Origin of the sequence: Mycobacterium shimoidei (genome assembly GCF_900417275.1) — a bacterium.
GTDB classification, from domain to species: Bacteria; Actinomycetota; Actinomycetes; order Mycobacteriales; family Mycobacteriaceae; genus Mycobacterium; species Mycobacterium shimoidei.
Genome location: NZ_UEGW01000001.1, coordinates 3,758,576 through 3,989,261, shown reverse-complemented (window position 1 = coordinate 3,989,261; position 230,686 = coordinate 3,758,576). Strand labels below are relative to the sequence as shown.

Genomic DNA, 230,686 nt, shown 5'->3' with positions numbered 1-230,686 from the left:
CCCGCCGGTGCCGCCGGGGCCGCCGAAACCGCCGAGGCTGCCGGCGTTGCCGCCGTTGCCACCGTCGCCGCCGTCGCCGCCGTGGCCACCGACTCCCAGGAGCCCTGGACCGGGCTTACCGCCGGTCCCGCCGAACCCGCCGTTACCGCCTCTGGCGCCGTTGCCGATCGCGGTGGCAGAGTTTTCGCCCGCTCCGCCAGGACCACCAAGGCCACCGGCCCCGCCGTTGCCGAACAACCAGCCAAGGCCGTCGCCACCGATTCCGCCGGATCCGCCGGTACCGCCGTTACCGTCGGCGGCGGTCCCTGCTGGCCCGCCGTCGCCGAACCACAACCCGCCGTCGCCGCCGTCGGCCTCGGCTTCCGTGCCGCCATCGATTCCCGGAGCGCCATTGCCGATCAGGTCTCTGTCAAACAATGCCTGGCCGATCGGGTTGATCAGGTTGGTGTCGATCCATGACCCGATGGGGCTATTGATCCAGTTCTGGTCGGCTTGGTGAACCGGGGCGTAGATCCAGGTGTTGAACCACTCAGCGATGGCCGGATCGGGCGTCACTGCGGCAGGGAAGGCCACCGCCTGATCGGCGATGCTGGGCTCCCAGGCCTGAGGATCGGTGAGATTGGCGAAGAAATTGGCTAAGGATGCGTCCCACGCGCCGGGATCGACAAAGCTCTGCCAGGAAGCGGGATCGCCCAGGTTCTGCGCGGCATCCCCCACGCTCGGACCCAGCAGATCGATGACCCAATCGAGGTCGAAAACATCGGCGCTGGCCGTCGGCGCGATGGCCAACGGGGCCATACCGAACGCCAAAAATGCGCTGACTGTGCTGCCTACGCCGATCATGCGAGCGCCACGACGCAGCGGGGGTCGACGTGGCAGACGCTTGGGCTTGCTGTGGTGTCGACGACTCATCGGCTTCTCACTTGGTCACTGTTTGCAGCGAGCATCTCGCCGCGTGTGACGCGGTGTGTAAGTAGCGCGCTACTACTTTCGCGGCAGGAGCAGCGACCGGCCTGAGAAGAACGGCGCGATGTGGAAGATGAAATCGGCGAAGAGAGACTCCGCGCCCAAATTGTCGCCGAGCACACCGGCGACGTCTAAGTCGCCGCCGAAGCCGGCCGAAGCGGCGCTTCCGAGACTGCCGAAAGGATCGATCACGAAAGCGAGGTTGCCGCTCCCGGCTTCAGCGTCAGCGAATGTGTTGTATGTGGCGGCTGTAGTGAGATTGCCCAAGAAGTCCGCGAGGTCGAAGTTGGCAGCTGTAGCGCCGGAGCCGAAACCGGCGTTGGCAACGGCATCCTCGCCAATAGCGGTAGCGGAGTCGAAGCTGCCGTTGAAGCCCGCTTGGGCGTAACTCGAGGGGCCGACGGCGCTGGCGAAGTCAAATTGTTGCCGGCGCCCACTACGTTGAGACCAGCCACAGCGGTGCTGCCGATTCCGTCGGCGCTGGCAAAGTCCCCGAAGCCGCCCTCAGCTACCGCGTCGCTGCCGTCACCGTCGGCGATCGCGAAATCCCCGATGCCGGAGGTGGCGTGCGCGGTGCCCACCTGGAACAGGGTGAACCCGTCGATCGAGATGGCGAAGTTGTTCGGATCAAACGGCGTGAAGGGGTCGGCGGAGGCCGTTGTCGGTATAGCGGCCGCAGCTGCCCCGACGACGACTCCGACGGCCAGCCCACCGAGCCGGTCGCTACGTCGCGTGTAACTCATCGGATTCCCTTTTTCGACGTCCGTCAGGCGAGAATGCGCGGCGCCACGTCGCAGTGCGTAAGTAGTGGACTACTACAATTCCGCGTCCTGGTCGCTGGGCTTTACCGGCCGCTCCTGGGCTGCGGCGAGTTTGGCCTCGGCGATGCGGTACAAGCCGGCCAGTGCCGACACGTCGATGTCGAGGTACTCGCAGATCGCGTCGGGGGTGACACCGGCGTCGCGCAATCGCAGCGCCAACGAGTAGGGCAATGGCAGTGCGCGCAGCGCCCGCTCTCGCTGTGCGGCCGAATCGTCGGACATCTGACCAGCTTGCAGCGCACGTGGGCGGTGGATCTACGTACTGCTCTACTTCAGTTTGAGCCGCTACCGCCGTGCGTGCTGACCTGCGGGTGGCGTGGCAACAGCGCGGCAAGCTCTTCGCGGCCGGCAGCGCCGGTCTTGGCCATCGCACGGTAGATGTGTGTTTCCACCGTGCGCACCGACAAACACAGTCGCTCCGCGATCGCGCGGTTGGCCAGGCCGTCAGCGAGCATCATGACGATCTCGCGCTCACGAGATGTCAATGGCAGCGGTTCGATGGCGTTGGCAAGCGCAGGCGTGCGGGCACCACCACACTGCCGGGCCAATGCCTCGGCGCGCGCAGCGCACCCGAATGCCGACCCGCGCCGACCCTCGGTGCGGTATACCACCGCGGCGTGCGCGGCCGCGTCAAGCGCGGCAACATTATCACCTATACGTTCGAATTCCCTTGAGACGGATTCAAGTTCACGGCTATCGCGCGCGTGTAAAGCGGTGGAGAATCGGGCCGCCGCAATGACACGCGGTCCTTCGACGAACTCACTGAGATCGTGCAGGCGAGACCACGTGGAATCGTCTCCAAGCTGCGTCGCGGTTTGCAGACAAACGACTTCGGCCGCGAATTGGTCACGGCTTCGCGCGATTTCGGCAGCCGACAGCACCGTATCGATCGCCTGGCTGACAGCTCCTTGCGAGGCTGCCGCCCAGGCGTGCGCAAGTGCACGTTCGTGGTCCACGCACTGCCAGCTCGGATGACGGTGTAGCTCAACAAGTTCGAGGGCTGCTGCGGCCCCATCGGTTACACTGCGGATGCCCAGCGCAATTGCGTAGTGGATCAAGCATTTGTACCAGGCGCCGTTGCCTGCCTCGCCGGCAACGGAAAGCATGTTGCTGAGCGGTTCGAGCAGCGAACAGGCGGTGCCAAGGCGCCCGGCGCCCAGCGCGGCTCTACCTGCCACCAGATTGGTCAGCAGTCGAGCGCTACCTGGCAGATCGACAGCTTCCTCAGCCAGTCGATGGGCCACCTCTTCGGCCTGCCCAACCATTCCGGCCAACAGCAGCGCGCCCACGTGAGCGTCGGCGAGAACCACTCCCATCAGCGGGGCGTCGAAAGCTGGGGTCAGCAAGCGATATCCGGCCGCTGCGGCGGCCACGGCGTCGGCGATGCGGCCGGCGTCGCCGGCTCCGCTGGTGATTGCCCAGGCAGTTTCGATCGCAACGAGGCCAGGCAGCTGTTCTAGCACAAGGTTTTTCGAGCGTTCCATCGCCGCGGCCGGGTCGCCCATCGACGCCCAATACACCGTCAGAAACGCCTCAAGGCAGCCGCGGCTTTCTTCGGGTGCGGCGTGCCATGCGTCGTCGACGAGCTTCTTCGCCCCGGCCGGGTCTGAAAGAGCCCAGAAGAGAGTGCTGGCCCGTAAGAAGATGAGCCTGGCATTGTCGGCGTCGGTGAAACCCTCACTCGGGCAGCTGATCAGTACCGCGTTGGCTTCGTCACTTCGGCCGAGCGCCGAGAGTGCATGCGCGCGAATGAAATACGCTTCCTGCCCAGCGCCGGTGCGCATCGCCGCCTCTGCCAGCCGATCAGCTAATGGCAGATCAGTCAGCCACACCGCGCCCCGGGCCGCCGTGAGCAGCAGGTCCGGTTCCAAAGTCAGGTCCGAGTCAAGACTCAATTTCGCGCGCTGCACCACAGTTTGGATGTCGTCGCCCCCGTCGGCGTTCGCCAGCTCGGTGGCAACGAGGCCGCGCATCCGGCGCAGTCTGGTCGGCGCCGCGCGCTTTTGGCGGACCAGGGCGTAAAGCGGGTGCGCCACCCGGACCTCTGTCCGATCGCCGACGCGCTCAACCGAGATAAGGCCGCGTATGTCAGCCTCCTCGACTGCCGCTGCGTCTGTGATCCGTTCCAGGGCGGCCAGCTCGATCGGCTCGCTTACGGCCAGCGCGTCGAGCACGTCAGCGACGGCGGTGGGCAATGTCCCGATCCGCGATTCGATGATGTCCGCCAGCCCGGCGGGTACCACCGGATCGCCGATCCACACCCAATAACCGTTCTGCTGCACGAGCCGACCGTCGGTGACTTCCTGTTCGACAATGTTGCGCAGATATAGCGCGTTGCCGTGGGTCAGTCGCCAAAGCCGCGATGCGTCATCGGGATCCACCTGCCCGCCCAGTGTTGCAGCCAGCAGCTGCGCGGTGTCGTCGCGCGCCAGCGGCTGCAGGTCGAGCCGGTCGAACGGCGCAGCCGCCCAGATCTCCTGCGTTGCGGCCGGAACGGGATCGCGGCTACGAACGGTGAGCATCAGCTTGGCGGCACGCCGCTGCACGATGCGATGAAGAACGAAGGTCGACAGGTCATCGAGCAGGTTGACATCATCGACCCCGATCACCACCTGGGAGCCTTCCGGCGTCGCCGTCAGCGCCTCGATAACCGCGCGCACGACGTGCAGCGTCTCGCTGCCCGCCGTCGGCGCCCACGACTCCAACGCACCCAGAGGAACTTCGCGTGCCGAGGATGTGCCTACGGCCCAACGTGTTGTGCACCCGTTACATGCAGCGCTGCGCAGTGCTTCGCGGGCAATGCGGCTCTTGCCCACTCCCGCCGAGCCGCAAATGAGTATCCCGGCATTCTCCGGGTCGGCTATCGCGGCCTGGATTACCCGCATTTCCTCGGCGCGCCCGGTCAGCGGCCAGGAGTACCGCATGCGGTCAAGGCTATGAGTCGGGTAGGGCACCGTGCAGGCAAATGAATTAACCGAGAAAACGCTTGCGGGTTGGCGCCGGCGCGGTGCCGCGGATCACCAGGCGCGTCGCTGCCGTCGGCTTCCTCAACTTGGGGCTCTAGATCCCGGGGCTGCCGGGCGCGCCGGGAAGGCCGTCTTGACCGCCGAGGCCGCTGGCGCCGTCGCTGGTCCCGCCGTCACCGCCGGGCCCGCCCAAGCCGCCGATCCCGGGCCCGCCTCCCTGGCCGCCGGGCCCGCCGGCTCCGTCAGCGACGGTGCCCGGTCCGCCGTCGCCGCCCGGCCCGCCGTTCCCGCTGACAGGGATGGTGCCGCTCGGTCCGAGGAGTCCGCCGTCACCACCGTGGCCGCCGGTGGTACCGCCGACCCCGCCCGTCCCACCGGTCCCGCCGGTGCCGCTTTGACCTCCGTCGCCTCCGTCGCCTCCGTCGCCTCCGGTGCCGTAAATCGTCGCTCCGCCGGCTCCGCCACGCCCGCCGGGTTCGCCTTGACCGCCGCGCCCACCGTTACCACCGTCTCCGCCGACCACCAGGCCGCCACCGCCGTCTCCACCGCGGCCGCCGATGAGGCTGGATCCGCCGTGCCCGCCGGCCCCGCCGGCCCCGCCGTCGCCAATGGTGGCTGCCCCGCCGTTCCCGCCGGGCGCGCCTGCGCCGCCGAGCCCACCGAACCCGCCTGCGCCGCCGTTCCCGCCATTACCGATCAGCGCGCCGTGACCACCGTCGCCGCCGAACCCGCCGTCCCCGCCGTGGCCGCCGGCACCACCGGTGCCGCCGAGATTGAGACCGCCGAGGCCCGGAGCGCCCTGAGCGCCGCGGCCACCGGCACCGCCGGCGCCGCCGGCGCCACCGTTGCCGAACAACGCGAACTGGCCGCCGTCACCGCCGGCACCACCGAGGCCGCCGGCCTTACCGGAGCCACCGCTGCCGTCGGGCTGAACGGTCCCGGCGATACCGCTGCCGCCCGCACCGCCGTCGCCGCCGTTGCCCATGAACGACCCACCGTCACCGCCCGCCCCGCCGTTATCGGCGTTGATCCCGGCGCCACCGTGGCCGCCATTACCGATCATTCCGGCATCCCCGCCGGCGCCGCCCACACCGGCCGCGGAGGTGGCGCCGTTGCCGCCATCGCCGAACAACAACCCGCCGTCACCACCATTGGCCTGGGCCAGCGTCCCGCCCGCGACGCCGTCGGCGCCATTGCCGATCAAATCGCGGCCGAACACTGACTCGAAGAACGGATTGACCGCATTGTCGAACGCCTGCCCGAACGGGCTGGCGATAAACGCTTGCTCGGCGGCGTGTATCGGTTCATAGATGAGCATGTCGAACTGCTGAGCAAGTGTTGGGGCAGCTACCGGTAACGCAACGGCATTCAGGTCAAATTCCGGTAACGGCGTGGTACTCAAGCCGAAGTCGCTCAACAGACTTTCCAAGCCGACGGTGGAATCGACAGGGCCCACGACCAAGCTGGGGTCGAGGAGATCGAGCAGGTCGTCGAATCCGAAATCCGCGTTGGCCACCGGCGCGATGGTCAGTGGGGTTATCGCGGTCGCCAGCAGCACCCCGGCACTCGCGCCGATACCGATGATTCGGCGACGGGGGGCCTTCGTTTTTCGCGTCCGGCGAACCCGCATTGTGTTGTGCTGGCCTGCCATTGCTCTACCCCTTCTATGCCGTCAGAATCGGACCCACCAGCCGGAATTACGTTGCTACACCGTGAGATCGGCTCAGCTACCGACTCATCGCGGACGTCAACACGTGCGACGTGGTGGTGTCTGTGCAGAGCCTGTCGTGCGCTGCGTCGCGCCGTGTACGTAGTGCGCTACTACAATTTCGCGGGTTTCACGTCACGCATACTTCAGCGTGATTTCAGCGGCGCCGTCGGTACGGACCGTTCAGTCGACCTTTCGGCCGAGGAACGCAGCGAGCTGGTCCGCCGGCGCCCGGTCGGCCGCGCATGGCTGTGGCTCACCAAACGGTCGTCCGGGGCCGCGGAACTCGGGCTGGACGAGTTGCCGCGCGGCGGCGAGCTGCGTGGCCGCCAGCTCGGGATCGAAATGCACCGACTGACTACTGGCAATCGCGAGGTCCCAGGCGTGGGTCAGCACATCGATGGCGCGCATCGGAAGGAAAAAGCGTCCGGGAACCGGCCCGATCGGCAGCTCGAAAATGGCGTCCATCGCGCCGGGGCTGGTGAATGCCTGCTGGGCGGCTGCCGCGGTCGCCCGGTGCGCGTCGAGCAGGTTGTCGGGGCGGTTCGGCGGCTTTTCATAGACGCCTATCCCACACGCGACCAGCTCGTTGCCGCTCAAAACGTGCTCGATGAGATCACCGATCGCCCATTCCGAGCAGGGTGTGGGCGCGCCAAGTTGGGCGGCGCTGATGTTGGCCAGCACGGTGGCGAACGCGTCCTGGGCCAGCTCGTGCCCAACCAACAAATCCACCGGATTCGCCCTTCGTAGGTTCCAGCTCTGCCGGCGATCCTCGTCCGGTAATTAGATAAGAGCAAGAAGCGGTTCGGCTGGGTACTCGGTACCTCATGGCGCAGAACATCACGCAGAAATTGATCGAGTCACATCTGGAATCCGGTGACATGACGCCGGGGGAAGAGATCGCCATCCACATCGACCAGACACTGACCCAAGACGCGACGGGCACGCTGGTGATGCAGGAACTCGAGGCGCTGGGGCTCGATCGGGCCCGCACCGAGGTCAGCGTGCAGTACGTCGACCACAACCTGCTGCAGACCGACGAAAAGAACGCCGAAGATCACGAGTATCTGCGTACCGCCGCGCAGCGGTTCGGGCTGTGGTTCTCCAAGCCCGGCAACGGGGTGTCTCATCCGACGCACATGCAGCGGTTCGGCATTCCCGGCAAGACCATGGTCGGGTCGGATTCGCACACCCCGGCCGCCGGCTCGCTGGGGATGCTGGCCATCGGGGTAGGCGGGTTGGAGGTGGCGTTGGCGATCACCGGGCGGCCCCTGCCCATCCGTATGCCCGAAGTATGGGGTGTGCGGCTGGAAGGCGAACTGCCGGAATGGTGTTCGGCCAAAGACGTCATCCTGGAGATGCTGCGTCGCCACGACGTCAAGGGTGGGGTGAACCGCATCATCGAGTATTACGGGCCGGGCCTGGGTGGCCTGACTACGATGGATCGCCATGTGATTGCGAACATGGGCGCCGAACTAGGCGCCACCACAACGGTTTTCCCGAGCGACGAGGCCGTACGGGAGTTCCTGCGCAGCGAGGACCGCGAGGACGACTGGGTGGAACTGCTCGCCGACGACGGCGCCGGCTACGACGTAGACGAAACCATTGACCTGTCGGCGCTCGAGCCGCTGATCGCCAAGCCGTCGTCGCCGGGCAACGTGGTGCCGGTATCGGAGGTCGCCGGCGAGGAGATCGCCCAAGTGGTCATCGGGTCGAGCGCCAATCCCGGGCTCCGCGATTTCGCGATCGCCGCCGCGATGGTGGCCGGACGACAGACCGTCCCGCAGGTCAGCTTCGACATCAACCCGACGTCGCGGCAGATCCTGGCCGACCTGACCAAAATGGGTGCGACCACCGAGCTGGTGATTGCGGGGGCACGGATCCACCAGAGCGGATGCATGGGCTGCATCGGCATGGGGCAGGCGCCGGCCGTCGGCCGCAATTCGTTGCGCACCATGCCCCGCAACTTTCCGGGGCGCTCGGGCACCAAGGAGGACTCGGTCTGGTTGTGCTCGCCGGAAACTGCTGCCGCATCGGCGCTGACCGGTGTGATCACCGATCCCCGTGAATGGGCGAGCAAGGCGAAAATGGATTACCCGAAACTCGATCTGCCCCAACAAAGTTCAGTCAACACCGCGATGCTGGTAGAGCCGCTGCCCGAAGACGAGGCCCGGCAGGTCGAGCCGGTGAAGGGGCCCAATGTCTCCGACTTGCCGGAGCTTTCGCGGTTGCCCGACGAGATCGAGGGGCCGGTGCTGCTCAAAGTGGCTGACAACATCTCCACCGACGAGATTTCCCCGGCCGGTGCGCGCGCATTGCCGTTTCGCTCCAACATTCCCAAACTGGCCGAGTTCAGTTTCACCCAGATCGACGAGTCTTACCCCGACCGGGCTCAACAAACCGGCGAAGCCGGGCACGTCATCGTCGGTGGTGACAACTACGGTCAGGGCTCATCGCGTGAGCATGCCGCGATCGCACCGCGCTACCTGGGTCTTCGCGTCGTCATCGCCAAGTCGTTCGCCCGCATCCACTGGCAAAACCTGGCCAACTTCGGAGTTCTGGCGCTTGAGTTCGACAACCCCGACGACTACGACTCGGTCGACCAGGACGACACGTTGCGCCTGACCGATCTGCGGACCAATTTGGCGAAGCAGGACACCCTTCAGGTCGACAACCTCACCAAAGAAACGTCTTTCACTGTGCGCCACCGACTTTCGCCGCGACAGGTCAAAGACGTGTTGGCCGGCGGACTGATCCCGCGGCTGGCCGAAGAGGAACGGTAGCCTTTGCGAATTCGCCATTGATTACCTCGTGGTCGCGCTACGATGCGCCGATGAAATCGGTAGCGGCCAGCGGCCTGGTCATCGCGGCGATCTTGAGCATCGGGTTGGGCGGCTGCGGCTCAAGTTCCAAGAGCGACAGCGCATCGAGTGCATCGTCGACCGCGCCGGCGACCACCACGACCACCGTTGAACCACAAGCGAAAGTCGCGCCGCGCCCCAACATCGAGGGACCCAATCCCACCATCGCCGGCTACCTCAAACAGAGTGGGGTTACCCAAACACCGGTTCACCGCGGCGATCCGGGCGCGCCCGTCATCGACCTGCCCACCCCCGACGGTTGGGTCGACGCTGGGCCGGACACCCCGAAGGGCGCCTACTACGCCGTGATCTACACCGGCCCGGAAGCGCACAACTACACACCGAGCATCGTCGCGGTGGTGTCCAAACTCACCGGCGACGTCGACCAGCAGAAGATCCTTGATCTCGCTCCTGGCGAATTGAAGAACCTGCCACAGTTCGCGCCGATGGGCGACGGATCTTCGACCACCCTGAGCGGGTTTCCCGGATACCAGTCCGGCGGCACCTGGGTCGACAACGGCCTGACAAAAATGATCGCGCAAAAAACCGTGGTCATACCGGGCAGCGACGGACTGTACATGCTGCAGCTGAGCGCCGACTGCCTGGAAGACCAGCTCGATGTTGCCGCACCGGCCACTATCACGATCGACGACCAGACGAAGATCACGACATAGCCGGTATTCATAAGATGTGCCGGTGCGTCTTGTCTTCGCCGGCACCCCTGAATCCGCGCTGCCCTCGCTGCATCGACTCATCGAGTCGCCGCGCCACGAGGTTGCCGCGGTGCTCACCCGGCCCGACGCCGCGTCCGGTCGCCGTGGCCACCATCAGCCTTCGCCGGTGGCCCGCCTGGCGCTCGACCACGGTATCCCGGTGCTGCGGCCCCGGCGGCCCAACGCTGCGGAGTTCGTCGCCGAGCTCAAAGGACTGGCGCCGGACTGCTGCCCGGTGGTGGCCTACGGCGCGCTGCTCGGAACCGAGTTATTGGCGATACCGCCGCACGGCTGGATCAACCTGCACTTCTCGCTGCTGCCCGCTTGGCGTGGTGCGGCGCCGGTACAGGCTGCGATCGCGGCCGGCGACACGATCACCGGGGCCACCACATTCCAAATCGAGCCGAGCTTGGATTCCGGACCGGTCTACGGCGTTGTTACGGAAGCGATCCGGCCAACCGACACCGCCGGGGATCTGCTTGAACGCCTGGCAATTTCGGGAGCCGCACTGCTGGAAAGAACCTTGGACGGTATCGCCGACGGCACGCTTACACCAGTGCCGCAACCGGCCGAGGGGGTCAGCTTTGCACCCAAGATCACCGTCGAGGACGCGCGGGTGCGCTGGGAGCTGCCGGCCCACGTCGTGGAACGACGCATCCGCGCGGTCACACCCAACCCAGGTGCCTGGACGCTGATCGGCGACATGCGAATCAAACTCGGACCGGTGCGCGTCGACCATGATGCGCCAAATCCACTGCAGCCCGGCCAGATCGAGGTCGATCGCCACATCGTACGGATCGGCACCGGCTCCGAGCCGGTGCAGCTCGGCGAAATCCAGGCGCCGGGAAAGAAATTGATGAAAGCCGCCGACTGGGCGCGTGGTGCTCGGCTGGATCCCGCGGCGCGCGCCTCATGACGCGACCGCATCGCGCAAAGCCAACGCGCGACAAGCGGCGGCGTAAACCGCTGGATCCGGCCCGCCAGGCCGCATTCGACGTGCTGCGAGCGGTCACCGAACGTGACGCCTACCCCAACCTGGCACTGCCGGCACTGCTGCGGGAACGTCAGATCACCGGCCGAGACGCCGCATTCGCCACCGAACTCACCTATGGAACCAGCCGCACCCGCGGCCTATTGGACGCGATCATCGGCGCGGCCGCCAAACGGTCGCCCGACGCGATCGACCCGGTGCTGCTCGACCTGCTGCGACTTGGTACCTATCAGCTGCTGCGCACCCGCGTTGACGTGCATGCCGCGGTGTCCACAACCGTGGAGCAGGCCGCAATCGAATTCGACTCGGCGCGCGCAGGTTTCGTCAACGGTGTACTGCGCACCATCAGCACCCGCGACGAGCAATCCTGGGTCGAAGAGCTCGCGCCCGACCGGGCCAGTGACCCGATAGGGCATGCGGCATTTGTTCACGCCCACCCACGCTGGATCGCCCAGGCGTTCGCCGACGCCCTGGGTGCGGCGGCCGGGGAACTGGACGCCGTGTTGGCCAGCGACGACGAACGCCCGTTGGTGCACCTAGCCGCCCGGCCGGGCGTGCTGAGCGCCGAGGAGTTGGCCGACGCGGTGCACGGCGTGGTCGGCCGCTATTCGCCGTATGCGGTGTATCTGCCCGCCGGTGATCCGGGCCAATTGGCGCCGGTGCGCGACGGGCGGGCGCTGGTCCAGGACGAAGGCAGCCAACTGGTGGCCCGGGCGCTGACCCTGGCGCCGGTGGCCGACGACGGCGGCCGCTGGCTGGACCTGTGCGCCGGGCCGGGCGGCAAGACCGCACTGTTGGCCGCCGTGGGTGCCGGTGTCGGTGCCCGGGTCACTGCGGTCGAACCGGCCGCGCACCGCGCCGATTTGGTCGAGCAGAACACGCGGGGCATGCCGGTCGAGGTGCTGCGCGTCGACGGACGCGACAGCGGGCTCGACGGCGGTTTCGACCGGGTGCTGGTCGACGTGCCGTGCACCGGACTGGGTGCGCTGCGTCGTCGGCCCGACGCCCGCTGGCGGCGTCAGCCCGCCGACATCCCGGCACTCACCCGGCTGCAGCGCGAGCTGCTGGCCGCCGCGATCGCGCTGACTCGGTCCGGCGGGGTGGTGCTGTACGCGACGTGCTCGCCACACCTGGCCGAGACAGTCGGTGTGGTCGCCGACGCCGTGCGCCGCCACCGGGTAGATGTGCTGGATGTCCGGCCGTTGTTCGAGCCCGTCGCAGACCTGGGGGATGGCCCCTATGTGCAGTTGTGGCCGCATCGGCACGGCACCGACGCAATGTTCGCCGCCGCACTGCAAGTACGCTGACGACCATGAGTCGGCCCCTGATAGCACCATCGATTCTGGCCGCCGATTTCGCCCGGCTGGCCGACGAGGCCAGCGCTGTTGAAGGTGCCGATTGGCTGCACGTCGATGTAATGGACGCGCATTTCGTGCCCAACCTGACCATCGGGTTGCCGGTGGTGGAAAGCCTGCTGCAGCACACCGATATTCCGATGGACTGCCATCTGATGATCGAGGATCCGGACCGTTGGGCGCCGCCGTACGCGGAGGCCGGCGCTTACAACGTCACCTTTCACGCCGAGGCCACCGACAACCCGGTCGGCGTGGCACGCGACATCCGGGCCGCCGGCGCCAAGGCCGGGCTGAGCATCAAACCCGGCACGCCACTGGAGCCATATCTGGAGATACTCAAGGACTTCGACACATTTCTGGTCATGTCGGTCGAGCCCGGCTTCGGTGGCCAGGAGTTCATCCCGGAGGTATTGAGCAAGGTGCGCACGGTGCGCAAGATGGTCGATTCCGGAGAGTTGACCATCCTGGTGGAGATCGACGGTGGCATCAACTCCGACACCATCGAGCAGGCCGCCGAGGCGGGTGTGGACTGTTTCGTCGCCGGGTCGGCTGTCTACAACGCGGATGACCCCAAGGCCGCCGTCGAGGCGCTGCGACGGCAGGCCCGCGCGGCCTCCGCGCACCTGCGCGGATGAGCCGCGTCGACGACGATGATGCCGGCGTAGCCGGGATGGAGGAGTGGCGCAGATGAGTACGGCGGCGGCACTCGACTACGAAGCCGCCATGCGGCTTGCCGTCGAGCACGCGGATCTGGTGAAGGGCGCGACGTACCCCAATCCGCCTGTGGGCGCGGTCATTCTGGATTCTGCGGGCCGGGTGGTCGGAGTCGGCGGCACCGGGCCGGCCGGCAGTGCCCATGCCGAGGTGGTGGCGCTGCGGCGGGCCGGCAGTCTGGCGGCCGGTGGCACGGCCGTCGTCACCCTGGAGCCGTGTAACCATCACGGCAAAACCCCGCCCTGCGTGGACGCCTTGCTCGACGCGCGGATCGTGTCGGTGGTCTACGCCGTCGCGGACCCTAACCCGGTGGCCGCCGGCGGCGCGGCCCGCCTCGCCGCCGCCGGCGTGCGGGTTGTACACGGTGTGGAAGCCGATCTGGTGGCCGCCGGCCCGCTGCGTGAATGGCTGCACAAGCAGCGGACCGGGCTGCCGCACGTGACCTGGAAGTACGCCACGAGCATCGACGGCCGCAGCGCAGCCGCCGACGGCTCGAGTCAGTGGATCAGCAGCGAGGCCGCCCGCGCCGACCTGCACCGCCGCCGCGCCGCCGCCGACGCCATCGTGGTGGGTACCGGCACGGTGCTCACCGACGACCCGGCGCTCACCGCGCGACTGGCCGACGGCAGCCTGGCCGAACGTCAACCGCTGCGCGTGGTTGTGGGTAAGCGCGAAATCCCTTCGGAAGCACAGGTTCTCAACGACGATTCACGCACCATGGTGATCCGCACTCATGATCCCTCGGAAGTGCTCAAGGCGCTGTCGGACCGCACCGATGTGCTCCTCGAGGGCGGCCCGACGCTCGCGGGCGCGTTTCTGCGCGCCGGGGCGATCGATCGCATCCTGGCCTATGTGGCGCCCATCCTGCTGGGCGGTCCGATCACCGCGGTCGACGACGTCGGGGTGCCCAGCATCGCGCGGGCGCTGAAGTGGCGCTACGACGGGATCGAGCGGGTCGGCCCCGATCTGTTGCTCAGTCTGGTCCCGCGCTAACTTTCCTTGCCGCGAGCGGGCGTGTTTGTACGCCGACACGCCGCAAAAGCCGTACAACTACGCCCGCTCGCGGAGCAGCGCGTCAGGCCTGCGGACCCACGGGTTGGTGCTTTTGGGGGGTATCGCCACAGGTAGCTTCTAACGTGTTCTTTACGAACTCTTAGGCTCGTCTTAGGGTGTCGGAATGAAGGTAACCAAAGCTTTGGCGCCGATCGCCGTTGCGAGCGTGATCGCTGCTGGCGTCGTCGGAACTCCGGTCGTCCGAACGGCATTCGCACGGGTGACCCTGCTGTCGGACACCGCGATCTTCGTCGGCGGGACCTTGTTGCCGACGCCGTCGGCGACGTTCGCTCAGACCGCGGCCGATCTCTTCCTGCGGCCGCTGGGCTTCGACGTCGGCGACGATCCGATGGTGTGCGTAATCGGTGTCGGCGACTGCGATGCCCCGCTGCAGGTGCTGTCCACCCCGCAACTCATCCTGCAGGGGCACAGCAGCTTCGCCGGGGCAGCCGAGATCGTGCAGGCGGTGCAGGCCGAACTCGCCGCCAACCCGGGCGGCTTCGACGCCGACGATCCGTTGTGGGTGTTCGGCTACTCGCAAGGCGCCACGGCCGGTTCCATTGCGATGGCGCAGCTGGCCCACGACGGTGTCGACCCGCAGGCGCTGCACTTCGTGTTCATTGGCGATCCGTCCGACGCGGACGGCGCCTGGCCGAATGCGCAGGGGGGTGACGCGTTCCTCGGCAAGCTCCTCGACTCGTCGATACTGGACGGCAACCAGACTCCGAACGACGCGTTCCCGACAACCATCTACACGCTCCCGGGCGATCCCGTCGCCGACTACAGTTCCAACTCCGCCCTGGGTCTGTTCTACGAGCACGTCATGTACCTGGGGCTCACTCCGGAGCAGGTCGCCGACCACACCGCAACCGTCGACGGCCTGATCACCAACATCGACATATCCGGTGACTTCGACCAGTTCGGCGCCTGGCTCAACGCGTTCGGCCACGGGCTGCTGGACAGCGGCACGTTGGAGGGTCTGTTCAATTCTGTTGTGGCCTTCGCTTACAACATCTTCGGCAACATCGAGGACTTCTTCACCGACTGGATGGGCATCGACTGGGGCGGGGTCGAGGAGACTCTCGATTTCTGGTTCCCGGAGGTCTGACCACTTAGTCAACGACGACTCCGCCGGTGAGATTGGCAACGGTGCCAGTCATCGCCCGGGAGCTGGGGATCCGCGACGGCACCCTGGGCAACTGGGTACGACTCGACGACCGAGCCAGCGACAGTGCAGATGGTCGGCTCAGCGAAAGTGAGCGCGAGGAACTCGAGCGGCTGCGCCGGGAGAACGCGGAGCTGGCAATGGAGCGTGATGGCGTTGTCGATGCGGACGGCGTGGAGTTCGACGTCCAGACCCGGCGAAGCTAAGCGTGCGGCCCGATGGGTTGCTGCTCCAGCGCGGCGGGTTCCTCGGCGTGCACCCGCCGGCTGCTGACCAGCAGGCCCAGCAGCGCGCCCACCGCGCAGACGACAGCGGTGACGATGAAGATTCCCCCGTACATCTCCGCGAAGGCCTGCCGGTAGAGGGTGGCCTGGGCCGCGATCCGCACCGCCAGGCTGGCGTTGTCGGGGACCTCGGCCGAGAGCTTCGCCACGATCTGCGGCAGCCGGTGGAAGCCCCACGCGCTCAGCGCGGCCACTCCGATCAGCATGCCGGTCATCCGCGCCACCACCACCGCCGCGGAGGCGATACCGTGCTGGGCCGCCGGGACCACCCGCAAGCTGGCGGAGGTCAACGGTGCGATCACCAGACCGAGCCCGAAGCCGGCGATGACGAGATCGGTGTCCATCGCGGGCAGCGAGATTCCGGCCACGACGTGGCGTTGGCTCAGTAGATCGAGCGACCAGTCGTGGATCAACCAATACCCGCCGGCCGCGATCAGCAGCCCGACGAAGGCCGTCACCCGGTCGCCCACCTTGGTCGCAATCCAGCCGCCCAACAAGGCCCCGATCGGCAGTGCGATGAGAAAGCGCAGCAGCAGGATGGCGGCGTCGTCTTGCTCCTTGCCCAGCACGCCCTGCGCGAAAAGCTCGACGTCGACCAGCGTCACCATCAGCGCCGCACCGGCGCACAGCGAGGCGCCGAGCGCCGCCAGAAACGGCCGGAAGTGCACACCTGCGGGTTCGATCAGCTTGGTCCGCGAAAAACGCTCCCAGAGCGCAAACAAGATCGCGAAGATCACCGCCGCGATCAGCAGCCAGCGGCCGTAGCTGGGCAGCACATGCTCGGGGTTGGGGTGCTGGTTGTACAGCCCGATCACCGCCAGACCCAACGTCGCCGCCAACAGCAGCCCCCCGACGACGTCGACTTTTTCCGGCTCGTCGCTGCGCAGCCGGGACGGCAGGCTGAACTGGATCATCAGCATCGCGCCCAGCGTCAACGGCACGTTGATCCAGAACACGTCTTGCCAGCGGTTCGTCAGCCAGACGATGAAGATCCCGTACAACGGGCCCAGCACGCTGCCCAGCTCCTGTGCGGCGCCGATCCCGCCGAGCACCGCGGCGCGGTTGCGCTGCGCCCACAGGTCAGCGCCGAGGGCCAGCGTGACCGGCAGCAATGCCCCGCTGGCCACACCCTGGATGGTTCGGCCGACGACCAGCATCACGAGATCGGTCGACATCGCTGTGACGACCGAACCGAGCAGAAAGGTGCCCAGGCTGACCTGCAGCAGCAGTTTGCGTCCGAACCGGTCGGAGGCGCGGCCCAGCAGCGGCATCGCCGCGATGTAACCCAGCAGGTACCAGGTGACGATCGGCGTGATCCGCTGCAGCTGGTTGATCGGGATGCCGACGGTGGTGATGATGTCGCGCATCACGCTGACCACGACATAGGTGTCGAGGGCGCCCAGCAGCACGGCGAGGCTGCCCGCGCTGATCGCGATTCCGCGCCCAGCCGGTGAGGCGATCACCGGCTCGGCGGTGGCCTGGTGGGCCGCCATCAGGTCACCGGCGGCTTCGACACCTGAACCGGCTGGCCCCAGTTCGACAACGTCATTTGCACGGAGTTGCCGGGGCTCTGTTCCAGCAGGATCTGCACCAGGTGGTGATCGCCGGTCTCCTGGATCCACGCGGTGACGGGCCGCGGTTCGGTCGCCTTCAATTGCGGCGCCAGGCCGTTGACGGCATCGGCCGGCGCTTTCCCGGTGATCTTGACGACGGTCTGGCCATCAACGGTTTCCCGCGACTCCGCCTTTGCGTCGGTCATCTTCGCCAGGACATTGGCCACACCGGTGTCCGGATTCAGGATCGCCGAGGGGTCGTAGATATCGGCGGCCGGGCCGAAGTCGTCCCACTTGCCGGCGCTCAGCGCCGCATACAGGTTGCCGTCGACGACCACGAAGTCGGCGTCGATGTCCGAACCCGAAAACGTGATCTTCGCGTTGCCCTTGGCGGCGGTGGGCGCGGTGGTCAGATCACCGGTCAGCGTCTTGACAGGCAACCCCTTGATCTTGCCGTTGACCGTCAACACCAGATGGACGCTCTTGACGTTCTTGGTGGTCTCACTCGACTGCTTGAGCAGCGTGTCGGCCTCGGGCAGCGGCGCACTGGATTCCTTGGAACCCGACGAACACCCCGCGACGAGGGTGGCAGCGATGGACAGGACGGCGAGGACGATGGGTAGGCGGCCGGTTAGGCGTCTGAGCGTCGGCATATTCGCATCGTAGAGGGAACCGCATTGGGACCCTTTGGGCGACGGTGGCAGCGGGCGGGCCCAAGTCACTAACCTGATGCGATGTTCACTGGGATCGTCGAGGAATTGGGCGAGGTCGTCGACAAGAGCGACCTGGGCGATTCCGCGCGTTTCACCATCCGCGGACCGGTCGTCACCGCCGATGCCGGTCACGGCGACTCGATCGCGGTCAACGGGGTGTGCCTGACGGTGGTCGAGGTGCTGCCCGGCGGACGGTTCACCGCGGACGTGATGGGCGAGACGCTGAACCGGTCCAGCCTGGGCCAGCTCGCTGTCGGCAGTCCGGTCAACCTCGAGCGGGCCGCGGCGCTGAACAGCCGGCTCGGCGGGCATATCGTGCAAGGCCACGTCGACGGCACCGGGCACATCGCGGCCCGCACGCCCGCCGAGAACTGGGAAGTGGTGCGGATCACATTGCCCGCCGAATTGGCCCGCTACGTGGTGGAAAAGGGCTCGATCACCGTCGACGGCATCTCGCTGACGGTTTCCGGCCTGGGAAACGACTGGTTTGAGGTCTCGCTGATCCCGACCACCCGGGAGTTGACCACTTTGGGCCGGGCGCCGGTGGGTACCGCGGTGAATCTCGAGGTTGACGTCATCGCCAAATACGTCGAACGGCTGATGGCGGCTAAGTAGGACCGGTGCGTAGTCAGACTGCCGTAGTGCCGCCGTCCACAATCAACTCCATACCGTTGACATAGGTTGAGTCGTCCGAGGCGAGAAACAGTGCGACTGTCGCGATCTCCTCAGGGCGGCCCATCTTTCCCCGCGGGATCAGGGATTCAAACTGCGCCTTCGTCTCCTCGTCGAACAGCTGCTCCTGTATCGGCACCCTCGAGAAGATCGCGCCTGGCGGGCCTTCCGGCATGCGCATCATCAGCTCGACGTGCGCCTGAATCGGGGCTTGCAAGAATCGGGCCTGTCGGGGGCCGACTACGAGGTCCTGGCGGTGCTCTCAGGCCACGAGGGAGACCGCATGCCCGCCCGCGAGCTGTGCAAGATACTGGGCTGGGAGAAGAGCCGTGTCTCCCACCAAGTGCGGCGGATGCAGAAGGACGGGCTGATCAGCCGCGAGCCCAACCCCGACGACGCCCGCAGCACCATGGTCTGCCTGCTGCCGGCTGGCCGCGCCGCCATCGAGAAGGCGGCGCCCGGGCACGTGGAAGACGTCCGCCGGAACTTCATCGACCTGCTCACCCCGGCTGAGCTCGACATGCTCGCCGCCCTCAACGAACGAGTTCTGCGCCACCTGGCCAAAGACGAAGACTCCCCGACCGACGACGAGCCCTGATCGCCTTCATCGCCGTGCGAATACGTCGAACGGTTGCTGACCAATCCCGCTGGATAAGCCACCGCAGTACCAGCGCCATCCTCGTGGTTCATACTGGATACAACACAAGAGCCCTGGCTAGGGGCTCGTCCGACGCAGTTCTGGCCTCGGTGGCGGAACGGACGAGGTGGCACAGATGACGAGGTTGGACTCCGTCGAGCGCGCGGTTGCCGACATCGCGGCGGGGAAGGCCGTCGTCGTCATCGATGATGAAGATCGAGAGAACGAGGGCGATCTCATTTTCGCCGCCGAGAAGGCCACTCCCGAGCTGGTGGCGTTCATGGTCCGCTACACGTCAGGCTATCTGTGCGTGCCGCTGGACGGCGCGATCTGCGACCGGCTGGGGCTGCTGCCGATGTACGCGGTCAACCAGGACAAGCACGGCACCGCCTACACCGTTACCGTGGACGCCAAAATTGGTGTAGGAACTGGTATTTCGGCATCTGATCGGGCCACCACGATGCGCCTGCTGTCCGATCCGACCAGTACAGCCGAGGATTTCACCCGGCCTGGGCACGTGGTTCCGTTGCGCGCCAAGGACGGTGGGGTGTTGCGCCGTCCCGGTCACACCGAGGCCGCCGTCGACCTGGCACGGATGGCCGGATTGCAACCGGCGGGCGCGATCTGCGAGATCGTCAGCCAAAAGGACGAGGGCGCAATGGCCCAAACCGACGAACTACGCGTCTTCGCCGACGAGCATGATCTGGCGCTGATCGCGATCGCGGACCTCATCGAGTACCGGCGCAAACACGAGAAGCACATCGAGAGGGTGGCCGAGGCCCGGATCCCCACCCGGCACGGGGAATTCCGTGCCGTCGGCTACACCAGCATCTACGACGACGTCGAACATGTCGCGTTGGTGCGCGGTGAGATCGCCGGACCCAACTACGACGGCGACGATGTGCTCGTCCGGGTGCACTCGGAATGCCTGACCGGCGACGTGTTCGGATCGCGCCGCTGCGACTGCGGCCCACAGCTGGACGCCGCAATGGCGATGGTGGCCCGCGAGGACCGTGGCGTGGTGCTCTACATGCGCGGCCACGAGGGCCGCGGTATAGGGCTGATGCACAAGCTGCAGGCTTATCAGCTTCAAGACGCCGGCGAGGACACCGTCGATGCCAACCTCAAGCTCGGGTTACCGGCTGACGCAAGGGATTACGGAATCGGCGCGCAGATCCTCGTCGACCTCGGGGTGCGTTCGATGCGGCTGCTGACCAACAACCCCGCCAAACGGGTCGGGCTCGACGGATACGGCCTGCACATCATCGAGCGGGTACCATTGCCGGTGCGGGCCAATGCCGACAACATCCGGTACCTGATGACCAAACGCGACAGGATGGGCCACGACTTGATCGGGCTCGATGACTATCACGAATCATTCCATCTGCCAGGCGAATTCGGGGGAGCTCTGTGACATGAGTGGTGGCGCCGGTGTGCCGGAGATGCCGGCACTCGACGCATCTTCAGTGAGGCTGGCTATCGTTGCCAGCACCTGGCACACCACGATCTGTGACGCGTTGCTGGCCGGTGCCTGCAAGACCGCCGCCCAGTGGGGTGTAACCGATCCGACGGTGGTTCGAGTGCTGGGCGCCATCGAGATTCCGGTGGTGGCACAGGAGCTCACCCGGGACCACGACGCCGTCGTCGCGCTGGGCGTGGTGATCCGCGGCGCGACACCACATTTCGACTATGTCTGCGACGCCGTCACTCAGGGGCTGACACGGGTGTCGCTGGATGCCTCGACGCCCGTCGCCAACGGGGTATTGACCACCAACACCGAAGAGCAGGCGTTGGACCGCGCGGGGCTGCCGACATCGGCTGAGGACAAGGGCGCCCAGGCGACGGCCGCGGCGTTGAGTACTGCGCTGACGCTGCGTGATCTGCGCGAAAAGTCGTGACCTCGCAGCAGAGCTGGGACGCCGAACTGCGTCCACACCTGACACCGTATTTCGCTTACGCCGCCGCGTTCCTGATCTTGGCCGCGCATATCGCGGTGGGCTTGTTGCTGAAGATCCGGTCCAGCGGGGTGATCTTCCAGACTGCCGATCAGGTCGCGATGGTTGGACTGGGTCTGATCCTTTCCGGATTCGCGTTGCTGTTCACCCGTCCAAGGCTGCGAGTCGGACCCGCCGGGTTGTCGGTCCGCAACCTGCTGGGGGACCGGCTGGTGCCCTGGCCGCAGGTGATCGACGTGTCTTTTCCCGCTGGGGCTCGCTGGGCGCGGATTGATCTGCCCGACGACGAGTACATCCCGGTGTTGGCAATCCAGGCCATCGACAAGGACCGCGCGGTCGAGGCCATGGACACCGTGCGAATGCTGGTGGCACGGTACCGGCGCGACCTGCGGGAGCAGACGTGAAAGTCCGTGGCCACAGGGCGACTAAGTAGTACTGCATCGGTTTCGGGCGAGAATGCAGTGGCGCACTACTGTGCTCGTCGCACCTAACGCAAGTGACGATTGATCGGGTCACACTGCCAACGAAAGAAGGCATGACGTGTCCGAATTAATCGTGGAACCCGCCGAACAGCGGGATCTCGTTCAAGAGTCTGAGCATGTTTTAGAAGAGGCGGGGCAGCCGTCGGTTGTCATCACCGAGCAGGAAGTAGTCTTCGGCACCGTTGCTGCTGTGGAGTTGCCTCGTACGAAGCCCAAGCACCGCGTGATTGCCGCCTTGCGCACGATGTTCGGGAGTTCATCGGAGGGTCCACCCCCGCCGGCACAGCCTTACTGTCTACCCCGGCGCGAGGACCTATATCGAGGAGGGCCACCATGGAACGAGAAATGCACAGGCTGTTACGCGATCCTGATCGTGACAGCATTCGCAACGGGCCAATACCTCGGAAATCACTTTCGCACACAATGATTGGCCGATTCACAGGGGCGAACCGGCCAATCATTGTTACGCACGGAAGAGACTCGCGGCTTTAGAACAGACTTGCCAGGATGTCCATCGGCTCTGTATCGAACAGGCCACCCAGCAGGTCGCCGCCGATGGCCGGGAACGCCAGAGCGTCAAGAGGGTTGCCGGTGCCGTCCCAGCCGATCGCCTCCGCGACGATCCGGGACAGGTCCGCCATGGCGGCAATCGGTCCGACTCCCTGGCCCACGATGTCCAGGTCTCCGAGACCCGGAACACCACTGAGATCAAGGCCGAGGGCGTTCAAGATCGAACCGCCGGCCCCGTCGACCACCGACCCGGGACTGAACAACCCGCCGAGGGCGAGGCTGAGCGAGTCGATGCTGGCGCCGTCCGGGAGCCCGACGATATTCCCTTGCTCTATCAGCGGTATCAGCGCACTGAGGTCGAGGGTCGTGCCGTTGAAGAAGGCGTTGGTGACGTTGGCGGGAATGTTGATCAGGTCTTGCAGCGCAGTCGTCGGGTCGGTGCCCAACGCGTCGATGGCGGCTTGGATGCTATTGCCGAACTCCACCAAGGGGCTGAGGACCGGGCTCAACGAGCTGATGAGGACACCGCTCAGCGGCGAGGACAAGAAATCAACGAGCAACGGAACCTGGCCGTCGCGCGCAGGGAAAATCCCCGGAATCCCTTCGGTGAGCGCTGTTTGCAGTACCTGATGTGGTGCGTCGAGCGTCTGTGACGTCAGCCCGTCGATGAAGTCCAAGTCCGCCTCGTCCTGGTCCGGGTCGATGAACGTGGCGGCCAGAAGCGCCGTCAAAAAGTTGATCTGGAAATCCTGCAAGGCTGTCGCCGGATCCTCGCCGATGAAGCCGACCTGGTTGACGATGGCCTGTTGCAGCGCCGCCTCGGGGGCTTCGAAGTAGAAGTCGGCGACCGCCGTCGCGTTGGCGGATGCGGTGGTGAGGGCGTCCAGAAATGGCGTGACGGGGTCGACGTCGGTTGCGAGTTGCACCACCCGGGACTGCGGACCAGCCAGCGGTGCTGCCACCGGGATGGCAGCGATGGCGCCTGCGCCGGCAAGCGCCACTCCGGCGGTGATCCAAGGACGAGTAGTGAGTTCCATACAGGCTCCTTGTCTGGGCGATTAGTAAAGGAAGCCTAACCTAACTTGTGACCAGACTGATGGTCAACTAAGGCCCTAGGCGCCCGGTTATCTCATCCGCCGTCGAGTCCGAATCAGTGATCGAAGATCGGTGACCCCGAAGGCTTTCCGTTACGGACAACCGGATCGCCGACGTGTGACCTTCCATTCACCACTGAGGTCGTCGGCTGTCCGACTAGCCTGTAAAACGTGGCAGATCCCGCTACCTACCGCCCCGCGCCCGGGTCCATCCCGGTCGAGCCCGGCGTCTACCGGTTCCGGGACCAGCACGGGCGGGTCATCTACGTCGGCAAGGCCAAGAGCCTGCGCAGTCGGCTGACGTCGTACTTCGCCGATGTGGCAAACCTGCACCCGCGCACCCGGCAAATGGTGACCACCGCGGCCAAGGTCGAGTGGACGGTGGTCAACACTGAGGTCGAGGCGCTGCAGCTGGAATACAACTGGATCAAGGAGTTCGACCCGCGGTTCAATGTCCGCTACCGCGACGACAAGTCGTATCCGGTGTTGGCCGTCACGCTCAACGAAGAATTTCCCCGGCTGATGGTCTACCGAGGTCCGCGACGCAAGGGCGTGCGGTATTTCGGGCCGTACTCGCACGCCTGGGCCATCCGGGAGACGTTGGATTTGCTTACGCGGGTGTTTCCGGCACGCACCTGTTCGCTCGGGGTGTTCAAGCGGCACAAACAAATCGATCGTCCCTGCCTGCTCGGCTACATCGACAAGTGCTCGGCGCCGTGCGTCGGCCGGGTCACCGCCGAGGAGCACCGCCAGATTGTGTTGGACTTCTGTGATTTTCTGTCCGGCAAGACCGAGCGGTATGCGCGCAGCCTCGAACAGCAGATGAACGCGGCGGCCGAACGCCTCGACTACGAACGTGCCGCCCGTTTGCGCGACGACCTGTCCGCGCTGAAGCGGGCACTGGAGAAACAGGCGGTCGTGCTCGGGGACGGTACCGACGCCGACGTGGTGGCATTCGCCGACGACGAACTCGAGGCCGCGGTGCAGGTGTTCCACGTCCGCGGCGGCAGGGTGCGCGGTCAGCGCGGATGGATCGTCGAAAAGCCAGGCGACCCTGGTGATTCCGGTGACGCGCGACTCGTCGAACAATTCTTGACCCAGTTCTACGCCGACCAGGCCGAACTCGACGGGGCCGCCGACGAAGCCACCAACCCGGTGCCCCGGGAAGTGCTGGTGCCCTGCCTGCCGCCCAATGCCGAAGAGCTGGCCAGCTGGCTGTCGGAGCTCCGCGGATCCCGGGTGGCGATACGGGTGCCACGGCGCGGCGACAAGAAGGCACTGGCCGAGACCGTGCAGCGCAATGCCAAAGAAGCACTGCAACAACATAAACTCAAACGAGCCGGCGACTTCAACGCCAGATCGGCTGCACTGCAGAACATTCAAGAATCGCTGGGCCTGGCCGAAGCACCGCTGCGCATCGAATGCGTTGACATCAGCCACGTGCAGGGCACTGACGTGGTGGGCTCTCTGGTGGTGTTCGAAGACGGCTTGCCTCGCAAGTCGGACTATCGCCACTTTGCCATCCGCGAGGCTGCCGGCCAGGGACGCTCCGACGACGTAGCCTCTATCGCCGAGGTGACTCGGCGCCGGTTCGTCCGACACTTGCATGATACAAATACGCTTGCACCAGAAGGAAAGTCGCGAAAATTCGCGTACCCGCCGAACCTGTACGTCGTCGACGGCGGCGCGCCGCAGGTGAACGCGGCCAGTGCGGTGCTCGACGAACTCGGCATCACCGACGTCGCCGTGATCGGACTGGCCAAGCGGCTGGAAGAGGTGTGGGTGCCCTCGGAGCCGGATCCGATCATCTTGCCGCGCAACAGCGAAGGACTGTACCTGCTGCAGCGGGTACGCGACGAGGCCCACCGATTCGCTATCTCCTATCACCGCAGTAAGCGGTCAAAGCGGATGACAGAGTCGCTGCTGGACGCGGTGCCCGGGCTTGGCGAGCAGAGGCGCAAGGCGTTGGTCACCCAGTTCGGTTCGGTGGCTCGCCTCAGGCAGGCCACCGTCGAGGAGATCACCGCTGTTCCCGGTATCGGTGTCGCGACCGCCAACGCGGTGCTCGAGGCGCTGCGTCAGCCGAACGGCGAGACGGCATGAGTAGCCACACTCGAGCCGAAAACTCGCCGAGCGCAACTGAATCCGGTATTGATGTGGTACTGGTGACCGGCCTGTCGGGAGCTGGACGCGGCACCGCGGCCAAAGTGCTCGAGGACCTGGGCTGGTATGTCGCCGACAACCTGCCGCCCCAACTGATCACCCGGATGGTGGACTTCGGGTTGGCGGCGGGCTCGCGGATCACCCAGCTGGCGGTGGTGATGGACGTGCGGTCGCGGGGCTTCACCGGCGACCTGGACTGGGTGCGCAACGACCTGGCCACGCGCAACATCACGCCGCGGGTGTTGTTCATGGAGGCTTCCGACGACATGCTGGTGCGCCGCTACGAGCAGAACCGTCGCAGCCACCCGCTGCAGGCCGGGCAAACACTGGCCGAAGGCATCGCGGCCGAGCGCGAGATGCTGGCGCCGGTCCGGGCCACGGCCGACCTGATCATCGACACCTCGACGCTGTCGGTGCGGGCGCTGCGGGAGAGTATCGAACGAGCCTTCGGTGGCGAGACTGTCGCGCACACCAGCATCACCGTAGAGTCCTTCGGCTTCAAATACGGGCTGCCGATGGACGCCGATATGGTGATGGATGTTCGATTCCTGCCCAATCCGCACTGGGTCGACGAATTACGGCCCCACACGGGCCAGCATCCGGCAGTTCGTGACTACGTGCTCGGCCAGACTGGCGCGCAGGAGTTCCTGGAGACCTACCATCAGTTGCTGTCCTTGGTTGTCGACGGCTACCGCAGGGAGGGGAAGCGCTACATGACCGTTGCGATCGGCTGCACAGGAGGCAAGCACCGCAGCGTCGCTATCGCCGAGGCGTTAGCACGGCTGCTGGAGCCCGAGGAGTCGGCGGAGCAACTGTCGGTGCGCGTCCTGCACCGGGACCTGGGCCGCGAATGACTCCAGGTCCCAGCCCCAACATTGTCGCCCTGGGCGGCGGACACGGCCTGTACGCGACGCTGTCGGCGGCACGACGACTGACCCCGCACGTCACCGCCGTCGTCACGGTGGCTGACGACGGCGGATCTTCTGGCAGGCTGCGCAGCGAACTCGACGTAGTACCACCCGGTGATTTACGAATGGCGTTGGCGGCATTGGCATCTGACAGTCCGCACGGGCGCCTGTGGGCGACAATCCTGCAGCACCGGTTCGGTGGTAGTGGCGCGCTGGCCGGGCATCCGATCGGTAATCTGCTGTTGGCCGGGTTGAGTGAAGTGCTGGCCGATCCGGTGGCCGCGCTCGACGAGTTAGGCCGCATCCTCGGCGTCAAGGGCAGAGTGCTGCCGATGTGCCCTATCGCGCTGCAGATCGAGGCCGACGTCTCGGGCCTCGAAACCGATCCGCGAATCTTCCGTTTGATACGTGGCCAGGTCGCCATCGCGACCACGCCCGGCAAGGTGCGCCGGGTGCGGCTGCTGCCCGCCGACCCGCCGGCCACCCGTCAGGCGATCGACGCGATCATGGCCGCCGATCTGGTGGTGCTCGGGCCGGGGTCCTGGTTCACCAGCGTGATCCCGCATGTACTGGTGCCGGGGTTGGCCGCAGCGCTGCAGGCCACTACGGCGCGCCGCGCACTGGTGCTCAATCTGGCGCCCGAGCCGGGCGAAACGGCCGGTTTCTCGGTGGAGCGTCACCTGCATGTGCTGGCCCAGCACGCGCCGGATTTCACCGTCCACGACATCATCATCGACGCCGAGCGGGTGCCGAGCGAACGGGAGCGGGAGCAATTGCGCCGCACCGCAACGCTGCTAAGGGCGCGCGTTCAGTTCGCCGACGTCGCTCGGCCTGGTACACCTTTACATGACCCAGGGAAGTTGGCTGCGGCACTCGACGGGGTGGGGGTGCGTGACATCGGCTCCGCAGCGCAATCGGTGACCGCCCCGATGCCGATTGAAGGTGAGCGTCAAAAAACCGGCGCAGACGGACCGAGGGGTGACGACGCGTGGCAATGACGGCCGAAGTCAAAGACGAGTTGAGCCGCCTGGTGGTGAACTCGGTGAGCGCGCGGCGCGCCGAGGTCACCTCCTTGCTGCGGTTCGCCGGGGGGCTGCATATCGTGGCCGGCCGCGTGGTCGTCGAAGCCGAAGTTGACCTGGGCAGCATCGCGCGGCGGCTGCGCAAGGACATCTTCGAGCTCTACGGCTACAACGCGGTCATACACGTGTTGTCCGCCAGCGGAATTCGCAAGCAAACCCGATATGTGCTGCGGGTCGCCAACGACGGCGAGGCGCTGGCCCGTCAGACCGGGCTGCTCGACTTGCGCGGTCGCCCGGTGCGAGGCCTGCCGGCCCAGGTGGTCGGCGGCAGCATCGCCGACGCCGAAGCCGCCTGGCGCGGGGCATTCCTGGCGCACGGATCGCTGACCGAGCCGGGCCGCTCCTCGGCGCTGGAGGTCAGCTGCCCCGGCCCGGAAGCGGCGCTGGCATTGGTGGGCGCGGCGCGCCGGCTCGGTATCAGCGCCAAGGCCCGCGAAGTTCGCGGGGCCGATCGCGTCGTGGTGCGCGACGGCGACGCGATCGGCGCGCTGTTGACCCGGATGGGAGCCCAGGACACCCGGCTGGTGTGGGAGGAGCGGCGGATGCGCCGCGAGGTGCGAGCCACAGCGAACCGGCTGGCGAACTTCGACGACGCCAATCTGCGTCGCTCGGCGCGCGCAGCGGTCGCCGCGGCCGCCCGGGTGGAGCGTGCGTTGGAAATCCTGGGCGACAGCGTGCCCGACCATCTGGCAGCGGCAGGCAAACTTCGTATCGAGCACCGGCAGGCCTCGTTGGAGGAGCTGGGTCGGCTGGCTGATCCTCCGATGACGAAAGATGCTGTTGCGGGCCGTATTCGACGTCTGCTGTCGATGGCCGACCGCAGGGCGAAGCAGGAAGGCATTCCCGACACCGAATCGGCGGTGACACCGGACCTACTCGAAGACGCATAGGTCGGAAGCCCCCACCCGCGACCCCTAGAAGGGTGGATCGTCGGGTATTGGTGGCGGTGACGGCGGCGGTGGCTTCCAGTCGGGTGGTAGTTCTTCGGGTTCGCGCGGGTCGTTGACCCAGGTGCAGAACGGGCTGGTGCTGGGTTCGCTGCCTTTGAACAGAAACAGCATGTCGCGCATGTGATTACGGAATTTGCGATGCTCGACTTCCTCTTTGCGTGCGAACTCGAGCCGGCGACGGGCTTCGTTGATCGGGCGCTGCTCACGGTTGTGCTTACGGGCCCAGGCAATTCGTGCGCTACGTTGCTTGGAGCGACTGCGCCGGTTGGGACTGGGTTGCGAACACGCCGGCGCGCGGAGTTGGTCGAAGAGATCAGCTCCGCCCGGACTCGTGCGATAGGTCTGCCCGGCGGGGGACGTCCACACCACCGTGCCGTCAGCCAACTGTGTATCCTGCCATCCGCCAAAAGTTTTCAGCCTGTGATGGCGGCGGCAAAGGCATTTGAGGTTAGACGCCACCGTGAGCCCGCCCGCTGCCGGGTTGGAATGGTTGAACGGAATGGTGTGGTCGAGGTCGCAGTGCGTTGCTCGGCGATGGCACCCCGGGAAGCGGCAGGTCAGATCCCGGCAACGGATGAGCCGCTCGAGCGCGGCAGAGGGCTGGTACTGCAGTGCGGCGCGGGCGCTGGTCTCTGGATCGGCCAGTCGCAGCAGTGCCGTCGCCGCTAAGTCACACACCTGCTCAGCGTCGATGACCCCGTAGCCCTCCAGGTAGCCCGGTTGGTCGCTGTTGCCGTTGACGGTCGCCTCGCTGGCCACCACGTTGATGATCACTTGCGCCCCGCCGGTATTGCGATCAGGGCCAGCGACCTTGCTTGGGCAGTCCGGTCTCCCGCAGGCGCAGGCCAATTCACGGCCTTCGGTCAACGCGGCCAGCGCATCGGCGCGACGCTGATCCAACGTCCGAGGATCGGCTGCGCAGACCTGTTTCGCCAGCTGTGACAGTCGCTGATCAAACGCCGTCGCCGCCGCTGCAGCCACTGTGCCGTAAACCTCAGCCATCCCGTTGTCCTGCGCGCAAATCCCGATATGGCGGTCGTCTGCTGCCTTGGTACGGCGCTCGCGGGCAGCATCGGGGTCGGTTACCCTTACTGCCGCGTCGACGGCATTGATGATGCGCTGCTTTGACCAGCCGTGCCATTTGCCGATGCGTTCGGCCAACGACTGATCGAGCTTGGCGATCAACGCCTTGTCGGTGACCAAATCGATCCGACTGATGATCAACCGCACAGTGCGCCAATCGGTTCGGCCTTCTGCCAGCAGCGCGGCCACCGCAGGGAACCGGACATCGAGCGCTTCGCCATATGACACCAGGTACGACGCCCCGGTCGGGGACAGGTTCATCGCCGCGGCCACCTCGGCGGTGGTCTGTTCGAACCCGTCGATCACCGCATAGCCGCGCTCGGCTTCGGCTTTCTCGGCCGCAGCGACCCGGCAACGCAGTAACGCGGCCACGGCCGCCAGGCGCCGCGCCACCAGCATCGACTCCATCCGATACGACGACTCCACCACCGCCACCAGCCCAGCCGGATCCAGCTCAACCATGCCGGTCGGGTCACCGATACCGGCCGCGGCCAACGGATCCGCCATCGTATCGAACATGCTTTCGAGCGTACTGCAGACGTCTGACACGATCATCGGCCAGCCGGTTCACCGCCGGGGTTATCCCCAGTCGCGCATTCATCCACAACGCTCGGCGAATTCAGGACATACTCAACGCACCCTGGTGCCGGTCACGGGCCGCGATTATCGTCATCGCAGCGTCGGCATCAAACTTGTCCACTGATTTCCAGGCGAGGGCACATGGGTTTTATTGCACCGGAACTTCCCAACGTCGATCACGACACTTGGCCCACACTGCCGTGGCGCACCCGGGTCGAGGTCTGCAGTCGGCACTGGGCCGAACAGGGCTTCGGCACGCCCTATGCGGTCTATCTGCTCTACTTGTTCAAGATCGCGGTGTACGTCGTCGCCGGCGCCGCAATCATCTCGCTCACACCCGGTTTGGGCGGCCTCGGCGACATCAGCCAGTGGTGGACGCAGCCGATCGTCTACCAGAAGGCCATCATCTTCACCCTGCTGTTCGAGGTGTTGGGTCTGGGCTGCGGATCCGGCCCGCTCACCGGACGATTCTGGCCACCGATCGGCGGGTTCCTCTATTGGTTGCGGCCCAAGACGATTCGGCTACCGCCCTGGCCGGGCAAGGTTCCGTTCACCGCCGGCGACACCCGCACCTTCATCGACGTGCTGCTCTATGTCATCGTGCTGGCTTCGGGGATATGGGCGCTGCTGTCGCCCGGACGGGGCGGCCCGGTCACGGGCGCCGGCGACGTCGGGGTGATCGACCCGATCCTGGTTGTGCCGGTCATCGTCGCGTTGGCGGTGCTGGGCCTGCGCGACAAGACGATCTTCCTGGCCGCCCGCGGCGAACACTATTGGCTGAAGCTGTTCGTGTTCTTCTTCGCTTTCACCGACCAAGTTTCCGCGTTCAAGATCATCATGCTCGCCATGTGGTGGGGAGCGGCGACCTCCAAACTCAACCATCACTTCCCATATGTCGTGGCGGTGATGACAAGCAACAACGCGCTGCTGCGCGCCAAGGCGTTCACCTGGCTCAAGCACAAGCTCTACCGTGACCCGGTCAACGACCTGCGCCCCTCGCTTTTGCCCAAACTCATGGCCCACGTCGGCGGAACCACAGCCGAATTCATTGTGCCCACCGTTCTGGTTTTCTTCGCTGATGGACAACCGTGGCGGTGGCTACTCATCGGCTTCATGGTGATCTTCCACCTCAACATCATTTCCAACCTCCCGATGGGGGTGCCGTTGGAGTGGAATGTGTTCTTTATCTTCTCGCTGTTCTACCTGTTCGGGCACTACGGCGCGATCCAAGCCACCGACATCTCGTCACCGTGGCTGGCTGCGGTCTTGGTGATCGTGCTCGCGGTGGCGTTGATCGCGGGAAATATGTTTCCGCAGCAGATCTCGTTCCTGCCGGCGATGCGCTATTACGCCGGGAACTGGGCCAGCAGCCTGTGGTGTTTCCGTGCCGGCGCCGAAGATCGCATCGAAGCGAACATCGTCAAAAGCTCCGCGCTGGTTTTCAACCAGTTGGTGAAACTTTACGATCGGGCGACCGCCGAAGTCGTCGCCGACAAGGTCCCGGGGGCGTTCCGTTCGCTGCACTTGCATGGTCGAGCGCTCAATGGCCTATTGCCGCGCGCGCTAGCGGGTAACGAGGCCGACTACAGCATTCGGGACGGCGAGATCGTCGCCGGCCCGCTGGTGGGCTGGAATTTCGGTGAAGGCCATCTGCACAACGAGCAGCTGCTGGCCGCCGTGCAACGACGGTGCCAGTTCGCCGAAGGCGATCTGCGGGTGATAGTCCTCGAAGGCCAGCCAATCCAGACCCAGCGGCAGTGGTACCGGATCTTCGACGCCAACGCGGGCCTGATCGAGGAAGGGTATGTCGCGATCGCCGACATGCTGAGCCGTCAGCCCTGGCCCGAACCGGGTGATGAGTTCCCGGTCCACCTCACCACCCACCGTGACCCGGTGAGCAAATAACCCCGCAGGTCAGCAACGTGTCGGACCAGACCTCGCGATGCCCCCGGCACACCACTAGGCTGGTCGGTGGATCAGATCAGCAACCAAGGAGACGAGAGACGTGACGGTCCGGGTAGGCATCAACGGCTTCGGACGAATCGGGCGGAACTTCTACCGGGCCCTACTGGCGCAGCGCGAGCAAGGCATCGCCGATGTCGAGGTGGTGGCCGTCAACGACATCACCGACAACGCGACGCTGGCCCATCTGCTCAAATTCGACTCGATCTTGGGCCGGTTGCCCCAAGACGTCAGCCTGGAAGGCGAGGACACGATCGTCGTCGGCAGCGACAAAATCAAGGCGCTGGCGGTCAGGGAAGGGCCGGCCGCGCTGCCCTGGGGCGACCTGGGCGTCGACGTCGTCGTCGAATCCACCGGGCTGTTCACCAACGCCGCCAAGGCCAAAGGTCACCTGGACGCAGGGGCCCGGAAGGTCATCATCTCGGCGCCGGCCACCGACCCGGACATCACCATCTGTCTGGGCGTCAACGACGACAAGTACGACGGCAGCCAGAACATCATCTCCAACGCGTCCTGCACCACGAACTGCCTCGCGCCGCTGGCCAAGGTGCTGCACGACGAATTCGGCATCGTGAAGGGCCTGATGACCACCATTCACGCCTACACCCAGGACCAGAACCTGCAGGACGGCCCGCACAAGGACCTGCGCCGCGCTCGCGCCGCCGCGCTGAACATCGTGCCGACCTCCACCGGCGCCGCCAAGGCAATCGGCCTGGTGCTGCCCGAGCTGAAGGGCAAGCTGGACGGCTACGCGCTGCGGGTGCCGATCCCGACCGGCTCGGTCACCGACCTGACCGCCGACCTCACCAAGTCGGCCAGCGTCGAGGAGATCAACGCGGCGTTCAAGGCTGCCGCCGAGGGCAAGCTCAAGGGCATCCTGAAGTACTACGAGGCGCCGATCGTTTCGAGCGACATCGTCACCGACCCGCACAGCTCGATCTTCGACGCCGGCCTGACCAAGGCGATAGACAATCAGGCCAAGGTGGTGTCGTGGTACGACAACGAGTGGGGTTACTCCAACCGCCTGGTCGACCTCGTCGCACTGGTCGGTAAGTCGCTGTAAGCCGTGACCATCAAGTCAGTCGACGACCTTCTCGCACAAGGAGTTTCAGGTCGCGGCGTATTGGTGCGTTCTGACCTGAACGTCCCTCTCGACGATGCCGGAACAATCACCGATTCCGGCCGCATCACCGCGTCGGTGCCAACGCTGAAAGCGCTGGCCGACGCCGGCGCCAAGGTCGTGGTGACTGCGCATCTGGGCCGGCCCAAGGGTGGTCCGGACCCGAAACTGTCGCTGGCGCCGGTCGCTGCGGCACTCGGTGAGCAACTGGGGCAGCACGTTGCGCTGGCCGGGGACGTCGTTGGCAGCGACGCGCTGGCCCGAGCCGAGGGTCTCACCGACGGAGACGTGCTGCTGCTGGAGAACGTCCGCTTCGATCCGCGCGAGACCAGCAAGGACGACAGCGAACGGCTCGCGCTGGCCAGGCAACTGGTCGAGCTTGTCGGCTCAGACGGCGGCGCGTTCGTATCCGACGGTTTCGGGGTGGTCCACCGCAAACAGGCGTCGGTCTACGACGTCGCCACCCTGCTGCCGTCCTACGCCGGAACGCTGGTCACTGCCGAGGTGAAAGTTCTTGAGCAGCTCACCCATTCGACCGAACATCCCTATGCCGTTGTGCTCGGTGGGTCGAAGGTGTCCGACAAGCTGGGAGTGATCGAGAAGTTGGCGACAAAGGCCGACAGCATCGTGATCGGTGGCGGCATGTGCTTTACGTTTCTCGCTGCACAAGGGCTTTCGGTGGGAACCTCGTTGCTGGAACGCGAGATGATCGACACTTGCCGACGGCTGCTGGACACCTACGCCGACGTGCTGCGGCTGCCGGCCGACGTCGTCGTAGCCGACAAGTTCGCCGCCGATTCGCCGTCGGAAATCGTTGCCTGCGATGAGATTCCGGAAGACAAGATGGGCTTGGACATCGGGCCGGGGTCGGTGCAGCGGTTCAGCACACTGTTGTCCAATGCGACCACGATCTTCTGGAACGGCCCGATGGGCGTGTTCGAATTCCAGGCATTCGCCGCCGGCACCAAGGGAGTCGCCGAAGCGATCGCCGCCGCCACGGCCAAAGGCGCGTTCAGCGTGGTCGGCGGCGGCGATTCCGCGGCCGCGGTGCGCGCGCTGGGGCTGCCCGAGGACGGCTTCTCGCACATTTCCACCGGCGGCGGCGCGTCGCTGGAATACCTTGAGGGTAAGACATTGCCCGGCCTGGAGGTGCTGGACCAATGAGCCGTAAGCCGTTGATCGCCGGCAACTGGAAGATGAACCTCAACCACTTCGAGGCGATTGCGCTGGTGCAAAAGATTGCATTCTCGTTGCCGGACAAGTACTTCGACAAAGTCGACGTCGCGGTCATCCCACCGTTCACCAACCTGCGCAGCGTGCAGACCCTGGTCGACGGCGATAAGCTTCGGCTGACCTACGGCGCCCAAGACCTCTCCCAGCACGATTCGGGCGCCTACACCGGCGACATCAGCGGCGCGTTCCTGGCCAAGCTCGGCTGCAGCTACGTTATCGTCGGCCACTCCGAACGGCGCACCTACCACAACGAAGACGACGAGCTGGTGGCTGCCAAAGCGGCCGCCGCGCTCAGGCACGAGCTGACCCCGATCGTGTGCATCGGTGAGCACCTCGATGTCCGGGAAGCCGGCGACCATGTGAACCACAACATCGAGCAGCTGCGCGGCTCGCTGGCCGGGCTATCCGCCGAACAGATCGCCAACGTCGTCATCGCCTACGAGCCCGTGTGGGCGATCGGCACCGGCCGGGTGGCCAGCGCCTCCGACGCGCAGGAGGTCTGCGCAGCCATCCGCAAGGAGCTCGGTGCGCTGGCGTCGACGCAGATCGCGGACAGTGTGCGGGTGCTCTATGGCGGCTCGGTGACCGCGAAGAACATCGGTGACATCGTCGCCTGCGATGACGTCGACGGCGCCCTGGTCGGCGGCGCGTCGCTGGACGGTGAGCAGTTCGCGACGCTGTCCGCCATCGCCGCTGGGGGCCCGCTGCCCTGAGTTATCGGCGCTGACCGGTATGGTGATGGCCATGGAATTGGCCCTGCAGATAACCCTGGTGGTGACCAGCATCCTGGTGATGTTGCTGGTGCTGCTGCACCGCGCCAAGGGCGGCGGGCTGTCGACGCTGTTCGGCGGGGGTGTGCAGTCCAGCCTGTCCGGGTCGACGGTGGTGGAGAAGAACCTCGACCGGGTGACCCTGTTCGTCACCGGCATCTGGCTGGTGTCGATCATCGCGATGGAGCTGCTGATCAAATACCGCTGAGGTCAGCGCACCGTCCGGTTCCGCAACGTGTTGAGCATGCCGCGCACGGCGTGTTCGGTCGCCGACAACGGCGACATCACCGTTTCGCCCACACTCACCATGTAGTCGATCCGCTGGACGATGGCCTCGACCGGTTCGATCAGCGTCGCCAGCCGGCGGGCCAGCTCGTCGAGGCCGGTGAGCGTTCCTTCGAAGTGGTCCAGGCCGTTGTCAAGTCGTTCGACGGTGGCATTCAGGGCCGACAGCGAGTCGTTCAGCTCGTTCAGCGTGGGCCCGAGGTCGGTCAGGAACGACTCGAGTTGCTGCACCGTGACGTCGGCGTTCAGTGCCGCCTGCGCGAGGGTCTTGATCCGCTTGCGTTCCGGCCCGCCGCCTTTGTCCGCCATGACAGCCATTATTGCCCGGGGCAGCGGCCGCCTCGAGGACTACGCCGCGATTCTGTTTTCGTGGGCTAGCGGCTAGCCCAGCTTGGACGCTGCCTGTTTGTCGAGGAACCAGACCGTTCTCTCCCGTCCGACGGCCCCCGCGGCCGGCACCCGCACCGGGTCGGCGCCGGCGATGGCCGCGGCCACGGCGTCGGCTTTTTCTGCGCCCGACACCATCGTCCAGACCTCACGGGCCCGCCGCACCGCGGGCAGCGTCAATGTGATCCGTTTCGGCGGCGGCTTCGGTGAATCCTCGACGCTGACCACCAGCCGGCTCTTCTCCCGCACCGCGGGAGTATGAGGAAACAACGAGTTGATGTGGCCCTCGGGTCCCACGCCGAGCAGGTGGACGTCGAAATTCGGTGCGGGCTGGCCTGGTTCGGCGTTGCCGGCCAGCACCTGTTCGTAAGCCAACGCCGCGGCGGCCAAATCGCCATCGGTCTCATCGTCGCTGGCCGGCATGGCGTGCACGTTGCGAGGCGGGATGTCAATGTGATTCAGCAGGGCTTCGCGGGCTTGTTTCTCGTTGCGGTCGTCGTGGTCTTCGGCGACGTAACGTTCGTCACCCCAGAACAGGTGCACGCCGGGCCAGTAAATCCGCTGCTGCTGCGTTCTGAGGTAGCTCAGCAGCCGGATGCCGTTGCCACCCCCGGTCAGCACGATCAACGCCCGCCCACGTGTGGCGATGGCCGCCCCGATGACGTCGATCAACCGTTCGCCGGCTGCGGCCGCGAGTGCATCGCCGTCGGTGAACGTCTCAACATCGGTGCTCATACATACTCCACCCGGTCGATGCCCTCGAGCGCAGAATAGTAGATCGCGTCTGGGTCCAGCCGCCGCAGATCCTCAGCCAAACACTCACGAGCATCCCTGCGCGGCAACGGAAGCAACGCGTCCGGTCTGCCCGTGCGGCTCAAGGTTGCCGTCACCCCCTCCTGCGGTCGGCTCAGCGTCACCGTCTCGGTATTACGTATCAGCTCCACCTTGAGTTCACCGACGGCGCGGCGCACCGGCCCGTCGATCCGGCTGGCGAGCCAGCCTGCCAGTACGTCCAGTGCGGGCTCGGTCTTGAGGCCGGAGACCAGTGCCGAGGTGATCGGCTCGTGCGGTGGCTGATCGATCGCCGACGCGAGCAGGGCGCGCCAGTAGGTGATGCGGCTCCACGCCAGGTCGGTGTCGCCGGGGGTGTATCCGGGGAGTCGGCTCTTGATCGCCGACAACGGGTCAGCACCGTTGGTTGCATCGGTGATGCGCCGGATTGCCAACTTGCCCAACTGATCTTGTGCCGGCACGGCGGGCGCGTTGTCTGGCCACCAAGCCACCACGGGAATATCGGGCAGCAGGAACGGCACCACGACGCTGGCGGCGTGGCCGGACAGCGGGCCCGAAAGCCGAAGCACAACCACCTCACCGGCGCCACTGTCACCTCCTGCCCGCAGCTGGGCATCCAGCCGCGTGTCGGCAGCATCCGGGTCGCCGTTCATCACCACGATCACCCGGCTGGGATGCTCGTGGCTGGCGGCATTGGCCGCTTCGATGGATTCTTCGAGCATCGCATCGCTGTCCGGCGCGATGACCAGGGTCAGAACTCGCCCGAGAGTGACCGCGCCAACCCTTTCGCGCAATTCGTCGAGCTTCTTGTTGATGGCGTTAGTCGTGGTGTCCGGCAGGTCGATAATCATCGGGGTCGCCGCTCCTCGCAGCCGCGCGGAACCATCATTGCATCGTCGGCGGCGCGGATCATCAGGGTCGCCGCCACTCACGACCGGCGCGGCGCAGCATGTCGAATGCCGAGGCGGGACCCCAGGTGCCCGCTTCATACGGTTCAGGCTTACCTTGAGCGGCCCAGTTCTCCAGCACCGGATCAAGTATCTCCCAGGCCATTTCGACTTCCTCGTTGACGGGGAACAGCGACGGCTCGCCGAGCAGCACATCGAGGATCAACCGCTCGTAGGCCTCGGGGGAGTCCTCGGCGAACGCCGAGCCGTAGGAGAAATCCATATTGACATCCCGGACCTCCATGGCCGTGCCCGGCACCTTGGAGCCGAACCGCAGCGTGACACCCTCGTCCGGCTGCACCCGGATCACCAGCGCATTGGCGCTCAACTCATCGGTCATGGTCGCGTCGAACGGCAGATGCGGCGCCCGTTTGAACACCAATGCGATCTCGGTCACTCTGCGGCCCAACCGTTTTCCGGTGCGCAGGTAGAACGGCACACCTGCCCAGCGACGGGTGTCGACCTCCAGCGTGATGGCGGCGAATGTCTCGGTGACCGAGTCCTTGGCGAACCCCTCCTCATCGAGCAGCCCGACCACCTTCTGCCCACCCTGCCAACCGGCGACGTACTGGCCGCGACTGGTGGTTTCGTCCAGCGGCTGAGCGAGCTGGGTGGCCGAGAGCACCTTGATCTTTTCGGTCCGCAGTTCGGCGGGATGGAAACTGACCGGCTCTTCCATCGCGGTCAGTGCCAGCAGCTGCATCAAGTGGTTCTGGATGACGTCGCGGGCCGCTCCGATGCCGTCGTAGTATCCGGCTCGCCCACCCAGGCCGATGTCTTCGGCCATGGTGATCTGCACATGGTCGACGTAGTGCGAGTTCCAGATCGGGTCGAACAGTTGATTGGCGAACCGCAGCGCCAAGATGTTCTGCACCGTCTCCTTGCCCAGATAGTGGTCGATGCGAAACACCGACTCTTCGGGGAAGACGCTGTTGACCACCTTGTTGAGTTCGCGCGCGCTGTCCAAGTCGTGGCCGAACGGCTTCTCGATAACGACTCGGCTCCATCGGCCTTCTTGTGGCCGTGCCAGCCCGGATCTGTGCAGCTGTTCGCAGACCGTTGGAAAAGCGTTGGGCGGGATGGCTAAATAGAAGGCGTGGTTGCCGCCGGTGGCGCGCTCGGTGTCGAGCTTGTCCAGGGACTCGGCGAGCCGGGCGAACGCCGCCTGGTCGTCGAAGGTGCCCTGCACAAACCGGATTCCTTCGGAAAGCCGATCCCAGATCGCGTCCCGAAACGGTGTGCGGGCGTGTTCCTTGACCGCCTGGTACACCTGCTGGGCGAAATCCTGGTCCTCCCAGTCCCGCCGGGCGAATCCAACCAACGCGAACGTGGGCGGCAGTAACCCCCGGTTGGCCAGGTCGTAGACCGCCGGCATCACCTTTTTGCGGGCGAGGTCGCCGGTGACGCCGAATATCACCAACGCGCATGATCCCGCGATCCGTGGCAGGCGCTTATCGCGTTTGTCCCGTAAGGGGTTTCGCCACTGGCCGATGTTGCCCCGAGTGCCGGCAGGGCTCACTTGGAGGCGGAGTCCAGTTGAGTCTGGGTTTCCTTGAGCAGCTCTGTCCAGGAGTCTTCGAACTTCTGCACGCCCTCGTTCTCGAGGACGAGGAACACGTCGGTCAGGTCGATTCCCACGGCCTGGAGTTTGTCGAACACCTCCTGGGCCGCCGCTGCGGTACCGGTGACCGTGTCGCCGGAGATGACACCGTGATCGGCGACAGCGTCAATCGTCTTCTCCGGCATGGTGTTCACCGTGTTCGGCGCGACCAGTTCGGTGACGTAGAGCGTGTCCGAGTAGTCGGGGTTCTTCACGCCCGTCGATGCCCACAGCGGACGCTGCACCCGTGCACCGTCGGCCCTGAGCTGCTCGTAGGCATCTCCGCCGACGAAGACTTCCTGGTATGCGGCGTATGCCAGTCGGGCGTTGGCGACCCCGGCCTGACCGCGCAGCGCCAGCGCTTCCGGGGTGCCGATTTTCTCCAGTCGCTTGTCCACTTCGGTGTCAACGCGAGAGACGAAAAACGACGCCACCGAGTGGATCTTGGACAGGTCATGTCCGGCTTTCTTGGCCGCGCGCAGCCCGTCGAGGTAGGCGTCCATCACCTGGCGGTAGCGCTCGACGGAGAAGATCAGCGTGACGTTGACCGAAATCCCTTCTGCCAGCGTCGCGCTGATGGCGGGCAGACCGGCCTCGGTGGCCGGGATCTTGATGAACAGGTTGGGCCGGTCGACGATCTTCCACAATTCGATGGCCTGTTTGATGGTCTTGTCGGTGTCGTGGGCGAGCCGTGGGTCGACTTCGATCGAGACCCGGCCGTCGACTCCGTCGGAGCCTTCCCATTGCGGTGCCAGGACGTCGCAGGCGTTGCGCACATCGTCGGTCGTGACCGTGCGTATCGTCGCGTCCACGTCGGCGCCGCGCGCGGCCAGCTCGGCGATCTGATCGTCGTAGGCCTTGCCCTCGGCGAACGCCTTTTGAAAAATCGACGGGTTGGTCGTCACGCCGACAACGCTTTTGGTGTCGATCAGTTCCTGCAGGTTCCCGCTCTGCAGCCGTTCTCGCGACAAATCGTCCAACCAGACGGATACCCCGGCGGCACTGAGTGCGGCGAGGTTCGGATTCTGCGTCATTAGGACGTCCTCCTTCTAGTTCTCCAGGGTCCGTTCGGCGGCAGCGACGACGGCCTCGTGAGTGAACCCGAATTCGCGGAACAGGGTTTTGTAGTCCGCGGATGCACCGTAGTGCTCGATCGACACGATCTCTCCGGTGTCGCCGACCAGTTTGTGCCAGCTCTGCGCGACGCCGGCCTCGACCGCGACCCGGGCCGATACGCTCGGTGGCAACACCTTGTCGCGGTAGTCCGCAGGTTGCGACTCAAACCATTCCATGCATGGCATCGACACGACTCGTGCAGCAATGTTCTTGTCTGCCAATGCCTTTTTCGCTGCCACGGCGATCTGCAACTCCGAGCCGGTGGCGATCAGTACGACGTCGGGTTCCTCGTCGCCGTCGTCACCGAGCACGTAACCACCCCGCGACACACCCTCGTAGCTGGTGCCCTCCAGCACCGGCAGACCTTGCCGGGTCAGACACAGCCCGACCGGGCCGCTGCCGTTGCCGCGGGCCAGGATCGAGCGCCACGCGTACGCGGTCTCATTGGCGTCGCCGGGTCGGACCACCGCCAAGTTCGGGATCGCACGCAGCGCCGAAAGATGCTCGATGGGTTGATGAGTGGGCCCGTCTTCACCGAGGCCGATCGAGTCGTGCGTCCAGACGTAGATGGTGTCGATGTCCATCAGGGCTGCCAGCCGCACTGCCGGGCGCATGTAGTCGGAGAACTGCAGGAATGTGCCGCCGAACGCCCGGGTCGGGCCGTGCAGCACGATGCCGGACAAGATGGCGCCCATCGCGTGTTCGCGGACACCGAAGTGCAGGACCCGCCCATACCAGGACGCCGTGAACTCCTTAGTGGAAATCGACGGCGGCCCAAACGAATCCGCGTCTTTGATGGTGGTGAGGTTGCTCTCGGCAAGGTCGGCCGAACCGCCCCACAGCTCGGGCAGTTTGGGGGCCACCGCGTTCAGCACCTCACCGGATGCCTTGCGGGTGGCGATCTCGGCGGATCCGGGCTCCCAGTGCGGTATGTCGGCATCCCAGCCGTCGGGCAGTTCTTCGGCGGTCAACCGGTCCAGCAGCGCCTTGCGTTCCGGTTCGCGCTGCGCCCAGGCTTCGAAATCCGCCTGCCACTTCTGGTGCGCCTCTTTGCCGCGGTCCACCAGCTTGCGGGTGTGCGCAAGGACGTCGTCGCGCACCTCGAACGTCTTGTCGGGATCGAAGCCGAGCACCTTCTTGACCTCGGCTACTTCCGCTTCGCCCAATGCCGCACCATGCGCCTTGCCAGTGTTCATCAGGTTCGGCGCCGGATAGCCGATGATCGTGCGCAGCTCGATGAACGACGGCCGGTCCGTGACCGCCTTGGCGTTGGCGATCGCTTCTTCGATGCCGACCACGTTTTCGCCACCCTCGACCCGCTGCACGTGCCAGCCGTAGGCCTCGTAGCGGGCTGCAGTGTCTTCGCAGAGCGCGATGTTGGTGTCGTCCTCGATCGAGATCTGGTTGTGGTCGTAGAACACGATCAGGTTGCCCAGCTGCTGTACGGCGGCCAGTGACGACGCTTCCGACGTCACGCCCTCTTCGATGTCGCCGTCGGAGGCGATCACGAAGATGTAGTGGTCGAACGGGCTGGATCCGGGCGCGGCATCGGGATCGAACAAGCCACGCTCGTAGCGCGACGCCATCGCCATCCCCACGGCCGACGCCAGGCCTTGCCCGAGCGGTCCGGTGGTGATCTCCACACCCTTGGTGTGCCGGAACTCGGGGTGGCCGGGGGTCTTGGACCCCCAGGTACGCAACGACTGGATATCGGACAACTCGAGACCGAATCCGCCCAGGTACAGCTGGATGTAAAGAGTCAGGCTGCTGTGTCCGGCCGACAGCACGAACCGGTCGCGACCCAGCCAGGTGGTGTCGCTGGGGTCGTGGCGCATCGTCCGCTGAAACAGCGTGTAGGCCAGCGGGGCCAGGCTCATCGCGGTGCCGGGATGGCCATTGCCGACCTTTTGGACAGCGTCGGCGGCCAGCACCCTGATGGTGTCGACAACGGCGGAGTCGATGTCGGTCCAGTCATCCGGATGATGCGGTCGGGTTAGCTCGGAAATCTCATCGAGTGTGGTCACGGATTGAGTCCTCGGGTCGACAAGGTGATCTCTTCCCACACTAGTGGGCAAGTGACGGCCGTAGCGGCCGAGACGACGGGGATATCCATCGGGGGCCGCCGCGAACCGCGCACCGGCCCCCCTGAGCGGTGCCCACTATCCTGTAGCGGTCTACCATCCTCTGTAGTAGAAAGCCGCGCGCCGGTGCGATCCAAGGAGCTATTGCGTGAGCATTCGCGGGCGCTCGACCACCCAAGCCCCGAGCAAAGTACGCGCGACGGCTCTGGCGTACCTGGCGCTGACCAAACCTCGCGTCATCGAGCTGTTGCTGGTCACCGCCATACCGGCGATGCTGCTGGCCCACCGCGGCACGGTGGACCCGCTGCTGATCGGCAACACCCTGATCGGCGGCATGCTGGCGGCCGGCGGGGCCAACACGCTCAACTGTGTGGCTGACGCCGACATCGACAAGGTGATGAAGCGCACTGCACGTCGGCCACTGGCCCAAGACACCGTGCCGACCCGCTACGCCCTGGTGTTCGGGCTGGCGCTGAGCATCGGCTCGTTCTTTTGGCTGTGGTTGACCACGAACCTGCTCTCGGGCCTGCTGGCGGTGGCCACGATCGCGTTCTACGTGTTCGTCTACACGCTGTTGCTCAAGCGCCGCACCTCGCAGAACGTGGTGTGGGGCGGGGCGGCCGGTTGCATGCCGGTGATGATCGCCTGGTCGGCGGTCACCGGCACCATCGGATGGCCGGCGGTGGTGATGTTCGCGATCATCTTCTTCTGGACGCCGCCGCACACCTGGGCGCTGGCCATGCGTTACAAGGAGGACTACCGAGCCGCGGGTGTGCCGATGCTGCCGGCGGTCGCGACCGAACGTCAGGTCACCAGGCAGATCCTGGTCTACACCTGGCTGACGGTGGCGGCGACGCTGGTGCTGGCGCTGGCCGCCGGATGGCTGTACGCCGCCGTCGCGGTGCTGGCCGGAGTGTGGTTCCTGGCGATGGCCCACCAGCTTTACGCCGGGGTGTGCCGCGGCGAACCGGTCAAGCCGCTACGGCTGTTCCTGCAGTCGAATAACTATCTGGCCGTGGTGTTTTGCGCGTTGGCGCTCGACTCCGCCATCGCCTTGCCGACGCTGCTGTAGCCGCGCACGCCGTCTTCCACTCACTTACCCCGAACCGGCTGTGCCCCGGGCTTGAAATAGCGGCCGCGGTGGTATTGAATCGTCGATAATGAAAATCATGTTCAGTTACCTCGGCTCGTCGAAGGAGGATTGTCCGGCATGACGTTGCGCGTTGTCCCCGAAGGCTTGGCTGCCGCCAGCGCGGCTGTCGAAGCGCTGACCGCGCGTCTGGCGGCTGCTCATGCCGGAGCTGTCCCACTGATCACGGCGGTGACGCCGCCGGCGGTAGATCCGGGGTCGCTGCAGACCGCGGCCCAGCTCAGCGCACACGGCAGTGAGCATGCGGCGCTGGCGGCGCAAGGCGCCGCGGAGCTGGGGCGCTCCGGGGTGGGGGTGGCAGCAGCGGGCGCCGGGTACGCCGCGGCCGACGCGGCAGCGGCGGCGTCGTACTCGGTCGCGTAGTCGTGACCGCGCCGGTGTGGATGGCCTCGCCCCCGGAGGTGCATTCGGCGTTGCTGAGCAGTGGCCCGGGACCGGAAGCGTTGTTGGCAGCGGCGGGGGCGTGGAAGTCGTTGAGTACCGAATATGCGGCGGTGGCCGACGAGTTGACGGCGCTGCTCGGACGGGTGCAGGCAGCCTCCTGGGAGGGACCCACGGCCGAGTCCTACGTGGCCGCAAATGTGCCGTTTCTGGCCTGGTTGACCCAGGCCAGCGCGCACAGCTCGGTCGCCGCCGTCCAGCATGAGACGCTGGCGGCGGCCTACACCGCCGCGTTGGCGGCGATGCCGACCCTCGCCGAGCTGGCCACCAACCATGCCGTGCACGCGGTGCTGGTCGCCACCAATTTCTTTGGCATCAACACGATTCCGATTGCACTCAACGAGGCCGACTATGTGCGGATGTGGGTTCAGGCGGCCACCACCATGGCGACCTACCAGGCGGTCTCCGGCGCTGCGGTGGCGTCGGTGCCACCGACCGAGCCGGCGCCGCCGATCGAAAAATCCGATGCCTCAGCCCTGCACTCGGACGACGCTCCCGACCCCACCGTCGACAACCCGGTCGACGACCTCATCGCGAACATCCTGAAGAACTTCGGAGTGAACTGGGACCCCGCCAACGGCACGGTCAACGGACTCCCGTACGACTCGTATACCGACCCGAGCCAGCCGCTTTTCTGGGTGGTCCGGACGCTCGAGTTCGGCGAGGATTTTCAGCAGGTGGGCCAATTGCTGATGACCAATCCGGGCGCGGCCTTCCAGTACCTCGTTCAGCTGGCGCTGTTCGACTGGCCGACGCATATCGCCGAAATCGCTACCGGGCTGAGCCAGAATCCGGCGTTGCTGGCGGTCGCGGCCGGTGCCGCGGTGGCTCCCGCGGGGTCCGTGGGCGGAATCGCAGGACTCGCCGGGCTCGCCGGCCTTCCTCAGGCGACGGTCCCACCGGCAGTGGCGCCGGCACCCGTCGCGACGTCGCAGAGCACGCTGCCCGTCGCCGGGACGGCGCCGACCGTCGCCGCGACGGCCGCGGCCCCTGCCGCGTCGTCGGCGCCTGCGCCCACCGCGACCGTGAGCACTGTCGCCGGCCCCACGCCACCAGCCCCGCCCCCGACAGCCGCCGGTGGGGCGGGCTTCCTGCCGCCCTATGTGATCGGGCCGCCCGGCATCGGATCCTCGTCGCGGATGAGCGCCGCCGCCGGCTCCAGCGCCAAACGCAAAGCGCCCGAACCGGATACAGCGGCCGCCTCAGCCAGCGCGCGGCGCGAGGCCCGCGCGCGGCGACGCCGGCGGGCTCCGCAGCGCGCACACGGCGACCAATTCGCGGACATGAACGTAGCGGTCGACCCGCAATGGGCCACGGTGCTGACGTCGGATGCGGGGGCGGGGTCGTTGGGGTTTAGTGGGAACGGTCGTGGGCCGGTGGCGGTGGGGTTGGCGAGGTTGGCTGGTGATGAGTTTGGTGTGGGGCCGGGTGTGCCGATGCTGCCGGGCAGTTGGNTGCTGACGTCGGATGCGGGGGCGGGGTCGTTGGGGTTTAGTGGGAACGGTCGTGGGCCGGTGGCGGTGGGGTTGGCGAGGTTGGCTGGTGATGAGTTTGGTGTGGGGCCGGGTGTGCCGATGCTGCCGGGCAGTTGGGATGGTGAGGAAAGGGGAGTCGGATGAGCATGTTGGATGCGCATATTCCGCAGTTGGTGGCGTCGCAGTCGGCGTTTGCGGCTAAGGCGGGGTTGATGCGTTCGACGATTGGGCAGGCCGAGCAGGAGGCGGTGTCGGCGCAGGCGTTTCATGTGGGGGAGTCGGCGGCGGCGTTTCAGGGTGCGCATGCCCGGTTTGTGGAGGCGGCGGCGAAGGTGAATGCGTTGCTGGATATTGCGCAGGCCAATTTGGGGGATGCCGCGGGCACGTATGTGGCGGCCGATGCGGCGGCGGCGTCGAGCTACACCGGGTTTTAAGGGAAGAGGGGTTTAGTGATGTCGCAGATTATGTACAACTATCCGGCGATGCTGGCGCATGCGGCGGATATGGCCGGGTATGCGGCGACCTTGCAGGGGTTGGGTGCCGATATCGCCAGTGAGCAGGCGGCGTTGTCGGGGGCTTGGCAAGGCGATACCGGGATGACGTATCAGGCCTGGCAGGCGCAGTGGAATCAGGCGATGGCCGATTTGGTGCGGGCTTATCACGCCATGGCGGGCACCCATGAGACCAACACCACCGCGATGCTGGCCCGCGACCAAGCCGAAGCCGCCAAATGGGGCGGCTGACTCAGGGCACCAGCACAATCGAGCCGACGGTCTTGCGCTCTTGCAGATCGCGGTGCGCCTGCGCGGCGTCGGACAGCGGATAGCGTTCGCTGACCGTCACGCTAAGTGATCCCGTCGCGATGGCGTCGAGCAGTTCCTCTGAGCGCCAAGCAAATTCCTGTGCGGTACGGGTGAAATGAGCTAGCGATGGACGGGTCAGGTACACCGAGCCGGCGGTGTTGAGCCGCTGCGGGTCGACCGGCGGGACGGGTCCACTGGCTGCACCGAACAGCGCCAGCGTCCCGCGTACCGCGAGACTGGCCAGGCTGGCGTCGAATGTGCTGGCGCCCACGCCGTCGTACACGGCGGCGGCACCGACTCCGTCGGTCAATTCCCTTATCTTCCTGCCGAATTCGTCGGGATCATCGCCGGGGTAGTCCAGTACTTCGGCGGCCCCGGCCTGTCGCGACAGCTCGGCTTTGGCCGGTGTCGACACGGTGGTGATCACCGGGGCCCCGAGGCTGGCCGCCCACTGCGTCAGAATCAGGCCGACCCCGCCCGCCCCGGCATGGACCAGGATCGTGTCACCGGGCTGTACCGGATAGACCGACTTGAGCAGATAGTGCGCGGTCATTCCCTTCAGCAGCGCCGCGGCCGCCACGTCGAAATCCACAGCTGCGGGTACCTGACCCACGAGATCAGCTGGCGCGGTGCATAATTCGGCGTAGGCACCCGACGCGGCCGCCGTAACCACCCGGTCGCCGACCGCGAGGCGCGTCACGCCGTCGCCGACCGCGGCGATTGTCCCTGCCACTTCCATGCCCAAGATGAACGGCAGCTCGCGCGGATAGAGGCCGGATCGGAAGTAGGTGTCGATGTAGTTGACGCCGATCGCCTCAGCTTTGATCAGCACCTGGCCCACGGCGGGGGAGGGTTGCGGCCGGTCGACATAACGCAGTACTTCGGGTCCGCCGGTTTCGGCGACTTCGATCGCGTGCATGCCCCCTATCATCCGGAAGTATGGAGCGCCCATGAAGCTGGCCCGTCCCGACATCCGCCATCCCCGCATCGTGCTGGCCGGTGTCGAAAAAGATGACGCCGGATTGGTGACCGCATTGCGCAAGCGTGGCCTGCACGCCCGCTGGATGTCCTGGGAGGACGCGGACACCCTGCACGCCGACCTGGTGATCCTGCGCGAATCCGGTCACGACCGGCGGGCGGAGTTCCTGGCCTGGACCAAGCGGGTGGCCCATCTGCTGAACGCCCCGAACGTTGTCGCCTGGAACCTCGGCCGGCGCTACCTGCGCGATCTCGAAAACGCCGGAGTGCCGACGGCAAAGGCTTCCAATAGCGCAATCGCGCTGGTGTTTTTCGCCGGCGGCCAATCCCACGCATTCACCGCTCAGGGGGCGGTGGACGCCGATTTCGAACTGTGGGACGTCGGGCACGCCGCGCTGCGCGCCGCTGCCCGGCAGCTGCGCATCGACGTAGACGAATTGCTCTACGCGCGCGCTGACGTCACCGATGACGCCCGGTTGGTGCGGCTCGATCTGGTCGCACCGAGGTTCGGCTGGGAGCTGTTGGACAACGCGACACGCCAGGACGCGCAGCGCCAGTTCGCGATCGCCGTGGAGTCAGCCCTGGAGCGGTTGGGGCTGGGTCCGCTCTCGCATCGACGCCCATAAGGCGGCCGTCGCGGCGGTGCACAACGCGGCGCCGGCGACATGCACGGCCACCAGCGCAGCGGGCACCCCGGTGAAGAACTGCACGGTCCCCACCGTGGCCTGCGCGAAAACCAGCACAACCAAAACGCCCAGGCGCAGCCACACCTGTTGGGGCGCCCGCACGGCCAGCAGCCCGAACCCGAGCCCGACCAGCAGCGCCAGGTAGGCCACCAGCAATGAGGAGTGCATGTGTACCAGCGTGGTGATCTCGATCTTGAGCCGCGGTACCGTACGCCACGGGCTGGTGTCGCCGGCATGCGGGCCCGCCGCGGTGACCAGGGTGCCGGTGACCAGAACCGCGGCCAGTGTGACCGCGCTGAGCAGTGTCAGCCCGCGCAGCGGTTTGACGACCCGAAGACTCACCACACCGTCGTCCGGTTCGCCGACCTTGACGTAGAGCAGCACCGCCAGCCACACCATCGTCATCGACGCCAACAGGTGGATGGCCACCGTCCACCACAACAGGCCGGTGAGCACGGTGACGCCGCCGATCACCGCCTGCACCACCGTCGAGGCGGGCATCAGCCAGGCGTACACCAGGACTTCGGCGCGGCGGCGGGCCCGGGTGACCGCCAGCACCGCCAGCGCCGCGGCGATGACGACGGCGAAGGTGACCATGCGATTGCCGAACTCGACGGCCTGATGGATGCGAGGCACCTCGGCGACCGGGACGGGGGTGAAGCTGCCCGGGAAGCACTGCGGCCAAGTCGGACAACCCAACCCGGAGGCGGTGACTCGGACGATGGCACCCGTGACGGCGATCCCGCCCTGGGTCAGGATGACGAACGCGGCGATGATCCGCTGCACACGCAGGCTGGGCATCGGCAGCAGGTCCACCAGCCGCAGCAGCCACCGCCCCACGGGCATCGTCGTAGTCGTCACCGACTCGATCGTAAGCGACCAGAAACTACGGCCCGTAGTAGGGAGTAGTAGGCCGCGTGCAAAGCTTCTGCCGAATGTGAACCAGCTTCACGCTCAGGTGAACCGGAACCAGCGCAGCGCCGCCACCGCACCCAGCGCGCCCCACACCACCAGGACGCCGGCGCCGAACCAGTCCACCGACACACTCATCGCCTGCGACAGTGCCTCGGTGAGCGCTCCGGACGGGGTGAGCCGCGCGGCCCACTTGACCGCGTCGGGCACCATCTCGGTCTCCACGGTCAACGCCCCGAACCCGGCGAAGACGAACCACAACAGGTTGGCGACCGCCAGCACGATCTCGGCGCGCAGTGTGCCACCCAGCAGCAGACCCAGCGCGGCGAAAGCCGCGGTTCCCAACGCAATGATCACCGCGCCCAGTACCAGACCCATCAACGCCGGGCGCCAACCCAACCCAAAACCTATGGCGCCCAAAATGATCGACTGCAAAAACACGACGGCGACCACGGCCAGCGACTTGCCGGCAATGATGCCCCACACCGGCAGCGCGGTGGCGCCCAGCCGTTTGAGCGCCCCGTAGCGGCGATCGAATGCCACCGCAATCGCCTGACCGGTGAACGCCGTGGAAACCACCGCGAGCGCCATGATCACCGGCACGAAGGTGGCAGCACGGTTGTGGCCGAACGATCCCAGCGGCAGCAACGTCAGACCGACCAGCAGGGTGATCGGAATGAACATGGTCAGCAGCAACTGCTCGCCGTTGCGTAGCAGCAGTTTGAGTTCCAACGCGAATTGCGCGGACAGCATCCGCGACACCGCGCTGGGTCGCGGGTTGGGCGTGAAAGTGCCTGCGGGGAAAAGCGTCTCGGTCATGAGCGCAGCTCCCGGCCAGTCAGCTCCAAGAACACGTCTTCCAAACTGCGCTGCTCTACCCGCATGTCGGTGGCCAGCACGTCGATCTGCGCACACCACGCCGTCACCGTGGCCAGCACCTGTGGGTCGATTGGGCCTTCGACCAGGTACTCGCCGGGGAGCACTTCGCTGGCCCGGTACCCCTCCGGCAAGGCCGAGGTCAGCAGCGACAAGTCGAGCCGCGGCGGCGCGCTGAACCGCAGCTGGTCTTTGGCGCCGCTGCGCATCAGTTCGGTAGGTGTTCCCGCGGCCACCTGCACGCCGTGGTCGATGATCACCAGCCGGTCGGCCAGCTCTTCGGCCTCCTTGAGCTGGTGGGTGGTCAGCACCACGGTCACGCCGTCGCGCCGCAGCGCGTCGATGAGTTCCCACACCAGCAGCCGGGCATGGGCATCCATGCCTGCGGTCGGCTCGTCGAGAAACACCAGCTCGGGTCGGCCGACCAGCGCACACGCCAACGCCAGGCGCTGCTGCTGCCCGCCGGAAAGCCGCCGGTAGGTGGTGTGCGCGACGTCGGTGAGGCCCAGGGTCGTCAGCAGCCACTCGGGATCCAGCGGGTCGGCGGCATAGGCGGCGAGCAGTCTGAGCATTTCGCCGGCGCGTGCGGCCGGATAGCCGCCGCCGCCCTGCAGCATCACCCCGATGCGTTCCCGCAGCCGGGCATTGTCGGCGATCGGATCCAACCCGAGGACTTCGACCGTGCCGGCATCGGGGCGGATGAAGCCCTCGCACATCTCCACCGTCGTCGTCTTACCCGCCCCATTGGGACCCAACAGCGCGAACACTTCGGCGGCATGCACGTCAAGGTCGAGGTTTTCCACCGCTTTGCAAACCGATGCGCCCGACCCGTACTGCTTGCACACCCCGCGCAACCGCACGGGGACATCCGAGTTCACGGAGATTCAGCGTATGCGCCTGGTATCGGCGCAGGCTCATGGGTCTTAGTGTCCTTCACCACATCCGGTGTCAATACGTCATGAAGCAGTTCCGCGCCCTCGCTGCGCAATTGGCGCCACGGCAGCCGGGTGTAGGTGACGGCGATCAGGATCAGCACCACGATCGTGCTGGCCACCGTGGCGTCGAGAATCTGGAACAACGCGAAGCGGTCGCCGTTGGCGGTCGGCCCGAAAACCCCTACGACGAACGTCACACCGATCGCGGCTACCCGGAAGCTCGGACGGGTCGCCCACGCTGCCAACGGAATGATCGCCCACAGCAGATACCACGGCTGCACCACCGGAAACAGCAACACTGTGACACCCAGCGCGACGCCCAGCCCGCCGATGGGGTGCAGCCGGCCGCGGAAGACCGCGATCAGCAGCCAGCCCACCATCACCGCGATGATCAGCACACCGATCCCGCGGGTGAGCGACAGCACAGCAGTGGTGTGATCGCCCAAGCCGAGCAGGATGCCCGCCTGTCCGGTGCCGAGCGCGATCAGTGTCGGGGGCGACATCCAGCTACGCACCACGTTGGCGGTGCCCAGCGTGAAGATCCATCCGAAGCCCAGCCGACTGGCCCAGCCGACCAACGCCATCACCGCCAACGCCAGGCCGGTCATCAGACCGCCCGCCAGCAGCAGCGCGCGCAGGTTGCCACCCCAGCGGAAGGCCAATGCGATCGTGACAAACCCCAGTGCCAGCAGCGACGGCAGTTTCACCTGCGACGACAGTGTGATCAGGATCGCGCCGGCCAGCAACGCGCCGATCGGCGCCCAGTGCCGCCAGTCGCCCCGCTCGCCCGGACCGGGAATCAATGCCCGGCTCGAACCCACGCCGCGCAGCGCGAGTTCGGTGCCGGTCAGCATCAGCCCCAGCATCAGCGCCTCGTTGTGGATGCCGGCGACCAGATGCATGATCAGCAGCGGATTGGCCGCACCCAACCACAGCGCGCTGACCTCAGCCACACCGCAGCGGCTGGCCAGCCGCGGCATCGCCCACACGATCAACCCCACGCCGATCAGCACGACCAGCCGATGACACAGCACCGCGGCGACGATGTTCTCCCCGGTCAGCGCCGATATGCCGCGACCGACCCACAGGAACAGCGGCCCGTAGGGTGCCGGGGTCTCCCGCCACAGGCTGGGCACCGACAGGGTGAACACGTGGTCGAGGCCAAGTCCGGGCGCCGGACCCACTCGATACGGGTCGAGCCCCTGTCGGCAGATCTGGCTTTGCGCCAGATAGGAGTAGACGTCCTTGCTGTACATCGGCGGCGCGAGCAACAGCGGCAGCGTCCACAACAGCAGCGTGCGGTCCAGGTCGCCGCGCGACATGCGCCGTTCCCCGAGCGCGAACCGGCCCAGCATCAGCCAGGCCAGCGCCATCATCACCGCGCCGGTGGTGGTCATGGTCAACGACACCGTCTGAATGCGCGACGGTAGGTTGAGCAGCCGAACACCGAACGTCGGGTCCTGCACCACCGGCCGTGCCCCGGCGCCTAACGCGCCGATCGCCATCAGCACCGTGCCGGTCGCGCCGAACAGCCGGGTGCGACGAACGGCGACCAGCTCGCTCTCGTTCAGCGGCGAGCCGACCGCCTGCTCATCGCCGTGCAAGCTGGCGATCGACGAACTCAGCGTGTGGTGGCGAGCTGCCATCAGAGCAGCGTAACGGCGATCGCAAGCGTGGCGGAGCCGGGCGCGGCGGGTCGCCGCCGGGGGACCCAGCCGGCGCGCGGTGCACCCCGGCTTTACCGGTCGCCGGAATTGCGTCACACTGGTGTTGTGAAAATCCGACCCGAGGCCGATCAGGCTGCGGTGACTCACGACGGCCACACCAGGAGCGCCGTCGTGCGGTTACTGCTGGAATCCGGGTCGATCACGGCCGGTCAGATCGGTGAGCGGCTGGGGTTGTCCGCGGCCGGTGTGCGCCGTCACCTGGACGCTTTGATCGAGGCGGGGGAGGCCGAGTCGGTGCCTCCGGCGCCATGGCAGCAGGTGGGACGGGGCAGGCCGGCGAAGAGGTACCGGCTGACGGCGGCCGGCCGGGCGAAACTGGACCACAGCTACGACGACTTGGCGTCGGCGGCGATGCGCCAACTCCGCGAAATCGGGGGCGAAGACGCCGTCCGCAAGTTCGCCCGCCAGCGGATCGACGCGATTTTGTCCGACGTCGCCGCGCCCGAGTCGACGGCGGAGACGGATATGGAAGCCGCCGCCGAGCGCGTCGCCGGTGCGCTGAGCAAGGCCGGGTATGTGGCGACCACCACGCGGGTGGACAGCCCGATCCACGGCGTACAGATCTGTCAGCACCACTGCCCGGTGTCACACGTGGCCGAGGAGTTCCCGGAGTTGTGCGAAACCGAGCAGGAGGCGATGGCGGAGGTACTTGGTACGCACGTGCAGCGCCTCGCGATGATCGTCAACGGCGACTGTGCGTGCACGACGCATGTCCCGCTCACCACCGAAGCTCCAGCCGCACTTCGGCGCACAGCCCGCGCCGAAGCCACCACAAGCAAGCAAGGAGTGTCGCAATGACGACCACCCCGGAGGTTCAAAAGCTGGGGGCGCCCTCGGCTAAAGAGACGCTGTCGCAGGAAGAGGCCATCGCCTCGCTGGGCCGCTACGGTTACGGCTGGGCGGATTCCGACGTCGCCGGCGCCAGCGCGCAGCGCGGACTCTCCGAAGCCGTGGTGCGCGACATCTCAGCCAAGAAGAACGAGCCGGAGTGGATGCTGGAGAACCGGCTCAAGGCGCTGCGCATTTTCGAGCGCAAGCCGATGCCGAAGTGGGGCTCCAACCTCGAAGGCATCGACTTCGACAACATCAAGTACTTCGTGCGCTCAACCGAGAAGCAGGCTGCCACTTGGGATGATCTGCCCGAGGACATCCGCAACACCTACGACAGGCTGGGCATCCCGGAAGCCGAGAAGCAGCGGCTGGTCGCCGGTGTGGCGGCCCAGTACGAGTCAGAGGTCGTTTACCACCAGATTCGCGAAGACCTTGAGGCCCAAGGGGTTATCTTTCTCGACACCGACACCGGACTGCGTGAACAAGAGGATATTTTCAAAGAACACTTCGGAACGGTGATTCCGGCGGGTGACAACAAGTTCTCCGCGCTGAACACCGCTGTCTGGAGTGGAGGTTCGTTCATCTACGTCCCGCCCGGTGTGCACGTCGACATTCCGCTGCAGGCCTACTTCCGGATCAACACCGAGAACATGGGCCAGTTCGAGCGGACGCTGATCATCGTTGATGAGAATGCTTACGTCCACTACGTGGAGGGCTGTACCGCGCCCATCTACAAATCGGACTCACTGCACTCGGCGGTGGTGGAGATCATCGTAAAGCCCGGTGGCCGTTGCCGTTACACCACGATTCAGAACTGGTCGGGCAATGTCTACAACCTGGTCACCAAGCGGGCCCGCGCAGAGGCGGGCGCGACGATGGAGTGGATCGACGGCAACATCGGCTCGAAGGTCACCATGAAATACCCGGCGGTCTGGATGACCGGCGAGCACGCCAAGGGCGAGGTGCTCTCGGTGGCATTCGCCGGTGAGGGTCAGCACCAGGACACCGGCGCCAAGATGCTGCACCTGGCGCCGAACACGTCGAGCAACATCGTGTCCAAGTCGGTGGCTCGCAACGGTGGCCGGGCTTCCTACCGCGGCCTGGTGCAGGTGAACAAGGGCGCGTATGGGTCGCGCTCCAGCGTGAAATGCGATGCGCTGCTGGTCGATACGGTAAGCCGCAGTGACACCTACCCCTACGTCGACATCCGCGAGGACGATGTCACGATGGGCCACGAGGCGACCGTGTCCAAAGTCAGCGAGGACCAGCTGTTCTATCTGATGAGCCGCGGGCTGACCGAGGACGAGGCGATGGCGATGGTGGTGCGCGGTTTCGTCGAGCCGATCGCCAAGGAGCTGCCCATGGAATACGCCCTTGAACTCAACCGGCTGATCGAGCTGCAGATGGAAGGCGCGGTCGGCTAGTGACGAATCTGACCGAAGCGGTTGAGGGTGGGGCCCTGACCGCCGTCAACAAGGGCGAGATTTTTTCCTCGTTCGACGTCGACGCCTTCGAAGTGCCGCACGGCCGCGACGAGATCTGGCGGTTCACCCCGCTGCGGCGCCTGCGGGGTCTGCATGACGGCTCCGCGTCGGCCACCGGCAGCGCACGGATCAGCGTCAGCGAACGCCCTGGTGTGCGGGTGGAAACGGTCCGGCGCGGTGACGAGCGGCTCGGTGAGGGCGGCGTACCCTCTGATCGGGTTGCCGCGCAGGCGTTTTCGTCATTCAACTCCGCCACCCTGCTGACCGTTGCGCGTAACACCCAGATCGCCGAGCCGATCGACATCACAATCGAGGGTCCCGGTGAAGGTGCCACCGCCTACGGGCATCTGCAGATTCGCGTCGAGGAGCTCGGCGAGGCAGTCGTGGTCATCGACCAGCGCGGCAGCGGGATCTACGCCGACAACGTCGAATTCGTCGTCGAGGACGCCGCCCGGCTCATCGTGGTGTGGATCGCCGACTGGGCCGACGATACGGTAGACGTCAGCATGCATCACGCCCGACTGGGCAAGGACGCGGTACTTCGGCACGTCGCGGTGAGCCTCGGCGGTGACCTGGTGCGGATGACCGGCAAGGTCCGGTTCGACGCGCCCGGTGGCGACGCGGAGCTGCTGGGCCTGTACTTCGCCGACGACGGCCAGCACCTCGAGTCGCGTCTGCTGATCGACCACGCGCAGCCGCAGTGCAAGTCCAACGTGCTGTACAAGGGTGCGCTGCAAGGAGATCCGGGTTCGAGCCGTCCCGACGCACACACCGTGTGGGTCGGCGACGTGCTGATCCGCGCCGATGCCACCGGGACCGACACGTTCGAGGTGAACCGTAATCTCGTGCTCACCGACGGTGCGCGGGCCGACTCGGTACCCAACCTGGAGATCGAGACGGGCGAGATCATCGGCGCCGGCCACGCCAGCGCCACCGGGCGATTCGACGACGAGCAACTATTTTACCTGCGCTCTCGCGGCATTCCCGAAGAGCAGGCCCGCCGTCTGGTGGTGCGCGGCTTCTTCGGCGAGATCATCGCCAAGATCGCCGTACCGCAGGTGCGGGAGCGCCTCACCGAAGCCATCGAACACGAATTGGCCATCACGGAATCGAGAACAACAGCCTCATGACCACTCTGGAAATCAAAGACCTGCACGTCAGCGTCGACAACCAAGCCGACGGAAACGAGATTCCGATCCTCAACGGCGTCAACCTGACAGTGCGCTCCGGTGAGACGCATGCGGTGATGGGCCCCAATGGATCCGGCAAGTCGACACTGTCCTACGCGATCGCCGGACACCCCAGGTACCGGGTGACGTCCGGGTCGATCACGCTCGACGGTGAAGACGTGCTTTCGATGAGCGTCGACGAGCGCGCCCGGGCCGGACTGTTTTTGGCCATGCAGTACCCGGTCGAGGTGCCCGGCGTGTCGATGTCGAACTTCCTGCGCAGCGCGGCGACCGCCGTGCGTGGTGAGGCGCCGAAGCTTCGGCACTGGGTCAAAGAAGTCAAGGCCGCCATGGAAGCCCTCGACATCGACCAGACCTTCGCCGAACGCAGTGTCAACGAAGGCTTTTCCGGTGGTGAGAAGAAGCGTCACGAGATCCTGCAGCTGGGCTTGTTGAAGCCAAAGATCGCGATCCTCGACGAGACCGACTCCGGCCTCGACGTCGACGCGTTGCGGGTGGTCAGCGAAGGAGTGAACCGCTTTGCCGAGGAAGTTCATGGCGGCATCCTGCTGATCACCCACTACACCCGGATCCTGCGCTACATCCGTCCGCAATTCGTGCACGTGTTCATCGGCGGGAAGATCATCGAATCCGGTGGTCCGGAATTGGCCGACGAGCTCGAGGAGAACGGGTACGTGCGCTTCACCCAGACCGATGACGGCGACCCGCAGCGCCCGGCTTCGCCGCGCTTGCGATCGCCGCGGACCGCTGCTACCGGAGCCTGACGATGACGACGTCGGTGGCCCCATTCGACGTTGCTGCGATCCGCGCCGACTTCCCGATCTTCAAGCGGGTGATGCGCGGTGGAAAACAGCTGGCCTACTTGGACTCCGGCGCCACCTCGCAGCGCCCGGTGCAGGTGATTGACGCCGAACGGGACTTTTTGGTCAGCTCCAACGGTGCGGTGCACCGCGGCGCGCACCAGCTGATGGAGGAGGCCACGGACGCCTACGAGCAGGGCCGCGCCGACATCGCAGCGTTCGTCGGTGCGGACGCCGACGAGCTGGTGTTCACCAAGAACGCAACCGAGGCGCTCAACCTGGTGGCCTACGTGTTCGGCGACGATCGCTTCGCCCATGCCGTCGGGCCCGGCGATGTCATCGTCACCACCGAGCTCGAACATCACGCCAACCTGGTTCCGTGGCAAGAACTGGCCCGTCGCAGTGGTGCGACACTGCGGTGGTACGGCGTGACTGAGGATGGCCGTATCGACCTGGATTCCCTGCAGCTCGACGAGCGCGTGAAAGTCATTGCGTTCAGCCACCATTCGAATGTCACCGGAGCCCTGGCCCCGACGGCCGAACTGGTGGCCCGAGCACGCGAGGTGGGTGCGCTGACTGTGCTGGACGCCTGCCAGTCGGTGCCACACGAGGCGGTGGACTTCCACGCCCTCGATGTCGACTTCGCCGCCTTCTCCGGGCATAAGATGCTGGGCCCCAACGGGATCGGCGTGCTGTACGGCCGTCGTGAGCTCTTCGAGATGATGCCACCGTTCCTCACCGGCGGCTCGATGATCGAGAATGTCACGATGGAGACGTCCACCTACGCGCCCGCGCCGCAGCGCTTCGAGGCCGGCACCCCGATGACGTCTCAGGTCGTCGGGTTAGCCGCGGCAGCGCGTTATCTGCAAGCCATCGGCATGGACACGGTCGCAAAGCACGAGCATCAATTGACCGCCGCTGCCATCGACGGGCTCTCGAGCATCGACGGTGTGCGGATCATCGGCCCGACGTCGATGGAACACCGCGGCTCACCGGTGTCGTTCGTGGTCGACGGTGTGCACGCACACGACGTCGGCCAGGTCCTCGACGACGACGGCATCGCGGTGCGGGTCGGGCATCACTGCGCATTGCCACTGCACCGCAGGTTCGGCATCGCCGCCACTGCGCGGGCGTCGTTCGCGGTGTACAACACACCTGAGGAGGTCGACCGGTTGGTGGCGGGCGTGCGACGCGCCCTGGACTTCTTCGGGAGAGCCTGACCGTGCGCCTTGAGCAGATGTACCAGGACGTGATTCTGGACCACTACAAGCACCCGCATCACCGCGGGCTGCGCGAGCCATTCGGCGCCCAGGTGCATCACGTCAACCCGGTCTGCGGCGACGAGGTCACCTTGCGAGTGGCGCTGTCCGATGACGGTAACTACGTCGCCGACGTGTCCTACGACGGGCAGGGCTGTTCCATCAGCCAGGCGGCCACCTCCGTGCTGGCCGAGCAGGTGATCGGTCAAAGCGTGGGTGATGCGATCAAGACCGTGACCGCATTCACCGAGATGGTTTCGTCGCGGGGAACCGTGGAAGGTGACGAAGAAGTGCTGGGCGACGGCGTCGCCTTTGCCGGTGTCGCCAAGTATCCCGCCCGGGTGAAGTGCGCCCTGCTTGGCTGGATGGCATTCAAGGACGCGCTGGCCCAGGCCAGCGCCAAGGAGGATGAAGATGAGCGAAACCGCCGCACCGGATAACGAACTGCTCGCCGAAATCGAGGAGGCGATGCACGACGTCGTCGACCCGGAACTCGGCATCAACGTCGTCGACCTGGGACTGGTTTACGGGTTGAACGTGGAAGAGGGCGAAGAGGGCACGATCGCGTTGATCGACATGACGCTCACGTCGCCGGCCTGCCCGTTGACCGACGTCATCGAGGACCAGTCGCGCAGTGCGCTCGTCGGCACCGGCCTGGTGGACGAATTGCGGATCAATTGGGTGTGGAACCCGCCGTGGGGCCCGGACAAAATCACCGACGACGGCCGCGACCAACTGCGCGCGCTCGGCTTCACCGTCTAGCGGGCCCGGCACGCTCGTTTTACGGCCCCGCCGCAGCGGGGATCACTAGCATCGTGGCTGACACCGTGCCATGACGCGCAAGGGGGCCTGGAATGGGCGAGAGGGCTAGCGTGAAGCGAACCCGCACCGAACCGCACGTCGTCGTGTTGGTCGGCGCGACCGGTGATTTGGCCCGTCGCAAACTGATACCCGGCTTATACCATCTGACCTGCTCCAATCTTGCTCCGGAAATCCGGATCGTCGGCACGTCGCTGGACGACATCGACACGGACGCGTTCCGCAAGCTGGCGCACAAGGCTTGCCACGAGTTCTCCAATCGGGGTGTGTCCGGCGACCTCCTCGATGCGTTCGTGAACAAGATGGCCTACGTTCCCCAGGGCGCCGGACCCGACGCGCTGGCGTCGGCCGTGCGTGACCAGATCAATGAACTCGACAGCGAAGGATCGTCGCAGGTCCGCATGCTGCATTACCTGAGCGTGCCGCCCAAGGCCGCCATGGCCGTATTGGAGACGCTGCACCAGGCGGATTTGGTCCAGCACTCCCGGGTGGTCATGGAGAAACCGTTCGGCACCGATTTGGCGAGTGCGCGGGAGCTCAACGCGTCGATTCACAAGCGGTTCGACGAAGAACGGATTTTCCGGATCGACCATTTTCTCGGCAAGGAGCCGGCGCAGAACATTCTGGCATTCCGTTTTGCGAACGGTCTTTTCGAGCCGATCTGGAACCGCAACTTCATCGACCACATCCAGATCGACGTGCCCGAACGGCTCACCTTGGAGGGGCGCGCCCAGTTCTACGAGTCGGTCGGTGCGTTTCGCGACATGGTGGTCACGCACTTGTTCCAGATCCTGGCTTTCGTGGCGATGGAACCACCCACTGAACTCGCCCCCGACGCGATCGGCGAAGAGAAGAACAAGGTGTTCCGCTCGATGTTGCCGCTCGATCCCCGCCAGGTGGTGCGCGGCCAGTACCGCGGCTACCGCGACGAGCCCGGGGTGGCGCCGGATTCGGACACCGAGACGTTCGTCGCGCTCAAATGCGAGATCGACAACTGGCGCTGGGCGGGAGTTCCGTTCTTTTTGCGTACCGGCAAGGGTCTGGCCGAGGGGCAGCGAATCATCTCGATCGCGTTCAACGAACCGCCCAGGAGTATGTTCCCGCCCGGATCCGGCGTGGGACAACTGGGTCCGGATCACCTGACGTTCGACCTCGCCGACGTGTCGAAGATGTCATTGTCGTTCTACGGCAAGCGACCCGGGCCGGGGATGAAGCTGGACAAGCTCAGCCTGCAGTTCACCATGGAAGACAACACCCATGCCGGCGAGGTGCTGGAGGCTTACGAACGGCTCATCCTCGACGCGATGCGCGGCGACCGCACACTGTACAACTCGGCCGAAGGCATCGAACGGCTGTGGGAGATCTCCGAGCCGCTGCTCGAAGACCCGCCGCCGGTACGCAGCTACGACCTCGATTCCTGGGGACCCAACGCCATCCACCAGTTGATCGCCCCACGGGTCTGGCGGCTGCCGTTCGAACGGGTTTGGCGCGGCAAAACTTAGAATCTGGTCAGCGGCAGCGACCGAGACCGCAGCCGGCGCTGAATCAGCAGGCTGACCATTGTCGGAGCGCGACAATGGGCCTGCCCCGGGTTATCCGGTTCGGGCAAGCGCATTTGCACCCCTTCACCGCAGGATGGGATTAGTAACCCAGATTCAACTGCGGAGGTGTGTGATGGCCGGCGTCGAGCGTATCGACGGCGGACCCCGATCGGCGATCGTTGTCGGTGCGGGCATCGTCGGATTGTCGACCGCGTGGTTCTTGCAGGACCGCGGGGTCGAAGTCACGGTGGTGGACCGCATTGGCGTGGCCGCCGGTGCTTCTGCGGGCAACGGCGGGTGGATCGCCCCCGGCCTGACCCTTCCGCTGAACATGCCGGGTGCTCTACGTCACGGGCTGAGCAGGCTTCTAGCAGATTCTGGACGGACGTCGTGGCGGCGGGCGATGCGAACCAGCGTGAGCCTCAACGAAGACTGCATCGAAGCCTTCGACGTACTCATCGCCCATGGGATCGACGTGCCGGTGACCGACGCGCCGATCACGGCGGTGTTTCGCAGTACCGCTGAGGCCGAGCGCATGCTGTGGCAACTACGCGAGCTGGAAAATGCCGGCCAGGCGATGTATCTGACCGGATTGTCGGGCGAGGCGCTACGGGAGCAAGTGCCCCTGGCGTCGCCCGCGATCACCGCCGGACTGAACATCAACTGTCAGCGCTTCGTCGACCCGCGCCGATTCGTGGAGGCCCTGGGCCGCTGTGTGGTGGAACGTGGGGCGACGATGCGCCGATTGGAAATCAGCGAGGTGGTTGGTTCGGGCAGCGACGTCACCGTCCGCTCGGGCAATACGACGTTGTCCGCTGATGCCGCGGTAGTCGCCACCGGTGCAGCGTTGTCCGCGCTGGCGGGCCGCTGGCTGCGCGTACCGGTGCAGGCGGCTTGCGGCTACTCGTTTCGCGTGCCCGTTGACCGCCCGATGCCCAGCCCGATCTACCTGCCGGACCGCCGGGTGGCATGCACCCCTGACCCAGGCTCGATGCGTGTTTCCGGCACGCTGGAACTTTGCGATCGCCACAAGCCGGCGATACCACAACGCCTGGAAGCGATTATCGGCTCGGTCAGTCCGTTGCTCGATGGAGCACGCTGGGCCGAGCGCAGCGACCTGTGGGCGGGCGCGTACTCGGTCACTCCCGACGGCCGCCCGGTGATCGGCGAGGTATCGCCAGGCATCTATGTGGCTGGCGGTCATGGCATGTGGGGGCTGGCACACGGACCGGTGACTGGTCGGCTGTTGGCCGAACAGATCACCACCGGAAAGCAGCCGCCGGCACTCGCCGACGTCGATCCGCTGCGCACGATCAGCCGCTGGCATTAACGGAACGCGCAAACCTAAAGCCGCAGCGCGAATCTCGCCCACCGGGGTGGGCTGACCTGTCAGGCGCGGTTGCGCCAGCCCGTCCTGGCGGCATTGCTCTTGATACGAAAGGACGCCGAGCACAATGACCAGTACCGAACAACGAATGACACGAGCGCAGTACATGCGGCTGCAGAACGAGCTGGCCGCACTGCGCTCGCGACGCAGTATTGAAGTTTCCGACGACTTCAGGGATTACGACGCGAATCTTTTGGCGCGCCACTCAGTGCGACAAACCCGCATGCGCGAGATTCAAGATCTGCTCGCCGGCGCCGTCGTGGACGGCGAACCCGTCAGCGAGCACATCGCCGAACCGGGCATGGTTTTGACCATTCGCTACGACGACACCGGCGAAACGGAAACGTTTCTGCTCGGTAGGCGCGGTGCCGAAGACGCCGGCATGACCGTTTACTCGATGGCGTCGCCATTGGGTCGCGCGATCGCTGGTGCGCGTCCCGGCGAGCAGCGCATCTACGCGATCCCTCAGGAGACAGGGCAACTCGTGACGCTGCTGGCCGCCGTGCCGTACAAGGCGTCAGCTTGTTGAAAATGAGCGAAAGGAAAAACATGACGAGTATGCAAGGCGTGTGGATTTCGCCGCAGGCATACGAGCGTTTGCAAAGGGAACTGGCCACCCTGCGTGCGCTGTGCGCGAGCGGAACGGCCAATGGCGACAGTGACGAAAACGCCGCCGCCATCCAACGCGGTTGGCGGACGCGGATTCAACAGATCCATGACGTGTTGGCGAACGCCGTTGTCGGCGAGGATCCGCCCGACGACGGGATCGCCGAACCCGGCATGGTTTTGACGATCCGTTACGACGACACCGGCGAGACGGAAACCTTCCTGCTTGGTGTGCGCGGCGCCGAATACGGCGACATCGAGGTCTATTCCATCGAGTCTCCGCTCGGCGCCGCCATCGCAGGCGCGCGCCCCGGCGAGCGGCGTACCTACACCGCGCCCAGCGGCGCCAAGCTAACCGTCACGCTGCTCAAAGCCGTACCCTATGGCATTCACGCGACTGACTTGTACTAACGGCGGAATCGGCACGAACACGAGTAATTTCGAGGTTGCACAAGATGTCTAGCACTAGCAAGCACGTGGTTGCGCAGAATCGGCATACGGAAAACGATCACTCCGGCATGTCGCTGCACACGCATTTCCAGCCGGGCGCGACGATTGTTCAAGTTCGGGGAGCGGTGGAAGGCTACGACGCTCGCCGGCTGAGTGATTACGTCAGTGAGGTGGCCAGTTCCTCCCGGCCCCTGATCCTTGACCTTCGACGCGTGGATTTCTTCACCGGCGAAGGCTTCCGCACGCTGATCGGGATCGCCGAACGGTGCCGGCTGTCCGGAGTGCGGTGGGCGCTGGTGTCCAGTGACGCGATCGACCGACTCCTGCGAACCATCGACAGCAGCTATCGACTGCCCATCGCCCCTTCGGTGGAGGAGGCCTTGCAGCAGTTGACATCTGCGGACCCCGCATGGTCTCCACCCCATCGGGTGTAAACCTCGCGCGAAAAACATCGAAGACGTCAGAAAGGCAGAACATGACCATGACCATTGAATACGTCGACACCGCAGCAACACAGCGGCCAGCGCTTGCTGCGCTGCGGTTACGGTTGAAACCCGCGCATCGCTCGTGCGGTTATGTGCAAGGAGCCTGGTGGCCACGCTCAACAAGGCTTGCCGGCGAACTCCCGTCCCTGCTGGAGGCGCTCTCGCTACGGTTCGGCATGATTGATCGCATTCGCTACCACGAAAATGATTGGCCGCCCACGCCGCCAAGCATCAAGCATCGTGGTGCTGACGTGATTCTAGACGCCAGCCAAGAATCGCCGAATGTCATAACGGCGTTCGGTAGGGAATTCGGGAAGTTGGCTCTGCTGGTGATACCCCCACGCACGGATGCCGCCGACGCGCACGCCGCGATGTCCGCCGCTTCCAACAGCGGCGATGCCTCCACGCCCGACCAGCTACTTGGCCTCGACCACCACATCGGCAAGGATCGCCGCCACGCGCTTAGTGCATTACAGCGCTGGGAATCCGACAGTAGGGCTCTCCGAGCTGCGAAGGGATAACGATGACGCCGACACTGAAATTGGGCCGCATAGCCGGGGTAGCGGTCGGTGTGCACTGGAGCGTGCTTGCGATCGTAGTGCTGGTGGTCGCCGGTTTGTCGACGCACTTCAGCGGGATCGCCCCGGGATATCCCTGGGTCGCATATCTGCTGGCCGCGGTGGTGGCCGCGATCCTGTTCGTGCTGTCGCTGCTGGCCCACGAAATGGCACACGCGGTCGTGGCACAACGCAATGGCGTCGCGGTGGAGGGTATTACGTTGTGGCTGCTCGGCGGCGTCGCTCGGTTGCGCGGTGAAGCCCGAACTCCCGGGGCTGATTTCCGCATTTCGGTGATTGGTCCCGTCGCCAGCCTGCTGGCGGCCGCAGTGTTCGGCGCGGCGGCGTGGCTTGCCGAGCTGGCAGACATGAACACCCTGATTGTTGCGGTGCCCCGCTATCTGGCCGCAATCAATGTGGTGCTCGCGGCGTTCAACACGATTCCCGCAGCCCCGCTTGACGGGGGTCGGATCCTGCGCGCTGTGGTATGGGCATGGCGGCGCGATCGCCTCAGCGCGACCGTGGTGGCGGCTCGGGCGGGCAGGTTCTTCGGGTTCACGTTGATCGCGCTGGGACTCCTGCAGGCGATGGGTGGGCTCGGTGGCGGCGTGTGGTGGATTTTGCTCGGTCTGTTCGTCGTCACCATGGCCAGCGCAGAAGAGCGGCATGCCCGGATAAGCACGGCGCTGGGCGGCGTACGTGTCCGAGACATCATGACTGCGAATCCTGAAACGGCACACGCAGACACAACAGTGTCCGAGTTCCTGCGCGACATCGCGCTGCTGCGGCGGCATTCCGCATTCCCACTCGTCGACCATTTCGGGCGGCTCCAAGGCCTGGTCACCCTCAACCGGATCCGAGCCGTCCCGCCCGAGCAGCGCGCGAGCACGCTACTGCGCGATGTGGCCTGCCCGGCGGATGAGGTCCCACAGGCATCGCCCGACGAATTGCTTTCCGCGCTGCTTCCTCGCCTCAAAGGATGCGCTGACGGACGTGCGGTGGTAGTCGACCACGGGGTAATGGTCGGTATCGTCTCGCCCAGCGACATCAGCCGCGCCGCGGCCCTGCACGGTCTGGGTGTGCAGTTTGGCGCGGGCGGCGCCGACATCTCCGAAACGACGTCTCGGTAAGGCGGCTATGCGGCCGTACAAATGCCGTTAACGCCACGGCAGGTCGCTGTCCTGGCCGCTCCAGCGCGACGGAGGAATCATCGGCGCTCCAAGCAATCCGGAATCCTCCACGTGCTGGAGCGCCGCGTCGAGGTGTTGACGCATCCGCCGCTCGGATTTCTGTGCGTCTTGCGCCACGATCGCGGCGGCGATCGCGCGATGCGATCTGGCCGCTTCCTCGCGGTCGTACTGCGTGATGTTCTGCTCGGCTGCCGCCCAACGCACGGCATGCTCAACTGCCGCTAAAACTGTTGTCAGGATGGGATTTCCGCTAGCTTTCACCAGCAATTCGTGGAATTCGTGGTAGCCGGTTCCGTCCGGCGCGATACCGCGCTCGGCGACCTCGGAGATGGCCGACTTCTCAGCAGCGGTGCCGTGCTCGGCGACGTACGCGGCGGCAGCCGGCTCGAGCATTTTCCGGAATGTGAGCAGGTCCCCCCAGGTCGCCCCGGTCAGCGTCAACATCTGCACAAGCGATCGCGCGACCCGCTCGGGTTCGGGATGGCGGATACGCACGCCGCTACGTCCCTGGCTGGTCGTGGTGAGCCCCTCGGCGTCCAGCAAACGCAGCGCGAGGCGGACGGTCTCGCGGCTGACACCGAGCGCCTTGATCAGCTCCGCTTCGGTGGGCAGCGAATCACCCGGTGCCAATTCTCCGGACAGAATCCGGCGGCGCAGAGTGGCGGCCACGACGTCGTGCGCGCGGGACGGCCGGGCAGCTCTTGTCCTCGTCACGCAACTTAGTATACTAAGCAGCCATGGTCAGGGTGCCCGATGCCGCGGTACTCACCGGCGCGTTTCGGCCGATGCGGTTCGAGGCGACGGTCGAAGACTGCGTGACCACATTCGGCGAGATTCCGAAGGATCTGTCCGGCGGGTTCTACCGGGTTGGCCCGACGTTCAAACGGCCCACCAGGCAGGGCGGTAACGGTCTGCTCGCGATGGACGGCATGGTGCAGGGCCTGACGTTCGACGACGGGCGCGCCGATTTCCGCAATCGTTGGATCCGTACACCCAAGTACTTACTCGAAGATCGACACCACCGCGGCATGTTCTGCTGGACGGACGGCGAGTGGACCGACTGGCGCAACATCGGTTTCGGCGCGGCGGTACGGGACGGGACGACGCGGGGAATACCGCAGGGCACCAACAACATCAACTGCTTTCCGTTCGCCGGAGAAATTCTGGCTTCGGGTGAACAGGGCAGCCCGCCGGTTGCGCTGGACCCGATCTCTTTGGAGACGCGCGGTGTCGTCCCGTGGTCGCCGCAGCTTTCTCGCGGCATCTTCGATCGGGCCGGCTATGGCGATGGCGCGTTCACCGCACACCCGAAGTGGGACAACGCCAGTGGCACGCTCTACGGCTGGGCCTACAGCAACCGCAAGCCGTATGTGACCGTGCACGTGGTGCAACCCGACGGCACCGTCGCCTCCCGCGAGTTATGGGATGCGCCCTATTCGTCGGAGGTCCACGACATGTGGCTGACCCCGGACTGGATGGTGCTGCCCTTCCAGGGCTTTGTGTTCGACCCGGATCGCATCGAGCGCGGTCTGTCAGTGCACGGGTGGGATCCGCAGTTGCCGACCATGTTGGCGCTGGTGCCGCGCAACGACGTCGCGCGCGGCGAAATCAGATGGATCACCGCAGATATCGAGCCGCAGTACATGATGCATACTTTGGCGGCCGACGTCACGGGCAACACACTGACCCTGGACGCGCCGGTCTTCGAGCGGCCACCGTTCCCGCTCGACATCGACGGGTTCGAGGGTGAGGATGTCTCGCTGTTTTTCAATCTGGCCCGTAGCACGCTCGGTCGCTGGACGGTTGACTTGGCCACCGGCACCGTGAAATCCGAACTGCTCGACGACCGTCCATGCGAGCTGCCCAAAGTGGACGAACGGTTCTACGGGCGGGGACACCGCTGGGGATACCTCATCGGCGGCGACGCCAAAGGCAACGGTATGCGTATGCACAGCCTGGTCGTACGTGATCTGGGTACCGGCGCGGAGCAGGAGTACCGGCTGCGTCATGAGCGCCCAGCGATGGTGATGGAGCCGACTTTCGTCCCGCGCACCCCCGATGCCCCGGAGGGCGACGGCTACCTGATGGTACCGGAATCGCGGTGGAGCGAGAACCTGGGTGAGTACGTCATTTTCGATACCTGTGACATCTCCGGCGGACCGATCTGCCGCATCGAGATCCCGTTTTTGCTGGGCTTCACCCCGCACGGGCACTGGATGGATTTCCGATGACCGCTGTGCTATCCGCGGTCGAGGAGAGTGAGCTGCGGGCCTCGGTGCATGGCATCGTTGCCGAATTCGGTAACGACTACTTCACCCACTGCAGCGAAACTCTGCGCCATCCCACCGAATTGTGGGACGCGCTGGCCGCCGGAGGATTTGTCGGCGTGAACCTCCCGGAGGAATACGGCGGTGGGGGGATGGGACTGTCCGCGATGAACGTCGTCGCCGAAGAAGCCGCCGCGGCGGGCTGCCCGCAGATTATGCTGATGATCTCGCCCGGCATCGTGGGTAGCCTGCTTGCCCGCCATGCCACCCACGAACAGAAACAGCGGTGGCTGGCGCCGATGGCCGCCGGAACACGAAAGATCGCGTTTGCGATCACCGAACCGGACGCCGGCTCCAATTCGCACCAGCTGGCCACCACCGCCCGCCGCGAGGGTGACAAGTACTACATCACGGGGCAGAAAACTTTCATCACCGCCGCCGATCAGGCCGATGCGCTGCTTGTGGTCACCCGCACCGGAACCGACGCGCGGGGTCGTGCTCAACTGTCGTTATTTCTCGTCGACCGGGACGCGCCCGGTGTAGACATGCACCGCATTCCGATGACGTTCGAGATCACCGACAAGTCATTCACAGTGTTCTTCGACAACGTGGCCGTCCCGGCGGAGAGGCTCGTGGGCGGCGAAGGCGACGGCCTGCGCGTCGCATTCGACGGGATGAACCCCGAGCGGGTGATCATCGCGGCGATCTGTAACGGTGTCAGCCGCTACGCGCTGGACAAAGCGGTGAGCTACGCCCGCGAGCGTCAGGTGTGGCGGGTGCCGATCGGCGCGCATCAGGGTGTGGCGCATCCGTTGGCCGAAGCCAAGATCGCGCTGGAGGCGGCGCGACTGATGACTCGGCATGCGGCCGCGAGCTACGACGCGGGCGCAGAAGCGGGCCAAGCCAGCAACATGGCCAAGTTCCTGGCGGCCGACGCGGCCATCCGCTGTGTCGACCAAGCCATCGAAGTGCACGGCGGCAGCGGCTTCACCCGTGAGGTGGCGCTGGCCAACATGTACGAGTTCGTGCGGCTGTTCAAAACGGTGCCGATCACCCGCGAAATGATCCTCAACCATGTCGCCCAACACAGCCTCGGACTGCCGAGGTCGTATTGACGGCTGGGCTGTCGCGCGGCGACCCGCTGCGCCCGGCTTTGCCGCGCTTGCGATCGCCGCTGGGCTGTCGCGCGGCGACCCGCTGCGCCCGGCTTTGCCGCGCTTGCGATCGCCGCTGGGCTGTCGCGCGGCGACCCGCTGCGCCCGGCTTTGCCGCGCTTGCGATCGCCGCTGGGCGAATCAGAACGCGGCCTCGGGCACAGCCATGATGTCGTCGTCGAGGGACTCGATGATTTGGCGCAGCGACGTCAACTTCGGAAGCATGTTCGTCGCGAAGAATTTCGCAACGGCGATCTTGCCCCGATAAAAGGCTTCGTCGTCCGGCGCGCTCGCCAGGGCGGCGGCGGCCACATTGGCGTGCACGAGCAGCTGCCAACCGATCAGCAAGTCGCCGACGGCGAGCAGGAACCGCACCGAGGCGAGCCCAACCTTGTAGATCTCGCTGGGCTGTTCGCCCGCCGCCATCAAATAGCCGGTCAACGTGGCCGTCATCGCCTTGACGTCGTCGAGGGCGGTGGCCAGCCGGTCGGCGAGCGGACGCAAGGACGCCTCGCAGGTCTCGATAGTGCGGCTGACCTGAGACGCGACATGTTCGAGGGCCTGCCCCCGGTCGCGAATGATCTTGCGGAAGAAGAAGTCCAGCGCCTGAATGGCAGTGGTGCCCTCGTATAGCGAGTCGATCTTGGCGTCGCGGATGTACTGCTCGATCGGGTAGTCCTGCAGGAAGCCGGATCCGCCGAGCGTCTGCAGCGACTCGGTCAAGATCTCGTAGGCCCGTTCCGAGCTCACGCCCTTGACCACCGGCAGCAGCAGATCGTTGACACGGTGTGCCATCTCGGGGTCCGCTCCCGAAACCTGGTGTGCCAACGCATCGTCCTGGTGCGCGCCGGTATACATGTAGAGCGCGCGCAGCCCCTCGGCATAGGCCTTCTGGGTCATCAGGCTGCGACGCACATCGGGGTGGTGGATGATCGTGACCCGCGGTGCGGTCTTGTCAGTCATCTGGCTCAAATCCGCGCCCTGTACCCGTTCCTTGGCGAACGTCAGCGCGTTGAGATAACCGGTGGACAACGTCCCGGTTGCCTTGACGCCCACCGTCATGCGAGCGTTCTCGATCACGGTGAACATCTGCGCGATCCCGTTGTGCGTGTCGCCCACCAAATAGCCGACGGCGGGAATGCCGTGGGCACCGAACGTCAACTCGCACGTCGGAGAGGACTTCAGTCCCATCTTGTGTTCCAGTCCGGTGGCGAAAACACCGTTGCGAGAACCGAGTTCAAAGGTTTCCGGGTCGAAAAGGTACTTCGGGACGTAGAACAGGCTCAGTCCTTTGGTGCCCGGGCCGGCGCCCTCGGGCCGGGCCAGCACCAGATGGAAGATGTTTTCCGCGGTTTCGCCGACATCACCACCGGAGATGAAGCGCTTGACGCCTTCGATGTGCCACGTGCCGTCCGGTTGAGCGATGGCCTTGGCGCGTCCCGCTCCGACATCGGAGCCGGCGTCGGCCTCGGTCAATACCATGGTGGCCGCCCAGCCTCTTTCGAGTCCCACCGCCGCCCAGCGCTTTTGTTCCTCGGTGCCCTCCACAAACAGCGCGTTGGCCATCGCCGGACCCATGAGGTAGAAGAATCCCGCCGACGGATTGGCCGAGAGCAGCATCTCGTTGATGGCCCAGGCGACCGGGGCCGGGGCTGCAACACCGCCGATCTCTTCGGCGATGCCTACGCGCCACCACTCGGCGTCCTTGACAGCCTGCACCGACTTGGCCAGCTCGGCCGGCACGTCGATGGTGTGCCGGTCCGGATCGAAGACCGGCGGGTTGCGATCGGCCTCGGCGAACGATTCGGCGACCGGTCCCTCGGCCAACCGGGCGACTTCGTCGAGCATCGTGCGAACCGTGTCGACGTCGAGGTCGTGATAGCGGCCGGAGCCCAGGACCTCGGTGATATTGAGAACCTCGAACAGATTGAACGCAAGATCGCGCACATTAGCGATGTAGTGCCCCACCGGTTTTCGCCTCCTCGCTACACCCCAGGTGAACTCGAAGGGCAGTGTGTCGGAGGCGCGATCAGGTACGCAACCGTAACCTACGCCGACGCAACCGTAACCTACGGTGACGCAACCGTAGGGTCCAAGGTCAACGGCAGTCTGTGATCGCGATCACCATGCGAGAACCGCTATCCGCCAGTTATTTTCAGGTGCCTCGAGGTCGCGGCAGCGAAGCCGGTAACCAAAGGCAATAGAGTTGGAGCCATGTTCTGGTTGTGCAGGACTTGCGGCGTCGAACACGCCAGGCAAACCAGCGTCTGCGCGATCTGCGCCGATGAACGGCAATGGGTTCCGCGCGAGGGTCAGCAATGGGCGACGCTCGAGCAGCTCGCCGACGAGGGGATGCGCTCGCACATCACGGCTATCGAGGACGGTCTGATCGGGATCGGCAGTTCGCCTGCATTCGGAATCGGGCAGCTGGGCAAGTTGGTGTGCGGCGACGGTGGCAACGTGCTGTGGGACCCGTCCGGTTTCGTCGACGACGCGGCAGTGGCAGCCATCCAAGAGCAGGGCCCGGTTGTCGCGATCGTGGCCAGCCATCCGCACATGTTCGGCGCCCAAGTGGAGTGGAGTCGACGGCTCGGTGGGGTGCCGGTGTATGTGAACGCCGCGGACGCCGAGTGGGTGATGCGTCCCGACCCGGTGATCCAGCAGTGGTCAGAGGCCCTGCAGCTCACCCCGACGCTATCGGTGGTCCGCATCGGCGGGCACTTTCCGGGCAGCGCAGTCGCCTGCTGGAGCGCCGGTGCCGACGGCCGCGGGGTGCTGTTGGTCGGCGACACCATATTTCCCAACCCGGACCGGCGCACGGTCGGGTTCTTGCGCAGCTACCCCAACCTGCTGCCGCTGTCCGGTGCGGTCGTGCAGCGCATGGCCGCCTCGCTGGGAAAGCTCCGGTTCGACCGCATCTATGGTCTGTTCACCAACTCCATCGACAGCGACGGCCAAGCCGCGGTCCAGCGGTCGGCGGCTCGCCACGCCGCATGGGTCCGCGGTGACTACGACCATTTGACGACCATTTGACCTAGTCAGGGACACGCCGGGAACACAGCGGCTGCGCACGGCGTTGGGCTGGAGGTGACTACCCGAGACCTCACTGCTGAGCAGTTCAACGACACCATCAACGACAACGACATCGTGCTGGTCGACTTCTGGGCATCCTGGTGCGGCCCGTGCAAGGCGTTCGCGCCGACATTCGCCGCGGCGTCGGAGAAACATCCCGACGTAGTGTTCGCCAAGGTTGACACCGAGGCTGAGCAGGGCCTGGCCGCGGCGGCCAACATCCGTTCCATCCCGACGCTGATGGCCTTCAAGAAGGGCAAGCTGGTGTTCAACCAGGCCGGCGCCTTGCCGCCGCCCGCTTTGGAGGAACTGGTGCAGAAGGTCAAGGACTTCGACATCGACGCCGCGATCGCGGCACAACAGGCCCAGGACGACCAGGGCTAAGCAGGACATATTCGCCGCACGCGATAGCGTGCAAGTCCGTGAGCTACGTATTAGTTGAGCATCCCCGGCCGTCGGTCGCGCTGATCACCCTCAACCGGCCGGAACGGATGAACTCGATGGCGTTCGACGTCATGGTGCCGCTCAAGGCGGCGCTGGAAGAGATCACCTACGACAACGCGGTTAGGGTCGTCGTTTTGACCGGGGCGGGTCGCGGGTTCTCGTCGGGCGCCGACCACAAGTCCGCGGGTGCGGTGCCGCACGTCGAGGGGCTGACCCGGCCGACCTACGCATTGCGCTCGATGGAACTGCTCGACGACGTCATCTTGGCGCTGCGTCGCTTGCATCAACCGGTGATCGCAGCGGTCAACGGCGCGGCGATCGGGGGTGGATTGTGTCTGGCGTTGGCAGCCGACATCCGCGTCGCATCGTCCGGCGCGTACTTCCGTGCCGCCGGCATCAACAACGGGCTGACCGCCAGTGAGCTTGGTTTGAGCTACCTGCTGCCGCGGGCGATCGGCTCGTCGCGAGCGTTTGAGCTCATGCTCACCGGCCGCGACGTCGATGCCGAGGAGGCCGAGCGGATCGGTTTGGTATCGCGCCGGGTGCCTGACGACCAACTCCTGGAAACCTGCTACGAGATGGCCGAGCGGATCGCCGCATTCTCGCGGCCGGGAATCGAGTTGACCAAACGCACACTGTGGAGTGGACTGGACGCCGCTAGCCTGGAAGGGCATATGCAGGCCGAGGGCCTGGGACAGTTGTTTGTTCGTCTGCTCACTGCCAACTTCGAGGAAGCGGTTGCTGCGCGCGCGGAGAAACGACCTCCGGTGTTCACCGACGACAAGTAATCCACCGACAACCGAACTAGGAGAGTGACCGTGATCACGGCAACGGACCTCGAGGTCCGCGCTGGCGCACGCACGCTGCTCTCCGCGGACGGACCGGCACTGCGCGTGCAGCCCGGCGACCGCATCGGGTTGGTTGGACGCAACGGCGCCGGCAAAACCACCACACTGCGGATTCTTGCCGGCGAGAGCGAGCCGTATGCCGGCTCGGTGACCCGCACCGGCGAAATCGGTTACCTGCCGCAGGATCCCAAAGAGGGCGACCTCGATGTGCTCGCCCGCGACCGAGTGCTGTCGGCGCGCGGGCTCGACACACTGCTCACCGAATTGGAAAAGCAGCAGGCGTTGATGGCCGAGGTCGTCGACGACACCGAACGTGACCGCGCCGTCCGCCGCTACGGTCAGCTCGAAGAGCGCTTCGCCGCATTGGGCGGCTACAGTGCCGAGAGCGAAGCGGGCCGCATCTGCGCGAGTCTTGGCCTGCCCGAACGGGTTTTGACCCAGCCACTGCGCACCTTGTCGGGCGGTCAACGGCGTCGGGTCGAGCTCTCACGCATCCTGTTCGCCGCGTCCGATACCGGAGCCGGCTCGGCCACCACGTTGCTACTCGACGAGCCGACCAACCACCTCGACGCCGACTCGCTTGGCTGGCTTCGGGACTTCCTGCGCAACCACGCCGGCGGGCTGGTCGTGATCAGCCACAACGTCGAGCTGCTGGCTGATGTGGTTAACCGGGTGTGGTTCCTCGACGCGGTGCGCGGCGAGGTTGACGTCTACAACATGGGTTGGCAGAAGTACCTCGACGCTCGCGCCACCGACGAGCAACGGCGTCGCCGGGAACGCGCCAACGCCGAGCGCAAGGCCGCCGCTTTGCGTTCTCAAGCGGCCAAGCTGGGCGCCAAGGCCACCAAAGCCGTTGCGGCGCAGAACATGTTGCGTCGTGCCGATCGAATGATGGCCGCGCTCGACGAGGAACGAGTAGCCGACAAAGTGGCCCGGATCAAATTCCCCACGCCAGCGCCTTGCGGGCGCACACCGCTGATGGTCAAGGGACTGACAAAGACCTACGGCTCGCTGGAAGTGTTCACCGGCGTCGACTTGGCGATCGATCGCGGCTCGCGAGTGGTGGTGCTCGGACTCAACGGGGCCGGCAAGACGACCTTGCTGCGGCTGCTGGCCGGCGTCGAACAACCTGACGCCGGGCGCATGGAACCCGGACACGGTTTGAAGATCGGGTATTTCGCGCAGGAGCACGACACGCTTGACGATGCCGAGACGGTGTGGCGCAACATCCGCCACGCGGCGCCCGATTCCGCCGAACAGGATCTGCGCGGCCTGCTCGGTGCGTTCATGTTCAGCGGACCACAACTTGATCAGTTGGCCGGCACCCTGTCGGGGGGCGAGAAGACCCGGTTGGCGCTGGCCGGCTTGGTGGCATCCGCCGCGAACGTGTTACTGCTCGATGAGCCCACCAATAATCTGGATCCGGCATCTCGCGAGCAGGTGCTCGACGCGTTGCGCAGTTACACCGGAGCGGTGGTGCTGGTGACGCACGATCCGGGCGCAGCCGAGGCGCTCGACCCGCAACGCGTGGTGCTCTTGCCAGACGGCACCGAAGACCATTGGTCTGACGAGTATCGGGACCTGATCGAATTAGCTTGACCGAGATTTTTCAAATCGGTCCGGCGATGACGGTCGCTTCTTACGCTAGGCGGGTGGGGTTCCGTTCGCAGTGAATCGGGGAGGCACCGATTATGAAATCGAAGCAGTCACGCGAGCAGTTGATAGATGAATTGCGCAGCGCGTACGAGGGGGGCGCCAGCATCCGCAAACTGGTGGCATCTACCGGCAGGTCGTACGGGTCGATCCACAGCATGCTGCGCGAGTCAGGTACTCCGATGCGCAGCCGCGGCGGGCCCAATCACCGGACCCGCTCGCCCCGCTAACGCACCGCATTTTCCCGCACCTTCGCGCGCCACGCCGACGTCGAACACGATTCTGCGCACGCTCGCGGGGGAACTACTCGCGGCACCTATGAGCCTTGTCGCACCGAGGCTTCAACCAGATCCAGCGCCGCGGCCAGCCGTTGCGGATCTTCGCCGGACGCGAGTCGGGCCACCAGCCCGTCGAGAACCAAGTCCAGATAGCACTGCAGCACGTCGCTGGGCACGTCGTCGCGCACCCGCCCCGCCTGTTTCTGGCGGCGTAGCCGATCGGTGGTGGCCGCCGACAGCTCCGCGGAACGCTCCGCCCATCCGCGGCTGAACGCCGGGTCATTGCGCAGCTTGCGTGCGATCTCCAAACGGGTGGCGAGCCAATCGAACTGGTCGGGCGCGGCGAGCATGTCGCGCATCACCTGAATCAGGCCTTCCCGCGACGCGACCGCGGCCATTCGCTCGGCATCCTCACGGGCCAGCTCGAAAAACAGGGTGTCCTTGTCGCGGAAGTGATGGAAGATCGCGCCTCGCGACAAACCGATGGTCTGCTCGAGCCGACGCACCGTCGCCTTGTCATAGCCGTACTCGGCGAAGCAGCGCCGGGCGCCGTCGAGAATCTGACGGCGCCGCGCCGCCAGATGGTCCTGACTGACCTTGGGCACGCTCGACGCCTAGATTGTCGCCGCCACGGTGTTTGTCGGGTGGCGACCCGCTGCACCCGGCTTCGCCGCGCTTGCGATCGCCACGGTGTTTGTCGGGTGGCGACCCGCTGCACCCGGCTTCGCCGCGCTTGCGATCGCCACGGTGTTTGTCGGGTGGCGACCCGCTGCACCCGGCTTCGCCGCGCTTGCGATCGCCACTAGTTCGACCTGAGCATGCTGCGCAGCACGTACTGCAAGATGCCACCGTGGCGGTAGTAGTCGGCCTCGCCCGGGGTGTCGATGCGCACCAGCGCATCGAATTCGACCGGCTGGCCGCCCTGCTTGCTGGCCTTGACCCGCACCGTCTGCGGTGTCTTGCCCTCATTGAGCGCTTCGATGCCGATGATGTCGAACACTTCGGTGCCGTCCAGACCGAGCGACTCGGCATTCTTGCCCTCGGGGAATTGCAGCGGGATCACGCCCATCCCGATCAAGTTGGACCGGTGAATCCGCTCGAACGACTCGGCGATCACCGCACGCACACCCAGTAGGCGAGTGCCCTTGGCCGCCCAGTCCCGCGACGAGCCAGAGCCATACTCCTTTCCGCCCAGAACTACCAACGGAATCCCTTGCGCTGCATAGTTTTGCGCAGCATCGTAGATGAACGCCTGCGGCCCGTCGGGCTGGGTGAAATCGCGAGTGTAACCACCGGCGACATCGTCGAGCAGCAGATTGCGCAGCCGGATGTTGGCGAACGTGCCGCGGATCATAACCTCGTGGTTGCCCCGGCGCGAGCCAAAGGAGTTGTAATCCTTGCGCGCAACCCCGTGCTCGTCGAGGTACTGCGCGGCCGGAGTGCCCGGTTTTATGCTGCCCGCCGGTGAGATGTGGTCGGTCGTCACCGAATCACCGAGCAGCGCCAGTACTCGGGCTCCGGTGATGTCGGTCACCGGCTCCGGCTCCGCCGACATCCCGTCGAAGTACGGCGGCTTGCGCACATACGTCGAATTCTGGTCCCACTCAAAGGTGTTACCGCTAGGTGTTGGCAGGTTGCGCCACCGCTCGTCGCCCTTGAACACGTCGGCGTAGTTCTTGGTGAACATCTCCTGGCTGATCGCCGACGCGATGGTGTCGGAGACCTCTTTCTGCGACGGCCAGATGTCGCGCAGAAACACGTCATTTCCGTCGCCATCCTGGCCCAACGGCTGGGAATCGAAGTCGAAATCCATCGTGCCGGCCAGCGCGTAAGCGACCACCAGTGGCGGCGACGCCAGATAATTCATTTTCACGTCGGGGTTGATGCGGCCCTCGAAATTGCGGTTGCCCGACAGCACCGCCGCGACGGACAGGTCGTTGTCGTTGATGGCTTTCGAAATCTCTTCGGGTAGCGGGCCCGAGTTGCCGATGCAGGTGGTGCAGCCATAGCCGACCAGGTAGAAGCCCAGCTTCTCCAGATACGGCCACAGTCCGGCCTTTTCGTAATAGTCGTGCACCACCTGCGAGCCGGGTGCCATCGTGGTTTTCACCCACGGCTTGGACGTCAGGCCTTTTTCGACGGCGTTTCTCGCCAGCAGGGCCGCGCCCAGCATCACCTCGGGGTTGGAGGTGTTGGTGCACGACGTCACCGCGGCGATCACCACCGCGCCGTGGTCGAGCACGAAATCGCCGAGCTCTTTGGACTGCACTGACACCGGGTTGCTGGTGCGGCCCGTCGCGTGCGCAGCAGCCGAGTGCACATGTTCGTCGGCGTGACCGTTCGTTATCTGCCCGGGATCGCTGGCCGGAAATGTCTCATCGACCACCTCGTCGAGCTTGGAGTACTCCAGTTTCTGCGGATCGTCGCCGACGTAACCCGGAAGTGTCTCTCGGAACGTCGATTTCGCGTTGGACAGCGCAATCCGGTCCTGCGGACGCTTCGGTCCGGCGATCGACGGGACCACATCGGCCAGGTTCAGCTCGAGGTATTCGGAGAACGGCGGCTCATGAGCAGGGTCATGCCAGAGTCCCTGCTCTTTGGCATAGGCCTCGACCAGCGCCAGCTGCTCTTCGTCGCGGCCAGTGAATCGCAGGTAGGAAATCGTCTCCTCGTCGATCGGGAAGATGGCTGCGGTGGAACCGAACTCGGGGCTCATGTTGCCCAGCGTGGCCCGGTTCGCCAGTGGGACCTGGGCGACGCCCTCGCCGTAGAACTCGACGAACTTGCCGACCACCCCGTGCTTGCGCAGCATCTCGGTGACGGTCAGCACGACGTCGGTAGCCGTGACTCCCGGCTGGATCTCACCGGTGAGTTTGAAGCCGACCACCCGGGGGATCAGCATCGACACCGGCTGGCCCAGCATCGCTGCCTCGGCCTCGATGCCACCGACACCCCAGCCGAGCACGCCGAGGCCGTTGACCATCGTGGTGTGCGAGTCGGTGCCCACACAGGTGTCCGGATACGCGACGCCGTCGCGGTTCATCACCACGCTGGCCAGATACTCGATGTTGACCTGATGCACGATCCCGGTTCCCGGCGGCACCACCTTGAAGTCCTTGAAAGCGCCTTGGCCCCAGCGCAGGAACTGGTAGCGCTCGCCGTTGCGCTGGTACTCCAGTTCGACGTTGCGCTCGAACGCGTCGGCACGGCCGAACAGGTCAGCGATCACCGAGTGGTCGATCACCAGGTCGGCCGGTGCCAATGGGTTGACCTTGTCGGGGTCACCGCCCAACTCGGCGATGGCCTCCCGCATGGTGGCCAAGTCGACGATGCAGGGAACCCCGGTGAAGTCCTGCATCACCACCCGCGCGGGCGTGTACTGAATTTCAATGCTGGGCTGCGCCTTGGGATCCCAATTCGCAATGGCCTGTACGTGGTCCTTGGTGATGTTGCTGCCGTCCTCGTTGCGCAGCAGGTTTTCGGCCAAAACCTTGAGACTGTACGGGAGTTTCTCGGTGCCGGGCACCGCGTCGAGGCGATAGATCTGATAGCTCTTGTCGCCGACCTTCAAGGTGTTGCGGGCTCCGAACGAATTCACCGAATCCTTGCTGCTCACATCGACTCCCCACGATTTAGTTGACCGGCGACGTGTTGCACGCGGGCTGCGCCGTGCTTGCGATCGCCGCGAGGTGTGCCCGTCGACGGGCCGTGCCGACGGTCAATGCCACTTTAACAGTACGCTTGTCCCGCATTCAGTGGACGGCCGCTGCGCTTCAGTCTTGCCCGTCCACCGCCCGCTGTCACCCGATCGCGGTACGGTTTTGGTCCGTGACCACCCCGCACGCGCCGCAATACATACCGAGCGAGGTCTGCGGCACCGTCGGCGCTGATCCGGCGACGCCGCCCGATCAGTGCCTGGCGCTGGTTCGCGGCCAGATCGACGCCGACTCTGTCAGCGCACCGTCTGCGGTCAAGCCGGCCCTGCTTGAGGTAGTCGATGAAGCTCATCAGAACGGCATCGACCTCAAGATCGTGGTGCTCGACCACAACCCGCCGAACGACCCGCCGCTGCGCGATGTCGCCACGGTAGTGGGCTCAGATCACCCTGATGCCACCGTGTTGGTGCTGAGCCCGAACTTCGTCGGCTCCTACAGCACGCACTTCCCGCGCTCCACGCTCGAGATCGGTGAAGACAACGCCAAGACCGGCAACCCTGTCGTTTCCGCACAGAATTTCTTGCACCAGTTGAACACGCCGCAGTTCCCGTGGACCCCGTTCACAATCGTGCTGCTCATCGCGGTGCTGGCCGCCGTCGTCGGCACCCGAGTTCTGCAAGTGCGCGCCAGGCGCATGGCAACGTCGGCTGACGACGCCGAAACGTCGACCCAAGAGTCAGCGCACAGCGTCTAACAGGCTATATGTCCGGCCATTAAATGGTGGGCTGAGACGGCGCAGGCCGCTCTAGCAAACAACCTAGATCACCGTTGGGTCACAATTTTCGCAATTACAGACCTGTAATTTGTGACTAAAGTTTCCAGCGCGACGGATGTGACTTACGGTGCAGATGGTGCCTTTGTTTTAATCGTGCTTCCAGTGAAATCTGGGGCCGACGCCGTCCGCCCGCGTTGAGCCATAGGAGACCAATGAGACGCATTCGTCGCGGCTTCATTTCTCGCGTGGCTGTCTGCGCGGTTGTGCTGCTGTGCACGCCCGGGCTGGCGACGGCGGACCCGGGCGCCGGCCCGGACCGGCTGGCCGCCTTGATCGCCGATGTCGCCAAGGCGAACCAGGCCCTGCAGGATCTCAGCGCGGCGATCAAGGCCGAACAGGAGAGCGTCAACAAGGCACTGGTCGACGTCGAAACCGCGCGCGACAACGCCGCGGCCGCTCAGCACGAGGTGGAAACCAGCCAACAGGCCATCAGAGAAGCCGACGCGACGATCGCCGCCGCCCAGAAGCGATTCGACACATTCGCCGCCGCGACGTACATGAACGGCCCGTCGGACAGCTACCTGACCGCCGCCGGCCCGGACGATTTGATCTCTACCGCCAGCGCCGGCCAGGCGTTGGCGGCCAGTTCGCAGCGGGTGATGGAGAACCTGTTGCGCGCCCGCACAGAGCTGGTGAACAAGGAATCGGCCGCAAGGCTGGCCAAGCAGAAGGCCGACAAGGCCGCCGCGGACGCCAAAGCCAGCCAGGACGCCGCGGTCGCAGCGCTGACCAATGCGCATCGCAAGTTCGCCGAACAACAACAGGAAGTCAACCGCCTGGGCGCCGAACGCAACGCGGCCCAGGCCAAGCTTGACGCCGCCCGCAAGTGGTCGGCCCCGGTAGGCGGAACCGGCGCCGGCCCGCGGGCGGCGTCGCCCACCGGCGACCGGTGGGACCCGGACGCGCCGCCCGGCGCCGCGCCACCGCCCAAAGACCCCGGCCAATGGGACGGCGAGTGGGATCCGACCCTGCCGATGGTGCCCAGCGCCAACATCCCGGGCGACCCGATCGCGATCATCAACCAGGTACTGGGGATTTCGGCGACGTCGTCGCAGGTCACCGCGAACCTCGGCCGCAAATTTCTGCAGTCGATCGGCCTCATCAAGCCCGACGCCCCCGACCCGGGCATCACCAATGGCCGGATCCCGCGGGTCTACGGGCGACAGGCCTCCGAATACGTGATTCGCCGCGGGCTGTCCCAGTTGGGGGTGCCGTACTCGTGGGGCGGCGGCAACGCGGCCGGGCCGAGCCGCGGAATCGGGTCCGGCGCCGACACCGTCGGCTTCGACTGCTCGGGTCTGGTGCTCTACTCCTTCGCCGGGGTGGGCATCAAGCTGCCGCATTACTCGGGTTCGCAGTACAACCTGGGCCGCAAAATCCCGTCCGCGCAGATGCGCCGCGGCGACGTCATCTTCTACGGCCCAGGCGGTAGCCAGCACGTGACGATCTACCTCGGCAACGGCCAGATGCTCGAAGCGCCAGACGTCGGATTGAAGGTACGGGTCGCGCCGGTTCGCACCAGCGGCATGACGCCCTACGTCGTTCGCTACATCGAGTACTGATGCGCCACAAGCTTTTTCGTCATTTCAAGCTGGCCGGACTGGTGCTGGTGTCAGCGGCTGTTCTCATAGGTCTGGCCGGACCGGCCAGCGCCGAGGACGGAGCATGGGATCCCACCTTGCCGGCGATTATCAGCGCGGGCGCACCGGGAGATCCGGTCGCGATCGCCAACGCCTCACTGAACGCCACCGCGCAGGCCACCCAGACCACGCTCGATCTGGGGCGGCAATTTCTGAGCGGGCTCGGGATCAATCTGGGCGGCAACAGCCCCAGCCCCAGCACCAACACCGCCCCGAGCCGCATCCCGCGGGTCTATGGCCGCCAGGCCGTCGAGTATGTGATCCGGCGAGCGTCGTCGCAGATAGGTGTGCCGTATTCATGGGGCGGCGGAACCTTGAACGGGCCCAGCAAGGGCGTGGACTCCGGGGCCGACACCGTCGGCTTCGACTGCTCGGGCCTGGTCCGCTACGCGTTCGCCGGTGTCGGCGTGCTGATCCCGCGGTTCTCTGGTGATCAGTACAACGCCGGTCGGCACGTGCCGCCGTCGCAAGCCAAGCGCGGTGATCTGATCTTCTACGGCCCGGGCGGCGGTCAGCACGTCACCCTGTATCTGGGCAACGGGCAGATGCTGGAGGCGTCCAGCATCGCCGGCAAAGTTACGGTCAGCCCGGTGCGCAAAGCCGGAATGACACCGTTTGTCACCCGGATCATTGAGTACTGACGTTGCCGGTTCGGGGGCGGGCCGCATCGACGGAACGCGGGTGGCCTGGAATAGTTGGACGCGGGCACGTTGCTGCCCCGCGAGGTTCGTCGTGCGAGCAGTCGTGTCAGATAGAGCTGTGGAGGGTGTGTCGAAATGACATCAGCAGGTGGCGCCAGCGGTTACTCGGGCCCGGGCGGGCCGCCAACGAGTCCGGCCCACGCGGCCCCCACGGGCGGCGGCGGTGCCGGTAACGGCCTGGCCAGCGAGGTGCACACGCTGGAACGTGCCATCTTCGAGGTCAAGCGGATCATCGTCGGCCAGGACCAGCTCGTCGAGCGGATGCTGGTCGGCCTGCTGTCCAAGGGCCATGTGCTGCTCGAGGGCGTGCCGGGTGTGGCCAAGACGCTGGCCGTAGAGACCTTCGCCCGGGTGGTCGGCGGGACATTCGCCCGCATCCAGTTCACCCCCGACCTGGTGCCCACCGACATCATCGGTACGCGCATCTACCGGCAGGGCAGGGAGGAGTTCGACACCGAGCTCGGCCCGGTGGTGGTCAACTTCCTGCTCGCCGACGAGATCAACCGTGCCCCGGCCAAGGTGCAGTCGGCGCTGCTGGAGGTCATGCAGGAACGCCACGTCTCCATCGGCGGCAAGACGTTCCCGCTGCCCAACCCGTTCCTGGTGATGGCCACCCAGAACCCGATCGAGCACGAAGGTGTTTACCCACTGCCGGAGGCGCAGCGCGACCGCTTCCTGTTCAAGATCAACGTCGGATACCCCTCGCCGGAGGAAGAGCGCGAGATCATCTACCGGATGGGCGTGCGACCGCCCGAGCCCAAGCAGATCCTCAACACCGGCGATCTGCTGCGGCTGCAGGACATCGCGGCCAACAACTTTGTGCACCACGCGCTGGTCGACTACGTGGTCCGTGTCGTCACCGCGACCCGCCACCCCGAGCAGCTCGGCATGAACGACGTCAAGAGCTGGATTTCGTTCGGCGCATCTCCGCGTGCGTCGCTGGGCATCATCGCCGGGGCGCGCTCGCTGGCATTAGTGCGCGGCCGCGACTACGTGATCCCGCAGGACATCGTCGAAATCATCCCCGACGTGCTGCGACACCGGCTGGTGCTCACCTACGACGCGCTGGCCGACGAGATCTCCCCGGAAATCGTGATCAACCGCGTCCTGCAGACGGTTGCCATGCCGCAGGTGAATGCCGTTCCGCAGCAAGGACATTCGGTGCCTCCAGTGATGCAGGGCGCCACGGCCGCGGCTAGCGGTCGGTGACTGAATCCAACGCGTCGTCGGTTCATCCGCCGTCGATGCAGCGCGGGAACATCGACGACCCCAAGCTGGCAGCGGCGCTGCGCACCCTCGAGCTCACCGTCAAACGCAAACTCGACGGCGTGCTGCACGGCGACCACCTGGGCCTGATCCCGGGGCCGGGCACAGAGGCCGGGGAGTCGCGGGAGTATCAGCCCGGCGACGACGTTCGCCGGATGGACTGGGCGGTCACCGCCCGCACCACCCATCCGCACGTCCGGCAGATGATCGCCGACCGGGAACTGGAGACCTGGCTGGTCGTGGACATGTCGGCCAGCCTGGACTTCGGCACCACCGTCTGTGAGAAACGCGACCTGGCGGTGGCGGCCGCGGCGGCGATCACCTTCCTCAACAGTGGAGGCGGCAACCGGCTCGGTGCGCTGATCGACAATGGCGCGCAGCGGATTCGGGTGCCGGCCCGTTCGGGGCGCCAGCATGAGCACACGCTGTTGCGCACCATCGCCACCGCCCCCAAGGCGCCGGTCGGGGTGCGCGGCGATCTGGCGGCGTCCATCGACGCTTTGCGCCGCCCGGAACGCCGCCGCGGGATGGCCGTGATCATCAGCGATTTCCTCGGCCCGATCAACTGGACGCGCCCGTTACGCGCGATCGCGGCCCGGCACGAGGTGCTCGGCATCGAGGTGCTCGACCCGCGTGATGTCGAGTTGCCCGACGTCGGCGACGTCATTCTGCAAGACGCCGAATCCGGGGTTACCCGCGAGTTCACCATCGACGGGCAGCTGCGCGACGACTTCGCCAAGGCGGCGGCCGCGCATCGCGCCGATGTCAAGCGCACCTTCCGCAGCTGCGGGGCGCCGCTGATGTCGCTGCGCACCGACCGCGACTGGATCGCCGACATCGTTCGTTTCGTCGAGTCTCGCCGGCGCGGCGCACTGGCGGGGCGCCAATGACCCGCGCCGGCGACGATGCAGAGCGAAGCGATGAGGAGGAGCGGCGCCAATGACCCGCGCCGGCGACGATGCAGAGCGAAGCGATGAGGAGGAGCGGCGCCAATGACACTGCCGCTGCTTGGCCCGATGACACTCACCGGGTTCGCCCACGCGTGGTGGTTTCTGTTCTTTCTGGTCGTCCTCGGAATCGTCGCGCTGTACATCATCGCGCAGGTGTCCCGGCAGCGGCGGATGCTGCGGTTCGCCAACATGGAGCTGCTGGAAAGCGTTGCGCCCAAACAACCCACCCGCTGGCGCCATCTGGCGGCGATTTTGTTGGTGTCGTCGTTGGTGTTGCTGACGATCGCGATGGCCGGCCCGACGCACGATGTGCGGATTCCGCGTAACCGCGCGGTGGTGATGCTGGTGATCGACGTGTCGCAGTCGATGCGCGCCACCGACGTCGAGCCCAACCGCATGGTTGCCGCGCAAGTGGCCGCCAAGGAGTTCGCCGGTGAGCTGACGCCCGGCATCAACCTCGGGCTGATCGCCTATGCGGGTACCGCGACAGTCCTGGTGCAGCCGACCACCAATCGGGAGGCGACCAAGGCAGCACTGGACAAGTTGCAGTTCGCCGACCGCACCGCCACCGGCGAGGGCATCTTCACCGCGCTGCAGGCCATCGCCACGGTGGGCGCGGTGATCGGCGGCGGCGACACTCCGCCGCCCGCGCGCATCGTGTTGTTCTCCGACGGCAAGGAGACAGTGCCGACCAACCCGGACAACCCCAAGGGCGCGTTCACTGCCGCGCGCACCGCCAAGGACCAGGGCGTGCCGATCTCGACGATTTCGTTCGGTACCCCGTATGGCTTCGTCGACATCAACGGCCAGCGCCAGCCGGTGCCGGTCGACGACACCACGATGAAGAAGGTCGCCGAACTGTCCGGCGGCAACAACTACAGCGCATCGAACCTGGAGCAGCTCAAAGAGGTTTACGCCACGCTGCAACAACAGATCGGCTACGAGACGATCCGTGGCGATGCCAGCGTAGGCTGGCTGCGGCTCGGTTCATTGCTGCTGGCGCTCGCTGCGCTGGCGGCGGTGCTGATCAACCGCCGACTGCCGACGTGAGGTCCGCCGGACCAGATTTCGGTGTCGGCCTGCCGGTTCGCTAAGTTGTCGGGGTGACTGACACAGCCACGAAGAAAGCCACCGAGCAACCCAGCGAAACTCCCACCGCCGGCCGGCCACCATTCGTGTCCCGATCGGTGCTGGTGACGGGCGGAAACCGGGGTATCGGGCTGGCGGTGGCGCGGCGGCTGGCCGCCGACGGGCACAAGGTTGCCGTGACACACCGCGGATCCGGTGCACCCGACGGGCTGTTCGGGGTTCAGTGTGATGTCACCGACTCCGCGGCCGTCGACGCCGCGTTCAAAGCCGTCGAGGAGCACCAAGGCCCGGTCGAGGTGTTGGTGGCCAACGCCGGTGTCTCCGCGGACGCGTTCCTCATGCGGATGACCGAGGAGAAGTTCGAGAAGGTCATCGACGCGAACCTCACCGGCGCGTTCCGGGTGGCACAGCGGGCATCGCGCAGCATGCAGCGAAACCGGTTCGGCCGGATGATCTTCATGGGTTCGGTCTCCGGGATGTGGGGGATCGGCAACCAGGCCAATTACGCGGCGTCCAAGGCCGGGGTGATCGGGATGGCCCGTTCGATCGCCCGAGAGCTGTCGAAGGTCAACGTGACCGCCAACGTGGTCGCGCCGGGGTATATCGATACCGACATGACGCGCGCGCTCGACGAACGGATCCAACAGGGGGCGCTGGACTTCATTCCGGCAAAGCGGGTCGGCACCGTCGAGGAGGTCGCTGGTGTGGTCAGCTTCTTGGCCTCCGAGGACGCCTCGTACATCTCCGGCGCGGTAATTCCAGTTGACGGCGGCATGGGCATGGGCCACTAACACTTAGGACGGGTATGGCAGGACTGCTTGAAGGCAAACGGATTCTGGTCACGGGGATCATCACCGACGCATCCATCGCGTTTCACATCGCCCGGGTGGCTCAGGAGCAGGGTGCGCAGTTGGTGTGCACCGGATATGACCGGCTGCGGTTGATCGAGCGCATTCTCGGCCGGCTGCCGCAGAAGCCGCCGTTGCTGGAGCTGGACGTGCAGAACCAGGACCACCTCGACACGCTGGCGCACCGGGTCACCGAGGTCATCGGTGAGGACAACAAGCTGGACGGCGTCGTGCACTCAATCGGGTACATGCCACCCAGCGGCATGGGCATCAATCCGTTCTTCGATGCGCCGTACGAGGACGTCTCGAAAGGGATTCACATCTCGGCGTTTTCGTACGCGTCGCTGGCCAAGGCGCTGTTGCCGATCATGAACCGCGGCGGCAGCATAGTCGGCATGGACTTCGACCCGACCAGGGCGATGCCCGCCTACAACTGGATGACGGTGGCCAAGAGCGCGCTGGAGTCGGTGAACCGGTTTGTGGCGCGGGAAGCCGGCCCGTACGGTGTGCGCTCCAACTTGGTTGCGGCAGGGCCGCTTCGGACGCTGGCAATGAGCGCGATCGTCGGCGGCGCGCTCGGTGAGGAGGCCAGCGGCCAGATGCAGTTGCTGGAGCAGGGCTGGGATCAGCGGGCCCCGATCGGCTGGAACATGAAGGACGCCACCCCGGTCGCGATGACGGTATGCGCGGTGCTGTCCGATTGGCTGCCGGCTACCACCGGCGACATCATCTACGCCGACGGCGGAGCGCACACCCAATTGCTCTGATGGACTTTGACGCCGTCCTGCTGCTGTCCTTCGGCGGTCCCGAAGGCCCAGAGCAGGTGCGGCCGTTCCTGCAAAACGTCACTCGGGGCCGCGACGTACCGCCCGAACGGCTGGACGAAGTCGCCCAACACTACCTGCATTTCGGCGGGGTCTCGCCGATCAACGGCATCAACCGCGCGTTGATCGAGCAGCTGCAGGCCGAACTCGACCTGCCGGTGTACTTCGGCAATCGCAACTGGGAACCGTACGTCGAAGATGCCGTTATCACGATGCGCGACAACGGCGTTCAATGCGCTGCAGTTTTCGCCACATCGGCCTGGAGTGGCAATTCTAGCTGCACCCGGTACGTTGAGGACATCGCGCGCGCACGCCGCGCCGCCGGGGACGGGGCTCCCGAACTCGTCAAGCTGCGGCCCTACTTCGATCATCCGCTGTTCGTGGAAATGTTCGCCGAATCCGTGATTGCCGCCGCCGAGACGGTGCCCGCCGATGCTCGGCTGGTGTTCACCGCGCATTCGATCCCGGTCGCCGTCGACCAGCGCTGCGGTCCACAGCTGTACTCCCGCCAGGTTGCCTATGGCGCACAACTGGTCGCCGCGGCTGCCGGGTATCAGGACTACGACGTGGTGTGGCAGTCGCGGTCCGGGCCGCCGCATATTGCTTGGCTGGAACCCGATGTGGCCGACCATCTTTCAACGTTGACGGATGCGACGGCCGTTATCGTGTGTCCGATCGGCTTTGTCGCCGACCACATCGAAGTGGTGTGGGATCTCGATCACGAATTACGCGCACAGGCCGAGGCGGCCGGTATCGCCTTCGCCAGGGCCAGTACACCCAACGCCGATCGCCGATTCGCGCGCCTGGCCGTGGATCTGATCGACGAACTGCGCACTGGGCGCGAGCCCGCCCGCGTGACCGGGCCAGACCCGGTTCCGGGTTGCAAGGCCAGCGTCAACGGTGCGCCGTGCCGACCGCCGCATTGCGTCGCCGACTGCTCGTCGCCGTCCGAGCTCAACTCCGCCACGCCGACTGCAGAGTCGCGTTGACCGCGGCCATTCGCGCCGAGCGCACCACCCCGGCCAGCGGCCGCAATGCGTCCCCGGCGATCTTCACCTCCGACGACGACTGCATCGCGCTCGGTGTCAGCCCGGCGCTGACGGTGATGATCGCGTCGACATGTGCGGCAGTTTCCAGCACCCGCACTGCGCGCGACGGCGCATGGCCGGGAATTCGGTGGTGCTGCATGGCTTCCAGCAGGTCTTGCACCAGCCGGCGCGGGTCTTCGACGTCGGGGCCGGCCACCGAAGATCCGATCCTGGTGAGTGTCTCGGCGGCCGATCGGACCGCAGAACGTAGCGTGTATTCGGCTTCGCCGAGCTCATACTGGTCCAGCGCCGGTGCACCGGGCAACGAATAGACCGTCCATGACAGCGCGCACACTTCGGGGTCGATGCCCTCCTTGATGCCGTCGTCGGATTCGGCGTGTCTGAGCTCCGGCACCAACCCGATCGCCACGCTGGAATCACGGGGATCGGAAACGATCACGGCCTCCCCGGCGGCCAGCGCGTCCTGCTCGAACGGGGTGCCGGCGACCAGCCCGCGCACATCGCCGGGCACCGGTAACACCAGGTTCACCGACGGCGCAGCGGCCGGCGGACTGCCCGAAGCAGACCGCAGTGTCTGCAGCAGCGACGCCGCACCGGCGTAGCTCATATCCGGCCACGGCAAACCCGTGTGGCCCGCTGCGACGCTGTCATACGCGGTCACCGATTGTATTGGAGCCCAACATGACAACGCGTCTAAGACATCGTCGGGCGCGGCCTTGCCGGCGAGCCAAGCGTTAGCCCAAAGCGAGAGCGTTGCACTGGGGCACCACATGGTCGGCAGTCTAGTTGTTTATCCCGATTGCAGCGGGCCGCGAGATATCCTGGCGCCGTGCCCGTCGCACTGATCTGGCTAATCGCCGCGCTTGCCCTGGCCAGCGCGGAGGCGTTGACGGGCGACATGTTCCTGTTGATGCTGGGCGGGGGTGCGCTGGCGGCATCCGCGAGCAGTTGGCTGCTGGACTGGCCGATCTGGGCCGACGGGGCGGTGTTCCTGGTGGTTTCGGTCCTGCTGCTGGTGTTGGTGCGGCCTCCTCTGCGACGGCGGCTGACCCCTGCCAAGGGCGCGTTGACCGGCGTGCAAGCGCTGGAAGGCAAGAGCGCACTTGTGATTGATCGCGTCGCACGCCATGAGGGCCAGGTGAAGCTGGCCGGCGAAGTCTGGACGGCACGACCCTTCAACGACAGTGACGTCTACGAACCGGGGGAGCAGGTGACCGTCATGCATATCGACGGTGCCACCGCGGTGGTCTGGAAAAACGTCTAGAGAAGGAGTCCGCAATGCAGGGTGCAGCTGCCGGCTTGGTGTTCCTTGCCGTCTTAGTGATTTTCGCCGCGATCGTGGTGGCCAAGTCCATCGCGTTGATTCCGCAGGCAGAGGCTGCCGTGATCGAACGGCTGGGCCGCTACAGCCGCACGGTCAGCGGACAGCTGACCCTGTTGGTGCCGTTCATCGACCGCATCCGCGCCCGCGTTGACCTGCGCGAGCGGGTGGTGTCGTTCCCGCCGCAACCGGTGATCACCGAGGACAACCTGACGTTGGCCATCGACACCGTGGTGTATTTCCAGGTCACCAACCCACAGGCCGCCGTTTACGAGATCAGCAACTACATCGTCGGTGTCGAGCAGTTGACCACCACCACGCTGCGCAACGTGGTCGGCGGGATGAATCTCGAGGAGACCCTTACCTCCCGAGACCTGATCAATCAGCAGCTGCGCGGCGTCCTTGACGAGGCCACCGGCCGCTGGGGGCTGCGGGTCGCCCGCGTTGAGTTGCGCAGCATCGATCCGCCGCCGTCGATCCAGGCGTCGATGGAAAAGCAGATGAAGGCCGACCGCGAGAAGCGCGCGATGATCTTGACCGCCGAAGGCCAGCGCGAATCGGCGATCAAGCAAGCCGAGGGCCAAAAGCAGGCGCAGATTCTGGAGGCAGAAGGCGCCAAGCAGGCCGCGATCCTGGCCGCTGAAGCCGACCGGCAGTCGCGAATGCTGCGGGCGCAGGGTGAACGCGCGGCGGCGTACCTGCAGGCCCAAGGGCAAGCCAAGGCCATCGAGAAGACGTTCGCGGCGATCAAGGCCGGCAGGCCGACGCCCGAACTGCTCGCCTACCAATACCTGCTCACCTTGCCCAAGATCGCGCAGGGCCAGTCGAGCAAGGTATGGGTGGTGCCCACTGATTTCGGGTCGGCGTTACAGGGTTTCACCAAGATGCTGGGCGCCCCCGGTGAGGATGGGGTCTACCGGTATCAGCCGTCGCCGGTCGAGCAAGATCTACCCAGGCCGGAGGACGACAGCGCCGAAGTTGCCGAATGGTTCTCCACCGAAACCGATCCCGCGATCGTCGAGGCGGTGGCCAAGGCCGAAGCGGACGCGCGCAAGCCGGTCGAAGGCGGGCTGTGAGAATGCTGTGAACCTATGCGGCGCCGGCCGTTTCGGGCACCAGAAAGCACACCAACACTTTGACGCCGAGTAACACCGGAAGCCAGGCCAAGGCGGCGGGCAGCGGCAGCCAGATCAGGTTGACCATCGCCAGTATGAACGTGAGGCAAAGTGCGGCAGCACCTTTTAAGTCCGGTTGTGCCCACTCGATCACGACGGCCGCGCCGATCAGCAATCCGGCGTTGATGAGGGCCCATGCCCACCCGGGATGAAATAGCGCCGCGAACGGAATCAGGTAGATCACGGCGTGCGCGATCACAAATCCGATTCGGAAACGACGGGCATCGGCGCGGTGATACCAGCGTTTGGCCGTCGTGCTCGAAATCGTGAAAATTCCGAAAATCAAATCGAACAGCATCACCGCGAGCATCGCGGTTTACAGCGTCGACCACCCCCGCCAGCCCCCGGCGCGCCAGATGTAGATCCCGAGCAACGCCAACATCAACGCGCTGCCAACCGTGCCGACGATGATTTCGCCGCGACTGCGCGCAGGACCGAAGAACGTCCGCAGCACGGAGGGGTCGTGTTGGTAGGTGGTCATGACGTCGCTTTAGAGTCGACTCGCAGCTCCACCATTGGCAGCGGTGTGCCGGTCTCGCTGATCGGGCTGCCGAGCGTCTGCTCGAGTGCGGGCCTGAGCCATTCCCAGGCCCGAGGGTGACGACTGCGGTAACCGGCCAGCGTGCGGTCCGCCTCGGCTTGGTCGAGGACGCGTGCGCTGGCCGGTACCGGTGCATGGCTCCCGACATAGACACGCACACGCGGGTTGGCCTGGATGTTGCGGAACCACTCGGCTTTTGCGCCGAAGCCAGACACCACCACATAGGTGTCCGATGCCGGGTGATCGACGACCTCGAGCACGACGTAGCGTCGGGCGCCGGATTTGCGGCCGATGTGTTCAAGCATCAGCAGCCGCGACCCGAACAATGCTCCCGCGCGGGCGCGGTAGATCCAGATCGGGGCACGCATCAGCCGACGCGACCGCAGAATACGCGCAGCGACATTGGCAAGACCCGTCGGCGGACCGGTAGTGGACAATGTGCTCTCCCTTCTGTTGTTCAGGGGCTGCGAAGCCCGTCCCGATAAATCGTGAAAACTTCTGTGGCCCAACGGGTTATACCTTCGGTAGAGAGCGGGTCGACGCCGAGCACTTCGGTGAGCCGCGCGCGCAGGGTCAGCACGGCCAGGTCGTTGACCAACAGGAACGCAGCGCGTACCGCCGGGTCCTGGCCGGCACTGGCGATTCCGGCGGTGACCATGGCCTCGAGAGTCTGCTCGCTGACCCGATGAAGCCGCGCGAACAACGCCGACCCGGCCGCACCCCCGCTGATCAGCATTCGGCTCAGATACCCCGGGATCGCGGAGTCGGGCGGTAGGTGGGTGGCCAGACCGTCGAGCATGCCCGGCGTGACTTCCGGCTGTAATCCAGAAGTCGCTGTGCGCGCGGTTATCTCGGCGAGCAGCGCCTCCAGGCTGGCAACGACATAGCTGTCGACCGCCTCCACCAGCCCCTCCTTCGAGCCGTAGTGCCGCACCAGCAGCGCCGGCGACACCTGGGCCGCGGCGGCGATATCGCGCATCGTGACGGCGTCCGGACCGCGCTGGGCGAACAACCGCAGCGCTTCGTCGCGGATACGGGCCCGGGCGGTGCGGTCGTCGGGCAGGGGTGAATGCACATTTACTATTGTAAACGTTTGTTTAGTCCGCCCGAGCGCGGGAGGTCAATGGTGTGGTCGCTGAATGTGGTTTGCCGAACGGGCTAGGGCCGGTTCGTCATCCGCGTAACGCCGGCTCGGGGTCCGCGGCATCGGCGACCTGCGTCCGATGCTGGCGGCGGTGGTGACGAATCTCATAGGACAGCAATGCCACCCCGACGGCCCCGATGCACACCGACACCAATAAGAGCAGCGGGCTGAGGTCACCGGTGAGTGCGTCACCGAGGATCACTATTGCCGTGGTCCCCGGAAGCACACCCACCAGCGTCGCCAGTGTGTAGGGCACTACCCGCACCGCCGACGCCCCGACGGCATAGTTGAGCACCGAAAACGGCACCGCCGGAATCAATCGCAGCGACATGACCGCCGGCCAGCCACGGTCACGCAGCCGCGCGTTCAGCGTCGCCACGGCGTCGTGGCGAACCAGACGGCTGAGTCGCCAACCGGCCGCGCGCACCAGCAGCAATGCGATTACCGCGCTGGTGGTGCTGGCCCCCACCGCGAGCGCTACGCCCAGCACCGGCCCGAACAGCAGCCCGGCCGCCAGCGTGAACGCGGTACGTGGGAACGGCAAAACGGTGATGACGATGTGCGCGCCCAAAAACGCGAGTGGGAACCACGGGCCCACCGACTTGGCCCAGTCGCGCAGCTGCACCGCAGTCGGCAGCGGAACCAGCAGCGCGACCGCGACCAGGACCATAACGGCGGCGGCCGTCACCGCGATCCGCCGGCGCGGCACCTGGCGTGCCGTCGTGATCACGGTCGAACCCAGTCCCCGCAGCGTTTCCGCGATCTTGTTCCTGGCGATCTTGTTCGTGGCGATCTTGTTTGTGGCGGAAGTCGTCACAATGTCCAGACTACGGGCCAGAAGTGCACAACTCACTTCACGCGCCGGGCGATTCGTCTTTGCCTGCAGCACCACCCCGCAGAGCCGCCGACGGCTATCAATTAGCCTGGTTAGCAGCCGCAAGGCCCGCTTACGGGCGCTACTTGCTGCGAAACCAGGAGCCGCCGGTGTCTCTCGATGTGTCCGCCGCCCCCGCCGACCTGGGGCAGGGCCACGCCCGTTGGCGCGCGGCGGTGGCCGAGGTGCTGGCCAAAAGCATGCGACGCGATGCCGACCAGCTCGGCACGGAACCCGAGCGCCTGCTGGACACCCCGACGTATGAGGGGTTCGCCATCAGGGCGCTCTACACCGCATTGGACGCTCTGCCCGAACGCCCGCTGCCCGGCGAGTGGCCCTATGTCCGCGGCGCCGACGCGCTGCGTGACGTCAACTCGGGCTGGAAGGTCGCCGAGGCGTTTCCCAGCAACGGCGCCAACGATAACGCCGGACTTTTGGCGGCGCTCACCAACGGGGTGAGCGCGCTGGTGCTCCGTGTCGGCGACGCCGGGGTGGCGCCGGCACAACTCGAGCAACTGCTCACCGGGGTGTACCTGGACCTGGTGCCGATCATCGTCGACGCCGGAGCCGACTACACCGCGGCGGCCGATGTGCTGCTGGGCCTGCTCACGCGGCTGGACACCGCGACGACGTTGTCGGTCGACTTGGGAGCTGACCCGTTGACCGCACCGCTGTCGGCACGCCCGGCGCCGTCGCTCGAGGAGGTGATCGCGACCGCGAAGCGGACGCCGCACGGCCGCGGCGTGCGGTCGATCACTGTCGACGGCCCCACTTTCCACAATCTGGGCGCCAACGCGGCCTGGGAGCTGGCCGGCAGCATCGCGGCCGCTGTGGTCTACCTGCGGAAGCTGGACGAATCCGGCATGCCGATCGATAAAGCCTTGCAGCAGATCAGTTTTCGCCTCGCCGCAGACGACGACCAGTTCATGACGATCGCCAAGATGCGGGCGGCTCGTCAGCTGTGGGCGCGGGTAGCCGAAGTCGTGGGCGAACCCGCGGGCGGCGCGGCGGTCATCCACGCCGAGACCTCGCTGCCGATGATGACGCAGCGCGACCCGTGGGTGAACATGCTGCGCACCACGCTGGCCGCCTTCGGCGCCGGGGTCGGTGGAGCCGACACCGTGCTGGTGTTGCCGTTCGACGTGGCGATTCCCGGCGGCTTCCCGGACATGTCGACGGCCTTTTCCCGCCGCATCGCCCGCAACACCCAACTGCTGCTGCTCGAGGAGTCACATCTCGGCCGAGTGCTCGACCCGGCGGGCGGCTCATGGTACGTCGAGGACCTCACCGAACAACTCGCGCAGCAGGCCTGGCAGCACTTTCAATCCATCGAGGCACGCGGCGGATTTGTCGCCGCTCGCGACTATGTGGCCGGGCGGATCGCCGAGATCGCGGAGCGTCGCATCGACGACATCGCGCACCGCCGCACCGCCATCACCGGGGTCAACGAATACCCGAACCTCGACGAGCAGCCGCTGCCGAGAGCCGATTCGTCGTCTGCTGTCCGGCGTTATGCGGAGGGCTTCGAGGCGCTGCGGGACCGTTCGGATGCCTACCTGCAGCGCACCGGGTCACGTCCGCAGGTGCTGCTGCTGCCGCTGGGGCCGCTGGCCGAGCACAATATTCGGGCGACGTTCGCGGCCAACCTGTTGGCCTCCGGCGGTATCGAAGCAGTCAACCCCGGGCCCGTGGACGCCGCGGGCGTGGCCGAGGCCGTCGCGGCGGCCAAGACCGACACCGCGGTCATCTGCGGCACCGACAAGCGCTATGCCGCGGAAGCCGCCGGCGTCGTCGAGGCTGCCCGCGGCGCCGGACTGCAGCGTATTTATCTGGCCGGCCCGGAAAAGGCGCTCGAGGGCGTCGCAGACGATCATCGACCGGATGACTATCTGACCGCGAACATCGATGCGGTCGACGCGTTGTCGAATCTGCTGACTCGGTTGGGAGCGTAATGACTGCAAGCATGTCCGCTGTCGGCAGCTTCGCCGACGTCCCGCTTCGCGGCGATCGCTCCGCTGATCCGGTCACCGAAGCCGCCGTCGCAGCGCACGTCGCCGCGGCAGCGTCGGCACACGGGTACACCGCGGACCAGCTCGACTGGCACACCCCGGAAGGCATTGCGGTCAAGCCGATCTACGTCGGCGCCGACCGCGACGCCGCGGTTGCCGGCGGTTACCCGCTGCACAGTTTCCCCGGTGAGCCACCATTCATCCGCGGTCCGTACCCGACGATGTACGTCAACCAGCCGTGGACCATCCGCCAGTACGCGGGGTTCTCCACTGCGGCGGAATCCAACGCGTTCTATCGACGCAACCTGGCCGCCGGGCAGAAGGGCCTGTCGGTGGCCTTCGACCTGGCCACCCACCGCGGATATGACTCCGACCATCCGCGCGTGCAGGGGGACGTTGGAATGGCCGGTGTGGCAATCGATTCCATTCTCGACATGCGACAACTCTTCGACGGGATCGACCTGTCGTCGGTCAGTGTGTCGATGACCATGAACGGGGCGGTGCTGCCGATCCTGGCGCTGTACGTGGTGGCCGCCGAGGAGCAGGGGGTGCCACCGGAGAAGCTGGCCGGCACTATCCAGAACGACATCCTCAAAGAGTTCATGGTGCGCAACACCTACATCTATCCGCCCAAGCCGTCGATGCGGATCATCTCCGACATCTTCGCCTACACCAGCGCCAAGATGCCGAAGTTCAACTCGATCTCGATCTCCGGCTACCACATCCAAGAGGCCGGTGCCACCGCCGATTTGGAGCTCGCCTACACCTTGGCCGACGGGGTCGACTACATCAACGCGGGTCTGGACGCCGGCCTGAGCATCGACCAGTTCGCGCCCCGGTTGTCGTTCTTCTGGGGCATCGGGATGAACTTCTTCATGGAGGTCGCCAAGCTACGCGCGGGCCGGCTGCTGTGGAGTGAGCTCGTCAACGAGTTCGGGCCGAAGAATCCGAAATCGCTGTCCCTGCGCACCCATTCGCAGACCTCGGGATGGTCGCTGACAGCGCAGGACGTGTTCAACAACGTCGCCCGCACATGCATCGAGGCGATGGCCGCCACCCAGGGGCACACCCAGTCGCTGCACACCAATGCCCTCGACGAAGCGTTGGCGCTGCCCACCGACTTCTCGGCTCGCATCGCCCGAAACACTCAGCTGGTGCTGCAGCAGGAGTCCGGCACCACCCGCCCGATCGATCCTTGGGGCGGTTCGTACTACGTGGAGTGGCTGACCCACCAACTGGCGCAGCGTGCCCGTGCACACATCCGCGAGGTCGCCGAGCACGGCGGCATGGCCCAGGCCATCGACGATGGCATTCCCAAGATGCGCATCGAAGAGGCTGCCGCGCGCACCCAGGCCCGCATCGATTCGGGGCGCCAGCCGGTGATCGGGGTCAACAAGTATCAGGTGGACGAGGACCACGAAATCGAAGTCCTCAAGGTCGACAACAGCCGGGTCCGCGCCGAGCAGCTGGCCAAACTGCAACAGCTGCGGGCAAATCGGGATCAGGGCGCCGTGGAGCACGCGCTCGCCGAGCTGAGCCGCGCCGCCGCTGCGCAGAGGCCGGCGGGCAGCCGGCCAGACCCAGATCGGCTGGGCGAGAACCTGCTGGCGTTGGCCATCAACGCGGCCCGGGCCAACGCCACCGTGGGAGAGATCTCCGACGCACTGGAGAAGGTGTACGGGCGGCACCAAGCCGAGATTCGCACTATCGCGGGGGTGTACCGGGATGAGGCCGGAAAGGTGAGCAGTATCGCCAAAGCCACTGAGCTGGTGGAGAAGTTCGCCGAGGCCGATGGCCGCAGGCCTCGCATCCTGGTGGCCAAGATGGGCCAGGACGGTCACGACCGCGGTCAGAAGGTGATCGCAACGGCGTTCGCCGACATCGGTTTCGACGTCGACGTCGGGTCGCTGTTTTCCACCCCGGAAGAGGTGGCCCGCCAAGCCGCCGACAACGACGTGCACGTGATCGGGGTGTCATCGCTGGCCGCCGGCCACCTGACATTAGTGCCGGCGTTGCGCGACGCGCTCGCCGAGGTTGGCCGGCCCGACATCATGATCGTGGTCGGCGGAGTCATTCCGCCCGGGGACTTCGACGAGCTCTACGCCGCGGGGGCGGCCGCCATCTTCCCACCCGGAACGGTCATCGCCGACGCCGCAATCGGCTTGCTGCACAAGCTTGCCGAGCGGCTGGGCTATTCACTCAGCTAGATGGCCGCTTACGACGACACCGTCGAAGACCTGGCGGCGGCTGTGCGCGGTGGCGACCGTGCCGCGCTGCCGCGGGCAATCACGCTGGTCGAGTCCACCCGCCCGGATCACCGCGACCAGGCGCAGCAATTGCTGTTGGCGCTGATGCCGGAGGCCGGAAGCTCCCACCGCGTCGGGATCACCGGCGTCCCGGGTGTGGGAAAGTCCACCATGATCGAGGCGCTGGGCATGTATTTGATCGAGCGCGGGCATCGGGTGGCGGTGCTGGCGGTGGACCCGTCGTCGACGCGCACCGGCGGCTCGATTCTGGGCGACAAAACCCGAATGCCGCAGCTGGCGATCCATCCCGACGCCTACGTCCGCCCGTCGCCGACATCGGGAACGCTTGGCGGCGTCGCCAAAGCCACCCGCGAGACCATCGTGTTGCTGGAGGCCGCCGGGTTCGACGTGATCCTGGTCGAGACGGTCGGCGTGGGCCAGTCCGAGGTCGCGGTGGCTCAGATGGTCGACACCTTCGTCTTCTTGACCCTGGCGCGCACCGGAGATCAGCTGCAGGGCATCAAAAAAGGGGTGCTGGAGCTGGCCGACATCGTTGTGGTGAACAAGGCCGACGGCGAGCACTTGGCCGAGGCGCGCTCGGCGGCACGTGAGCTCTCCGGCGTCATCCGGCTCATCTATCCGCGCGAAACACTATGGCGTCCATCGGTTCTCACGATGAGCGCGCTGGAGAAAACCGGGCTATCGGAGTTATGGGAGACCGTCGAGAAGCATCGGCGGGTACTGACCGAGGCGGGGGAGTTCGAGGCGCGCCGACGTGCCCAGCAGGTCGACTGGACCTGGCAGATGGTGCGTGATGCGGTCCTCGATCGGCTGCTGTCCAATCCCCAGGTGCGCAAAATCCGCGCCGAAGTGGAGCGCCAGGTGATCGCGGGCGAGCTGACCCCGGCACTCGCCGCTCAGGAAATCCTCAGGGTTGCGTCAGGGTAACAATAGAATAACGTCAGATTTTTCTGCGAAACGCAGTCGCTAGATTCGATATATGCGGCTCGAAGTCGTGGGAAATCGCCGGTCGGTGCTTCCGCGCGGCGTCCACGGCGCGGCCGATCCACACTTCGCCGGCGTCGTCCGCAGCTTTGCCGCCATGTTCCCGGCGCGCCGGTTCGGCGGCGGTGCCCTGGCGGTCTACCTCGACGGCAAACGGGTCGTCGACGTCTGGACGGGCTGGTCGGACCGGCGCGGTCGCACACCGTGGACGGCGGACACCGCACCGATGGTGTTTTCGGCCACCAAGGGCATGGCATCCACCGTCATCCACCGGCTGGTCGACCGCGGTCTGATCGACTACGACGCGCCGGTCGCCGAATACTGGCCGGAGTTCGGCGCTAACGGCAAAGCCGGCATCACCGTGCGCCAGGTGCTGCGGCATCGGGCCGGCCTGTCGGCGCTCAACGGCGCCAACCAGCAGGACCTGCTTGATCACGAGCTGATGGAGCAGCGAATCGCCGCTGCTTCGCCCGGCGTTCTGCTGGGCAAACCCGCCTATCACGCGCTGACTTACGGCTGGCTGATGTCGGGCCTGGCCCGCGCCGTCACCGGTAAGGGCATGCGGGTGCTGTTCCGCGAGGAGTTGGCCGAGCCGCTCGGCACCGACGGGCTGCATCTGGGTCGACCGCCGGCTGAGGCGCCGACCAGGCCGGCGCAGATCATCATGCCGCAAAGCACAATCCCTAACCCGTTATTCGACGCGGTCGCACCCAAGATCGCCGCGCTCCAGCTGTCGGGTGGATTCGGGGCGATGTATTTCCCCGGCGCGAAAGCCGCTGTGCGGGGCGACATCCCGCTGCTCGACGGGGAGCTTCCCGCCGTCAACGGGGTGGTGACGGCCCGCGCACTGGCCAAAATGTACGGGGCCATCGCCAACGGCGGCGTCATCGACGGCGCCCGGTTCTTGTCCCGGGAGCTGGTGGCGGGCTTGACGGGACGTTACAGCCTGCGGCCGGACCGAAACATCCTGGTGCCGTTGTCCTTCCACCTGGGCTACCACAGTGTGCCGTTCGGTGTGGTGCCCGGATTCGGCCACGCCGGCCTGGGTGGCTCGGTCGGATGGGCTGATCCGGCGAGTGGATTGGCATACGCCTTCGTGCACAACCGGTTACTGTCGCCGTTCGTGCTGGTGGACCACGTGGGGCTGGTTTCGACCGGCGCGCTGTTGCGACGGGCCGCTGCACAGGCCCGCAAACACGGATTCGAGCGGGTCACCGAGTTCGGCGCCCGATTCCCCGAGCGGGGAGCTGTCGCGGGCTGACGAAAACCGGGCGCCCGCCACCAAGTGGCGAGCGCCCGGGTAGGGGTTGTGCTGTTAGGCCCAGCTGGAGCCGACGGCGGAGTCGGTGCTGGCCATGTTGTTGCCGGCGGCCTGTACCTTTTGGCCGTGGGCGTTGGCCTGCTCGTAGATCACCTGGAAGTTGCGACCCAACGCGGTGATGAACTCCTGGCAGGCCACCGAACCGGCACCACCCCAGAAGTCACCGGCGGCCAGCACATCACGAATGATGGCCTGGTGTTCGGCCTCTAAGGCGGCGGCCTGGGCGCGGATCAGCGCACCGTGGGCATCGACATCGCCGAACTGGTAATTGATCGTCATCTTTGTTCTCCCAATGTCTTTCAGCTGCTCAGGATCTGCTGGCTGGCCTGCTCTTGTTGTTCGTAGTTGTTGGCGTCGCGGATCAGCCCGTCGCGCACCCCGTGCAGCATGTTGACGATGTTGCGAAACGCGGTGTTCATCTGGGCCATGGTGTCGTGTGAGGTCATCTGGGCTGTGCCGCTCCAGCCGGCACCGGCGATGTTCATCGAGGACGCCCACATCTTGCGGGCCTCGTCCTCGACGGTCTGAGCGTGCACGTCAAAACGGCCCGCCATGTCCCGCATCGCGTGCGGGTCGGTCATAAAGCGTGTTGGCATTTACCTGTCTCCTTAGCTCGATTTAGCTCGATGTCATTGCTTGTCTACGAGGCATTGATTCAACGGCATCCCCTCCTGCTAGCCGCCTGCCGGTGTCTTCGGTATGACCTTGGGCGTCTTGGCAGCCATGGCGCTCAGTCCGCGCCCGCTCAGTGCACCCATCAGCGCCTGTCCGTAGGGGCCTCCGGGGATGCCGCTCGCTGCCGGCGCCGAGACGGTGGGGGCACTGACACTGGTGGCGGGTAGCACCGGCGCGGCCCTGGTCAGCCCGGGCCCCTGCAACGCCTGCGACCACGCCTGGGGGATCGACATACCGCCCAGCCGATGCGCACCGGCCAGTTGCGCGGAGATCTGCCCTGCCCACGACCTGAGTTGGTTGGAGACGCCGCCGGTGATCAGTTGCATCTTCCCGTCGACCAATTGGGCGACCTGGTTCAGCAGGCTCTCGCCCATGCTGCTCAGACCGCCCATCGACGAGGAACCCATCTGGCCCATCCGGGCCAGCTGCATGAGCATGCTCATCGGGTAGAGCGCGAAGCGGGCCGGCACAGCGCCCAGGTTCGCCAGCGAGGTCAGGTTCGCAACGTCCGACGCGTCGTTCAGACCTAGAATGCCCATCACGGCATCAACCCACGTGGGGGTGCCCTCGGCGGCGTCCAATGGCGCCGCCGCCAGCGCTTGCGGCGCCATATTCGTCGCATTTGTCGTCGCGTTGCTGGCCAGGCTCTGGGCATTCGCGACGGCTTGCGCGGGTGAGCCGTTGGCGACCTCCGGCGCCGGTGTGTGCTGCGGCAACGCGCTCGTGGCCTGCTGCGAGGCCACCGCGTAGGTGTCCATCGCCGCGCCGTCCTGCGCCCACATCTCCATGTACTGCGCTTCGGTGGCCGCGATCGCCGGGGTGTTCTGCCCCAGAATGTTGGTTGCGACCAGGGCTGCCAACAGCGCCCGGTTGGCCGCGATCACCGGGGGCGGCACCGACGCCGCCCGAGCGGCTTCGAACGCGGCCGCGCCCGCCGCGGCCTGTGCCGCTGCTTGCTCAGCCTGCGCAGCGGTGGCGTTGATCCAGGCAACGAACGGGGCAGCGGACGCCGCCATCGCGGCCGACGACGGACCCACCCACGGCCCTGTTGTCAGGTTGGTGATCACCGACTGATAGCCGGCGGCGGCTGTCGACAGCTCGGCAGCCAACGAACTCCACGCCGTCGCCGCGGTCAACAACGAACTCGAACCCGGCCCGGTGTAAATCAGCCCGGAGTTGATCTCGGGCGGAAACATCATGAACGTCATACTCGACCCCGGTTAACCGGTGGCTGACGCGTTGGCGGCCTCCGCGTTGGCATACGACGCGGCACTGGCCTGCAAGGTGGCCACCAACTGCTGGTGAACCGCCGCAGCCTGTGCTGCAACCTGCTGATAAGCCTGCGAGTGCGCAACGAACTGCGAAGCCATCAAAGCCGACACCATGTCCGCCGCCGGTGGAACCACCGCCCCCGTCGGCCCGGCCGCCGCTGCGCTCTGGGCGATCATCCCGTCGCCGATTCCTGCCAAACTCCCCGCGGCCGCGGACAAGATGCCCGGGTCCGTAGTTAAGTACGACACTGCCTACCTCCTCCAAGACTGCCGTCAACCTCTGCTGGCGGACCATTCCAGGGCCGTGAGCATCGATTGACCCCTCCCGCGGCCAATGCCTAGGCACATGGGCTAGGAAATCTTATGCGTTCCGCCCCAAGTTTGGCACCTGATTTCGGAAATAAAATACTTAGGAAAATTGTCTTCACCGGGCCCTTGGGCGGCGCGCCCGATCATACCGCCGCGCCCTCTCCGAGCGGCACTGATGAGGTCGGTATGGTGACCGCGTGACCGGGCAGCCGAGGCTATACATCTTTCCCCACGCGGGTGGCTCACCGCAGTATTACGTGCCCTTCGCCCGGGCGTTCGCCAGCGACATCAAGCGCATCGCCGTGCAATATCCGGGTCGGCGCGGCGCGCACGACCTCGGGTCGTTCACCAGCATTCCCGATCTCGCCGACCAAGTGTGCACGATGGTTTCACCGGAGGATCGCAGCGAGCAGAAGATCGCGTTTTTCGGTCACAGCATGGGCGCCCTGGTGGCATTCGAGGTGGCCCGCCGGTTCGAAGCGGCGGGGAATCCCATTGCGGCCCTGTTCGTTTCGGCGAGCGCCGCACCCGGCAGGATCGGCTACGAGTACATTCCCGAGTCCGACCGCGGCCTGCTCGGCGCGGTCAGCGAGATGACGGGCGTGAATCCGGAGTTCCTCGAGAACGAGGAATTCGCCGCCAAGATCCTGCCGACGCTGCGCGGACTGAAGGCCATCTCGAAGTACGACTGCCCGCCCGACGCGAAGTTGTCGTGTCCGATCCACGCGTTCTACGGCGACAACGACGAAGTCGCCACTGCCGAGAAGGTCGCGCCTTGGTCAGAGCGCACCACGTCGGAGTTCACCGCGCGAGAGTTCCCCGGACACCATTTCTACTTGATTGATCACTTACCGGAGTTGGTTGCCGACGTCGAGAGCAAGATCTTGTTGCGTTGCGCGGAGCATTAGCACACCAATTCTGAGTATTTTCTGAATGAAATCTGACAATTGTCTGTATGCAAACACGCGACAAATAGCGTCCGTCGTAGCTGTGATCCAGATGAATTTTTCGTTACTTGCCCCGCCCGAGTGCGGGGCGCGCAAGCGATATACCTGCCGTTCCGCCGGTGAGGGCGGCACGTCGGTATCGGTGAAAGCGGCGGATTACCTGCCCTGATATCAGGCGTCGCGGCGGCGGCCAGCGGATTGGGACCACGGCTGCGGATCCGAAATGCGCTCAGGTCGCTCTAAGGTGTGTTTGAGGCCATACTTGGATTTTCGTCCGAGAGAAGGGATACCCCTGTTAACCTCTTGCACCACAAGCGCCCCACCAGCGATACCACATTTCGCTGGTTCACGGGTCCTGGATCTAGAAGGGTATGTCGATGCCAGTGAGCCAAGCTTCCATCCCTGACGTGCTGGCGGCGTGGGCCCGGCAACAGCCGGATGCACCGGCGTACACGTTCCTCGACTACGACGTTGACCCTGCCGGATACTCCGAGACATTGACCTGGTCTCAGGTCCTCACTCGGGTCCAGGTGGTCGCCGCGGAACTGGCTTCGTGTGGGGTGCCGGGCGATCGCGTCGCGATTGCCGCGCCGCAGGGTCTGGAATACGTCATCGGCTTCTACGGCGCGATGGAGGCGGGCTTCATCGCGGTTCCGCTGCCCGTACCCCAGTTCGGCGCGCATGACGAACGGACGAGCGGCGCCCTCAAGGACAGCTCGCCGGTGGCGATCCTGACGACCTCGGCGGTCGTCGACGACGTAGTCGCATGCGCCAACGGGCTTCCCGGCACGCCTCCGGTAGTCATCGAGATCGACGCTTTGGACCTCGACTCGCCGCCGGCCTGGGCGCCCGCGAAGCGGCCGCAATGCAAAACCGCACTGCTGCAATACACTTCAGGCTCGACCCGCTCGCCGGCTTCCGTCGTGGTCAGCCACAAGAACATCCTCGCCAATATCGAGCAGGTGAAACAAGACTACTTCGAGGCCGAGGGAGCGATTCCTCCGCCGGACACCACGTTGGTGTCCTGGCTGCCCATCTACCACGACATGGGCCTGCTGCTGGGTGTCACCGGCGCGCTGACGTTGGGGTTGCACTCGGTGTTGATGAGCCCGATGGCGTTCCTGCAGAAGCCTGCCCGCTGGATCCAGGCGCTGGCCACCCACACCCGCAGTTTCACCGCGGTGCCGAACTTCGCGTTCGAACTCGCTGCGCGACGGACCTCCGACGCTGATATGGCCGGGCTGGACCTCGGGCATGTGCACACCGTGCTCAGCGGAAGTGAACGCGTGCACGCCGCGACGATCCGGCGATTCCTGGATCGGTTCGCCGCGTTCAACTTCCCGCCGGAAGCGCTCAAGCCGTCCTACGGCTTGGCGGAGGCGATGGTGTACGTGGCCTCGTCCGGGCCCGGGCGGCCCCCGACAGTGGTGCGTTTCGACTACGAGAAGCTGTCGGCCGGCCACGCGGAAGCCTGCGAAACCGGAACCGAGCTGGTCAGTGTCGGCATTCCCCGCGCCAGCACGATTCGGATCGTCGACCCGGAGACCCGGATCGAGAACCCGGCCGGCAAGGTCGGGGAGATCTGGCTGCACGGCGACAACATCGCCAATGGCTATTGGCGCAAGCCTGAACAGTCACAGCGCACCTTCGGCGGGCAAATCGTCGATCCCTCGCCGGGCACCCCGGCCGGGCCTTGGCTGCGGACTGGAGACCTCGGTGTGATCTACGGCGGTGAGTTGTTCATCATCGGCCGCATCAAAGACCTGTTGATCGTGGACGGGCGTAACCACTACCCCGACGACATCGAGGCCACGACGCAGGAGATCAGTGGTGGCCGCGTGGCGGCGATCTCGGTGCAGGACGACCGCACGGAGCGGCTGGTCGTGATCGCCGAGATGAAGAATCGGGGCAGCTCCGATGAGGAAATGCTGAGCAAGCTGCGCGCGGTGAAGCAGGAAGTGACATCGGCGATCACCAAGACGCACGGGTTGCGGGTGTCTGACCTCGTGCTGGTGCCGGCCGGTTCCATCCCGATCACCACCAGTGGCAAGATCCGCCGCTCCTCGTGCGTCGAGGTTTACCAGCAAAACGAGTTCACCAGGCTGGACGCCACCGTATGACGTCTTTCGGCAGCGTCGAACGGCGTAGTTAGTGGGTGTCTATAAGGCTTGACACCGCAACGGGAGTACCACAATGTCGGCAACTGAATCTCCGCCCGTTGTGTTGCAGGGTCAGGTCCGCCACGCGTCGGCTGTCGCGAAAAAAGAATCACTGTCTAACAAGCTTTTCGGAAGGTTGGGTTGAACGCGATGGCTGCTGCACCGGATCGTCGCGGCATCATCGCCGACGCGTTACGCAAGATCGACGATTTGACCGCCCGTCTGGAAGTCGCCGAGAAGGGTGACACCGAGCCGATCGCGGTGATCGGGGTGGGGTGCCGGTTCCCCGGCGGGGTGGACAGTGCCAGCCAGTACTGGCAGTTTCTGCAAGACGGCCTGGACGGCATCGTGCAGGTGCCCCCGGAACGCTGGGACGCTGACGCCTTCTATTCCGACGACCACAGCGTGCCGGGGACGATCTGCAGTCGGAAGGGGGGTTTTCTCACGTCGTGGCGGCCCGACGAGTTCGACGCAGAGTTCTTCGGTCTGTCCCCGCGCGAGGCCGCCGCGATGGATCCCCAGCAGCGGTTGCTGCTCGAAGTGGCCTGGGAGGCATTGGAGAACGCGGGTATCACCGCCCCGACCATCCGCGGCAGCCAAACCTCGGTTTTCGTCGGAATGACCACCTATGACTACACCTTGACCCTGGCCGGACGGTTGCCGCCCGAAGAAGTCGACCCGCACGTTCCGTTCGGAAACGCGGCGAACTTCGCCGCCGGCCGGTTGGCGTACTTCCTGGGCGTGCACGGCCCGGCGATCGTGATCGACACGGCGTGTTCGTCGTCGCTGGTCGCCATCCACCTGGCTTGCCAGAGCCTGCGCCGACGGGAAAGTGACCAGGCGCTGGCCGCCGGGGTCAACCTGATGCTCAGTCCGGAAAACAGCGTGGCCACCTCGCGGTGGGGGATGTTGGCGCCCGACGGGCGCTGCAAGGCATTTGATGCCGACGCCGACGGCTATGTGCGCGGTGAGGGTTGCGGAGTGGTAGTGCTCAAGCGACTCGGCGACGCGTTGCGCGACGGCGATCCGGTGCTGGCCGTGGTGCGCGGTTCGGCGGTCAACCAGGACGGCCCCAGCAGTGGGCAAACGGTGCCGAACGGACCGGCGCAGCAGGCGTTGCTGCGCCAGGCGCTGAGCGCGGCGCGGTTGCAGCCCGCAGACATCGACTACATCGAGGCACACGGCACCGGAACGGCGCTCGGCGACCCGATCGAATTAGGCGCGTTGACAGAGGTTTTCGGTAACCGCAACGGCGCGGCGCCGTTGGTCCTCGGCTCGGTGAAAACCAATCTGGGTCACCTGGAATCTGCCGCGGGTATCGCCGGGTTCATCAAGACCGTGCTCAGTGTGCAGCACGGCTACATTCCGCAGCATCTGCATTTCACTCAGTTGACGCCGAACGCCGTCGAGGGCGCTTCGCGGTTCACCATCGCCGCCAAGGGCATGGAGTGGCCACCGGTCGACCGGGTGCGGCGGGCCGGTGTGTCGTCGTTCGGGGTCAGCGGCACCAATGCGCATGTGATAGTCGAGCAGGCCCCGCCGCGGGAACCTTCGAAAACCACTGCTGCCCAAGATGATCCGATCCTGACCACGTTAGTAGTGTCGGGGAAGACTCCTGCCCGTATCGCGGCGATGGCCGCCACGCTGGCCGACTGGATGACCGGCGAGGGCGCCGACGTCCCGCTGGCCGATGTGGCGCACACCGTCAACCACCACCGTACCCAGCACAAGATCTTCGCCACGGTATGTGCCCGTGACCGTGCGCAGGCAGTGGCCGGGCTACGCGCCCTGGCCGCCGGCGAATCAGCAGTCGGCGTCGTGGGCCCGCACCAGGGAGTCTGCAAGCCGGGCAAGGTTTTCGTGTACTCGGGCCAGGGTTCGCAGTGGCCCGGCATGGGCCGGCAATTGCTGGCCGACGAGCCCGCGTTCGTGGCCGCGGTCGAGGAGTTGGAGCCGCTGTTCGTCGAGCATGTGGGGTTCTCGCTGCGGCAGGTGTTGGCCGACGGTGAACCGGTATCAGGAGATGCGCGGGTGCAGCCGGTGTTGATGGGGCTGCAGTTGGCGCTGACCGCGTTGTGGCGCTCCTATGGCGTGGAGCCCGATGCGGTGATCGGGCATTCGATGGGAGAGGTGACCGCCGCGGTGGTGGCGGGGGCGCTGAGCCCGGCCGAAGGGCTGCGGGTGATCGCCACCCGGTCGCGGCTGATGTCGCGACTGGCCGGCCAGGGTGCGGTGGCGCTGGTGGAGCTGGACGCCGAGGCCGCCGAAAAGCTGCTCGCCGACTTCGCCGAGGTGAGCGTGGCGGGTTTCCTCTCGCCGCGCCAGACCGTCGTCGCGGGTTCGGTTGCGCAGGTCGACGCGGTGATCGCCGCCGTGACCGCACAGGAGCGTTTCGCGCGGCGGGTGAACATGGAAGTCGCGTCGCACACCGCGCTGATGGATCCTGTTCTGCCCGAACTGCATTCGGCGCTGGAGGATTTGGCGCCCAAGGCGCCGAGGATTGCGTTCTTCTCCACGGTCGCCGACGGTGACATGGGCGCCGCTGCGCCCCTGTTGGACGCGGAGTATTGGGTGGCCAACGTGCGCCGGCCGGTGCGGCTACGGCAAGCCGTCAGCGCCGCCGCCGACCAGCACGCCACCTTCATCGAAATCAGCCCGCATCCCATGCTGACGCACGCCGTCACCGAGACGCTGGAATCGACCCACCATCACAGCATCGCTACGTTGTTGCGCGACGGCGACGACACGGTCAGCTTCCATACCAATCTCAACAGGACCTACGTCGCGGCGCCGCCGCAGACGCCGCACCCACCCGAGCCGCATCCCGTGCTGCCCAGTACGCCGTGGCAGCACACCCAGCATTGGATTAGCGCCGAAAACCGGGTGCGGGCAACGGAATCAGCGCCCAGGCCCGGGACGCTACTCGGCGAGCACATGACGATCACTACCACGCCGACCACCCACTTGTGGCAGGCGCGGCTTGCTCCCGCGACCAAACCGTATCCGGGTTCCCACCAGAACCACGGGGTCGAGCTTGTTCCGGTATCTGTTCTGCTGCAGACACTTTCGACGGCGGCAGCCGGATGTGGCGCATCAACTCTGTCGGACGTGCGATTCGAGTACCCGATCATCGTCGACGAGCCACGCGTGATCCAGGTGGTCGCCGACGGCGCAACCGTGACCGTGTCGTCAAGTGCGGCGGCGCAGGATGGCGAGCAACATTGGGTCAGGCACGTCAGCGCCCAACTCGGCGGCCCGCTGCATGGCAGTCAACCGCGACCCCGCGGCGACGACGAAACGCCGGGCACCCAGCACACCGACTTCGAAGATGAGTCGGTGACCTCGTTGTGGCGGGCATGGGGCAGTGAAGGCCGGCCGTTCGACTGGTCGATCAATTCCTGCCGCTCCTCGGGCAGCCGGCTGGTGGCCGACGTCGAGGTGTCCGACGCTTCGGCCGTCGGGCACTTCGACGCGGCCGTGCACATCGCCCGCCTGCTGGACAGCGCCAACCCGCGGCTGATGGTCCCGGCCGCGGTCGCCGGCGTTCAGTTCCCCGCCGACCTTGACGAGCGACGTGCCCGCATCGAGGTATATCGCCGTGGCGGCAGCGACGACGAGCTGGTCGTCGACATCACGGTGACGGCGCCCGACGGCAGTAGGTGCATCGATATCCGCGCACTTCGCTACACGGCGGTGGACTCGACGGTGGCGCCATCGCGCAACCAGGATCCCGCCGCGATGGTGCACGTCATCGAATGGCAGCCACTGCAGCCCGACCCACAGCAGAATGGCGCTGTTCGAGACACGCTCGCGATCGTCGGAGACGACGGCATCGCGGGTGCTTTCGCCGCCGCCGGTTACGTCTCGGGGGCCGTCGCCGACGCGCGATACGTCCTCTATGTGCCCGAGCTGCGGCCCGACGAGCCCGACCTCGACTGCGCGGTTCGCGTTTCACTGGAAGTGGCCGACCTGGTGCGCCGGCTGGCCGAGCGCGACGATGACCACCCGGTCACGCTGTGGATCGTCACTCAGGGTGTTCGCGAAGGCGCCTCGGACGCGGCGGTTCGGCAGAGTTTCCTGTGGGGGACGGCCGGGGTCATCCGGGCCGAGCAGCCACAGCTGTGGGGTGGCCTGGTCGACCTTCCGGCCGAAGCCCACATCAGCGACTGCGTCTCGGCGCTGTCCGGCATCTTGCCCACCCCGGCCAAGTCGATCGTTGCGCTGCGCGACGGCGAATTCGTCGTGCCGGACCTGGTGCCGGTCTCCGGCGAACCGGTGCGCGAGCCGTTGCGGTGCCGCCCGGATGCCGCATACCTGATCACCGGCGGCATGGGTGCACTGGGCCTGCTGACCGCCGGCTGGCTCGCCGACCACGGTGCGCGACGGCTGATCCTCGCCGGCCGCACGGCGTTGCCGCCGCGGCGCGACTGGGACAGCGACACCAACGACGCCGACACCCGCAACAAGATCGCCGCGATCCGGGCGCTGGAGCTGCGAGGTGTCGCGGTCGAGGCGGTGGCCCTCGACATCGGTTCGCCCGACGCGGTCCAGGGGCTGCTCGCCAAGCGCGACGCCGACGGGGCCGCACCGATCCGCGGCATCGTCCACGGGGCCGGTATCACCGATGCCCAGCTGTTGACCGAGCTCGAGGAGGGCCGCCTGCACCGCGCCATGTGGCCGAAAATCGCCGGTGCGCAGGTATTGCATGAGGCATTTCCGCCGGGAAGTCTCGACTTCTTGTTCTTCACCGCGGCCGCCGGCGCGGTCTTCGGTGTCCCCGGACAGGGCGCTTACGCGGCGGCCAACGCCTACCTCGACGGTTTGGCCCGGGCCCGCCGGCGGCAGGGTTGCCACACCGTCAGCCTGGACTGGGTGGCCTGGCGGGGACTCGGGTTCGGAGCCGACGCGCAAATCGCGGTGCAAGAACTCGAGCGGCTGGGCTCACGACCGGTCGACCCCGACGAAGCCTTCGCGGCCTGGGACCATCTGGAGCGCTACGACGTCGCTCAGGCCGTGATGGCCCCGATGCCGACGTCGGCCGGGCTGACCGAATCCGAGGCACACAGCACGTCACCGGCCTGGTCGCAGATGTCGCCCGAGGAGATGCGAAGTGAACTCGAGGACGGCTTGCGGACCATCCTTGCTCACGAGCTTTCGATGCCGGCAGCCGAACTCGACCTGGACCGGCCGTTCGCGGAGCTGGGCCTCAACTCGGTGATGGCAATGTCGGTTCGACGGGAGACTGAGCGGTTCGTCGGCATCGAGTTGTCGGCGACCATGCTCTTCAACCATCCGACCGTGTCGTCGCTAGCGAATTACCTCGCCAAAAAGCTCGTACCGCAGGAAAACCCGGACGACGACATCGATATGCTGACCGACTCGGCGAGCAGCGTGCTGGACGACTTGTTCGACAGCGTGGAATCGGCTCCCGCCGGCAGTGAGAGGGGTGCTTGATGAGCCGTTTGGACGTCGCGCCATGACGGCGCAGTACGACGAGGAGGCACTGCGTTACTGGCTAGCCGACTATCTCGTCACCAACGTCGGCTGCAGCCCGGACGAAATCGACTTCGAGGTGTCGATGAGCGATCTCGGGCTGGGATCGCGCGATGCGGTGGTGCTCTCGGGGGAGCTCTCCGAACTGCTCAACCGGCGAGTCTCACCGGTGGAGTTCTGGCAGCACCCGACGATCGGCGACTTGGCGCGGTTCCTCGCAGGCGCTGAACCCGACGAGGACGCCGAGCCGGCAGCCGAAGCCGGGCGGGGCGCGTTGGACGAACCGATCGCGGTGATCGGCATCGGCTGCCGTTTCCCCGGCGGGGGCGTCGGACCCGACGGGTTCTGGGAATTTCTCTGCGAGGGCCGATCAGCGGTCACCGAGGTACCACCGGAGCGGTGGGCTCCCTTTGACGACGGCTCGCCGGAAGTCGGGGCGGCCCTGGCCCGCACCACTCGGTTGGGAGCTTTCCTGGAGGAGGTCGACGCGTTCGACGCGGAATTCTTCGACATCTCCAGCCGGGAAGCCGTCAAAATGGACCCCCAGCAGCGAATGTTGCTGGAAGTCGCCTGGGAGGCGTTGGAGCACGCCGGGATTGCGCCGAGTTCGCTGCGGCGCTCGCAGACCGGGGTCTTCGCCGGTGCGTGCTACACCGACTACGGATACCTGGCGGCTCTCGATCTGGCCGGCGTCGACGCGTGGAGCAACCCCGGTGGGGCGCTGAGCATCATCGCCAACCGGCTGTCATATTTCCTGGATCTGCGGGGACCGTCGGTAACGGTGGATACCGCGTGCTCCTCGTCGTTGGTCGCACTGCATTTGGCATGTCAAAGCCTGCGCATCGGGGACTCGGATGTGGCTTTGGCGGCGGGGGTGAATCTGCTGCTGGCGCCCGGGGTCTTCCGTGCCTTCGATTCGACCGGCGCGTTGTCGCCGACCGGTGCCTGCCACGCCTTCGACGCGGACGCCGATGGTTTCGTCCGCGGCGAAGGTTGCGGGGTCGTGGTGCTCAAGCGACTCAGCGACGCGATGCGCGACGGGGATCGCCTGCTGGCGATCGTGCGGGGTTCGGCGGTCAACCAGGACGGCCGGTCCAACGGCATGCTGGCTCCCAACCCCGCCGCCCAGATGGCGGTGCTGCGGGCGGCATACGCCAACGCCGGGATAGCGCCGCAAGAAGTGGACTACGTCGAAACCCACGGCACCGGAACGTTGCTGGGCGATCCGATCGAGGCGCGCGCACTGGGCACCGTCCTGGGACGTGGAAGAGCCGAACAGGCACCGCTGCTGATCGGGGCGGTCAAGTCGAATCTCGGCCACCTCGAAGCGGCCGCCGGCATCGCGGGTTTCATCAAGACGGTGTTGGCGGTGCAGCGAGGCAGCATCCCGGCCAATCGCGGATTCCAAAAGCCCAACCCGCACATCCCGTTCAACCAGATGCGGTTGAAAGTCGTTGCTGAACAACAACAATGGCCAGACACAGACCGGCCTCGCCGGGCCGGGGTATCGGCTTTCGGGTTCGGCGGCACCAACGCACATGTGGTGATCGAACAGGCGCCGGCCACCACCACCGACACCGCCGTCCGCGAGCCCGACCCGGCGGTCACCACGTTGGTGGTTTCCGGTGCCACCCCGGAACGGATCGCGTCGCTGGCCGGCGTGCTGGCGCAGTGGATGGACGGCGAGGGCAGCCAGGTGAAGTTGCCCGACGTCGCGCACACCCTCAACCACCACCGCGATCACCACGCTCAGTTCGCCACCGTGTGTGCACGCGACCGCGCCGACGCCGTGGCCGGGCTGCGCGCGTTGGCCGCAGGGCGAACCGCCGACGGAGTGGTCGCACCCCATGACGGGCCGTGCGGATCCGGGACGGTGTTCGTGTACTCGGGTCAGGGCTCGCACTGGGCAGGCATGGGACGCCAGCTGCTCGCCGACGAGCCGGTGTTTGCGCGGTCGATCGCCACGCTCGAGCCGATCTTCGTTGAGCAAGTGGGCTTTTCGCTGTGGCAGGTGATCTCCGGCGGTGAGCTGGTGAGCGGTGACGCGCAGGTGCAACCGGTGCTGATGGGGTTGCAACTGGCATTGACCGACCTGTGGCGCTCCTACGGGGTGCACCCCGATGCGGTGATCGGGCATTCCATGGGCGAAGTAACCGCCGCGGTGGTGGCCGGCGCGTTGACGGTGGCCGACGGCTTCCGGGTGATCGCCAGCCGATCGCAGTTGATGTCACAGCTCGCCGGGCAGGGTGCGGTGGCACTACTCAATCTGGACGCAGAAGCCACCGAGAAGTTGCTCGCGGACTATCCCGACGTCAGTGTGGCCGGCTACGTCTCCCCGCGCCAGACCGTGGTCGCCGGGCCCGTAGCGCCGGTCGACGAGGTGATCGCCGCGGTGAGCGCGCAGAACCGCTTCGCCCGGCGGGTGAACATGGAAGTCGCATCGCACACCGCGTTGATGGATCCCATCCTGCCCGATTTGCGTGCGGCACTTGCTGATCTACAACCCTCGATACCGACCATCCCGTTCATCTCCACCGTCACCGAAGACGGTGTCGCGCCCATGCTCGACGCCGAGTACTGGGTATCCAATGTGCGACAGCCGGCGCGGGTGAGTCAGGCCATCACGATGGCCGCCGAGGAGCACACCACTTTCGTTGAGATCAGCGCTCATCCGATCCTGACGCATGCTGTCAACGACACGCTGGAGTCGGTGACCCATCACCACAGTGTCGGAACGCTGGCGCGTGACGGTGACGACACGATCAGCTTCCACACCAACTTGAACAGCACCTTCACCAGCCATCCGCCGGAGACCCCGCATCCGCCGGAACCGCATCCGGTGCTGCCGACAACGCCGTGGCACCACGTCCGCCACTGGGTCGACATCGCGCGGGCGCCACGTCGACGCGAATCGGGTGAGCGCGGTGCCGACTGGTCGCCGCCGATCGACGGGCCGATCCCCGCGGAGTGGTATTGCCAGCTGACCTGGCCGGCCCGTGAGCTCGCCGAGGCACAGAGCACCCAAGCCGGCTCGTGGCTGGTCATCGCCGACTCCGGACCGGGCGCCGAGTTCGGCGCCGTGCTCGGCGAGGGCGCGGGGGCGACGATCCTGCCGCCGTCGGTGCTGATAGAGGATCCGGGCGCACTCGCCAACTCACTGGCCGGGGTGACCGACGTTCTGTATGCACCCCCGAGGTCAGCCGAGAACTTCGCTGCCGAGCCCGGTTACGAGATTTTCAACGCGGCACGCAAGCTGACCGCGGCCGTCGTGGCAGCGGAAGCGAAACCGCGACTGTTCATTCTCACCCGCAACGCTCAACCGCTGCGCGAAGGCGATCGGGCCAATCCCGCCCACGCTGCGTTGTGGGGGCTGGGGCGCACGCTGGCGCTCGAACATCCCGAAATCTGGGGCGCCGTCATCGATGTCGACGAGTCGGTGCCCCCGGCGCTGGCCGCCCGGTACGTGCGGGACGAGGCGTACATCGGTGACGGCGAGGACCAAATCGTGTACCGGGCAGGCGCCCGCCACGTTCCGCGGCTGCACCCGAGTTACCCGGCAGCCACGCCCATCGAGCTCGACAAAGACAGCTGTCAGCTCGTCATCGGCGCGACGGGCAACATCGGACCGCAGTTGATCAGGCAGTTGGCCAACATGGGCGCAGGCACCGTGGTCGCGGTGTCGCGTAATCCGGGTTCGCGCCTTGACGAGCTGGCGGCCAGCCTGTCCGCCAGCGGAACGACGTTGGTGACGGTGGCCGCTGACGCCGCCGACGAAGCCGCGATGAGCGCGCTGTTCGACCGCTTCGGCAACGACCTGCCACCCCTGGCGGGCATCTACCTGGCGGCGTTCGGTGGCGGCCCGGTAACGCTGCAAGACATGACCGACGACGACGTCGCCGCTATGTTCCGGCCGAAACTGGATGCGCTGGCGGTGCTGCACGGGCTTTCCTTGCGCCACCCGGTGCGCCAGTTCGTGCTGTTCTCATCGATTTCCGGAGTGACCGGCTCGCGCTGGCTCGCCCATTACGCGGCCACCACCACGTTCCTGGACACCTTCGCCTATGCGCGCCGGGCCGCCGGACTGCCCGCCACCGCGATCAACTGGGGGCTGTGGAAGTCACTGACAGATAATCAATCCGACGAGGAACGCCAGGTGACCCTGGACTCCGGACTGGAGCCCATGCCCGACGAGACCGCCATCCAGGCGCTGGCGTGGCTCACCGGCCCGGGTGGCCCGGTCTGCCCGACCGTCGTCGCGGCGGACTGGGACCGACTGGCCACCGCCTACCGCACCCGAGCGGCACTGCACATCGTCGACGACATGCTGCCGGCCGAGGGAGACGTCGACCGTTCGTCGGCTCCGACCACCGAGTTCCGGAAAGCATTGCGCGACGCCGACCCGGCACAACGGCACGCGATGCTGGTTGATCATGTGACCGAACAGGTCGTTGCCGCAATGGGATTGGCGTCGGCCCAGCTGCTTGATCCGACGGTGGGATTCTTCCAATCCGGCATGGATTCGCTGATGAGCGTGACGCTGCAACGTGCGCTGTCGGAGAGTCTGGGGGAGGTGCTACCCGCATCCGTGGTGTTCGACTACCCGACCGTCGAAGCACTCTCCAACTACTTGGCCACCCTGCTGCCCGAGTTGGCCGAGATCGCCGAGGCACAAAGCGCGGACGAGTATGACGATCTCTCCGATGACGAACTGCTGAAAGAACTTTCCGAAAGGCTGGGTTGAGCGAGATGGCTGCTGCACCGCCGGATCGCCGGGAAATCATCACCGAGGCACTGCGTAAGATCGATGACCTGACTGCGCGACTGGAGATCGCCGAAAAGGGTGACACCGAGCCTATCGCCGTGGTCGGAATCGGCTGCAAGTTCCCGGGGGGCGTCGACACTCCCGCCCAGTACTGGCGCTTTCTGCGCGACGGTGAAAGCGGCGTTGTGCGGGTGCCGCCGAACCGCTGGGATGCTGATGCTTTCTACTCCGAAGACCACACCGTGCCGGGGACAATCTGCAACCGGGAGGGGGGTTTTCTGACGTCTTGGCAGCCCGAAGAGTTCGATGCCGAATTCTTCGGGATGTCCCCCCGCGAGGCTGCCGCTATGGATCCCCAACATCGGCTGCTGCTCGAAGTGTCCTGGGAAGCATTGGAAAACGCCGGGATCACACCCAAAGCCATCCGCAACACCCAGACCGGGATCTACGTCGGCGTGACAACCAGTGACTACTACTGGCTCACCACCTCCGGCGGCGTGGCCCCCGAGGACCTTGATCCCTACCTGGTCTTCGGGAATGCGTCGAACTTCGCAGCCGGGCGGCTGTCGTATTTCTTGGGTGTGCACGGCCCGGCGGTGGTCATGGACACCGCGTGCTCATCGTCGCTGGTGGCCGTTCACCTCGCATGCCAGGGCCTGCGTCGGCGGGAAACCGATCAGGCGCTAGCGGCCGGCGTCAACTTGATCCTGAGCCCGGAGAACAGCATCGCCTGCTCGCGGTGGGGAATGCTCGCACCCGACGGTCAGTGCAAGACGTTCGACGCCGCCGCCAATGGGTATGTGCGCAGTGAGGGCTGCGGGGTGGTGGTGCTCAAGCGGCTCAGTGATGCGCTGCGCGACGGGGATTCGGTGTGGGCAGTGATACGCGGTTCGGCGGTCAACCAAGACGGGCCCAGCAGCGGACAGACCGTGCCCAATGGGCCGGCCCAGCAGGCGCTGCTGCGCCAGGCGCTGGCCGCGGCGCGGTTGGCACCGGCCGACATCGACTACATCGAGGCGCATGGCACGGGCACCGCGCTGGGTGACCCGATCGAACTCGACGCACTGAGCCAGGTCTTCGGCGACCGAAACGGCTCGGCGCCACTGGTTTTAGGGTCGGTGAAGACCAACTTTGGTCATGCCGAGTCGGCCGCCGGGATCGCCGGCTTCATCAAGACCGTGCTCAGCCTGGACCAGGGCTACATACCGCCGCATTTGAACTTCACCGAGTTGACTCCGAACGCATGCGCGGCCGCATCACAGTTCACCATCCCGGCCAAGGGCATGGAATGGCCGTCGGTGGACCGGCCACGGCGGGCCGGGGTGTCGTCGTTCGGGGTCAGCGGCACCAACGCACACGTGGTGCTCGAGCAGGCGCCGGCGCCGAAACCCGTTGCAGCGCAACCCGAGCCGGTGGTGAACACCTTGGTGATTTCGGGCAAGACCCCGGCGCGAATCCGGCCGATCGCCGCGATGCTGGCCGACTGGATGGCCAGCGAGGGCGCCGAGGTCCCGCTGGCCGATGTGGCCCACACCGTCAACCACCACCGCGCGCGCTACAAGAACATTGCCGCGGTGAGCGCGCGGGACCGCGCCCAGGCGGTGGCCGGCCTGCGGGCGCTGGCCGCGGGCGAACCGGCTACCGGTGTGGTTGAGCCCTGCCAGCTACCCCATGGCTCCGGGACGGTGTTCGTCTATTCGGGTCAGGGTTCGCAGTGGGCGGGGATGGGTCAGCGGTTGTTGGCGCAGGAGCCGGCGTTTGCTGCGGCGGTGGATGAGTTGGAGCCGGTTTTTGCCGAGCAGGTGGGGTTTTCGTTGCGGGNCGAGGCGGTGGCCGGCCTGCGGGCGCTGGCCGCGGGCCAGCCCTCGCCCGGCGTGGTCGGCCCGCGTGAAATGCCGCACGGTTCGGGCACCGTCTTTTTGTATTCGGGTCAGGGTTCGCAGTGGGCGGGGATGGGTCAGCGGTTGTTGGCGCAGGAGCCGGCGTTTGCTGCGGCGGTGGATGAGTTGGAGCCGGTTTTTGCCGAGCAGGTGGGGTTTTCGTTGCGGGGGGTGTTGTCGGCTGGGGATCCGGTGGTGGGGATTGAGCGGATTCAGCCGGTGTTGGTGGGGATGCAGTTGGCGTTGACGGCGTTGTGGGGGGCTTATGGGGTGCGTCCGGATGCGGTGATTGGGCATTCGATGGGGGAGGTGGCTGCGGCGGTGGTGGCCGGGGCGTTGAGTCCGGCTGATGGGTTGAAGGTGATTGCGACCCGGTCGAAGTTGATGTCGCGGTTGTCTGGTCAGGGTGCGATGGCGTTGTTGGAGTTGGAGGCGCAGGCGGCTGAGAAGTTGGTTGCCCAGTATCCGGATATTTCGGTGGCGGTGTATGCCGCGCCGGTGCAGACGGTGATTGCGGGTCCGCCGGATCAGGTTGATGCGGTGGTTGCGGTGGTTGATGGGCAGGGCCGGTTGGCGCGTCGTATCGAGGTGGATGTGGCGTCGCATCATCGGACGGTGGATCCGATTTTGCCGGAGCTCAAGAGCGCGTTGGTGGGTTTGTCGCCGGTGGCGCCGCGGATTCCGTTGATCAGTACGGTGGGGTCGTCCGATGGTGGGGCGCCGGTGTTTGATGCTGATTATTGGGTGGTCAACCTGCGCAATCCGGTGCGGTTCAGTCAGGCTGTTGCGGCTGCTGCTGAAAAGCATTGCACCTTCGTCGAAATCAGCCCACACCCACTACTCACCCACGCCATCGGCGACACGCTTGCATCAACGGCGTCCGGCGAACACTGCGTGGTCACCTCGGCGATGAAACGAGGAGACGACGAAATTCTGTCCGTTCACACCCAACTCGCCACCGTCGGTGTGACACCCCCGAAAACCGACCGACGCCGGCTCGTCAACCTCCCACCGACGCCGTGGCTGCACGAAAAGTATTGGCTGGAAAGCAAACCCGTCGCACAGCGGCTACCCGATGTGCATCCCCTGCTCGGCGTGCACGTCGAGATGCCGTCCGGTCGCGATCATGTTTGGCAGGCTGACATCGGGACCGAATCGATGCCGTGGCTGGCCCAGTACAAGGTTCATGGACAGGTCGTGCTGCCAACAGCATGCTACGTCGAGATGGCCTTGGCCGCCGCGCGACAGGCGGCGCCCGCCGGGACAGGACAGATCCGGGCGCTCGAAATCGAGCAAACCCTGGTCCTGGACCGGCAGACCCGGATCACCACGCAGCTTTCGCACAACGACGGCGGGTATCGCGTTGAGATACACGCAAGTTCGTCCAGCGGCAACTGGACTCGCTATGCGGTCGCCGACGTCGACGCGACCGGCCAGGATGCGCCCGCCGCAGCGCCCCAAGCAGACACCGAACTGGCGCTGCCCGACGGAGCCGCTGACCATCCGCAGTACTGCCTGCACCCGGAGTTGCTCGAGACCGCGCTGCGCCATCTGGCTGCCGGCATCACGGCGCAGCCGCAGGACACCCCCTACCTGCCGGTGTCGGTGGCGAGCATTCGGGTGTTCGGCCCGGTCGCGCGCCGAACCCGTTGCCACACCGAGCTGGTCGAGCAATCACCCGGCGGCTATCAGGGGCGAATCGTCTTCACCGACGACACGGGCACTGCGACCGCGGAGCTCACCGGCATCGAATTGCGACCGGTGGATCCCCGCGCGGTGGCGCTGCCGTTGGAGCACAAGATCTTTGACACCGCATGGATGGACAGCCCGCTACCAGAAGCCGACTCGGCGACGCTGTCCGGGAGCTGGCTGCTGCTGGCCGACACTGATAACGAGACAACAGCTCTGGCAACAGATTTCGCCTCCCGATTCGATGCACCCGGTCGCCGGGTGATCCGTGCGGAGCTGGGCGACGAATCCGCGGTGCGGGAGGCCTTCGCAGACACAGCCGGTAACCAGGAACTTCCGCCCGCGGGCATCGTCGTGTTCCTGGGCACCCGCTCTTTCGACGGCGCAGACACGGACGCAGTGCTCGCCCGGGCACACGATTTGATCTACTCGATCTCAGCCGTCGCGCATGCGGCCGTCGACGGTTGCAAGGGCAAGGCGCCACGACTGTGGCTGGTCACCCGCAACGGCCTTGCGGTGCAAGACGAGCCGGGTGATCCGGCGATCGGGGCGCTCAAGGGCCTCGTCCGCAACTGGCGCTTCCCGGGCGAAGCGGCCCGCGTTCTGGCCGGCGAGCCGGATCTGGGTGTCACCCTCGTCGACATCGGTTCCGGGACAGACGCCTACGCGGCCTTGCTGAACGAACTGGGGTCACCGGCCGGCGACGATGTGGTCGCGGTGCGAGACGAGCGCCGCCGCGTCGAACGGCTCACCCGCGCCAGCCTCGATGGCGAAATCCGCGAAACCGAGGTGCGCCCCGACGGTGCCTACATCATCACGGGCGGCCGCGGCGGTCTGGGCACGGTGGTCACCCGCTGGCTGCTCGAGCGCGGCGCGGGACGCCTGGTCCTCAACGGCCGAACCGAGCCCTCCGATGCACAGCGCCAGGAGCTTAGCGAGCTGGCGAACGGCGCCGAGATCGTCTTCGTGGCCGGCGACATCGCCGCGCCGGGGGTCGCCGAGCGCCTTGTGGCGGCCGCCGAGGAGACCGGACGCCCGTTGCGCGGCGTGGTGCACGCCGCGGGCGTGACCGGCGACGGATTGGTGACCGCGCTGACCCGCGACGGCCTGCAGCGGGTCTGGGCGCCCAAGGTCGGCGGCGCGCTGCGTCTGCACGCGGCCACGGCCGGCCGGGAACTCGACTGGTGGGTGGGCTTCTCGTCGATGGCCACGCTGCTGGGCTTGCCGGGTCAATTGGCCTACACCACCGCGAACGCGTGGCTGGACGCACTGGTGGCATGGCGTCGGGCATCCGGTCTGCCCGCCACCGCGATCAACTGGGGTCAGTGGTCGGACGTGGGGATGAGCCGCGCGCTGACCTACAGCGTGCTGGACCCGATCACCCCCGACGAAGGCATCGAGGCGCTGCAGACGCTGGTGGGCGGGCCGCTGGCCCGGGTGGGGGTCGGCCGGCTGCGGCTGGATCGCGCGCTGGCCGCCACTCCCGAGTTCGGTGACCTCGGCTTCTTCCGGGAGATCGTCGCGGAGTTCGACATCTCGAGCGCCCCGGGGCGATCGGCCCCCGACGACAACGCTGTGTCGACCGCGCCGGATTGGTCGCAGATTCCTGCCGAGAATCGGCTCAGCGAACTCGAGCATCGGCTGCAGGCCATCTTGGCCCGCGAACTTCGGATGTCCGCATCGGCAGTCAGGACGGATCAACCGTTCCCCGAGCTGGGACTGGATTCGATGATGGCGATGACGGTGCTACGCGAGACGCAGAAGCTGGTGGGAATCGATCTGTCGGCAAACATGCTGTTCAACCACCCGACGATCTCGTCGTTGGCCCAGTACTTGGTGGACATGCACGCGCCAGAGGAAAGCCCGGAACCAAATACCGCGGATATGACGGTCGATTCGGGCGGCAGCGTGTTGGATGAGTTGTTCGACAGCGTGGAATCGGCTTCGGCAGGTAGTGAGAGCGGTATTTATTGATGAAAACGGTCTTCAACAGGGTGTCGGCCATGACCGTCGACCAGCGCACCGCGCTGACCGAACGGTTTGACCAGGCCTCGCGGTTGGCGGCCGCGGAGCCGGTGGCCGTGGTGGGCATCGGCTGCCGATTCCCCGGTGGCGCAGCGGGCCCGGAGAAGTATTGGAACCTGTTGGCCAACGGAAAAGACGCGATCAGCGAAATCCCCCCGGACCGCTGGAACGCCGACGAGTTCTACGACCCGGACCAATTCGCGCCGGGGCGGATGTCTTCGAAGTGGGGCGGCTTCTTGCCCGACGTAGCCGGCTTCGACGCCGACTACTTCGGCATCTCGCCACGCGAAGCCGAAGCGATGGACCCACAGCAGCGGCTCATGCTCGAGGTGGCCTACGAAGCGCTTGAGCATGCCGGGATCGTGCCGGACCAGTTGTCCGGAATCCGCGCCGCGGTGATGATGGGCGTCTATTACACCGAGTACCAGACGATCTCGGCGGCCAACCCGGACAGCATCGACGCCTACTCCGCGACCGGCAACGCACACGCCGTCGCCGTGGGGCGGATCGCCTACCTGCTGGGCCTGCGCGGCCCGGCGATGGCGGTGGATTCGGCCTGTTCGTCGTCGCTGGTCACCATCCACCTGGCCTGCCAAAGCCTGCGGCTACGGGAAAGCGACTTGGCGCTGGCCGGCGGCGTCAGCCTCATCCTGCGCCCGGAAACCCAACTGGCGATGTCCAAGTGGGGCATGTTGTCGCCGCAGGGCCGGTGTCACACCTTCGACTCGAGGGCCGACGGGTTCGTACGCGGCGAGGGCTGCGGGGTGGTGGTGCTCAAGCGGCTCACCGACGCGGTCCGTGACGGCGACCGCGTGCTGGCGGTGGTGCGCGGCTCGGCGATCAATCAGGACGGTCGCTCCAACGGACTGACCGCACCGAACACCATCGCACAACGCGACGTGATCACCCGCGCGCTGCGCAGCGCCGACGTCGCGCCCAACACGGTGAATTTCATCGAGACGCACGGCACCGGAACCGCGTTGGGTGACCCGATCGAATTCGAAGCCCTGGCCGACGTCTACGGGCGCGGCGACGGTCCCTGCGCGCTGGGAGCGGTGAAGACCAACTTCGGTCATCTGGAGGCGGCCGCCGGCATCGCCGGATTCATCAAAGCCACACTGTCTTTGCGGCGTGGCCAGATCCCGCCGAACCTGAACTTCAAGCAATGGAACCCGGCGATCGACCCGTCGCAGACACGGCTGTTCGTGCCCACCGAACTGGCGCCGTGGCCTGCCGGTGACGGCCCGCGGCGGGCCGTGGTGTCGTCGTTCGGCCTCGGCGGCACCAACGCGCACGTGGTGCTCGAACAGGGTCCGGATCCGGTGCAGACGCCGGCAACCGAATCGGCGTCGCCGGTGACGACCTTGGTGATCTCGGCCAAGACCGAGCAACGGATCGCGTCGTGGGCATCGATGCTGGCCGACTGGATGGCCGGCGAGGGCGCCGAGGTCCCGCTGGCCGATGTGGCCCACACCGTCAACCACCACCGCAGCCGGCACCACAAACTCGCCACGGTATGCGCCCGCAGCCACGACGAGGCGGTGGCCGGCCTGCGGGCGCTGGCCGCGGGCCAGCCCTCGCCCGGCGTGGTCGGCCCGCGTGAAATGCCGCACGGTTCGGGCACCGTCTTTTTGTATTCGGGTCAGGGTTCGCAGTGGGCGGGGATGGGTCAGCGGTTGTTGGCGCAGGAGCCGGCGTTTGCTGCGGCGGTGGATGAGTTGGAGCCGGTTTTTGCCGAGCAGGTGGGGTTTTCGTTGCGGGGGGTGTTGTCGGCTGGGGATCCGGTGGTGGGGATTGAGCGGATTCAGCCGGTGTTGGTGGGGATGCAGTTGGCGTTGACGGCGTTGTGGGGGGCTTATGGGGTGCGTCCGGATGCGGTGATTGGGCATTCGATGGGGGAGGTGGCTGCGGCGGTGGGGGCCGGGGCGTTGAGTCCGGCTGATGGGGTGAAGGTGATTGCGACCCGGTCGAAGTTGATGTCGCGGTTGTCTGGTCAGGGTGCGATGGCGTTGTTGGAGTTGGAGGCGCAGGCGGCTGAGAAGTTGGTTGCCCAGTATCCGGATATTTCGGTGGCGGTGTATGCCGCGCCGGTGCAGACGGTGATTGCGGGTCCGCCGGATCAGGTTGATGCGGTGGTTGCGGTGGTTGATGGGCAGGGCCGGTTGGCGCGTCGTATCGAGGTGGATGTGGCGTCGCATCATCGGACGGTGGATCCGATTTTGCCGGAGCTCAAGAGCGCGTTGGTGGGTTTGTCGCCGGTGGCGCCGCGGATTCCGTTGATCAGTACGGTGGGGTCGTCCGATGGTGGGGCGCCGGTGTTTGATGCTGATTATTGGGTGGTCAACCTGCGCAATCCGGTGCGGTTCAGTCAGGCTGTTGCGGCTGCTGCTGAAAAGCATTGCACCTTCGTCGAAATCAGCCCACACCCACTACTCACCCACGCCATCACCGGGACCCTGGAATCGGCCAAACCACGTGGCGGCTTTCAGGTTGCCGCGACGTTGAACCGGGACAACCCCGAAACACTGGCTTTCCACACACAATTGGCGACGGTTCGACCTCCGTCAGCTGCCGCGGCCGAAACCGAAGGCTGCACAGCAAATATCGTCGACCTGCCGCCGACTCCATGGGTACATTCCCGGTACTGGACCGCCCCAACATCGGCCAACCGGCAATCGGCCAGTGCTCACCCGCTGCTTGGCGTGCACGTCGAGATGCCGTCCGGTCGTGATCACGTCTGGCAGGCCGACATCGGGACCGAACTCGTCACCTGGCTGGCCGACCACAAGGTGCACGGTCAGGTCGTCATGCCGGCAACGGGTTACGCGGAAATAGTGATGGCGGCTGCCAGCGAAGCCCTCGGGCTCCCCGTCCAGGCCCTGGCAATACATCAGCTCGAGGTCGAGCAGATGCTTCCGGTGGACGAGCGGACTCAGATCACGACGCAGCTGAGCCACAACGGCGAGAACTCGGCGAACGACGTTCGGGTGGAGGTTCATTCCCGATCGGCCAACGGCCATTGGCGTCGGCACGCGGTGGCCCGCGTCGAGACTGCGCAGCCGGCGGCACCGGCCGCCCAACCCGGCGCCGGCGAAGCGGGCAGCGTCGTTTCTCCTGCGGACCTCTACGCCGCCTTGCGCCGAACCGGGTTGCATCACGGGCAGTCCTTCGCCGCACTGACCCGAATCGTGCGCAAACCCAATGGATCCTCGGAGACAGAGATAGTCCTGCCCGACGAGGCCACGCCACACCGAAGCTACCGCATTCATCCGGTGCTGCTCGATGCCGCGCTGCAGGGGCTGGCCGCCGCGATGCCCGCCGACTCGTTGGCGGACTCCAGCGAGGCCACCTACTTACCGGTGTCGTTCGAGAGGATCCGGGTCTTCGGCGATGTCGGCCGGCGCGCCCGCTGCCGCGCCGAGCTGGCGACGCCGCATGGTGAGGGCTCCGGCCAGCTCGGGCGTGTCGTGTTGATGGATGACGCCGGGAGACCGACCGTCGAGATCGACGGCATCTACCTGCAACGGGTGCAACGACGCACGGTCCCAATACCCCTGACGCAGAAGATCTTTGACACCAGCTGGGTCAAGACGTCCGCCGATGCGGCCACGTCGGCTTCGTGTGACGGCAGTTGGCTCGTGCTGACGGACGGCGCCGAGACCGAGCCGATCGCGAACGAGTTCGTCAGCCAATTCGATTCACCGGCCCGTCGGGTCGTCAACGCGGACCTTTCGCAGGAGTCCGCGGTGCTGGAGGCATTCGCGAAAACTGCGGCAGACCCCGAACTTCCGCCGGCCGGAGTGATAGTCTTCGTCGGCCAGCGTCCATTCGGCGGCACCGACTCCGACGGCGCTCCCGAGCGGGCCCGCGACCTGACATGGACGATCTCGGCGACGGTGCGCGCGATCATCGGCGGCTGGCATGGAAAGGCCCCGCGGCTGTGGCTGGTGTCCCGTAATGGCTTGGCGGTCAACGCCGACGAGCCGGGCGATCCGTCGGTCAACTCGCTCAAGGGCCTGATCCGGGTGCTCGGCTACGAACATCCGGACTTGCGCACCACGCTGGTGGACCTGCCGGGCGACAACGTGACACCGTTAATCACCGAGCTGGGACTGGCCGGCACCGACGACGTGATCGCCTGGCGCGGCGGCGACCGTTATGCCGAGCGTCTGTCCCGCGCGACGCTGGCGTCGACACAGCCGGATCGGGTGGTGCGACGCGAGGGTGCCTACGTGGTCACCGGTGGCCTGGGTGGAATCGGGCTGGTGGTGGCGCGTTGGCTCGCCGACCGCGGCGCCGGCCGCATCGTCCTCAACAGCCGCTCCGACCCGTCTGCTGAGGCGCAGACGATCATCGACCAGCTCGGCCAGCGCACCGAAGTCGTTGTCGTGACTGGTGATATCGCTGCAGTGGGCGTAGCCGAGCAGCTGGTGAGCGCGGCCGAACAGACCGGGCTCGCGTTGCGCGGAGTGGTGCACGGCGCCGCCGTGATCGACGACCAGATCGTCGCGGCCCTCACCAGGGAAAGCCTGGAGCGTGTCTGGGCGCCCAAGGCAGCCGGCGCCTTACGGCTCCATGTCGCGACGGCCGACCGAGATCTCGATTGGTGGGTGGGCTTCTCGTCGACGTCGTCGCTGTTGGGTTCGCCGGGGCAGGGAGCGTATGCGGCCGCGAGCGCGTGGCTCGACGGCCTGGTGTCATGGCGACGAGCATCGGGTTTGCCCGCTATTACCATCAACTGGGGCCAGTGGTCCGATATCGGCGTTGCCCGTGCGCTGAGGTTCAGCGCGTTGGATCCCATCGCTCCGCCCGAAGGTATCGAGGCACTGGAGGCCATCCTGGCCGGCGATCCGACACGGGTCGGCGTGGCTCGGCTGCGGCTGGATCGGGCGGCGGCGGCATTCCCCGAGATTGCGCAACTCGGGTACTTCGCCACCCTGGCCAGTGAACTCGACATCGACAGTGACGATGATGACTGGGCCGGCCCGGATGCCCTGCGAGAGATGGAATCCGACGAAGCCCATCGGGTTGTGAGCGCTCGCCTGGGCGGGCGCATCCTGGCCATCATGGGCTACCCGAAAGACAGCACCATCGACTCCGACCAGCCGCTGACCGAGCTGGGACTGGATTCGTTGATGGCCGTGCGGATCCGCAATACGGTTCGCGGCGACTTCGGGGTCGAGCCACCGGTGGCCCTGCTGCTGCAGGGCGCCTCATTGACCGACCTGACAACCGACCTCATCCGCCAATTGGGTCTGAACGGGCAGGAAAAGACCGAAAGCACCAGCGCTGTTCGTGATCGGGCCAAGCAGCGTGCGGCGGCGAGGCAGCGTGCGGCGGCACGTCGGAGGGTAGGAGACCGAGTGTGACGAGCAATAGCGATTTGCCACCGAACGCAATCGCGGTGGTGGGTATGGCTGCCCGGTTTCCGGGCGCCAACACGGTGTCGGCGTTTTGGGACAACCTGCGTCGCGGCGAGGAGTCGATTGTCACGCTGTCCGAGGACGACTTGCTGGCCGCCGGTATCAGTGAGAAGGCACTGGCCAACCACGCGTACGTGCGGCGCGCCGCCTTACTGGACGGCATCGACGAATTCGATGCTGATTTCTTTGGTTTCACACCGCAATCCGCGCGGATGACTGACCCGCAGCATCGGTTGTTCTTGCAGTCGGCATTTCATGCGATGGAAGACGCCGGTTACGACCCCGCCGACATCGAAGGCTCGGTGGGCGTATACGCGACCAGCACCACCAGCGGCTACTTGCTGCACAACATCATGTCCAACCACGACCCGGAAACGGTCATCGGACAGGGTGTGACGTTCGAGATGGTCAACCTGTCGTTGCAGAACGACAAGGACTATCTGGCCACGAAGGTTGCGCACCAGTTCGATTTCCGCGGTCCGGCGTTGTCGGTGCAGACGGCGTGTTCGTCGGCGCTGGTCGCGGTCCATCTGGCTTGTCAGGCCATTTTGAACGGCGAATGCGACATGGCGTTGGCCGGCGGGGCGTCGCTGCGAATCCCGCACCGTGTGGGATATTGGCATGAGCCTGGCTCGATGGTGTCGGCCACCGGACATTGCCGCCCATTCGATGTGCGTTCGGACGGCACGATTTTCGGTAGTGGAGTCGGCGTGGTCGTGCTCAAGTCGCTGGCCGACGCAGTCGAGGACGGCGACCGCATTCACGCGGTGATTCGCGGATCGGCGCTCAACAACGACGGTTCGACGAAGATGACGTATGCCGCTCCGAATGCGGCCGGCCAGGCCGACGTGATCGCCGAGGCGCACGCCGTCGCCGAGGTCGACGCGGCCACGATCAGTTATGTAGAGACCCATGGAACCGGCACTCCGCTGGGCGACCCGATCGAAATCGAAGGCCTACGTTTGGCATTCGCGGTATCCGAAGAGCCGCGGCCCGGCCCGTGCTTTATCGGCTCGGTCAAGTCCAACATCGGGCACCTCGAGTCAGCGGCGGGCATCGCGAGTCTGATCAAGACGATCCTGTGCCTCAAACATCGGGCCATTCCGCCGACGCTGCACTACACCAGCCCTAACCCGGAACTGCACATCGAGCAGGGGCCGTTCGTCGTGCGCAGCGAGTACGGCCCGTGGGAGTGGGACGGTGTTCGTCGCGCCGGAGTCAGCTCGTTCGGTGTGGGTGGCACTAACGCGCACGTGGTGCTCGAAGAGGCGCCGGCGGCTCCGGTGTCGACCCCGAATCCCGGTCCTCAGGTGTTGATGCTGTCCGCGCGCACTGCCGAGGCGTTGCACCAGGCGCGGTTGGATCTTGCCGCCGAACTGTCCGGCCCCGACGCCGCTGAGCTGGTGGATGTCGCCTATACCCTGGCGCGCCGCAGGAAAGAAAACTTCCAGCTCGCGGCCGTGGTCGCCGACCGCCAAGACGCGGCAACGGTGCTGCGCGCCGACGAGCACGACAACGTGTTCGTCGGCGAATCGGTGCAAAGTCCGGCCGACAACGCCGACCGGGTGGTTTTCCTGTTTCCCGGTCAGGGCGCTCAGCACGTCGGGATGGCGCGCGGTCTGTATGACACCGAGCCGGTGTTCGCCGAACACTTCGACGAATGCGCCGCCGGCTTCGACGCCGAGCTGGGCATCGACCTGCGCGCGGAGATCTTCGAGGGCAACGCCCGCAATTTGGAGCGCACCGACCGGACCCAACCCGCGCTGTTCACCGTGCAATACGCGCTGGCCAAACTGATCGAAACCTATGGGGTGCGCCCGGCCGCGATGGCCGGACACAGCATCGGCGAGTACGCCGCGGCCACCATCGCCGGCGTTTTCGACGTATCGACCGCGATCAAAGTGGTCGCGATGCGGGCCCGGCTGATGCACGCCGCGCCGCGTGGCGTCATGGTGGCGGTGCCGCTGAGTCCGGACGCGGTCGCCGAGCACCTGTCCGGCGATGTCGACGTGGCCGCGGTCAACGATCCGGGCGGGTGCGTGGTGGCCGGATCCGAAGAACAGATCGCGGCATTCACCGAGCGGCTGGCCAAGGCAGGCGTCGCGGCGCGGCGGGTCCGCACGTCGCACGCATTCCATTCGCGGCTCATGGAGTCGATGATCCCGGAATTCACCGGATTCTTGTCGCGACAAACGCTGGCCGAACCGCAGATTCCGTTGCTGTCCAATGTGACCGGAACGTGGATGGCCGCCGGCGAGGCAACCAACCCTGCGACCTGGGCGCGTCAGGTGCGCGCCACGGTGCGGTTCGCCGACGAACTCGACGTCCTGCTCGCCGACCCGAACCGCGTCGTGGTCGAGGTTGGCCCAGGGGGCACCTTGACCGCATCGGCGATGCGGCATCCGCGGTGGTCGGAAAGTCATCGCGCGGTGCGGCTGATGCGGCACCATGCGCAAAACCGCGACGACCGTGACACCTTCTTGCTGGCGCTGGGCCAGCTCTGGGCGGCGGGCATCGAGGTTGATTGGTCGCCGCTGCGAGGCGACTATGCGCCCCGGCTGGTGACGCTGCCGGGCTATCCCTTTGAGCGGCAACGGCATTGGGTTGATCCCAACCCGCAGCGGCGGTCGTTCGCCGCCTCTAGCCCAACCGGCACCCCGGCGGATGCGCCGTCGGCCGAAACCGGGACCAGCGCGGCCGGCAACGGCACATCGCCGATCGAGGCGACGTTGCAACGCATCTGGGGACAGTGTCTCGGTGTGGGCTCGGTGGCGCGTAACGCCAACTTCTTCGAGCTCGGTGGGGACTCATTGGTCGCGATCAGCGTTGCGATGACCGCCTCCCACGAAGGACTGGACCTGACGCCTCAGGATCTCTACGACCATCCCACCCTCGGCGGGTTGGCCAAGGCGCTGACGGCGCGATACGCCGCCGGCGGTCTGGCCCGTCAATCGGCGGGCGATGTTGTGCACCCGCCTGTCCCGCCCAACCTCCTCGAATTCCTCGAACATGGAGTTGCCGACCGCGGCCAGTGGCGCGTTCCGTTGATCCTGCAGCTTCGGCCCGACGTGCAAACCGACGACATCCGTGCAGTGCTCACGGCGGTGATCAACCACCACGACGCGCTGCGGCTGCAGGTCTCCCAGCGCGCCGGAACCTGGGAGCAAGTTGTCGGCGATCCCCAGGAGCATGTCGAACTCGCCACTGTGGCCCTGTCCGAAGTTCTGTCCGAGGACGTCGCGCCCGGGAGTCCGCAGGAGCGCGATGCGGTGCTCGACTTGCTGAAAAAGCAGATCGCCGAACAGGATCTGTCCAGCCCCGCGCTGACCGCCAGTTATATCCAGGGTCGGCCCGGCACCACGTGCTACCTCGCGATCAGCCTGCACGCCGCCGTCGCCGACAACCCGACCCGCGACATTCTGCTCACCGACATCTTCACCGCGTTCGGGCAGCGGCTGGCAGGCCAAGAAATTGCGCTGCAGCCCGTCACCACGTCGTGGACCGAGTGGTCCCAGCGCTGCGCCGGGCTTGCGACGCATCCCGCAGTCGTCGAAAGTCGCGACTTCTGGCTGAAGAACGCCACGCCCGCGCCGCTGCGGGTGACTTCCGAGGCCGCTGAGCCGCCGGGGGCAGCCGATTTGGCCAAGGTGTCGTCGACGCTTCCGGCCTCGGAAACCAGCGAAATCGATGACGCGCGGCGGCGGCTGGCGATGCCGATCGAAGACATGCTGTTGGCCGCGTTGGGCCGCACGATCGCCGCGACGGCCGGTGGCGATGCCGTTACGGTCGACCTCGGCGGCCCTGGCCGTTCGGTCCTCAAACCCGATCTCGACCTGCGCCGCACCGCCGGCTGGTTCACCAGCCTATATCCCGTCAGGCTCGGGTGCAGCAACAGCGAAGAGGTGAGCGCTCGGCAACTGCTGGACGACGTGCACGACACGTTGAAAGCCGTTCCCCACTACGGGATTGGCTACGGGCTGCTGCGTCACCTCTATGCCCCCACCGCCAGCCTGTTGGGGGGCGCGGGTCGGGCCGATCTGCATTTTTCCTACATCGGCACGATTCCCGACCTGCCGGAGCTGTCCACCGCCGATGCTCCCGTGCAACTCGACACCGACACCGCCATGCCGGTGCGCGAGACGATTCCCGGCCTGGGTCACGCCCTCGAGCTCCGGGTGTACCGGTCGGCCGGTGAGCTTCACCTCGACTGGTGGTATGACACCCGCAGGATCGAAGCGGCCACCGTGCAATCGCTCGCCGACTTCTACACCGAAGCCTTGCTGGGCCTGATCCGGGAAGCGGTCGCGCAAGACGAGACAGACTCGGCCAGCGACGAACTGACCCTCGTGGAACTGTCGTAGACCGATACCGCCAACCGCCAGGGAGTTTGAGAATTGTTTCCATCGTCGGTGATCCGGAAACTGGCGAACAGTGAGGAGATGCTCGCCGAAACCCACAATTTCGTGGGTTTGTCCGCGCATCTGAAGGGTCCGGTCGATCTCGACGCCCTGTCGGCCGCCTACGACGCACTGCTCGAAGCGCGTCCGGTCCTCACGGCCCGCATCGAGCGCGGCGCCGACGGTCGGCATGAAATCGTCGCCGACGACCTCATGCCCGAGGGCATCGAGGTGATCGACCTTGCCGAAGTAGACGCCGAGCCCCCGCCACCACACTTCGACCAGGGCGAGTCGCTGGTGCGGCTACGGGTAACCATCCGCGACGGACAAGCACAGCCCACCCTCTACGTGCACCACGCGCTGGCCGACGGGCACCACATGTATGCCCTGATCGAGGAACTGCTCTCCTACTACACGGATCTGGTGTGCAACGGAAGCATCCGTAGCATCACCGTGCAGCCCGCGCCCGAGTCGATCGAAGCCGTGCTCGCCGAACGGGGCATCGAAAAGCAGAAGCGTTCGGGAATCGAACGGTTCATGCCGGCGATGTTCGCCTACGATCTCCCACCGTCTCGGCGCGCCGACACCGGCGTCAAACCTGGGTCGCCGGTACGGGTTCCGATGGTGTCGTGCCGGTTGAGTGAGGCACACACCGACGCCATCGTCTCGCTTTGCCGTACCGAAAAGGTCGGGTTGACCGCGCTGCTGGCGGCCGTTCTGGTCATGGCGGAGTGGCAGATTCGCGGCACCCCGAATATCCCGGTGCCGTTGATCTACACCGTCGACCTGCGCTACTTTCTCTCTCCGCCAGTGTCAGCGACCGGCTGTACCAACCCGGTCGGACTGGCCACTTACCTCGCGGAGATCGACCGCAAGACCCAAGTGCTGGACCTGGCCCGCGATATCGCCGAAACGTTTCGGTCAGACCTCGACGAAGGCGTGATTCAACAGTCGCGGCTGCACTTCAGCCCGCAATACGTCGGCAACGCGCCGGGGCTGCCCGATGTGGTCCTGCTCTCCGACAACGGCCTCGTCCCACCCGTGCGCACACCCCCCGATCTGGAAGTGGTCAGCACTCACGGCGAGCTGTACTTCGCGGTCAGCGCCGGAATCGAGATCTACTTCACCCAGATCTTCGCCGGACAGCTCAACGTCGAGTTCCACTCGCACGGCCCTGAGCCGGAGAAGTCGGTCGAGGCAATACGTACGCTACTTTGCAGCATCGCCGACCAGCACACCGCCACCGGCGTCAGCTGACGTGGCCGAAGGCGTAGCGGTGATACTGAAATGTCCGGCGCAGCGGCGGGAGCACACGAACCAGCTGCCGCGCCAACCGGAATACCGCCGACGCCCGGCCGAACGTGCTGGCGTCGAAGAATGTCACGGCGCTCAGCAATCGAATCCCGGAAACCCGCTTCAAAATATCGCCCGGACTGTCGACAGCCCAGTGCAGCGTCGACCCGGACTGCCGCTGCAGCCGGTGCGTCTTCTGCGATCGGATTGCCAGCGAGCTGTAGAAGTCGATTTGCAACTCACCGGTTCCGAACCGGTCGACGACGTGTTGCAACAGCGCGACACCGTCCTGCTCGGTCAGGTACATGCTGATGCCCTCGGCCAGCAGCAGTGTCGGGCGGCCAGTGGGGATCTGCTCGAGCCAGGACGGGTCGGTCGCCGCGGTGGGAACCAGGTGGTATCGCGGGCGGGTTTCAAAGACCCTCTCCCGCAGCGCGATTACAGCGGGATAGTCGACGTCGTACCACTGTACTCCCGGGCCGGGGTCCAGCCGGAAAACGCGGCTGTCCAGGCCGCAGCCCAAATGGATGACCGTGGCCTCGGGGTGAACGGCCAGAAACTGGCTGGCCCACACATCGAATTGGGCGGTGCGTACCGTGACCAGCGGGGTCCATCGATCGGCGACCTTGAGCGCGGGCCAGTTGTAATCGATTCGGGCGACAGCATCCTTGGCGAATCCGTCGCCGAGAATCGGTTGGTCCCAATCGGCATCCAGCGCCTTGCAGTACAGGGTCGTCAGCATGGTCTGCGCGGGACCGCTGAGGTCGACGGAAACTTTGTCGGTCACGGCCCTGAGCCTAACCGGCGAGATCCGAGGATGGAGGAGCGATGACGGATACGACCGAGGGCGGGCGCAGCGACCGGCCGCCGCGGATCTTGTTGCTGTATTACTCGTACACCGGGCAGTCGCAGAAGGTGCTCGAGACAGCGGGGGAGGTGTTCCGCGACCGCGGCTGCGAGGTGCACACGGCCCGGATCGAGTTCACCGATCCGCGCTACGCCGGACGGTTCACGCGTTTCCCGATGCGACGCGTGTGGCCCGACATGCTCAGCGTGCTGCCGGCACAGAAACGCGGCGAGACCGGAGAGATCCGGACTCCGGACACCGTCCGAGACGACGACTACGACCTGATCTGCATCGGATCACCGACCTGGTGGCAGACCGTGAGCATGCCGATGCGTTCGTTCCTGAAATCAGATGAAGCACGGAAGTTATTGTCTGGCAAGCCGTTTGCAGTGTTCGTGGTGTGCCGTCAGTACTGGCAGGAAAACTCGACGGCGGTGCGTGAGCTCGCCGAGCAGCAAGGCGGCAAGTACGTCGACGAACTTCACTTCACCTATCCCGGCGATCCGCTGCGCTCCATGCTCTCGCTGACCAGTTATCTGGGGTCCGGCGAATATCGCGAAAAGTATCTGGGCATCCGCATCCCGCCGACCAACGTCCAGCCGGAGCACCTGGAGCAGACACGGACCTTTGCTGCCGGCCTGGTCGATCGGTTGTTCGGGACCACGCAGCCGCGATAGCACCAACTGACATAGGAGTTCGGTTAATGCCGCGTTCGTTCGATGTATCGGCCGACTCGCCTGCCACCGTCGAACAGGTGCGGGCGGCGTTCAGCGGCGAAGACTATTGGCTGGCTCGGCTCGAGAACCTGCGCGGCAGCACCACGTTGGACTCGTTCGTCGTCGACGATGACCTAACCGTGCGGGTGGCGACCACGCAGGACCTCGGCCGCGATCTGCTGCCCGGGATCGTCGCCAAGTTCTATCGCCGCGATCTCAAAGTCCGCCACACCGAGACGTGGAGACCGGTTGATGATCAGCTGCAGGGGTGGATCAGTGTCGCGGTCTGCGGGGCACCGGGATCGGGTTCTGCCACTGCGTCGGTGCTACCGCTGCACAGCGGGTCGCGGCTCACCTTGAACGGGACTGTGGAGTTCAAAGTCCCGGTGGTGGGGGGCACGGTGGAGAGTTTCATCGCGCGCGAGTTCGCCCGGGGCATTCCGGACATTCAGCGCTTCACCGCAACATGGATCGGCGAACATGTCTGACGTTCCCGACACGACCGTGCCCACCGCGGCGGAGGCGCTTGCCGGCCTCGACATGCCGCTGGCCGAGGCGATGCTGACCCAGCGAGCGCTGCGGCGTGTTCTTCCCGACCCGGTCGACGACGCCGTGGTGTTGAAGTGCGTCGAGCTGGCGCTGCACGCGCCAACCGGCGCCAACGGGCAGAATTGGGAATTCATCGTGGTGCGGGACCCGCAAGTCAAAAAGAAACTCGCCAAGCGGTACCGGCAGGGATGGAAAGTGCAGTACGGCGCCATCATTCGCAACGCCGTTGCCCGCGATGAGTCGATGGCCAAGATTGCACGCGCGGTCCAATGGCAGGTCGACCACTTCACCGAGGTTCCGGTCCTGGTGGTGGCGTGTTTGCGGTTGAGCGCGCGCGAAGGGCGGCTGCCGTTCGTGCGGATGCCCCATGCGGCCGAGTCGGCCTACTGGGGTTCGATTTATCCCAGCGTGCAGAACCTGCTGCTCGCCGCGCGCGCCATGGGATTGGGTGCTTCGCTGATAACCCTGCCGTTGTGGAGCCGAACCTCGGCGCGAAGAATTCTGGGTCTGCCGCGGGCCGTAAGCCCTTGCTGCATTGTGACACTCGGCTGGCCGCGCGGACATTACGGGCCCACCACTCGCAAGCCCGTCACCGAGGTGACCCACCTCGATGCCTACGGCAATCGAGCCTGGCTCGACAGTGGCCGACAACATGACCTTTAGGCGAGTTCCAGCAGATCTCCAGGTTTGTTTCGTCGGTCGATTGATACCGGTTTATCGGATGCTTTCGGATTTCTTGGGTTTGCCAGTTAACTGTGTGAAACCTGCTGTCCATTTTGCCTTTTCGGGGGTTGGACCTAAGCGTAATTAGGGTAGGTTCGTTGCGGTTTCCCTCAGACCCGTCCGTATGTCCTGGCAGCCGCGGCGCTCGCGGCGACCGGCGTCGTTACCGTCACCCCCGTTGCACAGCGAATGTCCGCGACTACAGCGCATTGGCGCCGATGATCTACGACTTCTGGAAGTCGCTTGGCTTTGACTTCCCGCCGCTCAATCCGGACATCGCGGACCCCGGCTCGGCTGCCGGCCTGGCCGCGCAGACCGATCCGACCCAGTTCTTCTCCGGGGACCTCGATGCCCCTTCGATGCTGGCGTCGTTCGGCGCAGACCTGCCTGCCGACTTCATGAGCACGGCGCCGGGACCTGCTCAGTTTGTTCTAAGCAGTGCACATCGCATCCGCGGGTGAACACGCGACGCAATTGGTGACCTTGCCGCACTCCGTCAGCTGCCCTGGATATTGACGTTTATGAAGCTGGTTCTGAGCGCTAACCCTCACCAATAAGGTCCTACCAGCAAACTTCCAAGGCCCACGGCTCAATTACTCGTGCGTCGAATAAATAGCCTGGCTTAATTATTTCCAATTCAGGGTTGACTCAGCTTTTCTTCAGGTACTTTCACGCCAGCTTGGCACGTCGAACTCTGAAGGATCTCGAAGGAGACGCCATGTCCGCTACGGCGCGGCCCTACGTTATGGCAGTTGCAGCGCTCGCTGCCACCGGGGCGATCACCGGTACGAGCGTGATGACCGCGCCGGTTGAAGACCACGTTGCCAATTCGGCGGTTCGGCTCATCGCCGACGGTGACTCGATGCTCAACATCCCGTTCAACTTCTTCCAAGACATCGTCAACATCCCCAGCACCGAGATCCAAGCCATCAACGTCCTCGCAGCTTCACTGTTCTTCGCCGGGAACTGGTGGACCCCGAGCGCTACCAACATTTGGGGCACCGACCCAGGCGACTTAGGGCACTACATCGCGATTTTGGGCATGATGATGCCGTTCCCCGAGATATCAGGGCTGGGCGAACCCGCAATCGATCCGGTGGCCGATGCGGCAGGCACGGCGGGTCTGGCACAGCAGATAGCGCTGCTGGCGGCGGCTGAACTCCCCACCAGTGCATCGTGCGACGCCGACTGGTGTGCGCCGATGGTTCCGGCGACTCCCATCACAGGCTCCACGGGGATCGACCGAAACATTTGGTTTTACTCAATGATGAGCGGCCAGCAGCACTTTCCGCTTTTCGACAACTGGCTCAAGGTGCCGATGTCCGATTTGACGAACGGGATCACCTTCGACGAAAACACCGTTCCGGAAGGCCTGGCCAATCCCTCTATGGGCGTCGGTCCTGGCGGAGCAGTGCCGGGCGACGACGTTTACGGCTTCGAAGGAACCCATCCTGGTCCCAACGGCGAGAACCTGATGCCATGGGCCGGCATTGATTTCAAGTTCAACCCGGCAGCGCCCTTCGAGAATTACTACAACAGCCTGCTGGCTCCGCCCGATTTCAACAACTTCCATTTCCCCAGCATGACGGACTTCATCTACGCCATGCAGAGCCTTTTCGCCGGCAGTGTGGTTGCCTTCGACCCCTACGTTCCGGGTAGCCCCGCGTGCGGCGGTGAGTGCGATCTGCCTCCCTCGCAGACCATGCAGGCACTCGTCGAGGCCATCGGAAACGCGTTCCCGGGCAACACATATATCGACCACTGGCTGGAGCTCGTCAACACGCCGAACCCGAACCCCGGCATGGAGGACACCACCACCGGGATGACGAACGCGGCGACGCCACACCAAATTCAGAACACCATACTGCTCTTGCAAGGTTTGCCGGAACAACGCGGTTGGTGGTTCGATTTCGGCAATCCACTTCCTTCCGACCCGCCGACCACGGGGCCAATGGCCGTCGACACCCCGCAGCCCGTCAGCGTCGATCCAGCGCTGCAGAATCTCATTCAGTTCATGCAGGACAGCGGAATACAGAGCTTCATGCAGGCGTGGGCCGACGCCACCGGTTACGTGCCGCTCGATTACACGACGGGCATGCCTGTTGCCGCGGGCGATTCACTGGCGGCGCTAGACGCCACCGATCTGATGAACTTCGCCGACCCATGGGCCTGGCTGAGTGGCCTGCTGTCGGGTTCCATCTTCTAGGCGCTTCCAAGCGCCCGCTGCCCGCGAATTCTACACGCGTAAAACACGCCGGGCGTAATCAGACAACTGTCAGCAAATTCACGAGTTCGCCAGGTTGTGCGCGCGCCAACCAGGTCTGTTCGTTGTAATTGGCTGCTGGAGCGCGAAATTACGCCGATATTTTGCAATCGAGTCGCATCTCAGGTTTACCTAAGGTAAGTTCATCCCGTTGAGCCACACCTGACTCAGGAGGGGAGCGCATGCAGATTGCGCGTCCGTATGCGTTGGCTGCCGCGGCGTTGGCGGCCACCGGCACCGTCGCAGTCACGCCGCTCGCGTCGCGGCTGCCCGAGATCCCGGTGACCAGCCGTGCGGTTAGTCTCGTCGACTCCTCGATACTCAACGTGCCGATCAACGTGCTCTACGATCTCGCCAACATTCCGTACAACGAGGTCCAAGCCCTGAACTCGGTCGCCGGTTCCCTGTTCTTCAGCGGCAACTGGTGGGTTCCTAGCTCAACGAACCTGTGGGGGATCGACCCCGGCGACCCGACACATGTGGCACTGATCACCGACTTTTTTCCGTTCCCGGCGTTCAACGAGGGCGTCGGCGGTTTGCAGTATCAGATCGACGGGCTCCTGGCGGCCGAGCTTCCGGTGAACGCGTCCTGCGACGCGGAGACCTGCGCGCCGATGACCCCGCCGGACTTCATCACCGGCAGCACCGTGATTGACCGTGACATCGGCTTCATTCGGGCGATAACCGGGCAGGCCAACTTCGGACTGTTCGAGAACTGGTTCCGGGTGCCGATCTCGGATCTGATCAACGGGTACACGTTCAACCCCGTCGACGACCCGGGCGCTATTGACCCCAGCGGCCCGGTCAACAGCAATCCGATATTCGGCTTCCCTGGTGTGGACCAGGGGGGCGACAACCCCTTCGAGGGAGGTACCGGCCCCGGCGACGAGATGCCTTGGAACGGCCACACATACACGCTGAACTTGTTCCAGCCGTTCGTCAATTACTGGGAACACCTGATGGAGACCCCGCCGACCGACGGTGATATTCCCGGCACCGGCATCATGATTCCCACCGCGACGGAGTTCTTTCAGGCCCTCCAGGCTGTCGCGGCCGGGATGATCGTCGACTTCTATCCATGGGTTCCGGGGAGTCCCGCATGCCCGGCTGAGTGCGACTCGCTCTTGAGTGTGCCCCAACTCGTGGCGCTGTTGGATCCGACCAATTCCAACCCGATGATCCAGGCCTGGCTGGAAGACACCGCTAATGGCACGGCCAACAATGCGACGCCAGACCAGATCAATGCCGCCGTGGCACTGCTGCAAACCGGGACTTACAACCTCAACCCGGAACAACTGGACCAGCTTCTGGAAAATCTGGCCAGCATTAATCCCGCACTGCCGGCGCTGGGCGTAAACCTCGGGTTGTACACCGACCCGGGGTATCTGGCCTACGCGCTCGACCCGCAAGTGGGCTTCAACCCGGTATACGGCGGCTATAACCCGAATTTGGTTGGGCAAGATCTGCTGGACGCGATCAACTCACCCACCGACTGGAGCAAGCTGCTGGACATCAATCTGATGGGGGAGATCCTGTTCCCCGCGGCGTCGAATTGGACTGCAATGCAGATGGACCCGGCGGCCGCAGCGCTGAACGACGCCAATGTGGGCGTCGACTTGGGCAACCTGACGGAGCTGCTCGGCACCGGTTCGCTGACGGATATGCTCAATTCGCTGGCAGCGGAGCTGACGGCACAGTTGCAGGAGGATCTGAGCGCGCTGGCGTCGTCGTTCGGCGCAGACCTGCCCGCGGACTTCATGAGCGCTTTGCCAGACCTGCTGGCCGTGTTCTAAGCCGGGACCGCTAGCTCAGCCCTCTGCTCATCACCCGGTCCCACATCCGGTCGGACAGCAGTGCGCGAGCGAGCACCGACGCTTTCCCGGACGCGCCGACGATGTAGCGGGGTTTGGGATTTCGCGCCTTGACCGCTCGAACGACCGCGCGGGCGACGGTGTCGGCGCTGACCATCATGCCGGGTGTCTCGGTGAGCGCGCGGGTGGTGGCGGCGTAGCGGCGTTTGAAGTCGGCATACGGATCGTCATCGGCATACGTGTGCGTGGTTTCGAGTTGGGAGGTAACGAATCTCGTACGCACCCCTGTCGGGTCGATCAACACGACCCGGACGCCGAACTGAGCCACCTCGGCCCGAAGGGACAGACAAAGAGCTTCGACGCCATACTTCACGATGTGGTAGGCCCCGGCTCCGGGGCTGCTGAATCGTCCACCGGTGCTTCCGATGGTAATGATCCTGCCGGATCCGCGGGCACGCATAGCGGGAAGTACGGCCTGTGACAAGTTCAGTGTGGCAACCACATTGGTCTCGAAGAGCTTGCGCAGATCGTTCAACGCCACCTGTTCGAGAGGGCAGGGAAGCGGGTAACCGGCGCTGTTGACCACGACGTCCACCGCCCCGTAGTCGGTGTGGATCTCGTCGATCAGCCGCGCCACCGCGGCCTCATCGGTGACATCCAGGGCGCGGGCTTGCAGTCCGCGTGATCGCAGTGAGTCGAGCGCTTCCGGATTGCGTCCGGCCGCGAACACCTCGTAATCGAGGGCCTGCAGCCGGTAGGCTGTGGCCTCCCCGATCCCGCTCGTCGCTCCCGTGATCAGAGCAATCGGCTTGGTACCCGTGGTTTTCACTTCGGTCGAGGCTCCTTACGGGGACGTCCGGGTTTGCATGCGGATGCCAGCGTAACGAGTCGGCAAAACCGCGGCCTACCCAGGAGCTAAGCCGGCAAGGGCGGCGTGGCCCGCGTGATATGTTGCGGGTGCTGCACAGCAGAACCGTCAGCCAAGGAACCGTGTGCGACATGCTCGAGGTGATCGACAAGGGGTGCGTCAGTGAATCGCACCCTGCGCCGCTGCTCTTCGTCCACGGCGCCTGGCATGCTGCATGGTGCTGGGATGAGCATTTTCTGAGCTTCTTCGCCGACAAGGGTTATCGTGCCCTGGCATTGAGCTTTCGCGGCCATGGCAACAGCACGTGTGACAAGCCGCTGCGGTTGTGTTCGGTTGCCGACTACGTCGAGGATGTCAGCTCGGTTGCCGAAAGTCTGCCGACGCCTCCGGTAGTCATCGGGCACTCCATGGGGGGTCTTATCGTGCAGAAGTATCTGGAATCGCACGATGCGCCGGCCGGCGTGTTGATGACTTCCATGCCACCGCAGGGCAACCTCGGCTCCGCGCTGCGCTGGATACGGGACCACCCGTGGCATTTCGCCAAGATGACCATCACGGGTAAGGGCTTGCCGTACATCAGCACTCCGCAGCTTGCCCGGGAAAGGTTCTTCTCTGCGCATACACCGGAGTCCTACGTATTGAACTATGCGGCGCGGCTGCAGGAGGAAAGCTCGCGGATCGGTATCGACTGCCTTGTCCTGCGCCTGCCCCGACCGAAACGAGTAAAGGCGCCGATTTTGGTCCTGGGTGCCGATGATGACGGCGCGCACACACGCAAAGAGGTGCTGGCGACGGCCCGCGCGTACCACACCGAAGCAGAGTTTTTCCCCAATATGGGTCACAACATGATGCTGGAGCCTGGCTGGGACGCCGTTGCGCAACGAATCCACACTTGGCTCAGTGCCCGCGGGCTCTGAAAACTCCTGCGCATCACCTGTTTTCGAGGCTGATCGGTTGACCGGCGCCGGCCACACCGGGCTTGGCGAGCACCAATTCGACCGGCAAATTCGCCAGCCCACGCATCGTCGGGTTTTCCAGGTACCGGTAGTCTCCGTCGAGACGGATGGCATCGACGCGCGGAATCAGTTGCGTCAAAACGCGACCGACTTCCAATCGGCTCAACGGTGTGCCGAGACAGTAGTGGATGCCGAAACCGAAGGCGAGATGATCGGTGGGGTTGCGGTCCAGGTCGAAGGTGTCGGGGTCGGCGTAATGGCGTGGATCGCGGTTGGCCGCGGCGAACAGCAGTAGAACACGTGCGCCGGCCGGGATCGTGTGTGCTCCCACCGTGTAGTCGCGGACGGCGGTTCGATAGAACCCTTGAACAGGGGAGACCAGCCGGAGCTGCTCTTCGATCGCGCCGGGAATGAGCTCAGGCTGCTCACGCAGCCGGGCATATACGTCGGGCCGCTGCGCAAGGGTCAAAAACAGCCCCGACAAGAGGTTCGTTGTGGTCTCACTGCCCGCGCCGATGAGCATGGCGGCGCTCCAGAAGACCTCGTCGTCGCTTAACACATCATCGCCGTCGGACGCGGTCATCATCGAGATCAGATCGTCGCCCGGATGTTGGCGGCGATGCGTGATGAGCCGGTCGAGGTTGCGGCGCATCGCCGCGGTGGCGCGTGCCGAACGCGCGTTCAGGGCGATTCCGCGCGGGGTCAGCTGCGTGAACGAGCCCTCGACGATCGCATCCGACCACGCCAAGAACCGTGCGTGGTCTTCCCGCGGGATCCCCAGCATCATCGCGATGAGTCGGTTCGGTAGCGGTTTGGCCAGATCGGCCACCACATCGGCCTTGCCGCGGGCGATCATGGCGTCGACGAGTTCGTCGGCCACCTCGTTGATGGCCTGCTGCCATGCCTTCATCGCCCGCGGGGTAAAAGCCCGAGAGACGAACTTGCGAAGCCGAGTATGGTCGGGCGGGTCCGCCGCGTTCATCGTCTTCAGATGAACCCGATAGCGGGATTGACTCTCCGCCGACGACAATGCGTCGTGGTCGCGTAACGCGGTCCGCACGTCGTCGTAGCCGGCGATGATCCAGATTCCGCGCTTGCGGTTGTACCACACGTTCGGCACATCCGGCCCGGTCAGCAGCGCGCGATATCCCGGATAGGGGTCGCGCATCATCTCCGGCGAGAACGGATCAAAGTCGGTGAGCGGAGCGGTCTTTCTGCCCGTCAGGGCAAAGCGGTATGCGGAGGCTCTGTCACGGGTCACACCGATGAGGCCATCCACACCGATCTTCATCAGGCTGGCGCGAAATCGAAGCCTGCGCCCCAAGCTCATGCGAACAAACTCCTCGTAACCCAAAACCGGCCCCCGCCGGAGCGCCCACCGTCGACAGGACGTCAGTCCTTGATGAAACAGTACGCGCGGTAGTCGATTTCGTTTCGTTCCAGGTCCCGATAGAACATCGAACCGTCCACCACGGCGAACTCGCGGCCGAACCGGCGCAAGAAGGCGGGCAGTCTGCGGTTGATCAGTTCATTGGAACGCGGTGAGTTCTTCTGCAGGCCACGCAATACCTCTGGATTGATGACCCGCTTGGAGACCTGCCGCAGGCCCGATTCCGCCAGCGCTGACTCCCACGCGTCGAAGCCGTCGCGGTTGCGGAAATCGGCGTACAGGAAATGGCCCCCGGGTCGCAGAACCCGCCGAACCTGGCCGAGGAAGCGTTCGAAGTGCGGGTAGATGTGTGACGCCTCGACGTTGATCACCGCGTCGAACGATTCGTCGCCGAACGGCAGATTCTCGGCGTCGCCGTGGACGAAGTCGAGGCCGGGCAGGTTGTGCCGCTTTCGGCAGAATTCGATGCCGGCGGCGTTGAAGTCGAGCCCGGTGTAGGACGCCGGCTTGAGCGTGCGGGTCAGATAGGACGCGCCGCCACCGTGACCGCAGCTGACCTCCAGCACCTTCTTCCCGCTGATATCGGCTTGCGTAGCGGTCAGGTGATACAGCTGAATGCTGTACCGGTTCGGCTCATCGGACGGGTCCAGCGGCAGACCCATCGGGGGGTCCTCCTCGTAGCCCCAGTTCAGGAAGACGACATCGTCATCGCCCTGCCGGAGGCGACGGGTCATCATGGGGTACCAGTACCGGAAGATCTTCTTGTACGTCGACGTGGAGCCGATGCGGTAGACCAGGCCTACGCCGAGTCGGTCCAGGGTCTCAGAACGGTTGGAGCTACGAGTCACCCGGAGAGTATGGCAGGTGGGTGTGGCGACGTCATGCGTTTGGGGTGAAACATCCGTCACAGAAAACGTCACGTAGACGGCGGTTGGCCGAGCGTGTGGGGCCGGGATTTAGCCGGTGGTGACAGGCGCTTGCGGGTGCGCGCGCTGGGGCTCACTGCGGTACCGCGACGGCGGTCCGTCGATCTTGCAGAGGCGCCAAACGAGCAGCGCCAGCGGATTCATCAACCCAAGCTCGTGACACAGCATCCGGATGTCGGCGAACATGTCACGCAGTGTCTGGCGCGAGTTGGGTGTGCTGGAGTACAGCTCCTTACGCACCGACCGCGGGATGTCGAATCGCCGGAAGAATCCGCGCGGCGGCACGACCATCGCCTGGCCCAGCATTCGCATGACCATCGGAACGTACAACGACAACCAGAACCGGTTGTGTCGCGGCATCTGCGGAACACGCTTTTTCAGGTATTCGTGAGCAAACGAGATGTGGCGGGCCTCTTCGGCGACGTGAATCGCTATCAGGTTCTCCATGATCGGATGCACCGACCTGGGCTCAGGCTCGCGTAACAGGTTTGTCTGCAGGTGGTCGAACGGCACCTCGCCGGCCAAGACCCCGAAGAAGAAGGCGTTCGGCACCACGCCCGCGTAGAACGGGACCACCGGCGACATCCAGCGCAGCCAACGGGGCATCCCCGGAACGTCGACGCCGATCCGATTCACGACTTCCTGAAACATCAGGCTGTGACTGCATTCTTCGATGGATTCGTGCACGCAGTAGCGGTATTCGGGTGATCCGTTGGGGACCCAGAAGGTGTAGTTCATCAGTCCGCGGACCAGGATGCCCTCGAACTGCATGCCGACCTTGGCCATGTTGGCCTGCCGCCACATGCCGACTTCGATCTGCTTGTCCAGTGGTTGCGCCAGGTACCACGGATGGCTTCCGAGTGGATCGGTCGTCGGCAGCGTCCAGCGCGGGTCGTTGTTCGTCACCGAGAACTCCGGTGCCGCCCAGTCGATCTCGGTATAGGGGTTGAAGTGGCGCGCGGAACTCTCGGACAGAGTTGCGAGGGTCGCAACATACTCGGCGTCGTCGGTGACGTCCATATTGTGTTTCCACCGCCTGACGACGCGAAGGCCCGCGACCAGCAGCAAATTCACCAACAGTACGGCGCCGAGCAGCCAGCAGACGTTGGCCACTACAAGCGGCATCCGAACACTCCCCTCTGGTGCGCGCTCACACATCTGTTCGTCCAGGCACAGACGGTTCCGGAGTCTACCGGTGCCACGATCAATGCCATAGCGCGGTTCGGCACCGATCTAATACTTTTTGATTCGCGGCCTGTAGTTGACCGCGATGTCATCAAATCTTCACGTAAGTAGCGCATATGTCGGGGACCGAAACGCCGTTCGTGATCGCCCATCTATGTTCTTCCGTGTTTCTTCCGTTACGAAAACAGGGTCATCAGGTTGAGCAGGGTGCCTTGGATGGCGCTTCCGATCTGAGAGGTGCCCAAGGCGATCGCGAACGGGACCAGCGCCGTGTCGGCCGCGATCGGGTCACCGATAGCTCCGAGCAGGTCTCCCGCCTCCAGCCGGTCCAGGAAGATACCGGTGTTGTATGCGGGCAGCGTTGTCGTGAGCGCGGTGACCATGTCGGCGAGCGGGAGGAGAGCCGCGTAGTCCGCTGAGAAGGTGGCCGTCAGGGCGTTGATGATGTCGATCGGCGGCGAGGACAGCGTCGCATCCGTAATCGGGAAGCTGTTCGAACCGAGCAGCGCCTGTGACAGTTCCTCCAACGTCGGCTGCAGGGTGTCGGTGAGACCGGAGATGTAGGCCGCTTCCACCAGCGGCGCCAACACCGGATTGTCCAGTATCGGGGTGATCTGGTAGTTCTCCGGGTTCGCCAGATCGTTGATGGCCGCTTCGACGCCTTCTTGGACCCCGTTGACCAGCGCGGTGTAGACGTCGTTCCAGTCGAGGTTGGTCGGGAACAACTCGAACGGGGTGGGCACATTCGCGGGGCCCTGGCTCCAGCCGTCGGTGATGCTGCCGTACCCCAGATTCACCAGCACTCTCAGGGCGGGCTGTAACAGATCGGCCAATGGGTTGCCCAAGACCGGGATGAGCCGCAGCGGATCCAGAAGCGGCAGGTTTTCGACGGGGATCATGTAGTAATTGGTTAACGAGTCGCCGGTCGTCTCCAGCAACTGCGCGCTTTCGATTTGCTCGGGGCCAAGAGTCAGGTAGGTGAGGTGCTGGAAGATCATGCCCGCAAAGGCATTGAGATCGGCCAGCAAGTTCAGTGGATAACGGGGGAAGTCGGCGAAGCCGTCGTATTCCAACGTGTACACGTCGGTGGGGTAGAGGTCGTCGGGAGTTCCGCCACCGAAAGTGATGCCGAAGCTCGGGACGGCCGGGTTTGTGTCGGCGGGGACATCGAAGCGCTCGAGCATGCCGCCGTTGGCGGCGGCGGTGTCGCCGACCAGCACGAAGTGGACGTAGTCGCTCGGCACGCCCTGCTCGTGCAGCTGCTGCATCGTCAGCGTGGACAGGGCCGAGCTTTGGGAGTAACCGAAAACCACAACCGGGTTCGCGGCGTCTACCTCGCCGCGGGCGATCTGGTCGAGGACGGCGTTGGAGAGAATCTGTGCGCCCTGGGCTATTGAGGCGTCGACGGTCAAGCTATTGACGCCGGTGGTCGGGTAAAAGCCCGCGGGTGTGAACAGCGGTTGCGCCGAGCCGGTGAAGCCGAGCGGTTGCAGGTATAACGCGTCGGCGGCATCCGCATAACGTTGCGGAGGCAGTGGGATGCCGCTGCCTCCCATGACCAACGCGACGCCATCGCCGAGCCCAGATTCCGCAGCGTCCCCGCCGGTGAGTTGGACCGCGCGCGTCTGCGCATCCGGTATCGGTGCTTGGGTAGCAGGAACCCCGACGAGCGCGGCGCTCGTTATGACGACGCCGACGGTGACACACAAAGCCTGAGCGGCGCGACGCATAGGCCAGTCCTCGGACGGTGGTGGGGGTTATTTTCGGACTGTATCGGAGATCGCGCTAGATCTTATTGACATCTGCGTAATAGGTCCAGTGGGTAACCGGTTGTGACCAAACGCGCAAATCACCGGAGTGTGACTCACGGCCGTCAGGTGGGAGGTACGGTCTAGTACTTATGGTTGACCAGCAGTTCGACGTCATCATCGTGGGGGCGGGTTTCGGCGGAATCGGGGCCGCGATCCAGCTCTCCCAGCTCGGATACGAAAACATCCTGATCGTCGACCGCGAAGACGACCTGGGGGGTACCTGGCATGTCAATCACTATCCGGGCCTGTCGGTCGACCAGCCGTCGCCGACGTTTTCCTACCGGTTCGAGCCCAACCCCTACTGGTCTCGGATGTATGCACCCGGCGACGAACTGAAGCGCTATGCCGTGCATGTGGCCGAGAAGTACAACGTGCGCCGGTTCATGCGCTTCAACACCACCGTCGAAGGCGCCCGGTGGGATGAGGACGCGCAAGTCTGGCGGGTCGCCCTGGCCGACGGTGAAACGCTGAGCACACAATTTTTGATCGCTGCGACCGGCTTTTTGTGCCAGCCGAAAATCCCTGATATCGCCGGGATCGACACATTCCAGGGACGCATCATCCACACCGCTGCCTGGGATGACAGCGCCCCACTGGCGGGTTGCCGCGCGGCCGTGATCGGAACCGGCTCCACCGGGGTGCAGGTCGTTCCCGAGCTGGCCAAACAAGTCGCCGAGTTGACCGTCTATCAGCGCACCCCAATCTGGGTGCTGCCGAAGTTCGACGTGGTGTTCCTGCCGGTCATCCAGCGCCTTTTCGCTCGGGTGCCGCTGACCCAGCGCGTCGTGCGGTGGTTCACCGACACCACGCTGGAATTCGCGATGGTCATCACGATGTGGAAATACCGCTACTTCAAAGTGGTCAACAAGGCCATCTCGGAAGCGTCGAGAATCTATCGGTTGATGCTGGTGCGCGACAGGGAGCTGTCGCGAAAGCTGGATCCGGACTTCGATTTCGGCTGCAAGCGACCGACGATCTCGAACACCTACTACCGGGCATTCACCAAACCGCATGTGCACCTGGAAACCAACGGCATCGACCACATCGAGCCCGACGGTATCGTCGCCAAGGACGGGACCAAACGCTTCGTCGACACCTTGGTTCTCGCGACGGGATTCGACGTGTGGGAGGCCAACCTGCCGGCGATCGAGGTGATCGGCCGTAAGGGGCGTAACCTCGGAAAATGGTGGCGGGAAACGCAATTCCAGGCCTACGAGGGAATATCGATGCCTTACTTCCCGAATTTCTTGTCGATGGCGAGCCCGTACGCATGGGTGGGGCTGTCGTGGTTCAACACGGTCGAGTACCAGATGCGGCACATGCATCGGCTGTTCGGGGAACTCCAGCGCCGCGGTGCCCGTACCTTCGAGGTCACCGAAGAGGCCAACGCCCGCTTCCTGGCACGGATGACGAAGCTGTTGGAAGACTCAGCATTTCAGCTCGGCAGCTGCGTGACCTCGCGGTCGTATTGGTTCCGGGATCACACCGGCAAGGGAGAGGCACCGCTTTTCCGGCCGACGTCAGTACGCAGCGCGATCAAGGACCAGGACCGATTCCCGATGTCGGACTACATGATCGCCTGACGCTGCTGCTATTCCTTGACGAAGCTGTACATCCGGTAGGAGTTGCGCCCGCGTTCCAGTTCGCGGTACACCACCGTGCCCGGCACACCGGCGAACAATCGGCCGAACGGGCGCAGTAACGCCGGTAGGCTGGCGATCAGCTGCAGATACCGCTCAGAGTTTTTCTCCATCGAACGCAGTACCTCCGCATTGATCACCCGTTGCGAAAGCATCCGCAGCGGAGCATCTGCAAGCGCTTCCTCCCACTCCGAAATCTCCTGGTGCCCACGCAAATCCGCGTACAGAAAATGGCCTCCCGGACGCAGCACACGTGCCACTTCGGCCAGAAAACGGGGGAAATGGGGGTAGGCGTGCGAGGCCTCGACGTTGAGTACCGCGTCGAAGGATTCGTCGCCGAAGGGCAGATCCTCCGCGTCGCCGTGCACGAACTCCACCCCGGGCTGATCATGGCGTTTGCGGCAGTAGGCGATGCCGTCTGCGTTGAAATCAAGTCCCGTGTACGACGCCACATGCAAGGTGCGCATCAGGTACGAGGCGCCACCGCCGTGACCGCAGCTGATCTCCAGGACCTGTTTTCCGCTGAGATCGGCCTGCGTCGCGGTCTGGTGGTAGAGCTGGATGCCGAATCGGCTCGGCTCGTCAGCCGCCTCCAGCGGTAGACCCATCGGCGGGTCTTCCTCATAGCCGTAGTTGAGGAAGTCGACGTTTTGCTGATCCAAGCGGCGGCTCAACAACGGGTACCAGTACTTGCTGATCAGCTTTTTGGAAAACCGAGTCATGCCGATCGGCTTGACGCGAGGCTTGTGAGTGGCGGTCATGCCGGGAAGTATGCCAGGCGTGAGTTCACGGCGCGGGTGTTCGCCTTCGATGCGTCACGACGTTGCCGAAGTAGTGTCGCGGTTGGTCAACGATGCCGCGCCGGCATCAGCGGGTGCCGAGCTCGTTCGCCGGTACACTACCGCGCGTCCGCCCCGAGACGGCATCCACGCCACACCGCGGTTGATTCGCCGTTCGCCCCGTGTATTGGTTGGCGCGAAACGGAATTCGCGCAGCAGTGTACGCAGAACGACGTCCATCTCCATGGTGGCGAATGATGCACCGGGGCAGCGGTTTACACCTCCGCCGAATGGAACCCACCGGAACGGTGGCGGGCTGACTCCGACGAAGCGATCCGGGTCAAATGTCTCCGGGTCGGCGAAATTCTCCTCTGACCTGTGAGCTATTTCGTTGTAGACGATCACTGCGGTGTGTTCCGGAAGAACCCACTCGCCCAAGCGAACTCGCGTCTTCGTACGTCGCACCGTGCCGTCGACGCAGGGTCGGATGCGCTGGGCTTCGAAGATCGTCGCGTGCCGCAGCGCGGATCCACCCGCGTCGACCTCGTCAGCCAGCCGCGACATGAGTTCTGGATGGCGGCGCAGCCGTTCCAGTGTCCAGGTCAGTTGCGAGGCCGATGTCTCATGACCGGCGGCCAGAAAGCACAGCAGCTCGTCTGCGATATGCGCGTCTGGGATGGGCTCGCCGTTCTCGTAGTGCCCCTGCATCAGCACCGCCAGCACGTCGCCGCGCTCTTCGAATGCCGGGTCGCTGCGTGCTTCGGCGATGAGCGAGTGCACGATCGCGTCGAACCGCCGCCGGTACTGCGCAAACCTTCCTCCGGGGCTCCACCGGCCGAAGTCACGCCGCAGCGCCGGTGGCAGCATGACCAGGCGTGAGCCCAGCGTCACCATCTTCGGCATCAGCACGCGAAGCTCGTCCAGCGCGGCGCCCTCGGCGCCGAAGACGGCACGCAGAATCGAGCCGAGGGTGATACGCAGCATTGGTTCCACCGTTTCGAACTCGCGGCCGTCCTGCCAGGTTGCGATCTCGCGCATCACCTCGTCTTCGACGATGTGCTCGTAGCTTCTCAGCTGCTTTCCGTGAAACGGTCGGGTCAGCAGTCTGCGGCGGGCCAGGTGTTCTTGGCCGGTGAGGGCGAAGGTCGAGCCGGGGCCGAAGATCTCGCCGAGACTCAGCAGGTCGACGGGGCGTTCGATCAGATCGATGCTTGTCGTGAACAGGTCCTTGAGCAGGTCTTTGTCGCTGACGACCACTGTCTTGCCCAACAGCGGCAGATTGACGGTGAACGGGGTGCCCCACCGGCGGTACAGGGCGCCGAACATCTGGTGCTTTGCGGGCCCGAAGCCTATGCCCTGGATAAGCTTCGGCAGTCGGAGCCTTGGCGGTAGCCGTACCGGCTCGGTTGTCGCCACCGCCATCTTGTTTCCTCTCTATACCTGTGCGTCGCTAAACCTGTGCGCGCGTCAAATAGTTCCCGCGGCACTCCAAAGTAGCGAAGGTCGCCGCTTTCCGTACCACGTTTGCGGCAAAACCACGGCGTTGTCCCAGCTCAGTGGGCGCTCCCGGGCGCCTCGATTCCTGTTGTCGGACCGGGCCTTAGCCGTGACCGCTCAGTCCTTGGTGAAGCGATAGATTCGATACTCGGCGTCGCCGCTTTTGATGACGTTGTAGATGCCGGTCCCCGGCACGCCGGCGAAATGGCGGCTGAAGGGCCGGATGAACGCCGGCAGGCGGTGGCTGATCAAGTCCAGCTTCCGCTGTGCGCTGTTGTCCAGCGAACGCACCACGCTGTCGTTGATGACGCGTTTGGAAACTTGGCGCAATGGCATGTCGGCAAGTGCGGCATCCCAGCCGGGAAATTCGCTGCTGCCCCGGAAATCGGCGTAGAGAAAGTCTCCGCCGGGGCGCAGCACGCGGACCACTTCGGCGAGGAAGCGGGACAGCGCAGGGTAGGCGTGCGAGGCTTCGACATTGATCACCGCGTCGAACGATTCGTCGTCGAAGGGCAGGTTTTCGGCGTCGCCCTGGACGAAATCCAGGCCGGGCATCTGGTGGTGTTTACGGCAGTAGGCGACACCGTCCGGGTTGTAGTCGAGCCCGGTGTAGGAGCCGGGTTTGAGCGTGCGGGTGAGGTAAGCGGCGCCACCCCCGTGGCCGCAACTGACCTCGAGCACTGTCTTGCCGGTGAGATCGACCTGGGTGGCGACCTGGTGGTAGAGGTTTATGGAGTACCGGTTGGGTTCGTCGGATTCGTCGAGGGGGAGGCTTAGTGGCGGGTCATCCTCGTAGCCGTAGTTGAGGAAGGTGACTTCTTCCGCGTCAAGCCGACGAGTCAGGAACGGGTACCAGATCTTGTTGATAAATGCCTTGTACAGCCGGTAGCCGGCGTCGTTGATGCGTTCCGTAGTCGTGGGCATGCGAAGGAGTATGCCAGCCTCTCACAGTGGCTTCGTCTGGATGAGCAAATGTCAGCTGCCGTGCTCGGCCGCGGCCATCGAGCCGCGATCGCCCGGCGATGCCGTCCTGCGGCGGTAAACGACAGCGCGCGCACCACGCGCCGGCGCGATCGACACACCGCGGTAGTTACGGCCCTCGTCCGGTGCGTTGATGGGCTCGAAGCGGAATTCGCGCAGCAACGTGCGCAGCGTGACGTCCATTTCCATGTTCGCGAATGCGGCACCAACGCAACGGTTTACGCCGCCACCGAACGGGATCCACCGGAAGGGCGGCGGGCTGGTTCCCAGGAATCGGTCGGGGTTGAACGAGTCCGCGTCGGAAAAGTTGTCCTCCGACTCGTGGGCCAGCTGGAAATCAACCATGATGCTGGTATCCGGTGGAAGGACCCACTCGCCCAACCGAATTCGTTCCTTCGTCACGCGCAGTGAGGCCGCGATGTTCGACCGGACACGCTGTACCTCGTAGATCGTTGCCTGTCGCAGTTCCGATCCGCCCGCGTCCACCTCGTCGGTCAGCCGCGACACCAGCTGCGGATGCCTGCCCAACCGCTCCACCGTCCACGCAAGTTGGGAGGCCGTTGTCTCGTGGCCGGCCGCGACCAGGGTCAGCAGCTCATCGGCGATATGCCGATCCGGAATCGGCTGACCGTCCTCGTACCGGGCCTGCAGCAGCAGCGCGAGCACGTCGCTGCGCTCGGCCAGGGACGCGTCAGCTCGCGCATCGGCGATGAGTGAGTCGATCACCGCGTCGAACCGGCGCCGGTACCCGGCCAGGCGGCTTCCTGGACTCCATCGCCCGTACTCCCGGCGCACCAACGGCGGCATCCGCTGCAGCAGCGAGCCCAGTGTGATCAAGGGCGGCATCACGGTGCGCAGCTCATCCAGCGCGTCGGCTTGCTCGCCGAAGGTGGCCCGCAGGATCGCATTCAGGGTCAGACGGGTCATCGTCGGAAGCGTCGCGAACTCCTGGCCCTCCGGCCAGTTCGCGGTTTCGGCCAGCACCTCCTCCTCGACGATCTGCTCGTACTGCCCTACGCGCTTGCCGTGGAAATGGGGCAGCACCAGCTTGCGGCGTTCGAGGTGTTCTTTGCCGACGAGGCTGAACGTCGATCCGGGCCCGAAGGCCTCCCCGAGGATTTTCGCGGGGCGTTCGATCAGATCGAAGCTGGTGCTGAACACGTCCTTGACGAGGTCACGGTCGCTGACCACCACGGTCCTGCCCAATGCTGGCAGATTGACGGTGAACGCGCTGCGGTAATGCCGGCTCAGTGCCGGCACCACGCGGTACTGGAGCGCGGTAAAGAAAACAATGCCCTGGATGCTTTTCGGTGCCCTCGGGCCCGGCGGTAGCCGTACCGGTTCGTCTGTCGCCGTGGCCATGTCGCCCCCTCTCCGACGGCTACCCTAAAGTACTCCGTGATGTTTCGTGCCCGTCGGCCCAAATTATTCGGTCCAGGGCGCAACGACGCCGGGCATCCACCCGCGTCGGGTTGCGGGCGTTGTCTTGGGCAGATCGAGATCCTGTCGGCATTTCGACAACGTGCAGGTAGTGAGCCCGCGGGGATTACCATGGCCCCGGCATTGAATGGCAAGAAAGCTGACACAAAGCTGGCACGTTGTGGCCGCTGGCATGGTTTACTTTCCCCAATATTGATCATGATCTCATTCAGCGTGCTGCGCCGAGCCGTGGTGGGATGGGCGAAGGAGATGCGGGTTGTCGAGGGGCCGGTCTTGCCGGGGCCGTGAATGATCACGACGACCGTAGCCGTCGCGGGTGACGTTCTGGCGCAGGCCAACAGCGCAGTCCCGACCGAGAGGGTGTCGAACGACGTGAACGTCGCATGACCAGCCACCACAGAAGCAGCGATCGTCCATTCGTGGCGAGAATGGTCCGTGAGTTGTCGCTGCCGATCATCCTGGCGTGGTTGGCGATCACGGCTGTGTTGAGTTTTGCCGTACCCACGTTGGAACAGGTCGCGAAAGCGCATTCCGTATCGTTGAGCGCCAAAGACGCGCCCTCGGTAAAGGCAATGGCGCGGGTGGGCGAGGACTTCAAGGAAGGCAATTCCGATAGCCTCGCGATGATCGTCTTGGAAAGTGACCAGCCGCTCGGTGATGCCGCCCACAATTACTACGACGAGTTAATTCGTCAGCTGAAAGCCGACACCACCCACGTTCAGCACATCCAAGATTTCTGGGGAGATCCACTCACCGCGGCCGGCGCGCAAAGCGCCGACGGAAAGGCCGCGTACGTTCAGCTGAACCTCGCCGGTAATCAAGGCGAGACGTTGGCGAATGAATCCGTCGACGCGGTTCGAAAGATCGTGCAGGGGACGCCGGCCCCGAGCGGCGTCACGGCTTATGTCACCGGACCAGCGCCGTTCGTGGCAGATTCGAACCACAGCGGCGAAAAAACAGTCTTGAAGATCACCGCCGTGAGCGTCGCGGTGATCTTCTTGATGCTGCTTCTTGTCTACCGTTCGATCGTCACCGTCGTCCTTCTGCTGGCGATGGTGGGAATTGAATTGGGGGCGGTCCGCGGGGTCGTCGCGTTACTCGGCGAGCACGAGCTCGTCAGCCTTTCCAGCCTGGGTGTCAACATCCTGGTTTGCCTTGCGATCGCCGCTGGAACGGATTACGGAATCTTTTTCATCGGTCGTTACCAGGAGGCGCGGCAGGCCGGCGAGGATCGCACGAGCGCGTATTTCACCGCTTACCGCGGGGTCGCCCATGTTGTTCTCGCTTCGGGGCTGACTATCGCCGGCGCGATGTATTGCCTGAGCTTCACCCGGTTGCCGGCTTTCCAAACCATGGGCGCCCCATGCGCGGTGGGCATGCTTGTCGCCGTCGCCATCGCCCTCACACTGGTTCCCGCTGTTCTTGCCGTGGGCGGCCGTTTTGCGCTGTTCGACCCGAAGCGACGGCTCAACGCTGGTGGCTGGCGACGGCTGGGTACCGCGGTGGTGCGGTGGCCGGCGCCCATCCTGGTCGCATCGTGCGCGCTCGCCCTGGTTGGTCTGCTGGCCTTGCCCGCGTACAAGGTGAGCTACAAAGACCGCGATTATCTGCCCCGCGATGTCCCGGCCAATACCGGAATGGCTGCCGCGGAGCGCCACTACTCGCCGTCTCGGATGCTGCCGGAAGTTCTGCTACTCGAGTCCGACCACGACATGCGTAACTCGGCCGACTTCCTCATCCTGGACAAACTGGCCAAACGCGTTTTCCAGGTCGAAGGGGTTTCGCGGGTTCAGTCCGTCACAAGGCCGCAGGGCACCCCGCTCGAGCACACCTCTATTCCTTTCTTGCTCAGCATGCAAAATGCCGGACAGCTACAGAACTTGCAGTTCGCGAAGACGCGGATGAACGACATGGTGAAGCTGGCCGACCAGCTGCAGAGCACGGTTTCGGCGATGGAGCGCATGAATACGCTCATGCAACAACTCGTCGACACTAGCCACGACATGGTCGGAATCGCTCACGACACCGCCGCCATCACCTACGAGGTGCGCGACGAGATCGCTGAATTCGACGACACGTTCAGGCCGTTGCGCAGCTACTTCTACTCCGACCCGCACTGCTACAACATCCCGTACTGCCGGGGCATCCGGGCCATGTACGACGCATCGGACGGCGTCGACAAGATCAGCGAAAAGCTCGCGCTGCTCGAGAAAGACCTGGATAACGCCGACGTGATCGTGCCGCAAATACTTGCGCTGCTACCGCCGCAGATCGACACCATGAAAAGCGTGCGCACAATGGTGCTGAGCATGCACAGCACCATGTCTGGCATGCTCGCCCAGGTCGACGAGCTGAGCAACGACGCAGTAGCGATGGGGCAGGATTTCGACGCCGCCAAAAACGACGACTCGTTCTACTTGCCCCGGGAAGTTTTCGACAACCCTGACTTTCAACGCGTCATCGCGTTGTTCTTGTCACCGGATGGGACGGCAGCGCGGTTCATCATCTCGCACCGGGGGGACCCGGCGACCAACGAGGGCATCAAGCGCATCGACGCGATCAAGACGGCCGCCGCGGAGGCGCTCAAGGGGACGCCGCTCGAGGACGCCAAAGTCTATGTCGCCGGCACAGCGTCGGTCTTCAAGGACTTACGCGAGGCCACCAAGTATGACCTGCTGATCGCCGGAGTGGCATCGCTGTGCCTGATCTTCATCATCATGTTGCTCATCACCCGAAGTCTGGTTGCGGCTTTGGTGATCGTGGGAACGGTTGCGCTGTCGCTGGGGGCATCGTTCGGGCTGTCCGTACTGCTTTGGCAATACCTGCTCGGGGTCCGGTTGCACTGGCTGGTCGTGGTGATGGCGGTAATCATCATGTTGGCGGTGGGATCTGACTACAACCTGCTATTGGTTGCACGGTTCAAGCAAGAACTCGCCGCCGGGCTGAAGACCGGCATCATCCGCGCGATGGGCGGCACCGGCAACGTCGTCACCGCCGCGGGTCTGGTGTTCGCCTTCACGATGGCCTCCATGGTGGTCAGCGACAACCGCGCTGTCGGTCAGGTGGGGACCACCATCGGTCTCGGTTTGCTGTTCGACACGTTGGTGGTGCGTGCCTTCATGACGCCGTCGATTGCCGCGCTGTTCGGACGCTGGTTCTGGTGGCCGTTGAACGTTCGTAGCCGTCCCGCGCGGCACCGCGCGCATGCTGCCGAACCTGCTGTCGCCCGTTTTGTCGACGACGCTGCCACAGCCGATCTGGGGCTTGCGGTAGCCGCGATGAACGGTCGGGCCGCACCCGTTATGAACGGTGCGACAAATGGATCTCGCGCAGTCGCCAGGAATGGTTCAAACGGTCACTGGGCCTTGCACAGGTAATGCAGGGGCAATCGCTGCTCAGTCCTTGGTGAAAAGGTACACGCGGTAAGTGAACTCACCGGTGCGCAGTGCGCCGTTGAACGCCCAATCCGTCATGTCGCTGGCGTAGCGCGCAAAGCCGCGCGGAATCGCCGACCCGTGCCGGCCGATCAGCTCGTGCTTTCGCGGTGCGTTCTTCTCGTTGCCGCGCAGCACATCCGCGTCGATCACGGCGCTCGACAGCATCCGCAGCGGGGCGGCGGCGAGCGCCGCCTCCCACTCATCGACCGCGCGACGCCGACGGAAATCGGTGTACAGGAAATGCCCGCCTGGCGTGAGCACACGTGCCACTTCGGCAAGGAAACGAGGAAAGTGCGGATACAGATGCGAGGCTTCAACATTGAGCACCGCGTCGAAAGATTCGTCGGCGAAGGGCAGATCCTCGGCGTTGCCCTCGACGAAATCGAGGCCGGCCAGATGGTGCCTCTTTTTGCAGAATTCGATGCCGGCCGGATTCAGGTCCAGCCCGGTGTAGGAAGCCGGATGCAAGGTGCGCATGAGATACGAGGCTCCGCCGCCATGGCCGCAACTCACTTCCAGCACCCGCTTGCCACGCAGATCCACCTGGGTCGCGGTTCGATGGTAGAGCTGAATGAAAAACCGGTGCGGTTCGTCCGAGGCCTCCAGCGGCACCGCCATGGGCGGGTCTTCCTCGTAGCCGTAGTTGAAGAACAACCAGTCATCATCACCGAGCAGACGCGTTTGGGAGGCGAACCGGTTCTTCACGAACGAGGTGAAGAGCAGGTGAAACATGACGGGGTTGTCCACCAGTCGGTGGGCGAACGAGTTCGAAAGCAGGCGGTTTTTGGTGGCCATCGGGGCAGTATTGCATGCTCAAACGGGCCCGCGGTCCGCAACCCGTAAGGCGCTAGAAGCGGTAACGCAGGATCCGGGCCCTGCGTGCGGACGCTTTGAACCGTCCGGCCAGGCGAGTGGACAGCCGCAGCCAGCCCGGGAACAAGCTGACCTCGGGGGCATGCGTCAGGCTGCTCTCCTCGACCAGCTTGATTCGCGGAGTCCAGCTTTCGGGATGATGCGCGTCCTTGAACCCCGCGTAACCCCACTGGCTTCCGACCGAATTGGTCGCCTTCTGCGGCGACAGCTTCATTGCCACCCTAGTCAGCGCACCCACCCGCCCGTAGTCGTTGAAGGCGAACTCGCCTGACCGGAAATATTCGGTGATGTGGCGGAACAGGTTGACAATCACCGGCTCTGACAGAAACGCCAACAGGCCGTCGGCGATCAGCATGGTGGGCCGATCGGCCGGGATGCTGTCGGCCCAGCTGTCCTCTGCCACCGAGGCCGCCACCGGGTGGGCCCGCTCATCGTCGGGGACGACCTGTTCGCGCAAAGCGATGACCCGGGGTAGGTCGACGTTGTACCAGTCGACCCCGCCCGGCGGGCTGATCCGCAGCATTGCCGTGCTGAGTCCCGCGCCGAGCTCGACCACGACCGCGTCGGGATGCTCCGAGGTGAAGTCGCAGACCCGGTCGTCGAGCATCTTGGCGCGAAGCGCCTGCTGGCAGACCACATGGGTGGGCACATCGAGGCCGGCGAAGTCGTAGTCGATCTTCGCCACGATCCGGTCGGCCAGACTGTCACCGAGTATCGGGTGTGGCCGCCGGCTGTCGAGTGCGCGAGCGTATTGGGTCAGAAACGCGGTTTGCTCGATGGGCGTGAACTCGCCGACTGCGATGCGCATTGCTGGAAACCTACTCTGCGGCGGCTGTCATTTCAGCAGCGGACTGTAGTCGGTCGGCGGGTCCACGAGGTTCATTGTCCGGAACAGCTTTTCGGTGAGTGCCGGGCTGTTCTCAGCGGCGGTGAGCACCTGCTCGCGGAATTGCAGCAGGTCGTTCGGCAACGCCGGCTGGCCGAGCCCGGCGCGCATGTAGAGGTCGTTGAACTCATTCGACGCCCAGAGTGGTCCGATGTGCCCGGCGGCGGCGTCGAAGAATCGCCGGCTCACATCGCCATCCGATTGCGACAGAGAGTCGCCCAGGGCGCTGGCCTCGAGCGCGGCGACCGTCATGCCCTGCCCGTAGATGGGATTCGTGCTGCAGATCGCATCGCCGAAAACCAGGAATCCCCTGGGGAATCGGGGCATTTTGTCATACCTGCGCCACACCCCGCCCGGATAGCGGAAAACATCGACGGCTCCCAAGGGTTCGCCGGCTCGCAGCGCTGCCGGCAGGGCCGCGGAGATGAATTGGGTGCCCAACGCCACCATGTCGGCCAGGTTCTCCGGCGGTTGTTGTTGATCCAGCCGGACGACGGTGAATATCCAGGTGTCGTGTTCGTAAGCCGAAAATGCGCCGCCGATCGGCAGGCCCGGTTCCGGGATCACAAATGTCATTTTTTCGTTCACGACACCCGCCGGGACGCGGAGAAACTGGCTGCAGTAGCTCGCGTTCGCCGTCGAGCGCTCGGCGGCGGGACGGCCGTATCCGAGGCTGTCCAGAAACGCCGGGGTTCGTGCGCCGCGGCCCATCGCGTCGACTACCAAATCGGTGTCCAGCATCTGCTCGACGCCGGTGTCGCGGTTGACCACCCGCACGCCGGTGACCTGCTGCGGCTCGGCGGCGACGGGTTCGACGACGTCGTGACCGTCCAGAATGTCCACGTTGGCCAAGGCCCACACCCGCCGCCTGACCTGCGACTCGAGCAGCGGCCGGCTGAGCAGATAGATGACCACCGCGGCGGGGTCGGCGAATTTACCCGAACGGTTGTACTCGTGTCCGCCCACCCTGATGGAGACTTTGGACAGATCCCCGTCGTCGCAGACCGTGGCGCCGGCGGCGACGAGTTCGTCGGGCAGGCCCGGAAACAGCCGGCCGATCTCCTGTACCCCGCGGCTCCACAGAACGTGATAATGCCGGCCCTGGCGAACCCCGCGTCGCGGGCAAGCGTCCTGGGACAAGGCGTCTCGTTCGACCACGAGGACGGACTCATAGAATTCGGAGAGCACCCGGGCGGCGAGCAAGCCGCCCATCCCTGCGCCGCAGACAATGGCTTTGTCGCCCAGCTTGCTCATCGCAACCTCTCTGGCCCCGGTGCACGCTCGACCCGCACGTTTGGATCACCGTAGCGAAAGGCCTGTGACAGATGTCCGGAATTCCGGAACGCCCGCAGCGCCCGACCGGCAGGATCGGTGAGGTGACGGACCCGCGCGTGGAACGGTTGAATGCGCTGCCCCCCAACGCCCGGTTCGACATCGGTGCGCAGCTCTACGAGCGGATGCATTGGACACGCAACGTCGGAATCCGGATGTCGGATGGCGTTGTGCTCTCAGCGGATCTCGTTTTGCCCGGCGACCGCGCGAAACCGGTGACCGAACCACTGCCGACGGTCATCAACTTCACGCCGTACAACAAGATATTCCAGCGCGGTTCCGGCGGGGCGTGGGTGCGCGCGCTGGGGGAGCGGATCGGCGGCTCGGACCGCAGTCACTTCACCGGCCGCGATTTGCTGCACGCCCTGGCCGGCGGCGCGCCGGCGGCATTGAGCGTCAGCCCGACCCTGGTGCGCCGCGGCTACGCCTACCTGATGGTGGACGTGCGGGGCACCGGAACATCGACGGGCACCTGGGATTTTTTCAGCCCCACCGAACAGCGCGACTACGCCGAAGTACTGCAATGGGCTCGTCAACAGCCGTGGTGTAACGGGAAACTCGCGTTGACGGGAATCTCCTACGGTGCGCTGGCCTCGCTTCTCACCGCCGGATTGCAGCCTGACGGACTGGCGGCGGTGTTCGCGATTGAAGGGGGCGAGGATGCGGTGCGCGAACTCGGGCTTCCCGGCGGCGTCCCGTCGCCGCTCGTCGCCGTTTGGCTCGGCGCGGTCAATCTCCTCAAATGGTTTCCATCCCTGTCGGGTTTGCGGAGAACGGGCGCGTGGCGGGAGTATTTACGCGATCGCATCTCGTCGCCGGCCAGTTGGATGCGGCACGCAGCCCAAATCGCGCTGATGGCCGACCATCCCGACATTCTGCTCAACGCCATGTGGGCCAGCAGGGTCGCCCGGTTGGACAAGATCACCATTCCCACCTGGATCCACGGCGGTTGGCATGATGTCTACAGTCGCTCGAATTTCCGGATTTACCAGCGGATCGCGACGCCGCCGGGTGCCAAGCAGGTTGTCGTCGACGACTGCTATCACCTTGCGCCCGGTTCCGGGTTCGGCGCGCCGGATGCGCCGCAGTACCTCGACGAGTTGCAATGCGCCTGGTTCGACCGGTGGCTCAAGGGAATTCGCAACAACATCGAGTATTACGGCCCGATCACCGTGCGCAGGTTGGGTGGAGGTTGGCTCTCATGCGACCAGTACCCGGATCCCGCGGCCCGGGTGCGGCGGCTCTACCTCAGCGCCGACGCCAGTGGCTCGGCCCCGCACGCACACGTCGACGGAGCGCTGAGCTTCGACCCGCCCGACCGCGTCGCGCGGTTGCCGGTGCCAACCCGGCGGCCCAGCATCCGCTCCAACAACACCGCCGTAAGCGCAATCGGTTTGGCGACACTGCTGGGTCGTACATTCGGCTCCGACGATCGTCACGCCGAGGCTTCCGCTGTCACCTTCACCACCGAACCGTTCGATGCCGACGTTGTGGTGTCCGGTCCACTCAACCTACATCTGTGGGTGAAAGCCGAAGGCGAGGAAGCGTTTTGGTCGGTGACCGTAACCGACGTCGAGCCCGACGGTGCGTCCGCGCCGGTCAGCCGGGGGGCCCTGCTATCGTCGCTGCGCGCAGTCGATGAGACCGCAAGCACCTATGTCGACGGTGAACTGCTGGCGGCCGAGCACCCGATGACGGCGGAGTCGGTGCTGCCCGTCGTGCCCGGCCGGCCGTTCGACATCGACATCGACATCAACGCCACCGACGCGGTGATCCGTGCCGGGCACCGGCTGCGGGTAGCGGTCGGCCGTGGCGGCTTCCCGCGGTATTCGTTGAGCCGCTCGCAGCGCCGCAAGAGCCGGGGCCAAGCCATCATCATCGATCCGGCCCACCCTTCCTACCTCAGCTTTCTGGCGGTCGGTGAGGCACTGCCTCGCCGGTTCACCGGTGCTGACACCATGACCGGTGTCGGCGACGAGACCGACCGAAGCGATGAGGAGAAGCGACGCCCATGATGCAACCGCGCCTGCCACTGCTGCCCCCCGACGAGGCCAAGGCCGCCGCCGACGAAGCCGGGGTACCGGATTACATGGCGGAGCTGGCGATTTTCCAGGTGCTGCTGAATCACCCGAGGCTGGCGGGCAGGGTCAACGATCTGCTCGCCGCCATGCTGTGGCACGGGATTCTCGATGCACGGCTGCGTGAGCTGGTGATCATGCGCATCGGCTGGCTGACCGGCTCGGATTACGAGTGGACGCAGCACTGGCGAGTCGCGCAGGGCCTCGGGGTAACCCCGGATGACCTTCTGGGCGTGCGTGATTGGCGGCAATACAGCGGGTTCGGGCCGGCGGAACGCGCGGTGCTGGCGGCCACCGACGACGTCGTTCGCGACGGAGCCGTGAGTGCGGAAAGCTGGGCCGCCTGCAAACGGGAACTCGGCGCCGACCCGGCGGTGCTCATTGAGTTGGTCACCGCGATCGGGGCGTGGCGCATGATCGCCTCGATCCTGCGCAGCCTGAACGTCCCGCTGGAAGAAGGCCTGTCCAGCTGGCCGCCCGACGGGCAGGCTCCTTAGAGCGTCCCGAGAATCTCGGTTGCTGCAGCTACCTGCAGCCCCATCGCAACCTTAAATGACGCACTCGTTGATTTATGCTGGCCTGGCTTGCCGCCCTCTCCAGGGTCACACGGTGACCGCTGCGGCTGAGAAAGCACTGTTACTCAGCGGCTTGCGTGGATATCGCGGATGACGTCCGTTCCCAGGAACCTCAGATTCGTGTGCCTCTTCACTGGTAGCAGACAACGCATCGGCTGCTATTACTCGGCATCGAACTGCTCGTTATGGAGCCGCTCGAGGGCTCGACCGTCGACAAGTTCGTCGCGGTTTTCCGGGTGTAACCAATAGTGGCGCAACATCCAGTACAGGGCAGCGCCGCCAGGAGTACAGGCCTTAGCACCCGTATACACGTGTGGTGGGCCAGTTTTCATGATGATGACGATGGGCGCACGCTTCTGCTTGTTAGGTGCTATGTCGGTGATGTCGGTGATGTCGGTCCAAGTTCCGCGGTAGGTGAACAGGATGTCGGCCAGCTCGAATCCGCGCGGCGTCAAGTGGACATAGCCTGGTCCTCGTCTGACGACTAGCGCAATTAGCCCGACCACCACGAACAACAGACCGAACCCTACGAGGTACGGGGTGAAGATCTGTTCACCGCGAGTCATCGAAATGCTGACTTCTCCGCGAGGAACGAAAACCACGTACAGCAGACCGCTTGGGACAGCGGCTACGAACGCGATGACCCAAAGCGCGGTAATGACTCGATCAGGCCGCAGCATCAGCCCTCTTGAGTCGCAAATTCCGCGCACCGTAACCCTTTCGAGCTCGGTCCAGCCAGCTGCCAGTACCAAGCCGAGAACGAACATCGTGCCGCCGGCCGTGATGATTGCTGTTAGGTAGTCACCCCGGCTAGCAAAGATCACCGTCCAGACCGCGCTAAACGCACCGGCGCCTCCGAAAAGCGCGAAACCGGGTACCAACTGCACTGTGTTATCGCGCCAGTGCTCGGGCTTCGGCAACATCACCCTGGACAAAATGCCTGACCCACCTTTTGTCCGATCGAACCCAAGAACTTGCCTCCGAAATAAGCACCAGCGATCGCGCCGCCGGGGCCGGTGACCACGTCCACGCCAGGCAGCGCTCCGCCGATGCCCGCACCGACTACACCGCCGGCGTAGTCCCCAGCTACGCCGAACACCCCGGACACGCCAGCCACGCACGCCTCGCGGGCGGATGTCGCCGCGCCCACGTTGTAGATGGTGGCCGCTATACCCACGGCCGGTCCCGCATACCGTGCAGCCTTGCCAACGTTTTCGACGGATGTGGGAGTTAATCCGGGAATCCCGCCTCCTCGCCCGACGTGAGCATCCAATCCGGTAAGCGCGCCACCTAGCACCGTCGGAGCCGCGCCGGTGAAGAACGGGTTGTTGGGGGGCAGTACACCATGTCGGCCGTCGGGCAAGGTGAAGGCCGCATTACGTGTGCCGTCCGGATTCTCCGTGGCGGTAAAGTTGGTGCCGTCGGCCCAATCAATTACGGTGCGCTTAACCCCGGTTAGCGGATTTGTCTGTGAGAACGTGCTCGACACAAGCTTGCCGCTGCTGTCGTAATAATCATCTCCGGCTGCGGGGGCCAGGGAACCCCACGTTCTGATCACGTGTTTGCTGCCGTCCTGCATGATCAGGGTCGTGACGTGTTGGTCGTCCTCGGTAGTTTTTTTGCTGGACTCCCGGACCGTCATCGCCATGTCTTCGCCGCGAACCTTGCCCTGCTCAATCAACCCCTGCATCGTCCGCGGATTGGGCACTTCGTCTGCCGGTCGCGACGGACTCTGCGGAAATAGAGCACCCATGTCACTTGGGCCGGGGAGTGTGAATCCGAGTTTCTTCGCGGCAGCCTGCACATTGGCTGCGGTGCCATCATCGGCATCGCCAAGCGCCAGCAGCAACCGATTGATTTCGGCTTGCTGTTGCTCGGCCTGCTGTTGCAACTCGGCTGCATGCTGGGCGGACATGCGCGCCGGTTTGATCAACACCACCCACTGGTCGGTGACATGCAACTCGCCCTCGTCAATATCGTCTGCCGTTCGCAGCAACCGGTACCGAGCGGCCCCAATTGTGGCGTCACCGTTGCTGAGCGCCGCCCCAACTGCACCGACGCCGGTGGTGAACTCGGAGGTTTGATTGGTCGCCCGGCCAAACATCGCCGCCGCCGCCTCATGAGCTTGGCCTTCCCACACCTGCGCCTCGGGCAGCCGGTCGATCCCATCCTCAAGGTCACGTACGGCGCGATACACCGAATCGCCTGCAGCGTCGATCGCTTTCCCCGCCGGTGACAGCGAGTCTGGGTTCCATGCCTGTAACCGGGAACGCGACGGCAACACGAGCTAGAACAATCCCTTGAATGTTCCGGCCAGGGCGTCGTCCTCCACCTCGTAACGATCACCCGCACCACGCACCGCCGCACCCATGGCGGCGATGTTCTCGGCAATCTTGCCCTCGACTGTGGCGATGTGCGCACTAACGAGACGAGCGGCCCACTGCGTCGCCGACCCCGGCAATCCATCAGCAGCCGTACTTACCGTTTGTCCGACATCAGCGCTACGAATCGCCGCTGACGCGGTTTCGACCTGGCCGGCGAAACCGCGCAACAGCTCCGGTTTAACCCGCATTCCAACCCCCTCAGTTGGGCCTTAAACGAACTTGGCGACGCACAATCAGGCGGGCCCCGCCAGCCCCCGAGACGATAACATCGGGTACCTAACAGACCAGGCACGAAAATCAGCCCGAGGTGGATGCCCGATTGGTTGCTTCGTGTGCCGGGCGGCGGCTTGAACAAACACGAACCGGAACGTTGTCTGCGGATGTCAGCACCCGTCAGGCAGTGGGGACAGATTCCCGACTTGTAACCGCAGGTTTGGGGTGACTCCTCTCCTTTGCGGCGCCGTCAACGAGCCGCAGCACTAGCTGGTCGGCGGCCAGGAACCGGCGGTAACTCCCGGTAAACGGTCACAAACCGTCCAGTGAATTTACAGGCGTGGTGAATTGACCCGGTCAAGTTCTTGGTGCATCATCGAGGACGTAAGCACCTCGTTAGGCGAGGCGTCTGCACGGATATAGGCCACTGACCCCGAACGTCGAGAGACGCCCAGGGTCAGGACAGCTCCTCCCGGCTTAAGGGTTGAGCCCAAGTGGCTTCCGGGTTACCCGGATACGCCGTGTAGTGCCGAAGCTCTGACGAGTGGGGTGCGGTTTTCCCGATCTGATCGGGTTCTGTGCTCCTGCTTGCGTGAACCGGTGCGGATAGCCGCACGCGACGTAGCCGTAAGGAGGTGAGGGACGCATGAGTTCTAGTGACAGTCCGGGTCGATATCCGAACTTGCTTTCGTCCCGATCCGGCCTTCGGCACGGCGCTCGCGGCTGAGCCTGAGCGACTGCCTCCGGGTGCGGTTTCGGACGAAAGAGCCGAAACGTGTTATCCCTCTTCGATTTTCGCCTAGGAGGCCATCATGACCGCTGCACTGTACGACGAAGTGGCAACGGCAGGACCGACCCTGACGCTGGTACCTGCCGCGGAGCCGACCGCCCAGCCGACGGCCGAGCAGAGCCCCCGGCGGATCAACCGGCCCTTCGGAAGCGACCCGCTGGTCGACGGGGCCGCCCGGCTGTTGTCTTTCCCGCTGCGTCAGCTCTACGCCGCGCTTTGGCGTGCCGGAGTCCTGGACGTCAGCGCCTGACTTTGTCGTCCCCCTCGGCATACGGGGATCCGTGGCCATAGCCCGAAGGTGTTGGTGTCCTTCGGTATCGCCCTCACGAACCGGCGCGTCGGTCGTTACGGTGACCACGTCGCATCCACGGGGGGCCTGCCAGGGCCCGGAGTCTAGAGGGATCGTGGAGCGACGCAGTAGCGTTTACCCATGGCGACCGACCTGACGCTGTACCTCGACGATGACCCGGGCGAACTTGCCCGGGTCGGCGACCTGCTCGGTAAGGCCGGGGTCAACATCGCTGGTCTGTGTGCCGTCACCAGCGGCGGCGGCCGCGCCAAGGTTCATATTTTGGTGCAGGACGCGACCCCCGCGTTCGAAGCGCTGCACGGCGGGGGGATCGAAATCGCTGAGGAGCAAGAGGTGATCGTGCTTGACGTGGAAGACCGCCCCGGTGCGCTCGGCGAGGTCGTCCACAAGTTGGGCGCCGCCAACGTCAACCTGGAGACCGTGTACCTCGCGACCAACACCCGGCTGGTACTGGCCGCCGACAGCCTCGCTCAAGCTAAGGCTGCGCTGGGCTGATCTCGATTTGCGCATGGCCCGTAGAATCGGTTCAGCGGCGTTGATCCGGCCATCACCGGGGAGCCTTCGGAAGAACAGCCGGCTTCGGTATCGGAGCAGCTCAGTAGAACCGAACGGGTTGGCCCGTCACAGCCTCATTGAGCGGTCGCGTGTATTCGCGGCAAGCGGGGTGGTACCGCGGCGCTCGCGCAGGAGTGCGACGTCGTCCCCGGCCTGATAGCTGGCACATGGAGACGACGCGTTGACTTACCCGAAGTTGCCCGGCGGCGCCCCCGATTTCCCGGCGTTGGAAGGCGAGGTCCTCGATTACTGGGGCCGCGACGACACCTTTCGCGCCAGCATCGCCCGGCGCGCCGATGCCGAAGAATACGTGTTCTACGACGGGCCGCCGTTCGCCAACGGCCTGCCGCACTACGGCCACCTGCTGACTGGCTACGTCAAGGACATCGTGCCGCGGTATCGCACCATGCGCGGCTACAAGGTGGAGCGCCGGTTCGGCTGGGACACCCATGGTCTGCCCGCCGAACTCGAGGTCGAGCGCCAGCTCGGCATCACCGACAAGTCCCAGATCGATGCCATGGGCATCGCCGCGTTCAACGAGGCCTGTCGCGAATCGGTATTGCGTTACACCGACGAATGGCAGGCCTATGTGACTCGCCAGGCCCGCTGGGTGGATTTCGACAACGACTACAAAACGCTCGATCTGTCCTACATGGAATCGGTGATCTGGGCGTTCAAGCAGTTGTGGGACAAGGGCTTGGCGTACGAGGGCTACCGGGTGTTGCCGTACTGCTGGCGCGACGAGACGCCGCTGTCCAACCACGAGCTGCGGATGGACGACGACATCTACCAAAGCCGCCAGGACCCGGCGATCACCGTCGGATTCCGGGTGCCGGACGGGGAGCTGGCCGGCGCGTACCTACTGGTGTGGACGACGACACCCTGGACGTTGCCGTCGAACCAGGCCGTCGCGGTCAACCCCGACGTCACCTACGTGCAGGTGCGTGCAGAGGATCGGCGCTACGTGTTGGCCGAGGCCCGGCTGGGGGCTTACGCACGCGAGCTGGGCGACGAGCCGGAGGTGCTCGGAACTTACCGCGGCGCCGATCTGCTGGGCCTGCGTTACCTGCCACCGTTCCCGTATTTCATGGACTCGCCCAACGCTTTTCAGGTGCTGGCCGGTGATTTCGTGACGACCGAGGACGGCACCGGGATCGTGCACATGGCACCGGCCTACGGTGAAGACGACAAGGACGCCGGGGACAAGGCTGGCATCGTGCCGGTGACTCCCGTCGACTCCACGGGCCGTTTCGACGCCACCGTCCCGGACTACCAGGGCCAGCACGTCTTCGATGCCAACCCGCACATCGTGCGGGATCTGAAGAACGGGACCGGCCCCGCGGCGGCCAACGGAGCGGTGCTGGTTCGCCACGAAACCTACGAGCACCCGTACCCGCACTGTTGGCGCTGCCGCAATCCGTTGATCTATCGGGCGGTGTCGTCGTGGTTCGTCAAGGTCACCGAATTCCGGGACCGCATGGTCGAACTGAACCAGCAGATCACCTGGTATCCCGAACACGTCAAAGACGGACAGTTCGGCAACTGGTTGCGGGGTGCGCGTGACTGGTCGATTTCGCGAAACCGGTACTGGGGCACCCCGATTCCGGTGTGGGTGTCCGACGACCCCGCGTACCCGCGGATCGACGTTTACGGTAGTCTCGACGAGCTCGAACGCGACTTCGGCATCCGCCCGGACAACCTGCACCGGCCCTACATCGACGAGCTGACTCGGCCCAACCCGGACGACCCCACCGGCAAATCGATGATGCGCCGCATCCCGGACGTGTTCGACGTGTGGTTCGACTCCGGGTCGATGCCGTACGCGCAGGTGCACTACCCGTTCGAGAATGCGGATTGGTTCGAAACCCATTATCCCGGTGACTTCATCGTCGAATACATCGGTCAGACCCGCGGCTGGTTTTACACCCTGCACGTGCTGGCCACCGCGCTGTTCGATCGCCCTGCGTTCAAAACCTGTGTGGCACATGGGATTGTGTTGGGTAGCGACGGACAGAAGATGAGCAAGTCGCTGCGCAACTACCCGGACGTGTCGGAGGTCTTCGATCGCGACGGCTCCGACGCCATGCGCTGGTTCTTGATGGCCTCGCCGATCCTGCGCGGCGGCAACCTGATCGTCACCGAGCCCGGGATCCGCGAGGGGGTCCGGCAGGTGATGCTGCCGTTCTGGAACGCCTACAGCTTCCTGGCTTTGTATGCGCCGAAAGTCGGTACCTGGCGCGTCGATTCACCGCATCTGCTGGATCGCTACATCCTGGCCAAGCTGGCCGCACTGCGCGACGACCTCACCGCCGCGATGGACGTCTGCGACATCTCCGGTGCCTGCGACGAGTTACGCCAGTTCACCGACGCGCTGACCAACTGGTACGTGCGGCGCTCCCGGCAACGGTTCTGGGAAGAAGATGTCGATGCGATCGACACTTTGCACACCGTGCTGGAGGTGACAGCCCGGCTGGCCGCGCCGCTGCTGCCGCTGACGACCGAGATCATCTGGCGCGGCGTCACCGGCGAGCGCTCAGTGCATCTGACCGACTGGCCGGCGGACGGCGACGTGCCCGGCGACGCCGACCTGGTGGCCGCGATGGATCAGGTCCGTGCGGTGTGCTCGGCGGCGTCGTCGCTGCGCAAGGCCAAGAAGCTGCGTGTGCGCCTACCGCTGCCGAAACTGACTGTGGCCGTGCAAGATCCGCAGCGGCTCGCGCCGTTCACCGACCTGATTGCCGACGAGCTCAACGTCAAAAGCGTCGAGCTCACCGACGACATCGCCGGCTATGGGCGCTTCGAGCTCACCGTCAACGCTCGCGTCGCGGGACCCCGGCTGGGCAAGGACGTGCAGGCGGCCATCAAAGCGGTGAAAGCCGGCGAGGGCGTCGTCAACGACGACGGCACCCTCACGGCGGGGCCCGCCGTTCTGCAGCCGGACGAGTACAGCTCGCGGCTGGTGGCCGCCGACCCGGAATACACCGCCGCGCTGCCCGACGACGCGGGTCTGGTGGTGCTCGACGCCACGGTGACACCCGAGCTGGAAGCCGAGGGCTGGGCTAAAGACCGCATCCGCGAGCTGCAGGAGCTGCGCAAATCGGTCGGGCTGGACGTCTCCGATCGCATCAGCGTGGTGATGTCCGTGCCCGAGCAGTACCAGCCTTGGGCGGTGACTCACCGCGACCTGATCGCCGGTGAAATCCTGGCCACCAGCTTCGAATTCGGTGAGCCGCCGGAGGCTGTGGAAATTGGTGACGGCGTCCGGGTGGCCATCGCTAAGGTTTGACCGCGAAAGTGCGTTCCACGACGTATTTCTCGAGTAGCACCGTCGACAGTTGCACTTTCGCGGTCAGGGGGTGTCGGGGTCTTGGAGTCGCCGTTCCTCGGCACCGAAGCTCTGAGTGCCGGCATACTCACTGAACGCGAGCTGCGGCGATCGTGCGCACGTATCTACCGCAACGTCTATCAGCGCCGCGGCGCTGAGTTCACCGCGAAAGACCGGGCGCTCGCCGCGTGGCTTTGGTCGGGCAAGGAAGCCGTCGTTGCGGGTAACTCAGCGGCTGCGCTGCTCGGCGCGAAGTGGGTGGATCCGCATGCTCCCGCCGAACTCATCTCCAATCGCAGACGACCGCCGCCGTTGATCATCACTCGCAATGAGACGTTGCTGGCCGGCGAGACCACGATGGCGGCCGGTGTGCCGGTGACGTCGCCTGCCCGCACCGCGTTCGACCTCGGCCGTCGGCGCGGCTTGACGACTGCCGTTATTCGCATTGACGCGCTGATGCAGGCGACCGACGTGACGGTCGACGATGTTGCGCCGCTGATTGATGCGCACCGCGGCGCACGCGGCATGAAGCAGCTGCGACGGGTCCTTCCCTTGGTCGATGCAGGGGCGGAATCGCCGCAGGAGACCCGGACCAGACTGGTATTGATCGAAGGGGGATTGCCGAGACCCCAGACCCAGATCGTCGTGGGCAGATACCGCATCGACATGGGCTGGGAGCAGTGGCTTGTCGGTGTCGAATATGACGGCCCCCAACACTGGACCGACCCGGGCATCCGCGCCGCAGACATCGAGCGCACCGCCGAGCTGCAGCGCCGGGGTTGGATCCTGATCAGGGTGAGCTCAGATCTGCTGCGCTATCGGCCACACGTCGTCGTCGCACGGGCCCGCGAGGCCATCCACCGCCGCGAAAGTGCAACTACCGACGTATTTCTCGAGTAACACCGTCGGCAGTTGCACTTTCGCGGGGTTTAAGCGGCCTTGACCGCGCGCCAGCGCAGCCTTCGGCTGTTGGCCTTGACGTCCACGTCGCTAAATCCGGTATTGCGCAGCCGGTCCGGCAGTGTGTCCGGTGACACCGGGTTGCAGGTGTCGCGGAAATGCAAGATCGAGAACAGGGTTGACGCCATGCTGTCGCTGCCCGCGAAGACGCCGCCCGGTCGCAGCACCCGAAATGCCTCGGTGAACAACTGATCCTGCAGCGCCGGCGTCGGAACATGGTGCAGCATCGTGAAACACACCACGGAGCTGAACTCTTCGTCCGGCAAGCCGGTGGCGGTGCCGTCGCCCTGGATGATCCGGGCCCTGTCGCCGTAGCGCGCCTGCAGCCGGGCCGCCATCGGCGGGTCGATCTCCACGGCGGTGTAGTGCGGCGCCTTGTCGATCAGCACCCGAATGTTGGCGCCGTAGCCGGGCCCGATTTCCAACACGTTGTCGCCGAGGTCGACGTCGCGGAGAACCCACGGCAACAGTCCGTCCTCGACGGCTTTGAAGTAGCGGTTCGAGCTGCAACACAACCGGTGACACAAATTCATCGCCATGGATTGCTCACCCTAGCGCAATAGCATCGTTGGTTGTGGACTCCCGGTGGGTGCTGCACCTGGACATGGACGCGTTCTTCGCGTCCGTCGAGCAGCTCACCCGGCCCACTCTGCGGGGTCGGCCGGTGCTGGTCGGTGGGCTGGGTGGTCGCGGCGTGGTGGCCGGCGCCAGTTATGAGTCGCGGGTTTTCGGCGCCCGCTCGGCGATGCCGATGCACCAGGCGCGCCGGCTGGTCGGGATCCACGCGGTGGTGCTGCCGCCGCGCGGTCTGGTCTACGGCGTGGCCAGCCGCCGGGTCTTCGACACCGTGCGCAGCATGGTGCCCGTCGTCGAACAGCTCTCCTTCGACGAGGCATTCGGGGAACCGCCCGAACTCGTCGGGGCCTCGGCCGCCGACGTCGAGCTGTTCTGCGAGGACTTGCGGCGACGGGTGCGTGACGAGACCGGGCTGGTCGCCTCCGTCGGCGCCGGGTCGGGCAAGCAGATCGCCAAGATCGCATCCGGTTTGGCCAAACCTGACGGCATTCGGGTGATCCGGCGCGCCGAGGAAACCCCGCTGCTCAGTGGCCTGCCGGTGCGACGGCTGTGGGGGATAGGGCCAGTCGCCGAGGAGAAGCTGCATCGGCTCGGCATCGAGACCATCGGGCAGCTGGCGGCGTTGGACGAGACCGAGGTGGCCAGCATCCTGGGCGCCACCATCGGTCCGGCGCTGCACCGGCTGGCCCGTGGCATCGATGACCGTCCGGTCGCCGAGCGGGCCGAAGCCAAACAGATCAGCGCCGAATCCACGTTCGCCGTTGACTTGACCACGCTCGAGGAATTGCAGGAAGCGATCGGCCCGATCGCCGAACACGCACACCGGCGGTTGTCGCGAGATGGCCGCGGCGCGCGCACGGTGACGGTGAAGCTGAAGAAATCCGACATGAGCACGCTGACCCGGTCGGCCACCTTGCCGTATGCCACCGCCGACCCCGCCGCGCTGGTCGCCGTAGCCCGGCGACTACTGCTGGATCCGCGACAGATCGGACCGATTCGCCTACTGGGCGTGGGCTTCTCGGGGCTGAGCGACGTGCGTCAGGAGTCGTTGTTCCCCGATCTGGACTTGTCCACGCCGACGGCGGAAACCGATCACTCGGCCGGTGCGTCGGCTCAGCCCGTGACAGCGTGGCGGGTCGGCGACGATGTCGTGCACCGCGACTTCGGGCATGGCTGGGTTCAGGGCGCAGGCCACGGTGTGGTGACCGTGCGGTTCGAGACCCGCGGCACCGGTCCGGGCCCGGCGCGGACGTTCCTGTCGGAGGGTCCTTCGGATACCGACGTCATCACCGCCGCCAATCCCGTCGACAGCCTGGACTGGCCCGATTATGTCGCCGCGCTGCAGGCCGGCGAATCAGAGCAGACGGTCGACGACGTCGCGCACCGGTAGCCCCGCCGCCAGCGCCGCCATCACCAGCAGGCGCACCTGACTCGACGGCAGCTGCGAAACCATGTGCGCTCCCGCGTCGACCAGATCACGGCCCGGGCCGTATCCCGGGCTGACACGGGCGCCGGCGACCCGGCTGGAAACCGCGACCACGACACCGTCGGCGCAGTGGCGGCGCACCGCGTCGATCATCGCCGCGCCGGCGTTGCCCGAACCCAACGCCTCCAGCACGATGCCGCGGGCGCCGGCATCCACGCAGGCATCCATGGCCACCGCGTCGCTTCCCACATATGCCGAGACGATGTCGACGCGCGGCGCGTTCGCGGCGCTGAACTCGCCCAGATAAGGCCGGGACTTCGGTTGGGTGATCCCGGTGGCGACCGTGCCGAGCACCCGGCCGGTGAACCCCTCCTTGGTCGCCACCTTGCGCAGGCCCAGCGGGGCCAGCAGCCGTCCGCCGAAGCACACCAGCACACCTTGGTCGCCGACCTCGGGGCGGGCGGCTACCGCGAGCGCGTCACGCAGATTGGCCGGCCCGTCGGGGTCGGGGGCGTCGGCGCTGCGCAACGCCCCGGTGAGCAGCACCGGAGGCACACCGCGGTAGGTGAGGTCGAGCCACAGCGCTGTTTCCTCGAGGGTGTCGGTGCCATGCGTGACGACCACTCCCGCGGCGCTGCGCTCGGCGGCGGCGCGGATCGCAGCCCCGATGACATCCCAATCGGCGGGCGTCAGCTGCGAGCTGTCGGCGGCGAGCGCATCGACGACGTCCACATCGAGTCCGGCGGTCAGCTCGGCCGCCGTGTGGACCGGCCGTCGCACACCGTCGCTATCGGTGCTGGTGGCGATTGTTCCCCCGGTGGCGATGACAGTGAGGTGGCCCATGCTGGGATGATAGGGATGTGAACGCCAGCGACGATGCAGAGCGAAGCGATGTGGAGAAGCGGCCCGCGCCGCCGCGCCGGTTGCGCCTGCTGCTCTCGGTCGCGGCGGTGGTGCTGGTGCTCGACATCATCACCAAGGTCCTCGCCGTAAGACTGCTGACGCCCGGCCAGCCGGTGTCGATCATCGGTGACACCGTCACCTGGACGTTGGTGCGCAATTCCGGGGCCGCTTTCTCGATGGCGACTGGCTACACCTGGGTGCTGACCCTGATCGCGACGGGGGTGGTGGTCGGGATTTTCTGGATGGGACGACGCCTGGTGTCGCCGTGGTGGGCGATCGGCCTGGGCATGATCCTGGGCGGCGCAATGGGCAACCTCGTCGACCGGTTCTTCCGATCACCGGGCCCGCTACGCGGACACGTGGTCGACTTCCTGTCGATCGGCTGGTGGCCGGTGTTCAATGTCGCCGACCCGTCGGTGGTGGGCGGGGCGATTCTGCTGGTCGCGCTGTCAGTCTTCGGGTTTGACTTCGACACGGTCGGCCGGCGGAAGATCACCGACGAGATGCTGGAGACTGCCGGCAAACCCGACGAACCCTCGTGACCGACCGGTCGATGCCCGTCCCGGAGGGACTGGCGGGTATGCGGGTGGACGCCGGGCTGGCGCGGCTGCTCGGGTTGTCCCGCACCGCCGCCGCGGCGCTCGCCGAAGACGGCGGTGTCGAGTTAGACGGCGTAGTGGTGGGCAAATCCGATCGGCTGACCGCCGGCGCGTGGCTGCAGGTACGGCTGCCCGATGCACCGGCGCCGCTGGAGAACACCCCGGTCGACATCGAGGGCATGACGATCCTGTATTCCGACGACGACATCGTCGCGGTCGACAAACCGCCCGGTGTGGCCGCTCATGCCTCGGTGGGCTGGACCGGCCCGACCGTGCTCGGCGGGCTGGCCGCCGCCGGTTACCGGATCACCACCTCCGGTGTGCACGAGCGTCAGGGCATCGTGCATCGCCTGGATGTCGGCACCTCGGGGGTGATGGTGGTGGCGATCTCCGAGCGCGCCTACACGGTGCTCAAGCGGGCATTCAAACAGCGCACCGTCGACAAGCGTTACCACGCGCTGGTGCAAGGACATCCGGATCCTCTAAGCGGCACCATCGACGCGCCGATCGGCCGGCACCGTGGTCATGACTGGAAGTTCACCGTCACCAAGAACGGCCGGCACAGCCTGACGCACTACGACACGATCGAAGCGTTCGTCGCCGCCAGTTTGCTCGACGTGCACTTGGAAACCGGCCGCACCCACCAGATCCGGGTGCATTTCGCCGCGCTGCACCACCCGTGCTGTGGCGATTTGACATACGGCGCCAACCCGAAGCTGGCGAAAAAGCTTGGACTGGAACGTCAATGGCTGCATGCCCGCTCGTTGTCATTCACTCATCCGACCGACGGGCGCCAGATGGAGATCGTCAGCCCCTACCCGCCTGACCTGCAGCACGCGCTGGATGTGCTGCGGGCCGAGAGCTGATCACGACTCCGGCTTGCCGGCCAGCACCAGGGTCCGGGTGGAGTGGGCAACGAATGGGCCGTCGCACTGGATACGGTCGTGCAGTTGCCGCAACCGATCTCGATAGCGCTCGACGCTGAAGTCGGGAACCGTCCAGATCACCTTGCGCAGAAAGTAGATGACGGCACCGACGTCGAAGAACTCCGCACGCAACCGCTCCATGCGCATATCGAGGACTTCCAGGCCTGCCGCGCCGGCCTGCGCGCGCTCGACATCCGGGTGTCGCTCCGCGCCGGTCTCCGGCCGCGGGCCCAGAAAGAATTCGATCAACTCGAGCATCGTCGCGGGTCCGATGTGCTGGGCCAGATAGCTACCGCCGGGCCGCAGTACCCGCGCAATCTCGGTCCACCACACCGTAATTGGGTGGCGGCTGGTCACCAGGTCGAAAGAATCGTCAGCGAACGGCAGCACCGGCTCGTCGGTCGTCGCGACCACAACAGCACCGCGCGGGTGCAACAGTTGGGCGGCGCGCACCCGGTTGGGCGGCCATGATTCGGTGGCGGCCATCGTCGGCGGGAACCGTCGCGCCCCGGCCAGCACCTCGCCGCCGCCGGTTTGCAGATCCACCGCGGCCGACACCGTCGCCAAGCGTTCGCTCATCAGCCGCTGATAGCCCCACGACGGGCGCTGCTCGGAAGCCCGCCCGTTCAGCCAGGAAAAATCCCACCCCTCGACCGGTGCGGTGGTCGCATCGGCGACCAGCTCGTCAAATGGGCGAGGCATGCACACATTGTCGACCGAAGGAGGTCAAGATCGTCATGCATCGGCGGGTGCTTTCGCCGTCGGCTCAGATCCGTACCGTCGCGGAATCCGAGGCGATCTCGTCGGCCAGCGGTGCGATCACCCCGAGGATTTCGGTGATCGTCTCTGCGGGCACGCCGGCCGCGGTGAGCGAGTCGGTCAGATGTCCGGCGACCAGGTCGAAGTGGTGCATGGTGATCCCGCGGCCCTGGTGCACCTGCTTCATCGACGGTCCTTTGTAGGGCTCTGGCCCGCCTAGGGCCGCCGCCAGGAACGCCGCCTGTTTGCCTTTCAGGCGATCCATGTTGGTTCCGGCGAAGAAGCCCGCGAGTTCGTCATCGTCGAGCACCCGCGCATAGAAGTCCTCAACGACGACCTCGAGCGCCTCATGGCCGCCGATCTTGTCGAAAATGCTGGTCGACTTGTCTTTGCGAGACATCGAAAACATCCCCATGCGACTACTCGACCACGGCGGAGTTGCTTGCCAGTTAGTGTGCCGTCACTGGGTTATTACTTTGCGTAACAAGCGGATTGCCGGCGAATCACCGCAGCGCCGCTACTTCGCCTGACGCGGCCTTATCTTGAACGAGATCCGCAACTTGGTGCGGTAGGTGATCCCACCACTGGCGTCCAGGGCCAGATCTTGCTCGACGACCTCTGCCACGCGGATGTCGTCGATGGTTTCCTGCGCCCGCCGCACCGCGGTGGCCGCGGCGTCCTCCCATGACACAGTGCTCGTCCCGATCAGATCGGTCACCCTATAGACGCTCATGCTTTGTCTCCTCGCCTCCGAGAACCCAAGCTAGAGCAGCCTGCCGGAGCTGTCTGAAAAACGTTCGCATTCGACACCGAGCCGGGGTCGGTGATCGAGATCAATCCGCGATCAGCAAACCCCTACCGATCTGCCAAATTGCCGGTAACCTGTCCAAATGTTGCGGGGGGCTGACGCCGACACCGGTGCGGCCGAACCTACCGGCCTCTTCGGTCGGCTAAGCCTATTCATCGTGCGGTGGCCACTGGTTGCCATCGGGTTGTGGGTTGCCCTCGCCGCCGTTTTGACGGTGACGTTCCCGTCGCTGACACAGATGGCCCGCGAACGGCCGGTCGCAATCTTGCCGCCGGACGCCCCGGTGACGGTCACGACCAAGCAGATAACCGAGGCATTCCACCAATCGGGGTCAGAAAACGAAAACGTCCTACTGGTCCTTTTGACCAACGAGAAGGGCTTGGGGCCCTCCGACGAGGTCACCTACCGGGCCCTGGCCGACAAGCTGCGGCGCGACACCAAAGACATCGTTATGCTGCAGGACTTCGTCAACGCCCCGGCCCTGCGCGAGGTGATGACCAGCAAGGACCATCAAGCCTGGTACCTGCCCATGGTGCTCGCCGGTGGGGTGGGCTCACCTGAGTTGCACGACGCCTACACCCGGGTCGCCGAGATCGTCAGGAACACCGTCGCCGGATCAACGCTGACGGCAAACCTCACCGGCCCCGCGGCCACCGGCGACGATCTCAATTACATCGGCGTGCGCGATATGCATGTGATCGAGACCGCCGTCGTCCTCATGGTGCTCATCATCCTGTTCGTCGTTTACCGCAACCCCGTCACCATGATGTTGCCGTTGATAACAATCGGCGTATCGGTGGTGACCGCGCAGGCCATTGTGGCCGGAGTCGCCCAGCTTGGGCTGGGTATCACCAGTCAGACCATCACGTTGATGACGACGATGATGGCCGGCGCCGGAATTGACTACGCCGTCTTTCTCATCAGCCGTTACCACGACTATCTGCGGCTCGGCGTGGATTCGGATCAAGCCGTCATGAAGGCGTTGATGTCCATCGGCAAAGTGATCGCTGGCTCCGCGGCCACCGTGTCGGTCACCTTCCTCGGGATGGTCTTCACCAATTTGGGCGGCTTCAGAACAGTCGGGCCGGCACTGGCCATCTCGATCGCGGTGGCGTTTCTCGCCGCAGTGACTTTCCTGCCGGCTCTGCTCGTCCTTGCCGGGCCTCGTGGCTGGATCATGCCGCGCCGTGACCTCACCACACGCTTTTGGCGGCGTTCCGGGATACGTATTGTGCGTTGGCCCGCAACGCATCTGGTTGTCAGCCTCACGGTGTTGATCATTCTGGCCGGCTCCGCGACTCTGGCGAACTACAACTACGACGACAGCAAAACGCTGCCGAAATCCGTCGAGAGCGCCGTCGGATACGCCAAACTGACCCAACATTTTCCGTTGAACGCGACGATCCCCGAGTACCTCGTCGTCCACTCACCGCGCGACCTGCGGGAAGCAGCGGCCTTTGCCGACCTCAAGCAGATGGTGAAGCGGGTAAGCCAGCTGCCCGATGTCGCGGCGATCCGCGGCGCGCCTCCAGTGACCGCGAAACCGCGCAATCAGGGTGCCTCGGCGGATGCAAGTGGGGTGGTTGGCGAAGCGGCAAACGTCCCGTCCGGGGATACCCCGGCTGTGCAAGACAACCAGGAAGAATCAAACGGCGAGCTGGGGGACACCTTTCCCAACGTCGCAGCCATGCTGTATCCCCTGGCCAATATGGAAGGCGGAGCGGACGAACAAATCCCGGCGATCGCCGAGGATGAATTCCCGGCGCTCGGGGAAGAGGACGCGGAAGACGACGAAGATACGACGGCTGGCGAAGGACAAAGCACGGCCGGTCAATCCGACGACGCGGCCACGTTCGTCAACACTGTGCGCGGGCTGGGGTTCGCGTTGTCCGTCGACATTGCGGACATCGCCAGCAGCCTCAACGCCGCGCCGGTGACCGTGCTTGACGTCACCGCCAGCACCGCCAACGATGGCGGAGCGCTCCAAAAGCTGGCGGGTTTCGCTGACCAGCTGCAAGCGCTGCCGGATGCAGACAGCATCGAGGCGGCGATGCAGAGCGTGCGCCAAATTCTCGATGACGCCGCCGCCACCCTGCGGTCACTGGGTGTCGACGATCCGCGCGGCCTGCAGAACCGCCCGGCCGGCCCGCCCCGCGTTGTCCATACCTACGCTGACGCGGTTCGCGAACTCATCGACGGTGTACAGGCGCTGATCAACCAGACCACCCATATCGGGGGAGGCCTGACCGGTGCGCTCACGTCGTTCATCTCGCCCGACGGGCACACGGCGCGATATGCGATTCAAACCAAACTGAACCCGTTCAGCACCGAAGCCATGAACCAGATTCACACCATCGTCGAGACCGCCCACGGGACCCAACCGAATACCGTGCTGACGGACGCTTCGATATCGGTAGCCGGAGTCACCGCGATGCTGCGCGACACCCGCGGGTACTACAACCAAGACATCCGGCTCATCGTCGCCATGACTATTTTGATTGTCTTCCTGATTTTGGTCGCGTTACTGCGCGCCGTGGTAGCGCCGGTCTACCTCATCGTCTCGGTGGTGATCTCGTACCTGTCCGCATTGGGTGTCGGGGTTATCGTGTTCCAATTCCTGCTCCACCAGGAATTGACGTTCAGCGTGCCCGGACTGACTTTCATCGTGTTGGTCGCGATGGGTGCGGATTACAACTTGCTGCTCATTTCCAGACTTCGGGACGAGTCTCCGCACGGCGTGCGCTCCGGGGTGATCCGCACGGTCGGTCAGACCGGCGGAGTGATCACTGCGGCCGGTGTCATCTTCGCCGCCTCGATGTTCGGTCTACTGTTCGCCAGCATCAGCACGCTGGTACAGGCAGGGTTCATCATCGGGACCGGCCTTCTGCTGGACACCTTCTTGGTCCGCACCATCACCGTGCCCGCGACCGCTGTGCTGATCGGAGACGCAAACTGGTGGCCAGCGCGCTCACGGCGGCGGCGGCGCTCACCGTCCGGGCGAGCAGAGCAACCGGAGCCGGACGCGGAATCGGGGACCGAAGAGGTGGGCGGCACCGTGCACTACCTGCCGGCGGCGAAAACGGGATAACGACCAATTCCCGGTCCCACAGCGCTGGTGAGATCGCTGGCTCCCAGTTTGACGTCGCATCGCGCGGTGACGGCGCAAGACACGCTTCGCGACACGCCCGAAGGTGTCGGTGTGCGGTCATAGACTGGCGTCTCTATGACTGATCCGTCCGCTCTTGGCGCCAGCGCTAATCGCGCGTCCTTCGTGCACCTGCACAACCACACCGAGTACTCGATGCTGGACGGTGCTGCGAAGATCGCCCCGATGCTGGCCGAGGCACAGCGGCTGGAGATGCCTGCGATCGGGATGACCGATCACGGAAACATGTTCGGCGCCAGCGAGTTCTACAACTCGGCCAGCGCCGCCGGGATCAAGCCGATCATCGGCGTCGAGGCCTACGTGGCGCCCGGCTCCCGTTTTGACACCCGCCGTATGTTGTGGGGCGATCCGGGCCAGAAGAGCGATGATGTGTCCGGCGGCGGGTCGTATACCCACCTGACCATGGTCGCGGAGAACGCCACCGGCCTGCGCAACCTGTTCAAGCTGTCCTCGCTGGCCTCGTTCGAGGGTCAACTGAGCAAGTGGTCGCGGATGGACGCCGAGTTGATCGCCGAGCACGCCGGCGGGATCATCGCCACCACCGGCTGTCCTTCCGGCGAGGTGCAGACCCGGCTGCGGCTCGGCCAACACCGCGAAGCGCTGGAGGCCGCCGCCAAGTGGCGGGAGATCTTCGGGGCCGACAACTACTTCCTGGAACTGATGGATCACGGACTGCCCATCGAGCGGCGGGTTCGTGACGGGCTGCTGGAAATCGGCCGCGCCTTGGGTATACCGCCGCTGGCCACCAACGACTGCCACTACGTCACCCGCGACGCCGCGCACAACCACGAGGCGCTGCTGTGCGTGCAAACGGGCAAGACGCTTTCGGATCCCACCCGGTTCAAATTCGACGGCGACGGCTACTACCTGAAGTCCGCGGCCGAGATGCGGGCGATCTGGGACGACCAGGTTCCCGGTGCGTGCGACGCCACGCTGCTGATCGCCGAGCGGGTGGGCTCCTACGCCGAGGTGTGGGAGCCGCGGAACCGGATGCCGGTCTTCCCGGTGCCCGACGGGCATGACCAGGCGTCCTGGCTGCGCCACGAGGTCGATGCCGGGCTGCGGCGACGCTTCCCGGATGGGCTGCCCGACGGCTACGCGCAGCGGGCCGCCTACGAGATCGAGGTCATCTGCGAGAAGGGATTCCCGTCCTACTTCCTGATCGTCGCGGACCTGGTCAACTATGCGCGATCGGTGGACATCAGGGTCGGGCCGGGCCGCGGGTCGGCGGCCGGCTCGCTTGTTGCCTATGCGCTTGGCATCACCGATATCGACCCCATTCCGCACGGGTTGCTCTTCGAACGATTCCTCAACCCCGAGCGGACCTCGATGCCCGACATCGACATCGACTTCGACGACCGCCGCCGCGGTGAGATGGTGCGCTACGCCGCCGAGAAGTGGGGACACGACCGCGTCGCGCAGGTCATCACCTTCGGCACCATCAAAACCAAAGCGGCGCTGAAGGATTCGGCTCGAATCCATTACGGTCAGCCCGGCTTCGCGATCGCCGACCGGATCACCAAGGCGCTTCCGCCGGCGATTATGGCCAAAGACATCCCGTTGGCCGGCATCACCGACCCCAGCCACGAGCGCTACAAGGAAGCCGCCGAGGTTCGCGGCCTGATCGACACCGATCCTGATGTGCGGACCATTTACGAGACCGCTCGCGGGCTGGAAGGCCTGATCCGTAACGCGGGCGTGCATGCCTGCGCGGTGATCATGAGCAGCGAACCGCTGGTCGAGGCGATTCCGCTGTGGAAGCGGCCGCAGGACGGCGCGATCATCACCGGCTGGGATTACCCCGCCTGTGAGGCGATCGGCCTGCTGAAAATGGATTTCCTCGGGCTGCGCAACCTGACGATCATCGGTGACGCCATCGAGAACATCAGAGCGAACCGGGGAATCGACCTCGATCTGGAATCCGTCCCACTGGACGACAAAGCCACCTACGACCTGTTGGGTCGCGGCGACACGTTGGGGGTGTTCCAGCTCGACGGCGGGCCGATGCGCGACCTGCTGCGCCGCATGCAGCCAACGCGCTTCGAGGACGTCGTCGCCGTCATCGCGCTGTACCGGCCCGGACCGATGGGCATGAACGCCCACAGCGACTACGCCGACCGCAAGAACGGGCGCCAGGCGATCAAGCCCATTCACCCCGAGCTCGAGGAACCACTGCGCGAGATCCTCGCCGAGACTTACGGCCTCATCGTCTACCAAGAGCAGATCATGCTCATCGCGCAGAAGGTAGCCAGCTACTCGCTCGCCAGAGCAGACATTCTGCGCAAGGCGATGGGCAAGAAGAAGCGCGAGGTACTGGAGAAAGAGTTCGAGGGCTTCTCAGATGGCATGAAAGCCAACGGGTTTTCGGCAGGCGCCATCAAAGCGCTGTGGGACACCATCCTGCCGTTCGCGGACTACGCGTTCAACAAGTCGCATGCCGCCGGATACGCGATGGTGTCTTACTGGACGGCGTACCTCAAGGCCAACTATCCCGCCGAATACATGGCGGGGCTGCTCACCTCGGTCGGCGATGACAAGGACAAGGCCGCGGTCTACCTGGCCGACTGCCGCAAACTGGGCATCACGGTGCTGCCGCCGGACGTCAACGAATCCGGCTTGAACTTCGCCTCGGTCGGCACCGACATCCGCTACGGACTTGGCGCGGTACGTAACGTCGGCGCCAATGTCGTTGCGTCGCTGCTGAACACCCGCACCGAGAAGGGCAAGTTCACCGACTTCTCCGACTATCTGAACAAGATCGACATCGCGGCCTGCAACAAGAAGGTCACCGAGTCGTTGATCAAAGCCGGAGCGTTCGACTCGTTGAACCACCCCCGGAAAGGCCTGTTCTTGGTGCACACCGACGCTGTCGATGCGGTGCTGGGCACCAAAAAGGCCGAGGCGATGGGCCAGTTCGATCTGTTCGGCGGCGCGGACGCGGGCGCCGACGCCGTGTTCACCATCAAGGTGCCCGATGAAGAGTGGGACGACAAACACAAGCTGGCGCTCGAACGCGAGATGCTCGGCCTGTACGTGTCGGGCCATCCACTCAAAGGCGTGGCGCACCTGCTGGCGACCCAGGTCGACACGGCCATCCCGGCGGTGCTCGACGGCGACATCCCCAACGACACCGCGGTGCGAGTCGGCGGGATCCTCGCGTCTGTCAACCGCCGAGTGAACAAGAACGGAATGCCCTGGGCGTCAGCGCAATTGGAAGACTTGACCGGCGGTATCGAGGTGATGTTCTTCCCGCAGACCTATTCCGCTTTCGGCGCGGATATCGTCGATGACGCAGTGGTGCTGATCAACGCGCGGGTGAAGATTTCCGACGACAGGGTGTGCTTGATCGCCAATGACCTTGCGGTGCCGGACTTTTCCGGTGCGCAGGTGGACCGGCCGCTGGCGGTGAGCCTACCTACCCGGCAGTGCACGATCGACAAGGTCAGCGCGCTCAAACAGGTGCTGGCGCGCCACCCGGGCACGTCGCAGGTACATCTGCGGCTGATCAGTGGGGACCGGATCACCACCCTGGAACTGGATTCCTCGTTGCGGGTTACGCCGTCGCCGGCGCTGATGGGCGATCTCAAGGCACTTCTGGGCCCGGGCTGCCTGGGAGGCTGAGAACTGTGGCTACAGACGCATTGACGCGGGTGTAATATCTGGAGCTCACGGCTTCACCGTTAACAGCTGTAACACGGGTTCTGGTCGGCTGGGCGATGCCAGACCCAAAATTCAATATCACAATTTACTTGAATCCCGATAACGACACGCCGTCACTCCTGTAACGTCTGAAACTCGGACGTTAATTGACGCGAGCGATTGGGAAATTCAATGCCGAACCCGCACCGTGTGTTGTCCGTTCTCGGCGCGGCCGCCGCCGCATTGCTGGCCGTCCTGTTCCTGCCGAAGCCTGCCGCCCATGCCGAGGCCACCTACGAGGACCTGTATCAGACCTGCGACGGCGCGATATGCATGGTTCAAGACCCGGGCTACCTGGCCAATTGGGAGTACAGCGGCATGCGTCCGTTGGTCACCGATTGGCAAGGGACACAGCCCTACACCGTCGTATTGACCCAAGGTGGTGAGACGGTCGAACTCGGGAGCTATCAGATCACCGCCGAAGACACCTGGACGCCCATGTATTCGGTGTGGCATTACGAGTACGGCGATTTCACCCCGGCCATCGAGGGCAGCGACCCCGACCTGGGAGGGTTCGCGGATATGTCGGGGGCCTCGGTCTACGACTTCAGCATGCTCGACGGCGACGTTCAGATCCTGACGCTCGACGACGTGGTGGTGCACGGGCATGAACTGACCTACCAGGTCATCACCATCGGGGATTTCACCAACACAGCGGTGATCGACACCGTCAACGGCACGTCGGCGGACTTCATCCAAATCGGTGACGCCGACCCGCAGTTCCTTTACAACAGCCTGTTCCACGGATGGATCCCCGAGGTGCCCGAGTACCTGGTCCCGGCCGACATGTTCGCCCAGATGGATTTCGATCCCGGCGATTTTGTGTGGGGGACGGCCTAAAACGCCCCGGGGATTTGGGCGATCGCCGACGCTCGGCATCCATGCATACAGCGGGGTCGACGATGAACCTGGCCGTCGGATGTGTGATGACGAACGAAGTCAACGAGTTGTGCACGCGCCGAGGAGCAAACATCCCCTCCACGATCGCGGCCGTTGGTACCGAGCGCGGTACCTGAGGCAGTGCCGTAGCCCGCACGACACCCCGCGGTTGGGGGAGTCCGGCATCGACGATGTTGTCGAGAAACCGGCGGTCCGGCCGTCGCGGTCACCAGGCCCCACACGAAACCCGTCACGGCGCCGCAGCACTTGGCAAGGCTGGGGGAGCCAACGGGGTCAGCCAACCGACAAGTCCACCCGCACGATGACGCTATCGGGCCACACGGCGCGATGCCGAACGCGGCGCAGCTTTTCGGCGATACCTAGTTCCCGGTGAACATTGGTGACGCCTGGGATCTTGAGCATCGGCACGACATTCCACTGCCAGCCGTACCGCCGGTGCAGCATCCGGTTACCGTCCTCGGCCTCGGCGCCCGCCAAGAGGGTGGCACGGCCGGCCACCGGCGTCGCGCCCGCACGAATCCGGCCCCGGTAATCGCACGCAGTGAGCAAGACGTCGGGGCGTGCCGCTAATCGGCGGGTCTTGGGTCCCACCTTGGTTCGAAACAGCGCCTGATCGCCGTCCAGCGTGAACCAAATCGGGGTGTCCACGCCTGTACCGTCCCGGCGAAACGTCGTAAGCAGGGCGAACCGCGCGTTCCGCAAGTCGTCGAGGGTGTTGGTGTGCATGGGGACAGTGAACGATTTAGAGTTGGCTCTAAGTCAACCCGTGGGATTCGAGGAGGCGCCGATGGCCGCCGGACTGACGATCGGGGAGGTTGCGCGCCAAGCCGCCGTCGCGGCGACCACATTGCGCTACTACGAGCAGGTCGGCCTGCTACCGCCGCCCGCGCGGGTGGGAGGTCAGCGCCGTTACGGCGAGGCGGTGCTCGCCCGGCTGAAGGTGATCCGGTTGTGCAAAGCCGCCGGATTCACCCTCGATGAGATTCAAGTGTTGTTCGCCGACGATGCACCGGGACGTCCGGCGAGTCGTGCGCTGGCCGAAGCCAAGCTCGCCGAAATCGACGCACGGATGGCGGAGTTGGCCCAAGCCCGCGCCGTCATCGAATGGGGGATGCAGTGCACCTGCCCGTCGATCGACGCCTGTACCTGCGGCATTCACTCCGCGCCGGTCATTGACCAGACTGCGACAGCGTCCTGAGCAGTAGCCCGAGGACGCTGGCAACGCCCGCGGCGGCCAGCACCGACGCCGCCGCGCTGGCGGTGAGCACCACCACGACCAGTATCGTGGCCAGACCCGCAAGCAGCGCGACCAGTTTGTAGCGGGGCCAGGGCACACCGGCGACCAGAACCGTGCCGTTGAACGGACCGGTGAAACCGGCCGGCAAATGCAGATGTCGCGGTGCCGTCACAACTTTCAGGATACGGTGCACATATTTTTTCGGGTAGCCGAAAATGGCCGCGGCAGACGTCCGGCCGGCGCCCGTTAAGGTTGTGGCATGCCGCTATCAGGTGAATACGCCCCCAGCCCCGTCGATTGGTCCCGCGAACAAGCCGAGAAGTACATCGAGTCCGGCGGAACAGACGGTACCGAGCTTCAGGGCAAACCCGTCATTTTGCTGACCACCGTCGGAGCCAAGACCGGCAAGCTTCGCAAAACCCCGCTGATGCGCGTCGAGCATGACGGTGAATATGCGATCGTGGCCTCGCTCGGTGGGGCTCCGAAGAACCCGGTCTGGTACTACAACGTCAAGAAGAATCCCCGGGTGGAACTGCAGGACGGGCCGGTCACCGGCGAGTACGAGGCTCGCGAGGTTTTCGGCGACGAGAAGGCCATCTGGTGGGAGCGTGCCGTCGCCGTCTGGCCGGACTACGCCGAATATCAGAAGAAGACGGACCGGCAAATTCCGGTCTTTGTACTGACCCCTGTGCGCTGAACTGCCCTGCTGAATGGCACCATTGACCGGGTGTCCGCCGAATCAACTCGAACGCCGGCCGGCCCGGCAGCGGGACCGCTGACCGCGGCCGATATCGACGCGGCGGCCGAGCGAATCGCCGACGTGGTCATACCCACGCCGCTGCAGCCCTGTGACCGGTTGTCGGCGGCCACCGGGGCCACTGTCTATCTCAAACGCGAAGACCTGCAGGCGGTTCGCTCCTACAAGTTGCGCGGTGCCTACAACCTGTTGGTACAGCTGTCCGAGGAGGAAACCGCCGCGGGCGTGGTGTGCTCGTCGGCGGGCAACCACGCGCAGGGCTTTGCGTTCGCGTGCCGGGCGTTGGGGATTCGCGGTCGGGTCTACGTGCCGGCCAAGACGCCCAAGCAAAAACGTGACCGGATCCGTTATCACGGCGGCGAGTTCATCGATTTGATCGTGGGCGGGACGACCTACGACATGGCAGCCGCGGCGGCGCTCGACGACGTGGCGCGAACCGGTGCCACCCTTGTCCCGCCGTTCGACGACCCGAGGACGATCGCCGGTCAGGGGACGATCGCGGTCGAATTGCTCAATCAGCTCGACGGCGAGCCGGATCTGGTGGTGGTCCCGGTGGGTGGCGGTGGCTGCATCGCAGGCATCACCACCTACCTGGCGGAGCGCACGACCAACACGTCGGTGCTCGGTGTCGAACCGGCGGGCGCGGCGTCGATGATGGCCGCGCTGGCTGCCGGCGGGCCGGTGACCCTGGACCACGTGGATCAGTTCGTCGACGGCGCGGCGGTGAATCGGGCCGGGAGCCACACCTACGCCGCCCTGGCCGCGGCGGGCGACATGGTATCCATGACCGCGGTCGACGAGGGTGCCGTCTGCACCGCGATGCTCGACCTGTATCAACAGGAGGGCATCATCGCCGAACCGGCCGGCGCGCTGTCGGTTGCGGGTCTACTGGAAACCGAGATCGAGCCGGGTTCGGTTGTCGTGTGCCTGATCTCGGGTGGCAACAACGACGTGTCACGCTACGGCGAGGTGCTCGAGCGTTCGCTGGTGCATCTGGGCCTCAAGCACTACTTCCTGGTGGACTTCCCCCAGGAGCCGGGCGCGCTGCGGCGATTCCTCGACGACGTGCTCGGGCCGAATGACGACATCACGCTGTTCGAGTACGTCAAGCGCAACAACCGCGAAACCGGTGAGGCGTTGGTCGGGATCGAGTTGGGGTCGGCTGCCGATCTCGACGGCCTGTTGGCCCGGATGCGAGCCACCGAAATCCACGTCGAAGCACTCGAACCCGGCTCGCCGGCCTACCGCTACCTCTTGTAGCCAGAGTCAGCGCCGCGCGCGGTCCCGGCACCGCGGCCCGCGACATGGTTGGATTTTGGTCATGACACAGTACGGATCCGGTACGCCGGGTTTCGGCCTGGTCAGCGCCGGGGTCGTGCTGTTGCTGGTGCTGCTGGCATTGGCGGCAATCTGGGTCGCTCGGTCCCAGCAGCTGGTGCCCACGCTCGTAGCGCGGGCGCGCGAGGTTGCCGTGGTCCGACGGGCGGAGACATGGGCCCGTGAGCAGCTCGAAGCCAGGGTGTTGCCCGTAGTCCGCCGGTTCCCGGCCTACGAAGTCGTGGGTGTTGCTCTGCTCGCGGGGTTGTCCGTGGTCGTGACGCTGGCGGTCGCTTTTTCCGAGGTGCTCGAGGACGTGCTCGCAGGTGAGGGCGTTGCCGGGATCGACCAGCCAACCGTGCGGTGGCTGGCAACCCACCGTGACCTGTGGCTGACCGCAACCATGAAAGTGGTCTGCGGGCCGCCCGGTGTTGTGGTGCTGGCTGCAGTGGCGGTTCTGACCATCGTCGTCGCCGCGCGGCGGTCGCGATCCTGGGCACCCGTGGTGTTCGCCCTGGTGGGTGGCGTCGGGATCGCGGTGATGCTCTTCACGGTCAAGGCCTTGGTGACCCGCGACCGCCCACCGATACCGTTCGCGGTGATCTCGGTGGACGGATTTTCCTTTCCCTCGGGCCACGCCGCCGGCATCGCCGGGGGCGTGGGCATAACCGCGTGGCTGCTGACCAGTTGGCTGATCACCGGGTGGACCGGGCGAGTGGTGGTGTGGACCGCAGCGGTAGGTGTGGCTGCGCTGATGGGGTTCTCGCGTGTCTACCTGGGGGTGCATTACGTCAGCGACGTGCTGGCCGGCTGGCTGTTGGGCGCGGCCTGGGCCAGCGCTGTCATGGCGGTCGGATCATTGTGGATCAGCCTGCAGCGAGCCCGCGCCGGTCAGGCGGGCGCCGGTGACCGGTCGGCGTGATCAGGTGCGCAGCACGGCAAACGAGTAACCTTCTAACGCAACGTTGTCGGCGGCCAGCGTCGGCGATCCCCACGACAACATGAGCTCACCGTGCACCGGTACCGATACCGTTTGTGCGCTCAGGTTGCAGACAAGCCTCAATCGTCCGCGGTGCACGATGATCCACCGTTGGTCCTCGTCGTAGTCGACACTCAGGTGCTCTAGCCAGGGGTCGGCGAGGTCGGGCTCGGTGCGGCGCAGCGCAATCAGATCGCGGTAAAGATCAAGCAACGCGGCATGATCGCCGCTTTCGGTTTCGTCCCAGTCCAGCTTGGAACGCTGGAAGGTCTGCGGGTCCTGCGGGTCGGGAATCTCCGCGGCCTCCCAGCCGTGTTCGGCGAACTCGCGTTTGCGGCCCTCAGCGGTGGCCCGGGCGAGTTCGGCTTCCGGGTGCGAGCTGAAGAACTGGAACGGACGCGTCGATCCCCATTCCTCTCCCATGAAAAGCATTGTTGTATAAGGAGATAACAACACCAGAGCGGCCTTGACCGCGAGCTGGCCGAAAGTGAGGTTTTGCGACGGGCGGTCCCCGAGGGCGCGGTTGCCGACCTGGTCATGGGTACAGGTGTAGGCCAACAGCCGGGTGGCGGGGATCTGCGCGGTGTTCAGCGGTCGGCCGTGGCGACGCCGCCGAAACGACGAATAGGTAGCGGCATGGAAAAAGCCGTTGCGCAAGGTCTTGGCCAGCGCGGCCATCGACCCGAAATCGGCGTAGTAGCCCTGCTGCTCGCCGGAAACCGCGGCGTGGATGGCGTGATGGATGTCGTCGTCCCACTGCGCGGTGATCCCGTAGCCGCCGTCCTCACGGCGAGTGATCAGCCGCGGATCGTTGCGGTCGCTTTCGGCGACCAGAGACAGCGGACGGCCCAGTTGTGCGGCAAGCATGTCGGTTTCGGCCGCCAACTCCTCGAGGATGTGGATGGCGGTGGTGTCCACCAGCGCGTGAACGGCGTCCAGCCGCAGGCCGTCGGCATGGAAGTCACGCATCCAGCGCAGCGCGCAGTCGATGATGTAGCGGCGTACCTCGTCGGAATCGGCGTCGGCGATGTTGATGCCCTCACCCCACGGGTTGCTGGCCGACGACAGATACGGCCCGAAGCGGGGCAGATAATTGCCCGACGGCCCCAAGTGATTGAAGACCGCATCGATCAGCACCCCCAGACCACGGCCATGGCAGGCATCGACGAAGCGCACCAGCCCATCTGGGCCTCCGTAGGGCTCATGCACCGCGTACCACAGCACGCCGTCGTATCCCCAGCCCTGTGTTCCGGAGAAGGCGTTGACCGGCATCAGCTCCACGAAGTCCACGCCGAGATCGACCAGGTAGTCCAGCTTTTCGGCGGCGGCGTGGAAAGTGCCTTCCGCCGTGAACGTTCCGACATGTAGTTCGTAGATCACCGCGCCGTCGACCGATCGGCCTGCCCAGGCGCCGTCGCTCCAGTTCACCGCCGCGGCGTCCCAGAGTTGCGAGCGGGCGTGCACGCCGTCCGGCTGACGGGGCGACCGTGGATCGGGCAGCACCTGTGGGTCGTCGTCGAGCAGATATCCGTAGCGGGCATCGGGCGCTGCCTCGACACTGGCCTGCCACCAGCCGTCATCGGCCCGTGTCATCGGGTACACCGCGCCCTCGACGTCCAGACGCACCTGCGCGGGTTTGGGTGCCCAGACGGCGAATTCAGCCATCGGAGCGTTCCAGCAGAGCAACCGGAAGTTCGGCGAACAGCTCGGCGACGGCCGTCACGCCGGTGTGCGTGCGGCCGCTGAGCGTGTCCGTCCATGAGCCGTCCGGCAGCGGTATCACCGTGTCGGCCCACCCAGTGTCCTGCAGGCGCACCGTCCAGCGGCTGACCGCGACCAGTACGTCGTCGCCGCGCCGAAACGCCACCACATGATCGGAGGCCGCGCCGGAGGCGATCACCGGCTGATAGCCGCCGTGCAGGAAGGGGTCCGGACGGGAGCGGCGCAGTCGCAGGGCCGCGTGTACAACCCGGATCTTCGGGTGATTCCGCGTTTTCAGCTCTGCCCTGCGCGCGGAGTAGTCGACGAGTCGACGGTTGTCCGGATCGACCAGACTGTCATCCCACAGCTCGGTGCCCTGATAAACATCGGGTATCCCCGGCACGGTCAACGCCAGCAATTTCTGGCCCAGCGCATCGTTTTCGATATGAGCGCGGAGCTGGTTGACCAGGCTGGTCAGCTCGGCGGCGGCCGGCCCGTCGAGCACGTTGTCGAGCCACCGGTGCACGGCCGCTTCGAACTCGGGGTTCGGCTCATGCCAACTGGTATGCAGGGCCGCTTCGCGGATGGCCTTCTCGGTGTAGGCATGCAACCGGTCACGCAGTTCTGTGGTGACTTTGCCGTCCACTGGCCAAACACCGAAGATGTTCTGCCACAGGAACAATCCGGTTGCCGGGTCAGGGGAGGGTGTCGTGGTTTCCCAGCGGGCGACGAATTCGGTCCACAGCGACGGCACCTGCGACAGCACACCGATGCGGGCTCGCACGTCTTCGCCGCGTTTGGTGTCGTGGGTGGTCAGCGTGGTCATCGTCTGCGGCCACAGTCGGGCGCGGGCGGCGGCCCTGTGATGGAACTCCGCGGCGCCCACGCCGAACCGCTGCGGGTCGCCACCGACTTCGTTGAGCGACACCAGCCGGGCGTCGCGGTAGAAAAGGCAATCTTCGGTTGCTTTGGCAGTGACCGCGCCACACAGCTGCTGCAGCCGGACCGCTGACTCGCGATCGGTGGCCACCGCGGCGGCGATCAGCTGTAGGGGCGGGCCCAATTCCGGTGCCTCGGCTTCGGTTTGAGCCAGCGCCGTCGGCAGTGTGGCGGTGAGTCCGCGATAGTCACTGCGGTACACCGGGATGTGGCTGAGCAAGTGGGCCACCGCATCTCCTAACAGCGGATGATCGGCGCCGGACGCAGCGGTAATGCAGCGCCGCAGCCGCGCCAGCTCGCTGGCCAGCGTGTCAGTGGCCGCGACGGTCTTGAGCTCCGTCAACAATGCCGGCATGGCCTGATAGTCGACACCGGCGGACTCGAACAACGCGGTCAGTGCCGGGGCGCCGGTCGGGTCCACGAAAAGCCCGCCCACTTCCCGCAATACGTCATAACCGGTGGTGCCGGCCACCGGAAGCGTCGGCTCCAGCGCCTCGTCGACGGCGAGAATCTTTTCGATGACGATCCACGCATCCGGTCCGGTCAACTCGCGCAACCATTCCAAATAGCCTGCCGGGTCGGATAATCCGTCGGGATGGTCGATACGGACACCGTCGACGAGGCCGTCGGCGAACCAGCGAGCCACTTCAGCGTGCCACGCGTCGAAAACCCTGCGGTCGTCTTGACGAAGCCCGGCCAGCGATGTGATGGAGAAGAATCGGCGGTAACCGCAAGCGCCGCTGCGCCACCCGACCAGGCGGTAGTGCTGGCGGTCGTGCACGTCCGGACCACTTCGGCCGCCGGTACCGGGTGCGATCGGAAACGCGAGGTCGCCGAGCCGCAGCACGTCACCGTCGACGGTCAGATCGGCGATGTCGTCGTCAGAGCCCAACACCGGCAGCACGATTCGACCTTGGTCGGCATCTGAATCGAGTTGCCAATCGATATCGAAGAATCGCGCGTACTGCGACGACCGGCCGTGCCGCAGCACGTCCCACCACCAGGGGTTCTGCTCGGGTTTGTCGATGCCCATGTGGTTGGGCACGACGTCAACGATCAGGCCCAACCCGCGCTCACGCGCCGTCGCCGACAGCCGTGCCAGACCCTGCGCGCCGCCGAGTTCGGGTGAGACGATCGTCGGGTCGACGACGTCGTAACCGTGCGCCGACCCGTGCACCGCGGTCATGATCGGGGAAAGGTACAAGTGCGAGATCCCGAGTTCGTCGAGGTAGTCCACCAGCTCCTCGGCGTCGGCGAAAGTGAACGCGAACCCGCTTTGCGGACCGCGCAGTTGCAACCGGTAGGTCGAAAGTACCGGAAAAGCCATCCGTTACAAGGTCTTCCGGAATACAAGCAACGAGCGAGCAGGTAGCGTGATCGTTTCACCGGCGTTGACCACCCGCTCACTTGCCCCGTTCGGCTCGGTGGTGTCCAGCTCGGCGGTCCATTGCTGCGCATAGTCGCCGTCAGGGATCACCAAGTTGACGTCATGCTCATGTGCGTTGAAACACAACAGAAATGAGTCGTCAACCACGCGTTCGCCGCGCGCATCGGGCTCGTGGATGGCATCGCCGTTGAGGAACACCGCAACGCATTTGTCCAACCCGCTGCCCCAGTCCTCCTGCGTCATCTCCCGGCCGGACGGCGTCAGCCACGCGATATCGCCGAGTTCGTCACCGCGCCGCATCGGCCGGCCCTCGAAGAAGCGGCGGCGGCGAAACACCGGATGGTCCTTGCGTAGCTGCGTCGCCCTGCGGGTGAAGGCCAGCAGGTCGGCGTTCTTGTCGGCCAGCGACCAGTCCATCCACGACAGCTCGGAATCCTGGCAATACACGTTGTTGTTGCCCTGCTGGGTGCGGCCCAGCTCGTCGCCGTGGGCGATCATCGGCGTTCCCTGCGAGACCATCAATGTGCCCATGATGTTGCGCATCTGCCGCGCGCGCAGGGCCAGGATCTCGGGGTCGTCGGTGGGGCCCTCGACGCCGCAGTTCCACGACCGGTTGTAACTTTCCCCGTCGCGGTTGTCCTCGCCGTTGGCCTCGTTGTGCTTCTCGTTGTAGGACACCAGGTCGTGCAGCGTGAAGCCGTCATGGGCAACGACGAAATTGATGCTGGCGCCGGGCCGCCGTCCGGTTTCTTCGTAGAGGTCTGACGACCCGGTCAGCCGGGACGCGAACTCGCCCAGGGTCGCGGGTTCGCCCCGCCAGAAATCACGCACGGTGTCGCGGTATTTCCCGTTCCACTCGGTCCACAAACCTGGGAAGTTCCCGACTTGATAGCCGCCTTCGCCCACGTCCCACGGTTCGGCGATCAATTTGACCTGGCTGACCACCGGATCCTGCTGAACCAGGTCAAAGAATGCGCTCAGCCGGTCGACATCGTAGAACTCCCGGGCCAGCGTCGACGCCAGGTCGAACCGGAAGCCATCGACGTGCATCTCGGTCACCCAGTACCGCAGTGAATCCATGATCAGCTGCAGGGTGTGCGGGTGGCGCGCGTTGAGGCTGTTGCCGGTGCCGGTGAAGTCCTTGTAGAACCTCAGGTCGTCGTCCTCGAGGCGGTAATACGCGGTGTTGTCGATGCCGCGAAAATTGATCGTCGGACCCAGGTGGTTGCCCTCGGCGGTGTGGTTGTAGACCACGTCCAAGATCACCTCGATGTCCGCCTCGTGGAAGGTGCGGACCATGGTCTTGAACTCGGCGACCGCGGCGCCGGCCTGTCGGTTGGCGGCGTATTGGTTGTGGGGCGCGAAGAACCCGAAAGTGTTGTAGCCCCAGTAGTTTCGCAGACCCAGCTCTAACAGACGTTGGTCGTGGAGGAACTGATGGACGGGCATCAGTTCGATCGCAGTGACATTCAGCGACTTGAGGTGATCGATGATCGCGGGGTGCGCCAGACCCGCGTACGTCCCGCGCAGTTCCTCGGGAATGCCAGGATGCGTCTGCGTCATGCCCTTGACGTGGGCTTCGTAGATGACCGTTTCGTGGTAGGGCGTGCGCGGTGCCCGATCTGATGCCCAGTCGAAGTACGGGTTGATCACCACGCTGGTCATCGTGTGTCCGAGCGAATCGACCATTGGCGGAGTGCCGGTTTCCGCCGGGTCATCGGCGGCCGCTTTCAGATCGTAGGAAAACAGGGCCTGGCTGAATCTGAAGTCGCCGTCGAATGCCTTGCCGTACGGGTCGAGCAACAGCTTGCTCGGATCGCAGCGCTGCCCGGCCGCCGGGTCGAAGGGCCCGTGTACGCGAAAACCGTAGCGCTGCCCCGGCGAAACGGTGGGCAGGTACGCGTGCCAGACGTAGCCATCGACTTCGTCAAGCCGAATACGAGTTTCGGCGCCGCTCTCGTCGATCAGGCACAGATAAACCTGCTCGGCGACTTCGGAGAACACCGCGAAGTTCGTTCCACCACCGTCGTAGGTAGCCCCGAGCGGATAGCTGTTGCCCGGCCACACCTTGGTCAAGGTCGGCCCGCTGTCCGGTCGTCGAGCCGACGGGTTCGGTGACATTAGTCCAACTTATCCGTGCCCCCGGACGTCACCACCAGCCGGTGGCAGCGGCGATCTGGCGGCCGAGCTCGGCTGCCATGGTGCGCATGTAGGTGGCGGACAGATGGTGAGCGTCGTGGTAAATCAGTACATTTCCTTCTACGGCGCGACATATCTCCGCGCGACACACCGCGTCACTCATGTCCAGCGGCTTGAGTAAGGGGAACTGCTCGACGAAATCAAGTGTCGGGTTGCGATCGGACAACGCATCGGCGCGCTTGACACCACAGGATTGCGCGTTGCCGCCCTTGGCCAGGCAGTCTGCCGGCTCGAACGGGTTGCCGTCTTTGACCAGCCATGGCGTGTCTCGCATGGCCAGCACCGGAATGTTGTTGTCGGAGAAGGTCTGCCAAATGCCGATATACGTGGCGGGCATGACATCACCGGGTTTGATGTTCCATGGCCGGGTCGAAGTGGTGAACACGTAGTCGGGGTGATCGGCGATCAACTTGGCCATTGTCTTGTTCACCCACTCATGACACTGCGGATACGCCGCATTGCTGCCCATGATGATCGGGACTTCCTCGGTGGACAGTGGACAGCCCATCTTCAGGTAGGTCACCACCTTGAAGTGGTGCATGCGACCGAGTAGGTCGAGTGCGGTGAGCCAGTGTTCGGCATGCGACCCGCCGGCCAGCGCGATCGTGCGTGTCGCCTCGGGATCGCCGTACGTGCAGTTGATCAGCGCGGGATTCTTGAAGTCACTGATACAGCCGTCTCTGGTCGAAGCCGGTAAGTCCTTTGCGGCTTCTAAGACCGTGGGCCGCATCCGCAGCTTCGGCACCCGCACGTGTGTGGTGAGCGCTCGCGCCCCCGGATAGTCGCGGAAGCTGAGCCCGCTCAGCTCCTTTCCGCCGGCGCGCTGCACGGTGACGTGCTCGCGCCAGGTGAACGAGGTCGCGGTCAGCGTCACGCCCAACAGCGCTACCGTCGAGCCCAGTGCGATGGTCGGTCGGCGCAGCCGTACCCGCCACGGAATGGCCGGTTCCCGGGTCGTCTCGGGAGTCGTGCGGTAGCGCAACGGATCCTCGACCCGGCGCAGGGTGAAGTAGGCCAGCACACCGGAAATCAGCAACAGCGCGGTGCCCTCGAAGAAGTTGGCTCGCCGATGGCCGGTGTAGGACAGCCAGAAGATCAACAACGGCCAGTGCCAGAGGTACAGCGAGTACGCCATCCCTCCCAGCGTCACCAGCGGCCCGGTGGCCAGAATCCGGTTGGGTATCGGCATCCGGTCACGGGTGCTGGGGTCCGCCTGGCGGTTGGCGCCGGCGAGGATGAACAGCACGGTCGCCCCGACCGGGACCAGCGTCCACGGGCCGGGGAATTCCCGGACGCCGTCAATGAATGCCCCGCAGGACAGGATCGCCGCCAGCGCGACGGTTGACACGGCCGTGCGCAGCCACATCGGCCAGCGGATCAGCGGCACCAGCGCACCGGCCAAGGCGCCCAGCAGCAGCTCCCAGCCGCGGGCGAAGCTGTTGTAGTACGCGGTTGCCTGGTTGACCTGGTGGGCGAAGATTGCGTAGCCGAACGACGCCGCGGTCAACACGCTGAGTACAACGATGAACGTGGTTCGCAGCCGCGCCCCGAGCCGTCGGCGAGCCGCGTAGGCCACTCCGAACACCAGTACCAAGAAGGCGATGTAGAACTGCCCCTGCACCGACATCGACCAGATGTGCTGCAGTGGGCTGACCGCTTCGCCGGCTCGTAGGTAGTTGGCGACGGTGCCGGCCAGCTCCCAGTTCTGGTAGTAGCCCAGGCTGGCCAGGCTCTGGTTGGCGAACGCTTCCCAGCGCGTTTGTGGCTGGATCAGGATGGTCAGCACCGCGCAGCCGGCCAGCACCACCACCAGAGCCGGTAGCAGCCGCCGGATCAGCCGGGTCACGTCGGGAAGCAGCGACAGCGAAGACGCCGGGTTGAGTGCGGTGCGAAGCACCTTGCCGCCGAAGAAGAACCCCGAGAGTGCCAAGAACACGTCCACGCCTCCGGACACTCGACCGAACCAGACGTGGAACATCGCCACCAGTGTGATGGCCACACCGCGCAGGCCGTCGAGGTCGTGCCGGTAGAAACCGGCCTTCCGATCTCCTCTTACGGCGGCTCTTTCACCGGCTGAAGGCTGCGAAACGGCCGATCGGGTCGGGGACAGGGCAGTCATGATCGACTGACAATTTACCGAACCGCCGGTATCCCGCCGACCCGATGCAAAAACAGCCGGTGACTACTCGATGATCCGGGTCAGGTACGGAGTCATGTTGGAGGTGCGCGCTGCCGAAACCGTCACGGCCGGTTCAGTCGCTTCGATCATCTGCCCGTTTCCGAGATAGATCGCGACGCTTTGGCTGCCGCCCGGGCCGTAGCACATCAGGTCGCCGCGGCGGGCCTGTGCGGGCGGGACCTTCCGACCGACGTTGCACTGTTCGCCCGATGTCCGCGGCAGCTTGATTCCGACGCCGGCGAAGGCGTACTGCACCAGGCCCGAAGCGTCGAATCCGACAACGCCGGGGGTGGGGACGGGGCTGATCCCGGGAAGGGTCGCGGTCCCGGGCAGGCCGGGCGCGGCGGGGATCGCGGGGGTTCCGGGGATCGTGGCGGTGCCGGGGTACCTGCCGGGGGAGGTGCTGGCTCGTTGGCTGGCCCCGCCGGTCGGGCCCGATGCATTGCCGCCGCCGTAGACGAACGGAACGCCGCGCTGCGACAGGGCGCGCTGCACCACGTACTCGATGGATTGCGCGCTCGACAGGGGGGCAGCCGATGCCAGGCCGGCTGGGACCACCGCTGGGGTCAATACCAGCGCCAGGCCGGTTGCAACGGCATAGACGCGCTTCATTTGGGGCCACCTTCCCAGACCGCTGAGTTCACAACAGTCACTTCAGTCACTACTGCAACACAGGATAGCGGCGTCCGGGGTATCGCCTCGCGGCGGGAAGCCCTTTTTGGCCGACCGTGACCGAACGGTGACCGGTTGGCCGCGAAAGCTCAATCACGCGCGGCCGGTTGTGATTTGGCTCTCAGCGTGTCGGTGTCTGTCAGTGCCAATAAGGCTCACTGAAAGCCGTGATCGCGGCGCCGGCCAGGGAGCTGAGCATGACGAGGGCCACCGCCAGCAACGGCCAGAAAAACAGGTACCAGCCTTTTGCGAGGGATACGAACGGGCCGATCACGGCTGCGGCCGCCGCCGCGCCGATACCGCCCCACACCACCGGGTAAATCCACAGGTCCACGCCAAACGGCGCCGGCGGGCAACTGTCCGCCGGGCACACGTGCGAGACGAATCCGAACAGCGTCGACGACACATCCGTCGCGAATGCCACCGCGGCCACCACCGCCCATATCGCGACCGTGCAGATCACGTCCCAGCGGGCCACCCGCGGTCGGGGCGGTTGGTTTTGCTCGGTCGCCATGGCGTTCCATGCTCCCCGATGGCCGGGGGTTCGGCGACCGGTGGATCGGCCCGGCTCTGCACTACCCTCGATCTCCATGGCTTTATCTGCTCCCGAGCCGACTCCTGGGCCGGTTTCTGGGTCGGCTTCTGGGTTGACTCCCGAGCAGATCAGCGCCATCGACGCCGCGCATCTGTGGCATCCCTACAGCACTATCGGCGCCGAAAGCGTCGCTCCGGTCGTGGCGGTCGGTGCCCGCGGGGCGTGGTTGACCCTGGTGCGTGACGGCCAGTCGATCGAGGTGCTCGACGCGATGAGCTCGTGGTGGACTGCAATCCACGGCCACGGTCACCCGGTACTGGACCGGGCGCTGGCCGCGCAGCTCGACACCATGAACCATGTCATGTTCGGCGGGCTGACCCACGAACCGGCCGCGCGGCTCGCGCAGCTGCTCGTCGAAATCAGCCCCGCCGGGCTGGAAACCGTGTTCTTCTGCGACTCCGGGTCAGTGTCGGTGGAGGTCGCGGTGAAGATGGCGCTGCAGTACTGGCGCAGTCGCGGACAGTACGGCAAACGGCGGCTGATGACCTGGCGCGGCGGCTACCACGGCGACACGTTCACGCCGATGAGCATTTGTGACCCCGACGGCGGCATGCACGCGCTCTGGACCGACGTCCTGGCGTCGCAGGTTTTCGCGCCCCAAGTGCCTCGCGACTACGACCGGGCCTACAGCGAGCAGTTCGAATCTCAGTTGGCCGAGCACGCGGCCGAGTTGGCGGCTGTGGTGGTCGAGCCGGTGGTCCAGGGCGCCGGCGGCATGCGCTTCCACGACCCGCGCTACCTTCGCGACTTGCGGGAGATCTGCACCCGCCATGACGTGTTGCTGGTTTTTGACGAGATCGCCACCGGCTTCGGGCGCACCGGCGAGCTGTTCGCCGCCGACCACGCCGGCGTCAGCCCGGACATCATGTGCGTGGGCAAGGCGCTGACCGGCGGCTATCTGAGCTTGGCGGCGACGCTGTGCACCGTCGACGTCGCGCGGACCATTAGCTCCGGCGAGGCGGGGGCGTTGATGCATGGACCCACGTTCATGGCAAACCCGCTGGCCTGCGCGGTGTCGGTGGCCAGCGTCGAGTTGCTGCTCGGGCAAGACTGGCGCTCGCGCGTAGCGGCGATCAACGCCGGGCTGATTGCCGGGCTGCGAGCCGCCCGGGAATTACCGGCCGTGACCGATGTGCGGGTGCGCGGCGCCATCGGGGTGATCGAATGCGACCGGCCCGTCGACCTGGCCGTCGCCACCCCGGCGGCGCTGGATCGCGGAGTGTGGCTGCGGCCGTTCCGCAACCTGGTGTACGCGATGCCGCCGTTCATCTGCACTCCCGACGAGATTGCGCAGGTCACCTCCGCAATGGTCGACGTCGCCGAACTCACCGGCTCTCGTAGGCTCTAGGCGATGAGTCGGATCGACACGTCGCCGCTGGCCTGGCTGGACGAGGTGGAACAGCAGCGCCGCCAGGCCGGGCTGCGGCGCTCACTGCGCCCGCGCCCCCCGGTGGCCACCGAACTGGACTTGGCCTCCAATGACTACCTGGGTCTGTCGCAGCACCCCGACGTCATCGACGGCGGGGTACAGGCACTTCGCACCTGGGGGACCGGGGCAACCGGGTCGCGGCTGGTTACCGGTGATACCGAACTGCATCAGCAGCTCGAAACGGCGCTCGCCGAATTCGTCGGTGCCGCAGCAAGTTTGGTGTTTTCCTCGGGATATACCGCCAACCTGGGCGCGGTTGTCGGACTGTCGGGCCCGGGTTCGCTGATAGTTTCCGACGCCTACTCGCACGCGTCGCTGGTCGACGCGTGCCGGTTGTCGCGGGCCCGGGTGGTGGTGACCGGCCACCGCGACGTCGAGGCCGTCGAGGCGGCATTGGCGTCACGGGATGAGGAGCGCGCCGTCGTCGTCACCGACTCGGTGTTTTCCACCGACGGCGTTTTGGCGCCGGTGCGATCGCTGCACGAGGTGTGCCGCCGCCACCGTGCGCTGCTCATCGTCGATGAGGCGCACGGTCTGGGCGTGCGCGGCACCGGTGGGCGGGGGCTGCTCGATGAGCTGGGTCTGGCCGGGTCGCCCGACGTGGTGATGACGACGACGTTGTCCAAGGCGCTCGGCAGCCAGGGCGGTGCGGTGCTGGGCTCGGCCGCCGTCCGCGACCACCTCATCGATGCCGCCCGGCCCTTCATCTTCGACACCGGCCTGGCGCCGGCAGCAGCGGGTGCGGCGCTGGCGGCGCTGACGGTGCTGGCTGCCGAGCCGTGGCGGCCGGCGGCGGTGCTGCGGCACGCCCGCGCGTTGGCCGAGATATGCGGGGTGCCGACCACGCCGGAATCGGCGGTGGTGTCGGTGATCCTCGGTGAGCCGGAGGCGGCGCTGGCCGCCGCCACCGCGTGCCTGGACGCCGGGGTGCGGGTGGGCTGCTTCCGCCCTCCGACAGTTCCGGCGGGCACCTCGCGGCTACGACTCACCGCACGCGCCTCACTGGACGCCGACGAGCTCGAGTTGGCCCGCCGGGTGCTCACTGACGTGTTGTCACGCCGTTGACGGTCCTGGTCGTCACCGGAACGGGGACCGGGGTCGGCAAGACGGTCGTCACCGCGGCGCTGGCGTGCCACGCCCGCCGGGCCGGCATCGACGTCGCGGTGTGTAAACCGGTGCAGACCGGCACCGAAGCCGGCGACGATGACCTCGCCGTGGTGACCCGGCTGTCGGGAACAAGCCGGGTGGCAGGGCTGGCCCGCTATCCCCAGCCACTAGCGCCGGCCGCGGCCGCCGAACAGGCCGGCATGAGCCTGCCGACCCGCGACGACGTGCTGCGCCTGATCCGCGAACTGGATCGGCCCGGGTGGCTCACCCTGGTCGAAGGCGCCGGCGGTCTGCTGGTCGAGTTAGCCCAGCACGGGGTGACGCTTCGCGACATCGCCGTCGATCTGAACGCGGCGGCGCTGTTGGTCTCAACCGCAGAACTGGGGACCCTCAATCATACCGCGTTGACCTTGGAAGCTCTTGCAACGCAGGGGATTTCATGTGCTGGCGTAGTGATCGGCAGCTGGCCGGCCAGTCCCGGGACAGTGCAAGCCTCGAATCGGTCCGCGTTGGCGCGGTTGGCGCCGCTGCGCGCCGCGCTGCCGGCAGACGCCGCGGCCATGTCGCCTGCCGAATTCGCCGCAATGAGCGCCCAAGCGTTCGACACGGACTGGGTGAGCGGGCTGGTCGAGTAGATGGTTCATTCGATCGAGCTGGTGTTCGACCCCGACAGCGAAGCGGCGATCCGCCGCATCTGGGAGGACTTGGCCCGCGCCGGGATACCCAGCCAGTCACCGGCCGCGCGCCCGCACGTGACTTTGGCGGTGGCCGAACGGATCGCACCGGACGTCGATGCCCTGTTGCAACCAATCGCCCAACAGCTGCCGCTGGCCGGTGTGGTGGCGGCGACGCTGCTGTTCGGCCGGACCAATCACGTGCTGGCGCGGCTGATCGTGCCGACCGCGGAGCTGCTGGCGATGCACACGCAGATACACCGGGTGTGTCAACCCCATGTGGCGCCCGAGCTGATGCGCAACAGCCTGCCCGGCCAGTGGACCCCGCACGTCACGTTGGCACGCCGGCTCGGCGGCGCCCAACTCGGCCGCGCGTTGCGCATCGCCGGGCGCCCGGCACACATCGATGCGAGCTTCACCGCCCTGCGACGGTGGGACGGCAGCAAGCGCGTCGAGCATCTGATCCGTTGAGGCTGGCTCTGCGGTAACCGCCGCGCAATGATGGAGTGATGCCGTTCAGCGACACCGTCATGGTGCTCGCGTCCGACGCACCGCCGGGACTGCTCCCGGCTCGACAGCAGATGGCGCTTTCGCTGGGTTTCCACATCATCCTGGCGTGCTTCGGGGTGGCTTTTCCGGCCATGATGTACGTCGTGCACCGTCGCGGAATCGTCCGCGACGACCCAACGGCACTGCGGCTGGTCAAGCGGTGGTCGAAAGCCTCAGCGGTGCTGTTCGCAATCGGAGCGGTCTCCGGAACCGTCCTGAGCTTCGAAATGGGCTTGCTGTGGCCGGGATTGATGGGCAGGTTCGGTGACGTTCTCGGGTTGCCGTTCGCTTTGGAAGGGCTGTCGTTCTTCAGTGAGGCCATATTTCTCGGCCTGTATCTGTACGGGTGGGACCGCATGCGTCCGAGGCTGCACCTGGCCATGCTGGTTCCCATGGCGATCTCGGGCATCGTCGGGTCGTTCTGCGTGGTCGCGGTCAATTCCTGGATGAACTACCCGACCGGGTTCACCATCCGCGACGGTGTCCTCACCGATGTCCGTCCGTGGGCAGCGATGTTCAATCCGTTGGCGTGGCTGCAGTTTCTGCACATGTGGTTGGGCGCGTTCCTGCTGGTGGGCTTGGTGGTCTCGGGGGTGTACGCGGCGGGTCTGCTGCGCGGTCGAGATGACGCCCACCACCGTCTGGGATTCACGGTTCCATTCGCTTTCGCCTCGGTTGCCGCGGTGATTCAGCCGTTTGCCGGTCATCTGCTGGGGTTGCAAGTCGGCAACAAGCAGGAGGCCAAGTTGGCGGCCTTCGAACTCGCTCTGGAACCCGAGCCGGGTCCCGCTCCGCTGCGGTTGGGTGGGTTCCTTGTCGACGACAAGGTCCGCTGGGCGTTGCCCATACCCCGGGTGGGCTCCATCATCGCTCGCGGCACCTTCAATGGGTCGGTGCCCGGCCTGGAGACCATTCCGCGATCCGATTGGCCGCTGGTCAACATCACCCACTGGTCGTTTCAATCGATGGTTGGCATCGGTTTGTTGCTGGCGCTGGTGGCGGTGGTGTTCTGGGCAGCCCGTCGGCGCGGGCACGACCTGCTGAGTAACCGTTGGTTTCTGCGGTTTGCGGTCCTCGCGGGGCCACTTGCGATTATTGCGTTGGAAATGGGTTGGGTTGCAACAGAAGTCGGTCGTCAGCCGTGGACGGTGTGGCAGGTCCTGCGCACCACCGACGCGGCGACGTTCAACCGGGCGATCTGGTGGACCTATGGCGGAGTGGTGGTGATCTACGTCGGCATGACCGTCGCGGCCTTCGTCGTGTTGCGCTCGATGACCAGGCGTTGGCGCGCGGGCGAGGAAGAGCTACCAAGCCCGTACGGGCCCGCCGTGGTGGCCGCAACACCTGCTCGGGCGGAGCCGGGCGGGTGAGCCTTTCTGCTGCGGTGGCCGCGGCGATGTTCGTCGGGGTGATCGTGTATGCGCTGCTCGGTGGCGCCGACTTCGGTTCGGGCTTTTACGATTTGACGGCGGGCCGGGGTCGGCACGGCGCAGAGGTGCGCACGCTGATCGATCACAGCATCGGGCCAGTGTGGGAAGCCAATCATGTGTGGTTGATCTATATTCTGGTCATCTGGTGGACCGGATTCCCGAAGGCCTTTGCGGCGGCGACGACGACACTTTTCACCCCGTTGATACTCGCCCTTGCCGGGATCGTGTTGCGCGGCTCGAGCTTCGCGTTCCGCAAATACGCCGCCACCTTCGGCCAAGCACGCCTGTTCGGGGCGATCTTCGCCGGATCATCGTTGATCACACCGTTTTTCTTCGGCACGGTGGCCGGTGCCATCGCCTCGGGACGGGTGCCGGCCAATGGCTATGGTGATCCGGTTGGCTCGTGGGTGAATCTGACATCGCTGGTCGGCGGGTGCCTCGCCGTCACGACATGCGTATTTCTGGCCGGAATCTTCTTGACGGCCGACGCTGTTCGGATAGGCGATGCCGCGTTGGCCGGCCGACTTCGCGTGCGTACCCTGGCGGTCGGGCTGGTCGCCGGAGTGATCGTTTTCGCGGGTCTGTATCCGATTCTGGACGACGCCCCCACGCTGAGTTCCGGTCTGCTGGGCCGGGCGCTTCCGCTGCTCGTCATCGCAGCCCTCGCCGGCGCGACCACCTTGTTGTTGTTGTACCGATCTCCCTCTGTGGCAAGGATGTTCGCCGCACTTGCGGTTGCGGCAGTGGTCGCCGGCTGGGGTGTCGGACAGTATCCGTGGATGCTGACCGACCAACTGCGCATCGCCGACGCCGCCGGGGCTCCGGCGACGCTGGCCGCACTGCTGGTTGTGGTTGCGCTTGCCGGGGTGATCGTCGTGCCGCCACTGACCTACTTGTTGTGGTTCACGCAGACCGCGGAATCAAAGCCGGCGACACCTCTGTCACCCGCCGAAGAGCAGGTATAGCCCGGTGAAGGTATAGCCGACCATCACCAGCATCATCGTGAGCTGGCCGGTCAGTTGATGACCGCTCGGCAACACACGCAGCGCCTTGTCATGGGCCGCGATCACCGCCACGATGTGCCCGGTGACGACGCAGGTCACCTTGACCGCGGCCAGCAGCGACGGGTGCATTGACAACACGTAGGCGACGTGGGTATGCGCCAGCCCCAACAGGTTCCAGCCCCGACCAAGGGGGTCGGCCAGCGCGAAGACGGCTTGCTGGCCCCGCTCCACCAGATACGACAGGTAATGGGCGAAGATGTAGCCGACCACGATCGGGATCAGCGAATGCGCCATCTGCCCGGGCAACGCATGCCGTTGGTCCCGGTCAACCCCGCCGGTCGCCCGGGCGGCCAGTGAAAATGTCAGTGCGACAACGGAAATGAATGCCAGCAGGCCGAGTGTGTTCAGCGCGGACGACGACATCGTGACGGGGACACCGTGAAAGTCGCGGGTGAGGCGATCGGCAAATCCGCGCCACGTCGGCGACGAGGAGTAACTGTCGAAGGCCGTCGACCCGAGCAAGACGGCCAAAACCGCCACCACGCCGGGGCGCACCGGCAGCGACGGCAGATGATCCAACGGGTTGCCGACGACGATCCGCCCGGTGACGGGGTTGCGCCGAAACGGCGACAGTCGCGATACCGCCATGCTGTACACCCCGAACGGGTCGACTCGGGCCAGCCAGCGTTGTCCGCATAGCCATGCGCCACCGAGTAGGACCACGGCGTACACCAGCAGCCACGTTTTGATCAGGGGCAGCGACGCGGGATTCGGGCTGGCCAACTCCATCCACACGAACGCGAACAACCCCGCCGCGGCGGGACGGTAACCCCAACTTTCCGGATAACGCAGCCGCGGCCGGCTAAGCGCGGCGCCAATGGCCCGTCGCAGCAGCAGATAGGTCGTGCGCACCGGAGAGATGACGCGCCACACCGGCCCGAAGAGCACCGACAGCGCGATCAACCCGACCCACAGCAGCACATAGAAGACACCGAGCAGGGCGTTGCTCTGGTCCTGTGGTCCGGCCAGGCCTGCCAGCAGCACCCACGCCGTGAACAGCAGCGCCAGTCCGGCCGCCGTCCAGCGCGTCGCGCGAGCATCCACAAGTTTGGTCAGCGCGGCGGGCAACGGGCGGCCGGGCTTTTGCGGATCGAATCGCGGTCGCCGCCAAGCGAAGGCGACCAGTGCGAAGGTGAACGTCAACGCCCACGCGGCGCCCACCATCGCGAAGGCGTACGGGACGGGAAGGTCGCTGGAGCCACCCAACCCGTGCGCCAAAAGGCGGATCACGGGCGGACTTGGATGGTCGCGATCGTCTTGTTCAAGTGGTGTAGCTCGACGTCGACCTTGCCGGGGACCTCGACGCTGAACTGGAACGTCTGGTCAGGTGCCGCCGCAACCTGGAATTTGTGATCGGGCACCGAGTGCACATGCAGCTCGTCGGTGGCGTCGCTGGTGACCCGGACCGTGATCGGCTGGTGGACTTTCGCCTCCAGCGTCGCGTTGGTCGGTGTGACGCTGCCGTGCGCGATCGTCACATCCACCACCACAGCGGCGTCGTTGTTGGCGGTGGAGCCTGGATTTGATGCCGCACCACAGGCGACGAGGCCATAACTCAGCACCGCTGCTGCGGCGGCGATGAGTGCATGTCGCAACGCCATCAGGGCTCTCATGCTGCCTGCGGGGGCGAGCGGTCGGCAGCTGCGGTCTCTGGTCGTTTGGGTGCGGGCTCGGCGGCGTTGATCCGTCCTGCACCCCAGGTCAGCGCCCCGATGACCATCAACGTGAAGATCAACACCACGATGCCGCCTGCGGTGAACAACCATTCCGGGACGTCGGGGTCGCGTTCGCGCTGCAAGATCGACACCTCGAGCACGAACGGACGGTTGCTGGAGGCCAACGCGGGAATCTCCGGTGCCGGAATCGCTTCGTCGGCCGGCGCCCAGATCGGCACGGCGGTCATCGTCCTGCCGTCCTGCACGCGCAGCAGCGTCTTCCAGTCGCCCCACACCGGGACGGGCTGGGTGGAGTGATAGTGACCCGGACCAACCCGGTCCAGCGCGTCGATGAACAGACCGCGGTGGTTCTGCATCCGTCCCTGCCAGGACAGGATCGTCAGCCACTCCGGGTGGTCGCTGACCAGATTCGGCGGGTTGATCTGCACGTCGGCCGATACCAGTCGTTGCCCGGGCGGGCTGGGCAGATCGGTCAGCTTGACGGTGGCGGTGTTTTGTTGCGGCACATGGATATGCAGTCCGTTGGCCACCGCGCAACCGGTCACCAGCACGGCCGCCGCCACGAGCGAGATACCGATTCCCCTGCGCGGCAGTGGTTGAGCGGTGAGCACCATCCCGAACATCGCCGCACACATCCCGGCCAGCACCGCCACCGGCACCGCCATGGCGAGGGCTTCACCCCACATGGTGATCGGCCAGGAGTAGGGGTAGACCGCTTCGATCCAGAACGACTCGAGCCACAGCCCGACGGTGCTCACGCCCAAACCGGCGACGGCGCCGAACAGCACCGGGCGCCGCATCAGCGGCGTCAACGCAAGTACCTCGACCACGATCGCCGGGCCCAGATACAGCGGGAACCAGTTGATGGGAGCTCCCAGGATCGGTCCGACCACCAACGCGACCGCGCCGCGCAGCGCTATCGCGAACAGCGCCGCCACGATCGCCGCACCGCGCCCCAACGTCATTCGGGCGACCACCGTCCCGATCGTCGCCGCGCCGGCGATCAGCATCGGCTGGAAAACAAGCCGGAACTGGGGGACGCCGAAGTCGAACTCGATCTGATAAACCGACATGCCGATCAACAGACCGCCGCAGGACAGATACCGCAGGAACCGGATGAATCGACGCTCCGCGCGGGCGAACGTCCCCTCTTCGGGTGTGTCCGGAAGTCCCTGTCCGCCTTCGTATTCCAGCATCAGAACGGCAAACAGCGAGAACCCGGCGCCGCCGATCATCATCAGATGTGTCGGACCCCACAACGTCACATCCTGGCCGAAGATGCGATGCCAGATGTCATCGAGCGGGAACCCGATCAGCGCGTACAGCCCGCAGCCGGCCATCAGCACACCGCCGACGGGTGCGGACCAATTGCCGGTGATGCGCACCGCCGCCGGTCCCGGCTTGTCGAACGGCATCACCACCGCGATCATGCCGGCCAAGAAAATCCCGAATAGCCCGATGACGATGAAATAGTGCGCGGGGTTGGCCAATGGACCCGAATCGCGGCCGTTGCCGATGTGCCAGCTGACATCCCAGATGAAGCCGAACAGGGCGCAAATGATCGACGTGGTGTACACCAGGACCGGCAGGGCAACCCAGGGTGGACGGTCGAACTTCTCGGCCATCCAGTCCGCCGCCCGACTCAACCAGGTGATCCGGTGGCTGCGATGCGCGTAGCCGACCCACAGCATCGCCACGGCTATCACCGCTGCCGCGATCGACAGACCTATCACCTGCCCGATTCCGGCCCCTCCGGCCGGAGCCTCCGCGAGAACCGCTGACCGCACCGTCGTCTCCTCCCAACCGCGCCGGGACGCCCCGCAAGATCTGGACGCAAAGCGTCGGCTTACTGGACAGTAGGTTGCCGGTTGGCCGGAAGGTCAAACTTCGCCCGTTTAGCTGGTGCTGCCTTGATCCCGCGTGTTGTCGGCAGGGGTGCGCGCGGCCTCGCCACGGCTACGCCTGTCTTTCAACGCCACATACAGCACGACCCCGACAACGACCACCGCCGGCAGAAAAGCGGGCAGCGCCAGCAATAGATAATGGTGCGCCACGTACTGGGTGGACAAAGTGCTCATTGCTGTTCACGCTGCCACGTTTTGTGCGGCTATGCACCGCTGCCCTAACCTGAACGGCGTGACTCAGGCGGCGACTCGACCCACCACCGACAGCACCGACATCCTTTCCGTGGCGCGCCGCCAGGTGCTGGAGCGGGGTGAGGGCTTAACCCGGGACCAGGTCCTGGCCGTGCTGCGGCTGCCCGACGACCGACTCGAGGAATTGCTGGCGCTGGCCCACGAGGTGCGGATGGCCTGGTGCGGTCCGGAGGTCGAAGTCGAAGGCATCATCAGCCTGAAAACCGGCGGTTGCCCGGAAGACTGCCATTTCTGCTCACAGTCCGGGCTGTTCGCCTCGCCGGTGCGTAGCGCCTGGCTGGACATTCCCAGCCTGGTTGAGGCGGCCAAGCAGACCGCCAAGAGCGGCGCCACCGAATTTTGCATCGTGGCCGCCGTTCGGGGTCCTGATGACCGATTGATGGCTCAGGTCGCCGCCGGGATCGAGGCGATCCGCGACGAAGTCGACATCCAGATCGCCTGCTCGCTGGGCATGCTGACCGCCGACCAGGTGGAGCGGTTGTCGGCGATGGGTGTGCACCGCTACAACCACAACCTGGAGACCGCGCGGTCGTTCTTTCCCGACGTCGTCACCACCCATACCTGGGAAGAGCGCTGGTCGACGTTGACGATGGTGCGCGAGGCCGGCATGGAGGTGTGCTGCGGCGGCATCCTCGGCATGGGCGAGACGCTCGAGCAGCGCGCGGAATTCGCCGCCGACCTGGCTGAACTGGATCCCGACGAGGTGCCGCTGAATTTCCTGAACCCGCGGCCGGGAACCCCGTTCGGAGATCTGGAGGTACTGCCGGCCAGTGAGGCGCTCAAGGCGGTGGCGGCATTCCGGCTGGCCTTGCCGCGGACCATGCTGCGTTTCGCGGGCGGACGCGAGATCACACTCGGCGACCTCGGGGCCAAGCGCGGAATCCTGGGTGGCATCAACGCGGTGATCGTCGGCAACTACCTGACCACGCTGGGCCGCCCAGCCGAAGCCGATCTGGAACTGCTCGACGATCTGCAGATGCCGATCAAGGCGCTCAACGCGAGCCTGTGATGGTTCACGATCTGCCTGCGCCGATCGGCGCGGGCGTCTACTGCGTTTACACCGGCCAACGCCGCGACGCGCAGCCCGGCGCACCGGTACCGACGGCCGCGCAGCTGGGTCTCGAGCCGCCGAGGTTCTGCGCGGCATGCGGTCGGCGCATGGTGGTGCAGGTCCGCCCGGACGGCTGGTGGGCGAAATGTTCCCGGCACGGCCGGGTGGACTCGACGAACTTGGAGGAGCAGCGTTGACTGACGCTCCGCGCGTTTCGCGCCGCCGGGCGGTCATCACAGTCGCGCTGGGTCTACTGCCGAGCGGTGTGCTGGTCGGCGGCCTTTGGGCGTGGATCGCCCCGGCGATCCACGGCGTGGTGGCGCTGGCCGACGACGGCGAGCGGCTGCACGACTACCTCGGCAACGAATCCGACCACTTCTTCGTCGCCGCGTTCATGATGCTCGGGCTGCTGAATGTCGTCGCCGTGATCGCCCCGGTGCTGGTGTGGCAATGGCGCCACCACCGGGGGCCGACAATGGTCGCTGGGCTGTGCCTGGGGATGGCGGGCGCGGCTGCGCTCGCGGCCACGACCGCAGCGCTGCTCGTGCGCCTGCATTACGGCGCCGTGAATTTCGACGCGGCGCCGGTCACGCGGGAGAACCGGGTGTACTACTTCACCGAGGCGCCACCGGTGTTTTTCGGCCACACCCCGCTGCAGGCAGCCTGCACGCTGTTGGCGCCGGTGGCCACCGCGGCGCTGGTCTACGCGGTGCTGGCCGCCGCCACCGCCCGCGACGACCTTGGTGGCTATCCGCCCGCCGAAACGGACGCAGCCAGGCCGCTCACAGCGGACGTCGGTGCAGCTTCCGTCCAGTGATCACCTTCGCGGCGATGACACCCAGCCGCGCCATCCCCAGATAAGTGGCCGGGTTGAACATCGTCGGCCACTTGGTGCGGACCAGGTGATCGCTCAGTGGCCGGCGTGCAAATCTGTCTTGCAGCCAGCGCAGCGTCATCGGCGCCGACAACGGATGCAGCAGCAAGTGCTCGCAGAACGCATCGCGGTGGTAGGTGACATCTGCACCGCCCGCCGAATAGGTGGCGGCCAGTTCGTCGATGTCGCCGACGTCGATGAGGTAGTCGTGGACAGCCTGCACGATCAGCACCGGCGGTGACGGCACCGCGGTGCCCAACTTGATGCTGTCGAAGACGTGCTGGACCTCCGGCAGCGCCAAGACTTCCTCGAGCGGCCGATCAAGATAGACGCCCACGTCCTTGCCGGCCATCCGGATGATCGCGCCAAGGGTGGTCATGTCCTCCAGCTGGCTCAGCAGCGTTCGCCCCTCGGCATTGGCGTGCTCTTTGATGACCCGGTCCAGCTCTGGGTAGGCGTGCGCCAGGGCGGCTACCACCATGGCCGGCAGGCCCGAGAGGAAGCTGGCGTTGAGCCTGCGGAACGTGTGGCCCAGGTCGCCGACGGGCGAGCCCAGCACCGCGCCGACGATGTCGAGCTCGGGCGCGTAGTCGGCACACATTTCGGCGGCCCAGGCGCTGGCCAGGCCGCCACCCGAGTAACCCCAGAGGGCGACCGGCGCGGACGCGGACAGTCCAAGGCGCTCGAAGCGCAGCGCTGCGCGTACACCGTCCAGCACGCGGCAACCGGGCTCGTAGGGTGCACCCCACATCCCACGCGTTCCTTCGTGATCGGGGACTGACACCGCCCATCCCTCGGCAAGCGCGGCGCTGATCAACAGGAACTCCAGTTGCGCCAACGAACCCACGGCTTTGGCGCGCCGGCGCAGGGCATAGGACGGGAAGCAGCGCGATGTCACGGCATCGATCGCGCACTGATACGACAGCACCGGGCAAGGCCGCTCGGCCGTGGCTTCTGGGGGCACGATCACCGTGGTGACTGTGGCCTCCGGCCTGCCGTTCATGTCGGTGGTGCGGTAGAGCAGCTGTGTTGCGGTGAGGCGCTGGGGAATCAGACCCAGATAGGCAAGTTCGACTTCACGCGAACGCAACACCGTTCCGGGCACAGCATGCTCGAACCCCTCCGGCGGCTGGTAGAAGGGGTCTTTCGAGGGCAGAACGGGACGCGCCTTGGGCTGCAACTCCTCGTGCGGCGGGCGGCCGATCCACTCCGCACCGGTCGAGGTCGTCGCGAGGCTCCCAATGTCCACCCGAGCAGGCTACTTAAGAGAGCTTTAAGAATCCAGTCGACCCGCCTAGGCCGGCGCGGGCGGTCGAAGCGCAGCAAATTCGTCGGTGACCCGCAGCTGCGAGTCGACGAAACGGTACAGCGCCGCCGGACGCCCCCCGCTGCGCCCGGACTGCGCCCTGGTGCCGGTCTGGGTGATGACACTGCGGCGGGCGAGCACGCGCTGCAAGTTGGTCGCGTCAACCTGGTATCCGAGCGTGGCGCTGTAAATGTCACGCAGCGTCGACAGCGCGAATTCCCTTGGCGCCAGAGCGAATCCGATGTTGGTGTAGGACATCTTGGCGGCCAGCCGGGCGCGGGCGTGGTCGACCATCGGGCCGTGGTCGAACGCCATCGTCGGCAGCGCGGTCACTGGATGCCAGCGGGTGTCCTTGGGCAGCTCGGGCGTAGCGGGGGAGGGCACCAGACCCAGGAAGGTTGAGGCGATCGTGCGAACACCCGGGATGCGGGCCGGATCGGAAAACACCGCGAGCTGCTCGAGGTGGGCAACCTCACGCAGGTCGACCTTCTCGGCGAGCTGGCGCCGCACCGAGGTCGTGATGTCCTCGTCCTGCTGCAGCCGGCCCCCGGGCAGCGACCACGCGCCGCGCTGCGGTTCGCGGGCGCGCTGCCATAACAGCACGCTGAGCATGGCATTCCCGGTTTCGAGCCCGCGAACTTGGAACACCACTGCAAGCACTTCGTGTGCAGTGCTACCATGAACCACGTTTTCGATTATAAGTCGAAAACCCCGTCAGCCAAAGGAGCGGCGCTTATGACCGAGGTGCTGAATCGTGCGGATGGGCTGGCCGACGGCCTGGCTGCCGGCATCACCAACACGCCGGCCGGCTACTCGGGCGTGGACGGCGACGCGCGATGGGCTGCGGAAATCCGCCGGTTGGCCGATCTGCGGGGCGCCACCATCCTGGCGCACAACTATCAGTTGCCCGCGATTCAGGACGTCGCCGACCACGTCGGTGACTCGCTGGCGTTGTCGCGAGTCGCCGCCGCCGCGCCCGAGGACACCATCGTGTTCTGCGGCGTGCATTTCATGGCCGAGACCGCGAAGATCCTGTCACCGGACAAGACGGTGCTGATTCCCGACCAGCGCGCCGGCTGCTCACTGGCGGACTCGATCACACCCGAGGACTTGCAGGCCTGGAAGGACGAGCACCCCGGCGCGGTCGTCGTGTCTTACGTCAACACCACGGCAGCGGTCAAGGCGCTCACCGACATCTGTTGCACCTCGTCGAACGCTGTCGACGTCGTCGCATCCATCGACCCCGACCGCGAGGTGTTGTTCTGTCCCGACCAGTTCCTCGGCGCGCATGTGCGGCGGGTCACTGGGCGAAAGAACCTGCACGTGTGGGCCGGCGAATGCCACGTGCACGCCGGAATCAACGGCGACGAGCTGGCCGAGCGGGCTCGGGCGAATCCCGACGCCGAACTGTATGTGCATCCCGAATGTGGTTGCGCCACTTCGGCTCTGTATCTCGCCGGCGAAGGCGTCTTCCCGCAAGAGCGGGTCAAGATCTTGTCCACCGGCGGCATGCTCGACGCCGCACGTGCCACCCACGCGCGCCAAGTGCTGGTCGCCACCGAGGTCGGAATGTTGTACCAATTACGAAATGCCGCGCCGGGCACTGATTTCCAGGCCGTCAACGACCGTGCATCATGCAAGTTCATGAAGATGATCACACCGGCGGCGCTGCTGCGTTGTCTGGTTGAAGGCGCCGACGAAGTCGATGTCGACCCGAACATCGCCGCGGCGGCCCGCCGCAGCGTGGAACGGATGATTGCAATCGGGCAGCCTGGCGGCGGCGAATGAGCGCTCCTCTGGTCTGGCAGCAGCATGCCGATGTCGTCGTCATCGGTACCGGGGTGGCCGGCCTGGCCGCCGCGCTGGCCGTGCACCGCGCCGGCCGACGCGTCATGGTGCTCAGCAAGGCCGGGCGCAGGCCGGGGGTGACCGCCACGCACTACGCCCAGGGCGGCATCGCGGTGGTGCTGCCCGACAGCGACGACTCGGTAGAAGCCCACGTGGCTGACACAGTGGCCGCCGGCGCGGGCCTGTGCGACGCGGAAGCGGTGACCTCGATCGTGGCCGACGGCTACCGGGCGGTGGCCGAATTGGTCGGCGACGGAGCACGATTCGACGAGTCGCACCCTGGCCGATGGGCGCTGACGCGCGAGGGCGGGCATTCGCGGCGGCGCATCGTGCACGCCGGCGGTGACGCCACCGGTGCTGAGGTGCAGCGCGTACTCGATCAGGCTGCCGCCGCACTGGATATCCGCACCAACCACGTCGCTCTGCGCGTGCTGCAGGAAGATTACAAAAGCGGGCCGGTCGCCGGAGTGCTGGTGGCCAACACCGACGGGCTCGGCATCGTGCACGCGCCATCGGTGATCTTGGCCACCGGGGGGCTGGGCCACCTCTACACCGCGACCACCAACCCGGACGGCTCAACCGGCGACGGCATCGCGCTGGCACTGTGGGCGGGGGTTCCGGTCAGCGATATCGAATTCATCCAGTTCCACCCGACCATGCTGTTCGACGGACACACCGACGGTCGGCGACCGCTGGTCACCGAGGCGTTGCGCGGTGAGGGCGCGATACTGCTTGACGTTCAAGGCAACCCAGTGATGGCCGGCGTGCATCCGATGGCCGACTTGGCGCCGCGCGACATCGTCGCCGCAGCGGTCGACGCGCGACTCAAAGCGACGGGAGAGCCGTGCTTGTATCTCGACGCCCGCGCCGTCCCCGGTTTCGAGGCGCGCTTTCCGACCGTCACCGCCGCGTGCCGGGCGATAGGAATCGACCCGGTCCGCCAACCGATTCCGGTCGTTCCCGGTGCGCACTACAGTTGCGGCGGCGTCGTCACCGACGTACACGGACAAACCGAACTGCCGGGTCTGTACGCCGCAGGTGAGGTCGCCCGAACCGGGATGCACGGCGCGAACCGACTGGCCTCCAACAGCCTGCTCGAAGGCCTGGTCGTGGGCGGACGTGCCGGTAGGGCCGCGGCAGCTCACGCGGCCGCGACGGGGTCCTTGCGGGCCACGCCGGTGGAAGTGGAGCCCGCTATCGCGTTGGTGCGCAACGACTTACAGCAGCTGATGAGCAGGAATGCGTCGGTGGTGCGTACCGAGCACGGTCTGCGTCGGTCGGCCGATACGCTCGCGGCGGCGCCCATGCGCGACGTGCGGTGCCGGGCTGATCTCGAAGACGTGGCGCTGACCGTGACGGCGCGCGCGGTGGTCGCCGCTGCGCTGGCCCGCGACGAAACCCGTGGCTGTCATCATCGTGCCGAATACCCCGACGCTGCCCCCGAGTACGCCCGCAGCATCGTCGTGCGGCTGTGCGAGGAGGAGAACACCGTGCACGCTGAGGCGCCGGCGGCGGTGTGCTGATGGGCCTCTCCGAGTGCGAGCTTGCAGAGGCTCGCGCCACGATCGCGCGTGCGCTCGACGAAGACCTGCGCTACGGCCCGGACGTCACCACGCTGGCGACGGTGCCGGACGGCGCGACGGCCACCGCGGCGCTGATCACCCGCGAGGCGGGCGTGATCGCCGGTGTCGACATTGCGCTGCTGGTGCTCGACGAGGTGGTGGGTCCGGACGGCTACCGGGTGCTTGACCGCGTCGACGACGGCGCGCGGCTGCAGCCCGGTGCGGCGCTGTTGAGGCTGCAAGCACCGACGTCCGGGCTGCTGACCGCCGAGCGGACCATGCTCAACCTGGTGTGCCATCTATCCGGCATCGCCACCACGACAGCCGCCTGGGTCGACGCCGTGCACGGCACCAACACCAAAATCCGTGACACCCGCAAGACGCTGCCCGGGCTACGTGCGTTGCAGAAATATGCGGTCCGCGTCGGCGGCGGGGTCAATCACCGGATGGGCCTGGGCGACGCGGCGCTGATCAAAGACAACCACGTCGCGGCGGCGGGCTCGGTGGTGGCGGCGTTGCGCGCGGTACGTGCCAAGGCACCGGATCTGCCGTGCGAGGTGGAAGTCGACTCGCTCGAGCAGCTCGACGACGTGCTCGCCGAGGACGTCGAGCTGGTGCTGTTGGACAACTTCCCGGTCTGGCAAACCCAGATCGCTGTGCAGCGTCGCGATGCCCGCGGGTCCGCGGTCAAGCTGGAATCCTCTGGCGGCCTCACTCTGGACAACGCGGCCGCCTACGCCGGGACTGGGGTCGACTATCTGGCCGTCGGCGCGCTCACCCACTCGGTGCGGGTGCTCGACGTCGGGCTGGACCTGTAGCCAGCGCTCAGGAGATATCGGCGACGAAAACGGCGACCCGACGCGCCTGCAAACGGGCTAGCCACGGCAGGCCCTCGCCGTCTGCGCCCGCCGGCACGATCCGCGGGTTGGTGATGTGCAGATCCCGCCGAGACAGCCGCACGTCAGCCTCGCCGGCGGCCAGCACATTCTTGACCCACTCCGTTTTGCCGTGGCCCAACGCGATCGCCAGCAGGTTGCCCTTGCGGTAGGTGGTGACGACCGTTTCGTACGGCTTGCCGGACTTTCGGCCTCGGTGCTTGATGATCGACGTCCCGGGTAGAAAACGCGCAACCTTCTTAACCACCGGGTTCATATATTTGATCTGCAGCCGGTCCAACCACGGCGGGAAGATTGCCGGGAACTCTTGGGCGCCTTTTGGGTGATCCTGTGCTGACATGGCGGTCACTGTACCGGCCCGATAACCATTTGGTCCTGCCTGGGACAATGGTCAGCGTGACCCTGATGGCCCGCATTGACCTGCGCGGCGCCGAGCTATCCGCTGCTCAGTTGCGCGCGACATTGCCGCGCGGTGTTGCCGACGTCGACGCTGTGCTGCCCAGGGTGCGCCCGATTGTCGAGGCGGTAGCCGAACGGGGGGCGGCGGCCGCGCTGGAGTTCGGTGAGACGTTCGATCAGGTCCGGCCGGCGGCGGTGCGGGTTCGCGCCGGCGAGCTCGATGCCGCGCTGGCCGGCTTGGCAGCCGATGTTCGCGAGGCCCTTGAGGTGGCGATCGACCGGGCCCGCGCCGTGCATGCTGATCAGCGTCGTGCCGACTCGACGACGACCCTGGGCCCCGGGGCTGTGGTCACGCAGCGCTGGGTGCCGGTCCAGCGGGTGGGCCTCTACGTGCCGGGCGGCAATGCCGTGTACCCGTCGAGCGTGGTGATGAACGTGGTGCCGGCGCAGGTCGCCGGCGTCGGCTCGTTGGTGGTGGCCAGCCCGCCGCAAGCGGCATCTGATGGCTTGCCGCACCCGACGATCCTGGCCGCGGCGCGGCTGCTGGGCATCGACGAAGTCTGGGCCGTGGGCGGGGCGCAGGCAGTGGCGCTGCTCACCTACGGCGGCACCGACACCGACGGCGGCGAACTCGCGCCCGTCGACATGATCACCGGGCCGGGCAACATCTACGTCACCGCCGCGAAGCGCCTCTGCCGCTCACGGGTCGGCATCGACGCCGAGGCCGGGCCGACCGAAATCGCAATCCTCGCCGACCACACCGCCGACCCCGCGCATGTGGCCGCCGACCTGATCAGCCAGGCCGAGCACGACGAGATGGCCGCCAGTGTGCTCGTGACACCGAGCGCGGAGCTGGCCGACGCCACCGAAACCGAACTGGCCCACCAACTACGAACCACCGTGCACCGCGACAGGGTGACGGCGGCGCTGCGCGGGCCTCAGTCGGCGGTCATCTTGGTCGATGACCTCGACGCCGGCGTCCGCGCGGTGAATGCTTACGCCGCCGAGCACCTGGAGATCCAGACCGTCGACGCACCTGCGGTGGCCGCGCAGATCCACTCCGCCGGAGCGATTTTCGTCGGCCCCTATTCGCCGGTCAGCCTCGGCGACTATTGCGCGGGCTCCAATCACGTGTTGCCGACAGCCGGATGTGCCCGGCATTCCGGCGGACTGTCGGTGCAAACCTTCCTGCGCGGCATCCACGTCGTCGACTACACCGAGGCCGCGCTCAAAGACGTGTCCGGGCACATCATCACGCTGGCCAAGGCCGAAGACCTGCCCGCGCACGGCGAAGCGGTACGGCGGAGGTTCGAACGATGACCGGCCGCCCAACCCTCGAGCAGCTGCCGCTGCGTGATGACCTGCGCGGCAAATCACCTTATGGGGCACCGCAATTGGCGGTCCCGATCCGGCTGAACACGAACGAGAACCCACACCCGCCCACCAAAGCGCTAATCGACGACGTCGTCGCATCGGTGCGGGATGCCGCTGCAGATCTACACCGCTATCCCGATCGTGACTCGGTGGCGCTGCGCCGTGACCTTGCCGACTATTTGACCGCGCAAACCGGGGTGCGGCTCGGCCTGGAAAACCTGTGGGCCGCCAACGGCTCTAACGAGATTCTGCAGCAATTACTGCAGGCGTTCGGCGGGCCGGGGCGCAGCGCGATCGGTTTCGTCCCGTCCTATTCGATGCATCCGATCATCGCCGACGGGACCCACACCGAATGGATCGAAACGGCGCGCGCTGACGACTTCAGCCTCGACGTCGACGCGGCGATAGCAGCACTCGCCGAGCACCGCCCCGACGTGGTGTTCATCGCCAGCCCCAACAACCCGTCTGGGCAGAGTGTTTCGTTACCGGACCTGCGGCGGCTGCTGGAGGCGGCGCCGGGAATTCTGATCGTTGACGAGGCCTACGGCGAATTTTCGTCGCAACCCAGTGCCGTTCAACTAATCGAGGAGTTTCCGGCCAAGCTGATCGTCACCCGCACGATGAGCAAGGCGTTCGCGTTCGCCGGGGGCCGGCTCGGTTATCTCATCGCCACCCCGGCGGTGATCGAGGCGGTGCTGTTGGTGCGGCTTCCCTATCACCTGTCGTCGGTCACCCAGGCCGCCGCGCGCGCCGCCCTGCGCCATGCCGACGACACGCTGGGCAGCGTCGCCAAGTTGGTCGCCGAACGCGAACGGGTGACGGAAGCATTGAGGGCCATCGGCTTTCGGGTCATCCCGAGCGACGCCAACTTCGTGCTGTTCGGGCAGTTCGCCGACGCACCCACCGCCTGGCAGCGCTACCTCGACGCCGGCATTTTGATCCGCGACGTCGGCATCCCCGGCTACCTGCGTGTCACCACCGGACTGGCTGAGGAAAATGACGTGTTTTTGGCGGCCAGCGCGCAGATCGCCGTCACCGAATTGGCCCAGCGATTAGGAGCGTCATGAGTCGTCGTGCACGGGTAGAGCGCAGCACCAAGGAATGTGACATCGTGGTCGAACTCGACCTCGACGGCACCGGGCGAGCCGATGTCGACACCGGCATCCCGTTCTACGACCACATGCTGACCGCGCTCGGCACCCACGCGAGCTTCGACTTGAGCGTGCGCGCGAAGGGTGACGTCGAAATCGAAGCGCATCACACCATCGAGGACACCGCGATCGTTCTCGGGCAGGCGCTGGGGCAGGCGCTCGGCGACAAGTCCGGCATCCGGCGCTTCGGCGATGCCTTCATCCCGATGGACGAGGCGCTGGCGCACGCGATCGTCGACGTGTCCGGGCGGCCGTACTGCGTGCACACAGGTGAGCCGGATCACCTGCGGCACTTCACTATTGCCGGTAACACGGTGCCGTATCACACTGTCGTCAACCGGCACGTGTTCGAGACGTTGGCCAACAACGCCCGTATTGCGTTGCATGTGCGGGTACTGTATGGCCGCGACCCGCACCACATCACCGAGGCGGAGTACAAGGCCGTCGCCCGTGCGTTGCGCCAAGCCGTCGAACTTGATTCCCGTGTGTCCGGTGTGCCGTCCACCAAAGGCGCTCTGTGAAGTCAGTTGTCGTTCTAGACTACGGGTCGGGCAATTTGCGCTCGGCGCAGCGCGCGCTGCAGCGCGTCGGTGCCGACGTTGAGGTGACCAGTGATCTGAGGGCTGCCGCGGCCGCCGACGGGCTGGTGGTGCCCGGCGTGGGCGCTTTCGAGGCGTGCATGACCGGGCTGCGGGCAATCGGCGGCGAGCAGGTCATCGCCGAGCGGGTCGCCAACGAGCAGCCGGTGTTGGGGGTATGCGTGGGCATGCAAATCCTGTTCACCCGCGGCGTGGAGTTCGGGGTGGAGTCGGCGGGTTGTGGCCAGTGGCCCGGCGCGGTGACTCGGCTGGACGCCAAGGTGATCCCCCACATGGGCTGGAATGTGGTGGCCGCACCTCAGGGCACGACGCTGTTCCGGGGACTCAGTGACGACGCCCGGTTTTATTTTGTGCACTCCTATGCCGCGCAGCGCTGGGAAGGCCGCTCCGACGCGCTGCTGACCTGGGCCACCCATGAGGTTCCGTTCCTCGCCGCGGTCGAAGACGGGCCGCTGGCAGCGACCCAGTTCCACCCGGAGAAAAGCGGGGACGCCGGGGCGACGGTGCTCAGAAACTGGGTGGAAGGACTATGACCAGCTCCGCGAAAGTGCATTCCACGACGCGAATCCCGAGTAGAGGTGTCGGTAGTTGCACTTTCGCGGCACAGGAGGGAATGTGCTGATTTTGTTGCCCGCTGTCGATGTGGTCGACGGCCGCGCTGTGCGCTTGGTGCAGGGCCGCGCCGGCAGCGAGACCGAGTACGGGTCGGCGCTGGACGCGGCTTTGGGCTGGCAGCGCGACGGTGCCGAGTGGGTGCACCTGGTCGACCTCGACGCCGCATTCGGGCGTGGCTCGAACCGGGAACTGCTGGCCGAGGTCGTCGGCAAGCTCGACGTGAATGTCGAACTGTCGGGCGGAATCCGCGACGACGACTCGTTGAGCGCCGCGCTGGCGACCGGCTGCGCGCGGGTCAATCTCGGCACCGCGGCACTGGAGAATCCGCAGTGGTGCGCTGAAGTGATCGCAGAGCACGGCGACCGGGTCGCTGTCGGCCTGGATGTACGGATCGTCGACGGCGAACACCGGCTGCGCGGCCGGGGCTGGGAAACCGACGGCGGAGATCTGTGGGAAGTCCTGCAACGTCTTGACCGCCAGGGGTGTTCGCGCTTCGTCGTCACCGACGTCACCAAGGACGGCACCCTGACCGGCCCCAACTTGGATCTGCTGCGCAGGGTCGCCGAACGTACCGATGCTCCGGTGATCGCGTCCGGCGGGGTGTCCAGCATCGAAGATCTGCGTGCCATCGCCACGCTGACCGAGTACGGAGTCGAGGGCGCCATCGTCGGGAAGGCCCTCTACGCCGGTCGGTTCAGCTTGCCACAGGCGCTTGAGGCAGTTGGCCAATGACAGCGGACTCCAAAGATCTCGATGCGCTGGTGGCCAAGGCCGCTGACATCCTCGACGCCGCGTCCGAGCAGTTCCTCGAAGGTCACCGCGCCAATTCGGCGGTAGCCAAGAAGGGCGACGACTTCGCCACCAAGGTCGATTTGGCCATCGAGCGCCAGGTCGTCGATGCGCTGGTCCAACAAACCGGAATCGAGGTGCACGGAGAGGAATTCGGTGGAGCCGACATCAACTCGCCGTGGGTCTGGGTGCTCGACCCGATAGACGGCACCTTCAATTACGCCGCCGGATCTCCCATCGCTGGAATTCTGCTCGGCCTGATGCACAACGGCGATCCGGTCGCGGGTCTGACCTGGCTGCCCTTCACCGGTGAGCGCTACACCGCCGTGGCCGGCGGCGGATTGTTCAAAAACGGTGTGGCACAACCGCCGTTGGAACCAGCCGAGTTGGCCAACTCGATGATCGGGATCGGCACCTTCAACGCCGACTCACGCGGGCGTTTCCCGGGACGTTACCGGTTGGCCGTGCTGGAAAACCTCAGCCGCGTATCGTCTCGGATACGCATGCACGGCGCGACCGGCGTTGATTTGGCATATGTCGCAGACGGGATCCTCGGCGGAGCAATCAGTTTCGGCGACCATGTGTGGGACCACGCGGCCGGCGTCGCCCTGGTGCGTGCGGCCGGTGGTGTCGTCACGAACCTGGCCGGCGAATCATGGACACCCGCGGCTCGCTCCGTGCTGGCAGCGGCGCCCGGGGTGCACTCCGAAATGCTCGAGATCCTTCGGCGCGTCGGCAACCCCGAGGACTACTGATGTATTTCAACACTGGTCTCGCCGTGCGGGTGATCCCATGCCTAGACGTCGACGACGGGCGGGTGGTCAAGGGCGTCAACTTCGAAAACCTCCGAGACGCAGGCGATCCCGTCGAGCTGGCTGCCGCCTACGATGCCGAGGGCGCCGATGAACTGACCTTCCTCGACGTGACCGCGTCGTCGTCGGGCCGGGCCACCATGCTGGAGGTAGTTCGCCGCACGGCCGAGCAGGTATTCATCCCGCTCACCGTGGGCGGCGGGATACGCACAGTGGACGACGTCGACGTGTTGTTGCGCGCCGGGGCGGACAAAGTGTCGATCAACACGGCCGCCATCGCCCGGCCCGAATTGCTGGCAGAGATGGCCCGCGCATTCGGTTCACAGTGCATCGTGTTATCGGTCGACGCGCGTACTGTGCCCGCCGGTTCGCCGCCGACGCCGTCGGGCTGGGAGGTGACCACGCACGGCGGACGGCGCGGCACGGGCATCGACGCCGTCGAATGGGCCGCGCGTGGGGCCGAACTCGGAGTGGGGGAGATCCTGCTGAACTCGATGGACGCCGACGGCACCCAGGCCGGCTTCGACCTGCCGATGCTGCGTGCGGTGCGCGCCGCGGTAAGTGTGCCGGTGATCGCCAGCGGCGGTGCCGGGGCGCCCGAACACTTCGCTCCGGCGATTTTCGCGGGCGCCGATGCGGTGCTGGCCGCCAGCGTATTTCACTTCCGCAAGCTCACCATTGCGCAGGTTAAGGCGGAGATGGCCGCTGAAGGGCTGGTGGTGCGGTGACGACACTCGACCCGCACATAGCGGCCCGCCTGAAGCGCAATAGCGAAGGCCTGTTCACCGCGGTGGTGCAGGAGCGCGGCAGCGGCGACGTCCTGATGGTCGCCTGGATGGACGACGCTGCGCTGGCGCGGACTTTGGAAACACGTGAGGCCACGTACTTTTCGCGCTCCCGCGGTGAGCAGTGGGTCAAGGGTGCCACCTCCGGTAACACCCAGCACGTGCATTCGGTGCGGCTGGATTGCGACGGTGACGCGGTGCTGGTGGTGGTGGACCAGGTTGGCGGCGCGTGCCACACCGGCGATCACAGCTGCTTCGATGCCGACGTGCTGCTGGAACCGGCTGACTGACGGCCGGTTGCGCCCGCTGTTACGCGGCCTCCCGCGCGTACGCGGCATGCCTGGTGCACGCGTCTTGGCAGGAATGGTTGACGCCGGGCAGCACCTGGTGGCCGACGTCGGCGCCGCTGCGGATGGTGGCGGCCGCCGCAATGCCTCCCATCACGCACAGGCCGGTGGCGATAAGCATCGCGACGGCGAAGCTGTTGCCGAGCGGTTGCCCGGGGCCCGCGCGCATGCCGGCCGCGATCGGCAACACCGCGACGGCGAGTAGCCCGGCGAGGCGCGCGACGGCGTTGTTGACACCCGAAGCGGTTCCCGCGTGCTCCTCGGACACCGCGGCGAGAACGGCCGCGGTCAGCGGGGCGACCGTGATCGCCAGTCCCAACCCGAAGACAACAACGGCCGGCAGGACTGCTTGCAGATACGACGCCCCGGGCACGATGCGGACCATCAGCGCCAAACCCGCAGCGGCGATCAACGGACCGACCGTCATCGGGAGCCGGGGACTGGTGCGCTGCGCAACCGCACCGGCCCATGGTGAGCCGATCAGCATGATGACGGTGATGGGCAGTGTTGCGACGCCGGCGGCCAACGCAGAGTAGTGCAGAGTTTGCTGCAGCTGCAGCGCCAGGAGGAACAGTGCGCCGCCGACCGCCGCATACACGGCAAGAGTGGTGAGGTTCGCACCGGTGAACTGCCAGGAGCGAAACAGCCGCAGGGGCAGAAGCGGCGAATCCGCACGCATCTCGACGAGCGGAAAGGCCACCAGCGCGGCCGCGCCGACAGCAGCGACGCTCACGGTCACCGGTGTCCAGCCGCGAGAGGGTGCTTCGATCAGCGCGTAGGTCACTCCCGCGAGGCCGATTGTGACCGTTGCGGCGCCCAGGATGTCGGCGCGACCATGGGGCGCGGTGTCCCGGGATTCAGAGATGTGTCTGACGGTGATCCAGACGGCCGCCGCGGTCAATGGAATGTTCAAGAAGAACACCCAGCGCCACGACGCGGCATCGACAAGCCAACCCCCGATGAAGGGGCCGACGGCCGTGGCTACTCCCGACATGCCCGCCCAGATTCCCACTGCGCGGCCCCGGTCCTCCTCGGTGATCCCGGTGTCGATCAGGGCCAGGCTGGCCGGGACCAACGCCGCGGCGCCGACGCCCTGCGCCAGCCGTGCGCCGATCAGCCAGCCCGCGGTCGGTGCCAGAGCGCAACCGAAAGAGGCTGCGGTGAAAACGATCAGCCCGCCGACATAGACCCGGCGCCGGCCAAAGTGGTCGCCGGCCGCACCTCCGGAGAGCAGCAGTGCGCTTAGCGATAACAGGTAGCCGTCGAGTACCCACTGCTGACCGGTCAGCCCGGCATCCAGTTCCCGCCCTATTGCCGGAAGCGCGATATTGACCACGGTGCCGTCGAGAAGCGCGACCCCGGACCCGAGAACCGCCGCCGCGATCAGCCACCGCGCGCGAGACGACGCTAATGGCACTCGGCGCGGGACAACTACCGATTCTTTGCGCTTGGACTCGTCCACATTCGCTACTTTCCAACCCTCACATATGCGCCTGGTACGCCTTCCAGCGATCCGGGTCGGTTTCGAGCGCCCGGCGATCCCAGCCGGCACCGACGGCCTCTGCCTCGTAGGTGTCTTGCAGGAATTCGAGGAGTACCCGGTCAGGATCGGAGGCCCGTCGCACCACCTCATACGGCAAGAGGAACTCGCCGTGGTCCTGGCTGTAGTGCGCCTCGGCAGGTCTGACCGGGTGCGCGGCGAAGCTGTCCGGTTCGGGGTAGGCATAGGCGTAGAAGGCACCTTCGTCCCCGCCGCCGGGCCAGAACCCACAGCTGCTGAGTTCGTGCGAATATCCCTCGACCATCACCCAGTCACCCACGTTTGGGGCACCGCCGGGGTGGCGTGGCGCACCGCGACCGGAGAACCTGGTGCACGCGAGATCCATTGCACCCCAAAAGAAATGCACGGGGCTGACTTTTCCTACGAAACGGGACCGGAACTGGCCGAGTACGCGGCTGGCGTGAACCAGTTGGCGCCAGAACAACTGCGCGGCGGCAGGGTCGTACGACGCATGCTCGACGTCGGCGGCGAACGGCGGTGCCGGGTCCACTTCGTTGGGGTGTGGCTGGATGCGGGTGGGAAATCCAAGCTCGTCGAGGGCGTGCATGGTCTGTGTATAGAACTCGGCCACCGATTTTGGCTCCAGCGCCACGGTGCGGGTCGCGCCGTTGGTGCTGCGGATTACCAACTGGTGATCGACGAAGTCGAACTCAATGTCGAATGCCTGCTTCGCATACGGGATCGTCGAGGTCGTCAAACCACGCGCAGTCACATACAAGGTGGTCTGCCACCAGTGGTTGACCATGGGCGAATGAACGAGCCGGACCTTGCCGACGATCTGAGCCCACATGTGCAATGTCGCCCTGGTTGGAACCCAGTCCTCGACCCGCAAGCTCGGCCATGCGTTGTTTTCTCCGGCCATTCGGTGACGCCTCCTCGGATCAACGAAGTAAGGAAATGCGTTGTCGGACACGCAATTCGGAATTTCACGGTGGGGGACGTCACCGCGGATCCCGGCCACATACCGGTGGCGCCCGGAATCCCCAGCGCTAAGCGCTGACAGACCTATGTAGACGAGCGTGCGCGCAGGGCCGCCAGCGCCTTATCGGCGTGCGAATTGAAGTTGAACTCGCTGCCGATCACCTCGAGCACGGTGCGGTCGGTGTCGATGACAAACGTCATGCGCTTGACCGGCGACAACTTGCCCAACAGCCCGCGCTTGACGCCGAATTGCGCGGCGACCTTGCCCTCGGAGTCGGACAGCAGCGGGTAGTCGAAGCCGTGCGTGTCGGCGAACTTGGCTTGCTTGTCCACCGCATCAGTACTGATGCCGACACGCTGGGCTCCGACGGCGGCGAATTCCGCGGCCACGTCACGGAAGTGGCACGCTTCGCGCGTGCAGCCGGGCGTCATCGCGGCGGGATAGAAGAACAGCACGACGGGTCCGTCGGCCAGCAGATCGCTCAGCTTGCGTGGTGTGCCGGTCTGGTCGGGGAGCTCGAAGTCGGCCACAGTGTCACCGGTTTTCATGATCGTCAGGCTACGCCGGGGGTCACTGCGGCGGGTTGGAAGATGACTTGGAAGATAGATGGGTGCCTGCCCAGCTCGCCACCACCTCGCGCGAGGACTTCCGGGTGCTCGCCGCCGAGCATCGGGTGGTCCCGGTGACCCGCAAGGTGCTGGCCGACGCCGAGACCCCGCTGTCGGCCTATCGGAAGTTGGCCGCCAACCGGCCGGGAACCTTCTTGCTGGAGTCGGCGGAAAACGGCCGGTCCTGGTCGCGGTGGTCGTTCATCGGCGCCGGCTCGCCGTCGGCGTTGACGGTCCGTGATGGCGAGGCAGTGTGGCTTGGCGCCGTGCCACAAGATGCCCCCACCGGCGGAGACCCGCTGCAGGCCCTGCGCGCCACGCTCGAGCTGCTGGCCACCGCTGCGCTGCCCGGGCTTCCGCCGCTGTCCGGCGGCATGGTGGGTTTTTTCGCCTATGACCTGGTGCGACGGCTGGAGCGGCTGCCGGAGCTGGCCGTCGACGACCTTCACCTGCCGGACATGCTGTTGCTGCTGGCCACCGATCTGGCGGCGGTCGACCACCACGAGGGGACCATCACTCTGATCGCCAATGCGGTCAACTGGAACGGCACCGACGAGCGGGTCGACGAGGCCTACGACGACGCCGTCGAACGGCTCAACGTGATGACGACGGCCCTCAGCCAGCCGCTGCCGTCAACCGTGGCCACCTTCAGCCGCCCCGAGCCGAAACATCGCGCCCAGCGCACCGTCGAGGAATACAGCGCGATCGTCGAGCGCCTGGTGCACGAGATCGAACGCGGCGAGGCCTTTCAGGTGGTGCCGTCACAGCGTTTCGAGATGGACACCGACGTCGAGCCGATCGACGTCTACCGGATGCTGCGGGTGTCGAACCCCAGCCCGTATATGTATCTGCTGCACATCCCCAATGATGTTGGCGAAACTGCATTTTCGATCGTCGGCTCCAGCCCGGAGGCGCTGGTCACCGTGCAAGACCGGTGGGCTACGACGCATCCGATCGCCGGCACCCGCTGGCGCGGACACACCGACGAAGAAGACCAGCTGCTAGAAAAGGAACTGCTCCACGACGAGAAGGAGCGTGCCGAGCATCTGATGCTGGTCGATCTGGGCCGCAACGACCTCGGGCGGGTATGCGTGCCGGGCACGGTACGGGTCGAGGACTACAGCCACATCGAGCGCTACAGCCATGTCATGCACCTGGTATCGACGGTGACCGGGATGCTGGCCGAAGGCCGCACCGCGCTCGATGCGGTGACCGCCTGCTTTCCCGCGGGCACGCTGTCCGGCGCTCCGAAGGTGCGGGCGATGGAGCTGATCGAGGAGGTGGAGATCACGCGCCGGGGCCTGTATGGCGGTGTCGTCGGCTACCTCGACTTCGCCGGCAACGCCGATTTCGCGATCGCCATCCGAACCGCGCTGATGCACGACGGCACCGCCTACGTTCAGGCCGGCGGCGGGGTGGTGGCCGACTCCAACGGACCCTACGAGCACACCGAAGCCACGAATAAGGCCAAGGCGGTGCTCAACGCGATCGCCGCCGCCGAGACCCTTACCAAGCCCGATGGCTGAGCGCCGGCTGGCGCAAATACTGCTGGTCGTCGCGGCAGCCGGACTTGCGGCGGCATCCCGGTTGCCGTGGGTGGCGATCCGCTCGTTCGACGGGCTGGGACAGCCGAAGACCATCACCTTGTCCGGCGCGACCTGGTCCACGGCGCTGCTGCCACTGGCGATCTTGCTGCTCGTCACCGCCGTGGCAGCGCTGGCGGTACGGGGCTGGACGCTGCGGGTCCTGGCTGTGGTGGTGGCCGTGGCCAGCCTGGCCATCGGGTACCTGGCCATCAGCCACTGGGTCGTTGCCGACTGGGCGGCGCGCGCGGCAGACCTCACGCACATCTCGCTGCTGACGCTGGTCGGCAGCCAGCGCTATCACGCCGGCGCGGTGATCACGCTGGCCGCGGCGCTGTGCACCCTCGCCGGTGCGGTGTTGTTGATGCGGACGGCGGCGCGCGGTGGCCCCACGAAATACGTCGCACCCGCGGCCCGGCGGTCACAGGTGTCGCAGAACGATGAGGCGATGTCGGAGCGGATGATTTGGGATGCCCTCGACGAAGGCCGTGATCCCACCGCGGTCGACGATGCCAAACGAAGTGATGCTGACAATCCGCGCAACTCCACGGAGGGTCGGTGACAAAGTGCGGGCCGACGGTCGCTACCCTTCGATGAACGTCATCGATTCTGCGGGGCCCGCGGGGAAGGACCGACAGGCATGAGTTCGGTTACCGTGCTCGACTCGATCATCGAGGGAGTCCGTGCCGATGTTGCCGCTCGCGAAGCCGCCGTCAGCTTGTCCGAGGTCAAGGCGGCCGCCGAGGCGATGCCGCCGCCGCTCGACGTGATGGCGGCGTTGCGCGAACCTGGGATTGCCGTCATCGCCGAAGTCAAGCGTGCCAGTCCGTCGGCGGGTGAACTCTCCTCAATCGCTGACCCAGCTGCGTTGGCCCGCACTTATGAGGAGGGCGGCGCGCGGATCATCAGCGTGCTCACCGAAGAGCGTCGCTTCAACGGCTCACTGGCCGACCTTGACGCGGTGCGCGCGGCGGTGAGTGTTCCGGTGTTGCGTAAAGACTTTGTGGTGGGGCCCTACCAGATTCACGAGGCGCGCGCCCACGGCGCCGACATGCTGCTGTTGATCGTCGCCGCGCTCGAGCAGTCCGCCCTGGTGTCGATGTTGGAGCGCACCGAGTCGCTGGGCATGACCGCGCTGGTCGAGGTGCACACCGAAGAAGAAGCCGACCGCGCACTGAAGGCCGGAGCGCGAGTAATCGGTGTCAACGCGCGGGATCTGCGAACCCTGAAAGTCGACCGGGATTGCTTCGCGCGTATCGCACCCGGACTGCCGACCGACGTGATCCGAGTCGCCGAATCCGGGGTACGCGGCACCGCCGATCTGCTGGCCTACGCCGGCGCCGGCGCCGACGCGGTTCTGGTCGGCGAAGGTCTGGTCACCAGTGGCGACCCCCGCGCGACCGTCGCCGATCTGGTCACGGCGGGGAGGCATCCGTCTTGTCCAAAGCCCGCCCGTTAGGCGTGCACCGCCCGGAACTTCCGCGCTCCAGCGCGGCCATCGCCGAACCGACCAGCCACGACCCCGATTCGCGCGGCCATTTCGGTGCGTACGGTGGCCGATTCGTCGCCGAAGCGTTGATGGCGGTGATCGAAGAGGTCACTGCCGCCTACGAAAAGGCCCGTACCGATCAGGGCTTCCTGGATGCCTTGGACAAGTTGCAGGCCAACTACACCGGTCGGCCCTCTCCGCTCTATGAGGCTGTTCGGCTCAGCCAGCATGCCGGTGGGGCGAGGATATTCCTCAAGCGAGAAGACCTGAACCACACCGGTTCTCACAAAATCAACAACGTTCTTGGCCAGGCTCTGCTCGCCAGGCAGATGGGCAAGTCGCGGGTGATCGCCGAGACCGGCGCGGGCCAGCACGGGGTGGCCACCGCGACGGCCTGCGCGCTGCTGGGTCTGGACTGTGTCATCTACATGGGTGCCGTTGACACCGCCCGGCAGGCGCTGAACGTGGCTCGGATGCGACTGCTCGGCGCCGAGGTGATCTCCGTAGAGTCCGGCTCGAAGACTCTCAAAGATGCGATCAACGAAGCGTTTCGGGACTGGGTGACCAATGCCGACAACACCTACTACTGTTTCGGCACTGCCGCCGGGCCGCATCCGTTCCCGACGATGGTGCGGGACTTCCAGCGAGTCATCGGCCTCGAAACGCGCGTGCAGATTCAAGACCAGGCCGGAAAATTGCCCGATGCCGTCACGGCTTGTGTCGGTGGTGGATCCAACGCCATCGGCATTTTCCACGCATTTCTCGACGATCCCGGAGTGCGCTTGGTGGGCTTCGAGGCAGCCGGCGACGGCATCGAAACCGGCCGTCATGCGGCCACATTCACCGGCGGGTCACCCGGTGCATTCCAGGGGTCCTTCTCCTACCTGCTGCAGGACGAGGATGGGCAGACCATCGAGTCACACTCGATTTCGGCCGGGTTGGATTATCCCGGTGTAGGGCCCGAGCACGCATGGCTCAGGGAGACGGGTCGCGCCGAATATCGACCCATCACCGACGCCGAGGCGATGGACGCATTTCGCCTGCTGTGCCGCACGGAAGGCATCATCCCCGCCATCGAATCCGCGCACGCGGTGGCCGGGGCACTCAAACTCGGTGTCGAAATGGGCAGCGGTGCAATCATCGTCGTGAACCTGTCGGGTCGTGGCGACAAGGATGTCGCGACCGCGGCCGAGTGGTTCGGCCTGCTCGACAAGGAAAGCTCGTGACTGTGGAGCAGAGCGAGACAAGTCAGCTGGCGGAGCTGTTCAGCTCATGTCAACGGGACAACCGGGCAGCGCTGGTCGGCTACTTGCCGACCGGATACCCTGACGTGCAGACGTCGGTGAAGGCGATGACTGCCTTGGTCGAATCGGGTTGCGATCTAGTCGAAGTCGGCATCCCGTACTCAGATCCGGGCATGGATGGACCCACGATCGCGACGGCTTCAGAAGCCGCCCTCCGGGGTGGGGTGCGTGTTCGCGACAGTTTGGCGGCCGTGGAGGCAATCACTGCGGCGGGTGGTCGTGCCGTCGTCATGACGTACTGGAATCCTGTGCTGCGTTACGGGGTCGACGCGTTCGCCCGCGACCTGGCCGCCGCCGGTGGGCATGGGTTGATCACACCGGACCTCATTCCCGACGAGGCCGAAGAGTGGCTGACCGCCTCAGACAGGCACCGGCTGGATCGCATCTTTCTGGTAGCGCCGTCCTCGACGCCGCAGCGGCTGGCGGCAACGGTCGAGGCATCGCGCGGGTTCGTCTACGCCGCATCGACGATGGGCGTCACCGGTGCCCGTGACGCCGTGTCGCAGGCTGCACCGGAGCTGGTAAGCCGGATACGGGCAGTCTCTGACATACCTGTCGGCGTCGGGCTCGGCGTTCGTTCGCGCGAACAGGCCGCACAGATCGGCGGCTACGCCGATGCGGTCATCGTCGGATCAGCGCTGGTGTCGACGTTGACCGAGGGCATCCCCGCGCTGCGCGCGCTGACCGAAGAACTGGCTGCCGGTGTGCGCCAAAGGATTTCTTCGCCATGACGACGACTGTGCTTGCCTACATCCCGAGCCCGCCACGCGGCGTCTGGTACCTGGGCCCGGTGCCGATTCGCGCGTACGCACTGTTCATCATCGTCGGGATCGTGGTCGCGCTGGTGATCGGTGATCGGCGCTGGGCGGCGCGCGGCGGTGAGCGCGGCGTCATCTACGACATCGCGCTGTGGGCGGTGCCCTTCGGGTTGGCCGGTGGCCGGCTCTACCACCTGGTCACCGATTGGCAATTGTATTTCGCAGAGGGCGGCGCGGGGCCGATTGCGGCGCTGCGAATCTGGGACGGCGGCTTGGGGATCTGGGGTGCGGTGGCGCTCGGTGGTGTCGGGGCGTGGATCGGCTGCCGCCGTCGCAACATTCCGCTTCCCGCCTTCGGCGACGCTGTCGCTCCGGGCATCGTGCTGGCCCAGGCTATCGGCCGCCTAGGAAACTACTTCAACCAAGAGCTGTACGGGCGGGAAACCACGCTGCCGTGGGGTCTGAAGCTCTACTACCGGCAAGACCCATCTGGACTTGTCGATGTGCATTCGCTCGACGGGGTGTCTAACGGCCAGGTCGCGCTGGTGGTGCAGCCGACTTTTCTGTACGAGTTGCTTTGGAACCTAGTCGTTTTCGCCGTCCTGATCATTGTGGATCGGCGCTTGATAATGGGGCACGGTCGGCTGTTCGCGCTTTACGTCGCCGGGTACTGCGTCGGGCGGTTCTGCATCGAGCTGCTGCGCGACGATGCCGCCACACATATCGCCGGTATCCGGATCAACTCGTTCACATCGACT

197 protein-coding genes, 3 pseudogenes and 1 riboswitch (2 of these 201 cut by a window edge) are annotated in these 230,686 nt (G+C 65.6%); of the genes and pseudogenes, 124 read left to right on the top strand and 76 right to left on the bottom strand.

Annotated features, from left to right (window positions below; translation table 11 throughout):
* The 7 genes from MSP7336_RS24520 to MSP7336_RS19095 form a co-directional block, all read right to left on the bottom strand.
* Positions 1-843 carry the 5' portion of a hypothetical protein gene (locus tag MSP7336_RS24520; RefSeq protein ID WP_181786849.1) on the bottom strand. Its footprint begins 438 nt before the window's first position, so 843 of the gene's 1,281 nt are visible here — the first part of the coding sequence; it begins with the start codon at positions 841-843; the stop codon falls past the left edge of the window.
* Between the two features lie 141 nt (positions 844-984).
* Positions 985-1,158 (bottom strand): hypothetical protein, encoded by a 174-nt coding sequence (locus tag MSP7336_RS23890; RefSeq protein WP_181786847.1) that lies wholly within the window; start codon positions 1,156-1,158, stop codon positions 985-987.
* On the bottom strand, positions 1,155-1,709 hold the full coding sequence (locus MSP7336_RS19120; protein WP_113964348.1) for a hypothetical protein: 555 nt from the start codon (positions 1,707-1,709) through the stop codon (positions 1,155-1,157). Before MSP7336_RS19120 ends, MSP7336_RS23890 begins: the two co-directional genes overlap by 4 nt.
* A 72-nt stretch (positions 1,710-1,781) precedes the next feature.
* A complete protein-coding gene (locus tag MSP7336_RS19115) occupies positions 1,782-2,009 on the bottom strand; it encodes a hypothetical protein (protein ID WP_069397862.1) in 228 nt (75 codons plus the stop codon).
* A 50-nt stretch (positions 2,010-2,059) separates the two neighbouring features.
* Entirely contained in the window at positions 2,060-4,711 is a 2,652-nt protein-coding gene (locus MSP7336_RS19110; RefSeq protein ID WP_113964347.1) for a helix-turn-helix transcriptional regulator, read from the bottom strand.
* Between the two features lie 136 nt (positions 4,712-4,847).
* Positions 4,848-6,404, bottom strand: coding sequence for a PGRS repeat-containing protein (locus tag MSP7336_RS24515; protein ID WP_181786845.1), 1,557 nt, complete (start codon positions 6,402-6,404; stop codon positions 4,848-4,850).
* A gap of 240 nt (positions 6,405-6,644) precedes the next feature.
* Positions 6,645-7,193 (bottom strand): TIGR03086 family metal-binding protein, encoded by a 549-nt coding sequence (locus tag MSP7336_RS19095; RefSeq protein WP_069397859.1) that lies wholly within the window; start codon positions 7,191-7,193, stop codon positions 6,645-6,647.
* 95 nt (positions 7,194-7,288) lie between these two features.
* Between MSP7336_RS19095 and MSP7336_RS19090 the strand changes: the two genes are divergently transcribed.
* The 8 genes from MSP7336_RS19090 to MSP7336_RS19055 all read left to right on the top strand — a co-directional run bounded on the left by MSP7336_RS19090 (position 7,289) and on the right by MSP7336_RS19055 (position 15,519).
* Entirely contained in the window at positions 7,289-9,244 is a 1,956-nt protein-coding gene (locus MSP7336_RS19090) for an aconitate hydratase (protein WP_113964346.1), read from the top strand.
* Between the two features lie 50 nt (positions 9,245-9,294).
* Positions 9,295-9,996 carry an envelope biogenesis lipoprotein LpqN gene (gene lpqN / locus MSP7336_RS19085; RefSeq protein ID WP_069397857.1) on the top strand — a complete coding sequence of 234 codons (702 nt, stop codon included), beginning with the start codon at positions 9,295-9,297 and terminating at the stop codon, positions 9,994-9,996.
* A 22-nt stretch (positions 9,997-10,018) separates the two neighbouring features.
* Positions 10,019-10,951, top strand: coding sequence for a methionyl-tRNA formyltransferase (gene fmt / locus MSP7336_RS19080; RefSeq protein WP_069397870.1), 933 nt, complete (start codon positions 10,019-10,021; stop codon positions 10,949-10,951).
* Positions 10,948-12,333, top strand: coding sequence for an RsmB/NOP family class I SAM-dependent RNA methyltransferase (locus tag MSP7336_RS19075; protein WP_113964345.1), 1,386 nt, complete (start codon positions 10,948-10,950; stop codon positions 12,331-12,333). Before fmt ends, MSP7336_RS19075 begins: the two co-directional genes overlap by 4 nt.
* A 5-nt stretch (positions 12,334-12,338) precedes the next feature.
* Positions 12,339-13,016 carry a ribulose-phosphate 3-epimerase gene (gene rpe / locus MSP7336_RS19070; protein WP_069397855.1) on the top strand — a complete coding sequence of 226 codons (678 nt, stop codon included), beginning with the start codon at positions 12,339-12,341 and terminating at the stop codon, positions 13,014-13,016.
* 52 nt (positions 13,017-13,068) lie between these two features.
* Positions 13,069-14,088, top strand: coding sequence for a bifunctional diaminohydroxyphosphoribosylaminopyrimidine deaminase/5-amino-6-(5-phosphoribosylamino)uracil reductase RibD (gene ribD / locus MSP7336_RS19065; protein WP_113965087.1), 1,020 nt, complete (start codon positions 13,069-13,071; stop codon positions 14,086-14,088).
* Positions 14,089-14,272: 184 nt separating this feature from the next.
* Entirely contained in the window at positions 14,273-15,256 is a 984-nt protein-coding gene (locus tag MSP7336_RS19060; protein WP_113964344.1) for a PE-PPE domain-containing protein, read from the top strand.
* 41 nt (positions 15,257-15,297) lie between these two features.
* Positions 15,298-15,519 carry a transposase gene (locus MSP7336_RS19055; protein WP_181786843.1) on the top strand — a complete coding sequence of 74 codons (222 nt, stop codon included), beginning with the start codon at positions 15,298-15,300 and terminating at the stop codon, positions 15,517-15,519.
* Here the strand turns inward: MSP7336_RS19055 and MSP7336_RS19050 are convergent.
* Positions 15,516-17,090, bottom strand: a complete 1,575-nt coding sequence (locus MSP7336_RS19050) for an MFS transporter (RefSeq protein WP_113964342.1) — start codon at positions 17,088-17,090, stop codon at positions 15,516-15,518. The two genes, MSP7336_RS19055 and MSP7336_RS19050, sit on opposite strands and share 4 nt — an antisense overlap.
* Positions 17,090-17,803, bottom strand: coding sequence for an LppX_LprAFG lipoprotein (locus MSP7336_RS19045; RefSeq protein WP_069397852.1), 714 nt, complete (start codon positions 17,801-17,803; stop codon positions 17,090-17,092). The genes MSP7336_RS19050 and MSP7336_RS19045 overlap by 1 nt, the downstream gene beginning before the upstream one ends.
* Positions 17,804-17,884: 81 nt before the next feature.
* On the opposite strand from MSP7336_RS19045, the gene MSP7336_RS19040 reads away from it, so the two are divergent.
* Positions 17,885-18,478, top strand: coding sequence for a riboflavin synthase (locus MSP7336_RS19040; RefSeq protein ID WP_113964341.1), 594 nt, complete (start codon positions 17,885-17,887; stop codon positions 18,476-18,478).
* Between the two features lie 13 nt (positions 18,479-18,491).
* Here the strand turns inward: MSP7336_RS19040 and MSP7336_RS19035 are convergent.
* A pseudogene (locus tag MSP7336_RS19035) lies at positions 18,492-18,656 on the bottom strand (SDR family oxidoreductase); the annotation flags it as partial.
* Between MSP7336_RS19035 and MSP7336_RS19030 the strand changes: the two are divergent.
* The 4 genes from MSP7336_RS19030 (at position 18,657) to MSP7336_RS19015 (ending at position 21,531) form a co-directional block, all read left to right on the top strand.
* Positions 18,657-19,133 (top strand): MarR family transcriptional regulator, encoded by a 477-nt coding sequence (locus MSP7336_RS19030; protein WP_113964340.1) that lies wholly within the window; start codon positions 18,657-18,659, stop codon positions 19,131-19,133.
* A 175-nt stretch (positions 19,134-19,308) separates the two neighbouring features.
* A complete protein-coding gene (locus MSP7336_RS19025; protein WP_113965085.1) occupies positions 19,309-20,586 on the top strand; it encodes a bifunctional 3,4-dihydroxy-2-butanone-4-phosphate synthase/GTP cyclohydrolase II in 1,278 nt (425 codons plus the stop codon).
* Between the two features lies 1 nt (position 20,587).
* Positions 20,588-21,070, top strand: a complete 483-nt coding sequence (gene ribH, locus MSP7336_RS19020) for a 6,7-dimethyl-8-ribityllumazine synthase (RefSeq protein ID WP_113964339.1) — start codon at positions 20,588-20,590, stop codon at positions 21,068-21,070.
* Complete coding sequence (locus MSP7336_RS19015) at positions 21,067-21,531, top strand: PH domain-containing protein (RefSeq protein ID WP_069397846.1); 465 nt, start codon at positions 21,067-21,069, stop codon at positions 21,529-21,531. Before ribH ends, MSP7336_RS19015 begins: the two co-directional genes overlap by 4 nt.
* A gap of 566 nt (positions 21,532-22,097) precedes the next feature.
* Here the strand turns inward: MSP7336_RS19015 and gjpA are convergent.
* Positions 22,098-23,156, bottom strand: coding sequence for an outer membrane porin GjpA (gene gjpA / locus MSP7336_RS19010; RefSeq protein WP_113964338.1), 1,059 nt, complete (start codon positions 23,154-23,156; stop codon positions 22,098-22,100).
* A gap of 228 nt (positions 23,157-23,384) precedes the next feature.
* Here gjpA and uvrC point away from each other — a divergent pair, with 228 nt between their 5' ends.
* Genes uvrC through whiA form a run of 4 tightly spaced genes read left to right on the top strand, consistent with a single transcriptional unit; the run spans position 23,385 to position 28,256 of the window.
* Positions 23,385-25,316: an excinuclease ABC subunit UvrC gene (uvrC, locus tag MSP7336_RS19005; RefSeq protein WP_069397844.1), complete on the top strand. Its 1,932-nt coding sequence runs from the start codon at positions 23,385-23,387 to the stop codon at positions 25,314-25,316.
* The gene (gene rapZ, locus MSP7336_RS19000; RefSeq protein ID WP_113964337.1) at positions 25,313-26,230 is read left to right on the top strand and encodes an RNase adapter RapZ; all 918 of its coding nucleotides are present in this window, start codon (positions 25,313-25,315) and stop codon (positions 26,228-26,230) included. The genes uvrC and rapZ overlap by 4 nt, the downstream gene beginning before the upstream one ends.
* Positions 26,227-27,282, top strand: coding sequence for a uridine diphosphate-N-acetylglucosamine-binding protein YvcK (yvcK, locus tag MSP7336_RS18995; protein ID WP_069397842.1), 1,056 nt, complete (start codon positions 26,227-26,229; stop codon positions 27,280-27,282). The genes rapZ and yvcK overlap by 4 nt, the downstream gene beginning before the upstream one ends.
* Positions 27,279-28,256 (top strand): DNA-binding protein WhiA, encoded by a 978-nt coding sequence (gene whiA / locus MSP7336_RS18990; RefSeq protein ID WP_113964336.1) that lies wholly within the window; start codon positions 27,279-27,281, stop codon positions 28,254-28,256. Before yvcK ends, whiA begins: the two co-directional genes overlap by 4 nt.
* 24 nt (positions 28,257-28,280) lie before the next feature.
* Here whiA and MSP7336_RS18985 read toward each other — a convergent pair whose 3' ends face one another.
* Entirely contained in the window at positions 28,281-29,861 is a 1,581-nt protein-coding gene (locus MSP7336_RS18985) for an HNH endonuclease signature motif containing protein (protein ID WP_113965082.1), read from the bottom strand.
* Positions 29,862-30,119: 258 nt separating this feature from the next.
* On the opposite strand from MSP7336_RS18985, the gene MSP7336_RS18980 reads away from it, so the two are divergent.
* From MSP7336_RS18980 to secG, 5 genes are all read left to right on the top strand, one after another.
* Positions 30,120-31,883 carry a DUF3556 domain-containing protein gene (locus MSP7336_RS18980; protein WP_113964335.1) on the top strand — a complete coding sequence of 588 codons (1,764 nt, stop codon included), beginning with the start codon at positions 30,120-30,122 and terminating at the stop codon, positions 31,881-31,883.
* Positions 31,884-31,983: 100 nt separating this feature from the next.
* Entirely contained in the window at positions 31,984-33,003 is a 1,020-nt protein-coding gene (gene gap, locus MSP7336_RS18975; RefSeq protein WP_069397839.1) for a type I glyceraldehyde-3-phosphate dehydrogenase, read from the top strand.
* Positions 33,004-33,006: 3 nt separating this feature from the next.
* Positions 33,007-34,224 (top strand): phosphoglycerate kinase, encoded by a 1,218-nt coding sequence (locus MSP7336_RS18970; RefSeq protein WP_113964334.1) that lies wholly within the window; start codon positions 33,007-33,009, stop codon positions 34,222-34,224.
* Entirely contained in the window at positions 34,221-35,006 is a 786-nt protein-coding gene (tpiA, locus tag MSP7336_RS18965; RefSeq protein ID WP_113964333.1) for a triose-phosphate isomerase, read from the top strand. Before MSP7336_RS18970 ends, tpiA begins: the two co-directional genes overlap by 4 nt.
* A gap of 31 nt (positions 35,007-35,037) precedes the next feature.
* Positions 35,038-35,271, top strand: coding sequence for a preprotein translocase subunit SecG (secG, locus tag MSP7336_RS18960; protein ID WP_069397865.1), 234 nt, complete (start codon positions 35,038-35,040; stop codon positions 35,269-35,271).
* A gap of 2 nt (positions 35,272-35,273) precedes the next feature.
* Here secG and MSP7336_RS18955 read toward each other — a convergent pair whose 3' ends face one another.
* From MSP7336_RS18955 to tkt, 6 genes are all read right to left on the bottom strand, one after another.
* Positions 35,274-35,666, bottom strand: coding sequence for an ATPase (locus tag MSP7336_RS18955; RefSeq protein WP_069397836.1), 393 nt, complete (start codon positions 35,664-35,666; stop codon positions 35,274-35,276).
* Positions 35,667-35,729: 63 nt separating this feature from the next.
* Entirely contained in the window at positions 35,730-36,470 is a 741-nt protein-coding gene (pgl, locus tag MSP7336_RS18950) for a 6-phosphogluconolactonase (RefSeq protein WP_113964332.1), read from the bottom strand.
* Positions 36,467-37,378, bottom strand: a complete 912-nt coding sequence (opcA, locus tag MSP7336_RS18945) for a glucose-6-phosphate dehydrogenase assembly protein OpcA (protein ID WP_113964331.1) — start codon at positions 37,376-37,378, stop codon at positions 36,467-36,469. The genes pgl and opcA overlap by 4 nt, the downstream gene beginning before the upstream one ends.
* A 61-nt stretch (positions 37,379-37,439) precedes the next feature.
* Positions 37,440-38,966 carry a glucose-6-phosphate dehydrogenase gene (gene zwf / locus MSP7336_RS18940; RefSeq protein WP_113965078.1) on the bottom strand — a complete coding sequence of 509 codons (1,527 nt, stop codon included), beginning with the start codon at positions 38,964-38,966 and terminating at the stop codon, positions 37,440-37,442.
* 23 nt (positions 38,967-38,989) lie between these two features.
* Positions 38,990-40,108, bottom strand: a complete 1,119-nt coding sequence (gene tal, locus MSP7336_RS18935; RefSeq protein ID WP_113964330.1) for a transaldolase — start codon at positions 40,106-40,108, stop codon at positions 38,990-38,992.
* 15 nt (positions 40,109-40,123) lie between these two features.
* On the bottom strand, positions 40,124-42,214 hold the full coding sequence (tkt, locus tag MSP7336_RS18930; RefSeq protein ID WP_069397831.1) for a transketolase: 2,091 nt from the start codon (positions 42,212-42,214) through the stop codon (positions 40,124-40,126).
* Between the two features lie 205 nt (positions 42,215-42,419).
* On the opposite strand from tkt, the gene MSP7336_RS18925 reads away from it, so the two are divergent.
* From MSP7336_RS18925 to MSP7336_RS18905, 5 genes are all read left to right on the top strand, one after another.
* Positions 42,420-43,343 (top strand): heme o synthase, encoded by a 924-nt coding sequence (locus tag MSP7336_RS18925; protein ID WP_069397830.1) that lies wholly within the window; start codon positions 42,420-42,422, stop codon positions 43,341-43,343.
* 138 nt (positions 43,344-43,481) lie between these two features.
* The gene (locus tag MSP7336_RS18920) at positions 43,482-43,784 is read left to right on the top strand and encodes a PE domain-containing protein (protein ID WP_113964329.1); all 303 of its coding nucleotides are present in this window, start codon (positions 43,482-43,484) and stop codon (positions 43,782-43,784) included.
* Positions 43,785-43,786: 2 nt separating this feature from the next.
* The gene (locus tag MSP7336_RS18915) at positions 43,787-45,481 is read left to right on the top strand and encodes a PPE family protein (RefSeq protein WP_113964328.1); all 1,695 of its coding nucleotides are present in this window, start codon (positions 43,787-43,789) and stop codon (positions 45,479-45,481) included.
* Positions 45,478-45,771: a type VII secretion system protein EsxG gene (esxG, locus tag MSP7336_RS18910; protein ID WP_113964327.1), complete on the top strand. Its 294-nt coding sequence runs from the start codon at positions 45,478-45,480 to the stop codon at positions 45,769-45,771. The genes MSP7336_RS18915 and esxG overlap by 4 nt, the downstream gene beginning before the upstream one ends.
* Positions 45,772-45,789: 18 nt before the next feature.
* Positions 45,790-46,080, top strand: coding sequence for a WXG100 family type VII secretion target (locus tag MSP7336_RS18905; RefSeq protein WP_113963081.1), 291 nt, complete (start codon positions 45,790-45,792; stop codon positions 46,078-46,080).
* A 1-nt stretch (position 46,081) separates the two neighbouring features.
* Here MSP7336_RS18905 and MSP7336_RS18900 read toward each other — a convergent pair whose 3' ends face one another.
* Positions 46,082-47,059, bottom strand: coding sequence for a quinone oxidoreductase family protein (locus MSP7336_RS18900; protein WP_113964326.1), 978 nt, complete (start codon positions 47,057-47,059; stop codon positions 46,082-46,084).
* A gap of 31 nt (positions 47,060-47,090) precedes the next feature.
* On the opposite strand from MSP7336_RS18900, the gene MSP7336_RS18895 reads away from it, so the two are divergent.
* A complete protein-coding gene (locus tag MSP7336_RS18895; protein WP_113964325.1) occupies positions 47,091-47,744 on the top strand; it encodes a hypothetical protein in 654 nt (217 codons plus the stop codon).
* Here MSP7336_RS18895 and MSP7336_RS18890 read toward each other — a convergent pair.
* The 4 genes from MSP7336_RS18890 to mptB all read right to left on the bottom strand — a co-directional run bounded on the left by MSP7336_RS18890 (position 47,694) and on the right by mptB (position 52,173).
* The gene (locus MSP7336_RS18890; RefSeq protein WP_244917562.1) at positions 47,694-48,605 is read right to left on the bottom strand and encodes a COX15/CtaA family protein; all 912 of its coding nucleotides are present in this window, start codon (positions 48,603-48,605) and stop codon (positions 47,694-47,696) included. The genes MSP7336_RS18895 and MSP7336_RS18890 overlap by 51 nt on opposite strands.
* Before the next feature lie 153 nt (positions 48,606-48,758).
* Complete coding sequence (locus tag MSP7336_RS18885; protein ID WP_113964323.1) at positions 48,759-49,535, bottom strand: ABC transporter permease; 777 nt, start codon at positions 49,533-49,535, stop codon at positions 48,759-48,761.
* Positions 49,532-50,470, bottom strand: a complete 939-nt coding sequence (locus tag MSP7336_RS18880) for an ABC transporter ATP-binding protein (protein ID WP_232321036.1) — start codon at positions 50,468-50,470, stop codon at positions 49,532-49,534. The genes MSP7336_RS18885 and MSP7336_RS18880 overlap by 4 nt, the downstream gene beginning before the upstream one ends.
* Positions 50,467-52,173 (bottom strand): polyprenol phosphomannose-dependent alpha 1,6 mannosyltransferase MptB, encoded by a 1,707-nt coding sequence (mptB, locus tag MSP7336_RS18875; RefSeq protein WP_069396428.1) that lies wholly within the window; start codon positions 52,171-52,173, stop codon positions 50,467-50,469. The genes MSP7336_RS18880 and mptB overlap by 4 nt, the downstream gene beginning before the upstream one ends.
* A gap of 108 nt (positions 52,174-52,281) precedes the next feature.
* On the opposite strand from mptB, the gene MSP7336_RS18870 reads away from it, so the two are divergent.
* The 14 genes from MSP7336_RS18870 (at position 52,282) to MSP7336_RS18805 (ending at position 64,793) form a co-directional block, all read left to right on the top strand.
* Positions 52,282-53,052 (top strand): helix-turn-helix transcriptional regulator, encoded by a 771-nt coding sequence (locus MSP7336_RS18870; protein WP_232321040.1) that lies wholly within the window; start codon positions 52,282-52,284, stop codon positions 53,050-53,052.
* Entirely contained in the window at positions 53,049-54,509 is a 1,461-nt protein-coding gene (sufB, locus tag MSP7336_RS18865; protein ID WP_069396430.1) for a Fe-S cluster assembly protein SufB, read from the top strand. Before MSP7336_RS18870 ends, sufB begins: the two co-directional genes overlap by 4 nt.
* Positions 54,509-55,699, top strand: coding sequence for a Fe-S cluster assembly protein SufD (gene sufD, locus MSP7336_RS18860; RefSeq protein ID WP_113964322.1), 1,191 nt, complete (start codon positions 54,509-54,511; stop codon positions 55,697-55,699). Before sufB ends, sufD begins: the two co-directional genes overlap by 1 nt.
* Positions 55,696-56,523, top strand: coding sequence for a Fe-S cluster assembly ATPase SufC (sufC, locus tag MSP7336_RS18855; protein ID WP_069396432.1), 828 nt, complete (start codon positions 55,696-55,698; stop codon positions 56,521-56,523). The genes sufD and sufC overlap by 4 nt, the downstream gene beginning before the upstream one ends.
* 2 nt (positions 56,524-56,525) lie before the next feature.
* On the top strand, positions 56,526-57,779 hold the full coding sequence (locus MSP7336_RS18850; RefSeq protein ID WP_069396433.1) for a cysteine desulfurase: 1,254 nt from the start codon (positions 56,526-56,528) through the stop codon (positions 57,777-57,779).
* On the top strand, positions 57,776-58,258 hold the full coding sequence (sufU, locus tag MSP7336_RS18845; RefSeq protein ID WP_113964321.1) for a Fe-S cluster assembly sulfur transfer protein SufU: 483 nt from the start codon (positions 57,776-57,778) through the stop codon (positions 58,256-58,258). The genes MSP7336_RS18850 and sufU overlap by 4 nt, the downstream gene beginning before the upstream one ends.
* A complete protein-coding gene (locus MSP7336_RS18840; RefSeq protein ID WP_113964320.1) occupies positions 58,233-58,580 on the top strand; it encodes a metal-sulfur cluster assembly factor in 348 nt (115 codons plus the stop codon). Before sufU ends, MSP7336_RS18840 begins: the two co-directional genes overlap by 26 nt.
* Before the next feature lie 92 nt (positions 58,581-58,672).
* The gene (gene zwf / locus MSP7336_RS18835) at positions 58,673-60,139 is read left to right on the top strand and encodes a glucose-6-phosphate dehydrogenase (RefSeq protein ID WP_113964319.1); all 1,467 of its coding nucleotides are present in this window, start codon (positions 58,673-58,675) and stop codon (positions 60,137-60,139) included.
* Positions 60,140-60,311: 172 nt separating this feature from the next.
* Positions 60,312-61,508: an NAD(P)/FAD-dependent oxidoreductase gene (locus MSP7336_RS18830; RefSeq protein WP_113964318.1), complete on the top strand. Its 1,197-nt coding sequence runs from the start codon at positions 60,312-60,314 to the stop codon at positions 61,506-61,508.
* 124 nt (positions 61,509-61,632) lie between these two features.
* Positions 61,633-62,094: a GreA/GreB family elongation factor gene (locus tag MSP7336_RS18825; protein ID WP_069396438.1), complete on the top strand. Its 462-nt coding sequence runs from the start codon at positions 61,633-61,635 to the stop codon at positions 62,092-62,094.
* Positions 62,095-62,114: 20 nt separating this feature from the next.
* Positions 62,115-62,582, top strand: coding sequence for a GreA/GreB family elongation factor (locus MSP7336_RS18820; protein ID WP_113965075.1), 468 nt, complete (start codon positions 62,115-62,117; stop codon positions 62,580-62,582).
* Between the two features lie 44 nt (positions 62,583-62,626).
* Entirely contained in the window at positions 62,627-63,055 is a 429-nt protein-coding gene (locus MSP7336_RS18815) for an STAS domain-containing protein (RefSeq protein ID WP_113964317.1), read from the top strand.
* Positions 63,056-63,096: 41 nt separating this feature from the next.
* Entirely contained in the window at positions 63,097-63,627 is a 531-nt protein-coding gene (locus tag MSP7336_RS18810; RefSeq protein ID WP_113964316.1) for a DUF5994 family protein, read from the top strand.
* A 2-nt stretch (positions 63,628-63,629) separates the two neighbouring features.
* Complete coding sequence (locus MSP7336_RS18805; RefSeq protein ID WP_113964315.1) at positions 63,630-64,793, top strand: site-2 protease family protein; 1,164 nt, start codon at positions 63,630-63,632, stop codon at positions 64,791-64,793.
* 27 nt (positions 64,794-64,820) lie between these two features.
* On the opposite strand, the gene MSP7336_RS18800 is transcribed toward MSP7336_RS18805, so the two are convergent.
* On the bottom strand, positions 64,821-65,567 hold the full coding sequence (locus MSP7336_RS18800; protein WP_113964314.1) for a FadR/GntR family transcriptional regulator: 747 nt from the start codon (positions 65,565-65,567) through the stop codon (positions 64,821-64,823).
* Between the two features lie 23 nt (positions 65,568-65,590).
* On the opposite strand from MSP7336_RS18800, the gene MSP7336_RS18795 reads away from it, so the two are divergent.
* Positions 65,591-67,084 carry a carotenoid oxygenase family protein gene (locus MSP7336_RS18795; RefSeq protein WP_220178577.1) on the top strand — a complete coding sequence of 498 codons (1,494 nt, stop codon included), beginning with the start codon at positions 65,591-65,593 and terminating at the stop codon, positions 67,082-67,084.
* Positions 67,081-68,235, top strand: a complete 1,155-nt coding sequence (locus MSP7336_RS18790) for an acyl-CoA dehydrogenase family protein (protein WP_113964313.1) — start codon at positions 67,081-67,083, stop codon at positions 68,233-68,235. Before MSP7336_RS18795 ends, MSP7336_RS18790 begins: the two co-directional genes overlap by 4 nt.
* Positions 68,236-68,415: 180 nt before the next feature.
* Here the strand turns inward: MSP7336_RS18790 and MSP7336_RS18780 are convergent, their stop codons facing one another.
* Positions 68,416-70,242 carry an acyl-CoA dehydrogenase gene (locus tag MSP7336_RS18780; RefSeq protein WP_113964312.1) on the bottom strand — a complete coding sequence of 609 codons (1,827 nt, stop codon included), beginning with the start codon at positions 70,240-70,242 and terminating at the stop codon, positions 68,416-68,418.
* Between the two features lie 246 nt (positions 70,243-70,488).
* Between MSP7336_RS18780 and MSP7336_RS18775 the strand changes: the two genes are divergently transcribed.
* The 5 genes from MSP7336_RS18775 to MSP7336_RS18755 all read left to right on the top strand — a co-directional run bounded on the left by MSP7336_RS18775 (position 70,489) and on the right by MSP7336_RS18755 (position 74,521).
* Positions 70,489-71,307 (top strand): MBL fold metallo-hydrolase, encoded by an 819-nt coding sequence (locus MSP7336_RS18775; RefSeq protein WP_069396445.1) that lies wholly within the window; start codon positions 70,489-70,491, stop codon positions 71,305-71,307.
* Between the two features lie 54 nt (positions 71,308-71,361).
* Complete coding sequence (gene trxA / locus MSP7336_RS18770; protein ID WP_113964311.1) at positions 71,362-71,730, top strand: thioredoxin; 369 nt, start codon at positions 71,362-71,364, stop codon at positions 71,728-71,730.
* A 23-nt stretch (positions 71,731-71,753) separates the two neighbouring features.
* Positions 71,754-72,578, top strand: a complete 825-nt coding sequence (locus MSP7336_RS18765) for an enoyl-CoA hydratase (protein ID WP_181787008.1) — start codon at positions 71,754-71,756, stop codon at positions 72,576-72,578.
* Between the two features lie 30 nt (positions 72,579-72,608).
* Positions 72,609-74,237 (top strand): ABC-F family ATP-binding cassette domain-containing protein, encoded by a 1,629-nt coding sequence (locus tag MSP7336_RS18760; RefSeq protein ID WP_113965070.1) that lies wholly within the window; start codon positions 72,609-72,611, stop codon positions 74,235-74,237.
* An 89-nt stretch (positions 74,238-74,326) separates the two neighbouring features.
* Positions 74,327-74,521 carry a helix-turn-helix domain-containing protein gene (locus MSP7336_RS18755; protein ID WP_084226475.1) on the top strand — a complete coding sequence of 65 codons (195 nt, stop codon included), beginning with the start codon at positions 74,327-74,329 and terminating at the stop codon, positions 74,519-74,521.
* Positions 74,522-74,607: 86 nt separating this feature from the next.
* Here the strand turns inward: MSP7336_RS18755 and MSP7336_RS18750 are convergent, their stop codons facing one another.
* On the bottom strand, positions 74,608-75,174 hold the full coding sequence (locus tag MSP7336_RS18750) for a TetR/AcrR family transcriptional regulator (RefSeq protein ID WP_069396448.1): 567 nt from the start codon (positions 75,172-75,174) through the stop codon (positions 74,608-74,610).
* A gap of 197 nt (positions 75,175-75,371) precedes the next feature.
* Entirely contained in the window at positions 75,372-78,185 is a 2,814-nt protein-coding gene (gene acnA, locus MSP7336_RS18740; protein WP_139819664.1) for an aconitate hydratase AcnA, read from the bottom strand.
* A 212-nt stretch (positions 78,186-78,397) separates the two neighbouring features.
* On the opposite strand from acnA, the gene MSP7336_RS18735 reads away from it, so the two are divergent.
* The 9 genes from MSP7336_RS18735 (at position 78,398) to MSP7336_RS18690 (ending at position 87,367) form a co-directional block, all read left to right on the top strand.
* Positions 78,398-78,979: an Rv1476 family membrane protein gene (locus tag MSP7336_RS18735; protein ID WP_425325755.1), complete on the top strand. Its 582-nt coding sequence runs from the start codon at positions 78,398-78,400 to the stop codon at positions 78,977-78,979.
* A 233-nt stretch (positions 78,980-79,212) separates the two neighbouring features.
* Positions 79,213-80,622 (top strand): NlpC/P60 family peptidoglycan endopeptidase RipA, encoded by a 1,410-nt coding sequence (gene ripA, locus MSP7336_RS18730; RefSeq protein WP_113964310.1) that lies wholly within the window; start codon positions 79,213-79,215, stop codon positions 80,620-80,622.
* Positions 80,622-81,341: an NlpC/P60 family peptidoglycan endopeptidase RipB gene (gene ripB / locus MSP7336_RS18725; protein ID WP_069396451.1), complete on the top strand. Its 720-nt coding sequence runs from the start codon at positions 80,622-80,624 to the stop codon at positions 81,339-81,341. The genes ripA and ripB overlap by 1 nt, the downstream gene beginning before the upstream one ends.
* A gap of 135 nt (positions 81,342-81,476) precedes the next feature.
* Positions 81,477-82,610, top strand: a complete 1,134-nt coding sequence (gene moxR1 / locus MSP7336_RS18720; RefSeq protein WP_069396452.1) for a chaperone MoxR1 — start codon at positions 81,477-81,479, stop codon at positions 82,608-82,610.
* The gene (locus MSP7336_RS18715) at positions 82,607-83,557 is read left to right on the top strand and encodes a DUF58 domain-containing protein (RefSeq protein ID WP_069396453.1); all 951 of its coding nucleotides are present in this window, start codon (positions 82,607-82,609) and stop codon (positions 83,555-83,557) included. The genes moxR1 and MSP7336_RS18715 overlap by 4 nt, the downstream gene beginning before the upstream one ends.
* A gap of 102 nt (positions 83,558-83,659) precedes the next feature.
* The gene (locus tag MSP7336_RS18705) at positions 83,660-84,667 is read left to right on the top strand and encodes a VWA domain-containing protein (protein ID WP_069396454.1); all 1,008 of its coding nucleotides are present in this window, start codon (positions 83,660-83,662) and stop codon (positions 84,665-84,667) included.
* A gap of 53 nt (positions 84,668-84,720) precedes the next feature.
* Positions 84,721-85,497 (top strand): 3-oxoacyl-ACP reductase FabG1, encoded by a 777-nt coding sequence (fabG1, locus tag MSP7336_RS18700; protein ID WP_069396455.1) that lies wholly within the window; start codon positions 84,721-84,723, stop codon positions 85,495-85,497.
* A 14-nt stretch (positions 85,498-85,511) separates the two neighbouring features.
* On the top strand, positions 85,512-86,321 hold the full coding sequence (gene inhA, locus MSP7336_RS18695) for an NADH-dependent enoyl-ACP reductase InhA (protein ID WP_069396456.1): 810 nt from the start codon (positions 85,512-85,514) through the stop codon (positions 86,319-86,321).
* Positions 86,321-87,367 carry a ferrochelatase gene (locus MSP7336_RS18690; protein WP_113964309.1) on the top strand — a complete coding sequence of 349 codons (1,047 nt, stop codon included), beginning with the start codon at positions 86,321-86,323 and terminating at the stop codon, positions 87,365-87,367. The genes inhA and MSP7336_RS18690 overlap by 1 nt, the downstream gene beginning before the upstream one ends.
* On the opposite strand, the gene MSP7336_RS18685 is transcribed toward MSP7336_RS18690, so the two are convergent.
* Positions 87,333-88,199 carry a hypothetical protein gene (locus tag MSP7336_RS18685; protein WP_113964308.1) on the bottom strand — a complete coding sequence of 289 codons (867 nt, stop codon included), beginning with the start codon at positions 88,197-88,199 and terminating at the stop codon, positions 87,333-87,335. The genes MSP7336_RS18690 and MSP7336_RS18685 overlap by 35 nt on opposite strands.
* 57 nt (positions 88,200-88,256) lie before the next feature.
* Here MSP7336_RS18685 and MSP7336_RS18680 point away from each other — a divergent pair, with 57 nt between their 5' ends.
* Positions 88,257-88,691 carry an NfeD family protein gene (locus MSP7336_RS18680; protein ID WP_069396459.1) on the top strand — a complete coding sequence of 145 codons (435 nt, stop codon included), beginning with the start codon at positions 88,257-88,259 and terminating at the stop codon, positions 88,689-88,691.
* Between the two features lie 14 nt (positions 88,692-88,705).
* Positions 88,706-89,824 (top strand): SPFH domain-containing protein, encoded by a 1,119-nt coding sequence (locus tag MSP7336_RS18675; protein ID WP_069396460.1) that lies wholly within the window; start codon positions 88,706-88,708, stop codon positions 89,822-89,824.
* A 13-nt stretch (positions 89,825-89,837) separates the two neighbouring features.
* Here the strand turns inward: MSP7336_RS18675 and MSP7336_RS18670 are convergent, their stop codons facing one another.
* The 5 genes from MSP7336_RS18670 to MSP7336_RS18655 form a co-directional block, all read right to left on the bottom strand.
* Positions 89,838-90,221 (bottom strand): hypothetical protein, encoded by a 384-nt coding sequence (locus MSP7336_RS18670; RefSeq protein WP_142706810.1) that lies wholly within the window; start codon positions 90,219-90,221, stop codon positions 89,838-89,840.
* An 18-nt stretch (positions 90,222-90,239) separates the two neighbouring features.
* The gene (locus tag MSP7336_RS23880; protein ID WP_181786841.1) at positions 90,240-90,404 is read right to left on the bottom strand and encodes a hypothetical protein; all 165 of its coding nucleotides are present in this window, start codon (positions 90,402-90,404) and stop codon (positions 90,240-90,242) included.
* On the bottom strand, positions 90,401-90,832 hold the full coding sequence (locus MSP7336_RS18665; RefSeq protein ID WP_113964306.1) for a nitroreductase family deazaflavin-dependent oxidoreductase: 432 nt from the start codon (positions 90,830-90,832) through the stop codon (positions 90,401-90,403). Before MSP7336_RS18665 ends, MSP7336_RS23880 begins: the two co-directional genes overlap by 4 nt.
* A gap of 89 nt (positions 90,833-90,921) precedes the next feature.
* Positions 90,922-91,539, bottom strand: coding sequence for a TetR/AcrR family transcriptional regulator (locus MSP7336_RS18660; RefSeq protein WP_113964305.1), 618 nt, complete (start codon positions 91,537-91,539; stop codon positions 90,922-90,924).
* Between the two features lie 97 nt (positions 91,540-91,636).
* The gene (locus tag MSP7336_RS18655; RefSeq protein ID WP_425325754.1) at positions 91,637-92,425 is read right to left on the bottom strand and encodes a TVP38/TMEM64 family protein; all 789 of its coding nucleotides are present in this window, start codon (positions 92,423-92,425) and stop codon (positions 91,637-91,639) included.
* Between the two features lie 167 nt (positions 92,426-92,592).
* Here MSP7336_RS18655 and mutA point away from each other — a divergent pair, with 167 nt between their 5' ends.
* The 4 genes from mutA to lipL are packed head-to-tail and all read left to right on the top strand — an operon-like array spanning position 92,593 to position 99,003.
* The gene (mutA, locus tag MSP7336_RS18650) at positions 92,593-94,434 is read left to right on the top strand and encodes a methylmalonyl-CoA mutase small subunit (protein WP_113964304.1); all 1,842 of its coding nucleotides are present in this window, start codon (positions 92,593-92,595) and stop codon (positions 94,432-94,434) included.
* Positions 94,434-96,698, top strand: coding sequence for a methylmalonyl-CoA mutase (gene scpA / locus MSP7336_RS18645; protein ID WP_113964303.1), 2,265 nt, complete (start codon positions 94,434-94,436; stop codon positions 96,696-96,698). Before mutA ends, scpA begins: the two co-directional genes overlap by 1 nt.
* On the top strand, positions 96,699-97,685 hold the full coding sequence (gene meaB / locus MSP7336_RS18640) for a methylmalonyl Co-A mutase-associated GTPase MeaB (RefSeq protein WP_069396467.1): 987 nt from the start codon (positions 96,699-96,701) through the stop codon (positions 97,683-97,685). It abuts the gene before it with no gap.
* Positions 97,686-97,737: 52 nt separating this feature from the next.
* Positions 97,738-99,003 carry an esterase/beta-lactamase LipL gene (gene lipL, locus MSP7336_RS18635; protein WP_069396468.1) on the top strand — a complete coding sequence of 422 codons (1,266 nt, stop codon included), beginning with the start codon at positions 97,738-97,740 and terminating at the stop codon, positions 99,001-99,003.
* Between the two features lie 54 nt (positions 99,004-99,057).
* Here lipL and MSP7336_RS18630 read toward each other — a convergent pair whose 3' ends face one another.
* From MSP7336_RS18630 to MSP7336_RS18615, 4 genes are all read right to left on the bottom strand, one after another.
* Entirely contained in the window at positions 99,058-99,342 is a 285-nt protein-coding gene (locus MSP7336_RS18630) for a WXG100 family type VII secretion target (RefSeq protein WP_069396094.1), read from the bottom strand.
* Positions 99,343-99,362: 20 nt separating this feature from the next.
* On the bottom strand, positions 99,363-99,659 hold the full coding sequence (locus tag MSP7336_RS18625) for a WXG100 family type VII secretion target (protein ID WP_069396470.1): 297 nt from the start codon (positions 99,657-99,659) through the stop codon (positions 99,363-99,365).
* Between the two features lie 78 nt (positions 99,660-99,737).
* Positions 99,738-100,946 (bottom strand): PPE family protein, encoded by a 1,209-nt coding sequence (locus MSP7336_RS18620; RefSeq protein WP_069396471.1) that lies wholly within the window; start codon positions 100,944-100,946, stop codon positions 99,738-99,740.
* 12 nt (positions 100,947-100,958) lie between these two features.
* Positions 100,959-101,258 carry a PE family protein gene (locus MSP7336_RS18615; RefSeq protein ID WP_069396472.1) on the bottom strand — a complete coding sequence of 100 codons (300 nt, stop codon included), beginning with the start codon at positions 101,256-101,258 and terminating at the stop codon, positions 100,959-100,961.
* Positions 101,259-101,515: 257 nt separating this feature from the next.
* On the opposite strand from MSP7336_RS18615, the gene MSP7336_RS18610 reads away from it, so the two are divergent.
* From MSP7336_RS18610 to MSP7336_RS18575, 9 genes and pseudogenes are all read left to right on the top strand, one after another.
* Positions 101,516-102,226 carry a thioesterase II family protein gene (locus MSP7336_RS18610; protein ID WP_069396473.1) on the top strand — a complete coding sequence of 237 codons (711 nt, stop codon included), beginning with the start codon at positions 101,516-101,518 and terminating at the stop codon, positions 102,224-102,226.
* 416 nt (positions 102,227-102,642) lie between these two features.
* Positions 102,643-104,385, top strand: a complete 1,743-nt coding sequence (locus tag MSP7336_RS18605) for an AMP-binding protein (protein WP_069396502.1) — start codon at positions 102,643-102,645, stop codon at positions 104,383-104,385.
* 189 nt (positions 104,386-104,574) lie between these two features.
* Positions 104,575-109,878 (top strand): type I polyketide synthase, encoded by a 5,304-nt coding sequence (locus MSP7336_RS18600; protein WP_069396474.1) that lies wholly within the window; start codon positions 104,575-104,577, stop codon positions 109,876-109,878.
* A 22-nt stretch (positions 109,879-109,900) separates the two neighbouring features.
* Positions 109,901-114,658 carry a type I polyketide synthase gene (locus tag MSP7336_RS18595; RefSeq protein ID WP_069396475.1) on the top strand — a complete coding sequence of 1,586 codons (4,758 nt, stop codon included), beginning with the start codon at positions 109,901-109,903 and terminating at the stop codon, positions 114,656-114,658.
* 5 nt (positions 114,659-114,663) lie between these two features.
* Positions 114,664-119,790 (top strand): annotated as a pseudogene (locus MSP7336_RS24755) (SDR family NAD(P)-dependent oxidoreductase); the annotation flags it as partial.
* Between the two features lie 33 nt (positions 119,791-119,823).
* Positions 119,824-120,222, top strand: a complete 399-nt coding sequence (locus tag MSP7336_RS24750; protein WP_483403569.1) for an acyl carrier protein — start codon at positions 119,824-119,826, stop codon at positions 120,220-120,222.
* The gene (locus tag MSP7336_RS18585; protein ID WP_280524367.1) at positions 120,222-125,642 is read left to right on the top strand and encodes a type I polyketide synthase; all 5,421 of its coding nucleotides are present in this window, start codon (positions 120,222-120,224) and stop codon (positions 125,640-125,642) included. Before MSP7336_RS24750 ends, MSP7336_RS18585 begins: the two co-directional genes overlap by 1 nt.
* Positions 125,639-130,057, top strand: a complete 4,419-nt coding sequence (locus tag MSP7336_RS18580) for a type I polyketide synthase (RefSeq protein WP_113964300.1) — start codon at positions 125,639-125,641, stop codon at positions 130,055-130,057. The genes MSP7336_RS18585 and MSP7336_RS18580 overlap by 4 nt, the downstream gene beginning before the upstream one ends.
* A gap of 33 nt (positions 130,058-130,090) precedes the next feature.
* Positions 130,091-131,350, top strand: coding sequence for a phthiocerol/phthiodiolone dimycocerosyl transferase family protein (locus MSP7336_RS18575; protein ID WP_113964299.1), 1,260 nt, complete (start codon positions 130,091-130,093; stop codon positions 131,348-131,350).
* Here the strand turns inward: MSP7336_RS18575 and MSP7336_RS18570 are convergent.
* On the bottom strand, positions 131,343-132,173 hold the full coding sequence (locus tag MSP7336_RS18570) for a class I SAM-dependent methyltransferase (protein ID WP_113964298.1): 831 nt from the start codon (positions 132,171-132,173) through the stop codon (positions 131,343-131,345). The genes MSP7336_RS18575 and MSP7336_RS18570 overlap by 8 nt on opposite strands.
* A 41-nt stretch (positions 132,174-132,214) precedes the next feature.
* On the opposite strand from MSP7336_RS18570, the gene MSP7336_RS18565 reads away from it, so the two are divergent.
* The 6 genes from MSP7336_RS18565 to MSP7336_RS18540 all read left to right on the top strand — a co-directional run bounded on the left by MSP7336_RS18565 (position 132,215) and on the right by MSP7336_RS18540 (position 138,277).
* Entirely contained in the window at positions 132,215-132,910 is a 696-nt protein-coding gene (locus MSP7336_RS18565) for a flavodoxin family protein (protein ID WP_113964297.1), read from the top strand.
* Positions 132,911-132,936: 26 nt separating this feature from the next.
* On the top strand, positions 132,937-133,437 hold the full coding sequence (locus MSP7336_RS18560) for a DUF2505 domain-containing protein (protein WP_069396481.1): 501 nt from the start codon (positions 132,937-132,939) through the stop codon (positions 133,435-133,437).
* A complete protein-coding gene (locus MSP7336_RS18555) occupies positions 133,430-134,161 on the top strand; it encodes a nitroreductase family protein (RefSeq protein ID WP_069396482.1) in 732 nt (243 codons plus the stop codon). Before MSP7336_RS18560 ends, MSP7336_RS18555 begins: the two co-directional genes overlap by 8 nt.
* Positions 134,162-134,439: 278 nt before the next feature.
* The gene (locus tag MSP7336_RS18550) at positions 134,440-134,682 is read left to right on the top strand and encodes a hypothetical protein (RefSeq protein WP_069396483.1); all 243 of its coding nucleotides are present in this window, start codon (positions 134,440-134,442) and stop codon (positions 134,680-134,682) included.
* A gap of 182 nt (positions 134,683-134,864) precedes the next feature.
* The gene (locus tag MSP7336_RS18545; RefSeq protein WP_142706808.1) at positions 134,865-136,427 is read left to right on the top strand and encodes a hypothetical protein; all 1,563 of its coding nucleotides are present in this window, start codon (positions 134,865-134,867) and stop codon (positions 136,425-136,427) included.
* Positions 136,428-136,666: 239 nt separating this feature from the next.
* Positions 136,667-138,277, top strand: a complete 1,611-nt coding sequence (locus tag MSP7336_RS18540; RefSeq protein ID WP_069396485.1) for a hypothetical protein — start codon at positions 136,667-136,669, stop codon at positions 138,275-138,277.
* A gap of 10 nt (positions 138,278-138,287) precedes the next feature.
* Here MSP7336_RS18540 and MSP7336_RS18535 read toward each other — a convergent pair whose 3' ends face one another.
* The gene (locus MSP7336_RS18535) at positions 138,288-139,124 is read right to left on the bottom strand and encodes an SDR family NAD(P)-dependent oxidoreductase (protein WP_069396486.1); all 837 of its coding nucleotides are present in this window, start codon (positions 139,122-139,124) and stop codon (positions 138,288-138,290) included.
* Between the two features lie 170 nt (positions 139,125-139,294).
* Between MSP7336_RS18535 and MSP7336_RS18530 the strand changes: the two genes are divergently transcribed.
* A complete protein-coding gene (locus tag MSP7336_RS18530) occupies positions 139,295-140,080 on the top strand; it encodes an alpha/beta hydrolase (protein WP_069396504.1) in 786 nt (261 codons plus the stop codon).
* A 13-nt stretch (positions 140,081-140,093) separates the two neighbouring features.
* Here MSP7336_RS18530 and MSP7336_RS18525 read toward each other — a convergent pair whose 3' ends face one another.
* From MSP7336_RS18525 to MSP7336_RS18510, 4 genes are all read right to left on the bottom strand, one after another.
* Entirely contained in the window at positions 140,094-141,449 is a 1,356-nt protein-coding gene (locus MSP7336_RS18525) for a cytochrome P450 (RefSeq protein WP_113964295.1), read from the bottom strand.
* A 62-nt stretch (positions 141,450-141,511) separates the two neighbouring features.
* Positions 141,512-142,327, bottom strand: a complete 816-nt coding sequence (locus tag MSP7336_RS18520; RefSeq protein ID WP_069396505.1) for a phthiotriol/phenolphthiotriol dimycocerosates methyltransferase — start codon at positions 142,325-142,327, stop codon at positions 141,512-141,514.
* Positions 142,328-142,465: 138 nt separating this feature from the next.
* Positions 142,466-143,455 (bottom strand): AurF N-oxygenase family protein, encoded by a 990-nt coding sequence (locus tag MSP7336_RS18515; RefSeq protein ID WP_069396506.1) that lies wholly within the window; start codon positions 143,453-143,455, stop codon positions 142,466-142,468.
* A gap of 341 nt (positions 143,456-143,796) precedes the next feature.
* Positions 143,797-145,350, bottom strand: a complete 1,554-nt coding sequence (locus MSP7336_RS18510; RefSeq protein ID WP_069396488.1) for a PE-PPE domain-containing protein — start codon at positions 145,348-145,350, stop codon at positions 143,797-143,799.
* A 170-nt stretch (positions 145,351-145,520) separates the two neighbouring features.
* Here MSP7336_RS18510 and MSP7336_RS18505 point away from each other — a divergent pair, with 170 nt between their 5' ends.
* On the top strand, positions 145,521-147,014 hold the full coding sequence (locus MSP7336_RS18505) for a flavin-containing monooxygenase (RefSeq protein WP_069396489.1): 1,494 nt from the start codon (positions 145,521-145,523) through the stop codon (positions 147,012-147,014).
* An 8-nt stretch (positions 147,015-147,022) separates the two neighbouring features.
* Here MSP7336_RS18505 and MSP7336_RS18500 read toward each other — a convergent pair whose 3' ends face one another.
* The 4 genes from MSP7336_RS18500 to MSP7336_RS18485 all read right to left on the bottom strand — a co-directional run bounded on the left by MSP7336_RS18500 (position 147,023) and on the right by MSP7336_RS18485 (position 151,690).
* Positions 147,023-147,832 carry a phthiotriol/phenolphthiotriol dimycocerosates methyltransferase gene (locus MSP7336_RS18500; protein WP_069396490.1) on the bottom strand — a complete coding sequence of 270 codons (810 nt, stop codon included), beginning with the start codon at positions 147,830-147,832 and terminating at the stop codon, positions 147,023-147,025.
* Between the two features lie 54 nt (positions 147,833-147,886).
* Positions 147,887-149,272: a cytochrome P450 gene (locus MSP7336_RS18495; RefSeq protein ID WP_113964294.1), complete on the bottom strand. Its 1,386-nt coding sequence runs from the start codon at positions 149,270-149,272 to the stop codon at positions 147,887-147,889.
* Between the two features lie 192 nt (positions 149,273-149,464).
* Complete coding sequence (locus MSP7336_RS18490) at positions 149,465-150,271, bottom strand: phthiotriol/phenolphthiotriol dimycocerosates methyltransferase (protein ID WP_069396492.1); 807 nt, start codon at positions 150,269-150,271, stop codon at positions 149,465-149,467.
* A gap of 51 nt (positions 150,272-150,322) precedes the next feature.
* Positions 150,323-151,690: a cytochrome P450 gene (locus MSP7336_RS18485; protein ID WP_069396493.1), complete on the bottom strand. Its 1,368-nt coding sequence runs from the start codon at positions 151,688-151,690 to the stop codon at positions 150,323-150,325.
* Between the two features lie 461 nt (positions 151,691-152,151).
* Here MSP7336_RS18485 and MSP7336_RS18480 point away from each other — a divergent pair.
* Positions 152,152-154,956, top strand: a pseudogene (locus tag MSP7336_RS18480) (MMPL/RND family transporter); the annotation flags it as partial.
* Between the two features lie 207 nt (positions 154,957-155,163).
* On the opposite strand, the gene MSP7336_RS18475 reads toward MSP7336_RS18480, so the two are convergent.
* From MSP7336_RS18475 to MSP7336_RS18465, 3 genes are all read right to left on the bottom strand, one after another.
* Positions 155,164-155,937, bottom strand: a complete 774-nt coding sequence (locus tag MSP7336_RS18475) for a phthiotriol/phenolphthiotriol dimycocerosates methyltransferase (protein WP_113965062.1) — start codon at positions 155,935-155,937, stop codon at positions 155,164-155,166.
* Between the two features lie 115 nt (positions 155,938-156,052).
* Positions 156,053-156,886, bottom strand: a complete 834-nt coding sequence (locus MSP7336_RS18470; protein ID WP_069396854.1) for a class I SAM-dependent methyltransferase — start codon at positions 156,884-156,886, stop codon at positions 156,053-156,055.
* Positions 156,887-156,913: 27 nt separating this feature from the next.
* The gene (locus MSP7336_RS18465; RefSeq protein WP_069396853.1) at positions 156,914-158,218 is read right to left on the bottom strand and encodes an FAD-dependent oxidoreductase; all 1,305 of its coding nucleotides are present in this window, start codon (positions 158,216-158,218) and stop codon (positions 156,914-156,916) included.
* Positions 158,219-158,340: 122 nt separating this feature from the next.
* Here MSP7336_RS18465 and MSP7336_RS18460 point away from each other — a divergent pair, with 122 nt between their 5' ends.
* On the top strand, positions 158,341-160,311 hold the full coding sequence (locus tag MSP7336_RS18460; protein WP_181786839.1) for a CocE/NonD family hydrolase: 1,971 nt from the start codon (positions 158,341-158,343) through the stop codon (positions 160,309-160,311).
* On the top strand, positions 160,308-160,871 hold the full coding sequence (locus tag MSP7336_RS18455; protein ID WP_069396851.1) for a carboxymuconolactone decarboxylase family protein: 564 nt from the start codon (positions 160,308-160,310) through the stop codon (positions 160,869-160,871). The genes MSP7336_RS18460 and MSP7336_RS18455 overlap by 4 nt, the downstream gene beginning before the upstream one ends.
* Positions 160,872-161,110: 239 nt before the next feature.
* On the opposite strand, the gene MSP7336_RS18450 is transcribed toward MSP7336_RS18455, so the two are convergent.
* Genes MSP7336_RS18450 through MSP7336_RS18440 form a run of 3 tightly spaced genes read right to left on the bottom strand, consistent with a single transcriptional unit; the run spans position 161,111 to position 163,521 of the window.
* Positions 161,111-161,872 carry a hypothetical protein gene (locus MSP7336_RS18450; protein ID WP_232321062.1) on the bottom strand — a complete coding sequence of 254 codons (762 nt, stop codon included), beginning with the start codon at positions 161,870-161,872 and terminating at the stop codon, positions 161,111-161,113.
* Positions 161,872-163,233, bottom strand: a complete 1,362-nt coding sequence (locus tag MSP7336_RS18445; RefSeq protein WP_069396849.1) for a hypothetical protein — start codon at positions 163,231-163,233, stop codon at positions 161,872-161,874. Before MSP7336_RS18445 ends, MSP7336_RS18450 begins: the two co-directional genes overlap by 1 nt.
* Positions 163,234-163,236: 3 nt before the next feature.
* Positions 163,237-163,521 carry a type VII secretion target gene (locus MSP7336_RS18440; protein WP_069396848.1) on the bottom strand — a complete coding sequence of 95 codons (285 nt, stop codon included), beginning with the start codon at positions 163,519-163,521 and terminating at the stop codon, positions 163,237-163,239.
* Between the two features lie 410 nt (positions 163,522-163,931).
* A riboswitch (M-box (ykoK) riboswitch) is annotated at positions 163,932-164,102 on the top strand.
* Between the two features lie 256 nt (positions 164,103-164,358).
* Here MSP7336_RS18440 and MSP7336_RS18435 point away from each other — a divergent pair.
* The 4 genes from MSP7336_RS18435 to MSP7336_RS18420 all read left to right on the top strand — a co-directional run bounded on the left by MSP7336_RS18435 (position 164,359) and on the right by MSP7336_RS18420 (position 169,426).
* Complete coding sequence (locus tag MSP7336_RS18435; RefSeq protein WP_069396847.1) at positions 164,359-164,586, top strand: Rv1535 family protein; 228 nt, start codon at positions 164,359-164,361, stop codon at positions 164,584-164,586.
* A 180-nt stretch (positions 164,587-164,766) separates the two neighbouring features.
* Positions 164,767-165,141, top strand: a complete 375-nt coding sequence (locus MSP7336_RS18430) for an amino acid-binding protein (RefSeq protein WP_069396846.1) — start codon at positions 164,767-164,769, stop codon at positions 165,139-165,141.
* A gap of 241 nt (positions 165,142-165,382) precedes the next feature.
* Entirely contained in the window at positions 165,383-168,487 is a 3,105-nt protein-coding gene (gene ileS / locus MSP7336_RS18425; protein WP_372507675.1) for an isoleucine--tRNA ligase, read from the top strand.
* A gap of 81 nt (positions 168,488-168,568) precedes the next feature.
* Positions 168,569-169,426, top strand: a complete 858-nt coding sequence (locus MSP7336_RS18420; protein ID WP_069396844.1) for a DUF559 domain-containing protein — start codon at positions 168,569-168,571, stop codon at positions 169,424-169,426.
* A gap of 29 nt (positions 169,427-169,455) precedes the next feature.
* Here the strand turns inward: MSP7336_RS18420 and MSP7336_RS18415 are convergent, their stop codons facing one another.
* Entirely contained in the window at positions 169,456-170,025 is a 570-nt protein-coding gene (locus MSP7336_RS18415) for a class I SAM-dependent methyltransferase (protein WP_113964291.1), read from the bottom strand.
* 35 nt (positions 170,026-170,060) lie between these two features.
* On the opposite strand from MSP7336_RS18415, the gene MSP7336_RS18410 reads away from it, so the two are divergent.
* Positions 170,061-171,452, top strand: coding sequence for a DNA polymerase IV (locus MSP7336_RS18410; protein WP_069396842.1), 1,392 nt, complete (start codon positions 170,061-170,063; stop codon positions 171,450-171,452).
* Here the strand turns inward: MSP7336_RS18410 and MSP7336_RS18405 are convergent.
* Positions 171,417-172,331: an asparaginase gene (locus MSP7336_RS18405; protein ID WP_113964290.1), complete on the bottom strand. Its 915-nt coding sequence runs from the start codon at positions 172,329-172,331 to the stop codon at positions 171,417-171,419. The genes MSP7336_RS18410 and MSP7336_RS18405 overlap by 36 nt on opposite strands.
* A 17-nt stretch (positions 172,332-172,348) precedes the next feature.
* On the opposite strand from MSP7336_RS18405, the gene lspA reads away from it, so the two are divergent.
* Positions 172,349-172,933 carry a signal peptidase II gene (gene lspA, locus MSP7336_RS18400; protein WP_069396840.1) on the top strand — a complete coding sequence of 195 codons (585 nt, stop codon included), beginning with the start codon at positions 172,349-172,351 and terminating at the stop codon, positions 172,931-172,933.
* Positions 172,930-173,856 carry an RluA family pseudouridine synthase gene (locus MSP7336_RS18395; protein ID WP_069396839.1) on the top strand — a complete coding sequence of 309 codons (927 nt, stop codon included), beginning with the start codon at positions 172,930-172,932 and terminating at the stop codon, positions 173,854-173,856. Before lspA ends, MSP7336_RS18395 begins: the two co-directional genes overlap by 4 nt.
* Here MSP7336_RS18395 and MSP7336_RS18390 read toward each other — a convergent pair whose 3' ends face one another.
* The 3 genes from MSP7336_RS18390 to MSP7336_RS18380 form a co-directional block, all read right to left on the bottom strand.
* Entirely contained in the window at positions 173,857-174,618 is a 762-nt protein-coding gene (locus tag MSP7336_RS18390; protein ID WP_113964289.1) for a class I SAM-dependent methyltransferase, read from the bottom strand.
* A 64-nt stretch (positions 174,619-174,682) separates the two neighbouring features.
* On the bottom strand, positions 174,683-175,090 hold the full coding sequence (locus MSP7336_RS18385) for a globin domain-containing protein (protein ID WP_069396837.1): 408 nt from the start codon (positions 175,088-175,090) through the stop codon (positions 174,683-174,685).
* A 102-nt stretch (positions 175,091-175,192) separates the two neighbouring features.
* Entirely contained in the window at positions 175,193-175,408 is a 216-nt protein-coding gene (locus tag MSP7336_RS18380) for a dodecin family protein (protein WP_069396836.1), read from the bottom strand.
* A 157-nt stretch (positions 175,409-175,565) separates the two neighbouring features.
* On the opposite strand from MSP7336_RS18380, the gene MSP7336_RS18375 reads away from it, so the two are divergent.
* The 3 genes from MSP7336_RS18375 (at position 175,566) to MSP7336_RS18365 (ending at position 183,188) form a co-directional block, all read left to right on the top strand.
* Positions 175,566-178,571: an MMPL/RND family transporter gene (locus MSP7336_RS18375; RefSeq protein WP_069396835.1), complete on the top strand. Its 3,006-nt coding sequence runs from the start codon at positions 175,566-175,568 to the stop codon at positions 178,569-178,571.
* A gap of 135 nt (positions 178,572-178,706) precedes the next feature.
* Complete coding sequence (dnaE, locus tag MSP7336_RS18370) at positions 178,707-182,270, top strand: DNA polymerase III subunit alpha (protein WP_113964288.1); 3,564 nt, start codon at positions 178,707-178,709, stop codon at positions 182,268-182,270.
* Positions 182,271-182,480: 210 nt separating this feature from the next.
* A complete protein-coding gene (locus tag MSP7336_RS18365) occupies positions 182,481-183,188 on the top strand; it encodes a hypothetical protein (RefSeq protein WP_113964287.1) in 708 nt (235 codons plus the stop codon).
* Positions 183,189-183,521: 333 nt separating this feature from the next.
* Here the strand turns inward: MSP7336_RS18365 and MSP7336_RS18360 are convergent, their stop codons facing one another.
* Complete coding sequence (locus tag MSP7336_RS18360; RefSeq protein WP_069396832.1) at positions 183,522-183,974, bottom strand: PPOX class F420-dependent oxidoreductase; 453 nt, start codon at positions 183,972-183,974, stop codon at positions 183,522-183,524.
* Positions 183,975-184,035: 61 nt separating this feature from the next.
* Here MSP7336_RS18360 and MSP7336_RS18355 point away from each other — a divergent pair, with 61 nt between their 5' ends.
* The gene (locus tag MSP7336_RS18355; RefSeq protein WP_069396866.1) at positions 184,036-184,446 is read left to right on the top strand and encodes a MerR family transcriptional regulator; all 411 of its coding nucleotides are present in this window, start codon (positions 184,036-184,038) and stop codon (positions 184,444-184,446) included.
* Here MSP7336_RS18355 and MSP7336_RS18350 read toward each other — a convergent pair.
* The gene (locus MSP7336_RS18350; RefSeq protein WP_232321061.1) at positions 184,418-184,657 is read right to left on the bottom strand and encodes a hypothetical protein; all 240 of its coding nucleotides are present in this window, start codon (positions 184,655-184,657) and stop codon (positions 184,418-184,420) included. The two genes, MSP7336_RS18355 and MSP7336_RS18350, sit on opposite strands and share 29 nt — an antisense overlap.
* 87 nt (positions 184,658-184,744) lie before the next feature.
* Here MSP7336_RS18350 and MSP7336_RS18345 point away from each other — a divergent pair, with 87 nt between their 5' ends.
* From MSP7336_RS18345 to MSP7336_RS18335, 3 genes are all read left to right on the top strand, one after another.
* Positions 184,745-185,182: a nitroreductase family deazaflavin-dependent oxidoreductase gene (locus MSP7336_RS18345; RefSeq protein ID WP_069396831.1), complete on the top strand. Its 438-nt coding sequence runs from the start codon at positions 184,745-184,747 to the stop codon at positions 185,180-185,182.
* A 30-nt stretch (positions 185,183-185,212) separates the two neighbouring features.
* On the top strand, positions 185,213-186,502 hold the full coding sequence (ilvA, locus tag MSP7336_RS18340) for a threonine ammonia-lyase IlvA (RefSeq protein ID WP_069396830.1): 1,290 nt from the start codon (positions 185,213-185,215) through the stop codon (positions 186,500-186,502).
* A gap of 61 nt (positions 186,503-186,563) precedes the next feature.
* Positions 186,564-187,481 carry a phosphatase PAP2 family protein gene (locus tag MSP7336_RS18335; RefSeq protein ID WP_084226506.1) on the top strand — a complete coding sequence of 306 codons (918 nt, stop codon included), beginning with the start codon at positions 186,564-186,566 and terminating at the stop codon, positions 187,479-187,481.
* On the opposite strand, the gene treZ is transcribed toward MSP7336_RS18335, so the two are convergent.
* From treZ to MSP7336_RS18305, 6 genes are all read right to left on the bottom strand, one after another.
* Positions 187,482-189,203: a malto-oligosyltrehalose trehalohydrolase gene (gene treZ / locus MSP7336_RS18330; protein WP_113964286.1), complete on the bottom strand. Its 1,722-nt coding sequence runs from the start codon at positions 189,201-189,203 to the stop codon at positions 187,482-187,484.
* Positions 189,196-191,505 carry a malto-oligosyltrehalose synthase gene (gene treY / locus MSP7336_RS18325; protein ID WP_113964285.1) on the bottom strand — a complete coding sequence of 770 codons (2,310 nt, stop codon included), beginning with the start codon at positions 191,503-191,505 and terminating at the stop codon, positions 189,196-189,198. The genes treZ and treY overlap by 8 nt, the downstream gene beginning before the upstream one ends.
* Positions 191,506-191,508: 3 nt before the next feature.
* Positions 191,509-193,686 (bottom strand): glycogen debranching protein GlgX, encoded by a 2,178-nt coding sequence (glgX, locus tag MSP7336_RS18320; RefSeq protein WP_113964284.1) that lies wholly within the window; start codon positions 193,684-193,686, stop codon positions 191,509-191,511.
* A 28-nt stretch (positions 193,687-193,714) separates the two neighbouring features.
* The gene (locus MSP7336_RS18315) at positions 193,715-195,883 is read right to left on the bottom strand and encodes an acyltransferase family protein (RefSeq protein WP_113964283.1); all 2,169 of its coding nucleotides are present in this window, start codon (positions 195,881-195,883) and stop codon (positions 193,715-193,717) included.
* A 63-nt stretch (positions 195,884-195,946) separates the two neighbouring features.
* Positions 195,947-196,555: an NlpC/P60 family peptidoglycan-binding protein RipD gene (gene ripD, locus MSP7336_RS18310; protein ID WP_069396825.1), complete on the bottom strand. Its 609-nt coding sequence runs from the start codon at positions 196,553-196,555 to the stop codon at positions 195,947-195,949.
* Between the two features lie 199 nt (positions 196,556-196,754).
* A complete protein-coding gene (locus MSP7336_RS18305) occupies positions 196,755-197,129 on the bottom strand; it encodes a hypothetical protein (RefSeq protein WP_113964282.1) in 375 nt (124 codons plus the stop codon).
* Between the two features lie 76 nt (positions 197,130-197,205).
* Here MSP7336_RS18305 and MSP7336_RS18300 point away from each other — a divergent pair, with 76 nt between their 5' ends.
* Genes MSP7336_RS18300 through MSP7336_RS18275 form a run of 6 tightly spaced genes read left to right on the top strand, consistent with a single transcriptional unit; the run spans position 197,206 to position 203,364 of the window.
* On the top strand, positions 197,206-198,558 hold the full coding sequence (locus MSP7336_RS18300; protein ID WP_113964281.1) for an adenosylmethionine--8-amino-7-oxononanoate transaminase: 1,353 nt from the start codon (positions 197,206-197,208) through the stop codon (positions 198,556-198,558).
* Between the two features lie 3 nt (positions 198,559-198,561).
* The gene (locus MSP7336_RS18295; RefSeq protein WP_113964280.1) at positions 198,562-199,704 is read left to right on the top strand and encodes an 8-amino-7-oxononanoate synthase; all 1,143 of its coding nucleotides are present in this window, start codon (positions 198,562-198,564) and stop codon (positions 199,702-199,704) included.
* A complete protein-coding gene (gene bioD, locus MSP7336_RS18290; RefSeq protein WP_113964279.1) occupies positions 199,701-200,381 on the top strand; it encodes a dethiobiotin synthase in 681 nt (226 codons plus the stop codon). Before MSP7336_RS18295 ends, bioD begins: the two co-directional genes overlap by 4 nt.
* On the top strand, positions 200,382-200,891 hold the full coding sequence (locus tag MSP7336_RS18285; RefSeq protein ID WP_069396821.1) for a 2'-5' RNA ligase family protein: 510 nt from the start codon (positions 200,382-200,384) through the stop codon (positions 200,889-200,891). It begins immediately after the preceding gene.
* Between the two features lie 38 nt (positions 200,892-200,929).
* Positions 200,930-202,339, top strand: coding sequence for a cytochrome ubiquinol oxidase subunit I (locus tag MSP7336_RS18280; protein ID WP_113965057.1), 1,410 nt, complete (start codon positions 200,930-200,932; stop codon positions 202,337-202,339).
* Positions 202,336-203,364, top strand: coding sequence for a cytochrome d ubiquinol oxidase subunit II (locus MSP7336_RS18275; protein WP_113964278.1), 1,029 nt, complete (start codon positions 202,336-202,338; stop codon positions 203,362-203,364). The genes MSP7336_RS18280 and MSP7336_RS18275 overlap by 4 nt, the downstream gene beginning before the upstream one ends.
* On the opposite strand, the gene MSP7336_RS18270 is transcribed toward MSP7336_RS18275, so the two are convergent.
* The 4 genes from MSP7336_RS18270 to MSP7336_RS18255 form a co-directional block, all read right to left on the bottom strand.
* Positions 203,341-204,690: a hypothetical protein gene (locus tag MSP7336_RS18270; RefSeq protein ID WP_181787004.1), complete on the bottom strand. Its 1,350-nt coding sequence runs from the start codon at positions 204,688-204,690 to the stop codon at positions 203,341-203,343. The genes MSP7336_RS18275 and MSP7336_RS18270 overlap by 24 nt on opposite strands.
* Positions 204,690-205,064, bottom strand: coding sequence for a hypothetical protein (locus tag MSP7336_RS18265; RefSeq protein WP_069396818.1), 375 nt, complete (start codon positions 205,062-205,064; stop codon positions 204,690-204,692). The genes MSP7336_RS18270 and MSP7336_RS18265 overlap by 1 nt, the downstream gene beginning before the upstream one ends.
* Before the next feature lie 8 nt (positions 205,065-205,072).
* Positions 205,073-206,881: a hypothetical protein gene (locus MSP7336_RS18260; RefSeq protein ID WP_113965055.1), complete on the bottom strand. Its 1,809-nt coding sequence runs from the start codon at positions 206,879-206,881 to the stop codon at positions 205,073-205,075.
* 153 nt (positions 206,882-207,034) lie between these two features.
* The gene (locus MSP7336_RS18255; RefSeq protein WP_069396816.1) at positions 207,035-207,217 is read right to left on the bottom strand and encodes a hypothetical protein; all 183 of its coding nucleotides are present in this window, start codon (positions 207,215-207,217) and stop codon (positions 207,035-207,037) included.
* 58 nt (positions 207,218-207,275) lie between these two features.
* Between MSP7336_RS18255 and bioB the strand changes: the two genes are divergently transcribed.
* From bioB to MSP7336_RS18240, 3 genes are read left to right on the top strand one after another with little or no spacing between them, the layout of a single operon-like run.
* Positions 207,276-208,304, top strand: a complete 1,029-nt coding sequence (bioB, locus tag MSP7336_RS18250) for a biotin synthase BioB (protein ID WP_113965052.1) — start codon at positions 207,276-207,278, stop codon at positions 208,302-208,304.
* A complete protein-coding gene (bsaP, locus tag MSP7336_RS18245; protein WP_069396815.1) occupies positions 208,304-208,543 on the top strand; it encodes a biotin synthase auxiliary protein BsaP in 240 nt (79 codons plus the stop codon). Before bioB ends, bsaP begins: the two co-directional genes overlap by 1 nt.
* Positions 208,492-209,163, top strand: coding sequence for a DUF2567 domain-containing protein (locus tag MSP7336_RS18240; RefSeq protein ID WP_181786837.1), 672 nt, complete (start codon positions 208,492-208,494; stop codon positions 209,161-209,163). Before bsaP ends, MSP7336_RS18240 begins: the two co-directional genes overlap by 52 nt.
* Here the strand turns inward: MSP7336_RS18240 and MSP7336_RS18235 are convergent.
* Together MSP7336_RS18235 and MSP7336_RS18230 are read right to left on the bottom strand one after the other, a co-directional pair.
* Positions 209,129-210,469 (bottom strand): lipase family protein, encoded by a 1,341-nt coding sequence (locus tag MSP7336_RS18235; RefSeq protein WP_069396813.1) that lies wholly within the window; start codon positions 210,467-210,469, stop codon positions 209,129-209,131. The genes MSP7336_RS18240 and MSP7336_RS18235 overlap by 35 nt on opposite strands.
* Positions 210,470-210,514: 45 nt before the next feature.
* Positions 210,515-211,213 carry an NUDIX hydrolase gene (locus MSP7336_RS18230; protein ID WP_069396812.1) on the bottom strand — a complete coding sequence of 233 codons (699 nt, stop codon included), beginning with the start codon at positions 211,211-211,213 and terminating at the stop codon, positions 210,515-210,517.
* 48 nt (positions 211,214-211,261) lie between these two features.
* On the opposite strand from MSP7336_RS18230, the gene nadA reads away from it, so the two are divergent.
* From nadA to nadC, 3 genes are read left to right on the top strand one after another with little or no spacing between them, the layout of a single operon-like run.
* Positions 211,262-212,314, top strand: a complete 1,053-nt coding sequence (nadA, locus tag MSP7336_RS18225; RefSeq protein WP_069396811.1) for a quinolinate synthase NadA — start codon at positions 211,262-211,264, stop codon at positions 212,312-212,314.
* Positions 212,311-213,897 carry an L-aspartate oxidase gene (locus MSP7336_RS18220; RefSeq protein WP_113964275.1) on the top strand — a complete coding sequence of 529 codons (1,587 nt, stop codon included), beginning with the start codon at positions 212,311-212,313 and terminating at the stop codon, positions 213,895-213,897. Before nadA ends, MSP7336_RS18220 begins: the two co-directional genes overlap by 4 nt.
* Complete coding sequence (nadC, locus tag MSP7336_RS18215) at positions 213,897-214,754, top strand: carboxylating nicotinate-nucleotide diphosphorylase (protein ID WP_181786835.1); 858 nt, start codon at positions 213,897-213,899, stop codon at positions 214,752-214,754. Before MSP7336_RS18220 ends, nadC begins: the two co-directional genes overlap by 1 nt.
* 7 nt (positions 214,755-214,761) lie before the next feature.
* On the opposite strand, the gene MSP7336_RS18210 is transcribed toward nadC, so the two are convergent.
* A complete protein-coding gene (locus MSP7336_RS18210; protein ID WP_069396861.1) occupies positions 214,762-215,172 on the bottom strand; it encodes a nitroreductase family deazaflavin-dependent oxidoreductase in 411 nt (136 codons plus the stop codon).
* Between the two features lie 62 nt (positions 215,173-215,234).
* On the opposite strand from MSP7336_RS18210, the gene hisD reads away from it, so the two are divergent.
* The 8 genes from hisD to hisI all read left to right on the top strand — a co-directional run bounded on the left by hisD (position 215,235) and on the right by hisI (position 221,646).
* On the top strand, positions 215,235-216,551 hold the full coding sequence (hisD, locus tag MSP7336_RS18205) for a histidinol dehydrogenase (protein ID WP_113965050.1): 1,317 nt from the start codon (positions 215,235-215,237) through the stop codon (positions 216,549-216,551).
* Positions 216,548-217,672 (top strand): histidinol-phosphate transaminase, encoded by a 1,125-nt coding sequence (locus tag MSP7336_RS18200; RefSeq protein WP_069396807.1) that lies wholly within the window; start codon positions 216,548-216,550, stop codon positions 217,670-217,672. Before hisD ends, MSP7336_RS18200 begins: the two co-directional genes overlap by 4 nt.
* Positions 217,669-218,277, top strand: coding sequence for an imidazoleglycerol-phosphate dehydratase HisB (hisB, locus tag MSP7336_RS18195; protein WP_069396806.1), 609 nt, complete (start codon positions 217,669-217,671; stop codon positions 218,275-218,277). The genes MSP7336_RS18200 and hisB overlap by 4 nt, the downstream gene beginning before the upstream one ends.
* Complete coding sequence (gene hisH, locus MSP7336_RS18190; RefSeq protein WP_069396805.1) at positions 218,274-218,888, top strand: imidazole glycerol phosphate synthase subunit HisH; 615 nt, start codon at positions 218,274-218,276, stop codon at positions 218,886-218,888. The genes hisB and hisH overlap by 4 nt, the downstream gene beginning before the upstream one ends.
* Positions 218,889-218,970: 82 nt before the next feature.
* Positions 218,971-219,702, top strand: coding sequence for a bifunctional 1-(5-phosphoribosyl)-5-((5-phosphoribosylamino)methylideneamino)imidazole-4-carboxamide isomerase/phosphoribosylanthranilate isomerase PriA (gene priA / locus MSP7336_RS18185; RefSeq protein WP_069396804.1), 732 nt, complete (start codon positions 218,971-218,973; stop codon positions 219,700-219,702).
* Positions 219,699-220,514: an inositol monophosphatase family protein gene (locus MSP7336_RS18180; protein ID WP_113964274.1), complete on the top strand. Its 816-nt coding sequence runs from the start codon at positions 219,699-219,701 to the stop codon at positions 220,512-220,514. The genes priA and MSP7336_RS18180 overlap by 4 nt, the downstream gene beginning before the upstream one ends.
* Positions 220,514-221,299, top strand: a complete 786-nt coding sequence (gene hisF, locus MSP7336_RS18175; protein WP_069396802.1) for an imidazole glycerol phosphate synthase subunit HisF — start codon at positions 220,514-220,516, stop codon at positions 221,297-221,299. Before MSP7336_RS18180 ends, hisF begins: the two co-directional genes overlap by 1 nt.
* Positions 221,296-221,646, top strand: a complete 351-nt coding sequence (gene hisI / locus MSP7336_RS18170) for a phosphoribosyl-AMP cyclohydrolase (protein ID WP_069396801.1) — start codon at positions 221,296-221,298, stop codon at positions 221,644-221,646. Before hisF ends, hisI begins: the two co-directional genes overlap by 4 nt.
* 19 nt (positions 221,647-221,665) lie before the next feature.
* On the opposite strand, the gene MSP7336_RS18165 is transcribed toward hisI, so the two are convergent.
* The 3 genes from MSP7336_RS18165 to MSP7336_RS18155 form a co-directional block, all read right to left on the bottom strand.
* Positions 221,666-223,165, bottom strand: a complete 1,500-nt coding sequence (locus MSP7336_RS18165) for an MFS transporter (protein ID WP_244917491.1) — start codon at positions 223,163-223,165, stop codon at positions 221,666-221,668.
* 19 nt (positions 223,166-223,184) lie between these two features.
* Positions 223,185-224,126: a DUF5996 family protein gene (locus tag MSP7336_RS18160; RefSeq protein ID WP_069396799.1), complete on the bottom strand. Its 942-nt coding sequence runs from the start codon at positions 224,124-224,126 to the stop codon at positions 223,185-223,187.
* 143 nt (positions 224,127-224,269) lie between these two features.
* Complete coding sequence (locus MSP7336_RS18155) at positions 224,270-224,734, bottom strand: peroxiredoxin (protein ID WP_069396798.1); 465 nt, start codon at positions 224,732-224,734, stop codon at positions 224,270-224,272.
* A 62-nt stretch (positions 224,735-224,796) separates the two neighbouring features.
* Between MSP7336_RS18155 and MSP7336_RS18150 the strand changes: the two genes are divergently transcribed.
* From MSP7336_RS18150 to MSP7336_RS18125, 6 genes are all read left to right on the top strand, one after another.
* The gene (locus tag MSP7336_RS18150; protein WP_113964272.1) at positions 224,797-226,320 is read left to right on the top strand and encodes an anthranilate synthase component I; all 1,524 of its coding nucleotides are present in this window, start codon (positions 224,797-224,799) and stop codon (positions 226,318-226,320) included.
* Complete coding sequence (locus MSP7336_RS18145; protein ID WP_069396796.1) at positions 226,313-226,939, top strand: TIGR02234 family membrane protein; 627 nt, start codon at positions 226,313-226,315, stop codon at positions 226,937-226,939. The genes MSP7336_RS18150 and MSP7336_RS18145 overlap by 8 nt, the downstream gene beginning before the upstream one ends.
* Before the next feature lie 78 nt (positions 226,940-227,017).
* The gene (trpC, locus tag MSP7336_RS18140; protein ID WP_113964271.1) at positions 227,018-227,836 is read left to right on the top strand and encodes an indole-3-glycerol phosphate synthase TrpC; all 819 of its coding nucleotides are present in this window, start codon (positions 227,018-227,020) and stop codon (positions 227,834-227,836) included.
* Complete coding sequence (gene trpB, locus MSP7336_RS18135) at positions 227,815-229,092, top strand: tryptophan synthase subunit beta (RefSeq protein ID WP_244917490.1); 1,278 nt, start codon at positions 227,815-227,817, stop codon at positions 229,090-229,092. Before trpC ends, trpB begins: the two co-directional genes overlap by 22 nt.
* Positions 229,059-229,901: a tryptophan synthase subunit alpha gene (gene trpA, locus MSP7336_RS18130; protein WP_113964269.1), complete on the top strand. Its 843-nt coding sequence runs from the start codon at positions 229,059-229,061 to the stop codon at positions 229,899-229,901. Before trpB ends, trpA begins: the two co-directional genes overlap by 34 nt.
* Positions 229,898-230,686, top strand: partial view of a prolipoprotein diacylglyceryl transferase gene (locus MSP7336_RS18125; RefSeq protein ID WP_113964268.1) — the beginning only. It continues 1,005 nt past the right edge of the window; only the first 789 of its 1,794 coding nucleotides appear in the window; it begins with the start codon at positions 229,898-229,900; its stop codon lies beyond the right edge, outside the window. Before trpA ends, MSP7336_RS18125 begins: the two co-directional genes overlap by 4 nt.

Excerpts from the sequence above, each read along its gene's own strand:
- MSP7336_RS18355 (WP_069396866.1), top strand. The coding sequence starts at position 184,036 with ATGGCCGCCGGACTGACGATCGGGGAGGTTGCGCGCCAAGCCGCCGTC.
- MSP7336_RS18675 (WP_069396460.1), top strand. The coding sequence starts at position 88,706 with ATGCAGGGTGCAGCTGCCGGCTTGGTGTTCCTTGCCGTCTTAGTGATT.
- MSP7336_RS18670 (WP_142706810.1), bottom strand. The coding sequence starts at position 90,221 with ATGCTGTTCGATTTGATTTTCGGAATTTTCACGATTTCGAGCACGACG.
- MSP7336_RS18885 (WP_113964323.1), bottom strand. The coding sequence starts at position 49,535 with ATGACCGAGACGCTTTTCCCCGCAGGCACTTTCACGCCCAACCCGCGA.
- nadC (WP_181786835.1), top strand. The coding sequence starts at position 213,897 with ATGGGCCTCTCCGAGTGCGAGCTTGCAGAGGCTCGCGCCACGATCGCG.
- MSP7336_RS18850 (WP_069396433.1), top strand. The coding sequence starts at position 56,526 with ATGACGACGTCGGTGGCCCCATTCGACGTTGCTGCGATCCGCGCCGAC.
- MSP7336_RS18315 (WP_113964283.1), bottom strand. The coding sequence starts at position 195,883 with ATGACTGCCCTGTCCCCGACCCGATCGGCCGTTTCGCAGCCTTCAGCC.
- ribD (WP_113965087.1), top strand. The coding sequence starts at position 13,069 with ATGAGTACGGCGGCGGCACTCGACTACGAAGCCGCCATGCGGCTTGCC.
- gjpA (WP_113964338.1), bottom strand. The coding sequence starts at position 23,156 with ATGGAACTCACTACTCGTCCTTGGATCACCGCCGGAGTGGCGCTTGCC.
- MSP7336_RS18295 (WP_113964280.1), top strand. The coding sequence starts at position 198,562 with ATGAGTCGGATCGACACGTCGCCGCTGGCCTGGCTGGACGAGGTGGAA.
- MSP7336_RS18515 (WP_069396506.1), bottom strand. The coding sequence starts at position 143,455 with ATGGACGTCACCGACGACGCCGAGTATGTTGCGACCCTCGCAACTCTG.
- hisF (WP_069396802.1), top strand. The coding sequence starts at position 220,514 with ATGTATTTCAACACTGGTCTCGCCGTGCGGGTGATCCCATGCCTAGAC.
- MSP7336_RS19120 (WP_113964348.1), bottom strand. The coding sequence starts at position 1,709 with ATGAGTTACACGCGACGTAGCGACCGGCTCGGTGGGCTGGCCGTCGGA.
- MSP7336_RS18705 (WP_069396454.1), top strand. The coding sequence starts at position 83,660 with ATGACACTGCCGCTGCTTGGCCCGATGACACTCACCGGGTTCGCCCAC.
- lpqN (WP_069397857.1), top strand. The coding sequence starts at position 9,295 with ATGAAATCGGTAGCGGCCAGCGGCCTGGTCATCGCGGCGATCTTGAGC.
- MSP7336_RS18500 (WP_069396490.1), bottom strand. The coding sequence starts at position 147,832 with ATGACCGCCACTCACAAGCCTCGCGTCAAGCCGATCGGCATGACTCGG.
- trpC (WP_113964271.1), top strand. The coding sequence starts at position 227,018 with ATGAGTTCGGTTACCGTGCTCGACTCGATCATCGAGGGAGTCCGTGCC.
- MSP7336_RS18560 (WP_069396481.1), top strand. The coding sequence starts at position 132,937 with ATGCCGCGTTCGTTCGATGTATCGGCCGACTCGCCTGCCACCGTCGAA.
- bsaP (WP_069396815.1), top strand. The coding sequence starts at position 208,304 with ATGGTTCACGATCTGCCTGCGCCGATCGGCGCGGGCGTCTACTGCGTT.
- MSP7336_RS18550 (WP_069396483.1), top strand. The coding sequence starts at position 134,440 with ATGATCTACGACTTCTGGAAGTCGCTTGGCTTTGACTTCCCGCCGCTC.
- MSP7336_RS18240 (WP_181786837.1), top strand. The coding sequence starts at position 208,492 with ATGTTCCCGGCACGGCCGGGTGGACTCGACGAACTTGGAGGAGCAGCG.
- MSP7336_RS18905 (WP_113963081.1), top strand. The coding sequence starts at position 45,790 with ATGTCGCAGATTATGTACAACTATCCGGCGATGCTGGCGCATGCGGCG.
- esxG (WP_113964327.1), top strand. The coding sequence starts at position 45,478 with ATGAGCATGTTGGATGCGCATATTCCGCAGTTGGTGGCGTCGCAGTCG.
- sufC (WP_069396432.1), top strand. The coding sequence starts at position 55,696 with ATGACCACTCTGGAAATCAAAGACCTGCACGTCAGCGTCGACAACCAA.
- rpe (WP_069397855.1), top strand. The coding sequence starts at position 12,339 with ATGAGTCGGCCCCTGATAGCACCATCGATTCTGGCCGCCGATTTCGCC.
- yvcK (WP_069397842.1), top strand. The coding sequence starts at position 26,227 with ATGACTCCAGGTCCCAGCCCCAACATTGTCGCCCTGGGCGGCGGACAC.
- MSP7336_RS18955 (WP_069397836.1), bottom strand. The coding sequence starts at position 35,666 with ATGGCTGTCATGGCGGACAAAGGCGGCGGGCCGGAACGCAAGCGGATC.
- MSP7336_RS18525 (WP_113964295.1), bottom strand. The coding sequence starts at position 141,449 with ATGAGCTTGGGGCGCAGGCTTCGATTTCGCGCCAGCCTGATGAAGATC.
- MSP7336_RS18980 (WP_113964335.1), top strand. The coding sequence starts at position 30,120 with ATGGGTTTTATTGCACCGGAACTTCCCAACGTCGATCACGACACTTGG.
- MSP7336_RS18555 (WP_069396482.1), top strand. The coding sequence starts at position 133,430 with ATGTCTGACGTTCCCGACACGACCGTGCCCACCGCGGCGGAGGCGCTT.
- MSP7336_RS18210 (WP_069396861.1), bottom strand. The coding sequence starts at position 215,172 with ATGTCAGCACAGGATCACCCAAAAGGCGCCCAAGAGTTCCCGGCAATC.
- MSP7336_RS18775 (WP_069396445.1), top strand. The coding sequence starts at position 70,489 with ATGTTCTGGTTGTGCAGGACTTGCGGCGTCGAACACGCCAGGCAAACC.
- MSP7336_RS18985 (WP_113965082.1), bottom strand. The coding sequence starts at position 29,861 with ATGGTTGAGCTGGATCCGGCTGGGCTGGTGGCGGTGGTGGAGTCGTCG.
- MSP7336_RS18360 (WP_069396832.1), bottom strand. The coding sequence starts at position 183,974 with ATGCACACCAACACCCTCGACGACTTGCGGAACGCGCGGTTCGCCCTG.
- lipL (WP_069396468.1), top strand. The coding sequence starts at position 97,738 with ATGCGGCTCGAAGTCGTGGGAAATCGCCGGTCGGTGCTTCCGCGCGGC.
- treY (WP_113964285.1), bottom strand. The coding sequence starts at position 191,505 with ATGGCTTTTCCGGTACTTTCGACCTACCGGTTGCAACTGCGCGGTCCG.
- ripB (WP_069396451.1), top strand. The coding sequence starts at position 80,622 with ATGCGCCACAAGCTTTTTCGTCATTTCAAGCTGGCCGGACTGGTGCTG.
- MSP7336_RS18475 (WP_113965062.1), bottom strand. The coding sequence starts at position 155,937 with ATGTTTCACCTGCTCTTCACCTCGTTCGTGAAGAACCGGTTCGCCTCC.
- MSP7336_RS19115 (WP_069397862.1), bottom strand. The coding sequence starts at position 2,009 with ATGTCCGACGATTCGGCCGCACAGCGAGAGCGGGCGCTGCGCGCACTG.
- MSP7336_RS18505 (WP_069396489.1), top strand. The coding sequence starts at position 145,521 with ATGGTTGACCAGCAGTTCGACGTCATCATCGTGGGGGCGGGTTTCGGC.
- rapZ (WP_113964337.1), top strand. The coding sequence starts at position 25,313 with ATGAGTAGCCACACTCGAGCCGAAAACTCGCCGAGCGCAACTGAATCC.
- MSP7336_RS18600 (WP_069396474.1), top strand. The coding sequence starts at position 104,575 with ATGGCTGCTGCACCGGATCGTCGCGGCATCATCGCCGACGCGTTACGC.
- MSP7336_RS18825 (WP_069396438.1), top strand. The coding sequence starts at position 61,633 with ATGACCAGTACCGAACAACGAATGACACGAGCGCAGTACATGCGGCTG.
- MSP7336_RS18890 (WP_244917562.1), bottom strand. The coding sequence starts at position 48,605 with ATGCCCAGCCTGCGTGTGCAGCGGATCATCGCCGCGTTCGTCATCCTG.
- MSP7336_RS18145 (WP_069396796.1), top strand. The coding sequence starts at position 226,313 with ATGGCTGAGCGCCGGCTGGCGCAAATACTGCTGGTCGTCGCGGCAGCC.
- MSP7336_RS19110 (WP_113964347.1), bottom strand. The coding sequence starts at position 4,711 with ATGCGGTACTCCTGGCCGCTGACCGGGCGCGCCGAGGAAATGCGGGTA.
- MSP7336_RS18815 (WP_113964317.1), top strand. The coding sequence starts at position 62,627 with ATGTCTAGCACTAGCAAGCACGTGGTTGCGCAGAATCGGCATACGGAA.
- glgX (WP_113964284.1), bottom strand. The coding sequence starts at position 193,686 with ATGTCACCGAACCCGTCGGCTCGACGACCGGACAGCGGGCCGACCTTG.
- MSP7336_RS18900 (WP_113964326.1), bottom strand. The coding sequence starts at position 47,059 with ATGCACGCGATCGAAGTCGCCGAAACCGGCGGACCCGAAGTACTGCGT.
- MSP7336_RS18790 (WP_113964313.1), top strand. The coding sequence starts at position 67,081 with ATGACCGCTGTGCTATCCGCGGTCGAGGAGAGTGAGCTGCGGGCCTCG.
- MSP7336_RS18440 (WP_069396848.1), bottom strand. The coding sequence starts at position 163,521 with ATGCGGGTTAAACCGGAGCTGTTGCGCGGTTTCGCCGGCCAGGTCGAA.
- secG (WP_069397865.1), top strand. The coding sequence starts at position 35,038 with ATGGAATTGGCCCTGCAGATAACCCTGGTGGTGACCAGCATCCTGGTG.
- nadA (WP_069396811.1), top strand. The coding sequence starts at position 211,262 with ATGACCGAGGTGCTGAATCGTGCGGATGGGCTGGCCGACGGCCTGGCT.
- hisB (WP_069396806.1), top strand. The coding sequence starts at position 217,669 with ATGAGTCGTCGTGCACGGGTAGAGCGCAGCACCAAGGAATGTGACATC.
- MSP7336_RS18280 (WP_113965057.1), top strand. The coding sequence starts at position 200,930 with ATGCCGTTCAGCGACACCGTCATGGTGCTCGCGTCCGACGCACCGCCG.
- MSP7336_RS18255 (WP_069396816.1), bottom strand. The coding sequence starts at position 207,217 with ATGAGCACTTTGTCCACCCAGTACGTGGCGCACCATTATCTATTGCTG.
- inhA (WP_069396456.1), top strand. The coding sequence starts at position 85,512 with ATGGCAGGACTGCTTGAAGGCAAACGGATTCTGGTCACGGGGATCATC.
- MSP7336_RS18625 (WP_069396470.1), bottom strand. The coding sequence starts at position 99,659 with ATGCCAACACGCTTTATGACCGACCCGCACGCGATGCGGGACATGGCG.
- MSP7336_RS18345 (WP_069396831.1), top strand. The coding sequence starts at position 184,745 with ATGCCGCTATCAGGTGAATACGCCCCCAGCCCCGTCGATTGGTCCCGC.
- MSP7336_RS18605 (WP_069396502.1), top strand. The coding sequence starts at position 102,643 with ATGCCAGTGAGCCAAGCTTCCATCCCTGACGTGCTGGCGGCGTGGGCC.
- MSP7336_RS23880 (WP_181786841.1), bottom strand. The coding sequence starts at position 90,404 with ATGACCACCTACCAACACGACCCCTCCGTGCTGCGGACGTTCTTCGGT.
- MSP7336_RS18530 (WP_069396504.1), top strand. The coding sequence starts at position 139,295 with ATGCTCGAGGTGATCGACAAGGGGTGCGTCAGTGAATCGCACCCTGCG.
- MSP7336_RS18565 (WP_113964297.1), top strand. The coding sequence starts at position 132,215 with ATGACGGATACGACCGAGGGCGGGCGCAGCGACCGGCCGCCGCGGATC.
- MSP7336_RS18335 (WP_084226506.1), top strand. The coding sequence starts at position 186,564 with ATGACACAGTACGGATCCGGTACGCCGGGTTTCGGCCTGGTCAGCGCC.
- MSP7336_RS18160 (WP_069396799.1), bottom strand. The coding sequence starts at position 224,126 with ATGGCCGGAGAAAACAACGCATGGCCGAGCTTGCGGGTCGAGGACTGG.
- MSP7336_RS18265 (WP_069396818.1), bottom strand. The coding sequence starts at position 205,064 with ATGGCGTTGCGACATGCACTCATCGCCGCCGCAGCAGCGGTGCTGAGT.
- MSP7336_RS18220 (WP_113964275.1), top strand. The coding sequence starts at position 212,311 with ATGAGCGCTCCTCTGGTCTGGCAGCAGCATGCCGATGTCGTCGTCATC.
- MSP7336_RS18585 (WP_280524367.1), top strand. The coding sequence starts at position 120,222 with ATGAAAACGGTCTTCAACAGGGTGTCGGCCATGACCGTCGACCAGCGC.
- MSP7336_RS18180 (WP_113964274.1), top strand. The coding sequence starts at position 219,699 with ATGACAGCGGACTCCAAAGATCTCGATGCGCTGGTGGCCAAGGCCGCT.
- MSP7336_RS19090 (WP_113964346.1), top strand. The coding sequence starts at position 7,289 with ATGGCGCAGAACATCACGCAGAAATTGATCGAGTCACATCTGGAATCC.
- MSP7336_RS19050 (WP_113964342.1), bottom strand. The coding sequence starts at position 17,090 with ATGGCGGCCCACCAGGCCACCGCCGAGCCGGTGATCGCCTCACCGGCT.
- MSP7336_RS19045 (WP_069397852.1), bottom strand. The coding sequence starts at position 17,803 with ATGCCGACGCTCAGACGCCTAACCGGCCGCCTACCCATCGTCCTCGCC.
- MSP7336_RS18375 (WP_069396835.1), top strand. The coding sequence starts at position 175,566 with ATGTTGCGGGGGGCTGACGCCGACACCGGTGCGGCCGAACCTACCGGC.
- MSP7336_RS18435 (WP_069396847.1), top strand. The coding sequence starts at position 164,359 with ATGACCGCTGCACTGTACGACGAAGTGGCAACGGCAGGACCGACCCTG.
- MSP7336_RS19040 (WP_113964341.1), top strand. The coding sequence starts at position 17,885 with ATGTTCACTGGGATCGTCGAGGAATTGGGCGAGGTCGTCGACAAGAGC.
- MSP7336_RS18820 (WP_113965075.1), top strand. The coding sequence starts at position 62,115 with ATGACGAGTATGCAAGGCGTGTGGATTTCGCCGCAGGCATACGAGCGT.
- dnaE (WP_113964288.1), top strand. The coding sequence starts at position 178,707 with ATGACTGATCCGTCCGCTCTTGGCGCCAGCGCTAATCGCGCGTCCTTC.
- MSP7336_RS18465 (WP_069396853.1), bottom strand. The coding sequence starts at position 158,218 with ATGAGCAAGCTGGGCGACAAAGCCATTGTCTGCGGCGCAGGGATGGGC.
- scpA (WP_113964303.1), top strand. The coding sequence starts at position 94,434 with ATGACTGCAAGCATGTCCGCTGTCGGCAGCTTCGCCGACGTCCCGCTT.
- zwf (WP_113964319.1), top strand. The coding sequence starts at position 58,673 with ATGGGCGAGAGGGCTAGCGTGAAGCGAACCCGCACCGAACCGCACGTC.
- MSP7336_RS18390 (WP_113964289.1), bottom strand. The coding sequence starts at position 174,618 with ATGCCTCGCCCATTTGACGAGCTGGTCGCCGATGCGACCACCGCACCG.
- MSP7336_RS18305 (WP_113964282.1), bottom strand. The coding sequence starts at position 197,129 with ATGGCGACCGAGCAAAACCAACCGCCCCGACCGCGGGTGGCCCGCTGG.
- MSP7336_RS18620 (WP_069396471.1), bottom strand. The coding sequence starts at position 100,946 with ATGACGTTCATGATGTTTCCGCCCGAGATCAACTCCGGGCTGATTTAC.
- MSP7336_RS18385 (WP_069396837.1), bottom strand. The coding sequence starts at position 175,090 with ATGGGGATGTTTTCGATGTCTCGCAAAGACAAGTCGACCAGCATTTTC.
- MSP7336_RS18455 (WP_069396851.1), top strand. The coding sequence starts at position 160,308 with ATGATGCAACCGCGCCTGCCACTGCTGCCCCCCGACGAGGCCAAGGCC.
- MSP7336_RS18430 (WP_069396846.1), top strand. The coding sequence starts at position 164,767 with ATGGCGACCGACCTGACGCTGTACCTCGACGATGACCCGGGCGAACTT.
- MSP7336_RS18155 (WP_069396798.1), bottom strand. The coding sequence starts at position 224,734 with ATGAAAACCGGTGACACTGTGGCCGACTTCGAGCTCCCCGACCAGACC.
- MSP7336_RS18510 (WP_069396488.1), bottom strand. The coding sequence starts at position 145,350 with ATGCGTCGCGCCGCTCAGGCTTTGTGTGTCACCGTCGGCGTCGTCATA.
- meaB (WP_069396467.1), top strand. The coding sequence starts at position 96,699 with ATGGCCGCTTACGACGACACCGTCGAAGACCTGGCGGCGGCTGTGCGC.
- MSP7336_RS18795 (WP_220178577.1), top strand. The coding sequence starts at position 65,591 with ATGGTCAGGGTGCCCGATGCCGCGGTACTCACCGGCGCGTTTCGGCCG.
- MSP7336_RS18685 (WP_113964308.1), bottom strand. The coding sequence starts at position 88,199 with ATGTGGTGCCCCAGTGCAACGCTCTCGCTTTGGGCTAACGCTTGGCTC.
- MSP7336_RS18630 (WP_069396094.1), bottom strand. The coding sequence starts at position 99,342 with ATGACGATCAATTACCAGTTCGGCGATGTCGATGCCCACGGTGCGCTG.
- moxR1 (WP_069396452.1), top strand. The coding sequence starts at position 81,477 with ATGACATCAGCAGGTGGCGCCAGCGGTTACTCGGGCCCGGGCGGGCCG.
- MSP7336_RS24515 (WP_181786845.1), bottom strand. The coding sequence starts at position 6,404 with ATGGCAGGCCAGCACAACACAATGCGGGTTCGCCGGACGCGAAAAACG.
- MSP7336_RS18490 (WP_069396492.1), bottom strand. The coding sequence starts at position 150,271 with ATGCCCACGACTACGGAACGCATCAACGACGCCGGCTACCGGCTGTAC.
- MSP7336_RS18895 (WP_113964325.1), top strand. The coding sequence starts at position 47,091 with ATGAAGCTGGCCCGTCCCGACATCCGCCATCCCCGCATCGTGCTGGCC.
- MSP7336_RS18595 (WP_069396475.1), top strand. The coding sequence starts at position 109,901 with ATGACGGCGCAGTACGACGAGGAGGCACTGCGTTACTGGCTAGCCGAC.
- ripA (WP_113964310.1), top strand. The coding sequence starts at position 79,213 with ATGAGACGCATTCGTCGCGGCTTCATTTCTCGCGTGGCTGTCTGCGCG.
- MSP7336_RS19025 (WP_113965085.1), top strand. The coding sequence starts at position 19,309 with ATGACGAGGTTGGACTCCGTCGAGCGCGCGGTTGCCGACATCGCGGCG.
- tpiA (WP_113964333.1), top strand. The coding sequence starts at position 34,221 with ATGAGCCGTAAGCCGTTGATCGCCGGCAACTGGAAGATGAACCTCAAC.
- MSP7336_RS18485 (WP_069396493.1), bottom strand. The coding sequence starts at position 151,690 with ATGGCCACGGCGACAGACGAACCGGTACGGCTACCGCCGGGCCCGAGG.
- MSP7336_RS18285 (WP_069396821.1), top strand. The coding sequence starts at position 200,382 with ATGGTTCATTCGATCGAGCTGGTGTTCGACCCCGACAGCGAAGCGGCG.
- MSP7336_RS18380 (WP_069396836.1), bottom strand. The coding sequence starts at position 175,408 with ATGAGCGTCTATAGGGTGACCGATCTGATCGGGACGAGCACTGTGTCA.
- MSP7336_RS19075 (WP_113964345.1), top strand. The coding sequence starts at position 10,948 with ATGACGCGACCGCATCGCGCAAAGCCAACGCGCGACAAGCGGCGGCGT.
- tal (WP_113964330.1), bottom strand. The coding sequence starts at position 40,108 with ATGACGCAGAATCCGAACCTCGCCGCACTCAGTGCCGCCGGGGTATCC.
- ribH (WP_113964339.1), top strand. The coding sequence starts at position 20,588 with ATGAGTGGTGGCGCCGGTGTGCCGGAGATGCCGGCACTCGACGCATCT.
- MSP7336_RS18495 (WP_113964294.1), bottom strand. The coding sequence starts at position 149,272 with ATGGCGGTGGCGACAACCGAGCCGGTACGGCTACCGCCAAGGCTCCGA.
- MSP7336_RS18365 (WP_113964287.1), top strand. The coding sequence starts at position 182,481 with ATGCCGAACCCGCACCGTGTGTTGTCCGTTCTCGGCGCGGCCGCCGCC.
- opcA (WP_113964331.1), bottom strand. The coding sequence starts at position 37,378 with ATGATTATCGACCTGCCGGACACCACGACTAACGCCATCAACAAGAAG.
- mptB (WP_069396428.1), bottom strand. The coding sequence starts at position 52,173 with ATGGCAGCTCGCCACCACACGCTGAGTTCGTCGATCGCCAGCTTGCAC.
- MSP7336_RS18300 (WP_113964281.1), top strand. The coding sequence starts at position 197,206 with ATGGCTTTATCTGCTCCCGAGCCGACTCCTGGGCCGGTTTCTGGGTCG.
- whiA (WP_113964336.1), top strand. The coding sequence starts at position 27,279 with ATGACGGCCGAAGTCAAAGACGAGTTGAGCCGCCTGGTGGTGAACTCG.
- sufB (WP_069396430.1), top strand. The coding sequence starts at position 53,049 with ATGACGACCACCCCGGAGGTTCAAAAGCTGGGGGCGCCCTCGGCTAAA.
- MSP7336_RS18690 (WP_113964309.1), top strand. The coding sequence starts at position 86,321 with ATGGACTTTGACGCCGTCCTGCTGCTGTCCTTCGGCGGTCCCGAAGGC.
- MSP7336_RS18830 (WP_113964318.1), top strand. The coding sequence starts at position 60,312 with ATGGCCGGCGTCGAGCGTATCGACGGCGGACCCCGATCGGCGATCGTT.
- MSP7336_RS18540 (WP_069396485.1), top strand. The coding sequence starts at position 136,667 with ATGCAGATTGCGCGTCCGTATGCGTTGGCTGCCGCGGCGTTGGCGGCC.
- MSP7336_RS18805 (WP_113964315.1), top strand. The coding sequence starts at position 63,630 with ATGACGCCGACACTGAAATTGGGCCGCATAGCCGGGGTAGCGGTCGGT.
- MSP7336_RS18810 (WP_113964316.1), top strand. The coding sequence starts at position 63,097 with ATGACCATGACCATTGAATACGTCGACACCGCAGCAACACAGCGGCCA.
- MSP7336_RS18920 (WP_113964329.1), top strand. The coding sequence starts at position 43,482 with ATGACGTTGCGCGTTGTCCCCGAAGGCTTGGCTGCCGCCAGCGCGGCT.
- MSP7336_RS18200 (WP_069396807.1), top strand. The coding sequence starts at position 216,548 with ATGACCGGCCGCCCAACCCTCGAGCAGCTGCCGCTGCGTGATGACCTG.
- MSP7336_RS18405 (WP_113964290.1), bottom strand. The coding sequence starts at position 172,331 with ATGGGCCACCTCACTGTCATCGCCACCGGGGGAACAATCGCCACCAGC.
- pgl (WP_113964332.1), bottom strand. The coding sequence starts at position 36,470 with ATGAGCACCGATGTTGAGACGTTCACCGACGGCGATGCACTCGCGGCC.
- treZ (WP_113964286.1), bottom strand. The coding sequence starts at position 189,203 with ATGGCTGAATTCGCCGTCTGGGCACCCAAACCCGCGCAGGTGCGTCTG.
- MSP7336_RS19060 (WP_113964344.1), top strand. The coding sequence starts at position 14,273 with ATGAAGGTAACCAAAGCTTTGGCGCCGATCGCCGTTGCGAGCGTGATC.
- MSP7336_RS18450 (WP_232321062.1), bottom strand. The coding sequence starts at position 161,872 with ATGTTGCCGAAGCCCGAGCACTGGCGCGATAACACAGTGCAGTTGGTA.
- MSP7336_RS18415 (WP_113964291.1), bottom strand. The coding sequence starts at position 170,025 with ATGGCGATGAATTTGTGTCACCGGTTGTGTTGCAGCTCGAACCGCTAC.
- MSP7336_RS18470 (WP_069396854.1), bottom strand. The coding sequence starts at position 156,886 with ATGCGCATCGCAGTCGGCGAGTTCACGCCCATCGAGCAAACCGCGTTT.
- ripD (WP_069396825.1), bottom strand. The coding sequence starts at position 196,555 with ATGAAGCGCGTCTATGCCGTTGCAACCGGCCTGGCGCTGGTATTGACC.
- MSP7336_RS18840 (WP_113964320.1), top strand. The coding sequence starts at position 58,233 with ATGAGCGAAACCGCCGCACCGGATAACGAACTGCTCGCCGAAATCGAG.
- MSP7336_RS18665 (WP_113964306.1), bottom strand. The coding sequence starts at position 90,832 with ATGCGTGCCCCGATCTGGATCTACCGCGCCCGCGCGGGAGCATTGTTC.